Here is a 230,686-nt window from a genome sequence, read left to right as displayed (position 1 = left end):
AGCCCAACAAGCTCTGCGTGGGAATGCATACCTCCCCTGAAAAGCTGACTCTGCAGCGCGAGATGGGTATCGGTTCCCACGCTGCAGCATGCGAACCAGAGTTTTGCAACAGCCTCCCTCGCGGGAATGACGACTTCCTTCGCGAGAATGTCGAACTCCTACTTAGCGACCATCATGATGTTGATTTTGAACTGACCAAAGTCTCAGTTGGTGTGATCCAGACAGACAACCCAGTTTCCTTTGGTCACCATCTTTGCCAGTCAATGGGTGCGTTGCACGAAAGCTGACTGCTTGAGGTAATAGGCTTGCAGAATACTTGCTATCGGTCACCTATTCACCCTTTCATACCAAGCTTTGTCTCGAAATCGTCCGCTACAGAGGAATAGGAAGTTAGCAGAATTGTGGTAGATATTTTGGCGCTCGCATACTGCCCAGAAAACTGTCTGTGAGGAAAGTTCCTGAAAGAACATTAGGTGGTTAGACGAAAGCACAACAACCATCTCTTGTCATACGATAATGAGATGGTTGTTTTAGCTGAATATGAGTTAAATAGCGGAGCTATTTTAAAAACTCTATATTTGAGGAAGATTATATCTTTGCTCTATTGAGCTTCTAATATCATTTCGGTCTATTTTTTTAAGGGTACCTAGGAAGTCTCTAAAGGTAACAGGTCGACGAGAGCCTCGCTTCCATTGGTGCAGCATTGCCATCACCTTTTCAAAAAGTTGTCTGTTATCATGATCTATAGCCTCTAATTGGGGTTCTCTAAAACCTGCTTCCGTACGTCTGGCAAACATTTTCCATTTAGTACCTATCAAGTAACCATAGTCTACGAATACTTGTTCTGGTAAAGGTGAGTCCAGAGTGTATCCTGTTGTTTGCTCACGCTGGGGTTCTGCCGCTGTTTGCATAGCAGCATGCGCTCCACTGACAGGTGTGGATGACTGTTCCTGAGCCAGTTCATCAGCCAATTCTCTGGGAATCTCGCCAAAGACGAAAAACATACTGTTTAAGAACGCATTTTTTTGCTCTGAACTGGTTGAGTTCAGTAAATTAATAAGTTCTTTTCTGGCAGTCTTGGCAAAATAAAGGAAAAGCTGACGTTGATCCTGAGTAAGTTTGTGGATGAACCCGCCACATTCCGTGAGTGTTGTGCTTAAAATAGCCAAGCCGGTGAATACAGCCATAACTTGTTCAGGTGTGGATGGATTATTGTCAGAAATATAAAATCCAAGGCCATAAAGTGCTTGAGATTGCAAATTCCTTTCTAATTTATGTATGTTAGATGGAGTAATAAAGGCGTGTTGTCCAAAACCCCAGGGGATAATATCTAGCTGACCATCCCTATAATTCGGAAAGCCAAAACTATAATCCTTAAACAGTTCTCTGGATAACTCGCCTAAATATCTGAATGTGTCATAGTTCGAAGGAACCGTTTTCTCTGCCAGTAAATCACTGGTTTGTTTAAATACTTGATAAATAAAATTCATTAATTCTTTTTTCTTTTGGCTATCTACTTGTGAATATACGAGATTATATAACTCGTTATATGTCGCAAGATGATTGCCTATAAGCTCACTGGCTAATTTGTTTTCTGTGAATTGATCCAAAAAGGCCTGGGTCTCAAATATGTCCCGGTGACGGGCCAGTGTCTTAACAATTCTTGCTATTTCAACATGCTTGTCGATTCCATGATTCTTGGCCAGTACACCGACCTGTAGAATCAAGTTACCAGCAGATATCGAACCTCTGGAAAATTTAACCCAGTACTTGTGAAATTTTTCCAGAGTCTCTTTATGCTGTAAAATATTTTCAGTTAGAAGGTTATAAAGTTCATACTTTTTGTAGAAATGGCTGGAGTGAAAAATATCCGACTCTCGTCTTTCATAGACCAGTTCACCGAGCCATCGTGTTAGTCTGATCGCTGAGGTATCAACCCACTCTGCCACGGCTACCGGTATTTCCTTACTTGTTACAATAGGAGGCGGTTCGCTGAGACCCCGCTCAAATGCAACCATGCCAGCATTAGCGCAGTCAAAGCACATATTGTTAAAGACTACAGGTTTTTGTCTCTGACAATTTTGGCAATACACGTTGTTGGGTGCCCCGCCGGAACCATCGTCTTCCCCATTTCCGCTTTCACCGAAGAGGCGTCGATTATGATGACTGTAGGCCTCCTGAGATTGCCTGTAGGAGGGAGGTTTCAGATCAACTCTGGCATCTTTTGCAGCGGTTTCAGTACCTTTCGGGCAACTTATCCCCGTTGGACAGCTGCCCGGAAATACTGAAACACTAATTAATTGCTTAGGGCTTAAAATGAACTCTTGTTCTGTATAAACACGATAGTCTTCTGTCTGTTCCGGGTTGTTGCTCTGGTAATGATCAAATGCTGCTTCCGGATTATCCGGATTCCTGAGCAATGCCATAAAAAGTCGCGGATTCCGCTCAAGGTTTGCACCCTTTATCTTATTCCACAGATGTTGTGAAATAAGGATGGTCTGCTCATTCCAGCCACGCTTGATTTTGAGAACAATCCGGGTATCCCAAACTCGTTTCTTAACAGCCTGACCGTTAGTGTCGGGGAGACGCACCAGGACCATTCTACTGACCAGTTCACTCATCAGTTCAAAAGAGTAAAGGGGAGCCATACCACCTCCCGGCCTTTTTTTAAATAAATCGTCTGAATCATCGCCGCCACCAAAACCGCCACCGCCGGAGTTTGTGTATAGCTCGCTGTTATCTGCGGTCTCAGGGGTTTGAGGTACTACAGAAGGCCCATTGAAACGGCTGGTATCGTCAGGATTATTGAACCCGTTTTCCGGAACCTGAGGGTTACGGAAAAAAATATCGACAAATGATAGCTTTTTATTGTCGGAAGTATTGTTACCAGAAGTGTTGCCACCGGAAGGTGACGGTAGACCGGTGCTTTGTGAAAAAATACCACTACACTCTGGTTGTATACGCCATGCATTATTGTCTTGAACCGACAGGACCAACGAGGCTTTACCAGCCGGTAAACGCCATCTGGCTAAATATTCATGTTGCCAGCCACCACTGTCTGGTGTCAGTTCGACCACTCTCATTCCTCCGGCCTGAATATCAGGCATACCCTGCCCTGTTAAAGCCTCTGTAATTACTGGTGGGGAGGGAAAATTTCCTGCGGATAACGAGGGAGGGGTTCTGAAACAAAAATGAAAGATATCGCCTGCTTTGCTATTCAGGCGGATATAAAGCTGATTTTTTTCCAGTTCAATTGTCTTGCCTTTATCATCAGCAGTTTTAAGATCGTAAACAAGGTGAAGAGACGGATTGTTCTCTATAAACGACATTTTATTAATAAATTCTGTTGTCTTCGGGGATTTGAAGGAGTCCCCCCATCCCGCCCAGCTCAATAGATCGGAAACAGCAGAACTATGACCGGAGACCGGCAAAATGACCGACAGAGCGAATAACAGAAACAGGCGAGCCATAGTGAGAAATCTTTTTACTTTCATAATTGAATTTGCCCATAGATTTTTATTGTTGAGGCATAACAATAGACCCTAAATCTGAAGCTGTATTATTTATCTCCCATCTGTTCATGTTCAACGTGCCAGCTCAGAAGAATTGCACGGGAAGACATAAACGGTAATTTCACGTTTTTTGTGTTTTTCAAAATCGAAGCTATCCTGTTTCATGGCTTAAGAATTTTGGGAATGAAGAAAAGATACAGAGGCGATCTATTCTGATCGCAGGCGACTGATTATGCTTCTCTTGCGCAGGTACAGTTGTAGTTGCGAGTCCTGTCTGCTGATAGAGCCTGTCGTTCAAAGCTGTCGTTTATCAATTATTGGCAATTTTGTTAACATATTTGTCGGCGTCGGGGATACAAAAATGGCAATGCGCCATCCAGAATCAGCGGTAGAGTGAGGGCCTTGATTGAGTTTCATTATATCCGGATGATCGCTTCCCAACGGACAGGCTCACAAAAAGCGGGTTGCGATCTCTGACGATGAAGAAATGAAACAGTGCTTTTGCTCTTGCCGGTTGATCAGAGACTGATAAATTATCGACTACTGGTCGTGAAGTCTGCTTCAGCCAGTGGTATGATACCGCAAACCGGGTTCTGCCCGGTTTTTTTGTGGACCTGTCCGGACTAAAAGCTTTGGGGAGTCATCCTGTGGATATGTTGCAACATCTGGGCATAGCCTTGAGTCTGATGCTGGTTCTGGAAGGCGTCTTGCCTTTTTTGTATCCCCAGCGCTGGCGCAATATGGTCACAAAGTTGTCAGAGATTGATAACCGGCAGCTGCGCATGGCAGGTTTTGGCAGCATGTTGGTAGGACTCATAATTCTGAGTATGCTCACGTAAAAGCGGAATAGTTTATCGCTCCAGGAGCCTGTCAGGCTTGAGTTGTCCGCCTCAGGACAGCCTTTAGTCCAACAGACTTCTGGCACAGTGGTAAAAGCGAAAAAAAGAGGGCTGTTATGACCGTCGCAGATCGCTGGTTATTGCCAGATGGCATTGAGGAAATTCTTGCTCCACGAGCACGTCAGGCAGAAATGCTTCGTCGTGAGATGCTGGATTTATTCGATTGCTGGGGCTACGAGCTGGTGATTCCTCCTCATCTGGAGTTCATGGAGTCACTGACAGCTGGTCTGGGCCGCGATCTGGAGTTGCAGACGTTTAAAGTAACAGATCAACTCACGGGTAGAACGATGGGGTTAAGGGCGGATACCACGCCAGCTGTTGCCAGAATTGACGCCCACACCCTGAAAGCAAAAGGGCCGGTTCGACTTTGCTACGCGAGCAGCGTGTTTCACACTCGTTCAGCGTCGTTGGGAGCCACAAGGTCGCCCATTCAGCTGGGTGCCGAACTTTATGGTCATGGCGGCGTCGAGAGTGATATTGAAGTCATTTCCCTGATGCTGGAAACACTGGCAGCGATCGGTATTGAGTCTGTGAACCTCGATCTGGGTCATGTGCGGATCTATCGTTCACTGGTGGAGTATGCCGGACTGAGTGAACAGCAGGAGCAGAAACTGTTTGATGCTCTGCAAAGAAAAGCGGTGTGTGAAGTATCTGAACTGCTGGCCAGCTGGCAAATCTGTTCGGGCACCGCAAAGATGTTTAAAGCGCTGACATCCCTGACAGGTCATGCCAGTGTCATCAATGATGCCCGTGCGGTACTGAAGGACGCGCCTGAGGCTGTTTTCGAAGCGCTCGACCAGCTGGAAGTGATTGCCGGCAAGGTCGCTGAGCTTTACCCGTCAGCTAACCTCTACCTCGATATGGGTGAGTTGCGCGGTTATAACTATCATACAGGCGTCGTGTTTGCTGCGTATGTTCCCGGAAAGGGACAGGCGATCGCCAAAGGCGGCCGATACGACGGCATTGGGCGGATCTTTGGCAGAGCCCGCCCTGCTACCGGTTTCAGTACAGACCTGAAGACGTTAATTGAGCTGAAGAGCCTTCCGGGTCTGAAAACGGATGCCAGTGACGAACGAATGACGATATTTGCCCCTGTTGCTGCAGATCCTGCTGTTGTAAAGAAACTGCGTCGCCAGGGACAACGGGTAGTTTACCAACTGCCTGAACAAGAGACAGACGCTGCAGGCACGGGTTGCGACCGGCAGCTGGTCTGCCGTGACGGAGAGTGGGTTGTAGAATAACCCGGAAGTCTGATCGAAATTGATTTCAGTTAAACTTCTCCGGCCTGTCACAGATGCATGAGAGTCGGTTCAGAAAATGTTTTGAACTGAACTTTGTCATGTCTGTTTATTTTAGAAAGTAAGAGACCGTTTACCATGGGTAAGACTGTTGTCGTACTCGGCACTCAATGGGGTGACGAAGGTAAGGGCAAAATCGTTGACCTGCTGACTGAGCAGGCAGAAGCGGTTGTGCGTTTCCAGGGCGGCCATAATGCCGGCCATACATTGGTGACCGACGGTGAAAAAACCGTTCTGCACCTGATTCCTTCCGGTATTCTGCGCGAAGGCGTTGTATGCTACATCGGTAATGGCGTAGTTCTGTCTCCTGAAGCTCTGCTGAAAGAGATTCACAAGCTGGAAGAAGGTGGCGTTCCTGTTCGTGAACGTCTGCGAATCAGCCCGTCCTGCCCCCTGATTCTTCCTTATCACATTGCCCTGGACCAGGCCCGTGAATTGGCACGAGGCAAGGACAAAATCGGTACCACCGGTCGTGGTATTGGCCCTGCCTACGAAGACAAAGTAGCTCGCCGTGGACTGCGTGTTGCCGATCTTCTGCATCCTGAGCGTTTTGCCCAGAAACTGAAAGAAGTCATGGAGTACCATAACTTTGCTCTGGAGCACTACTACAAGGCTGATACAGTAGATTTTCAGAAGACTCTGGATGAAGCACTGGCCATGGGTGAACAGATCAAACCTATGATTGAGCGTGTGACCGACAAGGTTCATGAGCACCATGGCAAAGGGGAGAACATTCTGTTTGAGGGGGCTCAGGGCTCTCTGCTGGATATTGATCACGGTACCTACCCATTCGTCACTTCGTCCAACACCACAGCTGGTGGTGTTTCTACCGGCAGTGGTTTTGGCCCTCTCTATCTGGACTACGTTCTGGGTATTACCAAGGCTTACACGACTCGTGTCGGTTCTGGTCCTTTCCCGACCGAGCTGTTTGACGATGTGGGTATGCACCTGGCCAGGAAAGGCAATGAGTTTGGTGCGACCACTGGACGTCCCCGTCGTTGTGGCTGGTTTGACGCTGTGGCTCTGCGTCAGTCTGTTCAGATCAACTCCGTATCCGGTCTCTGTCTGACCAAGCTGGATGTTCTGGATGGCCTGCAAACGATCAAGATCTGCACCGGCTACAAGAATGCCCGGGGTGAGTCCATTACGACCCCTGTGGATGCAGAAGAGTACGAAGCAATTCAACCGGTGTATGAAGAAGTGCCCGGCTGGAGTGAGTCTACATTTGGTGCCAGGAGCCTGAATGATCTGCCGGAAAATGCCCGCGCCTACATCCGCCGTCTGGAAGAAGTGGTGGGAACACCTGTCCATATCGTTTCTACCGGCCCGGATCGTGTAGAAACCATTATTCTGGAACAGCCTTTCGGCTGATCCAGTCCCCCGCCGGATTTACTGGCGGCGGGGGCTTCTTCGCCATCAGAACCTGTAAGAAACACCGGCCATGTAAACCAGTGGGTCCAGTTCTGCGTCCAGCTTGTAGCGGTTTCCAGAGTCGTCCCTGAACTTCGCTGTGGTATTGATGTCCATATACCATACAGCAGCATTCACGGCCCAATGCTCGTTCAGTTGATAGTCAAAGCCCAGTTGTCCACTCAGGCCCAATGAACTGTCCAGTTCCAGATCGCTGTAGATATCACTGGCGGAGCCTTTGAAATCTTCACTGAAGAAAACGGTGTAGTTCAAACCAAGTCCCAGGTAAGGCTGGAACCTGGCGTTTTTGTCCATCGGGTAGTATTGCAGGCTCAAAGTCGGTGGTAAGTGTTTAACTTCGGCAAAATCTCCCAATCCTGCCAGATCACCTTTTCCTTTCAGAGTGTGTTTGAACGGTGTCGCTGCCAGCAGTTCAACACCAAACTTATCCGACAGCATGTAGGTAAAGGAGAGTCCCAGCTGGGTGTCATTGTTGACGTCAACTGTTGCGTTCTTGTTCTCATCCCCGTTGACTTCCAACCCCCCGCTGTCAACATCCGTCTGAACACTGGCTACTCCGCCCCGGAAAATAAAATCTCCGGCCTCATAAGCCTGGGCAGAGGTAGCAGAAACAGCAATAGCTGCAGCAATGGTGAGTGAGAGAACGTTTCTGTTCATGGTGGTCCCTTGCATGTGGTTGCAAAAAAAGTTTCTTTGTTAACTATTAACAGTTTAATTAATTGCTTGTCGTACAATATTGATCTGAATCAATGCATAGCCGTGTCTGCCAACGCATATACGGTAGGAATTCTGTTGAAAGTGTGGGCATACTAAGCAAAGATGCGCGCTAGGAGCCTGACCGAGAATAGCGCCCGTAGCGAGGACGGCAGAAAATTGAGGATGAAAATTCGGTTTTGTGAGGAGAATAGCGAGCTATTTGACGAACAAAAGCGGATTTTCAGACCAATTTGCTGCCGCCGCAGTAGGGCAGACTATTCTCGGTCAGGCTCCTAGCAGTCTGTCGGACTTAAGCGTCCGTAGCGAGGATTGCAAGAAATTGAGGATAAAAATCTCTGTTTCTGAGGAGAATAGCGAGCTATTTGACGAAGAAACAGGGATTTTTAGACCAATTTATTGCAACCGCAGTAGGACAGTCTTAAGTCCGACAGGCTGCTAGTTACCCGGAGTAGGGTTACACTGCATACAGACATTATGTGATCACAGAGAGGTTAATAAACTCTATGCCCAAAAAAGGGTGGAAAGAACTGGACTCCCAGGCTGCTGATGAAGCAGCTCGCTACGACAACCCGATTCCCAGTCGTCTTTTTATTATGGAGACTCTGGAAAAGAGAGGGGCTCCGGCAAGCCATAAGTTACTGTGCCGTGAGTTGGGTGTAACTCTGCCTGAGCAGCAGGAAGCTTTGTTATTCCGCCTTAAAGCTATGATTCGTGATGGTCAGCTACTGGAAACCCGCAAGGGAACCTACGGTCTGTTGAGTAAAATGGATCTGATCAAAGGGCGTATTCAGGGTAATAAGGACGGCTATGGATTCCTGATTCCTGATGAGGGCGGCGAAGATTACTACCTCTCATGGCGTGAAATGCGCAAGGCTTTTGATGGTGATCGTGCGGTCATTCGTGAAACCGGAGTGGACCGCAGAGGACGACTTGAAGGTCAGATTGTTGAAGTCATAGAGCGTAATACCACCCAGTTGGTGGGTCGCTTTTACATAGAAAACGACAATGCTTTTGTCGTACCGGAAAACTCCAGAATTGGTCGCGAAATTCTCATCAAGCCGGGCCCTTTGATGCCCAGCCATGGGCAGTATGTTCTGGTTGAAATCCTTGAGCAGCCTGGCCGACGTGTTCAGCCGTTGGGCCTGATCAAAGAAGTGTTGGGTGAACGACAAGATGCCGGAATGGAAGTGGACGTTGCATTACGCACCCATGACATTCCTCATGAGTGGCCTCCTGAAGTGGAAGAGCAGGTGGCCCGGTTCAAGCCGGAAGTGGCTGAGCGGGACAAAAAGCACCGTGTTGATCTGAGAGAGACGCCTTTCGTTACCATTGATGGCGAAGATGCCCGTGACTTTGATGATGCAGTCTACTGTGAACCCAAAAAAAGCGGCGGCTGGCGTTTATTTGTAGCCATTGCTGATGTTTCCCATTACGTGAAGCCCGGAACAGCACTGGACAAAGAAGCCTATAACAGGGGCACTTCTGTCTACTTCCCGGGACATGTTATTCCCATGTTGCCGGAAGTATTGTCAAACGGGCTCTGCTCTCTGAATCCTGAAGTGGATCGTCTGGCCATGCTGTGCGAAATGACCATCAGTGGCAATGGAAAAATTTCCGGTTACAAGTTCTACGAGGGTCTGATCCGCTCCCATGCCCGTCTGACTTATACCCAGGTTTGGGAAATGCTATCAAAGCCACTCAGTGATGAGGGCAAGGCTTTACGTCGCGAACGAAAAGCGGTTCTTCCCCATGTAGAAGAACTCTATGACCTGTTCAAGGTTCTGAAAAGTATTCGTTCTGACCGTGGCACTATTGATTTTGAAACGGTAGAAACACAGATCGTTTTCGGTCGTAACCGAAAAATCGAAAAGATTGTCCCTGCTGTCCGCAATGACGCGCACAAACTGATTGAAGAATGCATGCTTTGCGCCAATGTCTGTGCGGCCAAATTCCTTCAGAAACACAAGATTCCCGGGCTCTATCGCGTGCATGAAGGGCCTACTATGGAGAAGCGGCTCAATCTGAACAGCTTTATTGCCAGTCTTGGCTTATCGCTGCCTGCTGGCAAGCTGAAGCCCGCTCACTTTCAGGCTTTGTTGGCATCGGTTAAAGATCGCCCCGATTACAATGTGATCCAGACAGTGGTCCTGCGTTCTATGAGTCAGGCCGTGTACACTTCGGATAATCAGGGGCACTTCGGACTGGCTTTTGACGAATATGCGCACTTCACTTCGCCGATTCGTCGTTATCCTGATCTGCTGGTGCACAGGGCTATCCGTCATATTATTCGCTCTTCTGTTGAAACCCGGCATGTTGTTCGCGTGGGTGCCAGAGAGATGAATAAAAAGACCATTTATCCCTATGATGGCAGTGAAGTGCTGGCCATGGGAGAGCACTGTTCTGCGACAGAACGCCGGGCAGACGAAGCTACACGGGATGCTATGGATTGGCTGAAGTGCGAGTACATGCAGCAGCATATCGGACAGACGTATTCCGGTGTCATTTCGTCCGTTACAGGCTTTGGCCTGTTTGTCGCCCTGGATGATATTTATGTAGAAGGTCTGGTACACGTCACTAGCCTTCCGGATGATTATTATCATTACGACGCTGTTCATCATCGTATGGTGGGTGAAAGAACCGGCAGAAGTTATCGATTAGGTGATGATATCGAAGTCATGGTGGCCAGCGTCAATCTGGATGACCAGAAAATTGATTTCGAATTATCCACAGGTACTGCGCAGAGACCTTCACGTTCCCGCAAATCGCGAAAAAGCCCCTCAAAAGGTGGCAAGCCATTAACCAGTGTGGCCAAGAGTCGGGCCGCAAAAAGAGCTTTACTGGATGCAGCAAAGTCTGAAGAATCGGGCAAGAAAACTACAGGTAAAAAGAAAAAACCCACTCGCAAGCAAAAAACCAGGGCTAAAAGTACCGGCAAGAAGTCCGGTAAATCCTCAGCCGGTAAGAAGCCAGAAACGAATAAAAAGTCGTCTGCAAAACCGGCCGACAGACAGCCGAGAAAGAGAAAGGCTAAGTGATTTGAAAGCGGTCAGGCGGCAATTTCCAATTTGACGCCTAATGATTTCAGCAATCGGTGAACAGTATCCATCGAGGCTGGACTTTGCCGTTAAATGTTTTATGAAGGCTCTCACGATTCAGGCCGGTTTGCTCTGCTAACTGAGCAATGCCCTTATGTCTGACTACATGACCCAGAGCCGTAATGAAAACAGCCGGATCATTATCGAGAGAGGCCTCAGTCAGGAACCAGGGAATGTCTTCATCGGTTAGGGCATTCTCAACCATATCGTAGCCGCCAAATCCCGCGCTTCCAGATTTTTTGATCAGCAAGTTGATCTTTCTTTGTAATCTGCTCTGACATTAACCAGAATCTTGAGTATTATCCGGGCTCAATAGCCTATTCCGAGTGTTAAGATGTCAGTCAACACCGACACAGGAAACAACCTCATGGCCAGATATAGCCTGGCTGAAGAGATTGCAAACAGTATCACCCACGGTCTGGGCGCTCTGCTCAGTGTGGCCGGTTTGACCCTTTTGGTAACCTATGCTGCCGAACAGCATGATGTCTGGCGCATTGTCAGCTTCAGTATCTATGGGGCAACGCTAATACTGCTCTTTCTCTCTTCCACGCTCTATCACAGTATCCAGCATGAGAACACTAAGAAGGTCTTCAAGCTGCTGGATCATTGTTCCATCTACCTTCTGATCGCCGGAACCTATACCCCGTTCTTACTGGTCAGCATGAGGGGAACATTGGGCTGGATCATGTTTGCCATTATCTGGCTGTTGGCTATTGCGGGCATTGTTTTTAAAGTCTGGTTTGGTCCACGCTTTAAAAAAGTTTCGGTAGCCACTTATATTTTGATGGGCTGGCTGGTTCTTTTTGCGTCAAAAGAGTTGGCCAGCAAGATATCTCTGGAGGGTATCTACTGGCTGTTAGCGGGTGGCCTCTCTTATACTCTTGGGGCGGTTTTTTACCTGTGGAAAAAGCTGCCCTTTAACCATGCTATCTGGCATGTTTTTGTTCTGGGCGGTAGTGTCTGTCATTTCTTTGCTGTTTTTTTTCACGTACTGCCTGCCAGTTAGCAAAATCGTCGTAAACCCTCGCCCAATCGAGGGTGTCGCGAAACTCTCTCCAGCGTGAGAACGAGTTGACTCCCGTTATTCACGGCTTCATTCTCGTCATTCCCGCGAAGGCGGGAATCCACACTGACTCACCACCAGAACTATACTGCCCGTTGCCCCCCCTGGCCTTGTCATCCCCGAGAAGGCAGAGACCCACTGTTGGCGCTGGATTCCCGCCTTCGCGGGAATGACGACTTCAATAACCGAGGGGCACCCGGTTACTGCTGATGGAGGCTTCTGTGTAAGTCCAGTCGCTATAGGCTGGCTGTAGCCTGTGAAGTCAGAAGCCTCGCCTGACAAGGCGGGGAGTGTCACTTCCAGATCAGGCTATGGGGCAGAACTGTTGTCAGTGCTCGTGTTAGTGTGAGGTGGCAGGCAGCCATTCATCGCTTTTTGTAGTCATGGGATGTTACGTTTACGACCTTGACCTGTACCAGATGACCCTCAATGGTATAGATCACAGGGTATTGTTTATTCAAGCGTGAAGAGCGGTATCCATTCCACTGAAGCCTCGGGCTCTGCTAATATGCATTCCAATCCTGATTCCAACCCTGCATACGAATTTCCGTAATGAGTGATGATGTTGTTTTTGGCCTGCACGCTGTGCAGAGCCTGTTTGAGCATTCTCCTGAAAAAGTTTTAGAACTTTTGATCCAGAAAGGTCGCACTGATAAGCGCATTAATGCGCTGGTGGAGGAAGCCCGCAACCAGGGCGTGACGGTGCGTTTTGTCGAGCGCGGCCGACTGGACTCGAAAGTTGAAGGGGTGCACCAGGGCGTACTGGCCCGTGTTGCGCAGGCGAAAGTTTACCGGGAGGGCGATCTGGAAGATCTTCTGAACATGCTGGATGAGCCGCCTTTCCTCTTGATACTGGATGGCGTGACCGATCCTCATAACCTGGGTGCCTGTCTAAGAACCGCTGATGCCGCCGGTGTTCATGCTCTGATTACGCCCAAAGACAAATCTGCCAGCCTGAATGCGACGGCTCGAAAAGTGGCCTGTGGCGCAGCAGAGAATGTCCCGCTGGTACAGGTGACCAATCTTTCCAGAACCATGGATTGGCTGAAAGATCGTGGCATCTGGATGATTGGCACCGCCGGTGAAAGCGCTTGTGATATTTACAAGACAGACCTCAAGGGGCCCCTGACCCTGGTGATGGGTGCTGAGGGTAAGGGAATGAGAAGACTGACCCGTGACAAGTGTGATTCTTTAATCTTTATCCCCATGACAGGATCAGTCAGCAGTTTGAATGTTTCTGTAGCGACAGGTGTCTGCCTGTTTGAGGCGGTTCGCCAAAGACAGTCATAGAACTCCGAAATTCTCAGGATGGTTTTTCTCTCAACAGAGCGTCCAGATGTTCAATGACTACAACCCAGTCAGCGTCTTCATTGTATGCCTGTTGAATAAAAGCCTGCTGGCTGTCTGAAAAGAAGTCGGCATGCTCAATTTTTACCCGATGGGGCATTTTTTTATGCTCTTCGATGAAGGCATTGATTTCTTGGTCGCTGCTGGGCAATCCAAGCTGATCAAACAGATCGTTCATGGTGTGATGAGCAGGTTCCATTGAGACCTCCTGATGGAATCTGTTTTCGTAACGTCATGATAGCAGGCCACTGTCTTTTGAAAAGATAAAACCGAATTCCAAAGGTAAAAAATGTGAGTACAAAAAAGAATGTCGTTTTATTGGATCGGGTTACTCTGGGTGACGGCGTATCACTGGAAGCGTTTCAACAGCTTTCATTACCGCTGGAAATATACGATCAGAGTCAACCAGAAGATATAGTTGAACGTTGTCGTGATGCGGTAGCGATTTTCACAAATAAAGTGGTGATTGATGAGTCGACACTCTCTTCACTGCCCAACCTTCGATATATCGGAGTAATGGCAACGGGAACAAATAATATTGATCTTGCTGCGTGTGATCTGCGAGGAATTAAAGTCCAGAACGTAGAAAGTTACAGCACCGCATCTGTTGCCCAACATACCATGGCTTTGATTCTGTCTCTGGCGGGCTCTGTTCCTGCTTACATCCAAGATGCTACCAACGGCAGCTGGGAAAAAAGCGACAGATTCTGTCTACTGAATCATCCGATCATGGAGCTGGAGGGTAAAACACTGCTCATTGTCGGTTATGGTGACTTGGGTAAGGCCACTGCCAGGCTGGCAGAAGCTTTCGGTATGAATGTGTTGAAGGCTAAAGTGCCAGGTTCGCCGACAACCTCTGAAGACAGGTTGGAGTTAGACGAAGGATTGAAACAGTCAGATGTCGTCAGTTTGCATTGTCCTTTGAGTGAAAGCACTGCCAACCTGATGGATCAGAGAAGACTGTCACTGATGAAATCCGGGGCTATTCTGATCAACACCGCCAGAGGCGGGCTGGTAGACGAGAGTGCTCTGGTTTCGGCACTGGAAGCTGGGCGACTGGGAGGCGCCGGGTTTGATGTGTTGACAGAGGAGCCCCCCAGACACGGAAATATCCTGCTCAGCACGTCTCTGCCCAATTTGATGGTCACTCCCCATTGCGCCTGGGGAAGTCTCGAGTCGAGACAACGTCTGGTCAATTTTGCGGCAGAGCACTATATACGTTTTCTTCAGGAGTAGGAGTCAGTTTCCTTAATTGCACTATGGTCAATAACAGTTAAAAAAAACTGGCGCATCACATTCGAATTTACTGATGGCAATGCATACATATTGAACTACGAGGATTATCACTGATGAGAATGCACGATCCACTCCACCCGGGAGAGTTTATAAAGCAAACCTACATGGAACCAGCCAAAGTTAGCTGCAGGCAACTGTCTGAGGCTCTGGAGGTCTCACCCTCAACTTTGAACAGGATTTTGCAGGGAAAAAGCGCTATATCCACTGAGATGGCCAGAAGACTTTCCATGGTTATTGGCAGAACTACGGAAAGCTGGCTGGTTATGCAGAACAACTACGACATCTGGCAATCAGAGCAGTCAGTAAAGCTCAATACTCTGAAGCCTTTCAAATTTTCTTTTGCGTGATCACTCAGGCCCTTTTTTGGAATCAGGGGTATAGGTAAAGCGATAGAAAATATCCACAGCCTGAGCCAGACCACTGACGACCTGAAGATAGAGTCTGGGCATGAGTTCGTAGCGAACTTTCACTTCGCTGACTGAGTCAAAAACCCCAGCACCGTATTGCAGGCGGAGACCGGGGGCTATGTAGCCACCAATGGTGATTCGGGTATCATCGCCACTGCCTTCAGTATCCAGAGAAACATCGCTAAAACCAAAGGATTCACCAAGCGATGTGGCGATACCACCAAATCGGGAAACACCAAGCCCTACCAGCATCGCCTGGGCACCGGAACTGTCATCTCCTTCCAGACCCCGGCCTCGCAGCAGGTAGGAGAGCTGCTCCTGTTGCGGCATTTCCGGGCTGGAATAAACGGTCCACTCAGGTTTTTTTACAGAGCCACTGACCTTAATGCCGACCTCAACATTATCTTCGATGGTTTCCGGATTTCGAATGGCATTGACCAATAGATAGGGGGAATCGATAGGCCCCTGAAAAATGATTTTTCCTTCCTTGATCAGTAAATCCTGGCCCAGCTGGTGGTAACGACCGCCAATTAAATTAATGGTGCCGCTTCCTTCCAGGGGTTTGTCAGGAAGCTGTAGAAGATCCAGATGCCCTGCCAGTCTGGCTTTGAGACCGAAAGCATTGAGCCGGATATCGTCTCCCAGTATGACTCGTACCTTCATCGAAAACAGCTGTAAGGCCTGTTCGTGGAGCTCAGAAGTTTGTCCTTCCTGCACTATTACTACATCATCTGAGACTGAAACAGCACTCTCCGGAAGACTGTTGATGGTAATGCGACTCCAGGGAATTCGGATAATACCCGTCAGTGTTATCTTTTCAGACAGTGTCAGCTTAAGGTCGGGAGAAACTTTGATCTCCCCCATGCCAGGGTATTTAACATCCAGGTCTTGCCCTTTCAGGGTGATGATACCGGCAGGCTGCCGAAAATCTTTCCAGCTTAGCTGACCTCCCAGATCCAGTGAGCCCTTACCTACCTGCATTTTGCCTTCTACTGTGCCTGAGTCACCGTTCACATTGAGGTAAGTATTAAGTTCAGAAACGCTGACAATGTCTCGTGTGGTATTGGCATAACCATTTTCAATGGCCAGTCGGCCATAAAAAAGAGGTTTGGCAAGAGAGCCTTCCAGTCGGCCCCGGGCAGAAAAAGTACCTTTCAAATCGCTAACTTCAGGCAAGAAAGGCGCAAATATTTCCAGCAATAATTGCTCAATATTCAGCTGGCCACTGAGGGTTTTCCGGTTTTTCAGATCATTGACGGCTATGGTCAGGTGGCTGCGTCCCAACGTGTCTGAGAGGAAGTTTAGAGAGCTTTGCAACTGATTGTTGACGATTCTGGCTTCCATGTTGAGCTGGCTGTAATCGCCGGACAGATCATAAGCCTGAAGTTTTCCGGGGCTTGAAGAAAGCTTTAACGACAGTTTCGGCTGGTTATCCTGCCAGCTTGCTTCCCCTTTTGAGTTAAGCATCGCCTGCCAGCCAAAATCGGTGGGAAAAAAGGCTTTGAATCTTTCAGGTGCGAGTTGCTCAATGTGAAAGGAGAGAAGTCCTGAATCTTTGCCCAAGTGGCTGGATTGAGCACAAATACTGGAAGGGGATGATTCCAGACAGAATTCAGAGAATGAAGCGCTGGCTGCCGAGGCTTTGATATCAACAGGCTTTTTCAGTGACCAATCTCCGAATTCTGTGTTCAGGTCACTGCGGGTGAGCTGTCCCTGCCATTGTTCGTTGTGGTAGCTGCCAGCCAGGGTGATGACGCTCTTGAGCTCTTTACCCTGGGTTGAGAGCCGAACCTGATGTTGTTTTTCATTGCCTCTGGCTTCAAGCAAGATCTGGTTAAGCGTGTGTGTGCCCTGTTTCAGTGCCTCTATGCTGATGCGAGCCTGCCCCAGAATCTGTTCTTTCTTTACAATTTGACCTTTTGCCGAGAGGTCTTTGACGACTGTGTCCAGATAACGAACTGAAGAGCTGTCCAGTTGAAAGTTCAATCTGGGTTGCTTTTTGCTCCCGGATACATGGATGAAACCTTTCACCTCACCCTTAAGGCCGGGATAAAGTTCTGCCAGTTTTGAAGCATTGAGTTCTGCTTCTATGTCCCATTGTTTATCAATAAGACCATGGGCGTTTAACTGGTTTTCACCGACTTTGGCATTGAGGTGATCTACCTTCCAGTTAAAAAGATGATTGATGTCCAGTGTGCCGGAGAGCGAGACGGGTTTGTCCCTGAGTTCTCCGGTGATATCCATTTCAGAAATCACCAGGTGCCAGATTTTACCGTCCAGATTAAAACGGCTTTTCATAACGCCATCCAGTCTCGCAGGATACTGAGGTAAGAGGCTGGCTGTGTTCAGACTGTTGAGATTCACCTTCCCATTCCAGGCAATCCCCTTTGTCCAGTTCAGTCGGCCTGAAAGATCTGCATCACCTTCAGGGGTTGAGAGATTGAGACGATGGATCGCAATATGCTCAAGGTCTCCCCGTGCCTGGAGTAAGACCTTTACCCGGATTTCTTTATGAGTCCCGGAAGTGGCCAGAACATTGGATTTGGCCGTGGCGCTGGCATCCAGTTGATAGTCGGCCAGAGAACCTTGAAGGCTGGCCTTCAGACTTTCTGGTTGGAGCTTTTTATCGAAGGAGGCTGGCTGAATTTCAACGGTTGCTGACAGTGGATAATCGCCGCTCAGTGTTATTTTCCCGTGCAGGCTGGCTTTGCCCAAAGCATGTTCAACCTTGAACTCTTGGATATTGATTTGCGATTGCCGGGCATCAGACGACAAAAGTATATTACTGACTTCTTGCTTAATCTCACCCTGTTCATAAGTGCCTTTATCCAGAGTCAGCTTTTTGACAGTGATGGGCAGAGGTAGCTCTATCTCTGGCAATATCAGTCCGTCGCTGGCAGGTGTTTGTGCTTTATCAGGCACTGGTAGTTTAATTAAAAGGTTTTCCAGTCCCAGTTCATCAATGACCAGTCTTCCTTCGAGCAGCATTTGTGGTTGCCACTGCAAAGAGAGTCGGTTAGCTGTGAACGCCATATCCTGATCCACCCAGCCTGGATTCTGGAAGACAAGGCCGTTGGAAATTGATCCCTTAACCAATTCACCGTGAAGTTCAGGTAATTGTGAGCGAGCCAGGCTCCACAGCCAGAGGTTGCCGGTATGAGTCAGCAGCAAAAACAGCATCAGGCAGAGGAGAGTGACAAGAGAGGTTAAGATACCCAGAGCCGTCTTCATATTTCTGGCCCCATAGAAAAGTGCAGTCTATAAGGGGTGCCAGGTTCACTGACAGCGAAGGCCAGATCCAATCTCAGTGCGCCCAGTGGGGTTATCCAGCGGATGCCGAAGCCGGCTCCGGTTTTCCAGTCGTCCCTGTAGTCATTGGTGGCAGTTCCGTAGTCAACAAAAACAGCGGCTCGCCAGTGTTCCAGAAACTGGTAATTGTATTCCACACCGAGCGCAGTCATATATTTTGCCCCCGTCAATTTATCGTTGTCGTCTTTGGGGGCAATGCTTTCATAGTCATAGCCTCTTACCGTCTGGTCACCTCCAGTGAAGAAACGAATAGAAGGGGGTATTTTGCTGACGTCGTTTATCCAGATAGCACCTTGTTCAATTCTACCAATGAAACGGTGTTTTTCTGCCAGTGTTGTTAAACCTTTAGTACGGCCCCATAGCTTCACAAAGTTCTGATCAGAGGCAAAGAGCTTATCCGAAAATTCTGCCGTGGACATGATCAGGTAGCCGCTCCGGGGGTCGAGCTTCCCGCCTCTGGCGTGGCGTCGGGTCATGGAAATGCCTGGGATGACCAGAAAGCTTTCGCCACTCTGAAGGCCCTGTTTGTAGCTTTCGTATTGAATTCTTAAAAACAGGTCTCGGTCCCAGCCATGTGGGTTTTTTTTCCATTTATGGATGGACGTCGATCCAAGGTTACTGATGGTGTCTTCCTGTCGCTTATATTGATAACCCACCTGAAGGTCATAGAATTCAGTTAATGGGTTGCCGTAGGGGATTTTATAGCTGGAAGTCAGTTCGGCTCTGGGGGCTGAGAGCAGAGCCTCATTGGTCAGGCTGTGCCCTTTGTCATTGATCATGGGGATATCCCAGGTCAAAGAAAGCCTGGGGCCTTCGTCAGTAGAATAACCGACACCGGTTTCAATCTCATGATACCTCTTGGGAATGACACCGATATAAACAGGGACATGGTAGTCTTCGGTTTTATCCCGCATGGGGAGGATATCGATTTGCTGGAAATAGCCTGTTGAGGCCAGCTCTTTGTTCAGGTTGCCCAGCTTAACCGATTGATAGTTTGAGCCGGGCTTGAAGGTCAACATTTTCTCGATCAGGGCTTGGGTATTTTCAGGGATTTCTCTATAAACAATGTTCCCAAAGCGGTAACGCCTGCCAGAGTCAAAAACCAGTTCGACATCCGCCGCATTTTCTTGTGGATAAACTTTGACTCTGTGGGTTTGCATCTGAGCGTCGAAAAAACCGAGAGACTGGGCCTGGGTGTTAAGCTCCGTTTTAAGTTCTTCATATTCTCCGCTATTGAAGACAGTACCTTTTTTAAGGGGGGAGCGTTTGACGATCCTCTTGAACGACCGGTTTTTTCGGGCCTCTCCTTTCAGTTCTATTTTGATGGTGCGGATAAGTACGGGTTGTCCCGGATCAACATGAATTTTGAGTTGGTCAGTATCTTTGCCATCCATCTTCATGGAAATGGTTGGGTTGAAATAGCCCAGGGCTTGCAGAGATTTCTGAACGGCCTCAAGAATACTGCTTTGATAGCCAGGCAATTCTCCGGGCTCAATAGCAGGCAAAGTTTGCAGAAAGCGTTCGGCATTCCGCTTCAGCCCGTCTTCCAGACCCTTAATCTCATAGGTCAGATGGGATCGGGCCTGGCAAACAGAAGGAAGGGCTGAAAGCAAAAGTACGATAATCGATAGAAATTTATTCAGTTTACCCACTGGCGACCATTTGTTGAGAGTAAAGTTGTTGAGAGAAAGTGGCGGGACTGACCGATATCGTAGAAGGTCTGTCGATCTATCTCAATAAAAAGCAGCGTCAGGCAGTAGATTCCCGGATTCTCATGCGTTTTAACGTCGGCCGCCATCGGTTTATAATTCTTGCAACCATGGTCACACTTCTCTAAAATCCTCCGCTCTTTGTAAGCTGGGCGTGGTGTGCAGGCATCTTTCAGGTGACTGTCATCTCCGATCCATCTCCTTGCCTTACTGCTCTGTGAATGGAACCTGTGTTTCACTCAGTGTGGGAGGCTGTTTAACCCGTAAGGAGCAAATAATGCGTCATTACGAGATTGTTTTTCTGGTACATCCTGACCAGAGCGAGCAAGTACCAGGCATGATAGAGCGTTATACACGCGCTATCAGCGAAAACGGCGGTCAGGTACACCGTCTTGAAGATTGGGGCCGTCGTCAGCTGGCTTATCCAATCAACAAGATCCACAAGGCTCACTACGTTCTGATGAACATCGAGTGCAGCAATGAGATCCTGGACGAACTGACAGATAACTTCCGTTATAACGACGCAGTTATCCGTAACATGGTGATCCGTCGTGATGAGGCCGTTTCCGAGCCATCCATCATGATGCAGGCTGAAGAGAAACGTGAACGCCGTGACGATCGTCGTGAAGATCGTCGTGAAGAGCGTCGTGAAGAAGCTGCTGAAGCTCCGGAAGCTGCTGAAGAAGCTGCCGAGTAAGTCGTCCTTGATACTGCTTTAGCTCAAGGCTGTTTTAGCTCAAGGCTGTTTCAGCCCAGGCTGGCAGGATTAAGAACATCACCATTTGTTGAATTCAAGGAGACGTTGCAATGGCACGTTTTTTCCGCCGCAGAAAGTTCTGCCGTTTCACCGCTGAGGGCGTGAAAGAGATCGATTACAAAGATCTGAACACCCTGAAAGCTTATGTTTCTGAAACTGGCAAGATTGTACCAAGCCGTATCACCGGTACCAAAGCCCGTTATCAGCGTCAGCTGGCGACAGCTATCAAGCGTGCGCGTTACATCGCACTGCTGCCATATACTGATCGTCACTGATCAGTCGGCAAACTCTGGAACTGAAGGTATTGCTTGATGCGTAAACTGGCGGAACTGGCAATGAAAAGCCCGAAACATTCCTTGTTTCTGGCGGTCATATTTGCCTGTATTCCCATGCTTTTCTGGTTGAGTGCGGCTATTGTATCTCTGGTGATACTGCGTCGCGGCATTGACCACGGACTGAAAGTCCTGATTTGGGCTTTGTTACCCGGAATAGCCTGGGCCGCCTTTGGTCAATACAGCGTATTGATCGGGTTGGCAACCACAGCGTTGCTGGCTTGCGTCCTGCGCCAGACTGTCTCATGGCCGAAAACCCTGTTGGCTGTTGTGCCGCTGGGAGGCCTCGTGGCTTTTGCCATGTACCAGATATCACCGCAGATGATCAGCGTCATGGCTGGCACTGTGATGGAGTTTCTGAAAAAGAGTCTCCAGGGCAGTAGCAGTCTAGAGGCTCTGCAACCGGGTGAACATCTGAGACAGGTCCTGGAGTACGGCGTAGCGGGTGCTCTGGCCTGGGTGCACATACTGTTTTGTGTCCTGGCTTTGATGCTGGCGCGCTCCTGGCAGGCCGATCTCTATAACCCCGGAGGATTCGGTGAAGAATTCCGCAAGGTGCGGTTACCCGCAGCTGTCGGGGTAGGTCTACTGACCATCACTTTGATGGGGTCGGCGCTGTCACCTGTGATGACTGCCCTGGTACCCATCGCATCGTTGCCACTGTTTATTGCAGGTCTGGCGCTGGTCCATGGGCTGGTAAAACTGCGTCAACGGGGCAGCTTCTGGTTGATTGGACTGTATATGCTGTTGATCACCCTTACGCAACTGGCATACCCGGTTATTGTTTTGACTGCTTGTCTTGACAGTCTGTTTGATTTTCGCAACCGCGTGAGTAAGCAGATTCAGGGCTGACAGGCACTAGGTATAAGGTAAGAGGCTAGCGATGGACGTTATCCTGCTTGAGAGAGTTGCCAACCTTGGCAACCTGGGCGACAAGGTAACCGTTAAAGCCGGTTACGGTCGTAACTTTCTGATTCCTTTCAGCAAGGCTGTGCCTGCTACCAAGGAAAATGTTGAAGCTTTTGAAGCTCGTCGCGCCGAGCTGGAAAAGGCTGCTAACGAAAAGCTGGCTGCTGCCCAAAAGCGTGCAGCTGAAATGGCTGAAATCGAACTGACCCTGACCGCCAAAGCGGGCGACGAAGGCAAGCTGTTCGGTTCTATCGGCTCACGTGATCTGGCTGAAGCCATCACTGGTGCTGGCGTTGAAGTAGCCAAGAGCGAAATTCGCATGGGCGAAGGTCCCATTCGCGCTACTGGCGAATACGACATCGCCATCCAGCTGCACACCGACGTTGCAGCGACTATCAAGGTATTCGTTGAAGCTGAATAAGTTCGGTTGTAACCACGCCTGATAGAAAAATACCCGTGGGCTTAGGTCCACGGGTATTTTTTTATGTGCCTTTTGTCCTGCCTCTTCATTCGCCGTCATTTCAGTCAAAAGATTGTTTTAAATCTGTCATCTTAAATACATTTCACTGTAATTCTTGTGTCGTTTAATGAGCCTGCTTTAGAGGATATTACACAACAAATAAAGCTGGCTTGAACGAGTAGATATTACATGAGCAAATATACTTTTGATCCGACGGTGTATAACTCCAGTGATAACAGGCCGATCTCGGCAGTGCTGGAAAAAGAACTCTCCCGCCGCGGTGTTCTGAAACGTGGGGGTGCACTGGCAGCATTTAGTGCACTGGCCAGCTTTGGTTTAACGGGCTGTAACGATGACGACTCTGACGATGTTTTTTCATCAGAGCTCTCTCTTGGCTTTGACTCTATTTCCGGCTCCAAGACCGATGCTGTGTCTGTACCTGCTGGCTACTCTGCTCAGGTTCTGGCGCCGTGGGGAACGCCATTGAATGATTTAGCGGCAGAGTGGAAAGATGATGGCACCAACAGTTCCACCGATCAGGCGAATGCTACTGGCATGATGCATGATGGGATGCATTTCTTCCCCCTTGAAGGCAACAGTACTGAAGGTCTGCTGTGTATAAACCATGAGTTTATTGATCAGACGCGACTGCATCCGAATGGGGCAACTGACAATAATGGTGTACGTCCTGCTGAGGAAGTTCGTAAAGAAATTAACGCTCATGGTGTTTCAGTGGTTCACATCAAACTGACTGATGGCGTCTGGGATGTGGTTAAAAACAGCAACTACAACAAGCGTTACACTGCAGGCTCTGAAATGGATCTGACCGGGCCGGTGGCAGACAGTGATCTGCTGATTACCAAATACACGGATGAAAAAGGGAATAAAGCCCTTGCCCGGGGCACCAACAATAACTGTGGTAATGGTCACACTCCCTGGGGGACTTATCTGACCTGTGAAGAAAACTGGCCTGGCTATTTTACCCGTTCCGATGACCCGTCTAACTGGACTGAAGAACAAATACGTCTGGGTATCAGTTCCAGGGGGACCCGTTATGATTGGGATACCGCTCTATCTTCTGACGAAAACGAAACCGGCGAGTTTGCCCGTTTTGATGTAACTCCGGGCTCCGGAGATGAGACTGAGGATTTCCGTAACGAAGCTAATGGTCACGGATACATTGTAGAAATAGACCCCTATAGTCCACAGGCTAAAGCGATTAAACGGACGGCTCTGGGTCGCTTCCGTCACGAAGACTGCTCATTTGGCAAACTGGAAGAAGGTCAGCCCGTTGTTTTCTATTCTGGCCATGACAGCCGGTTTGAGTACATCTACAAGTTTGTTTCCAAAGAGCTCTGGGACGCGGCAGATGCTGACTCTGAAGATCGTCTCGCCACCGGTGCAAAGTACATGGATGAAGGTACTTTGTATGCCGCTCGCTTCGATGAGGAAGGTCAGGGTGTGTGGTTGCCCCTGACTCCCGATGCCACCACTAAAGACGGTGGAAGGTTAGGTGATATCTCAGGATTCACGACTCAGGCTGAAATTATCCTGAACACGCCGGGTGCAGCTGATCTGGTAGGCGCTACCCCCATGGACCGCCCCGAATGGACTGCGGTAGATCCGAAAACCGGCTCTGTTTATGTGACACTGACAAACAACACTGATCGTGATAACCAGGACGGCAATTCTGATACCGACACCAACGTGGCCAACCCTCGTGAAGGAAATGAGTATGGCCATATTATTCGCTGGAATGAAGGGGCTGATCCAAGCCAGTTTACCTGGGAGTTCTTCCTGTTCGGCTCTTTTGCATCAGAAAGTGCCCTGGTGAATCTCTCTGGATTGAATGAAGCCAATGAATTTGGCAGCCCGGATGGTCTGGCATTTGATGACCGTGGTTTGTTGTGGATTCAGACAGACGGTGGTGTCAATGAAAACACCAATGACCAGATGCTGGCCATTATTCCATCTGAGCTAAGCAGTACTAGTACTGAGGACTTGTTAGCCGTTAACGCCGACAACCAGGAGCAACTGAAGCGTTTCTTTGTCGGGCCAAATGGTTGTGAGGTGACTGGTCTGGCGTTTACACCGGATCACCAGAGCTTCTTCCTGAATATTCAGCATCCATCGAACTGGCCTGCCGCCGGGTCAACCGATGCAAAGGATGAAAGTGGTGCGAACAGGGCGCGTTCTGCCACGGTGGTTGTTATGAAAGACGGTGGTGGTGAAGTGGGGGTTTAATAGCCGTCACCTGACTGCCAATTTGACAAAGCCGATGATTGGAATGCTCATCGGCTTTTTTTTGTGAAAAACATTTTGTTATGTCGTTTTCCATTGGCTGGTGGCGGAACAAAACCAGCTGATCAGGTACTTATATATCATTGCGCCAGAGCCAATCCAGTGGCACCGCCATGCAGTTTTTTGTCTTCAGTGGTAGTGCATTGTTACCGCAATATATCAACACGCCACCTTTAAAGTGGTTGTCGGCCTGGTCAGCAAGTCGCCTTAAGCCTTCTCCGTCTTTTTCCTGAATACTGATAGCTTTTTTAATTTCTACACCGTAGGTATCACGATTATGTTCGATGACCAAGTCCACCTCCACCTGATCTTTATCCCGGTAATAACTGAGGTGGACAGGGTCATCCAGCCATTCGGTCAGAGCTCTTATCTGCTGTATTACAAAACTCTCCAGAATGGGACCGAAGGGGGTCGAATAGTGCTGCCATTCTTCAGCTTTCAGTCGATTCAGCCTGCTTGCCAACCCACTGTCTGCGATATGAATTTTAGGTGCTTTTATCAGGCGTTTGGCAGCATTATTATGCCATGCTGGCAAACGGTTGAAGAGAAACAGGTGTTCCAGAATACTGATGTATTTATCGGTGGTCTCGCGTCGTATTTTCAGGTCAGTGGCGATGCTACTGGTATTGAGCAGATTGCCAGTACGAAGAGATAGCAGCTCAGCCACCTTAAGCATTTCATCTTCGTCACGGATGTTGGCAATATCCCGAATATCATTTTGAATAATGGTCTGAAGATACTGATTAAACCATTGTCGTGCACGATGGGGTGTGCGGGTGTTGGGCTCAGGAAAGCCGCCCCGACAAACCCGTTCAGCGATACCATGAATTTCTTTTTGCTCACCTTTGATAGAGGCAGACAGGGCTTGTGTGAAGAGTCGTTGTAAAAAGACGGGAGGAGTTGATTCTTTTTCCGCTTCTGTCAGTGGATGCAGATGCAAAATTTCAATACGCCCAGCAAGCGATTCTTTGACTCTGGGCAATAACATCAAGTTGGCTGAGCCTGTCAGCAGAAAGCGGCCAGGTTTGCGATTGCGATCAACTTCAGCCTTGATGGCAAAGAGCAGCTCTGGAACCCGTTGGACTTCATCCAATGTCACGTATTCAGGCAGGTTCTGTACAAATCCAGCTGGGTCGTCTTTGGCGGCTTGCAATACAGAAGCATCATCAAAGGTCAGGTAAACTCGCTCAGAGGAAAGCTTCCGACAAAGAGTTGATTTGCCCACCTGACGAGCCCCGAGCAGGCAGACTACAGGAGTATCCTGCAAGGCCTCTTCTATTTTTGGTTGTAAGTAGCGTGGGAAATTTGGCATCAGAAGGTGTTTCAAGTTTCGGCTAATTGTCTATTACTCTAGCGTCTATTTGACGGTTTATAAAGCGTCTAATTGCCTATTTAGCTTCCGGCCAAATGTCGGTTTATTTCTTTTTCTATTTTTTTATATAATAAAAACAAGTAGTTATATCGGTCTTTTGGTAGCTTAAGTATATGGCTTTTTGCAGGCCGAAAATGGCCTGCTATCGCTTTAAATCTTGCCAGGCTTTCCCGATAAATACGGACCTTGGCGCAGGGTCGTTCTCAAGAAGACTTTTTCATAAAAGGCGTCATCCTGGCAAACAAAAGTCCAAGTTCAAACAACATCCACATAGGTCCAGCCAGCAGGCTCTGGGAGATAACGTCGGGTGGTGTCAGAAGCATACCGATCACAAAACAGCCCACCACGATATAAGGACGTTTCCTGGAGAGGGATTCAACGGTGCTCATGCCAGACCAGATCAGTAACAGCGTTGCGACAGGGATTTCGAAGGCCAGCCCGAAGGCAAAAAACAGTTTAAGAATAAAGTTCAGGTAGCTACTGATGTCGGTCATCATGGTGACCGTTTCAGGCCCGGTCGTGGTAAAGAAACCAAAGATCAGTGGGAACACCACAAAATAGGCAAAAGCGACACCGGTATAAAAGAGTATGACGCTGGTTATGAGTAATGGAATGGCCAGATGCTTTTCATTCTTGTACAGGCCGGGAGCAATAAATCCCCAGACCTGATGGAGAATAAAGGGAATGGCCATAAACAGGGAGAGCACAAGACTGAGTTTAAACGGAGCAAAGAAAGGGGAGGCTACATCGGTGGCTATCATACTGGTGCCTTCGGGCATTAGCAGGCGCAGAGGCTCGGAAACCAGCTCGTAAATGTCATTGGAAAAGTAAAACAGCCCGACAAAGAACAGCAGGGTAATCACCATACTTTTCAGCACACGAGTACGTAACTCAAGTAGATGCTGAATCAGGGGTTGTTCTGATTGAACCGTTGGGGTTTCAGTCTTCATAAATGTCTCGGCAGGCATCAAATAAAGGCAGCGCTCAGGCTGCCTTTATTTTGGAATCGGATGGTTTGGAGAGGTTTTCAGTAGCTACGGTTGCTTCCTGTTTTAGAGATCGAACCTGTTGATTCAGCTCCTCCAGCTGAAGATCCTGCTTGATCTCATCGACCTTTAGCTCTCTATTGACCGTTTCTCTTATAGTGCTGGCGCTGCTGCGCAGATAGTTGATCCACTGCAGACTGGTTTTTATCGCGTAAGGCAAGCGCTCAGGCCCCAGAATCACCAGGGCGAGCACTGAGATAACCAGCAGTTCGGCAAAGCCAATATCAAACACGCTGAAGTCCTCAGGCTTTGTTATGACTCAGTTCCCTGCTCTTTTCGGTGTCCTGGCTATTGCCCGCAGGGATTTCTGCTGAACTTGAGTCATCGCTGATGCTCTTCTTGAAGCCCTTGATCGCTCCACCCAGGTCACTGCCAAGACCCTTAAGTCGTTTGGTGCCAAACAGCATGACAAGGATCAAAAGTACGATTAACAGTTGCCAGATACTGATACCGCCTAGGCCCATAGTGATTCTTCCTTTATGATTCTTTGAAAGTGGTCACTATAGCGTTTCATTATGGAGAAATTATGACAAGCCCCTGACTGTGAAGCATACTCTGGACACTTGCAATTCACCCTCAATCAAATCGAATGATTAAGCAGTTTAGTCACTCATCAAGTTGCTGTATTCTGTAAGCTACGATTTTGGTATTCATGAATCATGCTGGAAGCACTGCCCCAAGAAAGCGAACTGCCCATTGATGAAGCAACCGTAAGCCTGAAGACCCCCCCTCACTCCATTGAGGCGGAGCAGTCTGTGCTCGGTGGCCTGCTGCTGGATAATGAAGCCTGGGATAAAGTGGCCGACAAGATCACGGCTGACGACTTTTATCATCCCCGTCACAAAATTATTTTCTCGTCGATGGCTAAATCGGCGAATGAGACGCTTCCCTTTGACCCCCTGACACTGGCCGCCACCCTGGAGAATCAGGACGAACTGGAACAGGCCGGTGGTATGGTGTACATCACCGAGCTGGTGGCCAATGTTGCCGGTATTGCCAATATTGAGGCTTACGCCGGAATCATTCAGGAGCGTTCTGTTTTCAGAAAGGTGATCAATGCCAGTCAGAAGATGGCTGAAAGCGCCTACAATCCGGAAGGTCGGGACAGCCAGACAGTATTGGATGAAGCTGAACGACTGGTTTTCAACATCGCTGAAGAGCGCCCCAAAACCGGTGGCCCGGTGGGTGTTCGGGAAATCCTGGACAACACGGTTCAGAAAATTGATGAGCTTTTTAACGCTGGCGATGCCATTACCGGTATCACCACAGGCTTTAGTGATCTGGACAATATGACCTCGGGTATGCAGCCGTCGGATATGATTATTGTTGCGGCCCGGCCGTCGATGGGAAAAACGACGTTCGCGATGAACCTGGTCGAAAACGCCCTGCTAAATACCGAAAAAGTCGTCATGGTCTTCAGCCTCGAAATGCCCTCTGAGCAGCTGATGATGCGTATGTTGTCCTCTCTGGGCCGAATCAATCAGGGCAAAGTGCGTTCCGGTAAGCTAGAAGAAGACGACTGGCCGAAGCTGGTGTCAGCGGTGGAGAAAATCAAGGACAAAAAACTGTTTATTGATGACACCGCAGGCATCAGTCCTTCAGAAATGCGTTCCCGTATTCGTCGTGTAGTTCGTGAACATGGTGACATGGCCATGATTATGATCGACTATCTGCAGCTGATGCAGATTCCCGGTTTCAGCGAAGGTCGTACCAACGAAATTTCGGAAATTTCCCGATCCCTGAAAGCCATCGCCAAGGAGTTTAACGTACCGGTGATTGCGCTGTCTCAGCTTAACCGGTCTCTGGAGCAACGCCCCAACAAGCGTCCGGTCAACTCCGACCTCCGTGAATCCGGAGCGATTGAGCAGGATGCCGACGTCATCATGTTTATCTACCGTGACGAGGTCTATAACCCGGATACCGAGTTTAAGGGTATTGGTGAGATCATCATTGGTAAGCAGCGTAACGGCCCTATCGGTTCAGTAAGATTGGCCTTTATTGGTCAGTACACCCGGTTTGAGAATCTTGCCCCCGATGCTTATGTCAACTTTGATGATGAATAAGCAGGAAGTTATTAACGCTCTTGCGTGCAGGGACTGGACCCGGTCTGTCGATATTGAAAAAGGCATCTGTGCTTTGGTAATTCATTTTGATTCCCTTCTGTTAATTGCCTACAGTGGTAGGGCAATGGAGGTATTTATGGAAAACTTGTATGACAAAGATTATCACCAATGGCTTACCCTACAGCGGGAGCTACTTGCTCAGCGACAGTTTGACCAGCTTGACATAGAGAATTTGATGGGGGAGCTGGAGTTGGGCATTAAGGACCATATTCGTGAGTTAAAAAATCGTTTAGCTACTTTGATAACTCATCTTCTGAAATGTGATTATCAAACAAGTGTATTAATAGGCACTGTAGCAACTGAAAGAGTACCAAGGGTATGGTTAATTACTATCAACAGATCAAGAAACAACATTAACAAACTTATTGCGGATAATCCTTGTCTAAAACCACAAATAGAAGATGTACTAAACAGTACATATCCTGACGGTAAAAAAGATGCGATTAAAGAAATGAATATTTATGTTAATAAAAATCAAAAGTTAAATGAAAATAGTTTCCCAGATCAGTGCCCGTGGTCTTACGAGCAAATAATGACTGAAGACTGGTATCCGCTAAATGGCGTCAATATCGACGACTGAAGGTTGGCTGCCGGAGGCTGACAATGACTGATTTATACAAAACCGACTACACCCAATGGTTGAGTCAATAGCGTGAACCTTCTACAAGAAAAAGTAGGAAAAAGTAAGAGGAAGGAAAATCTGCGACAAATTCTTGGGCATGCCGGCGAGGATATAAGGGGTTGGCTCACTGTGTATGCCACCCTTGCTGCAAGCGTGAGGCATTTATATACCACATAATGGGCAGCTTCGAGGATGTTCTGCTCTCGCTTTACTTAAACACAGTGTGCAAAACCAGTGGTACACACAAGCTGATGCTCCAGGGTATTGGACTTGGTTTAAACAAATTGCACAACTTTCAGCCAAAAGATAAAAGCTTGCGTAGTCAACAAAATATGAAAACACGTAAGTAACAATTCCATAGCCAAAAGAATGACCTAAAATGTACAATGTATTCAACCAGCTCTTTTCTCTCTCGTTATCAGCTTCCAGAAAATGTAAGTTCAAGATGTAATCTTGCAACGCTGATTTAATATCAGGCTCATTGCTATGGTAAAGTTCAAAGTACCCATGCTGTAAATTACAAATATTTAACAGCTGGGTTTTTGCTCGTTTGTTACCCATGTTGATAGTCATAAACTTACTGAGCCCTTCTCCCGTCACTACGTTTAGACTGTATTTTGATAAAAATTCAACTTGCAATAACTTCTCGGGATTCTTTAGCTCAATGCAAACATTTGTTAAAACAAACCTGTTAAGAACACTAACTGCTTTTTCCTCTTTTTCTAAATTTTTATCTTTATTTGACATGCATGAAGTTTCAAACCACCAATCCCCTTTTTGACCATATATTGAATCTAAATGCATGAGTTTATGCTCTGATGATATGTTTTTTAAATCTATGCTTAACTTTAATTTTCCGTCAATAGAAACAGGGTAAATAATTGAATTGTTCAATAACTGAATGCAGCCTGACTTATTTTCACTTTGCAATAATGTTTTATTCAGTAATTCAAATTCTAAAATGATGCCATAGGCATAATTACTTTTAATAATTTTTGGTTTCAGTGATCTGGAATTACGATCAAGATGTCTTGAAGCAAATATTTTATCAATCAGGTAGACTTTCGTAAGAATTGTTGAAATTACTGACAACGTCGTAAGGTGAAAAGGCCTGACATTTTGATCGAATCCCAGATTATAGTGCTTCTTAAGCTGTAAGTAATTAATGGTTGTTATAACTGGGAGCAATACACAATTAATTCTCACAATATTCTCTATGTGAATTTCTTCGAAATAAGCAAACAAAGTGCTTGAGTAAAAACATAGGCAAAAGATAAGTAAACGCATTTTTATTTACTAAATAAAAAGTGTTCAGAGTATATAGCAAAGCCTAAAAAAAAATCCAGCCGACTGCTTTGGCATTAGTCGGAAGAAGTGTGAAAGTTTTTTCTATTTTTCCAGTGGATGATTCACGAGCCAAAAGCCACGCTAGCAGCCTGTCGGACTTAAGACTGTCCTACTGCGGTTGCAATAAATTGGTCTAAAAATCTCTGTTTCTTCGTCAAATAGCTCGCTATTCTCCTCAGAAACAGAGATTTTTATCCTCAATTTCTTGCAATCCTCGCTACGGACGCTTAAGTCCGACAGGCTGCTAGCCTTCACTGTGATCGGAGGTAGCGCTATTTTAGTAGCTCTATTCTCGTTCGAAATTCTATCAACATTGGCCCTGACGGCAGGGCTGCAGGATAACAATTACAGGAAAAGGGTTGGCATGTTGCGTTCGCCACCCTTGCTGCAAAGGTTACAGGTTCTAAAAAACAAGCTCGCTTCTGGGTGAAATTTTGTCTCGCATTTTTATAACTTGTTTTTGCTTAGACTCTTCATTAATGAAACTTCTGCTTAATAATTGTCGTGTTTCTAAAGGAAGCTGATCATGCCAGATATCAGGATCTTCAGATAAAGTTTTTGCATCAGACTCGTTGAAATCATCTGAGAGGCAAGCATTGTTAAACTTATAAGTTAACTCGTAATATTTATCGTTTGGAGCGCCACATTTCATTTTCAACTGTATTTTTGATAAAAATAGTGCAGCATTGATAAGGCGTGATGATGGAGGCTGATAAAAACGTGTTCCTTTTTTATGGACGCTATCAAAATCGATTAATTTTATTTTATTTTTCAGACAAATCATATTTTCAGGTTTGAAATCCATTTGCGTAACACTTATCGACTCAAGATGATTTAAAATCTCAAGAACTTGGAAAATAATTTCATGAAATTGTGAAACTGATAATTTTGAGAAGTTTTCATCTAAAAATTGATAGAGGTTGCTTTTCCCTAATTCCATCACAATATACATTTTGTCATCTTCTTCCAGAACGCCAAAGTATTCAACAATATTAGGGTGGGGATTGGCTATTAAGGTTTTTATCGTCTTTTTCTCATCAATAGCATTCTCCGCTTTCCAACCTATCAAAGGAATAACTTTTATGGCTATATCACATTTACGTTCAGTTACGCACTTTGACCGATACACATCACCGCATGCGCCACCATCAATTTTATCTTTAAACTCGAACATATGAGCTTTTGGTATACATCCCTGTGCAAAGCCATGAAAACACTTATCTTCACTTTTACTGTGTACATCAATTTTTATCCTTTTAGAGGGTAAGCCTGAAATATCCATATTAACTCCCTGATTTAATTCATCCCTGTGGCACAGACTCTGAAACTGGCGTCATGTTGCAATCAATAACGAATGCTACTAAAACATGAAAAACCATTTGAACCCAATAAACATATTGGATTCAAATGGCTGCGTAATAACAGGCGATTTGATAGGATTTCCAATGTCAGAACTCATCTTTTTTGGATGGTTTTAATGCGCAAGCTACCTTTTCTGCTGCATTTTCTCCATTATCCCTGTTGTATAAACGTGTTTTCATAACATCAGAACTAATATCAATTTTCATTACACGCCCAGCGAGATAATCAAAATATAATTCATGAGAAGCTCGCTTGCTTAATAGCTCTTTGGCTTGATCTACAGTCATTGGAGCAGGATCATAGTGGAGCATTCCCAATCCTTGAGGTTTAGCTCTATTATAAAGAGCTGCCAGTAGTTCAGCTTTATCAAGAGTGCTTATATTCACTCTATTATGAGCAAAAACTATATCGCAAGTTTCAGATACAGCCTCCGCACTAATTGCCAGTGTTGCCATCAATATCATTAGCGTAAATTTATTTTTCATGGACTCTAGACCCTTTTGTGAAACCTTATAAAAATTAGACAACACCCAGCCCAGAAGGTTCCAAATAAAAATGACCATCATCAAAGCAACCAAAGAAACAAGTCCATAGATCATGGTTGGAAGCTGGTTAAAGTTTTTGTCACCAGATACGGTGGGTTTTCGATATAACAGGAGGTCTTTTGCTATTGCATGTTGGTTGTTTATGTCATTCTTGTTTAAAACCAGACAGAAACCATCAACATCATAGAATACACTCATCATAGGCGCAGGAGCCCTGTCAGCTATCTATAGTCTGCAACCGAAAGATGGCTAAATCGCCGGGGCTCTTGTCTTTTTTAAATCGAACTCAAGTTCAATGAGCGCATTGCTGGGAAAGGCCCGATAACATGAAGCAAGGTATTCGGTTAGTGTTAGTCCTGGTTACCATGATGCTCCCTTGTACAGGCTATTCCGGAGATGACAGATACGACGCTTACCTGCCTTTGGCAGAATTAGCGCTCATGCAAATGTTCAAAACCTTTATAGGGGGGGGCTCCTCCAGAAGCCTTTTCAATCTTGAAGAGGTTTCATTATGGTCATTTAACAGGGATCACCATTCATCTGACGGATTTCTGGGAATTGACGAGCAGACTGTTGATGGTGAGCTGAGAGTGACCGCCAGGTTCCAAATTACTGCAGTGAATACTCCCCCTGATATGAGACTTCGACCATCAAATTTCATTGAAATGGGGGCCAGGAGTAAGGCTTACTTTACGTCTGTTTTGCAATTGTTGACTGAATATTTTCGGACGCACTTCAACACTGATAAAGTTTATTATCTGGGCCGAGCCAATCTTGATCGTAATCAAGGATCAGCAGTAGTCGAAGGCCCTGATTATCATAATTATGATAGTGACTGTGCTTTGGGTGGATTTAGTGACAGCAGTGATGATGAAGGAAAAGCTTCTGAAGAAGATACTGAAGCTGGAGCAAGCAAAAAAAAGTACAAATGTTATGACCATTCACATATTGATGTCTGTAGTTTATCTGAAACTCCTGAATATTGGGATGCTGAAATGATGATCAACATGAAAAAAGGCACTATCACTTACAAAGCCTTACTGCTTTATTCAGGTTTTCTCAGGCCTGCTTTTGGACCAGAACCAAGCAGCCCTAAACGAAATGATAGTGGTGAAGAATATCGTGAAATCGGAGATCTGATTGAACAGACACGTCAATGTATTGATCTATACAACGGCGGGCTCGATGAAGGGCTAAGCGAGTATCTGCCACATGAGCCAACCCCTCCGTCTCAGGATTGATGGCACCTTTTTTGATTCATGACTCTCAATAACCAGATGCTTTCGCCCGTTGCTGCCCGCAGCGGTGCGGCCTAACCAGGCGTTTTCGTCCCGCCAGAGCGTAAGCTTCAGACAACCACGAGATGTTGCTATCACAAGTTGGAAAAGGTGCTGCAAATTGGGTTTTGCGGGTGTGCTGACCTCGATGATATAGATGAAATTATCAAAGGCCATCCTCTGTATCACGAGCTTCATGGGAAACCTGCCCTCTGCCCGATAGAAGCAGCTTCAGGATCGCCTCTTTATAAACGACTAGCTTCCGTTACTAATCGCGCCAAAGCGATGGCGCAATTATGGCGCAATTAGATATAATACGCCATAATCGCGCCAAAGAGCTTCAAAGTTGCATCACATTCATGAATACTCTCGATGATTTATACCAGGCTATCATGCAAGCCAACAAGCCAGTCTCTATCTCTGAACTGCTTGCTGCTCACCCAAATCTTACCCGCCGAACAACCCAGCGCTGGTTAAACAGTTTACTGGCCGAAAGCAAGATTACTGCTCTTGGTGAGGGACGGGGCAGGCAATATCAGGTATTTAGTCTATCTCAGGCAAATCAGGATAATGATCAATCTGACGAATTTCCTGCATTTATTCCACTGTCGCCAGACAGTAAGGATATTCTGTCTTATATAGAGCAACCTGTCGAAGCCCGACAACCCATTGGATACCAGCGAGAATTTCTGGACATATACCAGCCCAACAACACCTACTACTTATCAGCTCCCATACGCCATCAGCTCTGGCGCATGGGCGACACTAAGCAAACATCACAACCCGCTGGCACATACGGTCGTGCAATTCTGAACCGTTTCCTGATTGACTTATCCTGGGCATCCAGTCATCTGGAGGGTAATACCTACAGCCGTCTTGATACTGTTCGGCTTATAGAAGACGGTCATGCAGCTCAGGGAAAGGCAGCTATCGAGACACAGATGATTCTGAATCATAAAACAGCCATAGAGTTGCTGGTTGATAATGCAGAAACCGCATCATACAACCGCTTTACGCTACTAAACCTTCACAGTTTACTGTCCGAAAACCTGTTGCCTAACCCTGCTGATGAAGGACGAATTCGACAGCATCAGGTAGAAATAGGTAAAAGTGTTTTCAGGCCATTGGCTGGCGAAGTCATTATCAGTGAACTGCTTGATATTCTGTTGCAAAAAGCCAGTCAGATTGAAGATCCGTTTGAGCAGTCTTTTTTCATGATGGTCCACCTGCCCTATCTGCAACCTTTTGCTGACGTGAACAAACGGACATCACGTCTGGCAGTTAACCTGCCATTAATCCGGGCCAATCTCTGCCCTCTTACTTTTCTGGATGTACCGGAACAGGCCTATAGCTGTGCGACTCTAGGCGTCTATGAAATGACCCGGATTGAATTGTTACGTGATCTCTATCTATGGGCTTATGAACGCTCAACGCAGGAATATCTGGCGATCAAACAACAACTGGCTGAGCCTGATCCCCTGCGACTTAAACATCGGGACTTGGTTAAAAAAACGGTTAAAGAAATAGTTCTCACTCCGGATTCCGATCCTGTAGATCTGATTAAAGCCCTGTTACCAGAAGAGATTGAAGAAGCCTCACGCTCAGATTTGTCATCGCTGATTATTGAAGAACTACGTCGTTTACACGAAGGTGTATTAGCCCGTTACGGTTTAAGACCATCCCAGTTTAAACACTGGCAGGAAGTACAAAAAGAAAGTTAAACTGATCAGCTGGCAAGGGCTGACCGATCAGATTGGATGCTGGTTTCAACTGAATAAACCTTTATTAGCCCGCCAGGTTTCACGTAACTGTTTACCTATCAGCTTTTGAGTATCAGCCTTGATGTCGAACAATCCGGCCTGATCGCTCCAGCTTTGCACAGACTCAACCACTTGCTCGATCACTCGTCTGGCTTGATTCCAGTTTGCAAAATTTGCCTGGCTGGCCAGTTTCTGTATGACCTCTAGTGGCGGCTGGGAACCGTATCCCATATAGGCTGTCATGTGGTTGTTGTAGGGTGTTGGGCTGAAAGTTACGTCATAAAAAGGTGCCAGTGACCAACGACCATGGTCATCCATTAAAAAAGACCAGTTTTTCGTATGGTCATCCTGATTCATAGCAAACAAGTTGAACATGGCCCTGGCAAATTGCTCCTGTGCCACTGCCGGATTCTGGCACAATATCTGGCTCACTTTCAGCAAATCCTCATAATCCATTGAGGGTTGCCGAAAATCGGCATCCATAAGACCACACAGTGTTTGCATATGAAAATGCCCTTGCTGAGACGGGTGGTCTGAACAATCAAATCGCTTCAATGCCAGCCAGGCTTTTGCACCAGAGTTTCCAGTATCATGAATAAGGTGCCATTGCGGTGTCGTCAATCCAGCTCGTTTTGCCAGAGTTAACCAGAGTGCTTCACACAGGCTTTCTTCATGCCCGAGGGGAAGACTCTTGGCAGTAAATTTTACCAACCAGGGGGTTAGGTGACTTTGTGGCTTAATGCTGACATAGCGGGCATTATCGGAATCAAGCCATACCGATACCTTGGGTCTGGCCCCCCCCGAACCACCAGCCTGAGCCAGGACAGGTAATATATCTTCAGTCTCACCTTCAAAAACCTGTTGAGCCTCCTGTCCCAACAGCGCAATGTCTGATAAGGAGTGATCATTCTCAGTGGCATGATCCATAGCCGGTGTATAACTCAGGCTACCCATCCCTCTCTCACCGATGAATGCCAAACGATCCATCGGGGTTACCTGATGTGGAAGTATGCCCTGTTGTCGGAAGGCTCTATCCATCAACAGCAAGCCCCAGCCATCAGGCAGAGAATCGGCAAAAACTCCCTGTAACCCTTGGTGTGGCTGCCTGGGCCCGCGACTCAAGGTAGCTTCAAAGGGCAAGGTGAAAGGAGACAAACTATGAAAACGACTGAGATAGCTCTCATCATATTGAAAGAAAATACCCTGTTGATTCTGAGCCAACTCACCGACTTTATGCTTTGTCCCGTCACTGAACCTGCGATGTACACTGAGTTTTCGAACCCTCATGTTTTTAATACCTCGCTGATACTGGCAGGCATAGACTCGGCTTTTTCTGTCAATGCAACCAGGGCTTCCAGCTGATCAACCGCCTGCCAGAGCAAAATGAACTGCCGCAACGATATTTGCCCGGTTGATTCAAATTTTTTGATCGTTGATGCTGGCACAGAACTCCGCTCTGCCAGACTCTGTCGGGACCATTTTTTTGCCTTTCTTCTGTCCATAACCGCAGTGGCCAGCTGCTGCTGAACATCAGTGGGTGTTAATAATGACAATAAGCTCATAGTGAGTCACATCCATGAAATATGGATACTATTATAGCTTCTTTTAGGTAAAATACGAGATTTTAGACATTACTGTATCCAATCAAATTGAAAGAAAACTATCATCAGAATGAGCAACCCATCTACGAACTGAGTTCTTTCCGTTACCTGATTGAGCAATACCCTGTTAAAAACGCTACAGTGACCCAGTTACGCAAATATTGAGATGACAAACTAATGGCAACAAACTACGGCCAAACCTGGTGGGGCGAACAATGGCTGTTAGCCTTTAACGGCATTGATTACAGCAACCGTCTGCCCCGTGGGCGCCGCTATGCCGGTAATGGCTCGGTATCCAACATTGAGCTTAAAGGCACCTCAACTCATGCAGATGTTCGGGGAAGACGACCAAGGCCCTACAAGGTCAAGGTTCATCTACCGGGTTTTACCACCAACCAGCAACAAAGCATTTTAATGGCCGTCAGCCAGAGCCCGGCCCTGCTCGCTAAATTACTGAACCGGCAACTCCCCGCTCAGATGCTGACGTTGATGGAAAAACAGAACATCCCCCTGTTTCCCAAACACTGGGATGATATGAAAGCCAGCTGTTCCTGTCCTGACTGGGCAATGCCATGCAAACATATTGCCGCCGTCATCTATCTGATCGCCAATGAGATTGATAAAGACCCGTTTATGGTGTTCAAGCTTCACGGTATGGATTTACCCAAAGCTATTGAAAAACAAACCGGCATGTCCCTGGCGAAGGCCGACACACCGCCACAGGTGATGTCTTTCTGGCAGCACGAGCCTGTGTCTGAAGACTGGCAGTTGCCAAAAACCCCAACCTTTGAGTTGCTGGATCTGGCCACCATTGAGCCATTGGGTGAGAGGATTCAGGGCATTCTCACACCAAAACCCTTGTTTTATGGCAAAGAATTTAAAACCGTATTGACTGACTTTTACAAACGCAGTGCCCGTTATGTCAGCCAATACGAAAAACAACAGGCGACGGAAAATACGCTGGATATTGCTGACTTCAGCCTGACCCAGCTGGTGATCGACAAGAATGGCTGTTTCCACTCAGCCCGAAGCAAAGATAATGGACAGTCTGTATCGGAACCGAACGAATGGATCAGTCTGCTGGCATCGTTACGCAATATTCACAGCCCTGAACGTAGCCGATATTTTCACAAAGCCCTGCTCTGGCAATGGCTTTATCGTCTGAGTGTCAAGCTGGTGCAGCAACATGCTTCTATTCCGGCCGTCTTTATGCAACAGGATGACCTGACGCTGATACAGTGGCAACCAGCACTGCTCAGTGAACCGGTGAAAAACCAGCTACAGATATTCTACGACGTGTGTCCACCGGATTTCGTGGTATTAGAAACAACGCAGAAAAACCGCAAAAAACCTCAGCTGCATTATGCAGACAGCCAAACCCAGATCCATCTGGCCATCAACGCCGTCATCAGCTTCTTTATGGAACAGGCCATGGAAGCAGCGCCCGATAAATACTGGGAAGAAGATATCTGTCGTCTGTTTTTTGCCAGATCACCCTGCCTGTTTAACCAGTTTGAAACGCTGGCTTACCCCAAGGTCATTCGCAACTGGCTAAACCGGCTATCACTGGGAGAGCGGGCGCACCGTCTGCACCTGCTGGTGGAAGAAGTGGATAGCCCGGAAGCAGATGACCAGATAGCTGACCAGCTATCGGTAGATATCAGGGTTGAACAGAAGCAGACCATGTTGATGCTGCCCGAACTGTTTAAGGAGGGTTCATTATCTGAAACCAAAGTAAGCGTGCTGACCGACCTGGCATTACTGGCAGATTATATGCCTGCTATAGAACAGCTTTACCAGACCCAAAAAAAACACCGCCCGCTGCATTACACACTTCAGGCCTTCACACCCATATTCAGGGAAACCCTCCCTGCCCTGCAAATGCTGGGTATTCAGCTGGTACTGCCCAAACGACTGCAAAAGCTGGTGTACCCTCAGCTCAGTTTGTCATTGTCAAAAAGTGACAGTGATAATGCCGTCAGTTATATGAACCTTGACCAGCTTTTGCAGTTTAACTGGCAAGTGGCTTTGGGCGACCAGCGCATTGAGGTCAACGAGTTTAACCAGTTGCTTCAGGGCGCCGACGGTCTGGTTAAAATGCTGGATCAATACGTCATGCTGGATGACAGCAAATTGCAGCAACTGCTTAAAAAACTCGATAATTTACCGGAAACCCTGTCACGCACCGATCTGTTAAAAGCCGGACTGTCTGGTGAACTGGATGGCGCCAAAGTGGATTTAGGCGACAGTGCCAGACAACTGTTTGAAGAGCTGCTCAAAGGCGAACCCGCACCTCTGCCTGCAAGCCTGAATGCTGAACTACGCCCCTATCAGCAGCGTGGCTACGAATGGATGGCGCAAAATGCCCGCATTGGTTTTGGTTCACTATTGGCCGATGACATGGGTCTGGGTAAAACCCTGCAAGTCATTGCCCTGCTGTTACACCAGCAAGAAAACGGCCAGCTTGATCAACAAAAAGCCCTGGTGGTGGCCCCTACTTCCCTGCTGACCAACTGGCGCAAAGAGATTGAACGCTTTGCCCCGGATTTAAGCGTGCAGGTCTATCACGGCAGCAAACGACAGTTAAAAATCAGTGACCATGACGTAATTCTCACCAGCTACGGCCTTATCCGCACCGACAGTGCGGCACTGGCCAAACCACGCTGGCGCACATTGGTCATTGATGAAGCCCAGAACATTAAAAACCCTGGCACCCAGCAGACCAAAGCCATCAAAAAGCTGAAATCCGATATCCGTATTGGCATGAGCGGCACACCGGTTGAAAACCGCCTGCGGGAATACTGGAGCGTGTTCGATTTCACCAATAAAGGTTATCTTGGCACCCAGAAGAAGTTTCAGGAAGAACTGGCCACCCCCATTGAGAAAGACCGTGACCAGAACTGCCTGGACCGCTTTCGCAAACTCACCAGCCCATTTATTCTCAGACGACTGAAGACGGATAAAACCATCATCAGCGACCTGCCAGATAAAGTAGAAAGCAACCGCTTCTGCAACCTCAGCAAACAGCAGGCATCCCTTTACCAGAGTACGGTTAACAGCATTATGAAAGACCTGCACTCCAGTGAAGAAGGGATTGAACGCAAAGGCATTATTTTCAAACTGCTCAACGCGTTAAAGCAGATATGTAATGCACCGGCGCAATTCCTGAACCACGACCAGGCCAGTGTCGAAGAGTCCGGAAAACTGGCGCTGTTTATGGAGCTGATGCGTGAGGCTATGGATGCTGATGAGAAAGTGCTTATTTTTACTCAGTACACGACCATGGGGGAGTTACTGGTGAATACGCTGCAACAGGAAATGACCCTGGATGTCCCTTTCCTGCACGGTGGCCTGTCCCGGAAGAAACGGGACGAAATCGTCGAAGACTTTCAAAAGAATGGACACACCCGTGCCATGATCCTGTCCCTGAAAGCCGGAGGTACCGGTTTAAATCTCACTGCGGCCAGCCAGGTTATTCACTACGATCTCTGGTGGAACCCGGCGGTAGAAGCCCAGGCCACCGACCGGGCTTACCGTATTGGCCAGAAACGCAATGTCCAGGTGCATCGCCTGATTACTGAAAACACCTTTGAAGAAAAAATCGATGCCATGATTCAGGGCAAGAAAGAACTGGCCAACCTGACAGTTGCCAGTGGCGAACAGTGGATTACCGAGTTGTCGGACCAGGAAATCAAGGAGCTGGTGTCATTGGGGTGACTAGTGCAACCAAGCTCTGATATGTACCCCCTCTCGCTCCCATGCAGAGAGGGTGCCGCAAAACTCCAACCACTCGTTCCCACGCTGTGAGGGTGTCGCAAAACTTCAACAGCTCGTTCTCACGCTCTGAAGTCGTCATTCCCGCGAAGGCGGGAATCCATCGCCAACGGTGGATCTCTGCCTTCTCGGGGATGACAAGGCCAGGGGGACACCGGGCAGTATGGTTCTGGTGGTGAGTCAGTGTGGATTCCCGCCTTCGCGGGAATGACGAGAATGAAGCCGGCAATGACGGGAGTCAGCGCGTTCCCACGCCGGAGAGAGTTTTGCGACACCCTCGCTGTGCGTGGGAATGCATATCTCCTCCCCTGAACAGCGGACTCTGAGGCGCGAGATAGGTATGGGTTCCCACGCTGGGACCCACAGGGCCTAAAAGCATGGGAACCAGAGTTTTGTGAAAGCCTCTCTGCGTGGGAACGAGTGGGCTGTATGGATATCAGGGCTTGGCTGCACCAGGAGCCTGCCTGCTCTCGATAAGCAGGGGCGCTACGTATTCCGATTGACCGGTTAACAGTAATGACTACCGGTCGCAAAGGGGAGTACAAAACCCCTTTTGGAACAATCGAGTTCACTCATACCAAACGACCAGCATCCAAGATTATTGACTGCATTGATTCTAATGGACGCCCCTTGCGTATGGCGTCAAAAGAGGCTGACTGGCGAGATTTAAAACGTGTTGGCAGAAACACACACCTTGTTGACAAGCAGGCGGTTTATGAAGATTAACCCAGCAGATTTCTATCATTACTGCACCTGAGCAAAGAGATATACCCAAACAGCGAATCAGGATTGAAGTCGCCGTAAGTACTCAAAAACCGGTACATGAGGCAAAGTTCCAATTTGTCGTCTAGCCTCAAGCCTGTGATTTCATTACCCTCCACGGATCAGTCCCCGAACCTGCTAAAGTTCATCGCCCAGCAGCAGGAGCAGATTACTCATCGACTGGTGGATGTCATTGAGTATGCTGACCTGTAACCACTTTCGGGGAATGACTTTGTGGAAAGTAGACAACGAAGATTCCCCCCTGAAAGCCGTTGATCCATTGCCACTGGCAGATGAGTGCCAGAAATCCGAGAGTTCAACCGTCGGCCCGGCAACGACCAGTGCACCGACACTTTGCCAGATCGTGAATAGCTGGACTCCTGTAAATGATTCCAAAGACACTGCTTTGACTGGACTGACCAACGTCGAGGGTCAGTTCAACTTTGACTCAGCTGTTTGCATGACAGACCCTTAGTCCTCTGCTTCTATTAGCAATGCGACTACCAATGCGACTTTCAATATCAACCCGGTTTCTACTTGATCGGCGGATACAATCCCAGTGACCAATGCTTTGGGGGTCATAGCCTCTCTGGCCATATTGTTGAATCTATAGCCTGAGTGATTCACCCCCTCGTTTAAAAGAAGCTGTTACAACGCCATTGCCCTGTATATGAACGGCTCAGGAGTCATGGCTAATACCCTGAGTAGCAGCACTAAAGAGAGGATTGACAGAAAGATCCATCTGTTTTCTGGCAACACCTTAATCCTGTTAATGGATAACTATAAACACAGCGACTAGTGCAGCTAAGCTCTGATATCCATACACCCCTCGTTCCCACGCAACAAAGGGTGTCGCAAAACCCTGGTTCACCTCCCGTCATTTCCGGCCTCACTCCCGTCATTTCCGGCCTCACTCCCGTCATTCCCGCGAAGGCGGGAATCCAGCGCCAACGGTGGATCTCTGCTTTCTCGGGGATGACAAGGCCAGGGGGACACCGGGCAGTATGGTTCTGGTGGAGAGTCAGTGTGGATTCCCGCCTTCGCGGGAATGACGAGAATGAAGCCGGGAATGACGAGAATGAAGCCGGGAATGACGGAAGAGAACACGTCAAACGGCGTAAAATCAGTGGTGGCACCAAAAGTGAGGGCGGCCGACGGAGCAGAGACACCTTTGCAAGCCTTACCGGTTTAAAATGTGTCGGGAGTACAGGCTGTCGTAGTCATGTTCAAGTGGTTATGCAAATGAAACCTTGTTTTCCGGACACAATAATCAACAACTCACCTATTCCCGTAAACTGAAAGCACGGGTTCATCCAGATTAGCCATCTGTTCCCTCAGCTCCAGAATATGTTCTGACCAGTAACGCTCGGTATTGAACCAGGTAAATGCCATGGGAAAGGCCGGGTCCGTCCAGCGTTTGGCCAGCCAGCCAGAATAGTTGATCAGCCTGAGGGTTCGGAAGTATTCCACCAGATTGAGTTCTATGGGGTCAAACTCGTGAAATTCCTCATAACCTTCTAAAAGCTCTGCCAGTTGAAGGGTCTGGCTGGCCCGGTCACCGCTCAGAAACATCCACAAGTCCTGAATAGCAGGAGCCATGCAGGTGTCGTCGAAATCGACAAAGTGAGGGTTATCATCCCGCCAGAGAATATTGCCGACATGAGCATCGCCATGCACCCGAATCATTTTCGGGTGGTATTGGGCTTCGATTCGCGCAAGACGATCCAGAATGTCCCGGGTCAGGGTTTCATAAGCTTCTCTGAGGGTGGCGGGAATAAAATCATGATCCAGCAGCCAGGTGACATTGTCGATGCCGTATCTTTGCAGATTAATGGCCGGACGATGCTGGAAAGGTGCCGCTGAGCCCAGTTTATGTAACCTTCCCATGCAACGACCCAGCACCAGCAGATGATCCAGGTTATCCAGTTCCGGTGGATAGCCTCCCATGCGTTTGAACAGGGCAAACCGGAAGCCCTCAAATTCATGTAAGGTTTCCTGATTCTCGTTCTGGAGAGGGGCCACAATCGGAAATTCCATGCCCTGCAGCTCCAGCGAGAAGGCGTGTTCTTCCAGAATCTGCTCCCGGCTCCAGCGCTCCGGGCGATAAAACTTGGCAATAATCGGCAAGCCATCTTCAATCCCAACCTGGTAAACACGGTTTTCGTAGCTGTTCAGAGCCAGGTTCCTGGCGTCACACAGGTATCCCTGGCTTTCCACAGCGTCCATCACCCGATCAGGCGTCAGTCGCTCATAAGGGTGTTGGATATCTGAACTCATAGAAGGCTCCCATCATCGTTTGCTGCTGAAGTTTACTACGAAACTCGTCTCGGCATTGTCAGGTTTACTGACCTTTTTGTCAGTTTCTCAGAAAACTATTTCTATTTTTGGTGGGTCTAAAAGTTATTCATGGTCTTTTGAGGAAAGCGGAAATGGATGTTCAAAGCGCTACTTTTCCCAGCAACAGGTTAGCGACTGATCAGGGTCGTTCCCGGAATCCCTGTGACATTGTTGCAAAGGCTGTTTACTACGTATTAGGTAAACTCAGGCTGATTAACGTGCCTGAGGAGATGGTGGCCTCCAAAGTCGTCTATAAGAATGAATACTTCTCGGTGACCTCAGAGCTCTGGGAGTCCCCTGTGGGTCAAAATATCTACATGAGAAAGTGTGTTGTGCCAAGAGGGGCTGAACGGCGTCTCAGGATTGAAAAGGAGCTTCTCAGAGCGGCTCAGGGTCCGAATATTGTCAGGCTCATTGAAACAGAGGACGACACTATACTGATGCCCTTCGCAGGCATGTCACTTGAGGAGATTTTGCATTTTAATAATAGAAGGATGCCTCTGCCTATCTTTGAGACTTTTGCCCGACAGTTAATGAAGGGTGTTGCTCACCTGCATGATGCAGGGATCTGGCATCTGGATTTGAAACCAGAAAATCTGGTAGTCGATGATCAGGACAATCTCTCCATCATTGATTTTGGTCTGTCTCAGTATGCGGGTCCGATTGAAAGGTCAGAAGTATGTACAGAAGGCTATAAACCTCCTGAAATGTTTCATAAGGGACCTGAGGTTATTTCCAGTAAAACCGATATTTTTTCAGCAGGAGTTTCTCTCTTCAAAATGTTGATGAATAAAAAGCTTTTTCCAGAGGACTTCGATAAGAGCGTAATGGTGAGGCAAGACGTTTATTATGAGTACCTGAATGAGCAATTAAAAGAGGTAGAGTCCATTGACCCAAGCCTTGGGGTATTACTCAGGTTGATGCTGGCCTGGTATCCACAGCATCGGCCTGATGCAAAGAAGATACTGGGCCACTTCATGAGATCCAGACCCTAAGTACCTGGCCAGTTGGTTTCGCATATTCTGGCGAGTGGATTTTTTCATCCATCAAGGCGCAACGACGGGCGCGTAGCCATAGCTACGCAACCAGGGTTGGAACGCAGAAGGATGGAAAAAGCCGCCGTCCAGAATATGCGAAACCAACTGGTTAGGTACTTAACATCAATAATGAGCCTTCCAGTCGGTAAAACGTCTGAAAATAGAATCCTGACCCAATAGGCTGATCATTGTTAGCTACTGTTGTTTACTCCGAAACTCGCCTCAAAAGGGTTAGCTTTACTGACCACACTGTTAGTCCTTCATAAAACTTTTTCTACTTTTGGTGACTCTAAAGCTTGTATCAATCAGGAAAAGGACAAAAAAATGAATATAAGAATGGATGCTCATATCCCTACTCTTACTGAAAGTGGGTCGCCAACAATAGTCGTTCATAGTTCTGCTTCTAACGGTAATAGTTCACCAACTGATCAAAGTTGTCTCAGAAATCCCTGTAACATCGCTTCATCGGCTTATCACTTCGTGTTGGGCAGGTTCAGGCGGACTCATGTGAATGAACATGTGAATGGTCGAATGCTGGACTCAAAATTACTCTGTTACAGTGGGTGCTTCGTTCTGAAGCAGGAGACCTGGGAGCTCCCTGAGGGTAGAAAAATCTACGTGAGAAAGTGTCTTAACAACAGAGCAGGTAAAAAGCTTCTCATAAATGATAAGAAGATGCTCAGGGCTGCTCAGGGTCCGAATATTGTGCCGTTTATTGAAACGAAAGACAAAAGCCTATTGATGCCCTTCGCAGGCGAACCACTTATCTGTATTTTGGCTCGGGATCAGGATCGAGGGCTACCACGACCCAAGTTTGAGAGCTATGCCCAACAACTCATGCAGGGTGTAGCTCACTTACATCATTCAGGGATCTGGCATTTGGATTTGAAACTCGCCAATGTCTTAGTGGATGAGAGCGGCGAAGATAAACTCACCATTATTGATTTCGGTCTGTCTCAGCGTGCTGGTCGTGCTAAAAATAAGGATCCGGGCACAATGGGTTATAAATCTCCTGAAATGATTTGTCGGGGACACAAGGCCCTTTCTGCGAAAACCGATATTTTTGCAGCAGGGGTTATTCTTTTTGAGTTGTTGACGAATTACAGGCTCTTTCCTCAATCTATTAATTTCCTTAACAAGGGATTTGTGGCGAAGGAAGACTCATATTACGAGTACCTGAATAGTCGACTGCAACTAGTGGAGGATATTGATAATCACTATGCGCAATTAATAAGGTCAATGCTGGTCTGGAATCCAAAGGACCGGCCTGATGCTGATAAGGTGCTGGGTGATCTCTTGAGATACTGACTGTGACATCAAGAATGAGCCTTCCAGTCGGTAAAGCATCTGAAGATATCGCCCTGACCCAATAGGCTGATAATTGTTAGCTACTGGTGTCCACTACGAAACTCGCCTCAAAAGGGTTAGCTTTACTGACCTTTCCGTTACTCCTTCATAAAACTTTTTCTACTTTCGGTGACTCTAAAGCTTGTATCAATCAGTAAAAGGACAAAAAAATGAATATAAGAATGGATGCTCATATCCCTACTCTTACTGAAAGTGGGTCGCCAACAATAGTCGTTCATAGTTCTGCTTCTAACGGTAATAGTTCACCAACTGATCAAAGTTGTCTCAGGAATCCCTGTAACATCGCTTCATCGGCTTATCACTCTGTGTTGGGCAGGTTCAGGCGGGTTAGCGTGAATGAGCAAATGTCGGGCTCAACACTAACCAATGTGAATGGGCAAATGCTGAACTCAACTGATGAGTATGTTAAAGAAGATTACTTCGTTGTGAGGCGTGAGGTTTGGGATTTCCCTGAGGGTCCTAAAATCCTCATGAGAAAGTGCTATGAGGGCAAATTGGCTAAAAATTATCTCAAACATGAAAAGAAGATGCTCAGAGCTGCTCAGGGTCCGAATATTGTGCCGCTCATTGAAACGAAGGGCACAAACATATTGATGCCCTACGCTGGCGAAACACTTCGCAATATTTTGGATCGGGATTCGAGCAGAGGGCTACCACTGCCCAGGTTTGAGAACTATGCCCGGCAACTAATGCAGGGTGTTGCACACTTGCATCATTCAGGGATCTGGCATTTGGATTTGAAACCCGCCAATGTGGTAGTGGATGAGGATAACGATGACAAACTCTCCATCATTGATTTCGGTGTGTCTCAGCGTGCTGGTCCGGCCAGGCAGAAGGTACTCTGCGCAGAAGGCCATAAACCTCCTGAAATGTTTTATCGGGGACCCAAGACCCTTTCCGGGAAAACCGATATTTTTTCAGCGGGGGTTATTCTTTTCAGGTTGTTAACGAATGACAGACCCTTTTCTGGTGTCCTTTCTTTCTGTAGACCGACCTGTGGAGTGATGATGGAGAAAGACAGATATAACGAGTATCTGGACGATCAAATGAAAAAGGTGGAGGCTATTGATGAACGCTATGGGAAACTAATAAGGTCAATGCTGGCCTGGAACCCGGAGGATCGGCCTGATGCAGGCGAAGTTCTGGGTTTTCTCATGGGATCTTGAAAAGAGAGGTTAAAGGTCCTGGCGGTAGTCAGGTGTTCTCGCCAGACACCAGATATCGACACGTTCCACGCCCTGCTTTTTCAGAAGTCGGGCGATTTCCGTGACTGTTTCTCCGGTCGTGACAACATCGTCCACTATAGCGAGGTATTGATAGTTTGACTTGTCCGTCATGGAGAAAGCATTCCTGATATTGCTCCTGCGTTTTGAAGCCTTCAGACCCTGTTGGGGAATTGTGTGCTTCTGTCGTTTGATTAGATGGGCTTCCAATTTTATTTTCTGATAGGGCTGAAGGTTTTTAACCAGTTGCCTAGCCAGCAGCAGTGCCTGATCGAAGCCTCTTGTCCGTAGACGTTTATTGTGCAGCGGAACCGGCAGTATTGCCTGAGGCCACTCCCGGCCATCGTAGTGGTGGATCAGATTTCGAGTCAATTGATCGGCTACAGGTGGAAGGTAGATCAGTTGCTGATGGTATTTGATCTGTTTGAGAAGATGGTCAACGGGAAACTCGTAATTAAAGGCAGAATAACAGGTGTCGAATACCGGTTTCTTCTGGAGACAACGGGCGCAGAGTTCCAAAGCATTAAGTGGAACAGGAATGCCACAAGACTGACAGTGTTGTTCTGCAACAGGCAACGACTTCATGCAAAGGCCGCAAACGGGCTGATTCATCGGTGTATCGGCCCTGCACAACAGACAGCTCATGGAAATAAACTGTTTAAGATTTAACCACTTGTAAATATTGTTACGTTTTAACAATTGACGCATAGTTTCAATTAATTATCATCGATCCTGTTTTTGATCTTGATTTCTGATATTTGGTCTGACTTACAACAGAGAGCTTCTTCCCGGAAGAATCAGTGAAAAACATGACTAACCTTGCAAGCCTCAAGGACTCAGGTCCCAGCAAACTTCGCCACGACTGGACACATGACGAAGTCGAAGCCCTGTTTCAAATGCCGTTCAATGATCTGGTCTTCCAGGCTCAGCTGGCCCACAGAGAACATTTTGATCCCAACCGGGTGCAGGTTAGTACACTACTGTCCATCAAGACAGGTGCCTGCCCGGAAGACTGTAAATATTGTCCCCAGAGTGGTCACTACAACACCGGACTGAACAAGGAAAAGTTGATGGCAGTGCGCAAGGTTCTGGAAGAAGCCCGCCGCGCCAAAGCTTCCGGGGCGACCCGCTTCTGCATGGGAGCTGCCTGGAAAAACCCACCTGAGAAGGACATGCCCTACATTCTGGAAATGGTGAAAGGAGTCAAGGAAATGGGTCTGGAGACCTGTATGACCCTGGGTATGTTAAATGACGATCAGGCTGCACAGCTGGCCCGGGCTGGTCTGGATTATTACAACCACAATCTGGACACCTCACCAGAGTTTTACGGCAGCATCATCACCACTCGCACTTACTCAGATCGTCTTAATACCCTTGCCCATGTGCGTGATGCGGGAATGAATATCTGCAGTGGTGGTATCGTCGGTCTGGGTGAAACAGAAAGAGACCGTGCCGGTATGTTGATCCAGCTGGCCAACCTGCCCAAACATCCGGAAAGTGTGCCCGTAAATATGTTGGTTCGCGTCGAAGGTACGCCCCTGGCTGATGTCGAAGCTGTCGACGGTATCGATTTTGTTCGTACCATCGCAGTTGCCAAGATCATGATGCCTGCTTCCTGTGTACGCCTGTCTGCCGGTCGTGAAAACATGAGTGATGAGCTGCAGGCTCTGGCTTTTCTGGCAGGTGCCAACTCAATCTTCCTGGGTGACAAACTGCTCACGACGGCCAATCCCAAAGAGAGCCGTGACCGGCAACTCTTCAACAAACTGGGTATCAACAGAGGTGACGCCAACGGGCTGGAAGAGCAAACGCTGGAGGCCATATGCCCTCTGCGCGAGCAGGACTCTTTATTAAATAATGAGCTGAATAATGAACAGTATTACGACGCCATGGGTCAGCAGGCTTCCTGATGGCTTTCGACCTTGAGAAGGACCTTCAAATCCGGCGGGCCCGGGGCCTTTACCGGACAAGGAAAACGCTTGAGGTTCCTCAGGGGGCAGAAGTGGTAGTCGATGGCAAGCCCTATCTGGCTTTCTGCAATAACGATTACCTGGGTCTGGCTAATCATCCGGACATCTGTGCTGCCATGGCTCGGGCTACTTCTGATTACGGTACCGGCGGCGGCGCTTCCCATTTGGTCATTGGCCATAGTCGTGCCCATCATCAGCTGGAAGAAGAGCTGGCAGAGTTCACCGGTCGTGAGCGGGTTTTGCTGTTTTCCAATGGCTACATGGCGAATCTGGGGGTCATCACTGCCTTGCTGGGTAAAGAGGATGCGGTTTTTCAGGATCGTCTGAATCATGCTTCTCTGCTGGATGCCGGTTTGTTATCCGGGGCAAGGTTTCAACGATATCTTCACAAAGATCTGGCAAACCTTGAAACCCGGCTGAACCGCACCGATGGGCGGCGCAAGCTGATTGTTACTGACGGTGTTTTCAGTATGGACGGTGATTTGGCTCCTCTGAAAGCCTTAGCAGAACTTGCCCATCGACAGGATGCCTGGTTGATGGTGGATGATGCCCATGGCTTCGGTGTTCTGGGTAACAACGGCGGCGGAGTTGCTGAACATTGTTCTCTGGGTCAGAGAGACTTGCCGGTCCTGGTAGGAACTTTGGGTAAAGCGTTTGGTACGGCAGGTGCTTTCGTTGCAGGGAGTGAAGCCCTGATTGAAACTCTGATCCAGTTTGCCCGAACCTATATCTACACCACGTCAATGCCTCCGGCCATTGCAGAGGCAACAAGAGTGAGTCTTGAAATTCTGAAGGAAGAAAGCTGGAGACGAGAGCACCTGGACAAGCTGGTTCAATACTTCAGAAAAGAGTGCCAGCAGATGGGGCTGAAACTGATGGACTCGCACTCTCCGATTCAGCCTGTTATTGTCGGGTCTGCAGATACCGCTGTAGCCATGAGTGACGCTCTGGCAGCACAGGGTATCCTGGTGACGGCCATTCGTCCCCCCACGGTTCCTGAAGGAACTTCAAGGTTACGCATTACCTTCAGTGCAGCTCACAAACAACAGCATGTAGAACAGCTACTGCATGCACTGGAAAGAACAGTACGCCCATCACAGGAGGAAGTAGCGTGAGTTTACCCATTGTTCTGGTTAGTGGATGGGCGATGCCTGCAGCTGTCATGGAGCCTCTGGCGAGTGCTTTGGACGGCGATGGTCGAGTGTCTGTGGTGCAGCTGCCGGGCCTGGTCCGGGAGCGCAGAAAATATGACTGGAAGCAACTGCTGGACTACCTCGACATGCATTTGCTGGACCCTCCCGTCATCCTGGTTGGCTGGTCCTTAGGAGGCACTTTGGCCTCTATCTACGCCAGTCAGAATCCAGACAAGGTAGCCGGTCTGGTGACACTGGGCTGTAATCCCTGCTTTGTCAGAAACAAGGACTGGTCAGAAGCAATGCTGCCACAGACCTTTGAAAGTTTTTATGCCGGAATGCAAGAAGATTCTGCGGCCACCGTTGACCAGTTTTCCCTGCTCTGCTGCATGGGTAATGGCAATCGAAAAGAGGTCGCCAGACACTTGCAAAACGCGATTCGCCGGGACGCTGACCTGGAAGCAACCATTCTTCTGCAATTGCTGAAATTGCTGGGTACCAGTGACGTTCGTTCACAGCTGGCTGATATCCGTTGTCCGGTATTGCATTGTTTTGGCAAGGATGATGCGCTGGTGCCCATTGATACCGGCAAGAGAATCGAGCAGGACTACCCGGGTCACAAAGTTCTGATGATGGAAGGCGGTCATTGCTTTTTCCTGGACCAGGGCTCTGGTGCCATCAGACAGGTAGCGGATCAGGTTAATCGCCTATGCAACCGAAGCTGAAAGCGGCTGATTGTGGGGCAGAAGCCCGCATCAACAAACAACGTGTTGCTGCCAATTTCAGTCGCGCTGCAACCACTTATGACTCCGCTGCAGTGCTTCAGAAGCGTGTAGCAGCCAGAGCCATGATGGGGCTGCCAACGGATATTTGTCCTGAGTATGTATTGGATCTTGGTTCAGGTACGGGCAGCCAGACTGGGTTACTCTCCGGACATTTCCCCGATTCCCATGTAACCGGTTTGGATCTGGCCATGGGCATGCTCAAGTTTGCCCGGTTGCAGTGCGACTCAGCTTCCTGGTGTTCAGGTGATATTGAGTCACTGCCGTTTAAGTCAGAAAGCTTTGACCTGGTGTTCTCCAGCCTGGCCATTCAATGGTGCTCATTTGAGACGGTGCTGAAGGAAATCTATCGGGTACTCCAACCGGGTGGGGTCTTTGTTTTCTCCAGCCTGGCCAGTGGCACTATGGTGGAGTTGCAAGAAGCCTGGCGACAGGTCGACAGTCATGTCCATATCAACGGCTTTGACAGTTTTGAACAGCAAAGGCTGTGGTTGCTTGAATCAGGCTTCAGGCAGCAATCTTTTAAGCAGCAGGCTGAGACGCTTTACTACCCCGAGCTGTTTCAGATGTTGAGAGAATTAAAAGCATTGGGGGTCAATACCGTGCATGGTCGGCCATCCGGTTTGGTAACCCGGAGGCGATTGACCCAACTGCAGGAAGCCTACGAGTCTTTTCGGGCGGACGCCGGTTTACCCCTCTCCTATCAGGTGTTGTACGGAATTTTAAGAAAACCAGCCCATGCCTAGAACGTTTTTTGTCACCGGCACCGATACGGATGCCGGGAAGACTTTTGTCACCTGTGTAATGTTGCAGGCTGCCAATGAGCAAGGGCTTAAAACACTGGCCCTGAAACCGGTGGCTGCGGGCTCCGATGAGACTTCAGACGGCCCAAGAAATGCTGATGCCCTGAACCTGATGAGTGCCATGAATATCAAGTTGAGTTATTCACAGGTTAATCCGGTTCTTTTTGAAGCACCCATTGCCCCTCATATTGCGGCACAGGAAGAAGGTCGGCGAATCACTGTCGATCGTCTGACCGGCTTTTGCCGTGGGGCCCTGATGACCCGCCATGATCTTTCTTTCATTGAAGGCGCGGGCGGTTGGCGAGTCCCCCTGAACGACCGGGAGATGCTGGCCGATCTGGCTAAGGCGATGAACCTTCCGGTGATTCTGGTGGCAGGAATGAAGCTGGGATGTATCAGTCATTCCCTGTTGACGGTCGAATCCATTTTGCAAAGTGGTTGTCAGCTGGCGGGTTGGGTGGCCAATCAGGTGGATCCCGATATGAGCCGTTTTCAGGAAAATGTTGAAGCTCTCAAGCAGTCAATTCATGCGCCCTGCCTTGGCGTTGTCCCCTGGTGTTCTGAACAGCAGCCGGGTGACGCGGTAGTCAGTCTTGATCTCTCTCCTTTAACTGTCTGATCTTTTGTGAACTACTCGCTCCTAGCAGCGAGTAGTTCACCACAGTAAGCGAGACAGTGAGCCGCTTGCTTCCCGGGTGACCGCAATAAAAAAGCCAGTGTTCAGGTTTCTCTGCAAATCCTTCGCAACACAGGCATCGGATCATGTCGCCCTTTCGGGCAACGGCATCCGGAGGTACTTCACGCTGTTTGCTGAATGGGATGATGCCTTTTTTCCTACCTTGCCCCGGCGTTGATCAGGAGTCTCTCGCAGTCAGCATTGCCCATCCCGGTTGCGATGGCAAGAAGAGTGGTGCCATCCGACAAGACGGCGTTGAGGTCAGCCCCGGCGTTGATAAGGAGTTCCACGCAGTCGGTATTGCCCTTCTGGGCTGCGATGAATAGCGGGGTGGCACCATCCTCGATCCAGACGGCATTGGGATCGGCCCCGGCGTTGATCAGGAGTTTCACACAGTCGATGTGATTTTCTTGTGTAGCGATGAACAGTGGGCTGGCGCCATCCTCAGCCCGGGCGTTGATATTCGCCCCGGCGTTGATCAGGAGTTGCACGCAGTCGGTATTGCCCTTCTCGGCTGCTATGAGTAGCGGGGTGGTGCCATCCTCAGTCCGGGCGTTGATATCCGCCCCGGCATTGATCAGGAGTTTCAGGCAGTCGGTGTGATTTTTTTGTGCAGCGATAAGCAATGGGGTGGAGCCACTCTTATTCCGGAGGTTGAGATCGGCCCCGGCGTTGATGAGGAGTTCCACGCAGTCGGTATTGCCCTCCTGGGCTGTGATGAATAGTGGGGTGATGCCATTCTCACTCGGGATGTTGATATCCGCCCCGGCGTTGATCAGGAGTTTCAGGCAGTCGATGTGATTTTCTTGTGCAGCTATGAACAACGGGGTGGTACCATCCTTGATCCAGACGGCATTGAGATCGGCCCCGGCGTTGATCAGGAGTTTGACGCAGTCGATGTGATTTTCTTGTGTAGCGATGAACAGTGGGCTGGCGCCATCCTCAGCCCGGGCGTTGATATCCGCCCCGGCGTTGATAAGGAGTTCCACGCAGTCGGTATTGCCCTTCTGGGCTGCGATGAATAGCGGGGTGGCACCATCCTCGATCCAGACGGCATTGGGATCGGCCCCGGCGTTGATCAGGAGTTTCAGGCAGTCGATGTGATTTTCTTGTGTAGCGATGAACAGTGGGCTGGCGCCATCCTCAGCCCGGGCGTTGATATCCGCCTCGGCATTGATCAGGAGTTTCACGCAGTCGGTGTTATTTTCCTGGGCAGCGATGAACAGTGCCGTGGCACCAGCCTCATCGACAGCGTTGAGATTCGCTGCGGCGTTGATAAGGCGTTCCACGATAGCCTTGTGTCCCCGGTAGGATGCGATCAGCAAGGCAGTCAAGCCATTCGTCATAACGGCATTGACATTGACGCCTTCTGCCAGTGACCTATTCAACTGATCCAAATCTCCGTTCAGACAGGCACTATAAAACGTCTGATCGGGGAAAAATGTATCCGGGTGAGATTCACCGGTGTTCAGATTCACCACAGGCATCGGGTCCTGCCGACAAATAGCGCACCGACGTGAGCCGATGGGCTGATCAATAAAACATCTTGAAATACAGTCCAGATCGAAGCGGTGACCACAACATTGGGTTTTGACGACCACAGGGGCTGGACTTCGGCCATGAAAGTAAGCCAAACAAACAGGACAGTGATCGGCCTTAAGTGTCAATGGGGAGAGTACAGAGAGCAATGCGATCCGTAAAAAGAACATCTGTGTTGGTCAAGCAAGTGGCCAGGGTTTGATGCAGAAAAATTATGGTAGTTTATTTATGGGCCTATCAAAGTTTGCTGTGGCTAAATAATCACGCATTTTAAAATACAGAAGCCGACAACAACTGAAAGCCGTGTTCACTGGATAATACAACGACTTTCTGTTGTTCCCTCCCTTGCTCCGGCATTGATCAGGAGTCTCGCGCAGCCAGCATTGCCCATCTCGGTTGCGATGGCGAGAGGAGTAGTGCCATCCGACAAGGCGGCGTTGATATCTGCCTCGGCCCTGATCAGGCGTTTCAGACACTCTATATTGCCATCCCGGGCTGCGATGAACAGCGTGGTCGCGCCATCCTCAGTCCTTCGGGCGTTGAGGTCAGCCCCGGCGTTGATCAGAAGTTCCATGCATTCGGTATTGCCCTTCCGGGCTGCAATGAATAGCGGGGTGGTGCCATCCTTACCCGGGATGTTGATATCTGCCCCGGCGTTGATCAGGAGTTTCAAGCAGTCGGTGTTATTTCTATAGGCAGCAACGAACAACGGTGTGGCACCAAGCTTGGTCCAGACGGCGTTGAGATCCGCCCCCTCTTTGATCAGAAGTTTAACGCAGTCGATGTGATTTTCTTGTGCAGCTATTAACAGTGGGCTGACGCCATCCTTAGTCCGGGCGTTGATATCTGCCCCGGCGTTGATCAGGAGTTTCAGGCAGTCGGTGTTATTTTCTTGCGCAGCGATGAGCAGCGGGGTGGCACCATCCTGGATCAGGGCGGCGTTGAGATCTGCCCCGGCGTTGATCAGGAGTTTCAGGCAGTCGGTGCTATTTTCTTGTGCAGCCATAAAAAGCGGGCTGGCGCCATCATTATTCTGGGCGTTGAGATCAGCCCCGGCTTTAATCAAGAGTTTCAAACAGTCGGTGTTATTTTCTTTTGCAGCGATAAACATTGGGGTGACGCCTCTCTCATTCCGGGGGTTGAGATCCGTCCCGGCGTTGATCAGGAGTTTCAGGCAGGCGGTGTGATTTTTTCGTGCAGCGATAAGCAATGGGGTGGAGCCACTCTTATTCCTGGGGTTGAGATCCGCCCCGGCGCTGATCAGGAGTTTCACGCAGTCGGTGTTATTACGCAGGACTGCCATGAACAGCGGGCTGATGCCGTCTTCAGTTCGGGTGTTGATATCAACCCCGGCCTTGATCAGGGCTTTCATGCAGTCGGCGTTATTTTCCTGGGCAGCCAAGAGCAGCGGGGTGACGCCATACCTAGGCCCGGCATTGAGATCTGCCTTGGCTTCGATCAGGGCTTTCACGCAGTCGGTATTGCCTTTCGCAGCAGCGATGAGCAGCGGGGTGTTGCCATCCTCAGTTTTGATGTTGAGGTTCGCCTTTGCTTCGATCAGGGCTTTCACGCAGTCGGTATTGCCCAACTGGGCGGCCATGAACAGTGGGGTGGAGCCATCCTCAGCCACCGCATTGAGATCTGCACCGGCCTTGATCAGGAGATTCACGCAGTCGGTGTTATTATTCTGGGCAGCGAGGAACAGTACCGTGCCACCATCCCCATCGGCGGCGTTGGGATTCGCCCCGGCGTTGATCAAGAGTTTCACACAGTCGATGCTATTTCTCAGGACGGCGATGTACAGCGGAGTGATGCCATCTTCAATTCTGGTGTTGATATCCGCCCCTGCCTTGATCAGGAGATTCACGCAGTCGGTGTTATTTTCCTGGGCAGCGAGGAACAGTGCCGTGGCACGAGCCTCACTGGTGGCGTTGAGATTCGCTCCGGCGTTGATCAGGCACTCGACGATAGCCTTGTGCCCCCGGTAAGATGCGATCATCAAGGCAGTGAAATCATCATGCGTAATGGCATTGACATTGACGCCTTCTGCCAGTGACCTCTCCACCTGATCCAAATCCCCGTTTAAACAGGCATTAAAAAACGTCTCATCGGGAAAAAATGTATCCGGATGAGATGCACCAGTGTTCAGATTCACTACAGGCATCGGGTCTTGCCGACACATAGCGCACTGGCGTGAGCCGATGGGCTGATCAACAAAACACCTTGAAATACAGTCCAGATCGAAGCGGTGACCACAACATTGGGTTTTGACGATCACAGGGGCTTCAGTTCTGCCATGAAAGTAAGCCAAACAAATAGGACATTGATCGGCCTTCAGTGTCCATGGGGAGAGGATAGAGAGCAATGCGATCCGTAAGAAGAACATCTGTATTGGTCAAGCAAGTGGCTAGGGTTTGATGCCGAAAAATTATGGTAGTTTATTTATGGGCCTATCAAAGTTTACTGTGGCTAAATAATCACGCATTTTAAAATACAGAAGCCGACAACAACTGAAAGCCGTGTTCACTGGATAAAACAACGCCTTTCTGTTGTTCCCTTCCTTGCCAATCTTTTCTACCTTGCCCCGGCGTTAATCAGTAGTCTCGCGCAGTCAGCATTGCCCATCCCGGTTGCGATGGCGAGTGGGGTAGTGCCATCCGACAAGGCGGCGTTGAGAGCTGCCCCGGCGTTGATCAGGAGTTTCACGCAGTCGGTATTACCGAACTCAGCAGCGATGTACAGTGCGGTGGCACCACCCGAACGGGCAGCGTCAAGGTTTGCCCCGGCGTTGATCAGGAGTTTTACGCAGCCAGTATGGCCTTTCCCAGCAGCGATAAACAGCGGGGTGGCACCATGCGACAAAGTTGCGTTGAGATCCGCCCCCTCTTCAATCAGGAGTTTCACGCAGTCGGTGTTATTTTCCTGCGCAGCCATGAACAGTGGGCTGGCGCCATCCTCAGTCCGGGCGTTGATATCCGCCCCGGCGTTGATCAGGAGTTTCAGGCAGTCGATATGATTTTCTTGCGCAGCGATGTACACAGGGGTGGCACCACTGTTGGCCCCAGCATTGAGATCTGCCCCTTTATTGATCAGGAGCTTCAAGCAGTCGGTGTTATTTTCCTGGGCAGCGAAGAGCAGTGGGGTGGCGCCATCCCTATTCCGAGCGGTGTTGACGTCCGCTCCGGCGTTGATCAGACGTTCGACGACATCCGTGTGCCCCCTGATGGATGCCAACATCAAGGCAGTCAAACCATCCGTCATAACGGCATTGACATTGACGCCTTCTGCCAGCGACCTCTCCACCTGATCCAACTCCCCGTAATTACAGGCATCATAAAACACCTGATCGGGAAAAAATGTATCAGGGTGAGATTCACCGGTGTTCAGATTCACCAAAGGCATCGGGTCTTGCCGACACATAGCGCACCGACGTGAGCCGATGGGCTGATCAACAAAGCACCTTGAAATACAGTCCAGATCGAAGCGGTGACCACAGCATTGGGTTTTGACGATCACAGCGGGCAGACTTCGGCCATGAAAGCAAGCCAAGCAAATAGGACATTGATCGGCCTTCAGTGTCCATGGGGAGAGGATAGAGAGCAATGCGATCCGTAAGAAGAACATCTGTATTGGTCAAGCAAGTGGCTAGGGTTTGATGCCGAAAAATTATGGTAGTTTATTTATGGGCCTATCAAAGTTTACTGTGGCTAAATAATCACGCATTTTAAAATACAGAAGCCGACAACAACTGAAAGCCGTGTTCACTGGATAATACAACGCCTTTCTGTTGTTCCCTGCCTTGCCTATCTTCCCTGCCTTGCCCCGCTGTTGATCAGGAGTCTCGCACAGTCGGTATTGCCCATCTCGGTTGCGATGGCCAGTGGGGTGGTGCCATCCGGCGGGGCGGCGTTGAGATCGGCCCCGGCGTTGATCAGGACTTTCACGCAGTCGATATTGCCTTTCGCAGCAGCGATAAACAGCGGGGTGGTACCATCCGACGTAGAAGCGTTGAGATCCGCCCTGGCGTTGACCAGGAGTTTCACGCAGTCGATATTGCCTTTCGCAGCAGCGATAAACAGTGGGGTAGAGCCTCTCCTGGTTCGCGTCTTGGGATCTGCTCCGGCGTTGATCAGGAGTTTTACGCAGTCGGTATGGCCTTTCTCAGCAGCGATAAACAGCGGGGTAGCGCCTCTCCTGGTTCGCGTCTCGGGATCTGCCCCGGCGTTGATCAGGAGTTCTACGCAGTCAGTGTTGCCATTCTGGGTAGCGATGAACAGCGCAGTGGCACCAACCTCACAGGCGTCGTTGAGATTCGCCCCGGCGTTGATCAGGAGTTTTACGCAGTCGGTCTGGCCTTTCTCAGCAGCAATAAACAGCGGGGTGGTACCATCCGACGCAGTAGCGTTGAGATCCGCCCTGGCGTTGATCAGGAGTTCCACGCAGTCGATATTGCCTCTCGCAGCGGCGATGAACAGCGGGGTAGCGCCTCTCCTGGTTCGCGTCTTGGGATCTGCCCCGGCGTTGATCAGGAGTTTTACGCAGTCGGTATGGCCTTTCTCAGCAGCGATAAACAGCGGGGTAGCGCCTCTCCTGGTTCGCGTCTCGGGATCTGCCCCGGCGTTGATCAGGAGTTCCACGCAGTCAGTATTGCCATTCTGGGTAGCGATGAACAGCGCAGTGGCACCAACCTCACAGGCGGCGTTGAGATCCGCCCCGGCGTTGATCAGGAGTTTTACGCAGTCGGTCTGGCCTTTCTCAGCAGCAATAAACAGCGGGGTGGTACCATCCGACGCAGTAGCGTTGAGATCCGCCCTGGCGTTGATCAGGAGTTTCACGCAGTCGATATTGCCTTTCGCAGCAGCGATGAACAGTGGGGTAGAGCCTCTCCTGGTTCGCGTCTTGGGATCTGCCCCGGCGTTGATCAGGAGTTTTACGCAGTCGGTATGGCCTTTCTCAGCAGCAATAAACAGCGGGGTAGCGCCTCTCCTGGTTCGCGTCTCGGGATCTGCCCCGGTGTTGATCAGGAGTTCCACGCAATCAGTATTGCCATTCTGGGTAGCGATGAACAGCGCAGTGGCACCAACCTCACAGGCGGCGTTGAGATTCGCCCCGGCGTTGATCAGGAGTTTTACGCAGTCGGTCTGGCCTTTCTCAGCAGCAATAAACAGCGGGGTGGTACCATCCGACGCAGTAGCGTTGAGATCCGCCCCAGCGTTGACCAGGAGTTTTACGCAGTCGGTCTGGCCTTTCTCAGCAGCAACAAACAGCGGGGTGGTACCATCCGATGCAGTAGCGTTGAGATCCGCCCCGGCGTTGATCAGGACTTTCACGCAGTTGATATTGCCTTTCGCAGCAGCGATGAACAGTGGGGTAGAGCCTCTCCTGGTTCGCGTCTTGGGATCTGCCCCGGCGTTGATCAGGAGTTCCACGCAGTCTGTGTGATTTTCCTGGGCAGCGAGGAACAGCGCCGTGGCACCAGCCTCACCAGGGGCGTTGAGATTCGCTCCGGCGTTGATCAGGCGTTCGACGATAGCCTTGTGCCCCCGGTAGGATGCGATCATCAAAGCAGTGTAACCATCATGCGTAACGGCATTGACATTGACGCCTTGTGCCAGCGACCTCTCCACCAGATCCAAATCCCCGTCATTACAGGCATCATAAAATGCCTGATCGGGGAAAAATGCATCCGGGTGAGATTCACCAGTGTTCAGATTCACCACAGGCATCGGGTCCTGCCGACACATAGCGCATTGACGTGAGCCGATGGGCTGATCAACAAAACACCTTGACATACAGTCCAGATCGAAGCGGTGACCACAACATTGGGTTTTGACGATCACAGGGGGCAGACTTCGGCCATGAAAGTAAGCCAAACAAATAGGACATTGATCGGCCTTCAGTGTCCATGGGGAGAGGATAGAGAGCAATGCGATCCGTAAGAAGAACATCTGTATTGGTCAAGCAAGTGGCTAGGAGCCTGACCGAGAATAGACTGCCCTACTGCGGCGGCAGAAAATTGGTCTGAAAATCCGCTTTTGTTCGTCAAATAGCTCGCTATTCTCCTCACAAAACCGAATTTTCATCCTCAATTTTCTGCCGTCCTCGCTACGGGCGCTATTCTCGGTCAGGCTCCTAGGGTTTGATACAGAAAAATTATGGTAGTTTATTTATGGGCCTATCAAAGTTTACTGTGGCTAAATAATCACGCATTTTAAAATACAGAAGCCGACAACAACTGAAAGCCGTGTTCACTGGATAATACAACGCCTTTCTGTTGTTCCCTGCCTTGCCCGGGCATTGATCAGGAGTTCCACGCAGTCGGTATGGCCCATCCCGGTTGCGATGGCGAGAGGAGTGGTGCCATCCGACAAGGCGGCGTTGATATCTGCCTCGGCCCTGATCAGGCGTTTCAAACACTTGATATTGCCTTCCCGGGCTGCGATGAACAGCGGGGTCGCGCCATCCTCAGTCCTGCGGGCGTTGAGATCGGCCCCGGTGTTGAGCAGGAGTTCCACGCAGTCGGTATGGCCCTTCTGGGCTGCGATGAATAGCGGGGTGGTGCCATCCTCACCCGGGATGTTGATGTCCGCCCCGGCACTGATCAGGATTTTTACGCACTCGGTATTGCCCATCTCGGCTGCGATGTGCAGGGCAGTGGTGCCGTATTTGGTCCGGACGTTGAGATCCGCCTCGGCGTTAATCAGGTGTTTCAGGCAGTCGGTGTTATTTTTTTGTGCGGCGACGTGCAGCGGGGTGCCGCCATCATTATTCTGCTTGTTAAGGTCCGCCTCTGCTTCGATCAGGAGTTGTACAATATCGGTGTTATTTTCTTGTGCAGCAATGAACAACGGGGTAGCACCCTCCTCGATCCAGACGGCGTTGAGATCCGCCCCCTCTTTGATCAGGAGTTTCACGCAGTCGGTGTTATTTTCTTGTGCAGCCATGAACAGTGGGCTGGCGCCATCCTCAGTCCGGGCGTTGATATCCGCCCCCTCTTTGATCAGGAGTTTCAGGCAGTCGATATGATTTCTTACTGCAGCGATGTACACAGGGCTGGCGCCACTCTCAGTCCGGGCGTTGATATTCGCCCCCTCTTTGATCAGGAGTTTCACGCAGTCGATGCTATTACGCAGGACGGCGACAAACATCGGGCTCATGCCATCTTCAGATCGGGCATTAAGATCTGCCCCGGCCTTGATCAGGAGTTTCAGGCAGTCGGCGTTATTTTCCTGGGCAGCCAAGAGCACCGGGGTGATGCCACTCTTATGCCCGGCATTGGGATCTGCCTTGGCTTCGATCAGGGCTTCCACGCAGTCGGTCTTGCCTTTCGCAGCAGCGATGAGTAGCGGGGTGTGGCCAGCCTCATCCTTGACGTTGAGGTTCGCCTTCGCTTCGATCAGGGCTTTCACGCAGTCGATGTTGCCCAACTGGGCGGCCATGGACAGTGGGGTGGAGCCATCCTCAGTGCCAGCATTGAGATCTGCCCCGGCCTTGATCAGGAGTTTCAGGCAGTCGGTGTTATTTTCCTGGGCAGCAGCGAACAGTGCCGTGGCACCAGTCTCACTGGCAGTGTTGAGATTCGCTCCGTGGCTGATCAGGCGTTCGACGATAGCCTTGTGCCCCCGGTAAGATGCGATTATCAAGGCAGTGACATCATCATACCTAACGGCATTAATATTGACTCCTTCTGCCAGTGACTTCTCCACCTGATCGAAATCCCCGTCATAACAGGCAGTATAAAACGTCTGATTGGGGAAAAATGTATCCTGGTGAGATTCACCGGTCTTCAGATTCACAACAGGCATGGGGTCTTGCCGACACATCGCGCAGTGTCGTGAGCCAACGGGCTGATGAACAAAGTGTCTTGTAATGCAGTCCAGATGGAAGCGGTGGCCACATTGGGTTCGACATTGGGTTTTGACGTCCATTGGCGCCACATCGCGGCCATGGAATTCATCGTGACAAATAGGGCAGACATCGGCCTCCGACTTTACGTCAGCTCCAATGGCGAGAGGGGGGCGAGCAATACCATCCATAAGTAAAACAACTGTGAAAGCAGCAAAATAATATAGATATGACATGAGAGCGGTAGGATAGTTCATTTATGTGGCTGTAAAGTCCACTGTGGCTAAATAATCACCTATTTCAAAATATCTGATGCATATCTGCCGCAATACCGGCACCGGGTCATGCCGACCTGTCGCACACCGGTCTCATTCACCTTCCCTGCATTGCCTCTGTTGCCTGCCTGGTCCCGGCGTTGGTCAGGAGTCTCGCGCAGTCGGCATTGCCCATCTCTGTTGCGATGGCGAGAGGAGTGGTGCCGTCCGACAAGGCGGCGTTGATGTCTGCCTCGGCTCTGATCAGGCGTTTCAGACATTCGATATTGCCTTCCCGGGCTGCGATGAACAGCGGGGTCGCGCCATCCTGAGTCCTGCGGGCGTTGAGATCGGCCTCGGTGTTGAGCAGGAGTTCCACGCAGTCGGTATGGCCCTTCCGGGCTGCGATGAATAGCGGGGTGGTGCCATCCTCACTCAGGATGTTGATGTCTGCCCCGGCACTGATCAGGCGTTTCACACACTCGGTACTGCCCATCTCGGATGCGATGTGCAGTGCAGTGCTGCCGTATTTAGTCCGGGCGTTCAGATCTGCCCCGGCGTTGAGCAGGAGTTTCAGGCAGTCCGTGTTATTTTTTTGCGCAGCGATGTGCAGCGGGGTGCCGCCATCATTATTCTGCTTGTTAAGGTCCGCCTCTGCTTCGATCAGGAGTCTCACAATATCGGTGTTATTTTCAAGTGCAGCAATGTGCAATGGGGAGGCACCATGCTCGATCCAGACGGCGTTGAGATCCGCCCCCTCTTTGATCAGGAGTTTCACGCAGTCGGTGTTATTTTCTTGTGCAGCCATGAACAGTGGGCTGGCGCCACTCTCAGTCCGGGCGTTGATATCCGCCCCCTCTTTGATCAGGAGTTTCATGCATTCGATATGATTTTCTTGTGCAGCGATGTACACAGGGGTGGCACCATTGTTATTCGGGGTGTTGATATCCGCCCCCTCTTTGATTAGGAGTTTCACGCAGTCGATGCTATTACGCAGGACGGCGACAAACAGCGGGCTCATGCCATCTTCAGATCGGGCATTAAGGTCCGCCTCGGCCTTGATCAGGAGTTTCATGCATTCGGTGTTATTTGCCTGGGCAGCCAAGAGCAGCGGAGTGGTGCCATTCTCAGGCTTGGCGTTGGGATCTGCCTTGGCTTCGATCAGGAGTTTCACGCAGTCGGTGTTGTCTTCCGCAGCAGCCATGATTAGCGGGGTGTTGCCATCCTCATCCTTGGTGTTGAGGTTCGCCTTGGCTTCGATAAGGGCTTTCAGGCAGTCGGTATTGCCCATCTCGGCAGCGATGGACAGAGGGGTGGCACCATTCTTGGCCCTGGCATTGAGATCTGCCCCTTTATTGATCAGGAGCTTCACGCAGTCGCTTTTATTTTCCTGGGCAGCGAAGAGCAGCGGAGTGGCACCAAGCTCATTCCGGGCGTTGAGATCCGCCTCGGCGTTGATCAGGAGTTCCACGCATTCGGTATTGCCATTCACAGCAGCCATGATTAGAGGGGTGTCGCCATCCTCATTCCGAGCGGTATTGACGTCCGCTCCGGCGTTGATCAGACGTTCGACGACATCCGTGTGCCCCCTGATGGATGCCACCATCAAGGCAGTCAAACCATACGTCATAACGGCATTGACATTGACGCCTTCTGCCAGCGACCTCTCCACCTGATCCAAATCCCCGTAATAACAGGCATCATAAAATGCTTGATTGGGGAAAGATGTATCCGGGTAAGATTCACTGGTGTCCAGATTCACTACAGGCATCGGGTCTTGCCGGCACACCGCGCAGTGTCGTGAGCCGATGGGCTGATAAACAAATTGTTCTGAAATACAGTCCAGATGGAAGTGGTGGCCGCAGTGGGTTCGACATTGGGTTCTGACGTCCACTGGCGCCACATCGTGGCCATGAAATTCAGTCAAACAAATAGGGCAGACATCGGCCTCCGACTTTACGTCAGCGCCAATGGGGAGAGGGGGGTGAGCAAGGCTATCCATAAGAGTTGAACATTCTTGATATCCAATAAATAGTACTGATCAGACATAAGAAAATTACGATAGTTCATTTGTTTGGCTATTAAGTTTGCTGCGGCTAAATAATCACCAATTACAAAAACTCAGAAGATGGGAACACCTGAAAGCCTTGTTCACTGGACAACATAATGTCTTTCTTTTGTTTTTTTCACCGCCTCTGTCCCCCTCTTTGCCCCGGCGTTTATCAGGAGTCTTGCGCAGTCGGCATTGCCCATCCCGATTGCGATGGCGAGAGGAGTGGTGCCGTCCGACAAGGCGGCGTTGATGTCTGCCTCGGCTCTGATCAGGCGTTTCAGACACTCGATATTGCCCTCCCGGGCTGCGATGAACAGCGGGGTCGCGCCATCCTCAGTCCTGCGGGCGTTGAGATCGGTCTCGGTGTTGAGCAGGAGTTCCACGCAATCGGTATGGCCCTTCTGGGCTGCTATGTGCAGTGCAGTGCTGCCGTATTTAGTCCGGGCGTTGAGATCTGCCCCGGCGTTGAGCAGGAGTTTCAGGCAGTCCGTGTTATTTTTTTGCGCAGCGATGTGCAGCGGGGTGCCGCCATCATTATTCTGCTTGTTAAGGTCCGCTTCTGCTTCGATCAAGAGTTTTACAATATCGGTGTTATTTTCTTGTACAGCAATGAACAATGGGGTGGCACCCTCCCTGATCCAGACGGCATTGAGATCTGCCCCCTCGTTGATCAGAAGTTTCACACATTCGATGTGATTTTTTTGTGCAGCGATGAACAGTGGACTGACGCCATCTTTAGCCCGGGCGTTGATATTCGCCCCCTTTTTGATCAGGAATTTCAGGCAGTCGATATGATTTTCTTGCGCAGCGATGTACACAGGGGTGACACCATCGTTATTCGGGGCATTGATATTCGCCCCCTCTTTGATCAGGCGTTTCATGCAGTCGATGCTATTACGCATCACGGCGATGAATAGCGGGGTCATGCCATCTTCAGTTCGGGCATTAAGATCCGCCCCGGTCTTGATCAGGGCTTCCATACAGTCGCTATGACCCATCGCAGCAGCGATCATCAGCGGGGTGCTGTCATCCTTATTCCGGGCGTCGGGGTCTGCCTTGGCTTTGAGCAGGGCTTTTACGCAAGCGGTATGGCCATTCGCAGCAGCGATGAACAGCAGGTTGCTGCCAGCCTCGGTCCGGGCGTTAGGATCCGCCCCGGCGTTGAGCAGGAGTTTCACGCATTCGATGTAATTATTTTGTACCGGAATGAAAAGCGCGGTGACGCCATCCTCATCCCTGGTGTTGAGGTTCGCCTTGGCTTCGATAAGGGCTTTCAGGCAGTCGGTATTGCCCATCGCGGCAGCGATGGACACAGGGGTGGCACCATTCTTGGCCTCAGCATTGAGGTCTGCCCCTTTATTGATCAGGAGCTTCACGCAGTCGCTGTTATTTTCCTGGGCAGCGAAGAGCAGTGGGGTGCCGCCATCCTCATTCCGAGCGGTGTTGACCTCCGCTCCGGCGTTGATCAGACGTTCGACGATATCTGTGTGCCCATTGATGGATGCCAACATCAAGGCAGTCAAACCATCCGTCATAACGGCATTGACATTGACGCCTTCTGCCAGCGACCTCTCCACCTGATCCAAATCCCCGTAATCACAGGCATCACAAAATGCCTGATTGGGGAAAGATGTATCCGGGTAAGATTCACCGGTGTCCAGATTCACTACAGGCATCGGGTCTTGCCGGCACATCGCGCAGTGTCGTGAGCCGACGGGCTGAAAAACAAATTGTTCTGAAATACAGTCCAGATGGAAGCGGTGGCCACAGTGGGTTCGACATTGGGTTCTGACGTCCACTGGTGCCACATCGTGGCCATGGAATTCAGCCAAACAAATAGGGCAGACATCAGCCTCCGACTTTACGTCAGCGGCAATGGAGAGAGGGGGGTGAGCAATACTATCCATAAGAGTTGAACATCCTTGATAACTAATAAATAGTTCGAATTAGACATAAAAAAAGTACGATAGTTCATTTATTTGGCTATAAAGTTTGCTGCGGCTAAATAATCACCTATTGCGAAAACTCAGAAGATGGAAACACCTGAAAGCCGTGTCCTCCGGACAACCTAACGCCTTTCTTTTGTTCCTTTCACCGCCTCTACTCCCTCTCAGCCCCGGCGTTCATCAGGAGTCTCGCGCAGTCGGCATTGCCCATCCCGGTTGCGATGGAGAGAAGTGTGGTGCCATCCGACAAGACGGCGTTGATATCTGCCTCGGCCCCGATCAGGCGTTTCAAACACTCGATATTGCCTTCCCTGGCTGCGATGAACAGCGGGGTCGCGCCATCCTTAGTTCTTCGGGCGTTGAGGTCGGCCCCGGCGTTGATCAGGAGTTCTACGCAGTCGGTATTGTCCTCCCTGGCTGCGATGAACAGCGGGGTCGCGCCATCCTCAGTCCTTCGGGCGTTGAGGTCAGCCCCGGCGTTGATCAGGAGTTTCAGGCAGTCGGTGTGATTTTCTTGTGCAGCCATGAACAACGGGGTGACACCCTCCTCAATCCAGACGGCGTTGATGTCGGCCCCGGCGTTGATCAGGAGTTTCACGCAGTCGATGTGATTTTCTTGTGCAGCGATGAACAGTGGGCTGGCGCCATCCTTAGCCCGGGCGTTGATATCCGCCCCGGCGTTGATCAGGAGTTTCAGACAGTCGATATTGCCCCTCTGGGCTGCGATGAATAGCGGGGTGGTGCCATCCTCACAGGGGATGTTGAGATCCGCCCCGGCGTTGATCAGGAGTTTCAGACAGTCGATGTTATTTTTTTGCGCAGCCATGAACAACGGGGTGGCACCATCCACGAGCCAGACGGTGTTGAGATTGGCCCCGGCGTTGATCAGGAGTTTCACGCTGTCAATGTGATTTTCTTGTGCAGCGATGAACAGTGGGCTGGCGCCATCCTTAGCCCGGGCGTTGATATCCGCCCCGGCATTGATTAGAAGTTTCACGCAGTCGCTGTGATTTTCCTGGGCAGAGAGGAACAGTGCCGTGGTACCAGTCTCAGAGGTGGCGTTGAGATTCGCTCCGGCGTTGATCAGGCATTCGACGATAGCCTTGTGCCCCCGGTAAGATGCGATCATTAAGGCAGTGAAATCATTATGCGTAAAGGCATTGACATTGACGCCTTCTGCCAGTGACTTCTCCACCTGATCCAAATCTCCGTAATAACAGGCATCACAAAACGTCTCATTGGGGAAAAATGCATCCGGATGAGATTCACCGGTGCTCAGATTCACTACAGGCATCGGGTCTTGCCGGCATATCGCACACTGTCTTGAGCCAACGGGCTGAGAAACAAATTGTCTTGAAATACAGTCCAGATGGAAGTGGTGGCCACATTGGGTTTTGACGACCACTGGCGGTACTTCGTGGCCATGAAAATCAGCCAAACAAATTGGGCAGACATTGACCTCCGGCTTTACGTCAGTTCCCATGGAGAGGAGGGCGAGCAATACCATCCATAAGTAGAACATCTGTGAAACCTGCCAGATAGTACAGATTAGTCATAAGAACAGCAGGTTAGTTCATTTATGTGGCTATTAAGTTCCCTGCGGCTAAATAATCACCTATTTCAAAATCTCAGAAGATGGGAACACCTGAGAGCCTTGTTCACCGGGAAGGATGTTAATTTTCCTGCATTGTCTCTGTTTCCTGCCTTGCCCCGTGATAGATCAGGAAATTCGCGCATGAGGTATTGCCCATCCTGGTTGCGATGGCCAGTGGGGTGGTGCCATCCGATAAGGCGGCGTTGGGATCCGCCCCGGCTTTGACAAGGAAACCCAGGCAAAAGATATTGCCCTCCTGAGCTGCGAGGTACACCGGGGTGGAGCCATCCGTAGTCCGGGCGTTGGGGTCCGCTCTGTTTTTGAGCAGCAGTCTCATGATTTTGTTGTTATTATGCAGGATCGCGATTAGCAAGGAGGTGCAGCCATTCGGCAAGGCAGCGTCGACATCCGCTCCAGCTTCAATAAGTTTTACCGTGCAGCAGGTGTTATTTTCCTTGACAGAGGTTAGCAAAGGGGTAAAGCCGTCCTTGTTCCGGGCGTTAAGATTCGTCTCAGCTTTGATCAGGAGTTCCAGGTTGTCGACGTGATTGTTCTGGGCAGCCAGGGACAGTGGTGTGGCGCCCAGGGAATCGGCGGCATTGACTTTCGCCCCGGCGTTGAGCAGGAGTTCCACAACGGCAGGGTTATTTTTTCTGGCAGCCAAGAGCAGTGGTGTGGCGCCATCCTCAGTCCGGACAGCGTTGACCTGCGCCCCAGACCTGATCAGGTGTTCGACGACCTCCTCGCTCCCGGTCGAGGATGCTATCATCAAGGCGGTGAGATCATCAGTCATAACGGCATTAACATTGACTCCTTCTGTCAATGACTTCTTCACCTGATCCAAGTCCCCTTTATAGCACGCACTTAAAAACACCTCGTCGGGGAAAGATTCATCCGGGTAAGTTTCGCCGGTGTTCTTATTCACCACAGGCATGGGGTTTTGCTCGCACACCATGCACTGGCGTGAGCCGATGGGCTGTTTAACCACATGCTTGGAAATACAGACCCGATCGAAGTCGTGGCCACATTGGGTTCGACATGGGGTTCTGGCAGCCAGAGCCGCCACATCGCGGTCATGGAAATCAACCGGACAAACAGGACTGGCATCGGCCTTCGCCGCCTCTTTTTCCGCCACGGCGTTGCTCAGTAGTTTCACGCAGTCGATATTGCCCAGCTTGGTTGCGATGGACAGTGGGGTGTTACCATTGGGCAAGGTAGCGTCGGGATCTGCGCCCCTGTCGATCAGGCGTTTCACCACATTGGTGTTATTTTTTCTGGCAGCAAAGTGCAGCGGGGTGGCGCCATATTTATTCCGGACGCGGGGATCCGCCCCTTCGTCGAGCAGGAATTGCACGAAGTCGGCATTGCCCTTATCGATTGCCTCGAACAGCGGGGTGCCGCCATCCTCATCCCGGACCTTGAGATCCGCCCCATTCTCTAGCAGGAGTTTAACCATATCGGCGTTATTTTTTTGGGCAGCCAAGTGCAGCGGTGTGGTGCCAAACATAGTGGGAGTGTGGACATTAGCCCCGGCTTTGATCAGGCGTTTCACGCAGTCGATATTATTTTTCAGGACTGCGATGGCCAGTGGGGTTTTGCCATCGGGCAAGTCAGTGTCGAGATCCGCCCCATTGTTGAGTAAGAGTTCCAGAATGTCGGTTTTATTGTCCTGGGCAGCGCAGAACAGCAGGCTCCTGCCATAGGCAGTGGGCTTATTGACGTTTGCCCCGGCATTGAGCAGGTGTTTCACGCAGTCGATATTATTTTCCTGGACTGCGATGGCCAGTGGGGTGGTACCATCGGGCAGGGCAGCGTTGATATCCGCCCCATTGTCGAGCAGGAGTTGCATGCAGTCGCTATTGCCCATCTCGGCTGCTAAGAACAGCGATGTGGCGCCCTTCATATTCCGGTCGTCGATATCCACCCCTTTCTCGAGCAGGAGTTTCACAATATCGGTGTTATTTTTTCGGGCAGCGAAGTGCAGCGGGGTCTCGCCATCCTTATTCCGGGCGTTGAAATCCGCCTCGTTTTCGAGCAGGAGTTTCACAATATCGGTGTTATTTTCATGGGCAGCGGAGTGCAGCGGGGTGTGGTCAATCTTATTCCGGGCGTCGAGCTCCGCCCCTCCCTCGAGCAGGAGTTTCACAATATCGATGTTATTTTTTCGGGCAGCGAAGTGCAGCGGGGTGTCGCCAAACACAGTGAGCATGTTGACATTCGCCCCGGCTTTGATCAGGTGTTTCACGCAGTCGATATTGCCCATCAGGGCTGCATAGTGCAGCGGTGTGTCGCCACACTCATTGCGGGCGTCGAGCTCCGCCCCTTTCTTGAGCAGGAGTTTAACAATATCGGTGTTATTTTTTAGGGCAGCGAGGTGCAGCGGAGTGGACCTACTAGAGGCTTGGACAGCGTTAACGTCTGCCCCGTGTTTGATCAGGTGTTTGGCGATGTCTGTGTACCCCCTAAAGGATGCCGTTATCAAGGCAGTGCAATTATCCTTCATAGCGGCATTGACATTGACTCCTTCTGCAAGTGACTTTTTCACCTGATCCAAATTTCCATTCAAGCAGGCAACTGAAAACACCTGGTCGGGGAAAAACTTGTCCGGGTGAGATTCACCGGTTTTCAAATCCAACACAGGGAACGGGTTCTGTCCGCAATGCAAGCAGCTGCGTGAGCCTATGGGCTTATAAAGAAATAGCCATGTAAGATAGGCCAGATCAAAGCGGTGGCCACAGCGGGTTTGACATTCCTGTTTGAGGTCCACAGCCGCCACATCGCGGCCGTTGAACTTAACGAGACTGACAGAACAGATATCGGCCTTCGACGTTACGTCATTGCTCGAGGGAAGACGGTGGGGATTAATAGCGTCCATAACTAGAATCTCCATGTTATTCAATAAGTTATATAAGTTAGACACAAAAAAAGTACGATAGTTCATTTTTATGGCTACAAAGTTTTTTGTGGCTAAATCATCACGCATTGCAAAACTCAGGGGATGAAAACACTTGAAAGCCGTGTTTACAGGATGATGCAGAGTCCTTCTTCTGTTCTTCTTGTCTTAGCCTCGTTAATGGCTTCCACGCAGTCGAAATGGCCCATCATGGTTGCGACGTTCAGCGGGGTGGCGCCATTGGTCAGAGCAGCGTCCGGATCCGCTCCTTTCTCGAGCAGGAGCTGTACGCACTTGCTTCTGCGTTTGAAGACTGCGACGAACAGCGGGGCGAAGCCATCCGAGAGAGCGGCGTTGGGATCTGCCCCAGCGTTGAGCAGGAGTTCCAAACATTCGCTATGGCCTCCGTCAGCAGCTACGAACAGCGCAGTGGTGCCGTATTCAGTCCGGGCGTCGAGATCCGGCTCTTTCTCGAGCAGGAGTTGCACGCAGTCGATCTTGCCTCTGAGGGCTGCGGCGTACAGTGGAGTGACGCCATTCAACAAGGCGGTGTTGGGATTCACCCCTTTGTCGAGCAGGAGTTTCACGCAGCCGCCAGAGCCCTGCTGGGCTGCCATGGACAGCGGGGTGGCGCCATCCGAAGTCCGGGGGGTGTTGAGATTTGCCCCGTTGTCGATCAGGAGTTTCGCAATTTCGGTGTGATTTTTTTGTGCAGCGAAGAACAGCGGGGTGACGCCATTCTCATTCCGGGCGTTGATATCCGCCCCGTAGATGAGCAAGAGGTTCACGCATTCGATATTGCCTTTCTGTGCTGCGATGTGCAGCGGGGTCATGCCACAAGACAAGACGGCGTTGGGATTCGCCCCGGCGTTGATCAAGAGTCTCACGGAGTCAATAGAGCCCGTCTGGGCCGCCATGGACAGCGGGGTGTGGCCATCCTTAGTCTGGGAGAGGTCGAGTTTCGCCCCCTTACTGATCAGCAGTTCCACAATGTCGGTGTGATTGTTTTGCGCAGCGAAGAACAGTGATGTAACGCCTCTCTCAGCCATAGTGGCGTTGACGTTCGCCCCGTTGTTAATCAGGACTTCGGCTAATTCTGTGTGCCCCTCAGCGGATGCAATCAACAAGGGATTGAAATCATAACTCATAACGGCATTGACATAGACTCCTGCTGCCAGTGACTTCTTCACCTCATCCACATCCCCATTCCAGCAGGCACGAGAAAACGCCTGGTCGGGAAAAAACTCGTCCGGGTAAGATTTACCGGTTTCCGTATCCAACGCAGGGAACGGGTTTCCTCGGCAATACGCGCAGCTGCGTGAGCCTATGGGCTTATGAACAGATAGCATCGTAAGACAGTCCAGATGGAAGATGTGGCCGCAGTGGCTTTTACATTTAGGGTTGTGTTGCGCAGGCGCCACATTGCGGCCATGGAACTCAGCAAAACAAATATCACATTTATCGGGCTCCGACGTTAATTCAGTGCTGATGGGGAGAGGGGGGTGATTAAGATTAATGGCATCCACAATTAGAACCTTCATGTTATTAAAGTAAGTTATACGAATTAGACAAAAAAAAAGTAGATAGTTCAGTTTTGTGGCTAAAAAGTTTTTTGTGGCTAAATAATCACGCATTGCAAAACCCAGGGGATAAAAACACCTGAAAGCTGTTTTTACAGGATGATGCAGAGCCCTTCTTGTGTTCCCCTGCTTCTCTCGGCCTCGTTAAGGGCTTCCACGCACTCGGTATGGCCCATCCTGGTTGCGATGGACAGCGGGGTGGTGCCATCCGGCAAGGCGGCGTTGATATCTGCCCCGGCCCGGATCAGGCGTTTCAAACATTCGGTATGGCCTCCCTCAGCGGCTACGAACAGCGCAGTGGTGCCGTATTCAGTCCGGGCGTTGAGATCCGGCCCATTCTCTAGCAGGAGTTGCACGCAGTCGATCCTGCCTTTAAGGGCAGCGGCGTAAAGTGGAGTGACGCCATTCAACAAGGCGGTGTTGGGATTCACCCCTCTGTCGAGCAGGAGTTTCACGCAGCCGCCAGAGCCCTGCTGGGCTGCCATGGTCAGCGGGGTGGCGCCATCCGAAGTCCGGGGGGGGGTGAGATTTGCCCCGTCGTCGATCAGGAGTTTCGCAATTTCGGTGTGATTTTTTTGTGCAGCGAAGAACAGCGGGGTGACGCCATTCTCATTCCGGGCGCTGATATCCGCCCCGTAGATGAGCAAGAGGTTCACGCATTCGATATTGCCTTTCTGTGCTGCGATGTGCAGCGGGGTCATGCCACAGGACAAGACGGCGTTGGGATTCGCCCCGGCGATGAGCAAGAGTCGCACGGAGTCGTTAGAGCCCTGCTGGACTGCCATGGACAGCGGGGTGTAGCCATCCGTAGTCCGGGGGGAATCGAGTTTCGCCCCCTTATTGATCAGGAGTTTCAAAATATCGGTGTGATTTTGTTGTGCAGCGAAGAACAGCGGGGTAACGCCATCCTCAGCCATAGCGGCGTTGATGTCCGCCCCTTGGTTAATCAGGACTTCGGCGAGGGTTGTATGCCCCTCACCGGATGCCATCAACAAGGCATTGAAATCACCCTTCATAACGGCATCGACATAGACTCCTTCTGCCAGTGACTTCGTCACCTGATTCAAGTCCCCGTGAAGACAGACATCATAAAACCTCTTATCGGGGAAAAACTTATCCGGGTAAGATTCGCCGGTTTTCATATTCAACACAGGGAACGGCTTTCCTCGGCAATACGCGCAGCTGCGTGAGCCTATGGGCATACCATAAAATAGCCTCGTAAGACATTTCAGATGGAAGAGATGGCCACAGTGGGTTTTACATTCGGGGTCGTCTTCCACAGGCGTGACATCTCGACCATGGAACTCAACGAAACAAATATTACATTGATCCGCCTCCGAAGTTACTTCAGTGCTCACGGTGAGAGCAGAAAGACTAATTGTATTCATAAGCAGAACCCCCGTGTAATTTAATGAGTTATACAAATTTAGACACTAAAAAAGTACGATAGTTCAGTTTTATGGCTATTGAGTTTGCTGTGGCTGAATCATCACGCATTGCAGAGCTCAGGGGATGGAAACACCTGAAAGCTGTGTTTACTGGAGAACATCGCGCTTTTCTTTTGCTTCTTTGCTTTTCTCGGTCTCGATAAGGACTTTTACGCAGTCGGTATGGCCCATCCTGGTTGCGATGGACCGCGGGGTGGTGCCATCCGGCAAGGCGGCGTTGATATCTGCCCCGGCCCGGATCAGGCGTTTCAAACATTCGGTATGGCCTCCCTCAGCGGCTACGAACAGCGCAGTGGTGCCGTATTTAGTCCGGGCGTTGAGATCCGGCCCTTTCTCTAGCAGGAGTTGCACGCAGTCGATCCTGCCTTTAAGGGCTGCGGCGTAAAGCGGAGTGACGCCATTCGACAAGGCGGTGTTGGGATTCACCCCTCTGTCGAGCAGGAGTTTCACGAAGTCGGTAAAGCCATGCTGGGCTGCCAAGGCCAGTGGGGTGGCACCATCCGAAGTCCGGGGGGTGTTGAGATTTGCCCCGGCGTTGATCAGGAGTTTCGCAATTTCGGTGAGATTTTTTTGTGCAGCGAAGAACAGCGGGGTGGCGCCATCCTCATTCCGGGCGTTGACATCCGCTTTGGCGAGGAGCAAGAGTCTCACGGAGTCGGTAGAGCCCTTCTGGACTGCAATGCTGAGCAGGGTGTGGCCAGACGACAAGACGACGTTGGGATTCGCCTCGGCGATGAGCAAGAATCTCACTGAGTCGATAGAGCCCACCTGGGTCGCTACGGACAGCGGGGTGTGGCCATTCTTAGTCTCGGGGGTGTCGAGCTTCGCCCCCTTATTGATCAGCAGTTTCACAATGTCGGTGTGATTGTTTTGAGCAGCGAAGAATAGCGGTGTAACGCCTGTTTCAGCCATAGCGGCGTTGACGTCCGCCCCGTTGTTAATCAGGACCTTGGCTAATTCTGTGTGCCCCTCAGTGGATGCAATCAACAAGGCATTGAAATCACCCTTCATAACGGCATCGACATAGACTCCTTCTGCCAGTGACTTCGTCACCTGATTCAAGTCCCCGTGAAGACAGACATCATAAAACCTCTTATCGGGGAAAAACTTATCCGGGTAAGATTCGCCGGTTTTCATATTCAACACAGGGAACGGCTTTCCTCGGCAATACGCGCAGCTGCGTGAGCCTATGGGCATACCATAAAATAGCCTCGTAAGACATTTCAGATGGAAGAGATGGCCACAGTGGGTTTTACATTCGGGGTCGTCTTCCACAGGCGTGACATCTCGACCATGGAACTCAACGAAACAAATATTACATTCATCGGCCTCCGAAGTTACTTCAGTGCTCATGGTGAGAGCAGAAAGACTAATTGTATTCATAAGTAAAACCCCCGTGTAATTTAATGAGTTATACAAATTTAGACACTAAAAAAGTACGATAGTTCAGTTTTATGGCCATTGAGTTTGCTGTGGCTAAATCATCACGCATTGCAAAACTCAGGGGATGAAAACACCTGAAAGCCGTGTGTACAGGATGACGCAGAGCCCTTCTACTGTTCCCCAACTTGTCTCGGCCTCGTTAAGGGCTTCCACGCACTCGGTATGGCCCATCCTGGTTGCGACGGACAGCGGGGTGGTGCCATCTGGCAAGGCGGCGTTGATATCTGCCCCAGCCCCGATCAGGCGTTTCAAACATTCGGTATGGCCTCCCCTGGCAGCTACGAACAGCGCAGTGGTGCCGTATTCAGTCCGGGCGTCGAGATCCGGCCCTTTCTCTAGCAGGAGTTGCAAGCAGTTGATCTTGCCTTTAAGGGCTGCGGCGCACAGCGGAGTGACGCCATTCAACGAGGCGGTGTTGGGATTCACCCCTTTGTCGAGCAGGAGTTTTACGCAGCCGCCAGAGCCCTCTTGGGCTGCGATGGCCAGCGGGGTGGCGCCATCCGAAGTCCGGGGGGTGTTGAGATTTGCCCCGTTGTCGATCAGGAGTTTCGCAATTTCGGTGAGATTTTTTTCTGCAGCGAAGAACAGCGGGGTGGCGCCATCCTCATTCCGGGCGTTGACATCCGCTTTGGCGAGGAGCAAGAGTCTCACGGAGTCGGTAGAGCCCTTCAGGACTGCAATGCTGAGCAGGGTGTAGCCAGACGACAAGACGACGTTGGGATTCGCCCCGGCGATGAGCAAGAATCTTACTGGGTCGATAGAGCCCACCTGGGTCGCTATGGACAGCGGGGTGTGGCCAGCATTAGTCTCGGGGATGTCGAGCTTCGCCTCCTTACTGATCAGCAGGTTCACAATGTCGGTGTGATTGTTTTGAGCAGCGAAGAACAGCGGTGTAACGCCTGTTTCAGCCATAGCGGCGTTGACGTCCGCCCCGTTGTTAATCAGGACCTTGGCTAATTCTGTGTGCCCCTCAGTGGATGCAATCAACAAGGGATTGAAACCATGACTCATAACGGCGTCGACATAGACTCCTGCTGCCAGTGACTTCTTCACCCCATCCACATTCCCATTCCAGCAGGCACGTAAAAATACCTGGTCGGGGAAAAACTCGTCCGGGTAAGATTTACCGGTTTCCGTATCCAACACAGGGAACGGGTTTCCTCGGCAATACGCGCAGCTGCGTGAGCCTATGGGCTTATGAACAGATAGCATCGTAAGACAGTCCAGATGGAAGATGTGGCCGCAGTGGCTTTCACATTTAGGGTTGTGTTGCGCAGGCGTCACATCGCGGCCATGGAACTCACCGAAACAAATATCACATTTATGTGCCTCCGACGTTAATTCAGTGGTGATGGGGAGAGGGAGGTGATTAAGATCAATGGCATCCATAAGTAGAACCTCCATGATATTCAAGTAAGTTATACAAATTAGACACAAAAAAAGTACGATAGTTCAGTTTTATGGCTATAAAGCTTTTTGTGGCTAAATAATCACGCATTGCAAAACTCAGGGGATGAAAACACCTGAAAGCTGTTTTTACAGGATGATGCAGAGCCCTTCTTCTGTTCCCCTGCTTCTCTCGGCCTCGTTAAGGGCTTCCACGCACTCGGTATGGCCCATCCTGGTTGCGATGGACAGCGGGGTGGTGCCATCCGGCAAGGCAGCGTTGATATCTGCCCCGGCCTGGATCAGGCGTTTCAAACATTCGGTATGGCCTCCCTCAGCGGCTACGAACAGCGCAGTGGCGCCGTATTTAGTCCGGGCGTTGAGATCCGGCCCTTTCTCTAGCAGGAGTTGCACGCAGTCGATCCTGCCTTTAAGGGCTGCGGCGAAAAGCGGAGTGACGCCATTCAACAAGGCGGTGTTGGGATTCACCCCTCTGTCGAGCAGGAGTTTCACGCAGCCGCCAGAGCCCTGCTGGGCTGCCAAGGCCAGTGGGGTGGCGCCATCCGAAGTCCGGGGGGGGTTGAGATTTGCCCCGGCGTTGATCAGGAGTTTCGCAATTTCGGTGAGATTGTTTTGTGCAGCGAAGAACAGCGGGGTGACGCCATCCTCATTCCGGGCGTTGACATCCGCTTTGGCGAGGAGCAAGAGTCTCACGGAGTCGGTAGAGCCCTTCTTGACTGCAATGTTGAGCAGGGTGCAGCCAGACGACAAGACGACGTTGGGATTCGCCTCGGCGATGAGCAAGAATCTCACTGAGTCGATAGAGCCCACCTGGGTCGCTATGGACAGCGGGGTGTGGCCATCCTTAGTCTCGGGGATGTCGAGCTTCGCCCCGTTATTGATCAACAGTCTCACAATGTCGGTGCGATTGTATAGCGCAGCGGAGAACAGCGGTGTAACGCCTGTCTCAGCCATAGCGGCGTTGACGTCCGCCCCGTTGTTAATCAGGACTTTGGCTAATTCTGTGTGCCCCTCAGCGGATGCAATCAACAAGGGATTGAGACCATTACCCACAACGGCGTCGACATAGACTCCTGCTGCCAGTGACTTCTTCACCTGATCCACATTCCCAGTCAAGCAGGCAGTTAAAAACACCCGGTCGGGGAAAAACTCTTCCGGGTAAGATTTACCGGTTTCCGTATCCAACACAGGGAACGGCTTTCCTCGGCAATACCCGCAGCTGCGTGAGCCTATGGGCTTATGAACAGATAGCATCGTAAGACAGTCCAGATGGAAGATGTGGCCGCAGTGGCTTTTACATTTAGGGTTGTGTTGCGCAGGCGCCACATCGCGGCCATGGAACTCACCGAAACAAATATCACATTTATGTGCCTCCGACGTTGATTCAGTGGTGATGGGGAGTGGGGGGTGATTAAGATCAATGGCATCCATAAGTAGAGCCTCCATGATATTCAAGTAAGTTATACAAATTAGACACAAAAAAAGTACGATAGTTCAGTTTTATGGCTGTTGAGTTTGCTGCGGCTAAATCATCACGCATTTCAGAACTCAGGAGATGGAAACACCTGAAAGCTGTGTTTACTGGAGAACACCGCGCCTTTCTTTTGCTTCCTGGCTTTTCCCGGTCGCGATAAGGACTTTTACGCAGTCGGTATTGCCCATTCTGGTTGCGATGGACAGCGGGGTGGAGCCATTCCTGGTCCGGGCGTTGAGATCCGCACCGGCATTGATCAGGCGTTTCACGCAGTCGGTATTGCCTTTCAGGGCTGCGATGTACAGCGGGGTGATGCCAATCGACGAAGCATCGTTGGGATCCAGCCCGGCGTTGAGCAGGAGTTCCACGCAGTCGGTATTGCCTCTCAGGGCTGCGATGTACAGCAGGGTCATGCCACTCGACAAGGCTGCGCTGGTATCCGCCCCGGCGTAGATCAGGAGTCTCGCGCACTCGGTGCAGCCCTCCTGGACTGCGATGGACAGCGGGGTGGCGCCATCCGAAGTCCGGGGGGTGTTGAGATCCGCCCCGGCACCGATCAGGAGTCTCGTAATGTCAATGTCATTGTTTTTTGCAGCGAAGAACAGCGCGGTAACGCCATCCTCAGCCCGAGCGGCGTTGACGTCCGCCCCGTGTCTAATCAGGAGTTCGGCGAGGTCTGTGACCCCCTCACTGGATGCAATCATCAAGGCTGTGAAACCAGCATTCATAACGGCATTGATATAGACTCCTTCTGCCAGCAGCTTCTGCACCTGTTGCAAATCCCCGGAACAACAGGCACTACGGAACATCTGATCGGGGAAAAATTTATCCGGGTAAGATTTACCGGTGTTTATATTCAACAACGGGATCGGATTTTGTCGGCAAAGCTTGCAGCGGCGTGAGCCTATGGGCTCATCAACAAATTGCCCCGTAATGCAGTCCAGATGGAAGTAGTGGCCACAGTGGGTTTGACATTTGGGGTTGAGGTTCACAGGCGCCACATTGCGGCCATGGAACTCACCGTGACAAATAGAACAGACATCGGCTTCCGACGTCAATTCAACGCCCATGGAGAGAGGGGAGGGAGCAATAGCATCCATAAGTAGAGTTTTCGTGTTATTTAATGAGTTATACAAACCAGACATAAAAAAATTACGATGGTTCAGCTATATGGCTATATCAAAAACTCGGAAAATGAGAACACCTGAGAGCCGTGTTTACCGGATAACATAACGCCTTTCTTTTGTTCCCTTCCTTGCCTATGTTCCCTGCCTTGCCCCAGCGTTGATCAGGAGTTTTTCGCAGTCGGTATTGTCATTCTGCGCAGCGATGGACAGTGGGGTGCTGCCATCCTTAGTCCTGGCCTTGATGTCAGCCCCGGCTTCGATCAGGGCTTTCACGCAGTCGGTATTGCCCATCTCGGCTGCGATTAACAGTGGGGTGGCGCCATCCGGCAAGGTGGTGTCGAGATTCGCCCCGGCTTCGATCAGGAGTTTCAGGCACTCGGTATGGCCATTCTCTGCAGCGATGGACAGCGGGGTGGCACCATCCGACAAGACAGTGTTGATATCCGCCCCGGCATTGATCAGGCGTTTCAGGCAGTCAGTATTGCCATTCTGTGCTGCCATGAACAGTGGGGTGGCACCATCCTCAGCCTGCGCTTTGACATCCACCCCGGCTTCGATCAGGGCTTTCACGCAGTCGCTATGGCCCATCTCGGCTGCGATGAACAGCGGGGTGGCGCCAGCCTCAGTCCGGGCGTTGAGATCCGCCCCGGCTTCGATCAGGATTTGCATGCAGTGGGTGCTATTTTCCTGGGCGGCGATGAACAGCGCAGTGATGCCACCCTCAGTCCGGGCGTTGAGATCTGCCTTGGCTTCGATCAGGATTTTCATGCAGTCTGCGTTATTTTTCAGGGCAGTGATGTACAGCGGGGTTGCACCATTTTTAGTTTGTATGTTTGGATTCGCACCGGCTTTGGTCAGGAGTTCCACGCAGTCGGTGTGATTTTCCCGGGCAGCGAATAACAGTGCAGTGGCACCCACCTCACAGGTGGCGTTGAGATTCGCCCCGGCGTTGATCAGGCGTTCGACGATAGTTTCGTACCCCCCGTCGGATGCCATCATCAAGGCAGTGTAATCATCATGCTTTACGGCATTGACATTGACGCCTTCTGCCAGTGATCTCACTACCTGATCGAAATCCCCGTCATAACAGGCATCATAAAACGCCTGATCGGGGAAAAATGTATCCGGGTGTGATTCACCGGTGTTCAGATCCAGCAGAGGCATCGGGTCTTGCCGACACATCGCGCATCGACGTGAGCCAATGGGCTGATCAACAAAACACTTCGAAATACAGTCCAGATCGAAGTGATGGCCACAACAACGGGTTTTGAGGACCACAGGCGCTGCTTTACGGCCATGAAAACCAGTCAAACAAATAGGGCATTTGTCGACCCCCGACGGTTCGACAGGATTCCCGGGGGCCGAGGTGCGAGCAACGCTATCCATAAATAGAGCATCGTGTGCCAGTCAATAAGTGCTTAAGGTTGGATACAAAAACAGTTAAATAGTTCAGTTCTATGGCTATAAAGTTTGCTGTGGCTAACTAAATAATCACCTGTTTCAAAAACTCCGAAGATGAGAACACCTGAGAGCCGTGTTTACCGGATAACTAACGCTTTTGTTTTGTTCCCTGCCCTGCCCCGGCGTTGATCAGGAGTTTCTCGCAGTCGGTATTGCCCATCACGGTTGCAATGGCCAGTGGGGTGGTGCCATCCGACAAGGCAGCGTTGATATCTACCTCGGCCCTGATCAGGAGTTTCATACACTCGCTATTGCCTTTGCGGGCTGCGATGAACAGCGGGGTCGCACCATCCTCAGTCCTTCGGGCGTCGAGATCGGCCCCGGCGTTGATCAGGAGTTCCACGCAGTCGGTATTGTCTTGTGCAACAGCGGCGTGCAGCGGGGTGGCGCCATTCTTGATCCGGGCGTTGAGATCCGCCCCGGCTTCGATCAGAATTTTCAGGCAGTCGACGTTATTGTTCAGGGCAGCGATGAACAACGGGGTGGCGTCATCCTTGGTTCGGGGGTTGAGACCTGCCTTGGCGTCGGCCAGGAGTTTCACGCAGTCGGGGTGATTTTCCTGGGCAGCGATGAACAGCGCGGTGGCGCCATCCTTATTCTGGGCGTTGAGGTCCGCCCCGGCGTTGATCAGGAGTTTCGCGCAGTCGGTATTGCCTTTCTGGGCTGCGATGTATAGCGGAGTAGAACCATCTTTGATGCGGGCGTTGAGGTCCGCCCCGGCTTCGATCAGGAGTTTTACGCATTCGCTATGGCCTCCTGCAGCAGCGCTGAACAGCGGAGTGCAGCCACTCGACAAGATGACGTTGGGATCCGCTCCGTCGTTGATCAGGAGTTTCAAGCTGTCGATGTGATTTTCTTGTGCAGCGATGAACAGCGGGGTGACGCCATGCTTATTTCGCGCGTTGAGATCCGCCTTGGCTTCGATCAGGGTTTTCACACAGTCGCTATGACCTCTCGCAGCAGCAATGATTAGCGGGGTGCTGTCATCCTTGTTCCGGGCGTCGGGGTCTGCCTTGGCTTTGAGCAGGGCTTTTACGCAAGTGGTATGGCCTTTCGCAGCAGCGATGAACAGCGGGGTGGTGCCATCCTCAGTCCGGACGTCAGGCTCTGCCCCGGCGTCGAGCAGGAGTTTCACGCACTCGGTGTGATTTTTTTGTACCGCAATGAAAAGCGGGGTGACGCCATCCTCAGTCTTGGCGTTGAGATCCGCCTTGGCTTCGATCAGGGCTTTCACGCAGGCGGTATTGCCCATCTCGGCCGCAATGTAGAGCGGGTTGGCACCATCTTTGAAGCGGGCATTGAGATTCGCCCCGGCCTTGATCAGGAGTTTCAAACAGTCGATTTGATTTTCCTGTGCCGCAATGAAAAGCGCAGTGATGTCACCATCCTTAGTCCTGGCATTGAGATCTGCCTTGGCTTCGATCAGGGCTTCCACGCAGTCGGGATGGCCTTTCGCAGTAGCAACGATCAGTGGGGTGAAGTCATCCTTAGCCCTGGCGTTGAGGTCTGCCTTGGCTTCGATCAGGGCTTTCACGCAATCGGTATGGCCATTCGCAGCAGCGATGAACAGTGGGCCGGTGCCATCTTCATTACGAGTGTTGATATCGACCCCGGCGTTGAGCAGGGCTTTCACGCAAGCGGTATGGCCATTCGCAGCAGCGATGACAAGCGGGGTGCTGCCATCCTTAGTCCTGGCGTTGAGGTCCGCCTTGGCTTCGATCAGGAGTTTCACGCATTCGGCGTGATTTTCCTGTGCAGCCATGAGCAGCGGGGTGGCGCCACCCTTGGTCCGGGCATTGAGATCCGCCCCGCCTTCGATCAGGAGTTTCATGCACTCGGTATTGCCCATCTCGGCTGCGATGAGCAGCGGGGTGGTGCCATCCGGCAGGGCAGCGTCAAGATTTGCCCCGGCTTCGATCAGGAGTTTCACGCAGTCGATATTGCCCATCTCGACTGCCATGAGCAGCGGAGAGGTGCCATCCAGCAGGGCGGCGTCAAGATCTGCCCCGGCTTCAATCAGGAGTTTCACGCACTCGGTATTGCCCATCTCGACTGCCATGAGCAGCGGGGTGTTACCATCTTTAGTTCGGACGTTGAGGTCTGCCTTGGCTTCGATCAGGAGTTTCAGGCATTCGGTATTGCCGTTCTGGGCTGCCAGAAGCAGCGGGGTAGCACCATCCTTAGTCCCGGCGTTGAGATCCGCCCCGGCTTTGATGAGGGCTTTCACGCACTCGGTATTGCCTTTCGAAGCAGCGATGAGCAGCGGGGTGGCGCCCTGCCTGGACTGGGTGTCGAGATTCGCCTTGGCTTCGATCAGAGCTTTCACGGACTCGGTATTGCCTTTCGAAGCAGCGATGAACAGCGCGGTGGCGCCATGGGAAGTTCGGGCGTTGCTATCCGCCTTGGCTTCGAGCAGTCTTTTCAGGCAGGCAGTGTTATTTTTTTGTGCAGCTATGATCACTGCGGTAAGACCGCTCTTAGCGACGGCGTTGAGATTGGCTCCGGCGTTGATCAGGCATTCGACGATCGCCATATGCCCACTCATGGATGCCATCATCAAGGCAGTGAAATCATCATACGCAATGTAATGGACATTGACATTGATTCCTCCTGCCAGAGTTCTTTCCACCTGATCCAAATCCCCTTCAAAACAGGCACGAAAAAACGTCGGATCAGGGAAAAACGTATCCCGGTGAGACTCCCCGGTGTTCAGATTCAACACAGGCATCGGGTCTTGTCGGCACATTGCGCACCGCCGTGAGCCGATGGGCTGATCGACAAAACACTTCGAAATACAGTCCAGATCGAAGAGGTGGCCACAACATCGGGTTTTGACCACCACGGGCGCTATAACACGACCATGAAAATGGGTCAAACAAATAGGACAGGGATGTGCCTCCTCTGGTACTTCACTATCCCCGGGGACAGGGGGGTGAGCAATGCCGTCCATAAGTAGAACATCTATATCAGTCAATAAGCAATGCAGTTTGGACACAGGAAAAATATGATAGTTCAATCGGGTAGTTATTAAATTTGCAGTAGGCAGATAATCACCTATTTCAACAACCCGCAAGATAGGAACCCCTGAGAGCTGTGTTTACTGAACAAATCAACGTCTTTCATTTGTTTCCTTCTCTGCCTCTGTTCCGAACTCTGCCCCGGCGTCGGTCAGGAGCTTCACGCAATCGGTATTGCCCATCTTGGTTGCGATGCCAAGTGGGGTGGTGCCATCCGGCAGGGCTGCGTTGAGATTCGCCCCGGCCCGGATCAGGAGTTTCACGCAGTCGGTGTTGCCCAACCCGGCTGCAATGTATAGCGAGGTGACACCATCCTCGACCCGGGCATTGAGATTCGCCCCGGCGTTGATCAGGAGTTTCACGCAGTCGCTATTGCCCTCCTGAGCTGCGATGAACAGCGGGGTTGCGCCATCGTTGATCCTGGCGGCGTTGAGATCTGCCCCGGCGTTGATCAGGAGTTTCACGCAGTCGCTATTGCCCTCCTGAGATGCGATGAACAGCGGGGTTGCGCCATCGTTGATCCTGGCGGCGTTGAGATCTGCCCCGGCGTTGATCAGGAGTTTCACGCAGTCGGTATTGCCGTTCTGGGCTGCCATGAACAGAGGGGTGGCAGCATCCGTAATCCTGGCGGCGTTGACACCCGCCCCGGCGTTGATCAGGATTCTCAGGCAGTCAGTATTGCCGTTCTGGGCTGCCGTGAACAGAGGGGTGGCACCATACGTAATCGTGGCGGCGTTTTGATCTGCCCCGGCTTCGATCAGGATTATCAGGCAGTCGGTATTGCCGTTCTGGGCAGCGATGAACGCAGGGTTGGCACCACTCTTGGTCACGGCGTTGATATCTGCCTCGGCTGCAATCAGGATTTTCAGGCTGTCGATGTTATTTTTTTGGGCAGCGATAAACACCGGGGTAACGCCATCCTCAGTCTGGACGTTGAGATCCGCCCCGGCGTCGATCAGGAGTTTCATGCAGACGTTATTGCCCCTTTGGGCTGCGATGAAGAGCGGGGTAGCGCCACCCTTAGTCAGGGCGTTGAGATCCGCCCCGGCGTCGATCAGGAGTTTCAGGCATTCGGTATTACCTCGCGCAGCAGCGGCGAAGAGCGGGGAGGCGCCATCCTCAGTCTGGGCGTTGAGATCCACCCCGGCTTCGATCAGGATTTTCAGGCTGTCGATGTTATTTTGTTGAGCAGCCATGAATAGCGGGGTGGCTCCGCCGCCAGTCCGGGCGTTGAGATTCGCCCCTGCGTTGATCAGGCTTTTCACGCAGAGGGTATTACCACAATCAGCAGCGATGATCAGTGCGGTGGCATTATTCGAAAGGGTATTGGCAGTGTCGGGGTTCGCCCCAGCGTTGATCAGGTGTTCGACGACTTCCGTATGCCCCCAGAGGGATGCCAATATCAAGGCAGTGAAGCCACCAATCATAACAGCATTGACATTGACTCCTTCTGCCAGTGACCTCTCCACCTGTTCCAGATCCCCGTTAAAACAGGCAAGATAAAACGTCTGATCGGGGAAGAATGTATCCGGGTGAGATTCACTGGTGTTCTGATTCACCACAGGCATCGGGTTTTGCCGACACATCGCGCACCGGCGTGCGCCGATGGGCTGATCAACAAAGCACATCGAAAGACAGTCCAGATCGAAGCGTTGACCACAACATTGGGTTTTAACGATCACAGGCGCTCCACTTCGGTCATGGAAGTTAGCCAAACAAATAGGACAGTGATCGGCCTTGAGTGTCCATGGAGAAAGGGCAACGAACAATGCCGCATATAAGTAGAACATCTGTGTTGGTCAATAAGCAGTGTGAGTTGGATGCAAAAAAGCATGTTAGTTCATTTATTCGGCTATCAAAGTTTGCTGTGGCCAGATAATCACCTGCTTCAAAAACTCAGGAGATGGGAACACCTGAAAGGTGTATTTACTGGAGAGCACAAGATCTTTCTTTTGTTTCTCTGACCGCCACTGTTTCCTACTTTGCCCCGGCCTCGGTCAGGAGTTTCAGGCACTCGGTATGGTCATTCTGAGCTGCGATGAACAGAGGGGTAGCACCAGTCGTAATCCTGGCGGCGTTGAGATCCGCTCCGGCTTCGATCAGGATTTTCAGGCAGCCGGTATTGCCATTCTGCGCTGCCATGTACAGCGGGGTGGCGCCATCTTTATTCCGGGCGTTGATGTCCGCCCCGGCGTTGATCAGGAGTTTCAGGCAGTCGGTATTGCCTAACGCAGCAGCAACGTGCAGCGCTGTGATGCCTTTCCTGGACCGGGCGTTGATATCTGCCCCGGCGTTGATGAAGAGTTTCACGCACTCGATGCTATTACTCAGGGTGGCGATGTACAGCGGGGTGGTGCCATCCCTGATCCTGAAAGCGTTGAGATCCGCTCTGGCATTGATCAGTATTTTAACGCAGTCGGTGTTATTTTCTTGTGTAGCAATGAACAACGGGGTGGCGCCATGCTCAGTTTGCGCGTTGATATCCGCCCTGGCGTTGATCAGGAGTTTCACACAGTCGGTATGGCCTTTCGCAGCAGCAACGTGCAGCGGCGTGGCGCCAGACCTGGTCCGGGCGTTGATATCTGCCCCGGCGTTGATCAGGCGTTTCACGCACTCGGTATTACCGAACTCAGCAGCGATGAACAGAGCGGTGGCACCATTAGAACGGGCAGCGTCGTGGTTTGCTCCCGTGTTGATCAGGCGTACGACGACATCCGTATGTCCACTGTGGCATGCTAACATCAAGGCTGTGAAATCATCAGTCCTAAAGGCATTGACATTGACTCCTTCTGCCAGTGAACTCTCTACCTGATCCAGATCCCCGTTAAAACAGGCAAGATAAAACGTCTGATCGGGGAAGAATGTATCCGGGTGAGATTCACTGGTGTTCTGATTCACCACAGGCATCGGGTTTTGCCGACACATCGCGCATCGGCGTGCGCCGATGGGCTGATCAACAAAGCACATCGAAAGGCAGTCCAGATCGAAGCGGTGACCACAACATTGGGTTTTAACGACCACAGGCGCTCCACTTCGGTCATGGAAGTTAGCCAAACAAATGGGACAGTGATCGGCCTTCAGTGCCCATGGGGTGAGGGTAGCGAGCAATGCCACATATAAGTAGAACATCTGTGTTGGTCAATAAGCAGTGTGGGTTGGATGCAAAAAAGCATGTTATACCAATCGTACTTTCTAAATCCCGTGATGAGCATGGAGATTTGAGCCTTAAGACAAGGCGGCGTGAGGAGTCATAGCCTTAGCTATGGCGACGATCGCCAACGCAGGATTAAGGCTCAAATCTTCAGCGCAATAGGGAGTTAGAAAGTTCGATTGGTATTAGTTCATTTATCTGGCTATCAAAGTTTGCTGTGGCCAGATAATCACCTATTTCAAAAACTCAGAAGATCGGAACACCTGAAAGTTTTGTTTACTCGATAGCACAAGGCCTCTCTTGTTTTCCTCTCCTTATCTTGCCCCGGCGTTGGTCAGGAGTTCCACGCAGTTGGTATTGCCCATCTCGGTTGCGATGGCAAGTGGGGTGGTGCCATTCGACAAGGCGGCGTTGATATCTGCCTCGGCCCTGATCAGGAGTTTCAGACCCTCGGTATTACCCTCCTCAGCGGCGATTAAAAGCGGAGTCGCACCATCCTCAGTCCTTCGGGCGTCGAGATCGGCCCCGGCGTTGACCAAGCGTTCCACGGAGTCGCTATTGCCCATCTCGGCTGCAATGAATAGGGGGGTTCTGCCATCCTCAGTCCTGGCGTCGAGATCTGCCTCAGCTTCGATCAGGAGTTTCAGGGAGTCTATGTTATTTTCCTTGGCAGCGATTAACAGCGGGGTGGCGCCAACCTTAGTCCGGATGTTGAGGTCCGCCCCGGCTTCGATCAGGCGTTTCACACAGTCGGCGTGATTTTCTTGTGCAGCCAAAAACAGCGGGGTGCCGCCATCCTTGGTCTGGGTGTTGAGATCTGCCCCGGCATTGATCAGGAGTTCCACGCAGTCAGTATGGCCATTCGCAGCAGCGATCAGCAGCGGGGTGCAGCCTTCCTTATTCCTGGCGTTGAGGTCAGCCTTGGCTTCGATCAGGGATTCCACACAGTCGGTATTGCCATTCTGGGCTGCGATGTACAGCGGGGTGGCACCATCTGACAAGCTGGCTTCGAGATCCGCCCCAGCGTTGATCAGGAGCTTTACGCAGTCGCTGTAGCCCATCGCAGCAGAGCTGATCAGCGGAGTGCAGCCATTCGACAGTATAGTGTTGGGATCCGCTCCGTCGTTGATCAGGAGTTTCACGCAGTCGATGTGATTTTCCTGTGCAGCGATGAACAGCGGGGTGACGCCCTCCTTATTTTGTGCGTTGAGATCCGCCCCTGCTTCGATCAGAGCTTTCAGGCAGTCGATATGACCTCTCGCAGCAGCAATGATCAGCGGAGTGCTGTCTTCCTTTGCCCTGACGTTGGGGTCTGCCTTGGCTTCGATCAGGGCTTTCAGGCAATCGGTATAGCCTTTTGCAGCAGCGATGTACAGCGGGGTGGTGCCATCGTTAGCTGGGGCGTTGGGATCCGCCCCGGCGTTGCACAGGAGTTTTACGCAGGCGGTGTTATTTTCTTGTATAGCGATGAGCAGCGGGGTAGCGCCATCTTGAGTCAGGGCATTGAGTTTTGCCTTGGCTTCGATCAGGCGTTTCACGCAGTCGGTATTGCCTTTCGCAGCTGCGATGAACAGAGGAGTGGAGCCATCCGACAAGGCGGCGTCAAGATCCGCCCCGGCTTCAATCAGGAGTTTCACGCAGTCAATATTGTTGTTCTGGGCAGCGATGAGCAGCGAGGTGGCGCCATCCTTATTCCGGGCATTGAGATCCGCCCCGGCGTCGATCAGGGCTTTCACGCAGTCGGTATTGCCCATCTCGGCTGCGATGAATAGTGGAGTGAAGCCACCCGACAAGACTGCGTCGAGATCCGCCCCGGCTTCAATCAGGAGTCTCACACAGTCAGTATTGCCATTCTGGGCAGCGATGAGCAGCGAGGTGGCGCCATCCGGCAAGCTGGTGTTGAGATCCGCCCCGGCGTCGATCAGGGCTTTCAAGCAGACGATATTGCCCATCTCGGCTACGATGTACAACGGGGTGGTGCCATCCGGTAAGGCAATGTTGGGATCCGCCCCGGCTTTGATCAGGAGTTTCACGCAGTCGGTGTTATTTTCTATTGCAGCGATGAACAGTGCGGTAGCACCGCTCTCACAGACGGCGTCGAGATTCGCCCCGGCGTTGATCAGGCATTCGGCGACCGCCATATGCCCCCCGATGGATGCCATCATTAAGGGGGTGTAATCATCATTCGTAATGTCATGGGCATTGACATTGACTCCTTCTGCCAGTGACTTCTCCACCACATCCAAATCCCCTTCAAAACAGGCACGAAAAAACGTCAGATCGGGGAAGAATGCATCCGGGTGAGATACACCGGTGTCCAGATTCAACACAGGCATCGGGTCTTGCCGACACATTGCGCACCGTCTTGAGCCGATGGGCTGATCGACAAAACACTTCGAAATACAGTCCAGATCGAAGAGGTGGCCACAACATCCGGTTTTGACGACCACAGGCGTGACACTTCGGCCATGAAAGTAAGTCAAACAAATAGGACACTGATCGGCCTTGACTGTATATGGGGAGAGAGTAGCGAACAACGCCACATATAAGTAGAACATCTGTGTTGGTCAATATGTAATGCGGGTTAGATACAAAAAAAGCATGTTAGTTCATTTATGTGTCAATCAAAGTTTGCTGTGGCTAAACCGGACGGTGAAAGCAAAACTGAGGCAGAGCGCTTGGAGTGGGATACACTCTGTGCATGGAAAGACCAACGCTTTGACTATGGAGAGCAGCGCATGGTTGGTTTTGCCCTCTGGGGTGAGCGACTTTATTGCGTGGTGTACACCGATCGTGGTGAGACGCGACGTATTATTTCCCTTCGAAAAGCTAATAACCGGGAGAAAACTGCTTATGCGAATCAAGACTAAATCCGGTCGGTGGATCCAGATGAACACCGACGAAGAAGAGGCAGCCATCAATGCAGGCATTGCCGCTGATCCTGACACATATGAACTTACTGACGAGGAGTTCAAACAACTACGACCAGTGGGGCGACCCAAGGCCGAACAGACCAAGGAGCGGATTTCTATCCGGCTGTCACCCGAGGTGGTTGAATTTTTCCGCGCCACTGGCAAAGGCTGGCAGACCCGTATGGATGAAGCTTTGCGTGAATATGTGGTCAGGCATTCAGGGTGACAGCTTGCAGTCTCCTCCTGCTTTGGTTTCACCAGATCCCCAGCCAGCCGAAACGCCACTTCTCGGGCTCTGGCAATCAGAAATCGATTCAACTGGCTGACACAGAGTTCTTCCTGATCCTGCTCGGCGTGGAGCAGGGCCAGAAGGCGGGTGTCGAGCTTTACTGAATAGCACAAGGCCTTTCTTGCTTTCCCGTCCTTACCTTGCCCCGGCGTTGGTCAGGAGTTCCACGCAGTCGCTATTGCCCATCTTGGTTGCGATGGTCAGCGGGGTAGCGCCACTCCCTGTTTGTGCGTTGAGATCCGCCCCAGCGTCGATCAGTAGTCTCACAATATCGGTGTTATTTTCAAGTGCAGCGATGTGCAATGGGGTGGCACCATGCTCGATCCAGACGGCGTTGAGATCCGCCCCGGCGTTGATCAGGAGTTGCACGCATTCGGTGTTACCTTTGGCAGCAGCAACGTACAAGGCGGTGGCGCCATTCAGCAGGGCAGCGTTGAGATCCGCCCCGGCTTCCATCAGGAGTTTCACACAGTCGGCGTGATTTTCTTGTGCAGCCATGAACAGCGGGGTGCCGCCGTCCTTGGTCTGGGCGTTGAGATCCGCTCCGGCATTGATCAGGAGTTTCACGCAGTCGGTATTGCCTTTCGCAGCGGCAACGTACAGCGAGCTGGCGCCAGTATCAGTGCGGGCGTTGAGATCCGCCTCGGCGTTGATCAGGAATTGCACGCATTCGGTGTTATTTTTTTTGGCAGCGATGAACAAAGGGGTGGCGCCATTCTTAGCCCGGGCGTTGAGCTCCACCCCGGCGTTGATCAGGAGTTTCACGCAGTCGGTATTACCGTACACAGCAGCGATGAACAGCGGCGTGGCACCAATCTTAGTCTGGACGTTGAGATCCGCCCCGGCTTCGATCAGGCGTTTCACGCAGTCGGTATTACCGTACTCAGTAGCGAGGAACAGTGCGGTGGCACCATTCGAGCGGGCAGCGCCAAGGTTCGCCCCAGCGTTGATCAGGCGTTCGACGATATCTGTGTGCCCTCTGTTGGATGCCAACATCAAGGGAGTGAAGTCAGCAATCATAGCGGCATTGACATTGACCCCTTGTGCCAGAGACCTCTCCACCTGATTCAAATCCCCGTCTAAACAGGCACTATAAAACGTACGATCGGGGAAAAATGTATCCGGGTGAGATTCACTGGTGTTCTGATTTACCACAGGCATCGGGTTTTGCCGACACATTGCGCACCGGCGTGAGCCAATGGGCTGATCAACAAAACACCTCGATATACAGTCCAGATCGAAGAGGTTGCCGCAACATTGAGTTTTGACGACTACAGGTGCGGCACTTCGGCCATGAAAGTCAGCCAAACAAATGGGACAGTGATCGGCCTTCAGTGTCAAAGGAGAGAAGGTAGCGAACAACGCCACATATAAGTAGAACATCTGTGTTGGTCAATATGTAATGCGGGTTAGATACAAAAAAGCATGTTAGTTCATTTATGTGTCAATCAAAGTTTGCTGTGGCTAATCCGGACGGTGAAAGCAAAACCTTAAGAGATCAAGTATGCCATTTGCTTCAGTCCAAGCTGAAAGTGACCTGATCCTGCTTAACATCTAGCAGGGCCAGAAGCGGGGAGTCGAGCTCTTCCCGATTGTTGACGTCACTTCTTAGTTGAGTGAGTACATCGCTCAAAGCGCCGCATTATTTCCCTGCGAAAAGCCAATAAACGAGAGGTACGAATTTATGCAAATCAAGACTAAATCAGGGCGCTGGCTTGAGCTGCCCACCGACGAAGAAGAGGCAGCCATCAATGCAGGCATTGCCGCTGATCCTGACACATATGAACTTACTGACGAGGAGTTCAAACAACTACGACCAGTGGGGCGACCCAAGGCCGAACAGACCAAGGAGCGGATTTCTATCCGGCTGTCACCCGAGGTGGTTGAATTTTTCCGCGCCACTGGCAAAGGCTGGCAGACCCGTATGGATGAAGCTTTGCGTGAATATGTGGTCAGGCATTCAGAGTGACAGCTTGCAGTCTCCTCCTGCTTTGGTTTCACCAGATCCCCAGCCAGCCGAAACGCCACTTCTCGGGCTCTGGCAATCAGAAATCGATTCAACCGGCTGACACAGAGTTCTTCCTGATCCTGCTCGGCGTGGAGCAGGGCCAGAAGGCGGGTGTCCAGCTTTACTGAATAGCACAAGGCCTTTCTTGCTTTCCCGTCCTTACTTTGCCCCGGCGTTGGTCAGGAGTTCCACGCAGTCGCTATTGCCCATCTTGGTTGCGATGGACAGCGGGGTAGTGCCATCCGAAGTCCTGGCGGCGTTGAGATCCGCTCCAGCTTCGATCATGAGTGTCACAAAGTCGCTGTTATTCTCTTGTGCAGCGAAGAACAGCGGGGTGGCGCCATCCGAAGTCCTGGGGGTGTTGAGATTCGCCCCGGAGTCGATCAGGAGTTTCCCAATGTCGGTGTTATTTTCTTGTGCAGCGTAGAACAGCGAGGTGGCGCCATCCGTGGCCCGGGCAACATTGACGTCCGCCCCGTCTTTTATCAAACGTTCGACGACGTCTATGTGCCCCTCACTGGATGCTACGATCAGGGCAGTGAAATCATCAGTCATAACGGCGTTGACACAGACTCCTGCTGCCAGTGACCTCTCCACCTGAATCAAATCCCCGTCATAACAGGCATCATAAAACACCTGATCGGGGAAAAATGTATCTGGGTGGGATTCACTGGTCTTCTGATTCACCACAGGCATCGGGCATTCCCGACACATCGCGCATCGGCGTGAGCCGATCGGTTCAAAAATGAATTGTTTCGAAATACAGTCCAGATGGAAGCGGTGGCCACACTGGGTTAGACATTGGGTTTTGACGTCTACTGGCGCCACATCGCGGCCATGGAAATTAGCCAAACAAATAGGACATACATCGGGCTCCGACGTTACGTCAGTTTCCATGGGAAGAAGAGTGCGAGCCATGCCATCCATAAGTAGAACATCTGTGTCAGTCAATAATGCAGTGTTGGTTAGACATAAGAGCAGTACAAAAGTTCAATTGTGTGACTATAAAGTCCGCTGTGGCTAAATAATACCAATCGTGCTTTCTAACTCCCGTGATGAGCATGGAGATTTGAGCCTTAAGACAAGGCGGCGTGAGGAGTCATAGCCTTAGCTATGGCGACGATCGCCAACGCAGGATTAAGGCTCAAATCTTCAGCGCAATAGGGAGTTAGAAAGTTCGATTGGTATAATCACCTGTTTTAAAAACTCGGAAGATGGAAACACCCAGAGGCGGGTTTACCGGTTAACACAACGCCTTTCTTTCCTTCATCGCCTCTGTTCCCTACTCTGCCCCGGCGTTGATCAGGAGTTTCACGCAGTCGGAATTGCCTTTTGCAGCAGCAACGAACAGCGGGGTAGCACGATCCGTAATTCTGGCAGTGTTGAGATCCGCTCCGGCATTGATCAGGAGTTTCACGCAGTCGGAATTGCCCACCAGGGCTGCGATAAACAGCGGGGTGGAGCCATCCTCGGCCTGGGCGTTGAGATCTGCCCCTGCGTTGATCAGTATTTTCAGACAGTCGGTATTGCCCATCAGGGCTGCGAGGAACAGCGAGGTGGCGCCATTCTCAGTCCGGACGCTGACATCTGCCCCGGCATCGAGAAGGAGTTTCACGCAGTCGATGTTGCCCTTCTGGACTGCGATGATCAGAGGTGTGCAGCCATCCGACATGGCGGCGTTAAGATCCGCTCCGGCGTTGATCAGGAGTTCCACGCAGTCAGTGTTATTTTCTTGAGCAGCGGTGAGCAGCGGTGTGGCGCCATCCAACATGGCGGCGTTGAGATTCGCCTTGGCTTCGATCAGGGCTTTCACGCAGTCGGTATTGCCTATCCAGGCTGCGATGAGCAGCGGGGTGGAGCCATCATCGGTCTGGGCGTTGAGATCCGCCCCGGCTTCGATCAGGGCTGTCAAGCAGTCTATGTTATTTTCTTGGGCAGCGATGACCAGCGGGGTGGTGCCATCCGACAAGGCGGCGTTGAGATCCGCCCCGGCGTTGATCAGGAGTTTCACGCAGACAATGTTATTTTCCTGGGCAGCAATGAACAGCGATGTGGCGCCACTCGACATGGCGGCGTTGAGATCTGCCTCAGCTTCGATCAGGATTTTTACGCAGTCATCGTTATTATGATGTGCAGCGATGAGCAGCGGGCTGGCGCCATTCGACAAGGCGGCGTCGACGTCCGCCCCGGCTTCTATCAGGCGTTGGACGACAGTCTTGTTCCCGTTTTGGGATGCCAACATCAAAGCAGTGAAGCCACCAACCATAACCGCATTGACATTGACTCCTTCTGCCAGCGACCTCTCTACCTGATTCAGATCCCCGTTTAAACAGGCATTATAAAAAGTCTGATCGGGGAAAAATGTATCCGGGTAAGCTTCACTGGTGTTCTGATTCACCACAGGCATCGGGTTTTGCCGACACATCGCGCACTGGCGTGAGCCGATGGGCTGATCAACAAAGCACATCGAAAGACAGTCCAGATCGAAGCGGTGACCGCAACATTGGGTTTTGACGACCACAGGCGCTTCATGACGGTCATGGAAGTGAGCTAAACAAATAGGACAGGGATCAGCTTCCAGTGTCCATGGGGAGAGGGTAGCGAACAATGCCATATATAAGAAGAACATCTGTGTTGGTTAGTAGTGTGGGTTGGATACAAAAAAAGGAATGGTAGTTCATTTATATGGCTATCAAAGCTTGCTGTGACTAAATAATCACCTGTTTTAAAAAAAAATTCAGAAGATGGGAACACCTGAGAGTCGTTTTTACTGGACAAAGTAACGCCTTTCTTTTGTTGCCTTCACGGCCTTTGTTCCCTACTTTGCTCCAGCCTTGATCAGGGCTTCCATGCAGTCGGTATTGCCCATCGCGGTTGCGATGTAGAGTGGGGTGGCGCCATCTGAAGTCCTGGCGGCGTCGAGATCTGCCCCGGCATTGATCAGGCGTTCTACGCAGTCGGTATCGCCATTCAGGGCTGCGATGAACAGCGGGGTGGCACCATCTGAAGTCCTGGCAGCATTGAGATTCGCTCCGACGTGGATCAGGGTTTCCATGCAATCGGTATGGCCATTCAGGGCTGCAGTGAACAGCGCGGTGGTGCCATCAATAGTCCGGGCGTTGAGATTCGCCCCGGCCTTGATCAGAAGTTTCACGCAGTCGGTGTTATTTTTCTGAACTGCGATGAACAGCGGGGTGGCGCCGTCCGAAGTCCTGGTGGCCTTAAGATCCGCCCCGACCTGGATCAGTATTTCCACGCAATCGGTATGGCCTAGCCAGACTGCGATGAGAAGCGGGGTTGCACCATTCTTATTTCTCGCGTTGAGATCTGCGTTGGCTTCGGTCAGGGCTTTCACGCAGTCGGTATTGCCTCTCAGGGCAGCGACGAATAGCGGGGTTGTACCATTCTCAGTCCTGGCGTTGAGATTCGCCCCGGCGTTGATCAGGAGTTCCACGCATTCGATGTTATTTTCTTGGGCAGCGAAGAACAGCGGTGTGGCGCCATCCAACAAGGCGGCGTTGATATCCGCCCCGGCGTTGATCAGGAGTTTCATGCAGTCGGTATTGCCCTCCTTGGCAGCGATCAACAGTGCGGTGGCACCATTTGAAAAGGTGGCGTTAACATCCGCCCCGGCGTTGATCAGGAGCTTCACGCAATCGATGTTATTCTCCTGGACAGCAAAGAATATTGCGGTGGCTCCACCTGTGGAGGTGGCGTTGAGATTCGCCCCGGCGCTGATCAGGCGTTCAACGATTGCCTCGTGCCCCCCGTCAGATGCCAACATCAAGCCAGTGAAATCATCATGTATAACGGCATTGACATTGACTCCATTTGCCAATGACCTCTCTACCTGATCCAAATCCCCGTCATAACAGGCATCAAAAAACACCTGATCGGGGAAAAATGTATCCGGGTGAGATTCACTGGTGTTCTGATTCACCACCGGCATCGGGTTTTGCCGACACATTGCGCACTGGCGGGAGCCAATGGGCTGATCAACAAAACACTTCGAAATACAGTCCAGATCGAAGAGGTGACCACAGCATTGGGTTTTGACGACCACAGGCGCTTCACTTCGGCCATGGAAGGGAGCCAAACAAATAGGACAGTGATCAGCCTTCAGTGTCCATGGGGAGAGGGTAGCGAACAATGCCACATATAAGTAAAACATCTGTATTGGTCAAGAAGCAGTGTAGGTTTGATACAAAAAAGCATGTTAGTTCATTTGTATGGCTATCAAAGTTCGCTGTGGCCAAACAATTACCTGTTTCAAAAACTCAGAAGATGGGAACACCTGAGAGCCATGTTCACTGGACAACACAAATCCTTTCTTTGGTTGCCTTCATGGTCTTGGTTCCCTATTTTGCTCCAGCCTTGATCAGGACTGCCACGCAGCCGGCATCGCCTTTCAGGAATGCGATGTAAAGTGGGGTGACTGGGGTGATGCCATCCATGGTACTGGCGACATGGGGATCTGCCCCGCCACTGATCAGGATTTCCACGCAATCGGTATGGCCTTGCCAGACTGCGATGAGCAGCGGGGTGGCGCCATCTGAAGCCCGGGGGACGTTGAGATCCACCCCGGCGTTGACCAGGAGTTTCAAGCACTCGGTGTTATTTTCTTGTATAGCGAAGGACAGCGGTGTGGCGCCATCCAACCTGGCGGCGTTGAGATCCGCCCCGGCGTTGATCAGGAGCTGCACGCAGTCGGTATTGCCTTTCGCAGTGGCAGCGAACAGTGGGGTGGCACCATCCGTAATCCTGACGGCGTTGAGATCCGCCCCGGCGTTGATCAGGAGTTTCATGCAGTCGGTATTGCCTTTCGCAGCAGCAGCGAACAGTGGAGTGGAGCCGTTATCGGTCTGGGCGTTGAGGTTCGCCCCGGCGTTGATCAGGAGTTTCACGGAGTCGACGCTATTTTCCTGGACAGCCATGAACAGTGCGGTGACCCCATCCTCAGTTTGTGCGCTGAGATCCACCTTGGCTTCGATCAGGGCTTGCAGGCATTCGATTTTATTTTCTTGTGCCGCAAAGAAGAGTGGGGTGGCGCCATCACTACTCCGGGCGGCGTTAAGGTCCGCCCCGGCCTTGATCAGGCGTTTCATGCATTCGATATTGCCTAGCACAGCAGCGATGAATAGCGGGGTGGCACCATCCTCAGTCCGGGCGTTCACATCCGCCCCGGCGTTGATCAGGAGTTTCAAACAGTCGGTATTACCCTTCAGGGCCGCGACGAACAGCGGGGTGGCGCCACCCGGAGTCCTGGCGATGTTGATATTCGCCCCGGCGTTGATCAGCAGTTTCACGCAGTCGGTATTGCCCTCCTGGACAGCGATGTAAAGCGGGGTGGCGTGATTCTTATTCCGGGCATCGAGATCCGCCCCGGCGTTGATCAGGAGTTTCAAACAGTCGCTATTGCCCTCCTCGGCAGCGACGAAAAGTGGGGTGGCGCCATTCTCATTCCGGGCATTGAGATCTGCCCCGGCGTTGATCAGGAGTTTCAAAATGTCGGTATTACCCTCCTGGGCAGCGACGAAAAGCGGGGTGGCGCCATTCTCATTCCGGGCGTTGAGATCCGCCCCGGCCTCGGTCAGGAGTTTCACGCAGTCGATGTTATTTTGTTGGGCAGCAATAAGCAGGGGGGTGTCGCCATTCTCGGTTCGGGCGTCGAGATTCGCCTTGGCTTTGATCAGGGCTTTCAGGCAGTTGATATTGCCTTTTGCCGCAGCGATGAGCAACGGGCTGGCGCCATCTGAATTCAGGGGAGGGTTGAGATTCGCCCCGGCGTCGATCAGGCGTTGCACGCAGTCGGTATTGCCCACCTGAGCTGCGATGTATAGCGGGGTGGCGCTATCCTTAGTCTGGGCGTCGAGATCCGCCCCGGCCTTGATCAGGATTTCCATGCAGTCGGTATTGCCTTTCTGGGCTGTGATGAAAAGCGGTGCGGAGCCATCTGAAGTCCGGGGGAGGTTCAGATCCGCCCCGGCCTCGATCAGGAGTTTTACGCAGTCGCTGTTGCCCTTCCAGGTTGCGATGAAAAGCGGTGTGGCGCCATCCGAAGTCCTGGCGGCATTGAGATTAGCCCCGGCGTTGATCAGGAGTTTCACGCAGTCTGTATGACCGAACTCAGTAGCGGTTAACAGTGCGGTGGCACCGTTCGTACGGGCAGTGTCGAGGTTCGCCCCAGCGTTTATCAGGCGTTTGACGACATCCGTGTGACCCCTGCTGGATGCTAACATCAGGGCAGTAAAGCCACCAATCATAACGGTATTGACATTGACTCCTTCTGCCAGTGACCTCTCCACCTGATCCAAATCCCCATATATACAGGCACGATAAAACGCCTGATCGGGGAAAAATGCATCCGGGTAAGCTTCACTGGTGTTCTGATTCACCAAAGGCATCGGATCTTGCCGACACATCGCGCAGCGGCGTGAGCCGATGGGCTGTTTAACAAAAGACTTCGAAAGACAGTCCAGATCAAAGAGGTGGCCACAACAATGGGTTTTGACAACCACAGGCGCTAAACTTCGGCCATGGAAGGGAGCCAGACAAATAGGACACTGATCGGCCTTCAGTGTCCATGGGGAGAGAGCGGCGAGTAATGCCAGATATATGTAGAACATTCTGTGCCTGTCGATAACTGCTGCGGCTTGGGTACAGGAAAGGAATGATAGTTCATTTATGTGTCTCTCAACGTTTGCTTTGGTTGAATAATCACTTGTTTCAAAAACTCAGAAGATGGGAACAACCAGGGCCGTGCTTACGGGCCATGTACCAACTCAGTCCGAGACCGACATTACGGCGGCACGGTTGGCGATTGTGGGTCAGTGCGATGAGGATAAAAGACCGCATTTGAATACCTGGCTAAAACGGATGGCCGTAGTACCTAAAGTGGAAAATCCACAAGGAGGCTCACATGAGAAAACAATGGAAGGGAACGCCAGAAAGCAGAGGCCATGAAGCCCGCCTGCGGTGGATTAGAAAAGCAGGTGGCAAGATTGATAAGAACAAAGCAGTAATGAAGATGCTTAAGAAAAGTATTAGAAAATGGAATACTAAACGCACTAAAAAACAACCACATAAATAGCAGCAAAAACATTACCAGCCGATGATTCAGGAATGAGCCAGCCCTAGCATGGCGACAATCTGTTTGGGTTCTCTGGCGAGCAGGTTCAGCAATACACGGGCAGGGCCGTTCGGTTTGCGGTCACCCCGCTCCCAGTGGCGAAGGGTGGGGAGTTTTACACCTACAGCCTGGGCAAACTCTTCCTGAGTCATATCGAGCTGCTGGCGAATGCCTTTGATGTCCAGGGGTGTCACCTCATGGACGATCGCACCTGTATTCTCACCTTTTGTGTAGGTTACGGCCTCTTCAAGGCCCTGGATAATGCTGTTCGCTACGCTTGCCATTTTTTCCATCCTCTTTCGAGTAGAGTGACTAACTGTTTCATGGTGTTGCGGTCTGCCTTTGACAGGTTTTCCTGTTGGTTTTTCCCATAAACCGTGAGCAGGAACAGGGGCATTGATGGATTCTTGTAGAAGTGAATAATCTGCACTCCTCCACTCTTGCCTGATGCACCTCTTCGCCACCGGAGCTTACGGATGCCGCCTGTACCCTTCATGATCTCACCAGCCTCAGGGTTTGCCGCCAGGTAATCAATGATATGGCGGCGTTCCTCACTGGATAGAAGGCTCTCAGCTTCGTCCTGATAGTTTTTCAGCTCAACGACCGTATGCATTAGAATGTAATCCAATGGATTAGTTCAGGCAAAGTATAATGGTTGGTAAGAAAGATGCAGGCCGGTGGTTTTTCGCACTACACCTGACTATTTAATGGCGAACCCTGATAAAGCGTAAAGACTAGCAATTTACAACAAGTCCATATAGTGCCCATATATGGACTTTTTCGTTAATTGGGCTTATCCTTTGACTGATAAATTTTTCATTATTGGAGTCAAGCATGAGCTCATCAACCTCACCTCGCATCACAACGGTATCGGCCTTCAAGAAAAAGCTGGCTTCTATGGATGTATCAGAGCCTGTAGTTGTAACCCAAAATGGGGAACCTTTGTATGTAGTTCAAGATCCTGTCCAGTTTGAGATGCAGCAGGAACAAATGGCTCTACTACGATTGCTATCTTTTGCCGAAAAAGATGTTCAGGCAGGCCGAACCGTATCATCTTCCGACCTTCGGGCTGGATTGAAAGGGCTTATTGATGAAGTTTGAGTATTCACTAGCTTTCCAATGTCAGCTTCATGACAGGTTTTATTATTTAGCTCGACACATCGGACAGGTAGCGGCTCAGGAGCTTCTTGATGGCTTTATTGTTGGATTTGAGAAAAGAGTGAATGGACATCCTGACAGTGCTCCATTGTGTATAGAGGCGGCAGAACTTGGGCTCACAACTTATCACGATTATGTTGATCCAAAACTCCAATTGCGAACAATCTATCGCTTTTCTGAGGCAGAGGGCGTTGTGTACCCATTGTTATTTTTGAGCACAAAACAAAGCATCCGGCAGGCTTTGATTCAATATTGTCTACGCCATTAACACCCTGTTTTATATTTTTTCCAAGAAAAACAATATAGGTACGTGATTTTTATGAAGATTTGTCACGGTTACGGGCCATGTACCTACTGGATAACACAACGCCTTTCTTTTGTTCTCTTCCTGACCTCAGTTCCCTACTTTGCTCCAGCCTTGATCAGGGCCTCCACGCAGTCGGTATTGCCCTTCGCGATTGCAATGGAGAGCGGGGTGGCACCATCTGTAGTCCTCACAGCATTGAGATCCGCCCCGGCGTTGATCAGGAATTTCACGCAGCCGGTATTGCCTTTCGAAGCAGCAAAGTGCAGCGGGGTGGAGCCAGTCTTAGTGTGAGCGTTGAGATCCGCCCCGGCGTTGATCAGGCGTTTCACGCAGTCGGAATTGCCCTTCAGGGCTGCGTTAAACAGCGGGGTGTGGCCATCCTCGCTCTGGGCATTGAGATCCGCCCCGGCGTCGAGAAGGAGTTTCACGCAGTCAGTGTCATTTTCTTGGGCAGCGAACAACAGCGCTGTGGAGCCATCCGACATGGCGGCGTTGAGACTCGCCTTGGCTTTAATCAGGGCTTTCACGCAGTCGGTATGGCCCAATGTAACAGCGATGACCAGCGGGGTGGTGCCATCTGTAGTCCGAGCGGCGTTGAGCTCCGCTCCGGCTTCGATCAGGGCTGTCAGGCAGTCGATGTCATTTTGCTGAGCAGCCATGAACAGCGGGGTGCTGCCATCGGACAAGGCAGCGTTGAAATCCGCCCCGGCGTTGATCAGGAGTTTCATGCAGACGATGTTATTTCTATAGACAGCCATCATCAGCGGTGTGGTGCCACCCGACATGGCGGCGTTGAGATCTGCCTCAGCTTCGATCAGGATTTTTACGCAGTCGTAGTTATTTTGCTGTGCAGCGATGTGCAGCGGGGTGACGCCATTCGACAAGGCGGCGTTGACGTCTGCCCCAGCTTCGATCAGGCGTTCGACGACGTCCCTGTGCCCCCTGCCGGATGCCAGCATCAAGGCAGTGAAACCAGCAGTCATAACGGCATTGACATTGACTCCTTCTGCCAGAGACCTCTCCACCTGATCCAGATCCCCGTTTAAACAGGCAAGATAAAACGTCTGATCGGGGAAAAATGTATCCGGGTGAGATTCACTGGTGTTCTGATTCACCACAGGCATCGGGTTTTGCCGACACATCGCGCACCGGCGTGAGCCGATGGGCTGATTAAAAAAACACCTCGAAATACAGTCCAGATCGAAGCGGTGACCACAACAGTGGGTTTTGACGACCACAGGCGCTGCACTTCGGCCATGGAAGGAAGCCAGACAAATAGGACAGTGATCGGCCTTCAGTGTCAAAGGGGAGAGGGTAGCGAACAGTGCCACACATAAGTAGAACATCTGTGTTGGTCAATAAGCAGTGTGGGTTAGATACAGAAAAGCATATTAGTTCATTTATATGACTATCAAAGTTTGCTGTGGCCAAACAATTATCTGTTTCAAAAACTCAGAAGATGGGAACACCTGAGAGCCCTGTTTACTGGACGGCATGACGTTTTTCTTTTGTTTCCTTCACTGCCTCTGTTCCCATCACTGCCTTAGCGTTGATGAGAAGTTTCACGCACTCGGTATTGCCTTTCGCAGCAGCAACGAACAGCGGAGTGGTGCCATCCTCGATTTGCGCATTGATATCCGCCTTGGCTTCGATCAGGATTTTCAGGCTGTCGATGTTATTTTGCTGGGCAGCGATAAACAGCGGGGTACCGCCATCGTCACTTCGGGCGTTGAGATCGGCCCCGGCGTTGATCAGGAGTTCCACGCAGTCGGTCTTGCCTTCCGCAGCAGCAGCGAACAGCGGGGTGGCGCCAGTCTTAATCCGGGCGTTGAGATCCGCCCCGGCGTTGATCAGGAGTTTCACGCAATCGGTATTGCCTTCCACAGCAGCAACGTACAGCGGGGTGCCGCCATGCGAAGTCCGGGCGTTGAGATCCGCCCCGGCGTTGATCAGGAGTTGCACGCAATCGGTATTGCCTTCCATAGCAGCAATGAACAGCGGAGTGATGCCATCCTCAGTTTGCGCATTGATATCCGCCTTGGCTTCGATCAGGATTTTCAGGCTGTCGAGATTATTTTGCTGAGCAGCCATGAACAGCGAGGTGGCGCCAGTCTTAGTCCGGGCATTGAGATCCGCCCCGGCGTTGATCAGGAGTTTCACGCATTCGGTGTTATTTTCTTGTGCAGCGACGAACAGCGGAGTGGCACCACGCGGCAAGGCGTCGTCGAGATCCGCCCCGGCGTTGATCAGGAGTTTCACGCATTCGATGTTATTTTCTTGTGCAGCCATGAACAGCGGGGTGGCGCCATCCTCATTCCGGGGGTTGAGATCCCCCCCGGCGTTGATCAGGTATTTCAGGCAGTCGGTATTATCGAACTCAGCAGCGATAAACAGTGCGGTGGCACTATTCAAACCGGCAGCGTCAAGGTTCGCCCCAGCGTTTATCAGGCGTTCGACGACATCCGTGTGCCCCCAGATGGCTGCCAACATCAAGGCCGTGAGATCATCAGTCATAACGGCATTGACATTAACCCCTTCTGCCAGAGACCTCTCTACCTGATCCAGATCTCCGTTTAAACAGGCATCATAAAAAGTCTGATCGGGGAAAAATGTATCCGGGTGAGATTCACTGGTGTTCTGATTCACCACAGGCATTGGGTTTTGCCGACACATCGCGCACTGGCGTGAGCCGATGGGCTGATCAACAAAGCACATCGAAAGACAGTCCAGATCGAAGAGGTGGCCGCAACATTGGGTTTTGACGACCACAGGCGCTTCACTTCGGCCATGGAAGGGAGCCAGACAAATAGGACAGTGATCGGCCTTCAGTGTCAAAGGGGAGACGGCAGCGAACAGTGCCAGACATAAGTAGAACATCTGTGTTGGTCAATAATCCGTGTGGGTTAGATAGAAAAAAGCATGTTAGTTCATTTTTATGGCTATCAAAGTTGGCTGTGCCCAAACAATCACTTGTTTCAAAAACTCAGAAGATGGGAACACCTGAGAGCCATGTTCACCGGGCAACATAAATCCTTTCTTTTGTTGCCTTCACGGTCTTTGTTCCTTTGTTCCAGCCTTGATCAGGGCTTCCATGCAGTCGATATTGCCCATCGCGGTTGCAATGGAGAGCGGGGTGGCACCATCCTCAGTCCGGGCGTTGAGATCTGTCCCGGCGTTGATCAGGAGTTTCACACAGTCGCTATTGCCCTTCCGGGCCGCCATGTGAAGAGGACTGGCACCATCCTTAATCCTGGCGATGTTGAGATCCGCCCCGGCTTCGATCAGGATTTTCAGGCTGTCGATGTTATTTTTTTGGGCAGCGATAAACAGCGGTGTAGCGCCATCCTCAGTTCGGGCGTTGAGATCTGCCCCGGCGTTGATCAGCAGTTTCACGCTGTCGGTATTGCCCTCCTGTGTGGCGACGAACAGCGGGGTGCCGCCATCCAAAGTCCGGGCGTCGAGAAGCGCTCCCGCTTTGATCAGGAGTTCCACGCATTCGGTGTTGCCTTGCGCAGCAGCAACGAACAGCGGGGTGCCGCCATCCAAAGTCCGGGCGTCGAGAAGCGCTCCCGCTTTGATCAGGAGTTCCACGCATTTGGTGTTGCCTTGCGCAGCAGCAACGAACAGCGGGGTGCCGCCATCCAAAGTCCGGGCTTTGAGATCCGCCCCGGCGTTGATCAGGAGTTCCACGCAGTCGGTATTGCCTTGCCCAGCAGCAACGATCAGCGGGGTGGTGCCATCCTCAATGTGCGCATTGATATCCGCCTTGGCTTCGATCAGGATTTTCAGGCTGTCGATGTTATTTTGTTGAGCAGCTATGAACAGCGGGGTGGCACCATCCGAAGTCCCGGCATTGAGAGCCGATCCGGCTCCGATCAGGATTTTAAGGCAGTCGGTATTGCCGTTCTGGGCTGCCATGAACAGCGGGGTGGCACCATCCGAAGTCCTGCCGTTGAGAGCCGCTCCGGCTTCGATCAGGATTTTAAGGCAGTCGGTATTGCCGTTCTGGGCTGCGATGAACGGTGGGTTGGCACCACTCTTAATCCGGGTGTTGAGATCTGCCTCAGCTTCAATCAGGATTTTCAGGCTGTCGATGTTATTTTTTTGGGCAGCGATAAACAGCGGGGTAGCGCCACCCTCAGTTCGGGCGTTGAGATCTGCCCCGGCGTTGATCAGAAGTTTCACGCAGTCGGTATTGCCCTCCTGTGTTGCGATGAACAGCGGGGTGACGCCATCCAAAGTCCGGCAGATGTTGGGATCCGCCCCGGCGATGATCAGGAGTTTTACGCAGTCGGCATTGCCTTTCGCAGCAGCAACGTGCAGCGGGGTAGCGCCAGTCTTGGTGCGGGCGTTGAGAACCGCCCCGGCGATGATCAGGCGTTTCACGCAATCGCTGTCACCGTACTCAGCAGCGATGAACAGTGCGGTGGCACCATTTGAACGGGCAGCGTCAAGGTTTGCCCCAGCATTGATCAGGCGCTCGATGACATCCGTGTGCCCTCTGTTGGATGCTAACATCAAGGCAGTGAAATCATTAGTCATAACGGCATTGACATTGACCCCTTCTGCCAGAGACCTCTCCACCTGATCCAGATCCCCATTTAAACAGGCACGATAAAACGTCTGATCGGGGAAAAATGTATCCGGGTGAGATTCACTGGTGTTCTGATTCACCACAGGCATCGGGTCCTGCCGACACATCGCGCACCGGCGTGAGCCGATGGGCTGACTAACAAAACACCTCGAAATACAGTCCAGATCGAAGCAGTAGCCGCAACATTGGGTTCTGACGACCACAGGCGCTTCACTGCGGCCATGGAAGGGAGCCAAACAAATAGGACAGTGATCAGCCTTCAATGTCAAAGGGGAGAGGGTAGCGAACAATGCCACAAATAAGTAGAACATCTGCTGGTAAATAAGCCGTGTAGGTTAGATACGGAAAAGCATATTAGTTCATTTATGCGACTATCAAAGTTGGCTGTGGCCAAATAATAACCTGTTTCAAAAACTCAGAAGATGGGAACGCCTGAGAGCCATGTTCACTGGGCAACATAAATCCTTTCTTTTGTTGCCTTCACGGTCTTTGTTCCTTTGCTCCAGCCTTGATCAGGGCTTCCACGCAGTCGGTATTGCCCATCGCGGTTGCAATGGAGAGCGGGGTGGCACCATCCTCAGTTTGCGCATTGATATCCGCCTTGGCTTCGATCAGGATTTTCAGGCTGTCGATGTTATTTTGTTGGGCAGCGATAAACAGCGGGGTAATGCCATCCTGAGTCCGGGCGTTGAGATCTGCCCCGGCGTTGATCAGGAGTTTCACGCAGTCGGTCTTGCCCTCCTGTGATGCGATGAACAGCGGGGTGGTGCCATCCGAAGTCTGGCAGATGTTGAGATCCGCCCCGGCTTTGATAAGGAGACTCACGCAGTCGCTATTGCCTTTCGCAGCAGCAATGAACAGCGGGGTGCTGCCATCATCAATTTGGGCATTGAGATCCGCCTTGGCTTCGATCAGGATTTTCAGGCTGTCGATGTTATTTTGCTGAGCAGCCATGAACAGCGGGGTGATGCCATCCGGAGTCCTGGCGTTGAAAGCCGCCCCGGCTTCGATCAGGATTTTAAGGCAGTGGGTATTGCCCTTCTGGGCTGACATGAGCAGGGGGGTGACACCACGCTTAATGGTCGCAGCGTTGAGATCCGCCCCGGCTTCGATCAGGAATATCAGGCAGTCGGTATTGCCGTTCTGGGCTGCCATGAACAGAGGCGTGGTACCATCCTCAATCCTGGCGGCGTTGAGATTCGCCCCGGCTTCGATCAGGAGTATCAGGCAGTCGGTATTGCCGTTCTGGGCTGCGATGAACGCTGGGCTGGCACCACTCTTAATCCCGATGTTGAGATCTGCCCCGGCTTCAATCAGGATTTTCAGGCTGTCGATGTTATTGTTTTGGGTAGCGATAAACAGCGGGGTAGCGCCATTCTGAGTCCGGACGTTTAGATCCGCCCCGGCGTTGATCAGCATTTTGACGCAGTCGGTATTGTCCTCCTGTGATGCCATAAACAGCGGGGTGCCGCCTTTCGAAGTCCGGGCGTCGAGAAGCGCTCCCGCTTTGATCAGGATTTGCAGGCATTCGGTGTTGCCTTTCGCAGCAGCAACTAATAGTGGGGTGGTGCCATCCGACAGTGCGGCTTTGTGATCAGCCCCGGCGTTGACCAGGCGTTTAACGCAGTCGGCATTGCCGTACTCAGTAGCGATGAACAGTGCGGTGGCGCCATCCTTAGCCCGGGCGTTGAGATCTGCCCCGGCTTCGATCAGAATTTTAAGGCATTCGGTATTGCCTTTCGCAGCAGCCATGGACAGAGGAGTGACACCATCCTCAAACGCGGCGGTGTTGAGATCTGCTTCGGCTTCGATCAGGATTTTAAGGCTGTCGATGTTATTTTTTTGGGCAGCGATAAACAGCGGTGTAGCGCCATCCTCAGTTCGGGCGTTGAGATCTGCACCGGCGTTGATCAGCCTATTCACGCTGTCGGTATTGCCCTCCTGTGTGGCGATGAACAGCGGGGTTTCGCCACCCGACGGGGTGGCGTTGAGATCCGCCCCGGCGTTGATCAGGAGTCTCACACAGTCGGTATTGCCCTTCTGTGATGTGATGTACAGTGCGGTGGCACCTCTCCAAGTGGCAGCGTCAAGGTTTGCTCCGGCGTTGATCAGGAGTTTTACGCAGTCGGTGTTATTTTCTTGTGCAGCGAGGAACAGCGCAGTGGCGCCATCTTCATGCCGAGCGGCGTTGACATCCGCCCCGGCATTGATCAGGCGTTCGACGACGTCAGTCTGCCCCCCACCAGATGCCAACATCAAGGCAGTTGAGCCATCAGTCATAAAAGCATTGACGTTGACCCCCTCTGCCAAAGACTTCTCCACCTGATCCAAATCCCCGTGAAGACAGGCATTATAAAAAGTCTGATCGGGGAAAAATGTATCCGGGTGAGATTCACTGGTGTTCTGATTCACGACAGGCATCGGGTTTTGCCGACACATCGCGCAACGGCGTGAGCCGATGGGCTGATTAAAAAAACACCTCGAAATACAGTCCAGATCGAAACGGTGACCACAACATTGGGTTTTGACAACCACAGGCGCTTCACTGCGGCCATGGAAGGGAGCCAAACAAATCGGACAGTGACCGGCCTTCAGTGCCAGAGGGGAGAGGGTAGCGAACAGTGCAACACATAAGTAGAACATCTGTGTTGGTCAATAAGCCGTGTGGGTTAGGTTCAAAAAAGCATATTAGTTCATTTATACGACTATCAAAGTTCGCTGTGGCCAAATAATCACCTGTTTCAAAAACTCAGAAGACAGGAACAACTGAGAGCTCTATTTTACAGGACAGCATGACGCTTTTCCTTTGTTTCCTTCACTCTGTTCCCATCTCTGCCTTAGCGTTGATGAGAAGTTTTACGCACTCGGTATTGCCCATCTCGGTTGCGATGGACAGCGGAGTGACGCCATTCGGCAGGGCAGCGTCAAGATCTGCCCCGGCGTTGATCAGGAGCTTTGCGCATTCGGTGTTACCATTCGCAGCAGCAACTAGTAGCGGGGTGGTGCCATCCGGCAAGGCGGTGTTGAGATCCGCCCCGGCGTTGACCAGGCGTTTGACGCAGTCGGCATTGCTGTACTCAGTAGCGATGAACAGTGCGGTGGCGCCATCCTTGGCCCGGGCGCTGAGATCTGCCCCGGCTTCGATCAGGATTTTAAGGCATTCGATATTGCCTTTCGCAGCAGCCATGGACAGAGGAGTGGCACCATGCTTAAACGCGGCGGTGTTGAGATCTGCCTCGGCTTCGATCAGGATTTTAAGGCTGTCGATGTTATTTTTTTCGGCAGCGATAAACAGCGGTGTAGCGCCATTCTCAGTTTGGGCGTTGAGATCTGCACCGGCGTTGATCAGCCTATTCACGCTGTCGGTATTGCCCTGCTGTGTGGCGATGAACAGTGGGGTGCCGCCGTCCAAAGTTCGGGGGGCGTCGAGAAGCGCTCCCGCTTTGATCAGGAGTTCCACGCATTCGGTGTTGCCTCTCTCAGCAGCAACGAACAGCGGGGTGGCGCCACCCGACGGGGTGGCGTTGAGATCCGCCCCGGCGTTGATCAGGAGTCTCACACAGTCGGTATTGCCCTTCTGTGATGCAATGTACAGTGCGGTGGCACCACTCCAAATGGCAGCGTCAAGGTTTGCTCCGGCGTTGATCAGGAGTTTTACGCAGTCGGTGTTATTTTCTTGTGCAGCGAGTAACAGCGCAGTGGCACCATCTTCATGCCGAGCGGCGTTGACATCCGCCCCGGCATTGATCAGGCGTTCGACGACGTCAGTGTGCCCCACACCAGATGCCCACATCAAGGCAGTGAAGCCGTCAGTCATAACAGCATTGACATTGACCCCCTCTGCCAGAGACCTCTCCACCTGATCCAAATCCCCGTGAAGACAGGCATTATAAAAAGTCTGATCGGGGAAAAATGTATCCGGGTGAGATTCACTGGTGTTCTGATTCACCACAGGCATCGGGTCTTGCCGACACATCGCGCACTGGCGTGAGCCGATGGGCTGATCAACAAAGCACATCGAAAGACAGTCCAGATCGAAGCGGTGACCACAACATTGGGTTCTGACGACCACAGGCGCTTCACTGCGGCCATGGAAGGGAGCCAGACAAACAGGACAGTGATCGGCCTTCAGTGTCCATGGGCAGAGGCTAGCGAACAATGCCAGATATAAGTAGAACATTTACACTGGTCAAATAATTTGTGCGGGTTGGATACAAGAAAGGGAATGATAGTTCATTCGTATGGCTATCAAAGTTGGCTGTGGCCCAATAGTCTCCTGTTTCAAAAACTCAGAAGATGGGAACACCTGAGCCCTGTTTACTGGACAGCATGACGTTCTTCTTTTGTTTCCTTCACTGCCTCTGTTTCCATCTCTGCCTCAGCGTTGATGAGGAGTTTAACGCAGTCGGTATTGCCCATCTTGATTGCTAGGGACATTGGGGTGGCGCCGTCCGAAGTCCTGGCGGCATTGAGATCCGCCCCGGCGTTGATGAGAAGTTTCACGCAGTCGGTATTGCCCGTCTTGATTGCTATGAACAGAGGGGTGGCGCCATCCTTAATCTTGGCGGTGTTGAGATTCGCCCCGGCTTCGATCAGGAGTATCAGGCAGTCGGTATTGCCGTTCTGGGCTGCGATGAACGGTGGGCTGGCACCACTCTTAATCCGGATGTTGGGATCTGCCCCGGCTTCAATCAGAATTTTCAGGCTGTCGATGTTATTTTTTTGGGCAGCGATAAACAGCGGAGTAGCGCCATCCTCAGTCCGGGCGTTGAGATCTGCCCCGGCGTTGATCAGCATTTTCACGCAGTCGCTATTGCCCTCCTGTGATGCGATGAACAGCGCGGTGCCGCCTTTCGAAGTCCGGGCGTTGAGAAGCGCTCCCGCTTTGATCAGGAGTTCCACGCATTCGGTGCTGCCTTGTGCAGCAGCGACGAACAGCGGGGTGGTGCCAGTCTTGGTGTGGGCGTTGAGATCCGCTCCGGCGTTGATCAGGAGTTTCACGCATGCGGTGTTATTTTCTTGTGCAGCGACGTAAAGCGGGGTGGCGCTATATTCAGTCTGGGCATTGAGATCCGCCCCGGCTTCGATCAGGATTTTCAGGCAGTCGATGTTATTTTGTTGGGCAGCGATGAATAGCGGGGTGGCGCCATCTGAAGTGTGGGGGGCATTGAAATCCGCCCCGGCTTCGATCAGGATTTTCAGGCAGTCGGTATTACCGTTCTGGGCTGCGATAAACGTTGGGTTCGCACCACTCTTAGTCCGGATGTTGAGATCTGCCCCGCCACTGATAAGGATTTCCACGAGATCGCTATTGCCCTCCTGTGTTGCAAAGAGCAGCGGGTTGGCGCCATCCGACGAGGCGGCATTGATATCTGCCCCGCCACTGATAAGGATTTCCACGCAATCGGTATGGCCTTTCCAGACTGCGATGAGAAGCGGGGTTTCGCCACTCTTGGTTCTCGCGTTGAGATCCGCCCCGGCGTTGATCAGGAGTTGCACGCAGATGGTATTGCCTTTCACCGCAGCGGCAAACAGCGGGGTGGTGCCAGTCTCTGTGCAAGCGTTAAGAGCTGCCCCGGCGTTGATCAGGCGTTTCACGCAGCCGGTATTACCATACTCAGCAGCGATGAACAGTGCGGTGGCGCCATTCGAACGGGCAGCGTCAAGGTTCGCCCCAGCGTTGATCAGGCGATCGACGACATCTGTGTGCCCGCTGACGGATGCCAACATCAAGGCATTGAGATCAGCAGTCATAACGGCATTGACATTGACCCCTTCTGCCAGAGACCTCTGCACCTGATCGAGATCCCCGTGAAGACAGGCATTATAAAAAGTCTGATCGGGGAAAAATGTATCCGGGTGAGATTCACTGGTGTTCTGATTCACCACAGGCATCGGGTTTTGCCGACACATCGCGCACCGGCGTGAGCCGATGGGCTGATCAACAAAGCACATCGAAAGACAGTCCAGATCGAAGCGGTGACCACAACATTGGGTTCTGATAACCACAGGCGCTTCACTTCGGCCATGGAAGGGAGCCAAACAAATAGGACAGTGATCGGCCTTCAGTGTCCATGGGCAGAGGCTAGCGAACAATGCCACACATAAGTAGAACATCTGTGTTGGTCAATAAGCCGTTTGGGTTAGATACAAAAAAGCATGTTAGTCCATTTATATTGCTATCAAAGTTTGCTGTGGCGAAATAATCACCTGCTTCAAAAACTCAGAAGGTGGGACCACCTGAGAGCCCTGTTTACTGGACAGCATGACGCTTTTCTTTTGTTACCTTCACTGCCTCTGCTCCCATCTCTGCCTTAGCGTTGATGAGAAGTTTCACTCAGTCGGTATTGCCTTTCGCAGCGGCGACAAACAGCGGGGTGGCGCCACCCTCATTCCGGGCGTTGAGATCCGCCCCGGCGTTGATCAGGAGCTGCACGCATTCGGTGTTATTTTCTTGAGCAGCGATGAGCAACGGGGTGGCGCCATCCCAAATTTGCGCATTGATATCCGCCCTGGCTTCGATCAGCATTTTCAGACTGTCGATGTTATTTTGCTGAGCAGTGATGAACAGGGGGGTAGCGCCATCCTCATTCCGGGCGTTGAGAGCCGCCCCGGCGTTGATCAGGCGTTTCACGCAGTCGGTATTGCCTTTCGCAGCAGCAATGTACAGCGGGGTGGTGCCATCCGAAGTCCGGGAGATGTTGAGATCTGCCCCAGCGTTGATCAGGAGTTCTACGCAGTCGGTGTTGCCTTCCGCAGCAGCAGCGTACAGCGGGGAGGCGCCATCCGAAGTCCGGCAGATGTTGAGATCCGCCCCGGCGTTGATCAGGCGTTTCACGCAGTCGTTGTTACCGTACTCAGCAGCGATGAACAACGGGGTGGCGCCATCCTTAGCCCGGGCGTTGAGATTCGCCCCGGCTTCGATCAGGATTGTAAGGCATTCGGTATTGCCCTTCTGGGCTGCCATGGACAGAGGAGTGGCGCCATCCGACCTGGCGGCGTTGAGATCAACCCCGGCGTTGATCAGGTGTTTCACGCAGTCGGTATTACCATACTCAGCAGCGATGAACAGTGCGGTGGCACCAGTCGAACAGGCGGCGTCGAGATTCGCCCCAGCGCTGATCAGGCGTTCGACGATGTCCATATATCCCCTGCCGGATGCCAACATCAAGGCAGTGAAGCCACCCATCATAACAGCATTGACATTCACCCCTTCTGCCAGAGATCTCTCCACCTGATCCAGATCCCCGTTTAAACAGGCATTATAAAATGTCCGATCGGGGAAAAATGTATCCGGGTGAGATTCACTGGTGTTCTGATTCACCACAGGCATCGGGTCCTGCCGACACATCGCGCACCGGCGTGAGCCGATGGGCTGATCAACAAAGCACATCGAAAGACAGTTCAGATCGAAGCGGTGACCACAACATTGGGTTCTGACAACCACAGGCGCTTCACTGCGGCTATGGAAGGGAGCCAAGCAAATAGGACAGTGATCGGCCTTCAGTGTCCATGGGGAGAGGGTAGCGAACAATGCCAAACATAAGTAGAACATCTGTGTTGGCCGACAAGCAGTGCGGTTTAGATACAAAAAAGCATATTAGTTCATTTTTATGGTTATCAATCTTCACCGCCTATGTTCCCTACCTTGCCCCGGCGGTGATAAGGAGCTTAACGCAGTCGGTATTGCCCATCTCGATTGCCATGGACAGTGGGGTGGCGCTGTCCGAAGTCCTGGCGGCATTGAGATCCGCCCCAGCGTCGATCAGGAGTCTCAGGCAGTCGGAATTGCCTTTTGCAGCAGCGGCAAACACTGGGGTGGCGCCATCTTTAGTCCTGGCGGTGCTGAGATCCGCCCCGGCCTTGATCAGGATTATCAGACAGTCGCTATTGCCCTTCTCGGCTGCCATGAGCAGAGGGGTGGCACCATCCTTAATCCTGGCGGCGTTGAGATCCGCCCCGGCTTCGATCAGGAGTCTCAGGCAGTCGGTATTGCCGTTCTGGGCTGCGATGAACGGTGGGCTGGCACCACTCTTAATCCGGATGTTAAGATCTGCCTCGGCTTCAATCAGGATTTTCAGGCTGTTGATGTTATTTTTTTGGGCAGCGATAAACAGCGGAGTAGCTCCATCCTTAGTCCGGGCGTTGAAATCTGCCCCGGCGTTGATCAGCATTTTCACGCAGTCGTCATTGCCCTCCTGTGATGCGAAGAACAGCGGGGTGGCGCCATGCGAAGTCCGGGCGTCGAGAAGCGCTCCCGCTTTGATCAGGAGTTCCGCGCATTCGGTGTTGCCTTTCGCAGCAGCAACTAACAGCGGGGTGGTGCCATCCGACAGGGTGGGGTTGAGATCAACCCCGGCGTTGATCAGGCGTTTCACGCAGTCGGTATTACCATACTCAGCAGCGATGAGCAGTGCGGTGGCACCAGTCGAACAGGCGGCGTCGAGATTCGCCCCAGCGCTGATCAGGCGTTCGACGATGTCCATGTACCCCCTGCCGGATGCCAACATCAAGGCAGTGAAGCCACCCATCATAACAGCATTGACATTGACCCCTTCTGCCAGAGATCTCTCCACCTGATCCAGATCCCCGTTTAAACAGGCATTATAAAAAGTCTGATCGGGGAAAAATGTATCCGGGTAAGATTCACTGGTGTTCTGATTTACCACAGGCATCGGGTTTTGCCGACACATTGCGCAACGGCGTGAGCCGATGGGCTGATCGACAAAACACCTCGTTATACAGCCCAGATCGAAGCGGTGGCCGCAACATTGGGTTTTGACGACCACAGGCGCCACATTTCGGCCATGGAAGGGAGCCAGACAAACAGGACAGTGATCGGTCGTCAGTGTCAAAGGGGAGAGGGTAGCGAACAATGCCACACATAAGTAGAACATCTGTGTTGGCCAACAATCAGTGCGGGTTAGATACAAAAAAGCATATTAGTTCATTTATACGGCTATCAAAGTTTGTTGTGGCCAAACAATCACCTGTTTCAAAAACTCAGAAGATGACAACACCTGAGAGCCACGTTCACTGGACAACATAAATCCCTGCTTTTGTTGCCTTCACGGCCTTTGTTCCCTACTTTGCTCCGGCCTTGATCAGGGCTTCCATGCAATCGGTATTGCCGATCGTGGTTGCAATGGAGAGAGGGGTGGTACCATCTGAAGTCCTGGCGGCGTTGAGATTTGCATTTGCTTCGATCAGTATTTTTACGCAGTCGGTATTGCCTTTCGAAGCAGCAGCGTGCAGCGGGGTGGTGCCATCCGACACGGTGGCATTGAGATCTGCCTCAGCGTTGATCAGGAGTTTCAAACATTCGGTTTTGCCTCGCGCAGCAGCGGCGAACAGAGGGGTGACGCCATAGGAAGTCCGGGCGTTGAGAAGTGCTCCCGCTTTGATCAGGAGTTCCACGCATTCGGTGCTGCCTTTCCCAGCAGCAACGAACAGCGGGGTCTCGCCATTCGACATGGTGGCGTTGAGATCCGCCCCGGCGTTGATCAGGCGTTTCACGCAGTCGGTGTTATTTTCATGGGCAGCGATTAACAACGGGGTGGCGCCATCCTTAGCCCGGGCGTTGAGATTCGCCCCGGCTTCGATCAGGATTGTAAGGCATTCGGTATTGCCCATCTGGGCTGCCATGGACAGAGGAGTGGCGCCATCCGACCTGGCGGCGTTGCGATCAACCCCGGCGTTGATCAGGTGTTTCACGCAGTCGGTATTACCATACTCAGCAGCGATGAACAGTGCGGTGGCACCAGTCGAACAGGCGGCGTCGAGATTCGCCCCAGCGCTGATCAGGCGTTCGACGATGTCCATATACCCCCTGCCGGATGCCAACATCAAGGCAGTGAAGCCACCCATCATAACAGCATTGACATTGACTCCTTCTGCCAGTGACCTCTCCACCTGATCCAGATCCCCGTTTAAACAGGCATTATAAAAAGTCTGATCGGGGAAAAATGTATCCGGGTGAGATTCACTGGTGTTCTGATTCACCACAGGCATCGGGTCCTGCCGACACATCGCGCACCGGCGTGAGCCGGTGGGCTGTTCAACAAAACACCTTGTTATACAGTCCAGATCGAAGCGGTGACCACAACATTGGGTTCTGACGACCACAGGCACTTCACTTCGGCCATGGAAGGGAGCCAAACAAATAGGACAGTGATCGGCCTTCAGTGTCCATGGGGAGAGGGTAACGAACAATGCCAGACTTAAATAGAACATCTGTGTTGGTCCACAAGCCGTGTGGGTTAGATACAGAAAAGCATATTAGTTCATTTATATGGCTATCAAAGTTCGCTGTGGCCAAACAATCACCTGTTTTAAAAACTCAGAAGATGGGAACACCTGAAAGCTTTGTTTACTGGATAGCACAGGGCCTTTCTTGTTTTCCCGTCCTTACCTTGCCCCGGCGTTGATCAGGAGTACCAGACATTCGATATTGCCTTTCGCTATAGCAGCGTGCAGCGGGGTGGTGCCACTCATTGTGCGGGCGTTGAGATCCGCCCCGGCGTTGATCAGGAGTTTCACGCAGTCGGTATTGCCTTTCAGGGCTGCAACGAACAGCGGGGTGGTGCCAGTATTAGTGCAGGCGTTGAGATCCACCCCGGCGTTGATCAGGCGTTTTACGCATTCGATGTTATTTTCTTGTGCAGCGATGAACAACGGGGTCACAGCGTCCTTAATCCTGCCGACATTGAGACCCGCCCCGGCTTCGATCAGGATTTTAAGGCAGTCAGCATTGCCCTTCTGGGCTGCCATGAGCAGAGGGGTGGCACCATCCTTAATCCTGGCGACGTTGAAATTCGCCCCGGCTTCGATCAGGATTATCAGGCAGTCGGTATTGCCGTTCTGGGCTGCGATGAACACTGGGCTGGCACCACTATTAATAACGGTGTTGAGACCTGCCTCGGCTTCAATCAGGATTTTCAGGCTGTCGATATTATTTTTTTGGGCAGCGATAAACAGCGGGGTAGCGCCATCCTCGGTCTGTAAGTTGAGATCTGCACCGGCGTTGATCAGCATTTTCACGCAGCCGGTATTGCCCTCCTGTGTTGCGATGAACAGCGAGGTGGTGCCATAGGAGGTCTGGGCGTTGAGAAGCGCTCCCGCTTTGATCAGGCGTTTCACGCAGTCGGTATTACCGAACTCACAAGCGATGTACAGTGCGGTGGCGCCATCCTTATTCCGGGTGTTGAGAGCCGCCCCGGCTTCAATCAGGATTTTCAGGCTGTCGATGTTATTTTTTTTGACAGCGATAAACAACGGGCTAGCGCCATCCCGGGTCCGGACGTTGAGATCCGCCCCGGCGTTGATCAGGCGTTTCACGCAGTCGTTGTTACCGTACTCAGCAGCGATGAACAACGGGGTGGCGCCATCCTTAGCCCGGGCGTTGAGATTCGCCCCGGCTTCGATCAGGATTTTAAGGCATTCGGTATTGCCCTTCTGGGCTGCCATGGACAGAGGAGTGGCGCCATCCGACCTGGCGGCGTTAAGATCAACCCCGGCGTTGATCAGGTGTTTCACGCAGTCGGTATTACCATACTCAGCAGCGATGAACAGTGCGGTGGCACCAGTCGAACAGGCGGCGTCGAGATTCGCCCCAGCGCTGATCAGGCGTTCGACGATGTCCATATATCCCCTGCCGGATGCCAACATCAAGGCAGTGAAGCCACCCATCATAACAGCATTGACATTGACCCCTTCTGCCAGAGATCTCTCCACCTGATCCAGATCCCCGTTTAAACAGGCATTATAAAATGTCCGATCGGGGAAAAATGTATCCGGGTGAGATTCACTGGTGTTCTGATTCACCACAGGCATCGGGTCCTGCCGACACATCGCGCACCGGCGTGAGCCGATGGGCTGTTCAACAAAACACCTCGTTATACAGTCCAGATCGAAGCGGTGACCACAACATTGGGTTCTGACGACCACAGGCGCTTCACTTCGGCCATGGAAGGGAGCCAAACAAATAGGACAGTGATCGGCCTTCAGTGTCCATGGGGAGAGGGTAACGAACAATGCCAGACTTAAATAGAACATCTGTGTTGGTCCACAAGCCGTGTGGGTTAGATACAGAAAAGCATATTAGTTCATTTATATGGCTATCAAAGTTCGCTGTGGCCAAACAATCACCTGTTTTAAAAACTCAGAAGATGGGAACACCTGAAAGCTTTGTTTACTGGATAGCACAGGGCCTTTCTTGTTTTCCCGTCCTTACCTTGCCCCGGCGTTGATCAGGAGTACCAGACATTCGATATTGCCTTTCGCTACAGCAGCGTGCAGCGGGGCGGTGCCATTCATAGTGCGGGCGTTGAGATCCGCCCCGGCGTTGATCAGGAGTTTCACGCAGTCGGTATTGCCTTTCAGGGCTGCAACGAACAGCGGGGTGGTGCCAGTATTAGTGCAGGCGTTGAGATCCACCCCGGCGTTGATCAGGCGTTTTACGCATTCGATGTTATTTTCTTGTGCAGCGATGAACAACGGGGTCACAGCGTCCTTAATCCTGCCGACATTGAGACCCGCCCCGGCTTCGATCAGGATTTTAAGGCAGTCAGCATTGCCCTTCTGGGCTGCCATGAGCAGAGGGGTGGCACCATCCTTAATCCTGGCGACGTTGAAATTCGCCCCGGCTTCGATCAGGATTATCAGGCAGTCGGTATTGCCGTTCTGGGCTGCGATGAACACTGGGCTGGCACCACTATTAATAACGGTGTTGAGACCTGCCTCGGCTTCAATCAGGATTTTCAGGCTGTCGATATTATTTTTTTGGGCAGCGATAAACAGCGGGGTAGCGCCATCCTCGGTCTGTAAGTTGAGATCTGCACCGGCGTTGATCAGCATTTTCACGCAGCCGGTATTGCCCTCCTGTGTTGCGATGAACAGCGAGGTGGCACCATAGGAGGTCTGGGGGTTGAGAAGCGCTCCCGCTTTGATCAGGAGTTCCACGCAGTCGGTGTTGCCTTTTGCAGCAGCAATGAACAGAGCGGTGGCGCCATCCGACAGGGTGGCGCTGAGATCCGCCCCGGCGTTGATCAGGCGTTTCACGCAGTCGGTATTACCGAACTCACAAGCGATGTACAGTGCAGTGGCGCCATCCTTATTCCGGGTGTTGAGAGCCGCCCCGGCTTCAATCAGGATTTTCAGGCTGTCGATGTTATTTTTTTTGACAGCGATAAACAACGGGCTAGCGCCATCCCGGGTCCGGACGTTGAGATCTGCCCCGGCGTTGATCAGCATTTTGACGCAGTCGGTATTGCCCTCCTGTGATGCCATGAACAGCGGGGTGGCGCCATTCGAAGTTCGGGCGTCGAGAAGCGCTCCTGCTTTGATCAGGATTTGCACGCATTCGGTGTTGCCTTTCGCAGCAGCAATTAATAGCGGGGTGGTGTCATCCGACAGTGTGGCCTTGGGATCAGCCCCGGCGTTGATCAGGCGTTTCAGGCAGTCGGCATTACCGTACTCAGTAGCGATGAACAGTGCGGTGGCGCCATTCGAACGGGCAGTGTCAGGGTTCGCCCCAGCGTTGACCAGGCGTTCGACGACATCCGTGTGCCCGCTGATGGATGCCAACATCAAGGCAGTGAGACCATCAGTCATAACGGCATTGACATTGACGCCTTCTGCCAGAGACCTCTCCACCTGATCCAGATCCCCGTCTAAACAGGCACGATAAAACGTCTCATCGGGGAAAAAATTATCCGGGTAAGATTCACTGGTGTTCTCATTCACCACAGGCATCGGGTTTTGCCGACACATTGCGCAGCGGCGTGAGCCGATGGGCTGATCAACAAAACACCTCGTTATACAGTCCAGATCGAAGCGGTGGCCGCAACATTGGGTTTTGACGACCACAGGCGCTTCACTTCGGCCATGGAAGGGAGTCCAACAAATAGGACAGTGATCGGCCCTCAGTGTCGATGGGGAGAGGATAGCGAGCAATGCCACATATAAGTAGAACATCTGTGTTGGTCAGTAGTTTGGGTTGGATACAAAAAAAAGAATGGTAGTTCATTTATATGGCTATCAAAGTTTGCTGTGGTCAAATAATCACCTGTTTTTAAAAATTCAGAAGACAGGAACAACTGAGAGCCCTTTTTACTGAACAGCATGAAGCTTTTCCTTTGTTTCCTTCACTGCCTCTGTTCCCACCTCTGCCTCAGCGTTGATGAGGAGTTTCATGCTGTCGGTATTGCCCATCTTGATTGCTATGGACAGCGGGGTGGCACCATCCGAAGTCCTGGCAACGTTGAGATTTGCCCCGGCGTTGATCAGGAGTTCTACGCAGTCGGTATTGCCATTCAGGGCTGCGATGAACAGCGGGGTGGCACCATCTGAAGCCCTAGCAGCGTTGAGATCTGCCCCGACGCGGATCAGGATTTCTGCGCAATCGGTATGGCCATTCAGGGCTGCGATGAAAAGTGGGGTGACGCCATCCATAGACCAGACAGCATTGAGATCAGCCCCCCCAGCGATAAGAGTTTCCACGCAATCGGTATGGCCTTCCCAGACTGCGATGTGAAGCGGGGTGCCGCCATTGTTAGTTCTCACGTTGAGATCTGCGTTGGCTTCGGTCAGGGCTTTCACGCTGTTGGTATTGCCATTCAGGGCAGCGATGAATAGTGGGGTTGTACCCTTCTTAGTCCGGGCATTGATATTCGCCCCGGCCCTGACCAGGATTTTCACGCAGTCGGTGTTATTTTCCTGGGCAGCAAAGAACAGCGGGGTGGCACCATCCGATAAGGCGGCGTTGATATCCGCCCCGCCGTTGATCAGGAGTTTCACGCAGTCGGTTTTGCCCTGCCTTGCAGCGATCAACAGTACAGTGGCACCATCTGAAAAGTTGGCGTTGAGATCCGCTCCGGCGTTGATCAGGAGCTTCACGCAATCAATGTTATTTTTCTGGACAGCAAAGAATATGGCAGTGGCACTCGTTGTTGAGGTGGCGTTGAGATTCGCCCCGGCGTTGATCAGGTGTTCGACGATTGCCTTGTGCCCCCCGTAAGATGCCATCATCAAGCCAGTGAAATCATCAAGCATAACGGCATTGACATTGACTCCTTCTGCCAGAGACCTCTCCACCTGATCCAAATCCCCTTCATAACAGGCATCATAAAACACCTGATCGGGAAAAAATGTATCCGGATGAGATTCACTGGTGTTTTGATTCACCATAGGCATCGGATCTTGCCGACACATCGCGCACTGGCGTGAGCCAATGGGCTGATCAGCAAAACATTTCGAAATACAGTCCAGATCGAAGAGGTGACCACAACATTGGGTTTTGACGACCACAGGCGCTTCAACTCGGCCATGGAAGGGAGCCAAACAAATAGGACAGTGATCGGCCTTCAGTGTCCATGGGGAGAGAGTGGCGAGCAATGCCACATATAGGTAGAACATTCTGTGCCAGTCGATAAGTCGTGCGGCTTGGGTACAGAAAAGGAATGATAGTTCATTTATGTGTCTCCCAAACTTTGCTGTGGTTAAACAATCACCTGTTTCAAAAACTCAGAAGATGGGAACACCTGAGAGCCATGTTCACTGGGCAACATAAATCCTTTCTTTTGTTGCCTTCACGGCCTTTGTTCCCTACTTTGCTCCGGCGTTGGTCAGGAGTTGCACGCAGTCGGTATTGCCTTTCGCAGCAGCAAGGTGCAGCGGTGTGATGCCATCTGAAGTCCGGCAGATGTTGAGATCTGCCCCGGCGTTGATCAGGAGTTTTACGCAGTCGGTATTGCCTTTCGCAGCAGCAATGAGCACCGGGGTGCTGCCATCCTTAATTTGCGCATTGATATCCGCCTTGGCTTCGATCAGGATTTTCAGGCAGTCGATTTTATTTTGCTGAGCAGCGATTAGCAGCGCAGTGGCGCCATCCTCAGTCCGGGCTGAGAGATGCACTCCAGCGTCGATCAGGACTTTAACGCAGTCAGTATTGCCTTCCTGAGTTGCCATGAACAGTGGGGTAGTGCTATCCGACGCGGTGGCGTTGGGATCCGCCCCGGCGTTGATCAGGAGTTTCAAGCAGTCGGTCTTATTTTCTTGTGCAGCGATGAACAGAGCGGTGGCGCCATCCTTATTCCGGGTGTTGAGAGCCGCCCCGGCGTTGATCAGGAGTTCCACGCATTCGGTGTTGCCTCTTGCAGCAGCTTCGAACAGTGGGGTGGAGCCATCCGAAGTCCGGGAGTTGTCGAGATCCGCCCCGGCGTTGATCAGGAGTTTCAAGCATTCGGTATTGCCTAGCGCAGCAGCGGCGCAAAGAGGGGTGGCGACATACGAAGTCCGGACGTTGAGATCTGCCCCGGCGTCGATCAGGATTTTCACGCAATCGGTATTGCCATTGGCAGCGGCGGCGAACAGCGGGGTGACGCCATCGGGACTATGAGGGGGGTTGAGATCTGCCCCGGCGTTGACCAGGAGTTTCATGCAGTCAACATTGCCTTTCGCAGCAGCGGCAAGCAGCGGCGTGGCGCCATCCGAAGCCCGGGCATTGATATTCGCCATGGCTTCGATCAGGATTCTCAGGCAGTCTGTATTGCCCTGTATTGCTGCGCTGAACAGCGGCGTGTCGCCATCCTTATTTCGGGCGTTGATATTCGCCTTGGCTTTGATCAGGACTTTCATGCAGTCGGTATTGCCTGTTGCAGCAGCGGCGAAAAGCGGAGTGGCGGCATCCGTGATCCTGGCGGCGTTGAGATCTGCCCCGGCGTTGATCAGGAGTTTCACACAGTCTATCTCATTCCTTTGTGCAGCGATGAACAGCGGGGTGGCGCCATCCGATAAGGCGGCGTTAAGATCTGCCCCGGCTTCGATCAGGGCTTTCACGCAGTCGATATTGCCTCTCGTAACAGCAGCGATCAGCGGGGTGTCGTCAGTCTTAGTCCGGGTGTTGACAACTGCCCCGGCGTTGATCAGTATTTTCACGCAGTCGGTGTTATTTTCTTGTGCAGCGATGAACAGCCCAGTGGCGCCATCCTCATGCGGGGCGGCGTTGACATCTGCTCCGGCATTGATCAGGCGTTTGACGACGTCAGTGTGCCCCCCACCGGATGCCAACATCAAGGCAGTAAAGCCATTATTCATAACAGCATTAACATTGACTCCTTCTGCCAGTGACCTCTCCACCTGATCCAGATCCCCGTTTAAACAGGCAAGATAGAACGTCTGATCGGGGAAAAATGTATCCGGGTGAGATTCACTGGTGTTCTGATTCATCAGAGGCATCGGGTCTTGCCGACACATCGCGCAACGGCGTGAGCCGGTAGGCTGATTAAAAAAACACCTCGAAATACAGTCCAGATCGAAGCGGTGTCCACAACAGTGGGTTTTGACGACCACAGGCGCTTCATTGCGGCCATGGAAGGGAGTCAAACAAATTGGACAGTGATCGGCCTTCACTGTCCATGAGGAGAGGCTAGCGAACAATGCTACACATAAGTAGAACATCTGTGCTGGTCAATAAGCCGTGTGGGTTAGATACAAAAAAGCATGTTAGTTCATTTTTGTGGCTATCAAAGTTGGCTGTGGTCAAACAATCACCTGTTTCAAAAACTCAGAAGGTGGGAACACCTGAGAGCCCTGTTTACTGGACAGCATGAAGCTTTTCCTTTGTTTCCTTCACTGCCTCAGTTCCCAGCTTTGCCTCGGCGTTGATGAGGAGTTTCATGCTGTCGGTATTGCCCATCTTGATTGCTATGGCCAGCGGGGTGGCGCCATCCGAAGCACGGACGTTGAGATTGGCTTCGGCTTCGATCAGGAGTTTCACGCAGTAGGTATGGCCCATCTGTGCAGCGATGAAAAGCGTGGTGGTGCCATCCGACAAGGCAGCATTGAGATTCACCCCGGCATTGATCAGGCGTTCGACGACGTCCGTGTGCCCCCAGCCGGATGCCAACATTAAGGCAGTGAGACCATTAGTCATAACGGCATTGACATTGACTCCCTCTGCCAGAGACCTCTCGACCTGATCCAGATCCCCGTTTAAACAAGCAAGATAAAAAGTCTGATCCGGGAAAAATGTATCCGGGTGAGATTCACTGGTGTTCTGATTCACCACAGGCATCGGGTTTTGTCGGCACATCAAGCAACGGCGTGAGCCAATGGGCTGATCAACAAAACACCTCGAAATACAGTCCAGATCGAAGCGATGGCCGCAACATTGGGTTCTGACGACCACAGGTTCTACATTTCGGTCATGGAAGGGAGCCAAACAAATAGGACAGGGATCGGCCTTCAGTGTCCATGGGGTCAGGCTCCTAGCGTAATTGATTTTGCGATTGTTGCAATTTTATTTGACTGCAAAACCCGGAAGACAGGAACACCAGAAAGCCGTGTTTACTGGATAGCACAACGCCTTTCTTTTGTTCCCTTCCTTGCCTACTTTGTCATGGCGTTGAGCAGGATTTCCAGGCAATAGGTTTTGCCCTTCAGGGCTGCTGCGGACAGCGGGGTGCATCCATTCTTATTCCGGGTGTTGAGATCTGCTCCGGCGTTGATCAGGAGTTTCACGCAGTCGCTGTTACCTTTTGCAGCAGCAACGTACAGCGGGGTGGCGCCATCCGAAGTCCGGTAGATGTTGAGATCCGCCCCGGCGTTGATCAGAAGTTCCACGCAGCCGGTATTGCCTTTCGCAGCAGCAATGTACAGCGGGGTGGCGCCATCCGAGGTTCGGCAGATGTTGAGATCCGCCCCGGCGTTGATCAGCAGTTTCAGGCTGTCGGTGTTATTTTTCAGGGCAGCGATGAACAGTGGGGTGTTACCATTTTCAGGCCGGGTGTTGAGACTCGCCCCGGCATTGGTCAGGAGTTTTACACAGTCGGTGTTATTTTCTTGGGCAGCGAAGAATAGAGGGGTGGCGCCATTTTTGGTTCGGGCGTCGAGATTGGCCTTGGCTTTGATCAGGGCTTTCACGCAGTCGGTATTGCCTTTCGCAGCAGCGATGAACAGCGGGTTGCTGCCATCCGAAGACAGGGGGATGTTGAGATTCGCCCCGGCGTCGATCAGAAGTTGCACGCAGTCGTTATTGCCCTCCTGAGCTGCGATGTACAGCGCAGTGGCGCTATTCTTAGTCCGGGCGTTGAGATCTGCCCCGGCGTTGATCAGGAGTTTCACACAGTCGGTATTGCCTTTCGCAGCAGCGGCGAGCAGTGGGGTGGCACCATCCGTAATCCTGGCGGCGTTGAGATCCGCCCCGGCATTGATCAGGAGTTTCACGCATTCGGTGTTATTTTTCTGGGCAGCCATGAAGAGTGGGGTGGTGCCATCCTCAGTCCGGGCGTTGAGATCCGCCTCGGCGTTGATCAGGAGTTTCAAACAGTCGGTATTGCCCTTCAGGACTGCGATGAACAGCGGGGTGGTGCTATCCGAAGTTCTGGCGGCGTTGATATTCGCACCGGCGTTGATCAGGAGTTTCACGCAGTCGGTATTGCCCTCCTGGACAGCGATGAAAAGCAGGGTGGCACCGTTCCTGGTTCGGGCGTCGAGATCTGCCCCGGCGCTGATCAGGAGTTTCACGCAGTCGGTATTGCCCTTCGCAGCAGCAACGTATAGCGGGGTGGCGCCATCCGAAGTCCTGGCGGCGTTGACATCCGCCCCGGCGTTGGTCAGGAGTTTTACGCAGTCGGTATTACCGTATTCAGCAGCGATGAGCAGTGCGGTGGCACCATTCGAACGGGCAGTGTTGAGGTTCGCCCCAGCGTTTATCAGACTTTTGACGACATTCATGTGACCCCGGCAGGATGCCAGCATCAAGGCAGTGAAGCCACCAGTCATAACGGCATTAACATTGACCCCTTCTGCCAGAGACCTCTCCACCTGATCCAGATCCCCGTTTAAACAGGCGCGAAAAAATGTCTTGTCGGGGAAAAATGTATCTGGGTGAGATTCACTGGTGTTCTGATTCACCACAGGCATTGGGTCTTGCCGACACATGGCGCACCGTCGTGAGCCGATGGGCTGATCAACAAAACACCTCGAAATACAGCCCAGATCGAAGCGTTGACCACAACATTGAGTTTTGACAACCACTGGCGTTTCACTTCGGCCATGGAAGAGAGCCAGACAAATAGGACAGTGATCGGCCTTCAGTGTCCATGGGGAGAGGGTGGTTAACAATGCCACACATAAGTAGAACATCTGTATTGGTCAATAAGCAGTGTGGGTTAGATACAAAAAAGCATATTAGTCCATTTATATGGCTATCAAAGTTTGCTGTGGCTAAATAATCACGCATTGCAAAACTCGGAAGATGGGAACAACTGAAAGCCCTGTTTGCTGGATAGCACAACGCGTTTCTTTTGTTGCCTTCCTTGCCTCAGTTCCCTACTTTGCTCCAGCCTTGATCAGAGCCTCCACGCAGCCGTTATGGCCTTTCAAGGCAGCAATGAAAAGTAGGCCGCCATCCATAGTATTGGCGGCATTGGGATCTGCCCCACCACTGATCAGGATTTCCACGCAATCGGTATGGCCTTGCCAGACTGCGATGAGAAGCGGGGTGACGCCATCCGAAGCCCGGGGGGTGTTGAGATCCACCTCGGCGTTGATCAGGAGTTTCAAGCACTCGGTGTTATTTTCTTGTATAGCGAAGAACAGCGGTGTGGTGCCATCCGACCTGGCGGCGTTGAGATCCGCCCCGGCGTTGATCAGGCGTTTCACACAGTCGGTATTGCCCATCTCGATTGCGATGAACAGCGGTGTGGCGCCATCCTCAGTCCGGGCGTTGAGATCCGCTCCGGCATTGATCAGGAGTTTCAGACAGTCGGTATTGCCCTTCAGGGCTGCCATGAACAGCGGGTTGGCGCCATCCGAAGTCCTGGTGGCGTTGATATTCGCCCCGGCGTTGATCAGGAGTTTCACGCAGTCGGTATTGCCCTTCTGGACAGCGATGTAAAGCGGGGTAGCGCCAGTCTTAGTGCGGGCGTTGAGAGCTGCCCTGGCGTTGATCAGGAGTTTCAAACAGTCGGTATTGCCCTCCCGTGCAGCGACGAAAAGCGGGGTGGCGCCATTCTCATCCGGGACATCGAGATCCGCCCCGGCGTTGATCAGGAGTTGCACGCAGTCGGTAATGCCCTCCTCAGCTGCGATGTATAGCGGGGTGGCGCCAAACGAACACCGGGCGTTGAGAGGCGCTCCCGCTTTGATCAGGATTTCCACGCAGTCGGTATTGCTCACTTCGGTTGCGACGGACAATGCAGTCGCGCCATCACTATTTCTGGCGGCTTTGAGATCTGCCCCAAAGTTGAGCAGGAGTTTCAGGCATTCGGCATTGTCCTCAAGGGCTGCGATGAACAGCGGGGTGGCACCATCCGATAAAGCAGCGTTGGGATTCGCACCGGCATTGAGCAGGAGTTTCACGCAGTCAGTATTGCCTTTCTGAGCTGCTTGGAACAGCGGGGTGCGGCCATCCGGCAAGGCAGTGTTGGGATTCGCACCGGCGTTGAGCAGGAGTTTCACGCAGTCAGTATTGCCTTTCTGAACTGCTTGGAACAGCGGGGTGCGGCCATCCACAGACCGGGCGTTGAGATCCGCTTCGGCGTTAATCAGGAGTTTCACGCAGTCGGTATTACCTCTCATAGCAGCAACCAACAGTGGGGTTGCGCTATACTCATTACCGGCGTTGAGGTCTGCCCCGGCGTTGATCAGGAGTTTAACACACTCGGTATTGCCTCTCGTGGCAGCGGCGAACAGCGGGGTGACGTCGTCCGAATTTCGGGCATTGATATCCGACATGGCTTCGATCAGGAGTTTCAGGCAGTCGGTATTGCCATTCATGGCTGCGATGAACAGTGGGGTGGCACCCGCTACCACACCCCCGGTATTGAGATTCGCCCCGGCGTTGGCCAGGAGTTTCACGCAGTCGGTATTGCCCTTCGAGGCTGCGATGAAAAGCGGGGTTGCGCCATCCGAAGTTCTGGCGGCGTTGAGATTGGCTCCGGCGTTGATCAGGAGTTTCACGCAGTCTGCATGACCGAACTCAGCAGCGACGAACACTGCGTTGGCACCGTTCGGACGGGCAGTGTCGAGGTTCGCCCCAGCGTTTATCAGGTGTTTGACGACATCCACGTGACCCCTGCTGGATGCTAACATCAAGGCAGTGAAGCCACCAATCATAACGGTATTGACATTGACTCCTTCTGCCAGTGACCTCTCCACCTGATCCAAATCCCCATATATACAGGCACGATAAAACGTCTGATCGGGGAAAAATGCATCCGGGTAAGCCTCACTGGTGTTCTGATTCACCACAGGCATCGGGTTTTGCCGACACATCGCGCACCGGCGTGAGCCGATGGGCTGTTTAACAAAAGACCTCGAAATACAGTCCAGATCGAAGCGGTAACCACAACATTGGGTTTTGACGACAACAGGCGCTTCACTTCGGTCATGAAAGGGAGCCAAACAAATAGGACACTGATCGGCCTTCAGTGTCCATGGGGAGAGAGTGGCGAGTAATGCCAAATATATGTAGAACATTCTGTGCCAGTCGATGAATGGTGCGGCCTGAGTACAGGAAAGTAATGATAGTTCATTTGTGTGTCTCTCAACGTTTGTTGTGGCTAAATAATCACCTGTTTCAAAAACTCAGAAGATAGGAACACCTGAGAGCCATGTTCACTGACACGATGCTTTTTTTGTTTCCTTCACCGCCTCTGTTCCCCACTCTGCCCCGGCGTTGATAAGGAACTTCACACAGTCGCTATTGCCCATCTCGATTGCTATGGACAGTGGCGTGGCGCCGTCCGAAGTCCGACAGATGTTGAGATCAGCCCCGGCGTTGCTCAGGAGTTCCACGCAGTCGGTATTGCCTTTCGCAACAGCAACGTGCAGCGGGATGGTGCCAGTCTTAGTTCGAGCGTTGAGATCCGCCCCGGCATTGATCAGGAGTTTCACGCATTTGGTGTTATTTTCGTGTGTAGCGATGAACAGCGCAGTGGTGCCATCCGGCAAGGCGGTGTTGAGATCAGCCCCGGCGTTGATCAGGAGTTCCACGCATTCGATGTTATTTTCTTGGGCAGCGATGAACAGCGGGGTGGTGCCATCCTCAATATGCGCATTGATATCCGCCTTGGCTTCGATCAGGATTTTCAGGCTGTCGATGTTATTTTGCTGAGCAGCCATGAACAGCGGGTTGGCACGATCCGTAATCCTGGCAGTGTTGAGATCCGCCCCGGCGTTGATCAGGAGTTTCACGCAGTCGGAATTGCCCCTCAAGGCCGCGATAAACAGCGAGGTGGAGCCATCCTCGGTCCGTGCGTTGAAATCCGCCCCGGCGTTGATCAGTATTTTCAGGCAGTCGGTATAGCCCTTCAGGGCTGCGATGAACAGCGAGGTGGCGCCATTCTTCGTCCGGGCGCTGACATCTGCCCCGGCGTCGAGAAGGAGTTTCACGCAGTCAATGTTGCCCTTCTGGGCTGCAATGAATAGCGCTGTGGCGCCATCCGACAAGGCGGCGTTGAGATCCGCCCCGGCGTTGATCAGGAGTTCCAGGCAGTCTGTGTTATTTTCCTGGGCAGCGATGAACAGCGGTGTGGCGCCACCCGACATGGCGGCGTTGAGACTCGCCTTGGCTTCGATCAGGGCTTTCACGCAGTCGGTATTGCCTTTTGCCGCAGCTACTAACAGCGGGGTGGAGCCATCTATAGTCCGAGTGGCGTTGAGATCCGCCCCAGCTTCGATCAGGGCTGTCAAGCAGTCAATGTTATTTTCCTGGGCAGCGATGAACAGCGGGGTGGAGCCATCCGACAAGGCGGCGTTGAGATCCGCCCCGGCGTTGATCAGGAGTTTCACGCAGACTATGTTATTTTCCTGGGCAGCGATGAACAGCGGTGTGGCGCCACCCGACATGGCGGCGTTGAGATCTGCCTCAGCTTCGATCAGGATTTTTACGCAGTCGTTGTTATTTTGCTGTGCAGCGATGAGCAGCGGGGTGGCGTTATTCCAAGTCCGGGAGGCGTTGACGTTCGCCCCGGCTGCTATCAGTCGTTGAACGACGGCATTGTTCCCGTTATTGGATGCCAACATCAAAGCAGTGTAATCATAAGCCATAACCGCATTGACATTGACTCCTACTGCCAGTGACCTCTCCACCTGATCCAAATCCCCGTTTAAACAGGCATGATAAAACGTCAGATCGGGGAAAAATGTATCCGGGTGAGATTCACTGGTGTTCTCATTCACCACAGGCATCGGGTCTTGCCGACACATCGCGCAGCGGCGTGAGCCGGTGGGCTGATCAACAAAATACCTCGAAATACAGTCCAGATCGAAGCGGTGACCACAACATTGGGTTTTGACGACCACAGGCGCTACATGACGGTCATGGAAGTGAACTAAACAAATAGGACAGGGATCGGCTTCCAGCGTCCATGGGGAGAGGGTAGCGAGTAATGCCAAAGATAAGAAGAACATCTGTGTTGGTCAATAAGTAGTGTGGGTTGGATACAAAAAAGGAATGCTAGCTCATTTATATGGCTATCAAAGTTTGCTGTGGTCAAACAATCACCTGTTTCAAAAACGCAGAAGATGGGAACACCTGAGAGCCATGGTTACTGGATAGAATGAGGCCTTTCTTCTGTTCTCTTCCCTGCCTCAGTCCCCTTCTTTGCCCCAGCCTCGATCAGGGCTTTCATGCAGTCGGTATTGCCCATCCTGGTTGCGATGGACAGTGGGGTTTTGCCATTTGGAAAGGCAGTGTTGAGATCTGCCCCGGCGTTGATCAGGAGTTTCACGCAGTTGGTATTGCCCTTATAGGCTGCGGCGTGGAGGGGGGTGGCGGCACTCTTAATCCGGCTGTTGAGATCCGCACCGGTATTGATCAGTAGTTTCAAGCAGTCGATATTGCCCTCCCGGGCAGCAACGAACAGAGGCGTGGAGCCATCCGACAAGGCGGCGTCGGTTTTCGCCCCGGCGTTGATCAGTAGTTTCACGCAGTCGGTATTGCCCTTATAGGCTGCGGCGTGGAGGGGGGTGGCGCCACTCTTAATCCGGCTGTTGATATCCGCACCGGTATTGATCAGTAGTTTCAAGCAGTCGATATTGCCCTCCCGGGCAGCAACGAACAGAGGCGTGGAGCCATCCGACAAGGCGGCGTCGGTTTCCGCCCCGGCGTTGATCAGGAGTTTCACGCAGTCGGTATTGCCCTCCTGAGTTGCGATGTATAGCGGGGTGGCGCCATTTTTATTTGGGGCATTGATATTCGCCTTGGCTTCGATCAGGGCTTTCAAGCAGTCGGCATTTCCTCTCGCAGCAGCGGCGAATAGCGGAGTGGCACCATCAGCAGTCCGAGCGGCGTTGACGTCCGCCCCAGCATCGATCAGGAGTTTCAGGCATTCTGTATTGCCTCTCTCAGCAGCGGCGTACAGAGGGGTGATGCCATCCGAAGTTCGGGGATTGATATCCGTCTCGGCGTTGATCAGTATTTTCACGCCGTCGGTGTTATTTTTCAGGGCAGCGATGAACAGCGGGCTAGCGCCATTCCTGGTTCGGGCGTTGGGCTCTGCCCCAGCGTTGGTCAGGAGTTGTATGCAGCCGGTATTGCCTTTCGCAGCAGCAGCGAACAGCGGGGTTGCGCCATCCGAAGTTCGGTTGGCGTTGAGATCCGCCCCGGAGCTAATCAGTATTTTCACGCAGTCGGTGTTATTTTCTTGGGCAGCGATGAATAGCGCGGTAATGCCATCCGACGAGGCGGCGTTGAGATTTGCCCCGGCCTTGACCAGGAGTTTCACGCAGTCGGTATTGCCTCTCAAAGTAGCAACGTGCAGCGGGGTGGCGCCAGTATTAGTGTGAGTGTTGACCTCCGCCCCGGCGTTGATCAGGCGTTTCACGCAGTCGGTATTGCCCTCCTGTGATGCGATGAACAGCGAGGTGACGCCATCCTCAGTCCGAGCGTTGACGTCCGCCCCGGCTTTGATAAGGCGTTCGACGACCTCGTGGTCCCCAATGGATGCCAACATCAAGGGAGTGAAATCATCAGTCATAATGGCATTGACATTGACTCCTTCTGCAAGAGACCTCTCCACCTGATCCAGATCCCCGTTTAAACAGGCAAGATAAAAGGTCTGATCGGGGAAAAATCTATCCGGGTAAGATTCACTGGTGTTCAGGTTCACCATAGGCATCGGGTCTTGCCGACACATCGCGCATTGGCGTGAGCCGATGGGCTGATCAAGAAAACACCTCGAAATACAGTCCAGATCGAAGCGTTGACCACAGCATTGGGTTTTGACAACCACAGGCGCTTCACTTCGGCCATGAAAGTGAGCCAGACAAACAGGACAGTGATCGGCCTTCAGTGTCCATGGGAAGAGGGTAGCGAGCAATGCCAGACATAAGTAGAACATCTGTGTTGGTCAAAGCAGTGTGGGTGAGATACAGAAAAGCATATTAGTTCATTTATGTGGCTATCAAAGTTTTCTGCGAATAAATAGTCACTCCTTTGTATGACTCTGAGTCTGGGAACACCTGAACGCTGTTTTTACTGGATAGCAAAATGCCTTTCTTTTGTTCCCTTCCTTTCCCTGGCCTCGATAAGGGCTTTCACGCAGTCGCTATGGCTGCGATAGACAGTGGGGTGGTGCCATCCAAAGTCCTGGCGACGCTGAGATCTGCCTCGGCTTCGATCAGTGCTTTCAGGCATTCGGTATTGCCTTTCTCAGCAGCGACGAACAGCGGGGTGGCGCCACCCGAAGTCGTGGCGGCGTTGAGATCTGCCCCGACGTGGATCAGGATTTCCACGCAATCGGTGCAGCCCCTCCAGGCTGCGATAAATAGCGGGGTGGCGCCATCCGTAGTCCTGGCGGCACATCGCACACCGTCGCGAGCCGATGGGCTGACCAACAAAAGACTTTGAAATACAGTCCAGATCGAAGCGGTGTCCACAACATTGGGTTGTGACGACCACAGACGCTTCACTTCGGGCATGGAAGGGAGCCAAACAAATAGGACATATATCGGCCTCCAGTGCCGACGGGGAGAAGGCAGCGAGCAATGCCATACATAAGTAGAACATCGTATTATCAATGAGTTGTCCGGGTCAGTCACAAAGGAGGTATGATAGTTCATTGGTATGGCTATCAAAGTTTGCTCTGGCTAAATAACCACGCATTGCAAAACTCGGAAGGTGGGAACACCTGAAAGCCCTATTTTGCTCCAGCCTTGATCAAGGCTTCCACGCAGTCGATATTGCCCAGCTCGGTTGCGATGGACAGTGGAGTTTCGCCAGTCAGCATGGCAGCGTTGAGATCCGCCCCGGCGTTGATCAGGAGTTTCAAACAGTCGATGTTATTTTCCTGGGCAGCGATGGACAGCGGGGTGGTGCCATCCGGCAAGGCAGCGTTGAGATCCGCTCCGGCGTGGATCAGGCGTTTCACGCAATCGGTATTACCATAGTTAACAGCGAAGAGCAGTGCAGTGGGACGAGTCGAACCGGCAGCGTCGAGGTTCGCCCCAGCGTTGATCAGGCGTTCGACGACGTCTATGTGCCCCAGGCCGGATGCCAACATCAGGGCAGTGTAATCATCAATCATAACCGCATTGACATTGACTCCTTCTGCCAGAGACCTCTCCACCTGATCCAGATCCCCGAATAAACAGGCACGAAAAAATGTTCGATCGGGGAAAAATGTATCCGGGTGAGATTCACTGGTGTTCTGATTCACCAAAGGCATCGGGTCTTGCCGACACATCGCGCACCGACGTGAGCCGATGGGCTGATCAGTAAAATATCTCGAAATACAGTCCAGATCGAAGCGTTGGCAACAACATTGGGTTGTGACGACCACGGGCGGTACACTTCGACCATGGAAGGGAGCCAGACAAATAGGACATTGATCGGCCTCTGGTGTCGATGGGAAGAAGGCAGCAAGCAATGCCATACATAAATAGAACATCTGGATTGGTCAAAAGTGTTAAGGGTTAGATACAAAAAAAGTATATTAGTCCATTGGTATGGCTACCAAAGTTTGCTACGGCTAAACAATCACGAATTTCAAAAATCCAGAAGATGGGAACACCTTAAAGTCGTGGTTACTGGATAACACAACTCGATGCTTTCATTCCTTTCCCTTGCCTGGCCTCGATAAGGACTTTTTCGCAGTCGTAGTTGCGTCAAATATCCTGAGCCAGTTGCCGTTCTGCCGGATCGTCGCTTGCGCTCAAAAACAGTCAAATAAAATTGCAACAATCGCAAAATCAATTACGCCAGACACAAGATAAATCGTCAAAAGGTGAATTTATCTTGTGGGGTTCAACTACAAAGCTAGCCAAGATTGAAGGCGTAACCAGCCAAACTATGAGGCGCAAGATCGAAAGCGGTCACTACGAAAAAGTGAAGCAAACAAGTGGTGGTCACTTCCGCATATTCATTAACCAGCAGAGGAAGATATGCTATACGAGAGTGAGTTCTGGAAAGCAAAAATCCAGCATCGACACGCAAAAGCGTATCTTACTCAAAGAGCACCCTGATGCAGAATTTATCAGCGACATTGCCAGTGCTTTCAACTTTAAGCGAAAAGGACTGCAAACCATTCTGGAATCAGCGGTGTGCGGAAATCCAACCCATATTGTGGTTGCCACAAAAGATCGCCTTGCCCGATCAGGGTTTGAACTTATCAAGTGGCTTGTTGAATTATCGGGAGGACACATCGAGGTTTTGGATGACCCGGATAACGCCTGTGAGCCATTCGACACCCAAGAGCTTATCGGTTTCATTACCTCATTCTGCAATAGCCACTACGGGAAGCGATCTGCTAAAAGACGCAAAGGACGCAAAGGACGCAAAGAGAGTAGCATCAAAAAAGACCAGGTTTTACCCAGAGAATAAGCAAGCCTATCACGATGCCCTGATGCTCTATCGGAGGTCGTACAACCTTGCTGTTGAGCGTTTCCGCAATGATGACTATAAAGATGCCAGCGGAAAATTCATCAACATGCGACCTGCCATTAAAGCTCAAGTGAAGCAAGAGCAAAAAGGGAGCTAAAGAGGGCTTTGCAGAAATCAGTTTCAAAAGCCGCAAAGGTAGCAGGCACTCATTCTCTATTGACCGTTTGCCAAAGGGATTAAATCCCTGCGTAGAGGCTCTTGGCAAGATTCACCTGACAGAAGATGTGCCAACAGAAGCGATTGGCAAGTCTTGTGTCATAACCTACGACAAAGGTCGCTGGTTCATTCAGGTTCAACAACATATTGAGCTAAATCCCGAAATCCAAGGGAAGGTTAGATGCGTTGGAGTTGACCCCGGAGTTCGCACCTTTGCCACTTGCTACAGCGAAAAAGAGGCGTTGATAGCGGGTGATAACGTTGCAAAAACAAAGCTGTTCCCACTGATGAAACAAGTGGACTGCTTGATCAGTCAAAAGCAAAAAATCCTGAACACGCGGAAGGGCGTTGAGTTCCACGATATGCCCCAGTGGGCAAGAGATCGGATTATTCATTTCAACAGGGAAATTGACCGGCTGAAATGCAAAAAGGATGACATTGTTCTTGATCTGCATAACCGGCTGGCGTTCGAGTTGGTGTCGAACTACGACGTTGTATTTTTGCCAACCTTTGAGACAAGAGGTATGGTCACACGCAAAGATAAGAAGGTTCGCACCATTCGCCGTAACACCTGCCGCCAGATGCTTGACCTCAATCACTACCAATTCAACAGGCGTTTGACGACATCCATATGACCCTTGCTGGACGCTAACATCAAGGCAGTGAAGCCACTAATCATAACGGCATTGACATTGACTCCTTCTGCCAGTGACCTCTCCACCTGATCTAGATCCCCGTTTATACAGGCACGATAAAATGTCTGATCGGGGAAAAATGTATCCGGGTGAGATTCACTGGTGTTCTGATTCACCACAGGCATCGGGTCTTGACAACCACAGGCGCTAAACTTCGGCCATGGAAGGGGGCCAAACAAATAGGACATACATCGGCCTCCAGTGTCGACGGGAAGAAGGCAGCGAGCAATTCCATACATAAGTAGAACATCTGGATTGGTGAATAATTGGTAAGGGTTAGATACAAAAAAGCATTAAAATCATTCCATCGCTTCCATGATGAATGGTGGTGCTTCCCTGCTCCAAACTATCTGTAAAATATCGTTGAAAGGATATTGCAGCAGAAACCGTCATCAACACTGCAACCAGAGAAATGGTATGTAGAGAAACGCAAGGTCATTTTTATAATGGCGTTCCATGAAGTGTCTTCGCCTGAGGATGGCCACAATGATTGACTGCAAATGCTGATAAAAGCATAGCGACTACAAGAAAACCGGCAACTCCTCCGAGGAATGCGTACAAGGCGGTGTAATCGTTATCAGGACGCACTGGAAAGAATACATTGTTCCAGTTTTCGTTCGCATATTCATTTTTAGTGTGAATTTTAGTCAGCTGATGAATCCCGGCCCCATCAATTCTGTACTCGAGTAAATAGCCATTGCCATCACTGAGTGAAAAATAACCAGGCTCCAGTTCAAGATTTAATATGGCAAGAGTCATGCCCTCTTTATTTTTGATAACAATTTGAGTGCCGACATTTTCGGGAATGGCTTCCGAAGCGTCTGGCATGAATCGTCTCGTTGAGGACAGTATGGATGAGGATGGTGCCGAAGAAGACATTGTTGCTGAAGGGCTGATTGTTGTATACGCCATACCATTATTATCAGACATTGCAACTGACGCTATTGCATCCTCTGATTTCCAAGCCACTTCGATTGAATATTCAAGCTCTTTTTCCAAACTCAGAATGGGTTTGAAGGACTTAAACTCGCGCCCTTTTGGCATTAAACCCTGTAGTCCAGTTGTATTACGGGAAGTCAAATTAGTATTTATAAGAGTGTCGTTTGCAGACAGATCTGAATGAGGTGGTAGAGCCGTGCTATTGGTAGCAGTACCATTGATTGCAGAAGCTGATGTGTCAGACTTGTATAAAACGTCTTTCAACAAGATGGGTGCTGGCGTTGAACTGAAAACAGTATTATCAATAACACTGTCTTCATTGTCCTCATAGTAACCAAGATATAACTTTGAGGAGTCTTCTGGATTTTCGATTAAAATGAGATGAAACAAAGTTTTCAGTGATGCATGCCCCCTGAGTGTGTAGTAAAGAAAATCAGACTCTTTAGTCTGAAAGCGGACTTTTGATTCGATTTTGTTTATTGGCTGACTCCCTCGAGCGGACTTCCCCAGCGGGTTTATGGAGACAGATATTTTTTTAGAGGTGGACAGGGAGTAGCCTTTCATGAATTTTGCAATTTTAACTCTGGCTCTTGATACTGATGATTTTATGTAGCTTGTCACTTTGTGACCGCTTTTTTTTGAACCGCCACCCTTGTGACTGCCACCCTTGTAACTGCCACCCTTGTAACTGCCTCCTTTTGAACCGCTACTTCTTCCACCTCCTGAGGAACCTCCGCCTCTGCGGGCCTCTCTTCTGTCTCTTTGAGAAACTACACCGCCCTTTTCAGGAGCGGCATACTCCTGAGGATCGTATTGCAAAAAGCCATCTGCACTGATCTCATTATTCACAGCCCAAAGGGAAGAACAAAATGGAAGTATCAAGGCCAGAAAAAGGCTTGAAAGTATTTTCATGATTCTATGGACCGCCTGTAGGATAAATACCAAAAGAAAAGGGTAATCCCCGTACCTAACCGATTGCTTGAGAGACCGCCGGAGAAGAGGGAAGCTTAGACATCACATTTTTACCTGTCCAATCAAAACACTTGTAGATTTCCATGGAGTTTATTGAATGGTGCTAATGTTCAATTTTTAAAAATATGATCGTTCGCACAGGTATGGTCGATAAAGCTTGATAGTTCATCTACATCGCTTACAAAGTTCGCTGTGGCTAAATAATCACGCATTGCAAAACTCGGAAGATGGGAACACTTGAAAGCCCTGTTTGTTGGATAGCACAACGCGTTTCTTTTGTTGCCTTCCTTGCCTCAGTTCCCTATTTTGCTCCAGCCTTGATCAGGGCTTCCACGCAGTCGATATTGCCCTGCTCGGTTACGATGGACAGCGGAGTGTCGCCAGTCGGCAAGGCAGCGTTGAGATCCGCCCCGACGTTGATCAGGAGTTTCGCGCAGTCGGTATTGCCCTTCAGGATTGCGATCAACAGCGGAGTCGCGCCCTTCTCATACCGGGCGTTGAGATCCGCCCCGGCGTCGACCAGGATTTTCAGGCAGTCGATGTTATTTTGTTGGGCAGCGATATACAGCGGGGTGGCGCCATTCAGCAGGGCAGCGTTGAGATCCGCCCCGGCGTTGATCAGGAGTTTCAAACAGTCGGTATTGCCTTTTAGAGCTGCGGTATAGAGCGGGGTGGCGCCATTCCTTTTTCGGGCTTCGAGATTCGCCCTGGCTTTGATCAGGGCTTTCAAGCTGTCAGTATTGCCATTCACGGCAGCGACGAAAAGAGGGGTGGCACCATCCGTAATCCTGGCGGCGTTGAGATCCGCCCCGGCTTCGATCAGGATTATCACGCAGTCGGTATTGCCCTCCTGAGCTGCGATGTATAGCGAGGTGGCGCTATTCCTGATCCGGGCATCGGGATTCGCCCCGGCGTTGATCAGGAGTTTTATGCAGTCGGTATTGCCTTTCATAGCAGCAATTTGCAGTGGGGTGGCGCCATCCGAAGTCCTGGCGGTGTTGGGGTCCGCCCCGGCGCTGATCAGGAGTTTCACGCAGTCGATGTTATTTTCCTGGGCAGCTACGAACAGTGCGGTGGCACCAGTCGAACAGGCGGCGTCGAGGTTCGCCCCAGCGCTGATCAGGCGTTCGACGATGGCCTTGTTCCCGTTATTGGATGCCAACATCAAGGCAGTGAAATCATAAGTCATAACCGCATTGACATTGACTCCTTCTGCCAGAGACCTCTCCACCTGATCCAGATCCCCGTCTAAACAGGCACGAAAAAATGTCTTATCGGGGAAAAATGTATCCGGGTGAGATTCACTGGTGTTCTGATTCATCACAGGCATCGGGTCTTGCCGACACATCGCGCAACGTCGCGAGCCGATGGGCTGATTAAAAAAACACCTCGAAATACAGTCGAGATCGAAGCGGTGTCCACAACATTGGGTTTTGACAACCACAGGCGCTTCACTTCGGCCATGGAAGGGAGCCAGGCAAATAGGACAGTGATCGGCCTTCACTGTCCATGGGGAGAGGGTAGCGAGCAATGCCACATATAAGTAGAACATCTGTGTTGGTCAATAAGCAGTACGGGTTAGATACGAAAAAGCATGTTAGTTCATTTACTGAATATCAAAGTTTCCTGTGGCCAAATAATCACCTGTTTTAAGAACTCAGAAGATGGGAGCACTTGAGAGCCGTATTGACTGAACAATATAATGCCTTTCTTTCATTTCTTTTACTGCCTCTGATCCCTACTCTGCCCCGGCGTTGATCAGGAGTTCCACACAGTCGGTATTGCCCATCGCGGTTGCGATGAAGAGCGGGGTGGCGCCAGTCTTAGTCCGGGCGTTGAGATCCGCCCCGGCGTTAATCAGGAGTTTCACGCAGTCGGTATTACCCTCCCCGGCGGCGATGTAAAGCGGGGTGGCGCCATTCTTGGTTCGGGTGTCGAGATTCGCTTTGGCCTTGATCAGGGCTTTCATGCAGTAGGTATTGCCTATTGCAGCGGCGATGAACAGTGGGGTGCTGCCATCCGAAGTCAGGGGGGTGTTGAGATTCGCCCCGGCGTCGATCAGGAGTTGCACGCAGTCGGTATATCCCTCCTGAGCTGCGATGTATAGTGGGGTGGCGCTATCCTCAGTCCGGGCATCGAGATCCGCCCCTGCCTTGATCAGGATTTCCATGCAGTCGCTATTGCCCTTCCAGGCAGCGATGAAAAGCGGTGTGGCGCCATCCAGAGTCGGGAGGGTGTTGACATCTGCCCCGGCATTGATCAGGCGTTTCACGCAGTCGGTATTGCCTCTCGCAGCAGCGGCGAACAGTGGGGTGGCAGCATCCGTAATCCTGGCGGCGTTGAGATCCGCCCCGGCTCCGATCAGGGTTATCAGGCTGTCGGTATTGCCTTTTTGGGCTGCGATGAACAGAGGGGTGGAGCCATTCTCGACCCGGGCGTTGATGTTTGCCCCGGCGTTGATCAGGAGTTTCACGCAGTCGGTGTTATTTTCTTGGGCAGCGATGAAGAGCGGGGTGTCGCCATCCGGACTCAGGGCGGCGTTAACGTCCGCCCCGGCGTTGATCAGGCGTTTCACGCAGTCGGTATTGCCTTTTGCAGCAGCGGCGAACAGTGGGGTGGCAGCATCCGTAATCCTGGCGGTGTTGAGATCCGCCCCGGCTTCGATCAGGATTTCCACGCAGTCGCTATTGCCTTTCCAGGCTGCGATGAAAAGCGGGGTGGCGCCATCCGAAGTCCGGACGCTGTTGACATCCGCCTTGGCGTTGATCAGGAGTTGCAAGCAGTCGGTGTTATTTCTCTGGGCAGCGATGAAGAGCGGGGTGTCGCCATCCGACGAGACAGCGTTGACATCCGCCCCGGCTTTGATCAGGAGTTTCAAACAGTCGATGTTATTTTCCTGGGCAGCGATGGCTAGCGAGGTGGCGCCACCCTCAGAGCGGGCGTTGAGATCTGCCCCGGCGTTAATCAGGAGCTTCACACAGTCGATGTTATTTTCCCGGGTAGCGATGAACAATGGGGTGTTAGCAGTCGAACAGGCGGCACCGTCGAGGTTCGCTCCGGCGTTGATCAGGCGTTCGACGACGGCCTTGTTCCCGTTTTTGGCTGCCAACATCAAGGCAGTGAAATCATGAGTCATAACCGCATTGACATTGACTCCTTCTGCCAGAGACCTTTCCACCTGATCCAAATCCCCGCTTAAACAGGCACAAAAAAATGTCAGATCGGGAAAAAATGTATCCGGGTGAGATGCACTGGTGTTCTGATTCACCAGAGGCATCGGGTTTTGTCGGCACATCGCACACCGGCGTGAGCCGATGGGCTGTTCGACAAAAGACTTTGAAATACAGTCCAGATCGAAGCGTTGACCACAACATTGGGTTTTGACGACCACAGGCGATTCACTTCGGCTATGGAAGGGAGCCAGACAAATAGGACATTGATCGGCCTTTAGTGTCCATGAGAAGAGGGTAGCGAGCAATGCCACACATAAGTAGAACATCTGTGTTGGTCAATAAGCCGTGTGGGTTAGATACAAAAAAGCATGTTAGTTCATTTATATGACTATCAAAGTTTGCTCTGGCTAAATAATCACGCATTGCAAAACTCAGAAGATGGGAACGGCTGAAAGCCGGGTTTACCGGATAGCACTACTGGATAGCACTACTGGATAGCACTACTGGATAGCACAACGCCTTTCTTTCGTTGCCTTCCTTGCCTCAGTTTCCTACTTTGCTCCAGCCTTGATCAGGGCTTCCACGCAGTCGATATTGCCCTTCTCGGTTGCGATGGACAGCGGAGTGTCGCCAGCCTCAGTGCGGACGTTGATATCCACCCCGGCGTTGATCAGGAGTTTTACGCAGTCGGTATTGCCAATCAGGGCTGCGATGAACAGCGCAGTGGCGCCATTCTCATTCCGGGCGTTGAGATTCGCCTCGGCTTCGATCAGGATTTTCAGGCAGTCGATGTTATTTTGTTGGGCAGCGATAAACAGCGGGGTGGCAACATTCATGGGAGCGTTGAGATCCGCGCCGGCTTTGATCAGGAGTTTCACGCAGTCGGTATGGCCTTTCCAGACTGCGATGAGAAGCGGGGTGGCACCATCCGTAATCCTGGCGGCGTTGAGATCCGCCCCGGCGTCGATCAGGCGTTTCACGCAGTCGGTATTGCCCTCCTGTGCAGCGATGAAAAGCGGGGTGCTGCCATTCTCACTCCGGGCATTGAGATCTGCCCCGGCGTTGATCAGGAGTTTCACGCAGTCGCTATTGCCCTCCCGTGCAGCGATGAACAGCGGGGTGCTGCCATCCGAAGTCAGGGAGGGGTTGAGATTCGCCCCGGCGTTGATCAGGAGTTTCACGCAGTCGGTATTGCCCTCCTGAGCTGCGATGTATAGCGGGGTGGCGCCATCCTCATTCCGGGCGTCGAGTTCCGCCCCGGCCTTGATCAGGATTTCCACGCAGTCGGTATTGCCTATCCCGGCAGCGATGAAAAGCGGGGTGGCGCCATCCGAAGTCCGGACGCTGTTGACATCCGCCTTGGCGTTGATCAGGAGTTGCAAGCAGTCGGTGTTATTTCTCTGGGCAGCGATGAAGAGCGGGGTGTCGCCATCCGACGAGACAGCGTTGACATCCGCCCCGGCTTTGATCAGGAGTTTCAAACAGTCGATGTTATTTTCCTGGGCAGCGATGGCTAGCGGGGTGGCGCCACCCTCAGAGCGGGCGTTGAGATCTGCCCCGGCGTTAATCAGGAGCTTCACACAGTCGATGTTATTTTCCCGGGTAGCGATGAACAATGGGGTATTAGCAGTCGAACGGGCGGCACCGTCGAGGTTCGCCCCGGCGTTGATCAGGCGTTCTAAGAGGGCCTTGTTCCCGTTTTTGGCTGCCAGCATCAAGGCAGTAAAATCATGAATCATAACCGCATTGACATTGACTCCTTCTGCCAGAGACCTTTCCACCTGATCCAGATCCCCGCTAAAACAGGCACGAAAAAATGTCAGATCGGGAAAAAATGTATCCGGATGAGATTCACTGGTGTTTTGATTCACCATAGGCATCGGGTTTTGCCGACACATCGCGCACTGGCGTGAGCCAATGGGCTGACCGGAAAAACATTTCGAAACACAGTCCAGATCGAAGCGATGGCCACAACATTGGGCTTTGACAATCACAGGCGCTAAACTCCGGCCCTGGAAGGGAACCAGACAAACAGGACAGTGATCAGCCTTCAGTGACCATGGGGAGAGGGTAGCGAGCAATGTCACGTATAAGTAGAACATCTGTGTTGCCCGATAAGCAGCTCGGGTTAGATACAAAAAAGCATGATAGTTCATTTATGTGGCTATCAAAGTTTTCTGCGAATAAATAGTCACTCCTTTGTATGACTCTGAGTCTGGGAACACCTGAACGCTGTTTTTACTGGATAGCAAAATGCCTTTCTTTTGTTCCCTTCCTTTCCCTGGCCTCGATCAGGGCTTTCACGCAGTCGGTATAACCCAACCTGGTTGCGATAGACAGTGGGGTGGCGCCATCCAAAGTCCTGGCGACGCTGAGATCTGCCTCGGCTTCGATCAGTGCTTTCAGGCATTCGGTATTGCCTTTCTCAGCAGCGACGAAGAGCGGGGTAGCGCCACCCGAAGTCGTGGCGGCGTTGAGATCTGCCCCGACGTGGATCAGGATTTCCACGCAATCGGTGCAGCCCCTCCAGGCTGCGATAAATAGCGGGGTGGCGCCATCTATAGTCCTGGCGGCGTTGAGATCCGCCCCGGCTTGGATCAGGATTTCCACGCAATCGGTATAACCTCTCCAGATTGCGGCGACAAGCGGGGTGGTGCCATCCGAAGTTCTGGCGGCGTTGAGATCCGCCCCGGCGTTGCTCAGGAGTTGCACGCATTCGGTGTTATTTTTCTGGGCAGCGATAAACAGCGGGGTGGCACCATTCACCAGGGCAGCGTTGAGAGCCGCCCCGGCGTTGATCAGGAGTTTCACGCAGTCGGGGTTATTTTCCCGGGCAGCGAGGAACAGCGCGGTAGCACCGGTCGAATGGGCGGCATTGAGGTTCGCCCCGGCGTTGATAAGGCGTTCGACGACGTCCGTGTGCCCCCCGTAGGATGCCAACATCAAGGCCGTGAAATCATCAGCCATGACGGCATTGACATTGACGCCTTCTGTCAGTGACCTCTCCACCTGATCCAAATCCCCGTCATAACAGGCATCATAAAACGTATGATCGGGGAAAAATGTATCCGTGAGAGATTCACCGGTGTTTTGATTCAGCAAAGGCATCGGGTTTTGCCGGCACATCGCGCAATGGCGTGAGCTGATGGGCTGATTAAAAAAACACCTCGTTATACAGTCCAGATCGAAGAGTTGGCCGCAACATTGGGTTTTGACGACCTCAGTCGCTGCATCACTGCTACGGAAGTAATCCAGACAAATAGGACATTGATCGGCCTTCAGTGTCCAGGAGAGGGTAGTGAGCAATGCCATCCATAAGTAAAACATCTGTGCTGGCCAATAAGTAGTTCGGGTTAGGCACAAAGAAGCTATGGTAGTTCATTTGTATGGCTATCCAATGTTCCCTACTTTGCCCCGGCCTTGATCAGGAGTCCTACGCAGTCGGTATTGCCATTCAGGGCTGCTGCGGACAGCGGGGTGGCGCCATCTGAAGTCCGGAGGGTGTTGACATCTGCCCCCGCGTCGATCAGCAGTTTCATGGTGTCGGCGTTACCATACTCAGCAGCGATGAACAGTGCGGTGGAACCATTCAAACGGGCCACTTCGAGGTTCGCGCCGGTGTTGATCAGGATTTCCACGCAATCGGTATGGCCCTTCAGAGCTGCAAAGATCAACACGGTGGTGCCATCCGTAGTCCGGGTGTTGAGATTCGCCCCGGCATTGATCAAGAGTTTCATAGAGTCGGCGTTATTTTCCTGGGCTGCGACAAACAGTGGTGGCACACCATTCGGAGTGGCGGCGTTGAGATTTGCCTTGGCTTCAATCAGGAGTTTCAGGCTGTCGATGTTATTGTGTCGGACCGCCACGAGCAAAGCATTGGAGCCAATCTTGTTCTGGGCGTCGAGATCTGCCCCGGCATTGATCAGTATTTTCACACAGTCGGTGTTATTTTTTTGTACAGCCATGTGCAGTGGGGTGTAGCCATTCTGGGCCCGGGCGTTGAGATTCGCCTCGGCTTCGATCAGTGCTTTTACGCAGTCGGTATTGCCTTTTCCGGCAGCGATGAACAGCGGGGTGGCGCCATACTCAGACCGTGCGTTGACATCCGCCCCGGCGCTGATCAGGAGTTTCACGCAGTCGATGTTATTTTCCTGAGCAGCGATGGACAGTGCGGTGGCACCAGTCGAACAGGCGGCGTCGAGGTTCGCCCCGGCGTTGATCAGGCGTTCGACGACGTCCTTGTTCCCGTCACTGGATGCCAACATTAAGGCAGTGAAGCCACCAATCACAACGGCATTGACATTGACTCCTTCTGCCAGTGACCTCTCCAACTGATCCAAATCTCCGTCATAACAGGCATTGTCAAATATCCTGAGCCAGTTGCCGTTCTGCCGGATCGTCGCTTGCGCTCAAACAGTAAAGCCCGAAGCGCATTAACTTTATTGTTCATGTCCTCTCTCTGAATCTTGTGATCATAGAATTCTTTCTGCATCCCCATCATTTCCTTGCGATACTGACGGTTCTCTTTGGCATCAATGGCCGAATTGACCAGCCCAAAACCACGGGCAAAGCCCCCGACAAAGGCATCTGTGCTTTGGTAATTCGTTTTGATTCCCTTCTGTTATTTGCCTACAGTGGTAGGGCAATGGAGGTATTTATGGAAAACTTGTACGACACTGATTACCACCTATGGCTGAGCCAACAGCGGGATCTGCTTGCCAAACGACAGTTTGACCAGCTTGACATTGAGAATTTGTTGGGAGAGCTAGAGTTGGGCCTTAATGATCATATTCGTGAGTTAAGAAATCTTCTTACCAATCTGATTCTTCATTTACTTAAATGTGAGTACCAGACGACGGTACTGAAGGATGGTTGCAATATGTATTTCATTCATAGTTGGTTGACCAGCATTGACAATTCAAGATCAGAAATCGAATCCCTGATCGAAGAGAATTCTTGTGTACGATCCAAAGTGGATGAAACACTGGTTGAGGCTTACCCCAAAGCCAAACAAAGGGCGATCAGGGGAATGAACAGCTACGCCAGAAGCGAAGCACAACGTCTGAACAGTAGCAGTTTTCCCGATGGGTGCCCCTGGTCGTTTGACCAGATAATGACAGAAGACTGGTATCCGCTAAATGGCGTCAATATCCAAATCCACGACTGAAGACTGGCTACCGGAGGCTGACAATGACTGATTTTACAAAACCGATTACACCCAATGGCTGACCCAACAGCATGAACTGCTGACCAAACGACAGTTTGACCAGCTTGACATTGACAATCTGTTGGAGGCTATGGAGCACGAAATGGGTAGTATTACAGGCACCATAAAATGTCCAATCGGGGAAAAATGTATCCGGGAGAGATTCACTGGTGTTCTGATTCACCACAGGCATCGGGTTTTGTCGACACATCGCGCACCGGGCGTGAGCCGATGGGCTGATCAGTAAAATATCTCGAAATACAGTCCAGATCGAAGCGTTGGCAACAACATTGGGCTGTGACGACCATGGGCGGTACACTTCGACCATCGAAGGGAGCCAGACAAACAGGACGTTGATCGGCCTTCACTCTCCATTGGGAGAAGGCAGCGAGGAATGCCATACATAAATAGAACATCAGGATTGGTCAAAAGTGTTAAGGGTTAGATACAAAGGATGCCAACATCAAGGCAGTGAGACCATTAACCATCACGGCATTGAAATTGACTCCTTCTGCCAGTGACCTCTCCAACTGATTCAAATCTCCGTCATAACAGGCATCGTCAAATATCCTGAGCCAGTTGCCGTTCTGCCGGATCGTCGCTTGCGCTCAAAAACAGTAAAGCCCGAAGCGCATTAACTTTATTGTTCATGTCCTCTCTCTGAATCTTGCGATCATAGAATTCTTTCTGCATCCCCATCATTTCCTTGCGATACTGACGGTTCTCTTTGGCATCAATGGCCGAATTGACCAGCCCAAAACCACGGGCAAAGCCCCCGACAAAGGCATCTGTGCTTTGGTAATTCATTTTGATTCCCTTCTGTTATTTGCCTACAGTGGTAGGGCAATGGAGGTATTTTTATGAATAATTTATATAACACTGATTATCATCAATGGCTGAGTCAGCAAGTAACCCTGTTGAAAACTCAAAACTTTAATCAGTTGGATTTAGAAAACCTGATTGAGGATTTAGAGTTGAGCATTAAGCAAGACCTTCGTGTACTGGACAGTCACTTGGTAATTCTTATACTTCATCTTCTCAAAATAGACTACCAAACCAGTGTGTTGAGAGACAGTATAGCTACTGAAAGAGTACTTAAGGGTTGGGTGGTTAGCATATGCAATGCAAGACGTGATATTGATAAATTAATAGAAAAAAATCATTGTCTTACAGCAAAAATTGAAGAGGTTTTAAGTGAGGCTTATCCTGATGCCAAAGAGAGAGCCGTTAAAGAAATGAACATCTACGCCAGTAGCGAAACGCAACGACTGAATGACAGTAGTTTCCCGCCTGAGTGTCCGTGGTCATTTGAACAGATCATGACTGAAGACTGGTATCCCCTTAATGGCGTCAATCTCTACGACAGAAGACTGGCTGCCGGAGGCTGACCATGAGTAACCTATACAATACCGATTACCACCAATGACTGACCCAACAGCGTGAACTGCTGACCAAACGACAGTTTGACCAGCTTGACATTGACAATCTGTTGGAGGCTGTGTAGCACGAAATGGGTAGTATTACAGGCACCATGAAATGTCCAATCGGGGAAAAATGTATCCGGGTGAGATTCACGAATTTCAAAAATCCAGAAGATGGGAACACTTGAAAGTCGTGGTTACTGGATAACACTCCGACTTTCTTTTGTTCCTTTCCTTACCTCATTTCCCTACTTTGCCTCAGCCTCTGTAAGGACTTTCACGCAGTTGGTATTGCCCATTTCGGTTGCGATGGACACTGGGGTGGAGCCATCCAAAGTCGTGGTGGCATTGAGATCCACCCCGACGTGGATCAGGATTTCCACGCAATCGGTATTGCCTTTCCAGGCTGCAATGAAAAGCGGGGTGGCGCCATCCAAAGTCCTGGCGGCGTTGAGATCCGCCCCGGCGTTGATCAGGATTTCCAGGCAATCGGCATTGCCCTTCAAAGCTGCGAGGAAAAGCGGAGAGGTGCCATCCAAAGTTCTGGCAGCGTTGGGATTCGCCCCGGCGTTGATCAGGCGTTCGACGACGTCCGTGTGCCCCCTGATGGATGCCACCATTAAGGCAGTGAGACCCTTAACCATCACGGCATTGACATTGACTCCATCCGCCAGTGACCTCTCCAACTGATCCAAATCCCCGTCATAACAGGCATCATAAAATGTCCAATCGGGGAAAAATGTATCCGGGTGAGATTCATTGGTGTTCTGATTCACCACAGGCATCGGGTCTTGCCGACACATCGCACACCGGCGTGAGCCGATGGGCTGATCAAGAAAACACCTCGTAATACAGTCCAGATCGAAGCGTTGGCGACAACATTGGGTTGTGACGACCACGGGCGGTACACTTCGACCATGGAAGTAAGTCAGACAAATAGGACATTGATCAGCCTTTACTATTGACGAGGAGAGGGTAGTGAGCAATGTCACCCATAAGTAGAACATCTGTGCTAGCCAATAAGTATTATGGGTTAGGTTCAAAGGGAGTATGTTAGTTCATTTGTATGGCTATCAAAGTTTGCTGCGGCTAAATAATCACGAATTTCAAAAATCCAGAAGATAGGAACACCTGAAAGTCGTATTACTGGATAACACAGCACTTTTCTTTTGTTCCCTTGCCTTGCCTCTGTTCCTTATTTTGCCCCAGCCTTCATCAGGGCTATCGCACACTCGTTATTGCCCTTCAGGATTGCGATGGACAGCGGGGTGGCGCCATCACTGGTTCTGGCAGCGTTGAGATTCGCCCCGGCTTTGATCAGGAGTTTCACGCAGCTGTACTTATTTTCCTGGGCAGCGAGGAACAGCGGGGTGGAACCATCCGGCGAGGCGGCGTTGAGATCCGCCCCATTTTTGATCAGGAGTTTCGTGCAGCCTCTATTGCCCTTAAAGGCCGCGATGAGAAGCAGCGTGTTGCCATCCATAAACCGGGTGTTGAGATCTGCCTCGTCTTTGATCAAGAGTTCCACACACTTGACATAGCCTTTTGAAACAGCGATGAACAGCGGGGTGGCACCATCCGAAGTCTTGGGGATGTTGCGATCTGCCCCGGCCTTGAGCAGGGGTTTCACGCAGTCGGTATTGCAACTATCAGTAGCAAAGTACAGTGGGGTGACGCCCAAAACCGTTCGGGCGTTGATATCGGCCCTGGCCTTGAGCAGGCGTTTCACGCAGTTGGTTCTGCCAAGCTGGGCAGCTATCATCAGCGCGGTGGCGCCGTCCTCAGTCCGGGCGGTATTGACGTCCGCCCCGGCCTTGATCAGGCGGCCGACGATCACCTCATCCCCCTCACTGGTTGCCAACATCAAGGGAGTATTCTTATTCATGACGGCATTGACATTGACGCCTTCTGCCAACGCCCTATACACATCTCTCCGGTTCCCGTATTCACAGGCCCGGTAAAACATCAGATTGGGGAAAAATTTAGCCTGGTGATATTCACCGGTGTTCAAATTCATCACAGGGAACGGGTCTCCCCGGCAATACGCGCAATGGCGGCGGTCTATGGCTACTTCAAGAAATAACTGCGTAATACAGTCCACATGGTAGCGGTGGCCACATTGGGTTTGAAATACAGGATTGACGCTCACAGCCGTCACATCGCGACCATGGAAATCTTCCAAACAAATAGGACAGGCATCGTTCGTCGACGTTACGTCAGTTCCCACGGGGAAAGGGGAGTGAGTAATGGCATCCACAAGTAAAACCTCCTCGTTATTTTATTCAATGAGTTATCCACATAAGTCTTGGACACCAAAAAAGTACGATAATTCAGTTTTATGGCTAATAAATTTGCTGTGACTAAATAATCTCGCATTGCAAAACACAGAAGCAGGGAATACCTGAAAGCTGTGTTTAGCGGGTAACACAACGCCTTTGTTTTGTTCTCTTCCTTGCTTCAGTTCCCTACTTTGCTCCAGCCTTGATCAGGGCTTTCGCGCAGTCGGTGTTGCCTTTCCGGGTTGCGATGGACAGCGGGGTAGTGCCAAGCTCAGTCCGGCTGTTGAGGTTTGCCCCGGCGTTGATCAGTAGTTTCAAGCAGTCGGTATTGCCATTCTGAGCAGCGATAAACAATGCGGTGGCGTCATTCGTGTTGGCGGCGTCGAGATCCGCGTGAGCATTGATCAGGAGTTTCACGCAGTCGGTATTGCCCATCTGGGCAGCGACCATCAGTGCGGTGGCGCCAGTCACAGTTCGTGCGTTGATATTTGCGCTGCCTTCGATCAGGGCTTTCAAACAGTCAGTATTACCATTCTGGGCTGTTATGAACAGCGGGCTGACGTCACGCGGCGTGGCGGCATTGATATCCGCCCCAGCGCTGATCAGGAGTTTCGCGCAGTCGGTATTGCCCTCTTGGGCAGCAATCCACAACGCAGTGGCGCCACCCTTAGACCTGGTGTTGAGATCCGCTTTGGCTCCGATCAGGGCTTTCAAGCAGTTGGTGTTATTTTTCTGGGCAGCCTGGAGCAGCGGAGTGCCGCCATCCTCAGACCGAGCCGCGTTAAGGTCCGCCCCGGCCTTGATCAGGCGTCCGACGACGTCTATGTGTCCGCCAATGGATGCCAACATCAAGGCAGTGAAGCCTTCATTCATAGTAGCATTGACATTGACTCCCTCTGCCAGTGACCTCTCCACCTGATCCAAATCTCCATTACAACAGGCATCATAAAATGTCCTATCGGGGAAAAATGTATCCGGGTGAGATTCACTGGTGTTCTGATTCACCACAGGCATCGGGTCTTGCCGACACATCGCGCACCGGCGTGAGCCGATGGGCTGATCAGCAAAACACCTCGATATACAGTCCAGATCGAAGCGTTGGCCACAACATTGGGTTTTGACGACCACAGGCGTTTCACTTCGACCATGGAACTCAGCCAGACAAACAGGACATTGATCAGCCTTTACTGTTGTCGGGGAGAGGGCAGTGAGCAATGCCATCCATAAGTAAAACATCTGTGCTAGCCGATAAGTAGTACGGGTTAGGTGCAAAGAAAGTATGGTAGTTCATTTATATGGCTATCAAAGCTTGCTCTGGCAAAATAATTACACATTGCAAAACTCGGGAGATGGGAACACCTGAGAGCTGTGTTTACTGGACAATATAACGCCTTTCTTCTGTTTCTTTCACTGCCTCTGTTCCCTACTCTGCCCCGGCGTTGACCAAGAGTTCGACGCAGTCGGTATTGCCCTTCAGGGCTGCTGCGCAGAGCGGTGTGGCGCCATCCGAAGTCCGGCAGATGTTGAGATTTGCCCCGGCGTTGACCAAGAGCTTCACGCATTCGGTATTGCCCAACTCGGCAGCGATTAACAGTGGAGTGGCGCCATCCAAAGTCCTGGTGGCGTTGAGATTCGCCTCGGCTTCGATCAGTGCTTTCACGCATTCGGTATTGCCTATCGCAGCAGCGGCAAACAACGGGGTGACGCCATTTGGCAAGGCAGCGTTGAGATCCGCCCCGGCGTTGATCAGGAGTTGTATGCAGTCGGTGTTGTTTTCCTGGATAGCCATGAACAGTGCGGTGGCGCCATTCTTCTTACACCGGGCGTTGAGATCCGTCCCGTCCTTGATCAGGGCTTTCACGCAATCGGTATTGCCCAACTGTACTGCCATGGACAGCGGGGTGGCGCCATCCATAGTTCGGGCGGCGTTGAGATCCGCCCCGGCGTTGATCAGGAGTTTCACGCAGTCGATGTTATTTTCTTGTACAGCGATGAACAGCGGGGTGGCGCCATTCTTATTCCGGGCGTTGAGATCTGCTTCGGCTTCGATCAGGATTGCCACGCAATCGGTATTACCCTTCCGGGCTGCAATGTATAGCGGGGTGGTGCCATCCGCAGTCGCGGGGGTGTTGGGGTTCGCCCCGGCTTTGATCAGGATTTTCAGGCAGCCGGTATTGCCCGTCAGGGCCGCGATGAACAGCGGGGTGGTGCCATCTTCATTCCGAGCTACGTTGACGTCTGCCCCGGCGTTGATCAGGCGTTCAACGATGTCCATGTGCCCCTTGCTGGATGCCAACATGAAGGCAGTGAAGCCATCATTCATAGCAGCATTGACATTGACGCCTTCTGCCAGTGACCTCTCCACTTGATCCAAATCTCCATCACAACAGGCATCATAAAATGTCCGATCGGGGAAAAATGTATCGGGGTGAGATTCACTGGTGTTCTGATTCACCACAGGCACCGGGTCTTGCCGACACATCGCGCACCGGCGTGAGCCGATGGGCTGATTAAAAAAACACCTCGATATACAGTCCAGATCGAAGCGTTGGCGACAACATTGGGTTTTGACGACCACAGGCGCTTCACTTCGACCATGGAAGTCAGCCAGACAAATAGGACATTGATCAGCCTTTACTGCTGACGGGGAGAGGGTAGTGAGCAATGCCACCCATAAGTAAAACATCTGTGTTGGTCAATAAGTAGCTTGGGTTAGATACAAAAAAAGTATGGTAGTTCATTTGTATGACTATCACAGTTTGCTGTGACCAAATAATCATGAATATCAAAAAACACGAAGATGGGAACACTTGAAAGCTGTTTTTACTGGATAGCAAAATGCCTTTCTTTTGTTTCCTTCCTTTCTTTGGTCGCAGTAAGGGCTTCCACGCAGTCGGTATGGCCCAACCTGGTTGCGATGGACAGTGGGGTGGCGCCATCCGAAGTCCTGGCGGCGTTGAGATCCGCCTCGGCGTTGACCAGTGCTTTCACACATACGGTATTGCCTTTCTCAGCAGCGGCGAGCAACGGGGTGGCACCATCCGAAGTCCTGGCGGCGTTGAGATCCGCCCCAAAGTGGATCAGGATTTCCACGCAATCGTTGCAGCCCCTCCAGGCTGCGATGAACAGCGGGGTGGCGCCATCCGAAGTCCTGGCGGCGTTGAGATCCGCCCCGGCGTTGATCAGGATTTTCACGCAATCGGTATGGCCTTTCCAAGCTGCGAAGAAAAGCGGGGTGGCGCCATTCGAGGTCATGGCGGCGTTGAGATTTGCCCCGGCATTGATCAGAAGTTTCACGCAGTCGGGGTTATTTTCCCGGGCAGCGAAGAACAGCGCGGTAGCACCACACGAACGGGCGGCGTTGACGTTTGCTCCGGCGTTGATAAGGCGTTCAACGACGTCCGTGTGCCCTCCGGAGGATGCCAACATCAAGGGTGTGAAATCATCGGTCATAACGGCATTGACATTGACTCCTTCTGCCAGTGACTTCTCCACCTGATCCAAATCCCCGTCATAACAGGCATCATAAAAGGTCTGATCGGGGAAAAATGTATCCGGGTACGATTCACCGGTATTCCAATTAAAAACAGGGATCGGATTTTGCCGACAATACCGGCACTGGCGTGAGCCTGTGGGCTGAGTAAGAAATTGCCTCGTAATGCAGTCCAGATGGTAGGTGTGGCCACATCGGGCGTCGACGAACACAGGCGCTGCATTGCGGCGATGGAAGCAATCCAGACATTCAAGTTGATCTGCCTTCAGTGTCCATGAGAAGAGTGCAGCGATCAATGTGATCCATAAGTAGAACATATGTACTAGCCAATAAGCAGCGCGGGTTAGGTCCAAAGGAACAATGATAGTTTATTTGTATGGCTATTAAAGTTTGCTGTGACTAAATAATTACGAATTTCTAAAACTCAGAAGATGGGAACTCCTTAAAGCCGTGCTACAGGATAATGCAGTACCCTTCATTTGTTTTCTGCGGAGTCTTGGCCTTGATAAGGGCCAATGCGCAGAAGTTTCACGCAGTTGGTCCTGCCCCGCTGGGCAGCTACCATCAGCGCGGTGGCGCCGTCCTCAGTCCGGGCGGTATTGACGTCCGCCCCGGCCTTGAGCAGGTGGTCGACGATCACTTCATCCCCCTCATTGGATGCCAAGATTAAGGGAGTATCCTTATTCATGACGGCATTGACATTGACTCCTTCTGCCAGCGCCCTGGACACCTGTTCCCGGTTCCCGTTTGAACAGGCATAATAAAACCTCAGATTGGGGAAAAATTTAACCTGGTGAGATTCACCGGTGTTCAAATTCATCACAGGGAACGGGTCTCCCCGGCAATACGCGCACTGGCGGCGGTCTATGGCTACTTCAAGAAATAGCTGCGTAATACAGTCCACATGGTAGCGGTGGCCACATTGGGTTTGAAATACAGGTTTGACGCTCACAGCCGTCACATCGCGACCATGGAAATCTTCCAAACAAATAGGACAGGCATCGTTCGTCGACGTTACATCAGTTCCCATGGGTAAATGAGAGTGAGTAATGGCATCCACAAGTAAAACCTCCTCGTTGTTTTATCTAATGAGTTTTAGACACAAAAAAAGTACGATAATTCAGTTTTATGGCGAATAAATTTGCTGTGACTAAATAATCACGCATTGCAAAACTCGTAAGATGGGAACACCTGAAAGCTGTTTTTAGTGGATAGCAAAATGCCTTTCTTTTGTTTCCTTCCTTTCTCTGGCCTCGGTAAGGGCTTTGACGCAATCGCTATGGCTCAGCATGGTTGCGATGGACAACGGGGTGGCGCCATCTTTAGTCAGGGCGTTGAGATCAGCCCCGGCTTCGAGTAGTGCTTTCAGGCATTCGGTATTGCCTTTTTCAGCAGCGGCGAACAGTGAGGTGGCACCATCTGAAGTCGTGGCGGCGTTGAGATCTGCCCCGACGTGGATCAGGATTTCCACGCAATCGGTGAAGCCCTTCCAGGCTGCGATGAATAGCGGGGTGGCGCCATCCAAAGTCCTTGTGGCGTTGAGATCCGCCCCGGCGTGGATGAGGATTTCCAGGCAATCGGTATTGCCTTTCAAAGCTGCGATGAAAAGCGGGGTGGCGCCATCCGAAGTTCTGGCGGCGTTGAGATCTGCCCCGGCGTTGATCAGGAGTTTCACGCAGTCGGGGTTATTTTCCTGGACAGCGAAGGTCAGCGCGGTAGCACCACATGACCGGGCGGCGTTGGGGCTTGCCCCGGCGTTGATAAGGCGCTCGACAACGTCTGTATGCCCCCCATAGGATGCCATCATCAAGGCCGTGAGATCATCAGAGGTAACGGCATTGACATTGACTCCTTCTGCCAGTGACTTCTCCACCTGATCCAAATCCCCGTCATAACAGGCATCAAAAAAGGTCTGATCGGGGAAAAATGTATCCGGGAGAGATTCACTGGTGTCCAGGTTCACCACAGGCATCGGGTCTTGTCTGCACATCACGCACCGGCGTGAGCCGATGGGCTGATCAGCAAAACACCTCGATATACAGTCCAGATCGAAGCGTTGGCCACAACATTGGGTTGTCACGACCACAGGCTCTTCACTTCGGCCATGGAAGGGAGCCAGACAAACAGGACATATGTCGGCCTCCAGTGTCGTCGGGAAGAAGGCAGCGAGCAATGCCATACACAAGAAGAACATCTGTGCTAGCTAATAAGTAGTAAGGGTTAGGTTCAAAGGGAGTATGGTAGTTCATTTGTATGGCTATCACAGTTTGCTGTGGCTAAATATTCAAGCATTTCAAAAACTCAGAAGGTGGAATCACCCTAAAGCTGTGTTTGCTGGATAACACGATGCCTTTGATGTGTTCTCCTCCTCTCCTCAGTTTCCTACTTTGCCCCAGCCTTGATCAGGGCTTTCACGCAGTCGGTGTTGTCCTTTCGGGTTGCGATGGACAGCGGGGTGGCACCATCCGAAGTTCTGGCGGCGTTGAGATCCGCCCCGGCGTTGATCAGGGTTTCCACGCAATCGGTATTGCCTTTCAGGGCTGCGATGAACAGCGGGGTAATGCCATTCGGCAAGGCAGCGTTGAGATCCGCCCCGGCGGTGATCAGGAGTTGTAAGCAGTCGATGTTATTTTCATAGGCAGCCAAGAACAGTGGGGTGGTGCCATTCTTACCCCGGGCGTTGAGATCCGCCCCGGCGTTGATCAGGGCTTTCACGCAATCGGTATTGCCCATCAGCGCTGTGCTGGACAACGGGGTGGCGCCATCCTTGGCCCGGGCGGCGTTGAGATCCACCCCAGCGTTGATAAGGAGTTTCACGCAGTCGATGTTATTTTCTAGTGCAGCGGTGTACAGCGGGGTGGCGCCATTCTTATTCCAGGCGTTGAGATCTGCTTCGGCTTGGATCAGGATTTTCAGGCAGCCGGTATTGCCCTCATAGGCAGCTATGAATAGCGGGGTGGCGCCATCCGTAGTCCGGGGGGTGTTAGGGTTCGCGCCGGCTTCGATCAGGATTTTCAGGCAGCCAGTATTACCCAACAGGGCAGCGATGAGCAGCGGGGTGGTGCCATCCTCATTGCGAGCGATGTTGACGTCCGCCCCGGCATTGATCAGGCGCTCGACGACGTTCATTTGCCCATAACAGGATGCGAGCATCAAGGCGGTGAAACCATTAGTCATAACGGCATTGACATTGACGCCTTCTGCCAGTGATCTCTCCACCTGCTCCAGATCCCCGTTGGAGCAGGCGATATAAAATGTCTGATCGGGGAAAAATGTATCCGGGTGAGATTCACTGGTGTTCTGATTCATCAAAGGCATCGGGTTTTGCCGACACATCGCGCAACGGCGTGAGCCGATGGGCTGATCAACAAAACACCTCGAAACACAGTCCAGATCGAAGAGTTGGCCGCAACATCCGGTTTTGACGACCACTGGCTCTTCATTACGGTTATGGAAGTTAGCCAAACAGATAGCGCATTGATCGGCTTTTAGCGTCCATGAGTAGAGGACAGCGATCAATGTCATCCATAGGTAGAACATCTGTACTGGCCAAGAAGTCGTGCGGGTTGGGTACAAAGAAATTATGGTAGTTTATTTTTATGGCTACAAAAGTTTGCTGTGACTAAATAATCACCTATCTCAAAAGCTCAGAAGACAGGAACACTTGAAAGCCGTGGTTACAGGATAACGCAGTACCCTTCATTTGCTCTCTTTGCTGCCTCGGCCTTGGCAAGGGCTTCTGCGCAGTCGTTGTTGCCCTTCTCAGTTGCGATGGATAATGCAGTTGCGCCATCCCTATATCTGGCGGCTTTGAGATCTGCTCCAAAGTTGAGCAGGAGTTTCAGGCACTCGACATTGCCCTTCTCGGCTGCGATGAACAGTGGAGTGACACCCTCTGGCAAGGCAGTGTTGGGATTCGCACCGGCGTTGAGCAGGAGTTTCACGCACTGGGTATTGCCCTCTTGAGCTGCCATGTAGAGCGGGGTGGTGCCCTCTGAAGTCCCGGCGGCGTTGAGATCCACCCCGTGTTTGATCAGGAGTTTCACGCACCCGGTGTTATTTTCTTGGGCAGCGAGAAACAACATGTTATAGCCACCGTTAGTCCGGACGTTTAAATCCGCCCCGGCTTTGATCAGGATTTCCGCACAATCGGTTTTGCCTTTCCAGACTGCGATGGACAGTGGAGTGAAGCCATCCGAAGCTCTGGCAGTGTCAAAAGCCGCCCCTTTTTCAATCAGAAGTTGTAAACACTTGGTATTGCCCTTCAGTGCTGCGGTAAACACTGGGGTGGTGCCCCACAAGTCGGTGTTGGGGTCTGCCCCATCGGCAATCATGATTCGCACCTTTTCGGTATTGCCCTTGAGGACTTCGATGAGCAGTGGAGGGATGCCTTTGAGATCCGCCCCTTTGTCGATCAGGAGTTGCGCACACTCGGTATTGCCCTCCAGGACTGCAATAATAAGCGCGGTGGCACCATCCTCAGTTCTGGTAGCGCCGACCTTTGCCCCAGCTTTGAGCTGGCGTTCGACGACTGCGCTGTTCCCACTACAGGATCCCAGCATCAAGGCAGTGAGACCATATTTCATAACGGCATTGATATTGACCCCCTCTGCCAGTGACTTATCCACCTGATCGTAATCCCCTTGAAGACAGGCATCGTAAAACGTCTCGTCGGGGAAAAATTTATCCGGGTAAGATTTACCGATTTTCTTACCCACCACAGGCATCGGGTCTTGCCGACACATTGCGCACTCGCGTGAGCCGATAGGTTTTGTAAAATACTGACTCGTAAGACAGACCAGATGGAATGTGTGGCCACAATGGGTTAGACATTCGGTTTCGTCGGCGTCCACTGGCGCCATATCGTGGCCATGGAAATTTTCCAGACAAATAGCACAGACATCGTCCTTCGAACTTACGTCAGTACCCATGAGGAAAGGGGAGTGAGTATTGATATTCATAAGTAAAACCTCTGTGTTTTTTTAAGAAGCTATACAGATTTAGATACAAAAAAAGCACGATAGTTCAATTTTATGACTATAAAGTTTGCTGTGACTAAATAATCACCCATCTCAAAAGCTCAGAAGATGGCAACACCTGAGAGCTGCGGTTACCGGATAAAACAACGCCTTTTTTTGCTTCCTTCCTTGCCTCAGTTCCTTACTTTGCTCCAGCCTTGATAAGGGCTTGCGCACACTCGCTATTGCCCATCTCGGTTGCGATGGACAGCGGGGTGGAGCCATCCGAAGTTCTGGCGGCGTTGAGGTCCGCCCCGGCGTTGATCAGGATTTCCAAGCAACCGTGATTACCTCTGCGGGCTGCGACGTGAAGCGGGGTGGCGCCATCAGTCCTGGGGAGGTTGAGGTCTGCCTTGGCTTCGATCAGTGCTTTCACGCATTCGGTACTGCCTTTCCAGGCTGCGACGGAAAGTGGTGTGGCGCCATCCGACGTTCTGGCGACGTTGAGATCTGCCCCGGCGTTGATCAGGTGTTTCACGCAGTCGCTATTACCCAAGTAAGCAGCCATGAGCATTGCATTGGCGCCACTCGAAAGGACAGTGTTGACGTTCGCCCCGGCAATGATCAGGCGTTCGACGAGGTCTGTGTCTCCTATAGTGGATGCCAACATCAATGCCGTAAAATCATTAGTCATAGCGGCATTGACATTGACTCCTTCTGCCAGCGACCTCTCCACCTGATCCAGATCCCCAGATAAGCAGGCAAGATAAAACGTCTGATTGGGGAAAAATGTATCCGGGAGAGTTTCATTGGTGTTCTGATTCACCAAAGGCATCGGGTTTTGCCGACACGTCGCGCAACGGCGTGAGCCGATGGGCTGTTCAGAAAAACATTTCGAAATACAGTCCAGATCGAAGCGTTGGCCACAACATTGGGTTGTCACGACCACAGGCTCTTCACTTCGGCCATGGAAGGGAGCCAGACAAACAGGACATATGTCGGCCCCCAGTGTCGTCGGGAAGAAGGCAGCGAGCAACGCCATACATAAGAAGAACATCTGTGCTAGCCAAGTGAGTAGTAAGGGTTAGGTTCGAAGGGAGTATCGTAGTTCATTTGTATGGCTATCACCGTTTGCTGTGACCAAATAATCACCCATCTCAAAAGCTCAGAAGATGGGAACACCTTAAAGCCGTGTTTACAAGATAACGCAGTACCCTTCATTTGCTTTCTCGGCCTCAACAAGGGCTTCTGTGCAGTCGTTGTTGCCCTTCTCAATTGCGATGGACAATGCAGTCGCGCCATCCCTATATCTGGCGGCTTTGAGATCTGCTCCAAAGTTGAGCAGGATTTTCAGGCACTCGACATTGCCCTTCAGGGCTGCGATGAACAACGGAGTGGCACCAGTTGGTAAGGCAGTGTTGGGATTCGCACCAGCGTTGAGCAGGAGATTCACGCACTGGGTATTGCCCTCCTGAGCTGCCATGTACAGCGGGGGGTGCCATCTTTAGTCCTGGGAGTGTTGAGATCGGCCCCGTGTTTGATCAGGGTTTCCGCGCAATCGGTATTGCCTCCCCAGACTGCGGCTAACAGTGGGTTGAAGCCGTCCTGAGCCCTGGCGGTGTCGAGAGCCGCTCCGTTTTCGATCAGAATTTCTACGCACTCTTTATAGCCCTTCATGGCTGCGATTAACAGTGAGGGGGTGCCATCCAACAAGGCGGCGTTGGGATCTGCCTTGTAGCAATCAGGAGTCGCACCTTCTCGGTATTGCCCATCATGGCCGCCATGAAAAGCGGTGTGGCACCATCCTCAGTCCGGGCAAAGTTGACCTTCGCCCCGGCGTTGAGCTGGCGTTCGACGACTGCCCTGTTCCCACTGAAGGATCCCAGCATCAAGGCAGTGACACCATATTTCATAACGGCATTGATATTGACTCCGTCTGCCAGTGACTTATCCACCTGATCGTAGTCCCCTTGATAACAGGCATCGTAAAACGTCTCATCGGGGAAAAACTTATCCGGGAGAGATTCACTGGTTTTCTCTTTCTCCACAGGCATTGGGTTTTGCCGACACATTGCGCACTGGCGTGAGCCGATAGGTTTTCTAAAATATTGACTCGTAAGACAGCGCAGATGGAATGTGTGGCCACAATGGGTTAGACATTTGGTTTCGTCGGCGTCTACTGGCGCCACATCGTGGCCGTGGAAATGTTCCAAACAAATAGCACAAACATCGTCCTTCGAGCTGGCGTCAGTACCCATGGGGAAAGGGGGGGAGTGTTGATATTCATAAGCAAAACCGTGGTTACTGGATAACACAACGCCTTTCTTTCGCTGCCTTCCTTGCCTCAGTTCTCTACTTTGCTCCAGCCTTGATAAGGGCTTGCGCACATTCTGTATTGCCCATCTCTGTTGCGATGGACAGCGGGGTGGCGCCAGTCTTGGTCTGGGCGTTGAGATCTGCCCCGGCGTTGATCAGGAGTTGTACGCAGTCGGTGTTACTTTCTTGGGCAGTGATGAACAGTGCGGTGACCCCACGCTCAGTTCGTGCGTTGAGATCTGCCTTGGCTTCGATCAGGGCTTGCAGGCAGTCGGTTTTATTTTCCTGCGCTGCGAAGAACAGCGGGGTGGCGCCCGTCTTGGTCGGGGCGTTGAGATCCGCCCCGGCGTTGATCAGGGCTTTCACGCAATAGGTATTGCCCATCTGTGCTGCGGCGGACAACGGGGTGGCGCCATCCTCGGTCCGGGCGGCGTTGAGATCAGCCCCGGTGTTGATCAGGCGTTTCACGCAGTCGATGTTATTTTCTTGTGCAGCGGTGAACAGCGGGGTGGCGCCATTCTTAGTCCGGGCGTTGAGATCTGCTTCGGCTTCAATCAGGATTTTCAGGCAGCCGGTGTTGCCTGTTTGGGCAGCTATGAATAGCGGGGTGGCGCCATCCTCATTCCGGGCGATGTTGACGTCCGCCCCGGCGTTGATCAGGCGCTCGACGACGTTCATTTGCCCATAATAGGATGCGAACATCAAGGCGGTGAAACCATTAGTCACGACGGCATTGACATTGACGCCTTCTGCCAGTGACCTTTCCACCTGATCCAGATCCCCATTGGAGCAGGCGCTATAAAACGTCAGATCGGGGAAAAATGTATCAGGGAGAGATTCACTGGTGTTTTGATTTAACACAGGCATCGGGTTTTGCCGACACATCGCGCAACGGCGTGAGCCGATGGGCTGATCAACAAAACACCTCGAAACACAGTCCAGATCGAAGAGTTGGCCGCAACATGCGGTTTTGACGACCACAGGCACTTCATTACGGTTATGGAAGTTAGCCAGACAAATAGCACATTGATCGGCCTTTAGTGTCCATGAGGAGAGGGCAGCGATCAATGTCATCCATAGGTAGAACATCTGTACTGGCCAAGAAGTAGTGAGGGTTGGGTACAAAGAAATTATGGTAGTTTATTTTTATGGCTATAAAAGTTTGCTGTGACTAAATAATCACCTACCTCAAAAGCTCAGAAGATGGGAACACCTGAAAGCTGCGGTTACCGGATAACACAACGCCTTTTTTTCGCTCCCTTCCTTGCCTCAGTTCCCTACTTTGCTCCAGCCTTGATAAGGGCTAGCGCACACTCGGTATTGCCCATCGCGATTGCGATGGACAGTGAGGTGATGCCATCCGAAATCCGAGGGATGTTGAGATTCGCCCCGGCTTTAATCAGGAGCTTCACGCAATTGATGTTATTTTGTTGAGCAGCCATGAACAGTGCGGTGAGCCCATCCTCAGTTTGTGCGTTGAGATCCGCCTCGGCATTGATCAGGAGTTCCAAGCAGTCGGTATTGCCTTTCACAGCAGCGGCCAACAGTGGGGTGGAGCCATCCCAAGTCCGAGGGATGTTGATATCCGCCCCGGCGTTGATCAGGAGTTTTACGCAGTCGGTGTTATTTTCTTGTGCAGCCGCGAAGAGTGGTGTGGTGTCAGTCTTGGTTCGGGCGTTGAGATCCGCCCCGGCGCTGAGATCCGCCCCGGCGTTGAGATCCGCCCCGGCGTTGATCAGAAGTTTCACGCAGTCGGTATTGCCTCTCATAGCAGCGGCGAACAGTGGAGTGGCGCCATCCGAAGTCCGGGGGATGTCGAGATCCGCCCCGGCGTTGATCAGTATTTTTACGCAGTCGGTAAAGCCATTCATAGCAGCCAGGAACAGCGAGGTGGTGCCATCCCCATGCCAGGCAGTGTTGACGTTTGCCCCGGAATTGATCAGGCGTTCTGCGACTTCAGCGTGCCTCCAGCGGGATGCCAACATCAAGGCAGTGAGACCATTAGTCATAACAGCATTAACATTAACGCCTTCTGCCACTGACCTCTCCACCTGACCCAGATCCCCGATAGAACAGGCAAGATAAAACCTCTGATCGGGGAAAAATGTATCCGGGTGAGATTCATTGGTGTTCTGATTCACCACAGGCATCGGGTCTTGCCGACACATCGCGCACTGTCGCGAGCCGATGGGCTGTCCAACAAAAGACTTCGAAATACAGTCCAGATCGAAGAGTTGGCCACAACATTGGGTTTTGACGACCACGGGCGCCGCACTTCGGCCATGGAAGTGAGCCAGACAAATAGGACAGTGATCAGCCTTCACTGTCCACAGGGAGAGGGTAGCGAGCAATGCAACACTTAATAAGTAGAGCATCTGTGTTGGCCAATAAGTGGTCCGGGTTAGGTACAAAGGAAGTATGGTAGTTCATATCTATGGCAATTAAAGTTTTTAGTGACTAAATAGTCACCAATTTCAAAAACTCAGAAGATGGGAACACCTGAAGGCCGTGCTTACTGGATAACACAACGTTTTTTTCCGTTCTCGCATGCCAGCATCAAAGCAGTGATACCATTATTCACAATGGCATCGACATTAATTTTTTCTGCCGATGATTGCTTCACCTGATCCAAATACCCCGCAAAACAGGCTTAAAAAGCGCTCGATCAAGAAAAAAATCATCCGCATAAGATATACCACTGACCTCATTCACCACAGGCGCTGCATCATAGCTCTCGACCATGAAAATCAACCGAGCAAACTGAAGGGAACATGAACAATAGTTGACATTTACTGTAAGCGAACGTAACTTTCAAACGACTGTTTGAAACTGTTGCTATACTTTTGCAATCTGTTTCATGAATAAATATAAGACAACCCAGAGGTACCGTTATGCCAGACTATAAGGCCCCCCTGCGCGATATCCGGTTCGTTCGTGACGAGCTCCTGGGATATCAGGAACATTACGCCAGTCTCCCCGGCGGAGAAGAAGCTAGCCCTGATATGGTAGACGCCATCCTTGAAGAAGGTGCCAAGTTCTGTGAACAGGTTCTGGCCCCTTTGAATCAGGTCGGTGATGAGCAAGGCTGCACCTGGTCCGAGGACGGTGTAAAAACACCAGACGGTTTTAAAGAGGCTTACCTGCAATACGTTGAAGGCGGCTGGCCTTCACTGTCCAGTGATCCAGAATACGGTGGCCAGGGTCTGCCTTACTCTCTGGGTCTGGTTCTCAGCGAACTGATGGGAGAAGCCAACTGGGCCTGGGGCATGTATCCCGGACTCAGTCATGGTGCCATGAATACTTTGGAAGCCCATGGTACTGAAGAACAGAAGCAAGCTTACCTGACCAAGCTGGTATCCGGTGAATGGACAGGTACCATGTGTCTGACCGAGCCTCACTGCGGTTCTGACTTGGGTATGCTGCGAACCAAAGCCGAGCCTGCCGCTGATGGTACTTATAAAATTTCAGGTACCAAGATCTTTATTTCTGCCGGTGAACACGACATGGCAGACAATATTGTCCACATCGTTCTGGCGCGTCTGCCGGGTGCTCCAAAAGGTACCAAAGGAATCTCGCTGTTTATCGTTCCCAAATATCTGCCTGGCAAGCACGGTGAGAGCAATGGCGTAAGTTGTGGTTCCATCGAGCACAAGATGGGGATTCACGGTAACGCCACCTGTGTCATGAACTTTGACGAAGCAACCGGCTTCCTGATTGGTCCGGAAAACCGTGGTCTGCACTGCATGTTCACCTTCATGAATACTGCCCGCCTGGGTACGGGTATTCAGGGCCTGTCCCACGGTGAAATCGCCTTTCAGGGTGCTCTGCGCTACGCCCGCGAACGTCTGCAAATGCGCTCCCTGAGCGGTGCCAAGAACACTGAAGGTCCGGCTGACCCAATTATTGTGCACCCTGACGTACGTCGGATGCTGCTGACCATCAAATCCTTAACCGAAGGCAATCGTGCCCTTCTTTACTACACAGCCAAGAAAGCAGATCTGCTGCACAGTCCTGATGAAGCAGTGCGTGAACAGGCTGATAAGGAACTGGGCTTCCTGACACCTATCGTCAAGGCTTTCCTGACCGAAACCGGTTTTGAGTCCGCCAACCACGCACTTCAGTGCTACGGTGGCCACGGTTATATCAGTGAATGGGGTATGGAGCAGAACGTTCGTGACTGCCGTATCTCCATGCTGTACGAAGGAACTACCGGTATCCAGGCACTGGACCTGCTGGGAAGAAAAATCTTCCAGAGCGGTGGTGAAACCATGAAGCCATTTACCAAGGAAATTCACAAGTTCTGTAAAGCTCACGCTGAAAACGAAGACCTGAAAGCCTTTGTTGAGCCACTGGCTGCCTTGAACAAGGAGTGGGGCGATCTCACCATGCAGCTGGGCCTGAAGGCGATGGAAAATCCTGATGAAGTGGGTGCGGCTTCCGTCGACTTCCTGATGTATTCCGGTTATGCGACTCTGGCTTATATGTGGGCTGATATGGCTCGCCTGGCCAAGGAGAAGCTGGCTGAAGGTACAACTGAAGAAGGCTTCTACAAAGCCAAGATTCAGACTGCACGTTTCTACTTTGAACGTATCCTGCCAAGAACACAGGCTCACAAATCTGCCATGTTGTCAGGCACAGCGAATCTGCTGGATATGGCTGAGGAAGATTTCGGTGAACTCTAATCCCGGATAAGAGTTTTCTGACAGGGGGTTGCTTCGGCAGCCCCTTTTTTTATGTCTGAACACTAGGAGCCTGACCGAGAATAGCGCCCGTCTAGGCGACCCCGTAGCGAGGACGGCAGAAAATTGAGGATGAAAATTCGGTTTTGTGAGGAGAATAGCGAGCTATTTGACGAACAAAAGCGGATTTACAGACCAATTTGCTGCCGCCGCACGACTGCATGGATGCAGGAGCTAGAGCAACGCAGGAGCAGTTGCCGTGTAGGGCAGTCTATTCTCGGTCTAACGGGATGGTCCGCCCCTCCTAAACGGCTTCAAATGAGCCAAAATGGAGTTAACCATTTAAACAGGATTAACCGGAGCGAACCACCCATGACTATTTCAGCACTTGGTATCGATATTGGCAAGAACAACTTTCACCTAGCATTGAAGGCAGCCGTTGGTGATGCGACGTATTTTAAATCTGGTCGACACCTTGCCGCATGGTTGGGATTAGTTCCAAGACAGCATTCCACAGGCGGTAAGTCAGTCCTGCTGGGCATCAGTAAACGGGGTGATAAATACCTGCGCACATTATTGATACACGGCGCACGTTCGGTACTCCACTGCCTCAAAAATAAGGATGACCGCTGTAAAAAATGGGTTAGCCAACTTAATGAGCGCAGCAATCACAACGTTGCCGCCGTTGGTCTGGCTAATAAAATGGCTCGGATTGTCTGGGTCATCATGACCCGAAATGAAGTTTACAAGGCTGCATAATGAGGTAAAGGCGGCAGCGGCAAAGTAAAGCATAAGCTTAATCAAAGGGGAACCCCCCCGCAGATTGCGATGAGCATGTACAGTTGATGGCAAACAGGTAAAAACCGGCAACCTGAAACCTGATAGGAGTCTTGGCCCTTGAGGCCGTCGGACTGATAAGGCCAGGTTGCGCGGATACCCATCAGGGCCAGAGGGTTAGACCTCATGAATAGGCCGTATATATGATTGCAGTTATCTTTGTTTGCTAATTAACAAAACAGGCTCTTGCAAAACGGGGCGGACCATATAAGGCTCCTAGGAAGTTTCATCGAGAATAACAAAACTGAGGAGGGTAACGGGAAGAGCGATTAGCATCACAATGTGTATAACCGGATTAATCAGCATTAACAGTCCGGCTGCGATCCAGATGTTTTTGACAATCTTTTTCTTGGCTCGATAAGAGCCAGTCAAGGTTCGACGATAAAAGTGACGGTTATCGGGCAGCTGATCCTGCATCCAGTCTGGCTGCCATGTGATTTTCAGCATCATGCTGATCAGGGTTATAAGATACCGCATAAACATTCCTTTGAAATATGCGCAGTTATTTAATAAAAATGCAGTCTGGTGATTTTTCCAGACACTGTTTTGAGTCTAATGTTTTTTGCCTAACCTCCAACGCTGGTCTATAAAAAACACGGCATTGGTCCTTTTTCAAAGTCCGTGGAGATATAAGTACCTAACCGGAGCTGTATTAGGCGAGGCGATGAGCAAGCAGAAAACACTAATAAATCCCTTATCGGGCTTTTTTAAGCAATCCATTAATTCTTTCTTACAGATATTTCTTCTTTTGATACCCTGCGGCTTGAAAGTGCAAGCGGCTGAAAATAATGAAATGAACTACGAGCTTCGGGCTCATCAGGGGCATTTGCAATGGTTAGAGCCGACAGACATTCTATTGGCTGTTGACACAGACCTTAAAAACTTGCAGATCAGGGATGAGGGCTCGCATGGGAAAGAAGAACTCGTTTCAGTCACTGCAGACACTTCTTTGCCTTATGACAGTTTTAACAAGGAGACAGATTGGGTCGATCAAATTTGGGGTCGTCCTTCCAGAGATCATCTCTACCTGGGCATGTGGACCTTTCATCTTGAGGGTGGTGATGATCAGGAAAGCAACAATAAGCTGATCGCTTTCTCCTATAAAGGCTATTACGGCGCAACTCTCATTAATACCCACTGTGACAGAGTCTGGTCTGGAGGTGTGCAGCGAACTCTGTACCAACAAAAATATGGAGCCTTTGATATAGAGGCAGGGTATCGCGCAGGGATTGTCTATGGATATAAGGAATATCTAAGCCGTGTCTTCCCTCTGGTTCAGGCCGTACTCGACATCGACTATAAGGGGTTTGGTGTTGAGTTATCCTATGCGGCGGTGGTTTTCTCTGCGGGTTTTTATTACCGTTTCTAATGCCCTGAACGTTTGCCACCCTTATCAAAAAATACCACAAATTGGAGATGTCGTTTTTTTGTAGTTAAAAATTCAAACGTTAGTTTAAAACATTCCTTTTAGCCCCTGTTCCTCTGGGGTAAAATGACCGGACACTGATTAAAAACATTAAAATTTCAGGAGTGTCCCCCATGGCAGACTATCAGGCACCTCTCCGTGATATGCGCTTTGTAATGTACGAAGTGTTCAACACCGACAAGCGATGGAGTCAGTGGCCTGCTACCCAGGAAGTGGTTGATCGTGAAACGGCTGATGCTTTCCTGGAAGAAGGTGCCAAACTGGCTGCGAGAACAGTGGCTCCTCTCAACCGGGAAGGTGATGAGGAAGGTTGCCACTGGAGTGAAGAAGGCGTTACCACTCCGAAAGGCTATAAAGAAGCCTATCGGTTGTTTTCAGAAGCTGGTTTGACAGGCATCGCCGGCAATCCCGAGTATGGTGGTATCGGGATGCCAAAAGCACTGAGTGCACAATTTGATGAAATGTTCAGCAGTGCCAGCCTGGCCTTTATCCTCTACCCGAGCCTGACATCCGGTTCTGCGCTGGCGATTGATGCCCACGCCAGCGAAGAGCTTAAGTCCCTTTATCTTCCCAGACTCTATTCCGGCGAATGGACGGGAGCTATGTGCCTGACTGAGTCACACAGTGGAACAGACCTGGGTATAATCAGAACCCGGGCGGAAGATAATGGTGACGGTTCCTACAACATTACCGGCACCAAGATTTTCATTACTGCCGGTGAGCATGATCTGACAGAAAACATCATTTATCTGGTTCTGGCCAAATTGCCCGATGCACCTGCCGGACCCAAAGGTATTTCCATGTTCCTGGTACCCAAGGTAAATGTGAATGAAGATGGGACTCTGGCAGATAGAAACCAGGTTCACTGTGGTTCTCTGGAACACAAAATGGGGATCAAGGGTTCAGCCACCTGTGTCATGAACTTTGATGGCGCCAAAGGTTACCTGGTGGGAGATCTTAACAAGGGTCTTAACGCTATGTTCACCATGATGAACTATGAGCGACTCTTTGTGGGTATTCAGGGACTGGGCACCAGTGAAATGTCTTATCAGTCAGCCCTCGAATATGCTCTGGACAGAGTTCAGGGCCGGGCAGCTACCGGTCCGCAACAGCCCGAAAAGGCTGCCGATCCGATCATTGTGCATGGCGATGTTCGAAGAATGCTGCTTAACATGAAAGCTCTGAACGAGGGTGGGCGAGCTTTTTCAACCTATGTCGCGAATCTGCTGGATACAGCCAAGTTCAGCCCGGATGAAACAGAAAGAAACCAGGCTTCAGATCAGGTGGGCCTGTTGACCCCCGTTGTGAAAGCGTTCCTGACCGATATGGGCCTTGAAAGCTGTGTTTCCGGTCAGCAGGTATTTGGTGGTCATGGTTACATCCGTGAGTGGGGCCAGGAGCAACTGGTCAGGGATGTTCGTATTGCCCAGATTTATGAAGGTACCAATGGCATTCAGGCACTGGATCTGCTGGGTCGCAAGATCGCTATGAATGGTGGTGCCTCATTCAAACAATTTGCCGCTAATATCAGGAGCTTTATTGCTGAGGGACAAAGCGATGAGTTCACTGCTCCTCTGGAAACAGCTCTGGTCAAACTTGAGACCCTGACAGATGATCTGCTGAGTCAGGCTGCCAATGATCCGAATGTGATTAACTCCAGCTGTAATGATTATCTGCATGCATTCTCGTACGTTGCTTACGCCTGGATGTGGGCGATGATGGCAAGAGAAGCTCAAGTCAAGTTGTCAGCAGGCACTCAGGAAGATGATTTTTATCGGGCAAAGATTATTACTGCCCGATACTTTTACCAGCGTTTATTGCCCAGAATGGAAGGTTTACTTGTTTCTGCGGCTTCTGGAACAGAAGCGCTTTATGAATTGTCGGCTGAGCAATTTTGATAGCGAATAATTCCCTTATTTAACCAATAAATAAAGCCTTTCTTCACTCGGGTGTTGAAAGGCTTTTTCATATTAATTCAAGTTTGTAAATCAATTGAAAGACCCATAACGCTATTCTTTATTTCAGCTGATTTTGCATTCTTGGGTAATTGTCTATGATTAAAGTACTGGGCCATTAATCTACATGGAATGTAGATGCAGGGACGCAAAATAATGAGCAGGATGCTCACACGGAGTCAGCCCGGAATTCATTAACCTCGCATTGCGAGGTTTTTTTCTTTGGTGCGCCGAGTATGGCGCGTAGCGCCAACTGGCAGTCGATTCCGGAAAAATTGACTATGGCTCAGAGTGATTTAAGTGCCTCAGTGGTTTTAATCAAAGCCTCTTCGAGTTCAGGGATTAAGTGAATGGCATCGGATAGCTTATTATCTTTACCCATTTTTTCGATTTCCAGTGCAATACCAGCCAACAAGGATGCACCAAAGTTATTACTACTGGATTTTAAGGTGTGAGCCGCTCGAATCATAATCTGTAAGTCTGCTTCTTTTGAAGCATTTTGAATGTCTTTCAACAGTGATGGGGCGTCTTCAAGATAGCTTTCAACAAGGGTGTCAAATTCCTCTTCCATGATGTCTTTCAGGGTATTCAGGGTGGCCATATCCAGAATCGGGTCTTGATCTTCTGTTTCAAGGCTGTCTTCTGGCTCAAGGCTATCTTCTCGCTCAAGGCTGTCTTCTGTTTCTATCTTTTTGGAAACAGGTTTAATATCTGATTCGAAATCATTGTCATCAAGATCATTAATCAGCCATTGGCTCAGTTTCTCTTTGAGGGTATCGGTCTTAATGGGCTTGCTCAGATAATCGTCCATGCCGGATGCCAGACATTTCTCTCTGTCTCCCTGCATAGCATTGGCCGTCATGGCAATAATGGGAGTGCGTGGCAGGTTATGAAGACTTTCTCGCTTTCTTATCAGACCGGTGGCTTCATAGCCGCTCATTTCCGGCATCTGGCAGTCCATGAGTATCAGATCATATGCCTGATTATGGCTCATACTGACTGCTTCATTGCCATCTGCTGCAATGTCAGTTTGATTTAATCCAATTTTTTTAAGCATACTGACAGCGACTTTCTGGTTAACCTGGTTGTCCTCAACCAGAAGAATTCGGATGTGATGACTGAAGGCATTATCCTCGACAGTCACTTCTGTGTAGTCTTCCGGAGCATGACTGATATTTTCAGGCTCGAGTGTCTGAGAGTCAGATACATTCAGATCCAGAACAAATGAGAACGTGGAGCCTAGGTTCAAGGCACTGGATACTTCGACGTCACTGCCCATCAGCTCCAATAACTGTCTGGATATAGTGAGCCCCAGACCTGTTCCACCAAACTTGCGGGTGGTGCTTCCGTCAGCCTGGGTAAAGGCTGAGAACAGATTGGTCAGTACATCGGGTGCGATACCAATACCGGTGTCTTTTACTGAAAATTCCACTTTGACCCGGTTTTCCCTGGCTTCCAACATATTCAGTCGGACAATCACCTCACCTTCTTCAGTAAACTTGACAGCATTACCCACAAGGTTGGTGAGAACCTGTCTCAGTCGTACCGGATCTCCCTGCAAAATAGCAGGTAGATCTACATCGGTATAACAGCTTAACTCCAGACCTTTTTCTCTGGCTTCTCCTGCCAGAAGGGCACAGATATCCTCAGCGATCTCTGCAGGGTTCATGTTAATGGATTCAATATCCATCTTTCCTGCTTCAATTTTGGAAAAGTCGAGGATGTTGTTAATGATCAGCAGCAACACATCTGCGGAGTTATAGGCAGTCTCCAGAAAGTCCTGCTGTGCTGGATTAAGGTGTGTATCTTTTAACAACTCCAGCATACCCAGAACGCCATTCATAGGCGTGCGGATTTCATGACTCATATTGGCGAGAAAAGCGCTTTTAGCCTTGGCTGCTTCAAGGGCTGCTTCCTTGGCTTCATGCAGTTCAGAAATATTATCTTTAAGTTCACGGTTGGCACTGTGTAACTCTCTGGTTCTTTCGGCAACAGAAGCTTCGAGATTTTCGCGATGTTGTTGCAGTCTCTTGTCCCGTTCTTTTATCTGCATCAGCATTTCGTTGAAGCAGTCGTACAGCTGACCAATCTCATCGTTATCAAATTTTTGAACCTGATGATCATACTGCTCGTTTTTGGTCATCTGGGAGATGGTGTTGGCTAGCTCAGTAATGGGTTTAGCCAGTAATCTCTGCAGTTTTGAGGCAAGCATCGAGGTCAGAATGATAGAGATCAGGGCGGCTAACAAGGCTAAAAAAAGATTTTCAGTCAGTTCTATATACAGAGGTGACAGATCACCCTGAATGTAGATAGCGCCAATCAATTGTTGATCGAGAACAATGGGGCGGTACAAGTGCAGACGGGTACTGGTGAAAAGAGTAACCGGACGTTCAGGCTCTTTTATTGAGAAGGCCCAGGGACTTTGATTGGAACGATGATAGGCAGCAATCTCTTCACCGTCAGCATTTAAAAGAAAAGCGGACTGAACATGGGGAGCGCTGCCAAAACCGTTTAACAGTTTTTTGGCAGAGTTTTCATCCTTAAAAACCAGAGCGGCATGAGCATTGGAACCTACCACTTCTGCCAGAGTTTCTATATGGTCAACCAGAGAGGCCCGGGACTTGATCAGATCGCTGATACTTTGAATGGACAAAGTTACCAGAAGAACCGCATACGCCGTGATGAGCATGGCATAACGCAGTTTTCGCTTGATAGGCAGATTTCTGAACGTCACCATGACTGATTGTTTGACTGAAAAAGGTTTTCATCCCGAATGGGATGAAAACGAGTGATTAATTTTTTTCGTTTGGCTTTTTTACTCAATGACTTTGGCCAGACTTTTTAGTTGAGAGCTGATCTTCAGACCCGATTTATCCACAGAGGATTTGTTGATGGTGAAGTTGATCTTCTTTCCCTTCCGAGCCAAACCAATTAATCCACCCTGCTCGGCAAATGAACGACCGTCACTGATGGTTAGAATAGGCTTGCCATTAAGACTACGGGTCATTTTTGAAGAGGAAGCCTGGTCAATGCTGTGGATATACAGAATATCGCACAGCTTATCCACAGGCGCATTCAAATCTTTTCGGGTAACAGAAAGGCGTCTGCCCATACTGTTTTTGCGGTTGATTTTGACCAACTCACTATTAATCGAACCTTCTCCAATAATACAGAGAGTGAGGCTTTGTTTTTTCTTTGGCCAGCTTACGAATTTGGTGATTTTATAAACAATGGCTGTTTTGACCCTGTCTTCTGGTGTGCCAGCTTTGACTGCAGTGCTAAAGAACATCCCCGACAAACTGGCCGTTATCAACAGCAGTCTTATGTTTGATTTGATCATGTTGATTGGCATCGGCATGAAGTTATCCTCCTTCATCCGATTAAAATTGCCAGCGAATCTGGGCGTACCATGATTCCCGGGTTTCTGTTGGTGCCATACCACTTAGTGGTTCGTAGAACTCCCGGTGGTGATTCCTGAAGAGATTCTGTCCCACAATTGAGAACTCAAGACCATCCCCAAACTTTTTCGCGACTCGCATATCCAGCGATGTGTTGGCGCCGATATTGGCATTCTTCAAGTTGTCCATGTAGCGGACCCAGAAATCAAAATACCACTGATTAGGCAGGTTCATCGTGGATCGAATGTTTGCTGTGTGGGAGGCGCTCAGATCTTCGACAATTACTTCATTGACTCTCAGGATGCTGGTTCTTTCCTTATTTGGCCATGCATCGACCTGGAGCCAGCTGTAATTAAACTGAAGTTTCCACCAGTCTTTTGCCTGCCAGTCCGCTACAACTTCCATTCCGTAGGTTCTTACATCAAGTCCATTGATGAGAGTGGCCGGGATTTCGAAGAAGCCGAGGGAAGGATCAGTGTTGGAGCACAGGTTTTGCAGTGAAAGGAGTGGAAAGGTAGAGCTACCGTTGGGGCACTGATTAATATCAACATAGGCAATGATATCTTCGTACTGATTGTAAAACGCAGTAATATCGAGACGAAAGCTATTACTAAATTGTTCACGGTAACCTACTTCCAGAGCGGTCAGTTTTTCTGACTTCAGGTCTGGATTACCTTTGATCGGAATCACGTATTTAACAGGACTGGTATCATCAATCGTAATACCGTCAGTCTGTAATGCGGTCTCACTGATGGAGGGGGTTTTTACCGCCTGAGACAGAGCCGTCCAGAAAGTCCTGTTTTCAGTGGGCTTCCAGGTTAACCGAGCGTTAGGCTGAACCTCATAGCCTGTGAAACTGTTGTGCTCGAAACGTGAGCTGAGGGTGAAGGTCCACTGGTCATTGAGCGTGATGTCATCCTGGATAAAGGCACTGAATAACTCTGTTTTTTTCGAGTCTTTGCCTTCAAGCAGAAACATATAGGGGGTGTTTTCTACCTCGTACCAGGTGGTTCTGTAGCCGAGTCCCCAGACCAGATCGTGCTTGCCCCAGAACTGATAGTAGTGCTGAAACTCAAAATCAACCGTGTCACGTTTTTCAGCAATCCGGTAATCAAAGTTCTGGTAGTTATCGTAGATCGCTCTGAAGGAGAAATCATGAGTTTCACTCAGAGTTCTTTTCCAATAAGCGCCCAGATTTCCACCACGTTGATCCCGACTGAGCCCCTCAACAATAAATCCGTTAGTCAGTTGAGGGAAGAGTGCCTGAGATTGGTCTAACAGGCGCAGGGGAGGTCGGGTGGTTCCCTCGTAAAGGTCGCCCTGAATCGTCATCTCTGAGTCAGAGGTTGTTTTCCACTCTGATTTGAAACCGGCTCTGCGCATATTCCAGTCGTCAGACGTATCTTTACCTTCAGCGTCGACCTGGCCATCCCGTTCGAAGGCTTTCGCATAAACGCGGTAGAAACCGGTTTCCCCAAATTCGCCACCATGACGATAGGCTCCGAAGGCTTTTTCCTGAGTGCCTGCGCCGGCTGAAATCAGGTTGCCCTGAGTGTCCGCTGCTTTTTTGGTAATGACGTTAATGACACCGTTGACGGCATTGGCTCCCCAGAGAGCTGCACCGGGTCCCCGGATAACCTCGATCCGGTCGATGTCTTCCATCATAGTGTCCTGAACATCCCAGTTCACTCCAGAAAACAGCGGCGAGTAAACGGTTCTGCCATCAATCAGAACCAGCAGTTTGTTGGCGAAGATGTAGTTAAATCCGCGGGTACTGATTGACCAGGTATTGGCGTTCAGTTTTGCCACCTGCATGCCCGGCACCATTCTCAGGGCTTCTGGAATGGAAGTGACGCCGCTGCGACGAAGGTCTTCATTGGTGATGACATAGATAGCGGCAGCGGAATCCATCAGACGCTGCTTTTTTCGGGATACCGACGTGACATCTGGAATCTCCATGGAAATCAGCTCTTCAAGGCTGAGTTCAAAAAGATCCTCGTCTTCCTGTGATTCGGCGATAGCCTGACTGCCTGCGAAAATACATGAGGCCAGCAGTGTGGGTAGAAATTTAGTGTTCAAGGTTCCGCTCCGTGGATTTAAATCCCAACACTGCTGAAGTTGAAGATTCAAAAAAAAGGTCTTCTTTAAACCCTAGCTGACCTGTAGAAATTTGAATTGGAAAAGCCGGATTCTACACATTGGGCAGACAAAGGTGCTTTCTAAGGGATAAAGGGTACAGGCCCGACAGGGCCTGCAATTGGCCATTTATTCGTCTCTGGCATCCAGTACAGCAGCACCGGCATTCAGGATACCTGCGCCACAACGACGGGTATTACAGGTGCCACCAGAAAAAGGACGAGCATTGAGTTTAATGATTTCTTCCACTCTGGCCGGTGTGATACTGGGGTTGACTGAGTAGATGAGCGCTGCGACTCCGGCAACATGGGGGGTGGCCATGCTGGTACCCTGATAATACTCGTAATTATCCCGGGTAGCCGATGTGGCACCCGCATTGGCTGTAGAAAGGATACCGTTTCCGTAATAGCGAGTCTCTCCACCAGGTGCTGAAATATCCACATGACTGCCAAAGTTTGAATACCAGCTGCGGTTGCCGCTGCGATTAATAGCACCCACTGTAATCACATTTTGACAGTTGGCTGGCGTGACATAAGCGGCGTTGGTGTTTTCATTACCCGCTGCGACAACGACGGTCACCCCGGCATTGACCACTTCATTGATGGCATTTTGATAACTGCGGGGGCAGCCGTAGGAATAACCACCGAGACTCATATTAAGGACTTTTACCGGGTTGTTATTACGAGTCATGCCGTAAACATCCAGTCCGGCTGCCCAGCGCATGGCATCAATAATATCTGAGGTGTAACCGCCGCATCGGCCCAGGGCGCGCAGAGGCATGATTTTGGCATTCCAGGCAACACCCGCCACGCCAGTGCTGTTGTTTGATTCTGCCGCAATGGTGCCGGAGACGTGGGTTCCATGCCAGCTGCTCTCGGTGGGAGACGATGGCACCGGTTCTCCATTGGCATAGCCACAGGCTCCGGCTGAAGTGACAGCATCGCCTGAATCAGTGGCATTAGTGTCACGGCCGCCACCGTCATTGGCCATCCACGCCTGTGATATGAAATCATGGCCTGACACTACATTGCCATCCAGGTCCTTGTGATAGACGATGCCAGTATCTATAACGCCCACAACAACATTCGCACCTGTTGTCGTATTCCAGGCGGCGGGCAGATTAATGCCTGCTGTGGATTCAAAATAATGCCATTGCTCGTTGTAGCGTGAATCATTGGGCACGCGCATGATTTGCATAATGTAGTCTGGTTCAGCGAAGGCAATCTGAGGATCGTCTTCCAGACCCTCTGCCAGTGCCTGGACCTCATTAATGTTCAGGCTGCTGCCAATCTCAAGAATGTCTTTCTGCTTACCCGCAGCAACACCAAAGGAGCCATAACTGACTCCCTGCTTGATGAATGCCATGGCATTGCCTTCGGTGGGTTTGGGGTGATATTTAACAATGATTCGGTCGGTAACCTGACGGGGAGCTGTCGCGTTTTCTATTTCCTGGCTCGAGGCCATCAGGGGAGTGAATCCGAGAAAAGTCAGTATTAAAGCAATCCTTGCTTTCATGGCGAGATATCCTTACCTCTGGTTATTATTGGCGTGGTTCAAATCAGTATGGTTGAAGATAAACAGCACGACACAGTATCTTCAAAAGAAGTGTCAGCCGCTCTGTAGTTATCTTCATTAATTTCTACTGAGCTTGGAGAGGCCGTTGATAAAGTGGCTGAAGGTTCGCCGACTATTTTTGTAGCTCCATAGATATTCGATTTAGAGATATAAATTCTCCAATAAATGGCAAAAATTACTATATAATTTAACTGAACGGTGCCAGCAGAAAAGCAGCCTTTATCTGGGATTGCAGAAGTTCTCTCAGAGAAGTCTATCGAGTTCTTTTTATCAGTATCTACTCTTTCGACTGGGATGGCTGAATCGGTGCCAGCGATTTCGCTCAACTTTCTTCCTGGTGTTGTATCAACAATGGAAGCATGAGCGGAAGCTTTTCAGGCAATATCCGGATACGGAGTCATTGTCCGCAGGGAGGCGAGGATGATCCGCACTGCTTATTATGAAAATGCCACTGTTTCTAATCCTGAAGCTATTTTTATAGCCTGGTGTGAACGGCATTTTTTGCTCATGGCTGTATTAGCCCTGATGTTACTGTTCAGTTGCAATGCCATTGCTGACAAGAACATTTATACCGGCTGGTTCAGTAATAAAGCCGTCAGTGGTTACGATACGGTAGCTTACTTTACGGAAGCAAAAGCCGTTAAGGGCAACGCCCGGTTCAAATACAAGTACATGGGGGTAGAGTGGTACTTTTCCTCAGAAAAACACCTGAAGATTTTCAAGAAATCGCCCGATAAATATCGGCCTCAATACGGCGGTTACTGTGCCTGGGCTGTCGCCGAGAAAAAGCAAAGAGCACCGGGTGATCCGAATTATTGGAAAATTGTGGATAATAAGTTGTATCTGAATTACGACGCAGACATTCAGGGAAAGTGGCTGAAGGATATACCGGGCTTTATCAAGCTGGGTGATACGAACTGGCCAACAATGATGGCTCATTAATCCAGGCAGCGCATGATTCAACAGCGAGGTCCTGGTATCTCGCTCATTTCTCAAATGCATATCGTCACAGTGTCTTCACATTCTGTTCACTGAATTGTCATCTGCCCTACGGGTGTTGTGAATCAGTCATTGCTTTGGTGGATTCTTCAGTGCGGGCTCGATGCTGTCTGGTGGAGGTAGCTACACCAAAATTGACGGGCAGGCTGACCCCCTCCTGCGTCAGTATCAGGGCGATCAAGGCGAGATGATGGGTGGTATGATTCTGCAGAAAGAGCAGCTCTCTTATAATGCTGCTGCTGGTTTCAATGGGACTTCCCGAGTTCGTGACAGCCACCACTGACACGGTTTCGGGATAATGTGACATATCCTGGCTACCGAGCAGGATGTGGAGATTTTTCAGGTAGTCCATGGCCTGTTCTATTGACTCTTCCAGCAATTGATTCCGGGGACGATTGTCATAATCAATAGCACCGTAATCGAGCCCTTTGAAAAAGCAATGATAGAACTCAATAATGTGCCTGACATGGGTACCTACTGAACTCGACGATAGAGATGTGCTCTTTTTATATTGCTCTACGGAGAGATGGAGGAGCACTGACTCCAGCTCAGAGAGCGTGTTGATATTAAACTGGCGGGCATCGGTCAGTGTCATGATGATTCCAGATTATTTTTATCGCAGATTTGGTTAGTCTGTCATAGTGTCAGGTTCTTTGTATAGGTTCTAAACATGAGTCATGTCAACACAATGTGTTCGTCTTGAATGAAACATTGGCGAAGCCATAGTTTCTGGTTAGAATGCCTACCTTGATAAAAACTACAGCCTTTTCGACTACCTTCCAGATAATTGTGCGTTGCCGTCAGTCAGTGGCCGGCCTTGCGACTGGTAGCCGCTGAAAAGAATCAAATTGTTAAGTGACCAGAGGAGTTTTCGATGAGCAGCATTCCATCCGAACTGCGTTATGTACGTTCCCACGAGTGGATCCGAATCGAAGAAGACGGTACTGCCACTGTCGGTATTACCGATCACGCCCAGGAAGCTCTGGGTGATGTTGTGTTCGTTGAGCTGCCAGAAGTGGGGTCTATTCTGGCTGCTGAAGATGAAGCGGGTGTGGTTGAGTCCGTAAAAGCCGCTTCTGACCTCTATGCACCCATCTCTGGTGAAGTTATTGCCATTAACGAAGCGCTGGAAGAGGCACCTGAAACAGTGAACGGCGCACCCTACGATGAAGGTTGGTTCTTCAAGGTCAAGATCACCGACGAAGGTCAGCTGAGCGAACTTTTGGACGCTGAAGCCTACTCAGAATTCGTAGAGTCCGAGGCCTGATACAGGGCCGGGTTTGACGTTTCAAAATGAATGATGATCAGCTGCTGCGCTACAGCCGACAAATACTTTTGCCTCAGATCGATATTGAGGGGCAGGAGCGCCTGCTCAACGCCCATATAGTGATTGTTGGTATTGGCGGGTTGGGCTGTCCGGCAGCCATGTATCTTGCAGCAGCCGGAATCGGAAGACTGACTCTTATTGACCCGGATGTGGTGGATGCCACCAACCTGCAAAGACAAATTGCCTTCTCTACCGATGATATCGGACAATTTAAAGTGCATGCAGCGGCGGCAAGAATCAGCGCCATGAACCCGGGTGTTGAACTAGACCTCATTCCCAAAAAGCTTACAGAGCAGGAATTACTGAGTCTGCTGGAGAACAGCGATCTGGTTCTTGATGCTACTGATAACTTTGACAGCCGATTCATGGTGAATCGTTGCAGCGTTCGTTTGGGAGTGCCACTGGTCACGGGTGCAGCTATTCGCCTTAATGGCCAGTTAACGGTATTTGATCGCTGGCAGGAAAATGCACCTTGTTATCGTTGCCTTTACCCAGAAAAAGTAGCTGAAGAACTCAGCTGTTCGGAATCAGGCATTCTGGGACCTGTAGTGGGAACGATCGGTACCATGCAGGCACTGGAGGCGGTCAAGCTTCTAACAGGAGCGGGTAAGACATTGAATGGCAGACTGTTGATGTTTGATGCTGCCAGTATGGAATGGCAAAGCCTTCAGCTGATTGCTGATCCGGATTGTCCGGTGTGTGGTCAGGGAGAGAAGAAGGGCTGAGAGTTTCAGCCCTGATAGTTTTTCACTTCACTGAGCAGACGTTTTTTGTGCTCATTGTCCAGTTCATTCCAGTGGGCCCCGATTAAAGCACCTTCCATTGCATAAAGCAGTACTTTTGATACTTTAAAGCCTCTGTCTCTGACTTTGCAGTAGGCTGCCACGGCGCCTACTTCATGAAGCTGTTCAAGAGTTCGAATACCCACAGCGTTAAGCCACTGCACTGAAGTTTTACCAAGATTTTTTAATTCGATCAGGTCAGTTGCCATACCGGTTTTCCAAATCGTCCCAAGCGTCCATGGAGGGTGTGCTTGATATTTTTCTGAAAGTCAGAGGGAAATTTCTTTTAATGAGTTTAATGATAGACGAGTCTTTGAGGCTGCTCAGAAAACGGCAGCCGAAGAGGGAAAAATAGATCAATTCAATTCAATTGAATCGACAGGTCAGTGAGCAGTTTTTCACGCCAATGCTTACAGGTTGTATTGAGTACTATAGTGTGCTCTTTTTCCTGATCCGAGAGCGGTTCCTCCCACTGACGCTGCTGTTTGATCAGACCCAAGGTCGCCTCGGAAGCGTCGGTGTTGTTGAATTGACGTTTAATAATTCGGCGTTTAAGAACATCGTCGGGTGCCATACATTTGACAATAAAATAAGGGTATTGAAGTTCGATGGCAGGCTGGCAACATAACGCCCTTTCCTGAAATTTGAGAGAAGCGCCATCAATAACAACAGAAATACCCTGATTCAACAGAGAGCGAGCGGCTTCCTGAATGGTCAAATAAGTTTTTTGGGTGGCGTCCTGTGTATAAATACTCAGCCCGGCTTCATGGCTCGATGCTTCAGGCTTGAGACCAAATAATCTTTTCCGCTCGATATCTGTTCTCAGCATGATGCAGTTGGCGTGTTTCACCAGTTCCCGACCTGCTGATGTTTTTCCGGAACCCGATAGTCCCTGCATAATGGCAAGAAATGGTTTTTTAGTCTGGCAATAGCTTTCAGCCAAATTGGCATACAGGCGATATTCAGCAAGCGCTTGTGATGTCAGTTCATCGTTAAGATCATCATACGATCGGAGCAAGACGATCCTGGCTTGAACCAGCGCTTGGTAGACCCTGTAAAAACTTAATAAACCCAGGCCCCGAAAGTCCCCGCTGATATCCATATATTTATTAACGACAAAAAAAGTTAACTCAGAGAGCCCTCTGGCATCCATATTCACACAGAGGAAGCCAAGATCAGCCATGGAGTCGGTGCCGCCCTCCCGTTCTCGAATCAGGGGCCGCAATGCTTGATAGCGGTCCGAGGACCACTTTTCCACTCTGGCAAGCTGCGCAATATCTTCTTCCTGATCCAGCAAAGGTCTTATCTGATCGAAGTTTTGAGCTACCGGAAACCAGACGTGCTCTTCAGAGCCAGGGTGCTGATGGGTGGTAATGACTTCAATTTCCTGATGAAAATAAGCCAGTTGCACGGCCATATCCAGCAAAGGTTCGAGAGTTAATTGTCCCGATAAGCTGAGGGCGTCCAGCCAGTTCTCCTTTAGAAATGGGGGCATCGCTATAACATTCGATAGATTCGGAATGGTCACTGAGTATAGACAGAGGGCTTGACTAAAGCCTCAATAAAGGAAAATTAAACGCAGGGGTTGTGGTAAACATCATAACTGGAAGCAATACTTTTTACTGATTGCGCCGTGGGAAAGTAATCCGAGATAAAAACACGGCAAACCATAGAGCTATTGCGGAAAGCTATGGCGTATAATCTCGCACCATGGTCACAAAGAAAAAAACACCGTCCCGAGGCAAGCAGTCGTCAGGACGAAAGAAGAAAGCCCAGAATGCAGGGGGGCTCAGGCGCTGGTTTCCGGTTCTGGTAAAGCTGGGAGTAGTCGGCCTGATTTTGCTTGCTGCCTATTCGGTTTATCTGGACGCTGTTGTTACTCAAAAGTTTGAAGGCAAGAAATGGGCGATTCCTGCCCAGGTGTATTCTCGCCCTCTGGATCTTTATGAGGGACAGCTCCTCAACCCGAATGAGCTGCAGGCTCAACTTCGCCGCCAGGGTTATCAGGCCGTCAGAGATGTCAGGCGACCCGGTACCTTTGCCCGCTCCGGGAATCGTTTCACTATTTACAGCAGGGGTTTTCATTTCCCGGATGGTGCTGAACCTTCCCGTTATGCCAGTGTCGTATTTTCTGGTAATGAAGTCGTCAGTCTTAGAGGAAAAGCCGCCGAAAATATTCCATTGCTAAGATTGGACCCTCAACTGATAGGAGGCATTTATCCCTCAACCTTTGAGGATCGCATTCTTATCCGAGAATCCCAGGCACCAAAGCATCTGACCAAAGCCTTGTTAGCGATAGAAGACAAGAATTTTTATGACCACTGGGGGATTTCACCGAGCTCGATAGCCAGAGCATTTCTGGTCAATCTGAGAGCAGGAGGGGTCATACAGGGTGGGAGCACACTGACTCAGCAGCTGGTCAAAAACTTTTATTTGAGCAATGAACGAACCCTGACCCGAAAAATCAATGAAGCGATTATGTCGGTGCTGCTGGACTTTCATTATTCAAAAGATGACATTCTGGAAACCTATCTTAATGAAGTATATCTGGGGCAGCACGGTCGGCGGGCTATCCACGGCTTTGGTCTGGCCAGTCATTTCTACTTTGCCCAGCCCATTCAGGAGCTGAGCACTGCCCGTGTTGCTCTGCTGGTGGGGTTGGTGAAAGGTCCCTCCTATTACGATCCAAGACGTTTTCCCGAAAGGGCAAAGGAACGCAGAAATCTGGTACTCGATGTGATGGCAGATGAAGGCGTTGTGTCTCGCTCTGAAGCTGAACGATCCAAAAAACTGCCTTTGGGCGTTGTGACCCGTGAACAGCTTAATACCAGTGCTTATCCCGCGTACATTGATATGGTGAAAAAACAGCTCAGGGAAGATTACGACGAACGTGATCTTACTTCGGAAGGCCTCAGAATTTTTACCAATATGGACCCCATTATCCAGCGTTTTGCCCAGGCAAGTATGACTGATACTGTGGATCAACTTGAAAAAGATAATCCTGATCTGCAGGGAGCCATGGTGGTGACCTCCGCCCAGACCGGCGATCTTCTGGCGGTAGTAGGCGACAAAAATCCGGGTTATGTCGGTTTTAACCGGGCTCTGGATGCACGGCGCCCTGTAGGCTCATTGCTTAAGCCAGCAATCTATCTGACGGGGCTGGAGCAGCCTTCGCGCTATACGTTAACGACACCTGTCAATGATTCTCCTATCCAGGTAGATGACGGACAGGGCGGACTCTGGAAGCCTGCCAATTACGATAGCAAGTCCAGAGGCATAGTGCCTTTGCAAGAGGCACTGAGCAGGTCTTACAATCAGGCGGCAATCCAGACCGGTATGGCTCTGGGTCTGAATAATGTTCTGAACACTATTGAGCGTTTGGGGATTGAGAAAAACCTGCCACCCTATCCCTCCGTCATGTTGGGAGCCGCATCCCTTTCCCTTATGGATGTTGCCTCCATGTACCAGACCATCGCCAGTGGCGGCTTCAGGATGCCATTGCGGGCCATTGATGCGGTAGTGGATGCCCGTGGTCAACCCCTGAGGCGCTACAGTCTCTCGGTTGAGAGAGCTTTCGACTCTGCTCCTATGGAGCTTTTGCGACATGCCATGGGTCAGGTCATGAGAGAAGGTACCGGGCGTCGTGCATACTGGAGTATCAGTCAGGATATTCAGTTAGCAGGAAAGAGTGGCACCACCAATGACCTGAGAGACAGTTGGTTTGCCGGCTTTACTGGAAATCTGTTGGCAGTGGCCTGGTTGGGGAATGACGACAACAGTCCGACCAACCTGACTGGCAGTAGCGGTGCTCTCAGAGTCTGGACACGTCTTATGCAACAGGTGCCAATCAAGTCGGTGCAGCCTTTGAACAGTGAACAGATTGAGTACGTCTGGACAAAACCAGCAGAAAATGTAAGAACAGGGAAGCGCTGTGAGGGAGCGGTAAAAGTCCCTTACATTAAGGGTTCAGAGCCTGAGGATTATCAGGGTTGCGGTCGAACCGTGATTGAGCCCGCCAAGACTCTGTTTGATTCTATAAAATCATGGTTTGAGTGAATGCCTGTAGCGAGACAAAAGTGAAACGATTAATACCTCTGCTCTTTGCAGTAATCTTAACAGGGTGTGCTGGTATAAGTCAGGTGACGTATATGCCACCCTCAGATGTAGAAACTACTTCTCCTCATGGGAGTCGAACGGATGCTGTTGGTATTCTGCTGGATCAGGCATCGAGTGCCATGGCGGAAAATGATCTGAACACTGCTGAAAGTTCCCTGTCCAGAGCCATGAGAATCAGTCCAACCGATCCATCGGTGTATTTCCTGTTGGCGCAACTCAGGAAAAAACAGGGACATTATGGTCAGGCCCGAGAGCTGGCAGACAGAGCTCTGAGTCTGGGGCCGGAATCAGGTCTTAGACGACAGATTAGTAGCTTTCTGACTTCACTCGATTAAAGCGAACGTATTCAGGGAAGTCGCGTGCACTTATCGTTTGAATCCACCGTTGCATAACCCTCTTTGGAGCGGAGAGGATGTCAATCAATTTTCATAGTAAAATACGGTTTGGGTTTTCATGGTAAAAGACAGTTGATGAGTACAGAAGTAAGAGAACTATTGATAGCTCTTGAAGCAGAGTTAAAAAGACTGGACTGCTGGCAGGCTTCGCCACCTTCAGCTCAGGCGCTGGCCAGTACAACGCCTTTTTGTATGGATACCATGGGATTTACTCAGTGGCTGCAATGGCTGTTTATTCCCCGGGTCCATGCCATTCTTGATCAGGGGGCTGACTTGCCGAAAGGCTCGAACATCAAGCCTTATGCAGAAGAAGCTCTGATGGTGGAGAAAATAGAAGCCACTCATTTACTGGTGCTGGTGGAGCGGTTTGACTGTTTGATGAATTGATTTGGATCGCAGGTCAGATGAATACAGACAAAGCGGCAGACAGTATTCATCTGAAGGACTTTACACCGTCATCAGTCGTCTGACTTCCTTTTCATTCATCTCACTGCCTGCTCCTGACAGTACCAGTTCACCACGATCCAGTACGGCATATTGATCTGCCAGATCCCGGGCAAATTCAAAGTATTGTTCTACCAGCAGTATGGCCATTTCTCCCCTGTCCCTGAGCATTCCTATGACGGATTGAATATCTTTGATGATGGAAGGCTGAATACCTTCGGTTGGTTCATCAAGAATTAATAACTCCGGTTGGGTGACCAGTGCCCGGGCAATAGCCAGTTGCTGTTGTTGGCCACCCGAGAGGTCGCCTCCACGACGATGTCTCATCTCCAGCAAGACAGGAAAAAGGTCGTATATTTCCCGATCAACTCTACGCTGAGGACGCGGCAGACAGGCAAATCCTGTTTCCAGATTTTCCTGAACCGTGAGCAGAGGGAAAATCTGTCGACCCTGGGGTACGTAAGCAATTCCCTGACGGGCCCGCTGGTGTGAAGTCAGATTATTGATGGACTGACCCTTCCAGAGTATCTGCCCGGACGAGGCTGAAACTCGCCCGGCAACAGTATTCATTAATGTGGTTTTACCCACACCGTTGCGACCCATAATACTGGTGACCTGACCTTTATCCGCTGTCAGGGAGACAGACTTCAGTGCCTGACTGGCACCGTAAAAAACATCTATGTTCTGAACTTCAAGCATATTATTCTCCAGCACAGCGCTGCTTTTTGGCCTCAGGCTATCTCCCCAGATAGACGTCGATGACTTTTTGATCTTGCTGAACATGATCCAGCGACCCTTCTGCCAGGACACTGCCTTCGTGGAGTACCAGAACCTTACAGTCAAGCGCTTTGATAAAGGCCATGTCATGCTCGACGACCACGACGCTTCGCTCTTCAGACAATTCTCGAAGCAGGTCAGCGGTTCTGAAGGTTTCTTCATCTGTCATACCGGCTGCAGGCTCATCAATCAGAAGAAGCTCGGGGTCCTGAAGCAATAACATACCGATTTCAAGCCACTGCTTCTGACCGTGAGACAGGGATGCTCCAATAAAGTCACGGCGATCCTGAAGGCGGATTCTGCCGAGTGTTTTGTCAATCTTTCTATGACCCTCTGCAGAAAGAGCTTTGAACATAGACTCAAAAGGTGAACGACGACCTTTAAGAGCCAGCTCCAGATTTTCCCAGACCGTCAGGCTCTCGATGACAGAAGGTTTCTGAAACTTTCGGCCAATTCCCAGATTGGCCACTTCTGCTTCATCGTGTTGGGTGAGATCGATAGAACCTCTTGAAAGCCTTGAGCGGCTCTTGTTAAGCAGCCTTGAGCGGCTCTTATTAAGCAGCCTTGAGCGGTTTTTATTAAACAGCACCTCTCCGCTATCAGGTCGGGTTTTACCAGTGATGACGTCCATCATGGTGCTTTTACCGGCACCATTAGGGCCAATGATGGCCCTGAGTTCACACTGGTTGATTAAAAAAGACAGGCTGTTCAGGGCTTTGAAGCCATCAAAGCTGACTGTCACATTGTCAAGATAGAGAAGAGTGTTATCCGATATATGTTTATCAACCACGATCGGCTACCTCCTGTTCCCGAGTCCGGGCTGATGGTTTCAAAAACTTTTCACGAACTTGACTGAATAAACCAACAACGCCCTTGGGTAACCAGAGTGTTGTGACGACAAACAGTGCACCCAGTGCAAACAGCCAGGCATCGGGCATCGCTCCGGTAAACCAGGTTTTGGCATAATTAACGAGCAGTGCGCCTATGATTGCACCATAGAGTGTTCCTCTGCCACCAACGGCCACCCAGATCACCAGTTCAATAGAGTTGACGGGGGAGAACTCACCCGGATTAATAATGCCTACCTGTGGCACATAAAGTGCGCCTGCAATGCCGGCCAACACAGCAGAAACCACAAAAGCAACCAGCTTGTAATGTTCAACCCGATAACCCATAAAGCGGGTTCTGCTTTCGGCATCTCTGACAGCCATCAGAACTCTTCCGTAACGGGAATTCACCAGCCATCGACAAATCAGGTAGCCCAGTCCCAGGGCCAGCGCTGAAAACATCAACAGAGCGACACGGGTTGTATCACTTTGCAGGCTGAAGCCCAGAATATCTTTAAAGTCGGTCAGGCCATTGTTGCCACCAAAACCGAAATCATTCTGGAAGAACATCAGCATCAGGGCATAAGTCAGTGCCTGAGTAATGATGGACAGATAGACGCCGGTGACCCTGGAACGGAATGCCAGCCAGCCAAACAGGAAAGCGAGAATGCCGGGAACCACAGCCACCATCACAATAGTAAACAAGAAAGAATCAAAACCCTGCCAGTACCAGGGCAGTTCCTGCCAGCTTAAAAACACCATGAAGTCCGGCAGCTCAGGATTGCCATAGACACCACGGTCACCAATCTGACGCATCAGGTACATCCCCATGGCATAGCCACCGAGGGCAAAAAAGGCACCATGGCCGAGACTGAGGATGCCGCAATAACCCCAGACCAGATCGAGAGCCAGGGCCAGAAGGCCGAGACAGAGATATTTTCCAAGCAGCGTGACGGTATAACTGCTGACATGCAGGGCAGAGCCTTCAGGTGCCAGAAGGTTGAGTCCACAGACCATGATGCTAATGACAAAAACCGCGATCAAAAGCCATTTGCCTGCTGGATCGTCGAGAAGAAAACGACTAAGAGGACCTTTTCCATGCATCTTTTGCCTATGGCTGTTTTTTGGCTCATGGCTCTTTGACGACAATGTTACAGAACTCACGGATCAATCCTCCACCGCACGACCCTTGAGGGCGAACAGGCCTTTGGGTCTTTTCTGAATAAACAGAATAATGAAAATCAGTACCAGGATTTTGGCAACGACTGCACCTGCCCAGGGTTCCAGCAACTTATTGACGACACCCAGGCTCATGGCTGCCACCAGTGTGCCCCAGAGATTTCCAACACCACCAAAGACCACCACCATGAAAGAGTCGATGATGTAGTTCTGGCCGAGATTTGGACCCACATTGGTTAACTGGGACAGGGCAACACCAGCAACGCCGGCAATACCGGAACCAAGGCCAAAGGTCAGTGCGTCAATACGGTGGGTGGGAATACCCATAGAGTTGGCCATGGCGCGATTCTGGGTAACTGCCCGCACATTCAAACCAAATCGGGTGTAGCGCAGGATAAACAACAGAGTCAGAAAGACGGCCAGACTGAAGCCAATGATGTAGACCCGGTTCCAGGTCAGAGATAAAGCTTCATTGATCACCCAGGAGCCGCTTAACCATTCCGGTGTTGAGACTGCCTGGTTCAGGGGAGAGAAGACGGTTCTTACGGCCTGTTGCAGTATCAGACTGATACCAAAAGTGGCTAGAAGCGTTTCCAGTGGGCGACCATAAAGGTGACGTATGACCAGTCGCTCAATCAAAATACCGACGGTACCAGCAACAACAAAGGCGGCAGGAATGGCAATAAACAGAGATTGTTCCAAGAATGATGGAAAAGCTGATTGAATGACAAAAGTCGTATAAGCGCCAAGCATCATCATTTCGCCATGGGCCATGTTGATAACCCCCATAACACCAAAAGTGATCGCCAGACCAATGGCAGCCAGAAGTAATACCGAACCCAGACTCAAGCCAAAGAAAACACTTTCTATTGCGGAGTAGTACTCCTGTCTTCGATCCATGTCGGCCAGTGCGGTGTCTATGCCCAGAAGAATTTCTTTGTTCTTAGTCTCTGTTTTCGCTGATTCCAATACTGAACGAACGAAAGGGTCATCAGACTCAGACAGAATTTCAAGGCTTTGGAGCTTGAGTTCATCACTACCCTGTTGGATCTGATATAAGGCAACCGCTGTTGTCAGAGCTGAATGAACATCCTCATCGGACTCCTTCTCCAGCATGGTTTTGAGAATGGCCAATGTGTCAGCCTGAAGGTTTCTGGATGTTTCCTTAACTGCCTGAAGGCGCTTTTCCGGGTCTTCAGACTTGAGGTCCCAGAGAGCCAGAGCGGTTCTGATGGAGTTTCGCAGCCGGTTATTGATTCTGATTTTTTTCAAGCTGCGCTTTTTGACTTCACCCAGGGCTTCATCGGTAATCGGGTCAGCAATGAGATACAGTCGACCTGACTTATTGCCCGTGACCAGACGACCCGTGCTCTTTTCAATAAACAGTTGGCCAGATAACCAGAGGGTTAACAGTTTCTGGCTTTTATCATCACCTTTGGCAGAGAGATGGGTTACGGTGGTCTCCAGTTTGTCCCATGACTTCTCACTCAATTGTCTGGCCAGCTCTTCATTGCTTGTGGTGTTGCTATTGGCCAGAGCCTGTGAGGATGAGACAAAGACAAAAAGAAGACAGAGGCATACTAAAGGCAATACTTGCCAGAGTCTCCAGGTCATAAAATTTCCAGTGAATAACTATGTGTTGGCCTGTCTTGTATTGGACAGGCGTTTGGTGATGGCATGAAAAAACTAACTTCTCATGCCATGTGATACCAATCGAACTTTCTAACTCCCTATTGCGCTGAAGATTTGGGCTTTAATCCTGCGTTGGCGATCGTCGCCTTGTCTTAAGGCTCAAATCTCCATGCTCATTACGGGAGTTAGAGAGCACTATTGCTATGACTTCAACAAAAGACGACTAATCAGTAGTTCTGACCAGAGCAGACACCTGATTCCAGGTTGTAGTTGCCGCACTTGATCGGGGCTGACCAGTCAGCAACAATTTTCGAGCTTTCGGGCAGATATTGAGTCCAGGCATCACCAATGACGCCCCCTTTGGTTTCCCAGACAATTTCAAACTGGCCATCGTCCTGAATTTCGCCAATCAATACCGGTTTGGTCAGGTGATGGTTGGTGTTCATCACTGCAATACCACCCGTCAGGTTGGGAACAGTGATGCCATACATGGCCGAACGGACGGCATCAACGCTGGTGGTTCCTGCTTTTTCAACGGCTTTTGTCCACATGTTGAAGCCAATATAAGTGGCTTCCATTGGATCATTGGCAACACGCTCTTCATTCTTGGTAAAGGTCTGCCAGGTTTCGATGAACTCATCGTTGATATCACTCTCGGCGCTCATAAAGTAGTTCCAGGCTGCCAGGTGGCCTACCAGAGGTGCAGTATCTATACCTGACAGCTCTTCTTCACCAACAGAGAAGGCAATCACCGGAATCTGTTCAGCAGCAATGCCCTGATTAGCCAGTTCTTTATAGAAAGGTACGTTGGCGTCGCCATTAATGGTGGAAATAACCGCCGTTTTTTGACCAGCTTTACCAAACTTCTTGATATCAGAAACAATGGTCTGCCAGTCAGAGTGACCAAAAGGCGTGTAATTGATCATGATGTCCGACTCTTTGATACCCTTGCTCTTCAGGTAGGATTCCAGAATCTTGTTGGTGGTTCTCGGGTAGACGTAATCAGTACCGGCCAGAACAAAACGTTTGACGCTGCCGCCCTCTGAACTCATTAGATAATCAACCGCAGGAATAGCCTGCTGGTTAGGCGCTGCGCCGGTGTAGAAAACGTTTTTGGATGACTCTTGTCCCTCATACTGAACCGGGTAGAACATCAGGCCGTTTAACTCTTCAACCACTGGCAGAACTGATTTTCTGGATACGGAAGTCCAGCCGCCAAAAATGACATCGACTTTTTCTTTTGCCAGCAGCTCACGCGCTTTTTCTGCAAACAGAGGCCAGTCAGAGGCAGGATCAACAACAACCGCTTCGAGTTTCTTACCCAGTAGTCCACCTTTCTTATTCTGCTCGTCCACCATCATTAAAACAGTGTCTTTTAATGTGGTTTCACTGATCGCCATGGTGCCTGACAGAGAATGTAAAACACCTACCTTGATGGTCTCTGCAGCCTGGGATATGACCGAAAAAGAGAGGGCGGCGGTTGCTGCAGAAGCTACAACCAGGCCCTTCGAGAGTTTTTTGAGGGAGCTCTTCATAGTTTTTATTAATCCTGTTTTTTATCCTTATGTGCGACAGTGTGACAGCAATGTGCATGCCAATATATTAAGTAACTGTCGTTCATTAGGAAAAGCTCTCACTTCTAACAGTTGAGTTAGAGTTAATTTCTTAATATCGTCTTGACAGTAGATGCCTTATTTCAGAACATCCTCGATCACCAATATGGTGCCTATGTATTTTTTTGGTGCTATTTAAGCTGACTTTATGGTCAAGAATGTCAGCAGTCGTATAAAAATAAAATGGAACATCTTTTGCAGGCCAGAGATGACCTTTAACAGTAAGGGCAGAAGTATGGGGCTGGCATTCAATCGACACTCTATCCCGCGATCCAACCCGGATACTGATTCCAATCAGGGTGACGTTGCGTCCGGAGACAGCGGCTGGCGTGCCGGAATTGCTGTGGAGCTGAAATACATGGACGGCCATACCCGCATGGGCCGCACGCGCCATTATGGTCCCCTGCGGATTCAACGTCCGTTCTGGCCAGAAGGTAAAGACCTGGCGCATCTCTATATTCTTCACCCGCCAGGAGGGTTGGTGGCCGGTGATGAGCTGATTCAGAGTTTTGAAGCCCACTCTGGTGCATCCGGACTGGTGACTACTCCTGCTGCAGGGAAAGTCTACTTTAATGGTAATGGCCGTCTTCAGAAACAGCTGACGTCCATGGTCGTTCAAGACAATGCCTGTCTTGAATGGTTGCCTCAGGAAACTATTATTTTCAATGGTGCAGAAGCGGAACTGAATACATCCATTGAGTTGGACGGCAATGGCTGCTACGCAGGCTGGGATATCGTTTGTCTTGGTCGTAAAGCCAGTGGCGAAGCCTTTGAGCAGGGCAGGGTGATCCAGAATCTTCACCTCACTCGTAACGATCAGCCACTTTATCGAGAAAGGCTGGAGCTGGCAGCGGGCTCACCTCTTGCTCAGTCCGTTCTTGGTCTTAATGGCCAGCATGTATTCGGTACACTGCTCATGACCTTTGAACAAGACCCCGGTTGTGATCATCTGCATGAAAGGCTGGAAGCCTGCGGAGGCTCTAAATGTACAGCCATTACCTGGCGAAACGGGGTTTTTATTGCTCGCTATCTGGGCAGCTCACCTGAACAGGCCAGAACACTGTTTACCTGGCTTTGGAATGAGCTCCGTGGCCAATTGAATGGCCGGAAAGGTTGTAAGCCCAGAATCTGGAATACCTGATTGTTGATGCCTATAACCTACCAATAGCGCATTAAAAGACCACAAGGATAAATTGGAGGGCTCTCATGGAGCTGACCCCCAGAGAAAAAGACAAATTGCTGTTATACACAGCGGCACTGGTTGCTGAACGTCGCCTTGGCAGGGGAGTAAAGCTGAATTACCCGGAGTCCATTGCGCTGATTTCGATGCACATAATGGAGGGCGCCAGAGACGGCAAGACAGTTGCTCAGCTGATGAATGAAGGGCGTGAAATCCTCACCCGTGACCATGTCATGGAAGGCATTCCCGAGATGATTCATGAAGTTCAGGTAGAAGCCACCTTTCCGGACGGCACCAAACTGGTGACGGTTCACAATCCCATTGCGTAGAGCAGGAGGTTTTATGATTCCAGGAGAGGTCATTGCCTGCGAAGAGGCAATCGACATTAATAAAGGGCGTGAGACCTGCGTTGTCTCCGTGGCCAATACTGGCGACAGGCCAGTACAGGTTGGTTCTCATTATCATTTCTATGAAGTGAACCCGGCACTGGCTTTTGATCGGGAATCCACTCTCGGTTTCCGGTTGAATATCCCGGCAGGAACCGCTGTCCGTTTTGAGCCTGGTCAGGATCGACAGGTTGAATTGGTGCGTTTTGCCGGAGAAGGCAAAATCTATGGTTTCCGTGGTGATGTCATGGGTGAGCTTGAGCAGGGAGATAAATAATGGCCAGAATGGAACGTCAAACCTATGTGGACATGTTTGGTCCGACTGTAGGCGACAAAGTACGTCTTGGTGACACGGATCTGTTCATCAGTCCGGAGAAAGACTTTACCGTTTATGGCGACGAAGTGAAGTTTGGAGGCGGCAAGGTTATTCGTGACGGTATGGGCCAGAGTCAGAGAACAGGGGCTGATGTTGTGGATACGGTCATTACCAATGCTCTGATTCTGGATCACTGGGGCATCGTAAAAGCGGATATTGGCATTAAAAACGGCCGGATAGAAAAGATAGGCAAGGCCGGCAACCCCGACGTGCAGGCCGGAGTCGACATCATTATTGGTCCCGGCACCGAAGTGATTGCTGGCGAAGGTCAGGTTGTCACTGCGGGGGGGATTGATGCCCATATCCACTTCATCTGCCCCCAACAGATAGAAGAAGCCCTGGCTTCCGGGGTCACCACCATGCTCGGTGGCGGCACCGGACCTGCTACAGGGAGCAATGCGACAACCTGTACACCCGGTGAGTGGCATATGAGTTCCATGCTGCAGGCTGTGGACAGTTTACCTATGAATATCGGTTTTCTTGGCAAAGGCAACGCCAGCATACCCGCAGCACTGGAAGAGCAGGTTCTGGCGGGAGCCATGGGGCTCAAGCTTCATGAAGACTGGGGGACCACTCCAGCCTCTATTGACTGTTGCCTTGGAGTGGCAGAGAAATACGACATTCAGGTAGCTATTCACACCGACACCCTAAATGAATCCGGCTTTGTTGAAGATACTATTGCCGCATTCAAGGGCAGAGTTATCCACACCTATCATACCGAGGGTGCCGGAGGCGGACATGCTCCCGATATTATCAAGGCCTGTGGTGAAGACTTTGTGCTTCCGTCGTCTACCAACCCGACACGTCCATACACCATCAACACGGTTGATGAGCATCTGGATATGCTGATGGTTTGTCACCATCTCGATCCGAACATTCCTGAAGATGTGGCTTTTGCCGACTCCCGCATTCGTCGAGAAACCATTGCAGCAGAAGATATTCTACATGACCTGGGCGCTTTCTCGATGATTGCTTCGGACTCCCAGGCCATGGGGCGGGTCGGTGAAGTGGTTTGTCGTACCTGGCAGACGGCTCATAAAATGAAAGTTCAACGGGGATTATTGCCTGAAGACTCATCGGCGGGTGTGGATAACTTCAGGGCACGCCGTTATGTGGCGAAATACACCATGAATCCGGCAATAACCCATGGTATTTCTCATGAAGTGGGCTCTGTCGAGCCGGGTAAGCTGGCTGACCTGGTGCTTTGGAAACCGGCATTCTTTGGCACTAAACCTTCTCTGGTATTAAAGGGTGGAGCGATTGCCATGGCACCTATGGGTGATCCCAATGCGTCTATCCCGACACCACAACCGGTTCATTACCGACCCATGTTTGGGGCTCTGGGTAAAACCGTTTCTGCTACCTCTCTTTCGTTTGTTTCGCAGGCCGCTTTTGAAAACGACATTGGCCGTAAACTAGGATTGAATAAAGTCGTTTCTGCGGTAAAAAATACCCGAACGATTCGCAAGAAAGATATGTTGCTGAACACCTGGCAGCCCCATATGGAAGTGAATCCAGAGACCTATGAAGTGCGTGCCGATGGCGAGCTGCTGGTCTGTGAACCGGCCAAAGTCGTACCTCTGGCACAGCGCTACTTTCTTTTTTAATCATTTTTTACAATAAATAGCCCAAAGCCAATCAAGCAAAGGAAAATAAGAAATGCTGAAGTTAACCAGGCGCCTGCAGGAAACTGATGTTCAGCACAATGATGAGCTATTGCTGCCATTTGATGAGCGCAAGAGAGGTCGTTTAAAAGCGACCACCCAGGGAGGAAGAGCAGCGGGAATATTCATCGAGCGCGGCGATGTTTTAAGAGACGGCACCCTGCTTCAGGCAGACAGCGGTGAAGTCGTATTGATTCGAGCCAGCGATGAAGAGGTCACAACCGCCAGTTGTGAGAATGCCCTGACGTTTGCCAAAGCCTGCTATCACCTTGGCAATCGCCATGTTCCGTTACAGATAGGTAATAACTGGCTTCGATTCCAGAAAGATCACGTTCTGGATGAAATGGTGATGTTACTGGGGCTGACGGTAGATCACACGGAAGCTCCTTTTGAGCCCGAAAGCGGTGCTTACGCCAGGGGGCATAGTCATCACCATCATCATCACTCTGGTGAGCACAGCCATGAGCCGGTAGAAAACCATGAATACTGAGGCATTACTTGGCCTTTTGCATTTATCCAGTCCAGCCCTGCCTGTTGGGGCTTTTGCTTACTCTCAGGGTCTGGAAACCGCTATTGATCGGCAATGGTGTTTTGATCGTGAGTCCACCTGCCATTGGGTCTCTCAGTTGCTCGGGCAGGGAATGGGTCGTCTTGATGTTCCGGTATTCTTTCGACTTTACGACGCTTTCCGGTCTGACGACAGGCCATCAGTTGAGCACTGGAACCGTCAATTGCTCGCCTTTCGAGAAACTCGAGAGCTTTATGATGAAGACTGTCAGGTGGGCAGGGCATTCAAAACCTGGCTGAAGTCTTTATTCCCGGAAGAATCCAGAGCGGACTGGCTGGAGATACCCTCCCAGGCAGCTATGTTTGCTTTATCGAGTTTATGTCACGGTATGGAGAAAGACATTGCCGCTATCGGGCTGCTTTGGTCATGGTGCGAAAACCAGGTGACAGCAGCAACCAAGGCGGTACCCCTGGGACAGACCGATGCCCAGAAAATTTTGCACCATCTGGCCAGTGAAATTGGCCCTGTGATCGAGAGCGCCAAGACGATTCATGATCACGAATTGGGGAATAACCTGGTGCATTTCGCCATGGCCAGCAGCTGGCATGAGCACCAGTATTCAAGATTGTTCAGATCCTAGGAAGAAGAAATATGACTAGCAAGCAGACTCAAACCCTCCGCGTTGGTGTCGGTGGTCCTGTGGGGTCCGGTAAAACAGCACTGCTTACCAAACTCTGTGCATCCATGCGCCAGCATTATAATCTGGCAGTGGTGACTAATGATATTTATACGAAAGAAGACGCGCAGTTTCTGATTCGTCATGAGGCGTTGGAAGAAGATCGCATCATTGGCGTTGAAACCGGTGGATGCCCTCATACGGCTATTCGTGAAGATGCATCCATGAATCTGGCAGCAGTGGATGAGCTTTGTCAGAGACATCCGGGACTGGAAATGGTTCTGGTGGAATCCGGTGGCGATAACCTCAGTGCAACCTTCAGCCCTGAGCTGTCCGACCTGACCATCTACGTCATTGATGTTTCCGCAGGAGACAAGATTCCTCGTAAGGGAGGGCCGGGTATTACCCGTTCTGATCTGTTGATCATCAATAAAACCGATCTTGCACCTATCGTTGGAGCCTCTCTGGAAGTCATGGACAGGGATGCAAAAAAGATGCGCGGAGATCGTCCTTTCCTGTTCACCAACCTGAAAGCGGAGCAGGGTGTCCGTGAAGTGATCGACTTTATCGTTGACAAAGGCATGTTGGAAGCGAAAATGCCTGAAAAACAGGATCACGAACCCACTGCCGTGAGCGTATAATGTCGCATATTCACCGTTTGCGGTAATAAAAATAGACAGGAGTAGTACGATATGAAAAAACTGAGAGCTGTTTCTATAGCCACTGCCGCCGTGTTGGTCTCTTCTCAGGCGTTTGCTCATCCGGGAGACCATTCAGAGGGAAGTGTTTTCTCATTGCTGATGCACTTTCTAACTGAGCCCGATCATATGGTCTTTATCGGCGTCACCGGTGCCCTGGCGTGTTTTTCCTACCGTATCTATAAAAAGATTACAGCTAAAAAACGTCAGAGTTAATCAACGAAGCCGGGCAGTTAAGCCTGCCCGGTGGTTATTGTGGCCCTGCTCAGAAACAGAACTGTTTCATTTGCTGATGAATTCTCTCCTTCTCCCTTTCCCGGTCTTCGTCATTCAGTATTTCAAAACTGCCATCGGCTTTGTCCAGACGTACCTGATCATCACTGTCGAGTGTCTCGAGGTTGGCTGAAAGAGTATTACAGTAAGCCAGAACTTCTGGGTTTTGACGGGTTTCAGAAGGATTCTTCGGGGTGGACTCAGATTCAACGGAAGGGGGCGGGTCTTCAGGCTCTTCTTTATGCTCGTTCACCGTTGAAATGATCTCGGTATCAACATTAACCAGTGGCGGTCTGGAGGAGTAGTGAGCTGTGCCCTTTTCATCAATCCACTTGTAAATTTTTTCTGCCTGAACGGGTAGGCTGAGGCAAGCCGTCAGAAGCAGCAAAACCAGGGCTTGTATTGCTTTCATGCTGATTATCCTTAAGTGTTTGATTTATTATTGGAAACATCACCGAGCCCGGCTTTTAGCCTGATGATAGTGAGCTAAAGCTGTTTTTCTGGCTCATGATTGTTTGCAGTCATTACTCTAAATGTAAGCAATTTCTGGCAGAATATTGAAAAAGCTTTAACTTGTTGATTTATTTGAATTGTTTTTATTAAGTAAAACTGTATTTCTATAAATACCCCCTCTGATATACCCTGAAAACCCTCAAAATAGCTCCAAGCCTTTAGAGGCTGTCGCAAAGCTCTGGTTCTCACGCTCCAGAGCGTGTCGCAAAACTCCAACAGCCCGTTTCCATGCTCTGAGGTCGTCATTCCCGCGAAGGCGGGAATCCAGGGCCAACTGTGGATCTCTGCCTTCTCGGGGATCAAGGCCAGGGGGGCACCGGGCAGTGGGGTTCTGGTGGTGAGTCAGTGTGGATTCCCGCCTTCGCGGGAATGACGAGAATGAAGCCGGGAATGACGAGGATGAAGCCGGGAATGACGGGAGTCAACTTGTTCCCACGCTGGAGAGAGTTTTTCGACACCCTCAGAGCATGGGAACGAGTTGTATCTTTGGACTTTAGGTCAAAAGAAGTCGTGAGTTCAAAAAAGTTATAAATCTCTGTGGCCATAAAAAGCTCCTCTGGTAGTAGGAGCTTCTTTGCTGGGGCTTTTCTTGATCTGTCAGTAATATTCCGAGGAATATTCCTGTTTGAGACGGTAAAGCTTTCGGATCGGTTGATCTACCCTTGAACTTTTGGCAGTCAAACTTGTTAAAATTAACCTAATAGGTTATTTTTAAGCTATGGAAAAGAGAACGCCTCACTGTAAGCTCCCTGTCGTTAAATCGTTAATTGAGCCGACTAAAGTACGTTTTACCGGGAGCGCTCTCTCTGGAGCCGCAGGTCTGGGGCTTGATTCCAGTGGTATCATTGATGTGGTGTTAACCCTGAACCCTCGGGATTTCTATAAAAGCATGACAACTTATGGGGATCATCGGGTCTGGCAAGATGTTTACAAACCCATCATACCAGCCGATGAGGTTTATCTGAAACTGACAGTTACTGATGATGTACTCGTCGTGTCCTTTAAGGAGCTATAGACGATGAAATGTCCAATATGTTCTGGGGCCGATCTGGTGCATGACACTCGTGATTTGCCTCACAGTTACAAAGGTGAAAGTACTTCTATCCCGGAGGTTACCGGAGGTTATTGTCCGGCTTGTGGAGAGGTCGTTCTTGACGCCAGAGAATCAGAGCGGGTTAGTGCGGCCATGGTTGCGTTTAATAAACAGGTAAACGCTTCCATAGTCGACCCGGGCTTTATTGCGAATGTCCGTAAAAAGCTGACTCTTGACCAGAAAGAGGCCGGAGAGATTTTTGGTGGGGGGGTTAACGCATTTTCCCGATACGAAAATGGCAAAACCAAACCACCACTTTCACTGGTAAAACTGTTCAGATTGCTGAACAATCATCCAGAGCTTTTGTCTGAAATTCGTAGCTGAAATACTTACTCAGACCCATCAACCGCCCAAAAAACGAAGCATTTCTCACTCTCTACCGCCTGCTCAGCAGGCAGATCAGTCATCATCTCAGTGATCTTCTGTTTGAAAGTTTCAGTAACCCCGGTCTCCTCCATATATTGCTGCAACTGCTCCACACGCTTGCCATAGATCTCCTTATAGTGGCTTCCCAAATATTCAGCCGCATCCACAATGGCCTGCATGTCAGCCCGGTTTGCTGCACGTTTCTGAGTCAGGGTACTAATCTCCGAAAACTCCGGAGGTAGCTCTGATGAGCCTTTGCCTGTAGGCGGCAGAGGACTGCTTTCTTTCTTCTTCCAGCCGTGACCATATACTTCAGTGATATACTCTTCGCTGATCATGTCCATCCAGCTGAAGCTGGTGGTTAATCCTTTGCTTTGGAAGTGGCGGATAGCACCTTTAGGTTTGAGGTCAAAAGAAGTCGTGAGTTCAAAAAAGTCATAAATCTCTGTGGCCATAAAAAGCTCCTCTGGTAGTAGGAGCTTCTTTGCTGGGACTTCACTTAATCAGTCAAAGTTCCGTTACCTTTTTTATTCCTACCTAAAATCTCAAGGGAATGAGACCAGTGAAACTGCTTAATCGCAACTCTTTTGCTTTGTTGACTCTGATTTTTTCTTCTCTGACGTTCTCCATTACTTCTAATGCTTCAGAATCCATCCCAATGAAAAAGCATAAGTTTGAATTGCTTGGTGATGCCAATGCTGCACCTGCGCTTGGTCTGATGGCACAGCCTTTTAATGCCTCCACTATTACTGGAGCATGGGCTGACTCTGTGACTGGACCGATTATGTATCTCAGAGGGCAGTACTATATTTCCTCTTTGATGGGATCTACAACATCCATTTCAACCAATGCCACAGTGACTCTTGTTCAGTGGAACTGGAATATTGCCAATAAACCGGCAGGGCTGATTGTATATCTCTGCGATACTATCGGTGGTTGTTTAAACGTATCTGGCTATCAATCAGCTGGTAGTGAGGCTTTCCGGGGACGTTCTGCAAACGCAGAGTACTATTTTGCTTTCGGTGTGCCTGGTAGCGGTAACATTTCGCCAGTACCTTTTGGTATGACAAATAACATTATCGTGAACTGGACAAGTAACAACTGATTCCGGATTTATTTTATGAGGTGAGAACCAGCATTCTCACCTTTTAACGATCCATCTCAAATATACCCTATCTTCAGTTTGAAGCTCTCTGGCAGGTTAGCATACAGTTCGAATATTTTTTCCATGATCTCAATAGATGAGGTGCCTTCAGCCTTTTCTTTTTCATACAATTCTATTCTCTGTTGCCTGAACAAATCAGCCTCAGCTTCGAATTTTGGTCTGTAGCTAGTGTCAGTGACCGGTGTTCCATCAAGGTACTTATGGTCAGCGATTCTTGGGCTGGTTGGTGCTGGAACAAGGAGAAAATTAATACCATAGGCAAATTGTTTTGCGTCAAAAGCAGCTTCTCTTGGGTTGTTTTTATAATACTCGATCTCTTTAGGATTTAATGTGTATGCCTGTTTTGTACTGATCTTGCTCAAATCCCTTGCTTGCTGACTGATCTGAACTTGAACTTCTTTATTACCTGAAGGAGTCTGAGATGCTGAAAGAGGGTTTTTTGCAACACCTGTAGCTGCTGTATTGTATCGGTTTGTTGAGATTGAACCAATTTCCATGAAGGTAACCTCTAAATATGCAGATATTAGTTCTATCGCACAGGTCTTCTTTTTTTTTAGTGTAACCGCTCATTTGAGGACGTCTTCAAAAATCACAACCTGACTGCCAGCCTTTCCCCTGCAAACAACGCAGGAGATACCTAACGTGAAGCAACTGACAAAACCCTTTACCCGTCTCAACCCTGAGCAGTGGCAACAGATCATTGATCAGCAAATAGCCAGTGGCTTGAGCCAGAAAGCTTTTTGCCAAACTCAAAACATAAGCCTGGCAACATTCACAAACTGGAAGCGCAAACTCAGGGATAACGACAACACTGACTCCTTTGATATCGCTCAGGCTTCTGCCCCGGAATGGGTTGAAGTCCCAAACGGGCTGACTGAACCTCCAGCCAGCTTAAACTGGCAGTTGGAACTTGAGCTGCCCGGTGGTGTTATTCTTCGTATGCGTCGCTGATCATGTTTTTTCCAGAATCTCAGGTTCGGATCTGGCTCTACAACCGGCCCACCGACATGCGTAAATCCTACGACGGCCTGTCTGCCCTGGTGAGAAACAAACTTGAAGAAGACCCACTCAGCGGCCAGCTGTTTGTCTTCATCAACCGCAAACAAACCCAGTGCAAGGTGCTGTATTTTGATCGCAGTGGATACTGTATCTGGAGCAAACGACTGGAACAGGGTCAGTTTCATACTCATGCAGGCAAATCCATCAAGCAAACAATGGCGTGGACAGATCTGAAGCTCATCCTTGAAGGCATTGATACCCGCTGCGTTCAGCAATATAAACGCTACAAACATCAACCGTCCCGTTACACAAAAGGAGAGTCAAAGGTCTATCTTTAACCGCCATGAAATTACCTGTTTCGACCCCCGGCACCACTGACCAGGACCTGCTCCAGCAGATCCTGGTCTTGCTGTCGGAGCGTGATCAGGAAATAGCTTCTCTTAAACATCAGCTGGCCTGGTTTAAACATCAGCTATTTGGTGAAAAATCCGAAAAGCGCCTGATTGAGAATCCGGACCAGCTGGCGCTGGGAGAAATCCTTCAGGACAAGCCTGAAGAGCAGGAAACTCCCACAGAAACCATCACTTACGAACGGCGGAAAAAGAATCGCCCTGAAGACTGTGTGACCGATCAGGGGCTGCGCTTTACTGAAGATGTACCGGTTGAACTCATCCCGATGCCTGCTGCAGAAATGAAGGGTGAAGACGCAGACCAGTACGAAATCATTGACTACAAGTACACCTATCGGCTGGCGCAGCGCCCTGCCAGCTATGTCATCCTGAAATATCAGCGCGAAGTCGTTCGCCATAAGCCCAGCCAGACGCTAACAACGGTAGCCGCACCATCAGGATTATTTGATCGCAGCTTTGCCGATGTCAGCTTTATCGCAGGTCTGCTGGTAGAGAAGTACCGCTTTCACGCACCGCTTTACCGCCAGCATCAGAAACTTGAGTCCAGTGGTATTACTATCAGCCGTGGAACCCTGACACATCTTGAGCAGCGTGCCGGGCACTTACTCAAACCCATCGCTGACGAAGTGCTCAACAGCTGTCTGGAAAGTCGTGTCCTCACTCTGGATGAAACGCCCGGAAAAGCGGGCCGTAAAAGCAAGGGCAAGATGCAAAGAGGCTACTTCTGGTGTTTTTACGGAGACCAGAATGAGATAGCTTTTACTTTCTCCACCACTCGTTCTGGCAGGGTCGTAGAACCTTATCTGAAAGAGTATAAGGGGGTCTTGCTGACCGATGGTTATTCGGAATACGACCGCCTGTGCATGAAATACCCCAAAATCATCCATGCCCAGTGCTGGACACATAGCAGGAGATACTTCGTTAAGTCACAAGAGGTCGAGCCAGAAGCCGCAAAAGAGGCGCTGGACTGCATAGGTGCGATCTATCAAGTCGAAGACGAAATCCGCAAAGCTGAGCTGCAAGGCGAAGCAAAGCGGGAATACCGCCAACAGAATGGCAAGCCACTGGTTGATCAGTTCTTTAACTGGCATGAAGAACAACTTCGTCGCCTGAATCTGGTGAAAAGCAACCCATTGAGCAAGGCTCTTGGCTACGTGAACAAACGGGAAAAAGAGCTACGGCTTTATCTGGATAATCCGGATGTCGCCATTGATACGAATCACCTGGAGCGAAGTCTCAGGTGTATCCCGATGGGGAGAAAAAACTGGCTTTTTTGCTGGACAGAAGAAGGAGCAGACAATGTTGCCGTGTTCCAGACGTTAATCGTCAGTTGTCTTCTTGCAGGCATTGATCCATACAAGTACTTCGTCGATGTGCTTCAGCGCATCAGTTACCATCCGGCTCGAGATATCCGGGAGCTAATCCCACGAATCTGGAAAGAGAAATTCGGGGCCAATCCGTTAAAATCCGATCTCGATAAGTAGGGGGAGTCTATACCCTGCTTGAACGCTTACTTTTTAGTGAAGAGTTCGATCTGCTTATAATTAATGTGTGACAGCCAAACGTCTTTGCTGGAAACAGGATTTTACCTGGTCGTCACGCAGGATCTCTTCATAGAGCTTTAGGTCACGGCCTCGCTGCTGTATGACACTGTCAGGGTGGGCTAGCAATGTCGTATAAGCTTTGGCCATGCGTATGCTATGGTCGGCCTTTGCGATTTCTCCGAGAGTTGCTTCCCTGCCATGATAGTATGCTTCGTGGTACGGTTGTTAATGATATTATACCGAGTGTGCAGTATATCCCTCAGCTTCAGACGCCGACCGAAGGGCGGTCGGGTGGCGAAGCCACGAATTGGAAGCGTTTGCACTGTACCCCAAATGATCTACAATGACACTGTACAGAACAATATGATGCATGGGGTACTTAAAAATGAGCAAAAGCGCAATGATCCGAGCCAGAATAGAGCCTGATGTGAAGGAACATGCAGAAGCGATATTCAGGAAACTGGGGCTGAACGCAACAGATGCAATCACCTTGTTTTATAAGCAAGTAGGTTTGTGCAATGGATTACCTTTTGATGTTCGTATACCTAATGAAGAAACCCTTAAAGCCTTTGACGACACAGAGAAAGGAGTAGGTTTAACGCACTACGAAAACGCTCAGGAAATGTACGATGACTTGGATATTTAATGATGCTAAAGCCAGTCAGTACGAATCAATTCAAAAGGGACGTTAAAAAAGCAAAGAAGCAGGGTAAAGATTGCTCAAAATTAAAGAAAGTCACAGATCGGCTCATAGAAGATAGACCACTTGCAGCGAGATACAAAGACCATTCCCTGACTGGTAACTATCGCGGCTATCGAGAATGTCACATAGAGCCAGACTGGTTATCAATCTATGCAGTGGTAGAAGATAAAATATTCTTTGAGCGTCTGGGGTCACATTCTGAATTGTTTAGGTAGCAACATAACCCTATGTTAGGTGTCTTTGTGCCAGTCTCTGCTACGCTGGTTACTCCATTCACAACGAGAGTAGTTCCGATGTCGTTAGAAGTTAGGATAGAGCAACTTGAGTCACATTTTGACTCACTGGATAGTGCAGTTCGTAGTCTCATTGAGATCACTGGTGATACACACCAAGAGATACTGGCAACAAGACGGGAGATGCGAGAGTACCAGCAGGAAAATCGGTTGCGCTTTGCACAGCATGACCGTGAACTCTCAGAAATTAAAGCTGCGATTGGTGCGCTTACTGAAGCCACCTATGCAGGCTTTAAACGTAGCGACGAAAAAATAGAACGAATAAGGATAGATTGCGCGCAGCCGCAATCTTATCCGGTTGTTGAACAAGCCCGGATTTGACAGCCACTCGGAATGGTTTATGGGAAATAGCTTTTTCTCTGGCAGCCTTTATAGCTGATGCAGGTTGGTTTTGGCTTTTGTTAAGCTGAGCGCGTCCCTGCCCAAGCTATTAATTGAGCATTGTCGTAAAAATATGTATTCAGATTGTGCTGGCTCTCCCCTGTTGAGTGAATTTAAGCCCTTTTTTATCGGTCAGGTGAAACCTGTGAACCGGAATGCTATGACTTTCATATCGCAGCCACAGGTTCTGCAGGCGTGTTTTGGTCGGATGATAGGTTCCAGAGGTTTCAGCATGACTTGCAAGATCAGCTGAATCAGGTTAAGTCTGCGTTTAGCCCGACAGTGCAGGAATCCGTAGTCACGGACTCGTCTCAATCCTTTGGGCAGAACATGCTGTAAAACCAGCCAGAGAAAGTCTTCTCCTTTTATGGTTCGCTGCTCTTTTGCACCGGTTTTACTGTTCCGATAGATGAAAGTCACTTGTCCGTCATCATGACCTGTAATCTGCCGGTCAGCAATAACGCCCCGGTAGAGATATCTGGACAAGTATTTCAACGCAGGTTCGCCTTTTCCGACGTGCTGACAATTCACCACCCAGAGTTCGGGCAGCGATTTTTTAAGCGTTGGTGTCAGTAAAGCCGCTTCATTCAGAGCTTTCAACAATCGTCCCCGGAAGACTCTGGCCAGGTTGTTACTGTTGAACAGGTAGTTACCCTTGAGCTTTCGCCATTCACGACGGCGGGTATTAATACCACCACCTGGAACTACAAAGTGCACATGAGGGTGGTAATCAAGTCGACGACTGTGGGTATGTAATACGCCGGTCATTCCGAGCTGCCCGTCCAGACTTTTGTGGTTGCAGCCAAAGCTTTTCAGGGTTTCAGCTGCTTCCCTGAACAACAGGTCATAGACTTGACGCTGGTGTTGCCATGCGATTTGCCGCAATTGTGCAGGCAGAGTAAAAGTCACCATGAAATACTCAACAGGGAGCAGTTTTTGCCGCTGCCTTGCCAGCCACTCAGTGGTATCGGTATTCTGGCAGCGATTGCAGCTACGGTGACCGCAGGACATCGGACGTTGATCACGGCGCTGGCAGGCAGTGCATTCCAGCAGTGTCATTCCGGCAGCAGGTGTCCGGCAACTTCGGATGGATTTAAGGGCTTTCTGGTGGCCAGGCAGTAGTTTATGCCGGTACTTTTCCAAAAAGGTCTGGCCGTAGTGATCGGCAATAACAGCGAGGGTCATGATTATTTTCCCCCAGCCCAAGGTCGTCCATCAGGTGGTTGATCATCCGGTGGCTGTTGATTTCCACGGTTTCTGTCAGGCGGGTATAAAAACGCCGCCTTGCCTTCTGGTGGCACCACCCCTTTGTTCATCGCAGTCGAGATGGGCGATGCCAACTGCGCGCAACTCCTAATCAACGCCGGGGCGAATGTCACTGCCGTCTTGTCAAATGGCGACACCCTGATGCCCATCGCAACCAGGCTGGGCTATATTGACTGCATGAACCTGCTGATCAATGCCGGGGCACTGTGGGGAGTAGAGGCGGTGGATGACCAGAATGCAGGGATAGAATGATTAAACACTCACTCTATGCAGCACCACTGTTGCTAATGGTATTGTCCGTCGTCTGTCAGGCTCAAGCGCTGACAAAACGTTTTGTTATCGAGCTTGAACAGAAAACAGGTTCTCCAAACCAGAACTTTTCTGTAACACCTGATCTTCATATATTGTCGTGTATCTTCTCAGACATTGCCCACACAAAAGGCTATGCAGGATCAGATTTATCGTCTGATGAGAAACAAGGCAGACTAAGCGGCTACGAGCTAAAAACAAAGGTCATTGAATCAATTCCGTGGCCATGGCTTTACGCCAATTATCTGCTGGTGAGTTACGAACTGATCCTGACCACCAGAAATACCCCACTGAGCTCCACCTCGCATTCATGGCTACCTGTAGAAATGGTTGTCGCTTTCGGTTCGCTTTTAAAAAGTTATTTGGATATGTATTCGCCGTCGTATAATACGATGAAACTAAAAGGGCTGCGTCAGGATCACCCGTTGGCAGCCATCATTACGGTGCCCGGCTCTGGCAATAACCAGCAACAACACCCGCCATCAGAGTCTTCTGGGCAGCAGGCTCAGGAAGCCACCGCCGATCCTACAGGCTCTTTCAGCAACTTCCTTTATTCTGATTCTGACTCTGCCGATGGTAGCGGAGGCTCACAGCAGCATCAGCATAGTTTGGGTTTAGATTGTTTTGTCTCTCCCTGTCATGGCGTCTGTCAATTCCGACCATCATCCGATAGCAGTGAGTCTGCTGAATGGCCGATGAATTCCGCAGCAAATTCGACAGGCCACACAGCAGCAACGCCCGGACAAAGCTCATGCCCACATTTGGACAATGGACACTGCCCGGAGTGCGCAGGCCATGTGAATAACACAGATGTACTACTCATGGATGGCATTCCCCGCCCCGCCGTCTCCGTGGACACTGACGTACCGCCGGAGTCCGATCCCTGTCCTATTTGTATGATTCACTTCCATTACCGTGATGTAGCGCTTGTGGTCGTCAAAAGCCAATGTTGTGGCAAGCGCTTCGATCTGGACTGTATTACGAGGTGTTTTGTTCAACGCCCCATCGGCTCTCGCCGGTGTGCAATGTGCCGGCAAAATCCGATGCCTATGGTGAATGAGAACACCGGTGAATCTCACCCGGATAAATTTTTTCCCGATCCGGCGTTTTATCGTGGCTGTTTTGAGGGGGATTTGGATCAGGTGGAGAAGTCACTGGCAGAAGGAGTCAATGTCAATGCCGTTATGAATAATGGTCGTACTGCCTTGATGTTGGCATCCATCCGGGGGCACAGGGACGTCGTCGAATGCCTGATCAACGCCGGTGCGGATCTCAATGAGCGGACCATGAATGGCGCCACCCTACTGATCATCGCTGCCAAGAGGGGCCATGCCGACATCGTGAAACTCCTGATCGAAGCCAAAGCGGATTTCAACGCCCGAAATAAAGATGGCACCTCCCCGCTGTACATCGCTGCCCAGGAAAATAACACTGACTGCGTAAAAATCCTGATCGAAGCCCGGGCGGATCTCAACGCCCGGCCTGACAATGGCGCCACCCCGCTGACCATCGCTGCCCAGTATGGCCATGGCGACATCGTGAAACTCCTGATTGAGGCCGGGGCTGATTTCAACGCCCGGAATAAGAATGGTTCCACCCCGCTGATCAATGCTGCCGGGAAGGGCTATACCGACATCGTGAAACTCCTGATCGAGGCCGGGGCTGATCTCAACGCCCGGAATAAGAATGGCACCACCGCACTGATCATTGCTGCCCAGAATGGCCATACCGACATCGTGAAACTCCTGATCGAGGCCAAAGTAGATCTCAACGCCCGGGCTAAGAATGGCGGCACCGCACTGTTCATCGCTGTCCAACAAAATAACACCGACTGTGTGAAAGTCCTGATTAACGCCGGGGCGGATCTCGACGCTGCCATGACGAATGGCACCACCCCGCTGATCATTGCTTCAGCCAAAGGCAATACCGACTGTGTGAAAGTCCTGATTAACGCCGGGGCGGATCTCGACGCTGCCATGACGAATGGCACCACCCCGCTGATCATTGCTTCAGCCAAAGGCAATACCGACTGTGTGAAAATCTTGATCGAAGCTGGAGCGGATCTCAACGCCCAGACTAACAATGGCACCACCCCTCTGTTCAAGGCTGCCCAGAATGGCCATGCCGACATCGTGAAACTCCTGATCGAAGCCAAAGCGGATTTCAACGCCCGAAATAAAGATGGCACCTCCGCGCTGTACATCGCTGCCCAGGAAAATAACACTGACTGTGTGAAAGTCCTGATTAACGCCGGGGTGGATATTGACGCTGCCACGTCGAATGGCGCGACCCCGCTGCTCATTGCTGCTGCGGAAGGCAATACCGACTGTGTGAAAATCTTGATCGAAGCCGGAGCGGATCTCAACGCCCGGAATAAGAATGGTTCCACCCCGCTGATCATTGCTGCCGGGAAGGGCTATACCGACATCGTGAAACTCCTGATCGAGGCCGGGGAAGATCTCAACGCCCGGAATAAAAATGGCACCACCCCACTGATCATTGCTGCCCAGAATGGCCATACCGACATCGTGAAACTCCTGATCGAGGCCAAAGTGGATCTCAACGCCCGGGGTAATAGTGGCGGCACCGCACTGTTCATCGCTGCCCAGGAAAATAACACTGACTGTGTGAAAGTCCTGATTAACGCCGGGGTGGATATTGACGCTGCCACGTCGAATGCCGCGACCCCGCTGCTCATTGCTGCTGCGGAAGGCAATACCGACTGTGTGAAAATCTTGATCGAAGCCGGAGCGGATCTCAACGCCCGGAATAAGAATGGTTCCACCCCGCTGATCATTGCTGCCTGGAAGGGCTATACCGACATCGTGAAACTCCTGACCGAGGCCGGGGCAAGGTAGGTAACAGAGGCAAGACAGGGAACAAAAGAAAGGCGTTATCTTATTCACAGCAGACTTTATAGTCATAGAGAAAGTGAAGTTGGATCACTTTCACCTCAGCACCACAGTTTATGCGGCAGGGCTGAATGTTTCTCCGGGGCAGTTGAGAGAACGGTTAACTGCATAACTTGCGTTATTTCCTTGATCTATCCTTCCTCTCTCTATGCCAAAATGCAGGGATAGAATGATTAAACACTCACTCTATGCAGCACCACTGTTGTTAATGGTACTGTCCGTCGTCTGTCAGGCTCAAGCGCTGACAAAACGTTTTGTTGTCGAGCTTGAACAGAAAACAGTGTCTCCAAACCAGAGCGTTTTTATAACCCCTGACCAGTACACACTGTCGGGCACCTTGCAGGACATTGCCCACACAAAAGGCTATACAGAATCAGATTTAACGCCCGATGAGAAACAAGGTAGATTAATCGGTTGCGAGCTAAAAACAACCATCATTGAATCAATTTCCTGGCCATGGCTTTACGCCAATTATCTGCTGATGAGTTACGAACTGATCCTGGCCACCAAAAATACCCCACAGTGCGGTGGTTTCCGGGCGCATATGGCCGAGGATGTCCTGAATAACCCTAAGACTGAGACCTTTCTCAAGAAGGTGGGTGGCAAAGCTGTGTCTCAGGGAATGTATGCTGACTTCCTTGTTAATCCGGCATTCTTTGACTAGCTTCCTCATGGCTCTTTGGGGTAACGAGCGATTCATCGGCTTTTGTGCTAAGTGTTTTTCTGCTTTATCCCGGCCTTGCGGAAATACCCAACATGGATTTCGGTGGGTTTTCCAATGGGTTCTCAGGGCCGCGAGTGCTTGGGTTGGCAGTGGGACGTAACGATCTTTGCCTCCTTTGCACTGTCTTAAATGAACGCTCATTCTGTCTGAGTCAATATCATTGACAGTAAGGTTCAATGCCTCTCCTAACCTGAGTCCCATACTGTAAGTAACGAGAATAAAGGTGTGAATATGGGATTCCCGGCAGCTGTTGAGTAGCCGGGCGATCTTTGCTGAGGTCAGGATATCCGGCAGTCGCCTGACCGAAGGGGGCTTGACGATATCAATGAATTTCCACGGTTTGTTGAGCACATGTTTATAGAAGAACTGGATGCCGTTGCGATCTGTTTTTACCGTACTCCGTGAGTGGCTTTCGATCAGATCCGCAAAGTAGGTTTTAAGGTCATCCGTGTTGAGCGTATCAGGGCAGCAGTTAAAATAGCTGGCAAGACGTCTTAACGGGCGGCTGTAGAGATCAATGGTGGACTTGCTTTTGCCTTGTAGCTTGAGTGCGGTCAGGTGTTTTTGGTAAAGCTCTTCGAACTGTTTTTTTCGGTTGAATTCATGTTTAGTATTCCTGTTATTAAGACACATCAGAATTGATGTGGTATCAGGAATTATTAGACAATATTGAGAGTTTTTTTTGCCGCGTAGCGGCTTGGTTCAACAATAAAATCCAGTGGATTGCCCATCGGCAACCACTGATTTAAAGGCTATGCCGCTGAATCGAGTCTTGTCAGTCTTCCATGTAACTGAGCAAGTTTATTGAACTTCTGTCCCCAATACGATTTGGCACTCTGACTGAGTGACAGCCAGACGTCTTTGCTGGAAGCAGGACTTGACGTGATCGTCACGCAGGATCTCTTCATAGAGCTTTAGGTCACGGCCTCGTTGTTGTAAGACAGTGTCAGGGTTTGACAGTGACAATAACAGTGGCAGTGACGTATGAGCCTTGGCCATATGGATGCCATGGTAGGCCTTGGTAGGCCTTTGCGATTTCTCCGAGAGTTGCTTCCCTGCCATGATAGTATGCTTCGTGGTACGGTTGTTAATGATATTATACCGAGTGTGCAGTATATCCCTCAGCTTCAGACGCCGACCGAAGGGCGGTCGGGTGGCGAAGCCACGAATTGGAAGCGTTTGGTATGTTGCGTTTGCACTGTACCCCAAATGATCTACAATGACACTGTACAGAACAATATGATGCATGGGGTACTTAAAAATGAGCAAAAGCGCAATGATCCGAGCCAGAATAGAGCCTGATGTGAAGGAACATGCAGAAGCGATATTCAGGAAACTGGGGCTGAACGCAACAGATGCAATCACCTTGTTTTATAAGCAAGTAGGTTTGTGCAATGGATTACCTTTTGATGTTCGTATACCTAATGAAGAAACCCTTAAAGCCTTTGACGACACAGAGAAAGGAGTAGGTTTAACGCACTACGAAAACGCTCAGGAAATGTACGATGACTTGGATATTTAATGATGCTAAAGCCAGTCAGTACGAATCAATTCAAAAGGGACGTTAAAAAAGCAAAGAAGCAGGGTAAAGATTGCTCAAAATTAAAGAAAGTCACAGATCGGCTCATAGAAGATAGACCACTTGCAGCGAGATACAAAGACCATTCCCTGACTCGTAACTATCGCGGCTATCGAGAATGTCACATAGAGCCAGACTGGTTATTAATCTATGCAGTGGTAGAAGATAAAATATTCTTTGAGCGTCTGGGGTCGCATTCTGAATTGTTTAGGTAGCAACATAACCCTATGTTAGGTGTCTCTGTGCCAGTCTCTGCTATGCTGGTTACTCCATTCACAACGAGACTAGTACCGATGTCGTTAGAAGTTAGGATAGAGCAACTTGAGTCACATTTTGACTCACTGGATAGTGCAGTTCGTAGTCTCATTGAGATCACTGGTGATACACACCAAGAGATACTGGCAACAAGACGGGAGATGCGAGAGTACCAGCAGGAAAATCGGTTGCTCTTTGCACAGCATGACCGTGAACTCTCAGAAATTAAAGCTGCCATTGGTGCTCTTACTGAAGCCACCTATGCAGGCTTTAAACGTAGCGACGAAAAAATAGAACAACTAGAATTACTCATCCGTCAACACCTCCCCAACAACTAACACGCCACCTAACAATAAAATCCAGTGGATTGCATGTCGGCAACCACTGATTTAAGGGGTTATGCGGCTATACTGAGCCCGGCAAGTCAATCCTGTTTATTTTTCATGGCTTGTTTGTAGTTGATCAGGGCATTTATTATGAAAACTTCTTGCCTCTATGTTTTATTACAAATTGTAATTATTAGCTCACAGGCAGTTACCTCATTGCTGCTGATGAGTCTTACCGATCTGTCAATACTACCAAAGATGGAGTTGCAAAATGTCCATCTAACATTTCATTTAGTTTTGAAGGCACTGCTAATGTTTTTTTTGATTGTAAAGATCTAGAGTGGATTGACTGTGAAATGGAATATGCTACATGTTTTGTTCCACGCACACAGACAATATGCGACATATATGTTGATGAATATGGAGTATCTACGAATTGCCCGTCTGGTTGTGTCGGTGTTTCTCAAGATGATTGTAACTGTAAAATTGATTATGGATCTGACAATTTTCTGCCTACGGATCCATGCATTCCGTACGTTAATGACAAAAATTGCCCTGTGTCTTTTTTATACATTAGACATGAAAAATTGACTTGGACGGCTTGTCATGAGGGTAATGCGGTTGGCAATTTTACTAACCCAAAGAATAAAGAAGTTTGTACTGTGGCTGTTGACTCTTGGGGAAGCAGCGGTTGGTTTGTATGCCCATCTTGGGGCGACACTGATTGTCGTTATGGTAGGGGCTATGATGGGTTTCTTGGAATTACTGTAACAAGCGTTACTCGACCGTTGTTACCTAATGACGGATCATGTGTCATTCCGCACTTCATTGAGGTTGAACGTTCGCAGTCGTTCGAGTTTGGATGTTGAGCTAAAGCCAGAGGGTGAGTGACGGGGTGGTGATTATCTTGAATACTTATCTTTACCACTAAAATGTAAGCAATTTCCGTAATTCTGCTCTGTCGGGCTATTGACTCTGCTTCATTGAAGGTAAAGAATGTGTCCTCCTGGGACTACCTGATCAGGTGAACTCAGGGGTTTATGCGACAATCCGGGGGACTTATCCATTCCCTGATAAGAGCATTCCTTGGAATGCTGGCAGATGAGCCTTGCCGGGCGTCATCTGTCAGATTCCTGACCCTACCCATACAGGAATGTTGAGGCCTTGAATACAGTGTGTACTGCTTTGTACGCTGTCAAAAAAGAGAGGCCGGAGTCCCTAACCGCTCAGGCAGCATGGGCTGTAAATGAGCATTAGCTCAGCGGCGTCAAGCCGATTCATTTCTAATAATTAGTACTGCCGAGGGTAAGCAAACGTGGAGCTTTTATCCGGCGCGGACATGGTAGTCCGTTCATTGGCTGATGAAGGGGTAGAGTACATCTATGGGTATCCTGGTGGAGCCCTGTTGCACGTCTATGACGCGATTTTCAGACAAAAAGCAGTCACCCATATTCTGGTGCGCCACGAACAGGCGGCTACCCATATGGCTGACGGCTATGCGCGGGCTACAGGTAAGCCCGGAGTAGCACTGGTGACATCCGGGCCGGGGGCTACCAATACGATTACCGGTATTGCCACAGCCTACATGGACTCTATTCCCATGGTGGTGATTTCAGGTCAGGTGCCATCCACCTTTATCGGGACTGACATGTTTCAGGAAGTGGATATGGTGGGTATTTCCAGACCTATCGTTAAACACAGCTTCCTGGTGAAGAAAGCTGAAGATATTCCGGAGGTTATCCGCAAGGCGTTTCATCTCGCCCAGACTGGACGACCCGGTCCTGTGGTGGTTGATATTCCCAAGGACATCACCGACCTGACTAAAAAATACGAATACAAGTATCCGGAAAAGGTCAAAATCCGTTCTTACAACCCGCCCGCCAAGGGTCATAACGGGCAGATCCGCAAAGCGGTTGAACTGCTTATGAAGGCTCGCAGGCCGGTTATTTATGCCGGTGGTGGAGTGGTTCTGGGTCAGGCTTCAGAGTTGCTGACAGAATTGGTCAAAAAGCTGGACGTACCGGTAACCAATACTTTGAATGGTCTGGGAAGTTTTCCGGGGTCTGATCGTCAGTTTGTCGGGATGCTGGGAATGCATGGCAGCTATTGTGCCAACAAAGCCATGCATGAGTCCGACCTGATTCTGGCGGTGGGTGCCCGTTTTGATGACCGGGTGACCAATAACACTGAAAAGTTCTGTCCGAATGCCAAGATCATCCATATTGATATTGATCCGGCCAGTATTTCCAAAAACGTTGTGGCTGACATCCCCATCGTGGGTCCGGTCGATGCTGTTCTGGAAAACATGCTTGCCCAGATAGACGAATATCAGGGCTCTCAGGACAGTGTTGCTCTTGCCGAATGGTGGGCAAGCGTTGATTCCTGGAGAGAAAAAGGTCTGTTCACTTATGAAAAAAGTGACGGCATTCTCAAGCCCCAGCAGGTCATTGAGTCCCTTTATCAAGTCACCAAAGGTGATGCCTTTGTGACCACCGACGTAGGTCAGCATCAGATGTTTGCTGCCCAGCATTATCGGTTTAACAAGCCAAATCGCTGGATCAGCTCCGGTGGTCTTGGCACCATGGGCTACGGCCTGCCAGCGGCCATGGGTATCAAACTGTCCTTCCCTGAAGAACAGGTTGCCTGTGTGACCGGTGAAGGCAGTATCCAGATGAATATTCAGGAACTGTCAACCTGCCTGCAATACGATTTACACCTGAAGGTGATCAATATCAATAATCAGGCACTGGGTATGGTACGACAGTGGCAGGATATGCAGTATGACAGCCGTTACTCTCACTCCTACATGGAGTCTCTGCCTGACTTCGTTAAACTGGCGGAGTCATACGGCCATGTGGGTATAAGAGTCACCCGCCCGGAGGATCTGCTGCCTGCGATGGAAAAAGCCTTCTCTCTGAAAGATCGTCTGGTATTCATGGATATTCAGGTAGATCCCGATGAGCATGTCTATCCGATGCAAATCAAGGATGGTGGCATGTGTGACCTCTGGCTCAGCAAGACGGAGAGAACCTGATGAGACGGATTATCTCTGTACTGGTAGAAAACGAACCGGGTGCTCTGTCACGCATTGTCGGGTTGTTTTCCCAGCGTAACTACAACATTGAAACCCTGACCGTTGCACCTACGGAAGATGCGACACTGTCTCGTCTGACAGTGACCACTTCCGGTAATCCACAGGTGATTGAACAGATTACCAAGCAGCTGAACAAGCTCATTGATGTGGTCAAGCTGGTGGATTTGACCGAAGGTCACCATGTTGAACGTGAGCTGATGCTGATCAAGGTTCGTGCAAGCGGTCCGCTGAGAGCTGAAGTGAAACGCACAGCGGATATCTTCAGAGGTCAGATAGTCGATGTCACCAGCTCGGTTTATACCATTCAGCTGGCCGGTACCCAAGAGAAACTGGATGGCTTCATTGCCGCCATCGGCCAGGCTCAGGTGCTGGAAGTGGTTCGTAGTGGTACTACGGGCATTGCCCGTGGCGAGAAAGTTTTGAGTTTGTAACCTTTCTTTTAACTCCTCTCATATTGATAGCTCTCCGGCTCTGACCGGAGAGACTTTCTCTTCTAACCTGTCTTCTTTTTAAAAGCAGCGGTTCTAAAGTTATCTATACTGTCTAGCGTTATAAATCACGAATTGGACCTATTGATGGTCAGAGACCGAATTGGACGGCTGAATATTTTAAAGGTACTTATCGAATGAGCGTAAAACCCCGTACTTTGAGGACGGGGATGAAAGCTCGGCTTGCAGAGCAAACCCCTTGTGCTATTTTGCTATCCGTCAGGTGTTTTTAGCGATTACGCTACCTGACAGGAGAAGTAAAATACCTTCCGCTTTCTGCCCGTGTTTCTTAACAATCCGAAAGGTAGAGCAGATTGTCGAATAAGGTGTATGCCGATATTGGGTAAGGTGTACACTGCGGTCGGGCGTGACCGTCTAGCTGTAGGAATCCCCGTCGTTCAGAGGCTGTCGCAAAACTCTAAGGACTCGTTCCCATGCTCTGAGTTCGTCATTCCCGCGAAGGCGGGAATCCAGCGCCAAGTGTGGATCTCTGCCTTCTCGGGGATGACAAGGCCAGGAGGACACCGGGCAGTATGGTTCTGGTGGAGAGTCAGTGTGGATTCCCGCCTTCGCGGGAATGACGAGAATGAAATCGGGGAATGACGGGGGTGAAGGCGGGAACCAGAGTTTTGCGACAGCCTCTTCACGGCGGGGAGGATGTCAAATTTCATCATAGTGAGACCCTTGTCGCCTGGCATCTGGGTACACCCTGGTCATCCAAAAATAAGGTGGTTTCCAGGCGAGTAAAAAACAATCGATTTGAGCTGAACCTGACCGAAGCGTTTGACCTCGACACGACGAACTCAGCCGTTTATAACATCCCCCAGTCGGGATGGTCTGCTCAATTTCAGAGACTCTTTTTCGAGTAGCATTCCTGAACCGTATTCTTTAAACAGAAGTTGTTCTGTAATTATCTATACTGGATGGCATTCTAAATCATGCACTGGAAATATCGATGGCTGGATATCTGGTTGGACGGAAGAATATTTTAAAGGCATTCGTCGTGTTTTTTGCGCTTTCCGGGCACTCTCATCTTCAGGCCGGGATGAGGTTATACAAAGACACTATCGTGGGGCTGGCGATTCTGGCAGGAGTGACAATAGGAATATCGTATTATGTGTTCAGGGAAGATGAATTCATTTTTTATGTCAGTAAAAAACAGGCAGCTACAGGCCACCCTGCCCACCCTTTATTTATAGGCGTGGTAAATTATCAAACTAACCGTTGGATTGTTACCAGTAAGCTGATCGGTAATACAGAAGAACCAGAGTTCGTTAAGCTGTCTGATGTAGAGTACTGGGGGAATGGCCCTAAGGCAGTGATTGAGCAGAGACTGAATAGCCTGTTCAGTCATCTTGAAAAGGATTTTCAGAGATGGAAGAATCTCACTCAGGCCAAACCGGCAGATGTGCCTTCTGGTTTTCTGCACTACTCATCCCTGATCGCCAGCAACTGTGAAGCCATAAATACTGGTAGCAGAACCTTCAAGGCATTCCATAAATCTGCAGACGATTATCTTGATAGCCGCGCGGTCTGTCAGAACTGGCTGGACCGCTTTATTGACTGGCATTCCTATTTTGCCGCTTACTACAATAGCTCAATCCCGGTGGTTCTGGTGCCCGACTGGCGAGAAGCAAAAGGAATTACCTCCGACGAATCGACACCAAGTACAGTCATTGGTGGTCATTTACAAAGCAGTGTCGCTTATCTATTTAATGCCAATTATGACTTTCGCATGTTGAGTTCTCTTTATGGCGACTCTGATCAGGAATTAATAGTGGTAACGGATCAACCCGGTTATAAACTGAAGAGGATTAGTTGGTGGCAGCCGCGGCAATACGACATCTTCCTGCCAGAACATCAGAAGCTTGTCTGGACTGAGCATGTACCTTGTGACTCAGTGACCGGGGGCTGTCGTTTCAAAAATTTTTCCTGGAGTGCAGGACAAGTGACTCCCTACCTTCTGAGTAACCATAATACAGGAAGCAAGATTCTTATATTTCATCACGGAGAGACCCTTGTAGCCTGGTGTCTGGGCAAGCCCTGGATTGCCGAAAATAAAGTGGTCATGAAGAAAGCAAAAAACAATCGATTTGAACTGGACCTGATGGAGGCTTTTGATCTGGACTCAGGCGGGACATCGAACTGATAGGGCTGTTCTCAGAAAATCGACTAAAGCAGCTCCCAGAAGGCCCGAATCAATGGACTTTTGAGTTTCTTGTCCAGCACACAGAGTCCCACATCATAAGCAGCCAGCCAGGGGGTGATATTCAGAATCTTAACCTTGTCAGACAGTGGGCTATTATCCAATACAATCTGCGGTACTACGCCGACTCCAAATCCCAGGCTGACCATGCTGACAATGGCTTCATTACCAGCGACCTGGGCATATATTTTTGGCTTGATGCCTTTGGCTGAAAACCAGTAATCAACCCGCTGTCGCCCAATACCTTTTTCTGACAGGATCATGGGCGTTCTGCTCCACTCTTCAACCGTCCCTGGGGTAGAAATTTCTCCCGAAGCAGGGCCTATGAAGACCAGCGGGGAAAGTCCGATGCTGTGAAACTGAATCTCCGAGGATAAATTATCCGGGCGGGCAGAAATGGCTATATCTTCTTTTCCAGAGGTGATCAGGTCAATGGCTGAGTCAGGGTCGCCGGTATGAAGCTTTATTTCAATGCTCGGATAGCGTTGTCGAAAGCGCTTGAGAATGTCATATAGAAAGCTGTAGCTGGCGGTTACGGAGCAATATACACTGATCTCACCCTTCAACTCTTTCGATTCGGCTATCAATTCGTTGCGAATCGCTGACCACTGAATCAGGGTTTCCCGTGCATATCTCTCGAACTTAATGCCTTCTGCGGTAAGGCTGACACTGCGATTGTCCCGTTCAAACAGGTATACCCCCAAATTATTTTCCAGATGCTGAATGCTTCGGCTCAGGGTAGATGGGCTGACATGGCAGGCTGCGCTGGCACGGCCGAAATGGAGCGTTTCAGCGAGACTTAGGAAATGCCTCAGTGGTTTCAGATCCATAATGATCGTTTTTCACCCTCACTTATGGCGGTTTTTCACCTTTGCTCAAAGCTGTTTCGTAATATGAAACGTTATATTGCAAATATATCATTTTACGAAATGATCTGTCTGCTTTAATCTCCAAATCAACGTTTTCAGCCCGGACAAGAAAAGATAATCCAGGGCGTTTTATTCAGGAGTCCATCATGAAAGTTTATTACGATAAAGACTGTGATCTTTCCCTCATCCGTGGTCAGAAAGTATCCATTATTGGCTATGGCTCTCAGGGTCATGCCCATGCCAATAACCTCAAGGACTCCGGGGTAGATGTCACCATTGGTCTGCGTAAGAGCTCCGCTTCTGTTGCCAAAGCCGAATCTGCAGGCCTAAAGGTAATGGACGTGGCTGCTGCAGTCGCCCAGGCTGACCTGGTCATGATCCTGACTCCGGATGAATTCCAGTCTCAGCTGTATAAGAGCGAAATTGAGCCTAACCTGAAGCAGGGTGCAACCTTGGCATTTGCTCACGGTTTCGCTATTCACTACAACCAGGTTGTTCCTCGCGCCGATCTGGACGTTGTCATGATTGCCCCTAAAGCACCGGGTCACACTGTGCGTTCCGAGTTTGTTAAAGGCGGCGGTATCCCTGATCTGGTTGCTATCTATCAGGATGCTTCCGGAAAGGCTAAAGATCTGGCCCTGTCGTACGCCTGTGGCGTAGGTGGTGGTCGTACCGGTATCATCGAAACTACTTTCAAAGATGAAACCGAAACCGATCTGTTTGGTGAGCAGGCTGTGTTGTGTGGTGGTGCGGTAGAGCTGGTTAAGGCCGGTTTCGAAACACTGACCGAAGCAGGTTATGCTCCTGAAATGGCTTACTTTGAATGTCTGCATGAGCTGAAGCTGATTGTCGACCTGATGTACGAAGGCGGGATCGCCAACATGAACTACTCCATCTCCAACAATGCCGAGTATGGTGAGTATGTAACCGGCCCAAGAGTCATCAACGATGAATCTCGTAAGGCTATGCGTGAAGCCCTGAAAGACATCCAGAACGGTGAGTACGCCAAGAAATTCATCACTGAAGGTGCAATGAACTATCCGTCCATGACTGCTTATCGTCGTAACAATGCTGCTCACCCAATCGAAAAGACCGGTGCCAAGCTGCGTGAAATGATGCCCTGGATCACCGAGAATCAGCTGGTTGATAAAGATAAGAACTGATTGTTAAAATCAACTTTTCAAAAAAGGCGCCTTGTGCGCCTTTTTTAGTTTAAAAAGCACAAGTTTTTCTGATTGATGACGCTGTTCGTAAATTAGTCTACTTCGCGACTATGGAAGCTCCCGGGAAACGAACAATGTCTGCCAGGCATAGGAAGCCAGCCATAAATCGATTCATGATCGAATTTTGAATAATGGCTAACGGATGATGATTATTTCGGGCAGAGATACAGTTAAAGCTCTAGTCTCTTTATTTCCGGAGCGCATTTTACAATAGTTGCGATGGTTGTGAATTAAGAGACAGTCGGCAAATTTTCTGGAGCGGTACCTTGAGAAAAAAAATTGCCCATTTGAAGACCCAACCTAACATTGTGGCAATACTGGGGTTGGTCTTAGCGACACTCTGTTGGGGGGGTAACCTGGTTGCGGGCCGGATTAGTGTGGGAGATATCCCTCCCGTCGCGCTGTCATTCTGGCGGTGGGTTCTGACTCTTCTGATCCTGTTTTCGTTTACCGGAAAGAAACTGATTCAGCAGAGAAAGCTGATTTTTCAGAGTCGTTATCAATTACTGATCCTGGGATTCTTCAGCATTACCTGCTTTAACACATTGCTTTATATCGCAGCTCAATCCACACAGGCGGTAAACCTGGGCCTGATACAAATAGCACTGCCCGTGATTACTATGATTCTCGCTATTCCTCTGTTGAAGACTTTTCCTAAAAAAAGGCAGTTGTTTGGTATGGGAATGGCTATTCCGGGACTGTTGACGATTTTCAGCAAGGGAGAATGGTCATCGATGGCCAGCCTGGACTTTGGCAGGGGAGATTTAATCATGCTTTTCGCTACCTGTTGCTGGGGCTCTTATACGGTTTTGCTCAAGCGTTTTGAATTGCCTTTGTCCGGGGCTCATCTGTTGACCATAATGGTCGGGATTGGGGTGGTGATCCTCTTGCCTTTTTACCTTTGGGAGCTATCGATGAGAGGTGGCTTTACCGTGAGTCCGAAAGCACTTTTTCTGATCAGTTACTCAGTTCTTTTTGCTTCATTGGTCGCCTATATGTCATGGAATTTCGGCGTGTCTTTACTCGGGGCAAATAATGCGGCTATGTTCAACTTCCTGATCCCTGTGTTTTCAGCCATGTTCGCTATTCCCATCCTTGGAGAGACGCTTTACCAGTACCACCTGATAGGGGCAGGGTTGATCTTTACAGGATTGTGGATAACTAACAGGAAATATTCTTCAACAGACAGTCCGGGTTAGACTCCCTATGTGAATAGATAAGGGCTTAAGCCAGTGCCAATGATTCAAGAGGTTTAAAAGATCACAGACATATTTTTTTGGAGCAGTAACTTGAGAGAAAAAATCGTCCATTTGATTGCTCATTCTAACATTCTGGCAATACTGGCGGTGGTGTTAGCGACTCTCTGTTGGGCGGGAGAGAATCTTGTTGCAAACCAGATGAGTGTAGAAGGCATTCCTCCCATCGCATTGTCATTCTGGCGGTGGACTCTGGCTTTTCTGATCCTGTTTTCGTTTACCGGCAAGAAACTGATTCAACAGAGAAAGGTAATCTTTCAAGGTCGCTATCAACTGCTGGTCCTGGGGTTCCTCGGCATTTTCTGCGCTAACACACTGCTTTACATCGCTGCTGAATCCACACAGGCAGTGACTTTGGCCTTGATTGAGATGATTCTGCCCGTCATTACAATGATCCTGGCGGTTCCTCTGCTGCATGTTTTTCCTAAAAAAAGGCAGCTTTTCGGTATGGGAATGGCAATTCCCGGACTACTCACGATTTTAAGTAAAGGAGAGTGGTCAATGCTGGTCAGTCTTGATTTTGGCAGAGGAGACATGATCATGTTTCTTGCTATGTGCTGCTGGGGTCTTTATACCGTTTTGCTCAAGCGTTTTGAACTGCCTTTATCCGAGGCTCAGCTGCTAACCACACTAATCGGAATTGGGGCGATGTTCCTTTTGCCCTTCTATCTCTGGGAGCCTGCATCTGAGCGCAGCTTCTCCATTAGCCAGGATGCACTTTATGTAATCATTTACGAGGTTTTGTTTGCTACTCTGGTCGCCTTTCTTTTCTGGAACTTCGGCGTGTCTGTGCTGGGACCAAGCACTGCAGCCATGTTTCACTTTCTGATACCCGTGTTTTCAGCTATGCTCGCTATTCCCATTCTTGGGCAGACGCTTTATCAGTTCCACCTGATAGGGGCAGGATTGATCTTTATGGGGTTGTGGATAAGCAGTAGGTAATATTCTTCAACAGACAGTCCGGGTTAGACTCCCGAGCAATCTTTCCCCACCCAAAGTGAAGCAAGATTGCTTCGATCACTCATGACTGTTGCAAGGTGGCAACGAACTTGCGTGACTCATCAATGGAGCGCTGCATATCTCTTAGCAGGCGATCAATGTCCAGCTTAATGGCACCAAATTCACCCTTGAGTGCCGCAATAGCCCGTGCATTGAGGTTGTGTTTCAGATACAAAACCTGATCCCGGAAGGCATTCAGAACCGGTTGCATGCGCTTTTCTGATTGTTCCATGCTGGCCAGCATTTTTTTGTACTGATGACGGGTTTCATTCAGCTGCAGTTGACTGGCACGACGAAGACTGCCGCTGGAATAGAGTTCCAGCTCTGCTTCCCACTCTTCAAAGAGTGCTTCCGAGACATCTTTAACGTCCCGGATGCGCTTACGAACCTTATCTGCAGAAGCTTCGCTGTCCTCGAACTCAGCATTAAGCTGATCATAAAGCGCCTCCAGATCACCACCATTAAAATTGACGACGCTGCGAAACTGTTCCAACGCTGAGCTGAATTGCTCTTGAGCTTCTTCCTGAGCGGCCTGAGAGCTCTTGATGCGGTCCACCAAAATCTCGCGCTTGTAAACGCCTACCTTTTCCATGGCGCTGTAATAAGTACTCTGGCAGCCTGTCAGAAAGACCGACAAAATAAGCAGCAGGACGGGTATTCCTGCCCGGAATGCTGAGAACATAGCGCTAATCTTCCTGATTTTTAATGGCGTCAATGACTTTCTGGTTGCGCTTGTCTGCCAGGTGACTGTTAACAACAAACAGGGCATGAATGATTCCGGGAATCCAACCCAGCAGGGTCAGAATAATATTAAGGATCATCTGACCCGGCTTGCCACATAAAAGAACGGCTATCGGTGGCAAAAGTATTGCCAGAAAATAACGCATAACGTCTCCCTGAGTGTGTTTTGGTTGCAGCCAGAATATGCGAAACCAACTGGCCAGGTACTTAGTAGTTTATTGCTGAGCAAGAAGATCAAGCAGTCTCAGCACTTCTTCCTGAAGATTTCTGGAGGCCAGGGCCAGGTTGGAAGCGAATTCTTCTGCTGTGCCATGCTTACTGTCCATCAGGTCTGTCACCGATTTTACCGCAACCACTGGCGTCTGGTAATGGGAAGCTACCCAGGCAATGGCTGCGGCTTCCATCTCTTTGTTGACCATAGGTTCCTGACGCAGAATGGCTTCATCGGTCGGACTCATATCGAGAGAGTTGCCGGTGCAGACAACAGAGGTGGGCAAATCCAGTTTTCGGGCCAGATCCACTGCCACTTGGCACTGAAAATTACCGTCGCCGTAGGCTTCGTAATGTTCGCCCATGGGGATACGACGGTCAAAGAAACGAATACGCTCGCCAATATAAACGTCACCAACTTTACAGCCCTTGTCGGAAAAACCTCCACAGGTTCCGGCATTGATGACCAGGTCCGGTGACAAGAGGCGAAGTGCTTCGTATGCCGCCAGGGTTGCTGGCTGGGTACCGACATTTTCTACACCGTGAACTGAGTCGGAACCGTTGGTAATCAGATTGATGTTCAGATTCTTATACTCACCCGCAAAGGTTTTGCAGGGTAGCAGGGGATTTGTGTCGTCTGTTTCGGCCAGGCCCAGTTTCTCAATGAGTGGCGCTGCTTCCTGTTTCATGGCCACAACCATTGTAATTCTTTTCATAGCTATCAATTTGGTTGGTAATGGAATTCTATAGTTTCCTGTTATAAGAAGTTAATTCCAATAAGTAAAACCTTATATTTTTATCTGCCTTCCTCCCCATGCCATTTCGGCATTAATCCTTCGCTTTAGGCATTTCACAAGCTCCCTGGGAGTCGTAATTATATGACCATAGTTTCTAGTGATATTGCTAATCTTGCAGTCACCAATTAAACGGAGTATGTCGTGTTAGGAGTACTGGGCGGAATGGGGCCTCTGGCTACCGTAGACTTTATGCAGAAAATCATTGCTTTGACACAAGCCAGTAAGGATCAGGAGCACCTGCCCATGCTGGTGCATAATGTCCCTCAGATTCCAGATCGCAGTGCCTGCATTCTTGAAGGTTGCGAGGACCCTTTTCCGGCCTTGCTGAGAGGTTTGAGAAGTCTTGAGCGAGGCGGTGCCCAGTGTGCAGTGATTCCCTGTAATACTGCACATTTCTGGTTTGATAAGCTGCAAAAACAGGCTCGGATTCCAATGATCAGTATCCTGAGTTGTGTTGAACAACATATCCGACGAAATAATCTGCGCAAAATAGGTGTTATGGCGACCAGCGCTACGGTTTCAGCCATAATGTACCAACGGCAGATAGAGAACGATGGTCGTGAATGTCTGATACCTGAGCAGGGAATGCAAACGCTGATGATGGATGCCATCTACGATATTAAGGCAGGGCGTCTGGAGCAGGGCAGTCAGTGTATGAAAATGGTTTTTGATGATCTGGTTAGTCAGGGCGCTGAAGCGGTTATTCTGGGCTGCACAGAAATTCCTGTAGGTCTTGCCGACGTTGTGAAAACAAATCCCGGACAGTACATTGATGCAACAGCGCTGTTAGCCGGAGCCTGTGTTGACTGGTACAGTCAGCAGGAAGAGAAAGAAGCTGCTTGAGGAGCGGGGGTAAGTTGAACTGAAGTCTGGGAGTCGTGCCTGAATGAATCTGGAAACCAAGTGGCTGGAAGATTTTCTGGCATTGGCCGAGCTGAGAAATTTTTCCCGTGCTGCTGATTTTCGAAACATCACACAACCTGCTTTTGGTCGAAGAGTTCGTTCTCTGGAACAGACGGTCGGTTTTGAGCTGGTAGACAGGGGAACGGTTCCCATCAAACTGACTCCGGAAGGGCGTTTGTTCAGAACAACGGCCAGGAACCTGCTTCGTCAAATGGAAGAGGGTCTGGGTCAGTTACAGGGTGTCGTCTCCGGGCAGGCCATTGACTTTGCTGCAGCTCATTCCCTGTCGGTGACTTTGTTACCGGAATTGATTCAGCAGGTGAGTGAAGATGAGCAATTACTGCAAACCAGAGTAGAAAGCATTGATGTTGATCTCGCGGTAGAGGCGCTGCAGGAAGGTAATTGTGATTTTCTCCTGGCGTTCAATGTTGACGCTTTAATGCAGCCGCCCTTTGAATATCTGAAACTGGGGATGACGCGTCTTTTGCCCGTTTGTCTGCCTGATGCTCAGGGAAAACCAATGTTTTCTGATAGTGATCCTGGCACTGTACCCTTACTCCGATATAGCCCCAATGCTTTTATGGGGCGCAAGGTCAATAGTCTGTTGAGTGCATCGGACGTTCCCGTACTCTTTCAGACGGTAATGGAGTCTTCCCTGACCAACCTGCTCAAGGAAATGGCTCTTAAAGGCAAAGGGGTTGCCTGGTTACCGGATTATTCCGTACAGGATGAGCTGAAGTCTGGTCAGCTGGTTCCCTATTCTGAAAGAGCTGACTGGACGGGCTCTATAGAAATTCTGCTTTACCGAAACACAGTTCGGCTGCATGCCAGAGCTGAAAGGTTATGGACTGAGTTGAGCCAGCGTTGTGAGTCAGGATGGCAACTGATGGAAGTCTATTCCCTGTCAGGCTCCTAGCGGTTATGCAGTATCCATACCTTTCATGATAGAGTGTGTTTTTTTCACCTTTATGTCGATGAGCAGATGCTGAAATGAGCGATAAACCGAAACGACCCGAAAATGAACAAGATGCTGTGGACGGTCTGTTTCCCGTCGATGAGCACTTTGAAGAGGTGGTCGAAGGTGGGGAGACAGTTCGCCACAGAGGCATTTATATACTGCCTAACCTGTTTACAACAGGTAATCTGTTCTGTGGCTTTTACGCCATTATCAGTGCCCAGGCGGGTTTTTTTACCCAGGCTTGTATTTCAGTCTTTGTTGCTATGATTCTGGATGGCCTCGATGGTCGTGTTGCCCGGATGACCAACACCCAGAGCAAGTTCGGTGCGGAGTACGACAGTCTGGCAGATATGGTGACCTTTGGTGTAACGCCTGCCATGGTCGCCTACAGTTGGGCCCTGAATGATCTGGGTAAAGTGGGCTGGATGGTTGCCTTCATTTATGCAGCCTGTGCTGCTTTGCGTCTGGCCCGTTTCAATACTCAGCTGGAAGTAACAGATAGCCGCTATTTCACCGGTCTGGCCAGCCCCGCTGCAGCAGCACTGGTCATTGGTATGGTATGGGCGCTGAGTGATTTTGGTATCGACGGCAACATGATGGGTATTGCATTGCTGGGCGCTCTGATTACAGGTCTGGCTGGTGTGCTGATGGTCAGTAATTTTCAGTACAACAGTTTCAAGAAACTGGACCTGAAAGGACGGGTGCCTTTCATTTTTATGATTGTCATGGTTTTGGCTTTTGCCGTCGTCTTTACCGATCCACCCAGAGTGCTGATGCTGATTTTTCTGAGTTATGCCTGCTCCGGACCCATTATGTTCCTGGTAGGAAAAACCAGAAAACAAACGGCTCCTGAATGACTCAAGAGCCACGCGGTTTTACTCTGGTTTCCATCCTGCAGAGTGTGGCTACAAGTTGATCAGCGCACAGTGGTTCCTTTTCTCTGTCTCTCCTGCCATTGAGTATCCAAATCGACTCGGGCAGAAGACGGAGGCAAGATATCTGCCTCCCGGATGAGGTCTGCCGCCCTCTCCGCCACCATGATCGTAGGGGCATTCAGATTGCCATTGGGAATGGTTGGGAAGATGGAGGAGTCCACTACTCTCAGTCCTTCCAGTCCTTTAACTCTTGTCTTTGGATCGACCACAGACATGTTATCCGTTCCCATCTTGCAGGAGCAGGATGGATGATAGGCACTTTCAACGGATTCCCGAACAAAGGCATCAATCTGTTCATCGGTTTGAATGCTTTCTCCCGGCTGTATTTCTGAGTCTCGGTATTCATCGAACGCCGGTTGGTTGATGATTTCCCGGGTCAGACGAACGCATTGTCTGAAGCCTTCCCGGTCTTCTTCGTGGGACAGATAGTTGAACCGAATACCGGGGTGAACATCTGGATTGGCTGACACCGCTCTCACCCAGCCGCGGCTTTTGGGTTTGTTGTGGCCGATATGAACCTGGAAACCATGTCCGTCAAAAGCACTCCTGCCATCGTAGCGCATCGCAGCTGGCAGGAAGTGGTATTGCATATCAGGCCATTCAACGCCTGCTTTTGAACGGATAAAACCACAAGATTCAAAATGATTGGTCGCACCCAGCCCGTCTCTCATGAACAACCAGCGAGCACCAATGAATAATTTACTGAGCGGGTCGAGTTTGCCGTTGAGAGTAATGGGCTTTTTGCAGCGAAACTGAAAGTAGAATTCCAGATGATCCTGCAAATTTTCACCTACACCAGGCAATTCGTGTTGAACTGCTATATCTGCGTCTTCTAATACCTTGCGAGGGCCTATTCCTGATAATTGAAGAATATGAGGTGAGCCAATAGAGCCTGCCGAAAGAATGATTTCTTTAGTGACCAGCACTTTTTTGATGAGACCTTTATGTTTATATTCGACGCCTGTAGCCTTTTTGCCTTCCAGCAGGACACGCTGAACCTGGGCATGGGTAACCACCGTTAAATGACTTCGTTTCATTGCCGGGCGAAGATAGGCGTTGGCAGTGGACCAGCGTATACCGTTCTTAACAGTCATGTGCATGGCTCCAAAACCTTCCTGTCGAGCACCGTTGCAGTCAGTGGTTTCCAGGTAGCCTGCTTCTACCCCGGCCTTTATAAAGGTGGAGTAGAGAGGGTTTTTCATTTCATTACCATTATTGACCGCTAATGGACCACTGCCTCCCCGATAGTCATCGGCACCGAAAGCCCAGGTTTCTGCTTTACGAAAATAGGGCAGGCAGTGGCGGTAATCCCAGTTGGTAGCTCCGTGCTGATGCCATTCATCAAAGTCTTTAGCGTGGCCCCGAACATAGACCATGCCATTGATGGAAGAAGAACCACCCAGCACCTTACCCCGGGGGCAGTGCATACGACGGTTGTCGAGAAAGGGTTCGGGCCGGGTTATAAACTGCCAGGCATACTTTTCGGTATTCATGGGAATGGACAGAGCCGCAGGCATTCGAATAACGATGCTCTTGTCACTGCCACCGGTTTCAATTAGCAGAACACGACTTTTGCCGTCTTCTGTCAGGCGATTGGCCAGAACGCATCCGGCAGAACCGGCTCCGACTATGACATAGTCATATTTTGTCATGCTCGTGCACCTTGAATGCGAAGTTAAAAAGGACTCTCCAGAGGTGTCATACCGACATACACTGCTTTGACCTGGGTGTAATGCCTCATTGTTTCAACACCATTTTCACGACCTATACCGGACTGCTTATAACCACCTACTGGCATTTCAGCCGGTGAGGTACCGTAATGGTTGATCCAGCAGATACCTGCCTGAAGCTGCCGAATAACCCGGTGGGCACGGGTGATATCCTGAGTAAAGACTCCGGCTGCAAGGCCCAGTTCGGTGTCGTTAGCGCGGGCAATGACCTCTGCTTCATCTTCGAAGGTGAATACCGTCATTACGGGCCCGAAAATCTCCTCGCGGGCAATGGTCATATCATCGTGGCAATCGGTAAAAATGGTGGGTTCAACAAAAAGGCCATCGGCTGCTGTCGAAGGACTGGCTGCTTTGCCTCCGGTCAACAAAGTGGCGCCTTCCATAATGCCCTGGTGGATGTAGTTAAGAACCCGTTGATGGTGTTTTTCTGATATTAGCGCACCCATGTTGGTGCACGGATCCATAGGGTCGCCCAGCACAATATTGCCTTCAGTACGCTGCCGTAGTTTTTCTATAAATTCGGGATAGATACTCTTGTGAACATAAACCCGTGTAGCGTTTGTACAGACTTCGCCCTGGGTATAGAAGTTACCGAGCATGGCTCCGGAGGTGGCATTCTCAAGATCAGCATCCTCAAAGATAATCAGAGGGGACTTTCCGCCCAGCTCCATGGTGACCTCTTTCAATGAAGAGGCCGCACCGGTCATGACTTTTTTACCGGTGCTGACCTCTCCTGTGAAAGAGACCTTGGCAATCTCCGGATGATGAGCCAGCCAGGCACCGACTTCCCCGTCGCCCTGAATGACATTGAAGACGCCAGCAGGCATGCCTGCCTCGACAAATATCTCAGCCAGTTTCAAGGCACCCAGAGGCGTCTCTTCAGAGGGTTTGAAAATCATACTGTTGCCGCAGGCCAATGCGGGTGCAGCTTTCCAGCAGGCAATTTGCAGAGGGTAGTTCCAGGCACCTATTCCGGCACAGATGCCCAGTGCTTCGCGGCGAGTGTAATAAAAGTCATCACCCAGGCACTGCTGATTGCCTTCAAGGGAAGGGGCCAATCCAGCAAAAAACTCAATGGAGTCTGCGCCTGTAACCACATCAACTACGCTGGCTTCTTGCCAGGGTTTACCGGTATCGAAAACTTCAATTCGAGCCAGTTCATCGTTGCGCTCACGCAAAAGACTGACAGCACGTTTCAGGATTCGACTGCGCTCCATACCCGTCATTTCTGACCAGATTTCAAAGCCTTTTTGAGCACTGACAACCGCAGCCTGGCGAATGCTGTTATCGGCTTTCTCCACGGTATAAATGGTTTGACGAGTTGCGGGATTGATCACCGGAAATGTTTCTCCGGTCTCATTGGCCAGGTATTGGCCGTCAACAAAATTCTGATAGCAGGGTGATAACACAGCTAACTCCCTTGTTTATGCAGAGGTGCAAAGTTAAGGACTCTGTAATTCTCAGGGAACGACAGTAGAAACACCGATTTAATTTTATGTGAAAATGACAAAAAAGCTGCTAAGTGATCAAGTGGCTATGGGAATGGAATATTTGCAGCTGATATGACGTCTATATTTTCATTTTCGAAATGTGAATCTGCGCCATTGAAACCAACGTAAATGGTAAAAAAGAGAATTTCCCGGGAGAGTATCGATGCTGATCAAGACCAGAAAGTCAGGAGACATTCGCAGCAGCGAAATAACTTCAGAAAGTGTTTACAGGGAGCGTCGCCGTTTTTTGAAAATGGGTGGGCAGTTTGCCTTTGCCGGTATGGGGCTGGCTCTGACTGGCTGCACTGATGCTGCAGATCCCCGGTCAGCCAGGAAACCAGCGTTTGCAAACCATGATAAGGTTCCACAGCTCTCTGCCCCGGATTGGCTGCAAAAGAAAGTAGCCAGCTATCAATCCAGTCGTTTTACCACCGATGAAGCTTTAACCCCTTATGCCAGCGTGACTGGCTACAACAACTTTTACGAGTTTGGCTATTCAAAAGACGACCCTGCCAAACACGCTAAAAATATGAAAACTGATCCCTGGTCGTTAGTGGTTGACGGAGAGGTTGAGAAACCCGGGAAATACACGCTGGAAGATATGCTCAGACCCCATGATGTTGAAGAGAGAATCTACCGTCTTCGTTGTGTAGAAGCCTGGTCTATGGTCATTCCCTGGATCGGCGTGTCACTGGCCAACATGCTGAAGCGTTTTCAACCTACATCCAGGGCAAAGTATGTTCAGTTCGAAACACTCTATGATCCTGAACAGATGCCGGGTCAACGCTCCCGTTTCAGTTCCATCGAATACCCTTATGTCGAAGGACTGAGAATGGATGAAGCTATGAATCCACTGTCTTTTATGGCGATTGGTGTTTATGGCAAGACTCTGCCACCGCAAAATGGAGCCCCTCTAAGACTGGTTGTCCCCTGGAAGTATGGCTTCAAGAGCATCAAGTCCATTGTCAAAATCCGTTTTACTGAAACCATGCCACAAACCACCTGGGTTAAATCAGGCCCCAGCGAGTATGGCTTTTATGCCAATGTCAATCCCGAAGTCGATCATCCGCGCTGGAGCCAGAAACAAGAGCGCAGATTACCTAACTCCATCTGGGAGCCAAACCAGATTAAAACTCAAAAGTTCAACGGTTATGGCGAAGAAGTGGCCCATCTCTACAAGGGAATGGATCTCAGGAAGTTCTAT

At 50.5% G+C, this 230,686-nt stretch carries 201 protein-coding genes and 3 pseudogenes (1 of these 204 running past the window's edge); 84 read left to right on the top strand and 120 right to left on the bottom strand.

Annotated elements, in window-relative coordinates:
* The first annotated feature begins 23 nt into the window (after nt 1-23).
* On the top strand, nt 24-287 hold the full coding sequence (locus tag ACO6VG_RS04030; RefSeq protein WP_422472830.1) for a hypothetical protein: 264 nt from the start codon (nt 24-26) through the stop codon (nt 285-287).
* Nucleotides 288-572: 285 nt separating this feature from the next.
* On the opposite strand, the gene ACO6VG_RS04025 is transcribed toward ACO6VG_RS04030, so the two are convergent.
* The gene (locus ACO6VG_RS04025) at nt 573-3,494 is read right to left on the bottom strand and encodes a death domain-containing protein (RefSeq protein ID WP_422412072.1); all 2,922 of its coding nucleotides are present in this window, start codon (nt 3,492-3,494) and stop codon (nt 573-575) included.
* A 671-nt stretch (nt 3,495-4,165) separates the two neighbouring features.
* Here ACO6VG_RS04025 and ACO6VG_RS04020 point away from each other — a divergent pair.
* From ACO6VG_RS04020 to ACO6VG_RS04010, 3 genes are all read left to right on the top strand, one after another.
* Nucleotides 4,166-4,351 carry a DUF2065 domain-containing protein gene (locus ACO6VG_RS04020; RefSeq protein WP_317146501.1) on the top strand — a complete coding sequence of 62 codons (186 nt, stop codon included), beginning with the start codon at nt 4,166-4,168 and terminating at the stop codon, nt 4,349-4,351.
* 116 nt (nt 4,352-4,467) lie between these two features.
* Entirely contained in the window at nt 4,468-5,652 is a 1,185-nt protein-coding gene (locus tag ACO6VG_RS04015) for an ATP phosphoribosyltransferase regulatory subunit (RefSeq protein ID WP_422135697.1), read from the top strand.
* Nucleotides 5,653-5,787: 135 nt separating this feature from the next.
* Nucleotides 5,788-7,080 carry an adenylosuccinate synthase gene (locus ACO6VG_RS04010; protein WP_422472828.1) on the top strand — a complete coding sequence of 431 codons (1,293 nt, stop codon included), beginning with the start codon at nt 5,788-5,790 and terminating at the stop codon, nt 7,078-7,080.
* Nucleotides 7,081-7,125: 45 nt separating this feature from the next.
* Here ACO6VG_RS04010 and ACO6VG_RS04005 read toward each other — a convergent pair whose 3' ends face one another.
* Nucleotides 7,126-7,797, bottom strand: a complete 672-nt coding sequence (locus ACO6VG_RS04005) for an OmpW/AlkL family protein (protein WP_422472826.1) — start codon at nt 7,795-7,797, stop codon at nt 7,126-7,128.
* A gap of 563 nt (nt 7,798-8,360) precedes the next feature.
* Between ACO6VG_RS04005 and rnr the strand changes: the two genes are divergently transcribed.
* Nucleotides 8,361-10,892 carry a ribonuclease R gene (gene rnr, locus ACO6VG_RS04000; RefSeq protein ID WP_422472824.1) on the top strand — a complete coding sequence of 844 codons (2,532 nt, stop codon included), beginning with the start codon at nt 8,361-8,363 and terminating at the stop codon, nt 10,890-10,892.
* A 46-nt stretch (nt 10,893-10,938) separates the two neighbouring features.
* Here the strand turns inward: rnr and ACO6VG_RS03995 are convergent, their stop codons facing one another.
* Nucleotides 10,939-11,202, bottom strand: coding sequence for an addiction module antidote protein (locus tag ACO6VG_RS03995; protein ID WP_422412079.1), 264 nt, complete (start codon nt 11,200-11,202; stop codon nt 10,939-10,941).
* Nucleotides 11,203-11,319: 117 nt separating this feature from the next.
* Here ACO6VG_RS03995 and trhA point away from each other — a divergent pair, with 117 nt between their 5' ends.
* The 3 genes from trhA to rlmB all read left to right on the top strand — a co-directional run bounded on the left by trhA (nt 11,320) and on the right by rlmB (nt 13,305).
* Complete coding sequence (trhA, locus tag ACO6VG_RS03990; protein WP_422139158.1) at nt 11,320-11,958, top strand: PAQR family membrane homeostasis protein TrhA; 639 nt, start codon at nt 11,320-11,322, stop codon at nt 11,956-11,958.
* 65 nt (nt 11,959-12,023) lie between these two features.
* Complete coding sequence (locus tag ACO6VG_RS03985) at nt 12,024-12,188, top strand: hypothetical protein (RefSeq protein ID WP_422442585.1); 165 nt, start codon at nt 12,024-12,026, stop codon at nt 12,186-12,188.
* Between the two features lie 379 nt (nt 12,189-12,567).
* Nucleotides 12,568-13,305, top strand: a complete 738-nt coding sequence (gene rlmB, locus ACO6VG_RS03980) for a 23S rRNA (guanosine(2251)-2'-O)-methyltransferase RlmB (protein WP_422472822.1) — start codon at nt 12,568-12,570, stop codon at nt 13,303-13,305.
* Between the two features lie 13 nt (nt 13,306-13,318).
* Here rlmB and ACO6VG_RS03975 read toward each other — a convergent pair whose 3' ends face one another.
* Entirely contained in the window at nt 13,319-13,561 is a 243-nt protein-coding gene (locus ACO6VG_RS03975) for a DUF2789 family protein (RefSeq protein WP_422135689.1), read from the bottom strand.
* A gap of 92 nt (nt 13,562-13,653) precedes the next feature.
* On the opposite strand from ACO6VG_RS03975, the gene ACO6VG_RS03970 reads away from it, so the two are divergent.
* Genes ACO6VG_RS03970 through ACO6VG_RS03960 form a run of 3 tightly spaced genes read left to right on the top strand, consistent with a single transcriptional unit; the run spans nt 13,654 to nt 15,005 of the window.
* Nucleotides 13,654-14,598, top strand: a complete 945-nt coding sequence (locus tag ACO6VG_RS03970; protein WP_422135688.1) for a D-2-hydroxyacid dehydrogenase — start codon at nt 13,654-13,656, stop codon at nt 14,596-14,598.
* 15 nt (nt 14,599-14,613) lie between these two features.
* Nucleotides 14,614-14,712: a type II toxin-antitoxin system RelE/ParE family toxin gene (locus tag ACO6VG_RS03965; RefSeq protein WP_422140057.1), complete on the top strand. Its 99-nt coding sequence runs from the start codon at nt 14,614-14,616 to the stop codon at nt 14,710-14,712.
* Complete coding sequence (locus ACO6VG_RS03960) at nt 14,712-15,005, top strand: HigA family addiction module antitoxin (protein WP_422135687.1); 294 nt, start codon at nt 14,712-14,714, stop codon at nt 15,003-15,005. The genes ACO6VG_RS03965 and ACO6VG_RS03960 overlap by 1 nt, the downstream gene beginning before the upstream one ends.
* On the opposite strand, the gene ACO6VG_RS03955 is transcribed toward ACO6VG_RS03960, so the two are convergent.
* Nucleotides 15,006-18,296: a translocation/assembly module TamB domain-containing protein gene (locus ACO6VG_RS03955; RefSeq protein ID WP_422472819.1), complete on the bottom strand. Its 3,291-nt coding sequence runs from the start codon at nt 18,294-18,296 to the stop codon at nt 15,006-15,008.
* Complete coding sequence (locus ACO6VG_RS03950; protein ID WP_422135685.1) at nt 18,293-20,026, bottom strand: autotransporter assembly complex protein TamA; 1,734 nt, start codon at nt 20,024-20,026, stop codon at nt 18,293-18,295. The genes ACO6VG_RS03955 and ACO6VG_RS03950 overlap by 4 nt, the downstream gene beginning before the upstream one ends.
* A gap of 38 nt (nt 20,027-20,064) precedes the next feature.
* On the opposite strand from ACO6VG_RS03950, the gene ACO6VG_RS03945 reads away from it, so the two are divergent.
* The 6 genes from ACO6VG_RS03945 to ACO6VG_RS03920 all read left to right on the top strand — a co-directional run bounded on the left by ACO6VG_RS03945 (nt 20,065) and on the right by ACO6VG_RS03920 (nt 24,785).
* A complete protein-coding gene (locus ACO6VG_RS03945; RefSeq protein WP_422135684.1) occupies nt 20,065-20,211 on the top strand; it encodes a hypothetical protein in 147 nt (48 codons plus the stop codon).
* A gap of 149 nt (nt 20,212-20,360) precedes the next feature.
* Entirely contained in the window at nt 20,361-20,780 is a 420-nt protein-coding gene (rpsF, locus tag ACO6VG_RS03940; protein WP_422135683.1) for a 30S ribosomal protein S6, read from the top strand.
* 110 nt (nt 20,781-20,890) lie between these two features.
* On the top strand, nt 20,891-21,115 hold the full coding sequence (gene rpsR, locus ACO6VG_RS03935; protein WP_034835335.1) for a 30S ribosomal protein S18: 225 nt from the start codon (nt 20,891-20,893) through the stop codon (nt 21,113-21,115).
* A gap of 36 nt (nt 21,116-21,151) precedes the next feature.
* Nucleotides 21,152-22,024: a hypothetical protein gene (locus tag ACO6VG_RS03930; protein ID WP_422135682.1), complete on the top strand. Its 873-nt coding sequence runs from the start codon at nt 21,152-21,154 to the stop codon at nt 22,022-22,024.
* Nucleotides 22,025-22,055: 31 nt separating this feature from the next.
* On the top strand, nt 22,056-22,502 hold the full coding sequence (gene rplI / locus ACO6VG_RS03925; RefSeq protein ID WP_317144724.1) for a 50S ribosomal protein L9: 447 nt from the start codon (nt 22,056-22,058) through the stop codon (nt 22,500-22,502).
* 228 nt (nt 22,503-22,730) lie between these two features.
* On the top strand, nt 22,731-24,785 hold the full coding sequence (locus ACO6VG_RS03920; RefSeq protein ID WP_422135681.1) for a PhoX family protein: 2,055 nt from the start codon (nt 22,731-22,733) through the stop codon (nt 24,783-24,785).
* A 130-nt stretch (nt 24,786-24,915) separates the two neighbouring features.
* Here the strand turns inward: ACO6VG_RS03920 and ACO6VG_RS03915 are convergent, their stop codons facing one another.
* From ACO6VG_RS03915 to tatA, 4 genes are all read right to left on the bottom strand, one after another.
* On the bottom strand, nt 24,916-26,154 hold the full coding sequence (locus tag ACO6VG_RS03915) for an ATP-binding protein (protein WP_422472817.1): 1,239 nt from the start codon (nt 26,152-26,154) through the stop codon (nt 24,916-24,918).
* 263 nt (nt 26,155-26,417) lie between these two features.
* Nucleotides 26,418-27,164, bottom strand: coding sequence for a twin-arginine translocase subunit TatC (gene tatC, locus ACO6VG_RS03910; RefSeq protein ID WP_422135679.1), 747 nt, complete (start codon nt 27,162-27,164; stop codon nt 26,418-26,420).
* Nucleotides 27,165-27,198: 34 nt separating this feature from the next.
* The gene (gene tatB, locus ACO6VG_RS03905; protein ID WP_422139151.1) at nt 27,199-27,492 is read right to left on the bottom strand and encodes a Sec-independent protein translocase protein TatB; all 294 of its coding nucleotides are present in this window, start codon (nt 27,490-27,492) and stop codon (nt 27,199-27,201) included.
* 10 nt (nt 27,493-27,502) lie between these two features.
* Nucleotides 27,503-27,724: a twin-arginine translocase TatA/TatE family subunit gene (tatA, locus tag ACO6VG_RS03900; protein WP_422135677.1), complete on the bottom strand. Its 222-nt coding sequence runs from the start codon at nt 27,722-27,724 to the stop codon at nt 27,503-27,505.
* Nucleotides 27,725-27,919: 195 nt separating this feature from the next.
* Here tatA and dnaB point away from each other — a divergent pair, with 195 nt between their 5' ends.
* Together dnaB and ACO6VG_RS03890 are read left to right on the top strand one after the other, a co-directional pair.
* Complete coding sequence (gene dnaB, locus ACO6VG_RS03895; protein WP_317144729.1) at nt 27,920-29,323, top strand: replicative DNA helicase; 1,404 nt, start codon at nt 27,920-27,922, stop codon at nt 29,321-29,323.
* Nucleotides 29,313-29,963: a DUF29 domain-containing protein gene (locus tag ACO6VG_RS03890; protein ID WP_422472815.1), complete on the top strand. Its 651-nt coding sequence runs from the start codon at nt 29,313-29,315 to the stop codon at nt 29,961-29,963. Before dnaB ends, ACO6VG_RS03890 begins: the two co-directional genes overlap by 11 nt.
* A gap of 204 nt (nt 29,964-30,167) precedes the next feature.
* Here ACO6VG_RS03890 and ACO6VG_RS03885 read toward each other — a convergent pair whose 3' ends face one another.
* The 3 genes from ACO6VG_RS03885 to ACO6VG_RS03875 all read right to left on the bottom strand — a co-directional run bounded on the left by ACO6VG_RS03885 (nt 30,168) and on the right by ACO6VG_RS03875 (nt 33,460).
* Nucleotides 30,168-31,211 carry a hypothetical protein gene (locus tag ACO6VG_RS03885; protein WP_422472813.1) on the bottom strand — a complete coding sequence of 348 codons (1,044 nt, stop codon included), beginning with the start codon at nt 31,209-31,211 and terminating at the stop codon, nt 30,168-30,170.
* A 544-nt stretch (nt 31,212-31,755) separates the two neighbouring features.
* Nucleotides 31,756-32,634: a protein kinase domain-containing protein gene (locus ACO6VG_RS03880; RefSeq protein ID WP_422472811.1), complete on the bottom strand. Its 879-nt coding sequence runs from the start codon at nt 32,632-32,634 to the stop codon at nt 31,756-31,758.
* Nucleotides 32,635-32,800: 166 nt separating this feature from the next.
* The gene (locus ACO6VG_RS03875; RefSeq protein WP_422472809.1) at nt 32,801-33,460 is read right to left on the bottom strand and encodes a hypothetical protein; all 660 of its coding nucleotides are present in this window, start codon (nt 33,458-33,460) and stop codon (nt 32,801-32,803) included.
* A 389-nt stretch (nt 33,461-33,849) separates the two neighbouring features.
* Here ACO6VG_RS03875 and ACO6VG_RS03870 point away from each other — a divergent pair, with 389 nt between their 5' ends.
* A complete protein-coding gene (locus ACO6VG_RS03870; RefSeq protein WP_422472807.1) occupies nt 33,850-34,500 on the top strand; it encodes a hypothetical protein in 651 nt (216 codons plus the stop codon).
* Nucleotides 34,501-34,832: 332 nt separating this feature from the next.
* Nucleotides 34,833-36,257, top strand: coding sequence for a Fic family protein (locus tag ACO6VG_RS03865; RefSeq protein ID WP_422135670.1), 1,425 nt, complete (start codon nt 34,833-34,835; stop codon nt 36,255-36,257).
* A gap of 45 nt (nt 36,258-36,302) precedes the next feature.
* Here the strand turns inward: ACO6VG_RS03865 and ACO6VG_RS03860 are convergent, their stop codons facing one another.
* Both ACO6VG_RS03860 and ACO6VG_RS03855 read right to left on the bottom strand, forming a co-directional pair.
* The gene (locus tag ACO6VG_RS03860; RefSeq protein WP_422139145.1) at nt 36,303-37,583 is read right to left on the bottom strand and encodes a type II toxin-antitoxin system HipA family toxin; all 1,281 of its coding nucleotides are present in this window, start codon (nt 37,581-37,583) and stop codon (nt 36,303-36,305) included.
* Nucleotides 37,580-37,858 carry a transcriptional regulator gene (locus tag ACO6VG_RS03855; RefSeq protein ID WP_422135668.1) on the bottom strand — a complete coding sequence of 93 codons (279 nt, stop codon included), beginning with the start codon at nt 37,856-37,858 and terminating at the stop codon, nt 37,580-37,582. The genes ACO6VG_RS03860 and ACO6VG_RS03855 overlap by 4 nt, the downstream gene beginning before the upstream one ends.
* A gap of 216 nt (nt 37,859-38,074) precedes the next feature.
* On the opposite strand from ACO6VG_RS03855, the gene ACO6VG_RS03850 reads away from it, so the two are divergent.
* The gene (locus tag ACO6VG_RS03850; protein ID WP_422139144.1) at nt 38,075-41,614 is read left to right on the top strand and encodes an SNF2-related protein; all 3,540 of its coding nucleotides are present in this window, start codon (nt 38,075-38,077) and stop codon (nt 41,612-41,614) included.
* Between the two features lie 119 nt (nt 41,615-41,733).
* On the opposite strand, the gene ACO6VG_RS03845 is transcribed toward ACO6VG_RS03850, so the two are convergent.
* Nucleotides 41,734-41,946 (bottom strand): hypothetical protein, encoded by a 213-nt coding sequence (locus ACO6VG_RS03845; protein ID WP_422135666.1) that lies wholly within the window; start codon nt 41,944-41,946, stop codon nt 41,734-41,736.
* Nucleotides 41,947-42,187: 241 nt separating this feature from the next.
* On the opposite strand from ACO6VG_RS03845, the gene ACO6VG_RS03840 reads away from it, so the two are divergent.
* A complete protein-coding gene (locus ACO6VG_RS03840) occupies nt 42,188-42,397 on the top strand; it encodes a hypothetical protein (RefSeq protein WP_422135665.1) in 210 nt (69 codons plus the stop codon).
* A 174-nt stretch (nt 42,398-42,571) separates the two neighbouring features.
* On the opposite strand, the gene ACO6VG_RS03835 is transcribed toward ACO6VG_RS03840, so the two are convergent.
* From ACO6VG_RS03835 to ACO6VG_RS03825, 3 genes are all read right to left on the bottom strand, one after another.
* Nucleotides 42,572-42,829 (bottom strand): hypothetical protein, encoded by a 258-nt coding sequence (locus tag ACO6VG_RS03835; protein WP_422472805.1) that lies wholly within the window; start codon nt 42,827-42,829, stop codon nt 42,572-42,574.
* A 471-nt stretch (nt 42,830-43,300) separates the two neighbouring features.
* Nucleotides 43,301-43,540: a hypothetical protein gene (locus ACO6VG_RS03830; RefSeq protein WP_422135662.1), complete on the bottom strand. Its 240-nt coding sequence runs from the start codon at nt 43,538-43,540 to the stop codon at nt 43,301-43,303.
* Nucleotides 43,541-43,711: 171 nt separating this feature from the next.
* A complete protein-coding gene (locus tag ACO6VG_RS03825) occupies nt 43,712-44,710 on the bottom strand; it encodes a serine/threonine protein kinase (RefSeq protein WP_422472803.1) in 999 nt (332 codons plus the stop codon).
* Between the two features lie 152 nt (nt 44,711-44,862).
* Between ACO6VG_RS03825 and ACO6VG_RS03820 the strand changes: the two genes are divergently transcribed.
* From ACO6VG_RS03820 to ACO6VG_RS03810, 3 genes are all read left to right on the top strand, one after another.
* On the top strand, nt 44,863-45,765 hold the full coding sequence (locus tag ACO6VG_RS03820) for a protein kinase domain-containing protein (RefSeq protein WP_422135660.1): 903 nt from the start codon (nt 44,863-44,865) through the stop codon (nt 45,763-45,765).
* 366 nt (nt 45,766-46,131) lie between these two features.
* Nucleotides 46,132-47,115, top strand: a complete 984-nt coding sequence (locus ACO6VG_RS03815) for a protein kinase domain-containing protein (protein WP_422135659.1) — start codon at nt 46,132-46,134, stop codon at nt 47,113-47,115.
* A gap of 209 nt (nt 47,116-47,324) precedes the next feature.
* Nucleotides 47,325-48,341 (top strand): serine/threonine protein kinase, encoded by a 1,017-nt coding sequence (locus ACO6VG_RS03810; protein ID WP_422472801.1) that lies wholly within the window; start codon nt 47,325-47,327, stop codon nt 48,339-48,341.
* Between the two features lie 9 nt (nt 48,342-48,350).
* Here ACO6VG_RS03810 and ACO6VG_RS03805 read toward each other — a convergent pair whose 3' ends face one another.
* Nucleotides 48,351-49,043, bottom strand: coding sequence for a ComF family protein (locus ACO6VG_RS03805; protein WP_422442613.1), 693 nt, complete (start codon nt 49,041-49,043; stop codon nt 48,351-48,353).
* A gap of 164 nt (nt 49,044-49,207) precedes the next feature.
* On the opposite strand from ACO6VG_RS03805, the gene bioB reads away from it, so the two are divergent.
* From bioB to bioD, 5 genes are read left to right on the top strand one after another with little or no spacing between them, the layout of a single operon-like run.
* Complete coding sequence (gene bioB / locus ACO6VG_RS03800) at nt 49,208-50,308, top strand: biotin synthase BioB (RefSeq protein ID WP_422135656.1); 1,101 nt, start codon at nt 49,208-49,210, stop codon at nt 50,306-50,308.
* A complete protein-coding gene (gene bioF, locus ACO6VG_RS03795) occupies nt 50,308-51,483 on the top strand; it encodes an 8-amino-7-oxononanoate synthase (protein WP_422472799.1) in 1,176 nt (391 codons plus the stop codon). The genes bioB and bioF overlap by 1 nt, the downstream gene beginning before the upstream one ends.
* Nucleotides 51,480-52,226: an alpha/beta fold hydrolase gene (locus ACO6VG_RS03790; protein ID WP_422135654.1), complete on the top strand. Its 747-nt coding sequence runs from the start codon at nt 51,480-51,482 to the stop codon at nt 52,224-52,226. The genes bioF and ACO6VG_RS03790 overlap by 4 nt, the downstream gene beginning before the upstream one ends.
* Complete coding sequence (gene bioC, locus ACO6VG_RS03785; protein ID WP_422135653.1) at nt 52,211-53,029, top strand: malonyl-ACP O-methyltransferase BioC; 819 nt, start codon at nt 52,211-52,213, stop codon at nt 53,027-53,029. Before ACO6VG_RS03790 ends, bioC begins: the two co-directional genes overlap by 16 nt.
* Entirely contained in the window at nt 53,022-53,705 is a 684-nt protein-coding gene (gene bioD / locus ACO6VG_RS03780; protein ID WP_422413393.1) for a dethiobiotin synthase, read from the top strand. Before bioC ends, bioD begins: the two co-directional genes overlap by 8 nt.
* Nucleotides 53,706-53,920: 215 nt before the next feature.
* Here bioD and ACO6VG_RS03775 read toward each other — a convergent pair whose 3' ends face one another.
* The 20 genes from ACO6VG_RS03775 to ACO6VG_RS03680 all read right to left on the bottom strand — a co-directional run bounded on the left by ACO6VG_RS03775 (nt 53,921) and on the right by ACO6VG_RS03680 (nt 90,552).
* Nucleotides 53,921-55,471, bottom strand: coding sequence for an ankyrin repeat domain-containing protein (locus ACO6VG_RS03775; RefSeq protein WP_422472797.1), 1,551 nt, complete (start codon nt 55,469-55,471; stop codon nt 53,921-53,923).
* Between the two features lie 137 nt (nt 55,472-55,608).
* Nucleotides 55,609-57,687, bottom strand: coding sequence for an ankyrin repeat domain-containing protein (locus tag ACO6VG_RS03770; RefSeq protein WP_422472795.1), 2,079 nt, complete (start codon nt 57,685-57,687; stop codon nt 55,609-55,611).
* Nucleotides 57,688-57,875: 188 nt separating this feature from the next.
* Nucleotides 57,876-58,925 carry an ankyrin repeat domain-containing protein gene (locus ACO6VG_RS03765; protein ID WP_422472793.1) on the bottom strand — a complete coding sequence of 350 codons (1,050 nt, stop codon included), beginning with the start codon at nt 58,923-58,925 and terminating at the stop codon, nt 57,876-57,878.
* 179 nt (nt 58,926-59,104) lie between these two features.
* Nucleotides 59,105-61,249: an ankyrin repeat domain-containing protein gene (locus tag ACO6VG_RS03760; protein ID WP_422472791.1), complete on the bottom strand. Its 2,145-nt coding sequence runs from the start codon at nt 61,247-61,249 to the stop codon at nt 59,105-59,107.
* A gap of 300 nt (nt 61,250-61,549) precedes the next feature.
* Nucleotides 61,550-63,337: an ankyrin repeat domain-containing protein gene (locus ACO6VG_RS03755; protein ID WP_422472789.1), complete on the bottom strand. Its 1,788-nt coding sequence runs from the start codon at nt 63,335-63,337 to the stop codon at nt 61,550-61,552.
* Between the two features lie 181 nt (nt 63,338-63,518).
* Nucleotides 63,519-65,402, bottom strand: a complete 1,884-nt coding sequence (locus ACO6VG_RS03750) for an ankyrin repeat domain-containing protein (RefSeq protein WP_422472787.1) — start codon at nt 65,400-65,402, stop codon at nt 63,519-63,521.
* A 149-nt stretch (nt 65,403-65,551) separates the two neighbouring features.
* On the bottom strand, nt 65,552-67,360 hold the full coding sequence (locus tag ACO6VG_RS03745) for an ankyrin repeat domain-containing protein (protein WP_422472785.1): 1,809 nt from the start codon (nt 67,358-67,360) through the stop codon (nt 65,552-65,554).
* Nucleotides 67,361-67,553: 193 nt separating this feature from the next.
* Entirely contained in the window at nt 67,554-68,921 is a 1,368-nt protein-coding gene (locus ACO6VG_RS03740; RefSeq protein WP_422135643.1) for an ankyrin repeat domain-containing protein, read from the bottom strand.
* Between the two features lie 151 nt (nt 68,922-69,072).
* Nucleotides 69,073-71,868, bottom strand: coding sequence for an ankyrin repeat domain-containing protein (locus tag ACO6VG_RS03735; protein WP_422472783.1), 2,796 nt, complete (start codon nt 71,866-71,868; stop codon nt 69,073-69,075).
* 146 nt (nt 71,869-72,014) lie between these two features.
* The gene (locus ACO6VG_RS03730) at nt 72,015-73,412 is read right to left on the bottom strand and encodes an ankyrin repeat domain-containing protein (protein WP_422472781.1); all 1,398 of its coding nucleotides are present in this window, start codon (nt 73,410-73,412) and stop codon (nt 72,015-72,017) included.
* Between the two features lie 146 nt (nt 73,413-73,558).
* The gene (locus ACO6VG_RS03725) at nt 73,559-74,854 is read right to left on the bottom strand and encodes an ankyrin repeat domain-containing protein (protein ID WP_422442618.1); all 1,296 of its coding nucleotides are present in this window, start codon (nt 74,852-74,854) and stop codon (nt 73,559-73,561) included.
* 147 nt (nt 74,855-75,001) lie between these two features.
* Nucleotides 75,002-76,297 (bottom strand): ankyrin repeat domain-containing protein, encoded by a 1,296-nt coding sequence (locus ACO6VG_RS03720; RefSeq protein WP_422442619.1) that lies wholly within the window; start codon nt 76,295-76,297, stop codon nt 75,002-75,004.
* A gap of 117 nt (nt 76,298-76,414) precedes the next feature.
* Nucleotides 76,415-77,746 (bottom strand): ankyrin repeat domain-containing protein, encoded by a 1,332-nt coding sequence (locus ACO6VG_RS03715; protein WP_422135639.1) that lies wholly within the window; start codon nt 77,744-77,746, stop codon nt 76,415-76,417.
* A 147-nt stretch (nt 77,747-77,893) separates the two neighbouring features.
* Nucleotides 77,894-79,195 carry an ankyrin repeat domain-containing protein gene (locus ACO6VG_RS03710; RefSeq protein WP_422135638.1) on the bottom strand — a complete coding sequence of 434 codons (1,302 nt, stop codon included), beginning with the start codon at nt 79,193-79,195 and terminating at the stop codon, nt 77,894-77,896.
* Nucleotides 79,196-79,342: 147 nt separating this feature from the next.
* A complete protein-coding gene (locus ACO6VG_RS03705) occupies nt 79,343-80,338 on the bottom strand; it encodes an ankyrin repeat domain-containing protein (RefSeq protein ID WP_422413119.1) in 996 nt (331 codons plus the stop codon).
* Nucleotides 80,339-80,497: 159 nt separating this feature from the next.
* Nucleotides 80,498-81,751, bottom strand: a complete 1,254-nt coding sequence (locus tag ACO6VG_RS03700) for an ankyrin repeat domain-containing protein (RefSeq protein ID WP_422413117.1) — start codon at nt 81,749-81,751, stop codon at nt 80,498-80,500.
* 163 nt (nt 81,752-81,914) lie between these two features.
* Nucleotides 81,915-84,800: an ankyrin repeat domain-containing protein gene (locus tag ACO6VG_RS03695; protein WP_422472779.1), complete on the bottom strand. Its 2,886-nt coding sequence runs from the start codon at nt 84,798-84,800 to the stop codon at nt 81,915-81,917.
* Between the two features lie 135 nt (nt 84,801-84,935).
* Nucleotides 84,936-86,633 carry an ankyrin repeat domain-containing protein gene (locus ACO6VG_RS03690; RefSeq protein ID WP_422413113.1) on the bottom strand — a complete coding sequence of 566 codons (1,698 nt, stop codon included), beginning with the start codon at nt 86,631-86,633 and terminating at the stop codon, nt 84,936-84,938.
* Nucleotides 86,634-86,820: 187 nt separating this feature from the next.
* Complete coding sequence (locus ACO6VG_RS03685) at nt 86,821-87,972, bottom strand: ankyrin repeat domain-containing protein (RefSeq protein ID WP_422413111.1); 1,152 nt, start codon at nt 87,970-87,972, stop codon at nt 86,821-86,823.
* Nucleotides 87,973-88,308: 336 nt separating this feature from the next.
* Entirely contained in the window at nt 88,309-90,552 is a 2,244-nt protein-coding gene (locus ACO6VG_RS03680; RefSeq protein ID WP_422135632.1) for an ankyrin repeat domain-containing protein, read from the bottom strand.
* 57 nt (nt 90,553-90,609) lie between these two features.
* Here ACO6VG_RS03680 and ACO6VG_RS03675 point away from each other — a divergent pair, with 57 nt between their 5' ends.
* On the top strand, nt 90,610-90,864 hold the full coding sequence (locus tag ACO6VG_RS03675) for a BrnT family toxin (RefSeq protein WP_422139117.1): 255 nt from the start codon (nt 90,610-90,612) through the stop codon (nt 90,862-90,864).
* Nucleotides 90,865-90,883: 19 nt separating this feature from the next.
* Nucleotides 90,884-91,132 (top strand): BrnA antitoxin family protein, encoded by a 249-nt coding sequence (locus tag ACO6VG_RS03670; RefSeq protein ID WP_422135630.1) that lies wholly within the window; start codon nt 90,884-90,886, stop codon nt 91,130-91,132.
* A gap of 198 nt (nt 91,133-91,330) precedes the next feature.
* Here ACO6VG_RS03670 and ACO6VG_RS03665 read toward each other — a convergent pair whose 3' ends face one another.
* Nucleotides 91,331-92,578, bottom strand: coding sequence for an ankyrin repeat domain-containing protein (locus tag ACO6VG_RS03665; RefSeq protein WP_422472777.1), 1,248 nt, complete (start codon nt 92,576-92,578; stop codon nt 91,331-91,333).
* 301 nt (nt 92,579-92,879) lie between these two features.
* On the opposite strand from ACO6VG_RS03665, the gene ACO6VG_RS03660 reads away from it, so the two are divergent.
* Nucleotides 92,880-93,164, top strand: a complete 285-nt coding sequence (locus ACO6VG_RS03660; RefSeq protein WP_422472775.1) for a BrnA antitoxin family protein — start codon at nt 92,880-92,882, stop codon at nt 93,162-93,164.
* 198 nt (nt 93,165-93,362) lie between these two features.
* On the opposite strand, the gene ACO6VG_RS03655 is transcribed toward ACO6VG_RS03660, so the two are convergent.
* From ACO6VG_RS03655 to ACO6VG_RS03640, 4 genes are all read right to left on the bottom strand, one after another.
* A complete protein-coding gene (locus tag ACO6VG_RS03655) occupies nt 93,363-94,130 on the bottom strand; it encodes an ankyrin repeat domain-containing protein (RefSeq protein WP_422442620.1) in 768 nt (255 codons plus the stop codon).
* A 355-nt stretch (nt 94,131-94,485) separates the two neighbouring features.
* The gene (locus ACO6VG_RS03650; protein WP_422472773.1) at nt 94,486-95,832 is read right to left on the bottom strand and encodes an ankyrin repeat domain-containing protein; all 1,347 of its coding nucleotides are present in this window, start codon (nt 95,830-95,832) and stop codon (nt 94,486-94,488) included.
* 189 nt (nt 95,833-96,021) lie between these two features.
* Entirely contained in the window at nt 96,022-97,374 is a 1,353-nt protein-coding gene (locus ACO6VG_RS03645) for an ankyrin repeat domain-containing protein (protein WP_422412485.1), read from the bottom strand.
* Nucleotides 97,375-97,561: 187 nt separating this feature from the next.
* Nucleotides 97,562-99,829: an ankyrin repeat domain-containing protein gene (locus ACO6VG_RS03640; RefSeq protein WP_422135626.1), complete on the bottom strand. Its 2,268-nt coding sequence runs from the start codon at nt 99,827-99,829 to the stop codon at nt 97,562-97,564.
* Nucleotides 99,830-100,122: 293 nt separating this feature from the next.
* Here ACO6VG_RS03640 and ACO6VG_RS03635 point away from each other — a divergent pair, with 293 nt between their 5' ends.
* The gene (locus ACO6VG_RS03635) at nt 100,123-100,293 is read left to right on the top strand and encodes a hypothetical protein (protein ID WP_422135625.1); all 171 of its coding nucleotides are present in this window, start codon (nt 100,123-100,125) and stop codon (nt 100,291-100,293) included.
* Nucleotides 100,294-100,319: 26 nt separating this feature from the next.
* Here ACO6VG_RS03635 and ACO6VG_RS03630 read toward each other — a convergent pair whose 3' ends face one another.
* Both ACO6VG_RS03630 and ACO6VG_RS03625 read right to left on the bottom strand, forming a co-directional pair.
* The gene (locus ACO6VG_RS03630; RefSeq protein ID WP_422135624.1) at nt 100,320-100,616 is read right to left on the bottom strand and encodes a helix-turn-helix domain-containing protein; all 297 of its coding nucleotides are present in this window, start codon (nt 100,614-100,616) and stop codon (nt 100,320-100,322) included.
* The gene (locus ACO6VG_RS03625; RefSeq protein WP_422135623.1) at nt 100,604-100,945 is read right to left on the bottom strand and encodes a hypothetical protein; all 342 of its coding nucleotides are present in this window, start codon (nt 100,943-100,945) and stop codon (nt 100,604-100,606) included. The genes ACO6VG_RS03630 and ACO6VG_RS03625 overlap by 13 nt, the downstream gene beginning before the upstream one ends.
* Before the next feature lie 221 nt (nt 100,946-101,166).
* On the opposite strand from ACO6VG_RS03625, the gene ACO6VG_RS03620 reads away from it, so the two are divergent.
* Nucleotides 101,167-101,433 (top strand): type II toxin-antitoxin system Phd/YefM family antitoxin, encoded by a 267-nt coding sequence (locus ACO6VG_RS03620; protein ID WP_422135622.1) that lies wholly within the window; start codon nt 101,167-101,169, stop codon nt 101,431-101,433.
* Nucleotides 101,423-101,758, top strand: a complete 336-nt coding sequence (locus ACO6VG_RS03615) for a hypothetical protein (protein WP_422135621.1) — start codon at nt 101,423-101,425, stop codon at nt 101,756-101,758. Before ACO6VG_RS03620 ends, ACO6VG_RS03615 begins: the two co-directional genes overlap by 11 nt.
* A gap of 134 nt (nt 101,759-101,892) precedes the next feature.
* Here ACO6VG_RS03615 and ACO6VG_RS03610 read toward each other — a convergent pair whose 3' ends face one another.
* From ACO6VG_RS03610 to ACO6VG_RS03510, 21 genes and pseudogenes are all read right to left on the bottom strand, one after another.
* A complete protein-coding gene (locus ACO6VG_RS03610; protein ID WP_422135620.1) occupies nt 101,893-103,143 on the bottom strand; it encodes an ankyrin repeat domain-containing protein in 1,251 nt (416 codons plus the stop codon).
* 136 nt (nt 103,144-103,279) lie between these two features.
* Nucleotides 103,280-104,674: an ankyrin repeat domain-containing protein gene (locus tag ACO6VG_RS03605; protein ID WP_422135619.1), complete on the bottom strand. Its 1,395-nt coding sequence runs from the start codon at nt 104,672-104,674 to the stop codon at nt 103,280-103,282.
* 171 nt (nt 104,675-104,845) lie between these two features.
* A complete protein-coding gene (locus ACO6VG_RS03600) occupies nt 104,846-106,702 on the bottom strand; it encodes an ankyrin repeat domain-containing protein (RefSeq protein ID WP_422135618.1) in 1,857 nt (618 codons plus the stop codon).
* 169 nt (nt 106,703-106,871) lie between these two features.
* Nucleotides 106,872-109,034, bottom strand: coding sequence for an ankyrin repeat domain-containing protein (locus ACO6VG_RS03595; RefSeq protein WP_422135617.1), 2,163 nt, complete (start codon nt 109,032-109,034; stop codon nt 106,872-106,874).
* 172 nt (nt 109,035-109,206) lie between these two features.
* Nucleotides 109,207-110,571 carry an ankyrin repeat domain-containing protein gene (locus tag ACO6VG_RS03590; protein WP_422135616.1) on the bottom strand — a complete coding sequence of 455 codons (1,365 nt, stop codon included), beginning with the start codon at nt 110,569-110,571 and terminating at the stop codon, nt 109,207-109,209.
* 137 nt (nt 110,572-110,708) lie between these two features.
* The gene (locus tag ACO6VG_RS03585) at nt 110,709-112,508 is read right to left on the bottom strand and encodes an ankyrin repeat domain-containing protein (protein WP_422472770.1); all 1,800 of its coding nucleotides are present in this window, start codon (nt 112,506-112,508) and stop codon (nt 110,709-110,711) included.
* A gap of 220 nt (nt 112,509-112,728) precedes the next feature.
* On the bottom strand, nt 112,729-113,946 hold the full coding sequence (locus tag ACO6VG_RS03580; RefSeq protein ID WP_422472768.1) for an ankyrin repeat domain-containing protein: 1,218 nt from the start codon (nt 113,944-113,946) through the stop codon (nt 112,729-112,731).
* A gap of 88 nt (nt 113,947-114,034) precedes the next feature.
* On the bottom strand, nt 114,035-115,288 hold the full coding sequence (locus ACO6VG_RS03575; protein WP_422135614.1) for an ankyrin repeat domain-containing protein: 1,254 nt from the start codon (nt 115,286-115,288) through the stop codon (nt 114,035-114,037).
* A gap of 187 nt (nt 115,289-115,475) precedes the next feature.
* The gene (locus ACO6VG_RS03570) at nt 115,476-116,624 is read right to left on the bottom strand and encodes an ankyrin repeat domain-containing protein (protein WP_422472766.1); all 1,149 of its coding nucleotides are present in this window, start codon (nt 116,622-116,624) and stop codon (nt 115,476-115,478) included.
* A 174-nt stretch (nt 116,625-116,798) separates the two neighbouring features.
* Entirely contained in the window at nt 116,799-118,445 is a 1,647-nt protein-coding gene (locus tag ACO6VG_RS03565) for an ankyrin repeat domain-containing protein (protein WP_422472764.1), read from the bottom strand.
* 174 nt (nt 118,446-118,619) lie between these two features.
* On the bottom strand, nt 118,620-120,365 hold the full coding sequence (locus ACO6VG_RS03560; RefSeq protein WP_422472762.1) for an ankyrin repeat domain-containing protein: 1,746 nt from the start codon (nt 120,363-120,365) through the stop codon (nt 118,620-118,622).
* A gap of 135 nt (nt 120,366-120,500) precedes the next feature.
* Complete coding sequence (locus tag ACO6VG_RS03555) at nt 120,501-121,805, bottom strand: ankyrin repeat domain-containing protein (protein WP_422472760.1); 1,305 nt, start codon at nt 121,803-121,805, stop codon at nt 120,501-120,503.
* Nucleotides 121,806-121,994: 189 nt separating this feature from the next.
* Nucleotides 121,995-123,848: an ankyrin repeat domain-containing protein gene (locus ACO6VG_RS03550; protein WP_422135609.1), complete on the bottom strand. Its 1,854-nt coding sequence runs from the start codon at nt 123,846-123,848 to the stop codon at nt 121,995-121,997.
* A 136-nt stretch (nt 123,849-123,984) separates the two neighbouring features.
* Complete coding sequence (locus ACO6VG_RS03545; RefSeq protein ID WP_422472758.1) at nt 123,985-124,578, bottom strand: ankyrin repeat domain-containing protein; 594 nt, start codon at nt 124,576-124,578, stop codon at nt 123,985-123,987.
* A gap of 200 nt (nt 124,579-124,778) precedes the next feature.
* A complete protein-coding gene (locus ACO6VG_RS03540) occupies nt 124,779-126,536 on the bottom strand; it encodes an ankyrin repeat domain-containing protein (protein ID WP_422472756.1) in 1,758 nt (585 codons plus the stop codon).
* Between the two features lie 186 nt (nt 126,537-126,722).
* Nucleotides 126,723-128,873, bottom strand: a complete 2,151-nt coding sequence (locus tag ACO6VG_RS03535) for an ankyrin repeat domain-containing protein (protein WP_422472754.1) — start codon at nt 128,871-128,873, stop codon at nt 126,723-126,725.
* A 138-nt stretch (nt 128,874-129,011) separates the two neighbouring features.
* Nucleotides 129,012-130,808 (bottom strand): ankyrin repeat domain-containing protein, encoded by a 1,797-nt coding sequence (locus ACO6VG_RS03530; RefSeq protein WP_422135605.1) that lies wholly within the window; start codon nt 130,806-130,808, stop codon nt 129,012-129,014.
* A 137-nt stretch (nt 130,809-130,945) separates the two neighbouring features.
* Complete coding sequence (locus ACO6VG_RS03525) at nt 130,946-132,739, bottom strand: ankyrin repeat domain-containing protein (protein WP_422472752.1); 1,794 nt, start codon at nt 132,737-132,739, stop codon at nt 130,946-130,948.
* 196 nt (nt 132,740-132,935) lie between these two features.
* Nucleotides 132,936-133,319, bottom strand: coding sequence for an ankyrin repeat domain-containing protein (locus tag ACO6VG_RS03520; RefSeq protein WP_422139097.1), 384 nt, complete (start codon nt 133,317-133,319; stop codon nt 132,936-132,938).
* Nucleotides 133,261-133,392: pseudogene (locus tag ACO6VG_RS03515) on the bottom strand (hypothetical protein); the annotation flags it as partial. The gene ACO6VG_RS03520 and the pseudogene ACO6VG_RS03515, both read right to left, overlap by 59 nt.
* A 145-nt stretch (nt 133,393-133,537) precedes the next feature.
* Nucleotides 133,538-134,287, bottom strand: coding sequence for an ankyrin repeat domain-containing protein (locus ACO6VG_RS03510; RefSeq protein WP_422135602.1), 750 nt, complete (start codon nt 134,285-134,287; stop codon nt 133,538-133,540).
* 284 nt (nt 134,288-134,571) lie between these two features.
* Here ACO6VG_RS03510 and ACO6VG_RS03505 point away from each other — a divergent pair, with 284 nt between their 5' ends.
* Both ACO6VG_RS03505 and ACO6VG_RS03500 read left to right on the top strand, forming a co-directional pair.
* A complete protein-coding gene (locus ACO6VG_RS03505; protein ID WP_422472750.1) occupies nt 134,572-135,219 on the top strand; it encodes an IS607 family transposase in 648 nt (215 codons plus the stop codon).
* Nucleotides 135,220-135,443: 224 nt separating this feature from the next.
* Nucleotides 135,444-136,070 (top strand): hypothetical protein, encoded by a 627-nt coding sequence (locus ACO6VG_RS03500; RefSeq protein ID WP_422472748.1) that lies wholly within the window; start codon nt 135,444-135,446, stop codon nt 136,068-136,070.
* Here the strand turns inward: ACO6VG_RS03500 and ACO6VG_RS03495 are convergent.
* The 7 genes from ACO6VG_RS03495 to ACO6VG_RS03465 all read right to left on the bottom strand — a co-directional run bounded on the left by ACO6VG_RS03495 (nt 136,034) and on the right by ACO6VG_RS03465 (nt 145,584).
* Complete coding sequence (locus tag ACO6VG_RS03495) at nt 136,034-136,318, bottom strand: ankyrin repeat domain-containing protein (protein ID WP_422413550.1); 285 nt, start codon at nt 136,316-136,318, stop codon at nt 136,034-136,036. The two genes, ACO6VG_RS03500 and ACO6VG_RS03495, sit on opposite strands and share 37 nt — an antisense overlap.
* A 253-nt stretch (nt 136,319-136,571) precedes the next feature.
* The gene (locus ACO6VG_RS03490; protein ID WP_422451673.1) at nt 136,572-137,633 is read right to left on the bottom strand and encodes a hypothetical protein; all 1,062 of its coding nucleotides are present in this window, start codon (nt 137,631-137,633) and stop codon (nt 136,572-136,574) included.
* A 709-nt stretch (nt 137,634-138,342) separates the two neighbouring features.
* Nucleotides 138,343-139,593 (bottom strand): ankyrin repeat domain-containing protein, encoded by a 1,251-nt coding sequence (locus ACO6VG_RS03485; protein ID WP_422472746.1) that lies wholly within the window; start codon nt 139,591-139,593, stop codon nt 138,343-138,345.
* A gap of 186 nt (nt 139,594-139,779) precedes the next feature.
* On the bottom strand, nt 139,780-141,540 hold the full coding sequence (locus tag ACO6VG_RS03480) for an ankyrin repeat domain-containing protein (protein WP_422135599.1): 1,761 nt from the start codon (nt 141,538-141,540) through the stop codon (nt 139,780-139,782).
* 225 nt (nt 141,541-141,765) lie between these two features.
* Nucleotides 141,766-143,316: an ankyrin repeat domain-containing protein gene (locus ACO6VG_RS03475; protein ID WP_422413545.1), complete on the bottom strand. Its 1,551-nt coding sequence runs from the start codon at nt 143,314-143,316 to the stop codon at nt 141,766-141,768.
* Between the two features lie 136 nt (nt 143,317-143,452).
* Nucleotides 143,453-144,541 (bottom strand): ankyrin repeat domain-containing protein, encoded by a 1,089-nt coding sequence (locus tag ACO6VG_RS03470; RefSeq protein WP_422135597.1) that lies wholly within the window; start codon nt 144,539-144,541, stop codon nt 143,453-143,455.
* Between the two features lie 77 nt (nt 144,542-144,618).
* Nucleotides 144,619-145,584, bottom strand: coding sequence for an ankyrin repeat domain-containing protein (locus tag ACO6VG_RS03465; protein WP_422476253.1), 966 nt, complete (start codon nt 145,582-145,584; stop codon nt 144,619-144,621).
* A gap of 98 nt (nt 145,585-145,682) precedes the next feature.
* Between ACO6VG_RS03465 and ACO6VG_RS03460 the strand changes: the two genes are divergently transcribed.
* Nucleotides 145,683-146,381 (top strand): DUF29 domain-containing protein, encoded by a 699-nt coding sequence (locus tag ACO6VG_RS03460; RefSeq protein WP_422472744.1) that lies wholly within the window; start codon nt 145,683-145,685, stop codon nt 146,379-146,381.
* Between the two features lie 7 nt (nt 146,382-146,388).
* Here the strand turns inward: ACO6VG_RS03460 and ACO6VG_RS03455 are convergent, their stop codons facing one another.
* Nucleotides 146,389-146,748, bottom strand: a complete 360-nt coding sequence (locus tag ACO6VG_RS03455) for a hypothetical protein (RefSeq protein ID WP_422472742.1) — start codon at nt 146,746-146,748, stop codon at nt 146,389-146,391.
* Between the two features lie 233 nt (nt 146,749-146,981).
* Nucleotides 146,982-147,227, bottom strand: coding sequence for a hypothetical protein (locus ACO6VG_RS03450; protein WP_422472740.1), 246 nt, complete (start codon nt 147,225-147,227; stop codon nt 146,982-146,984).
* A gap of 53 nt (nt 147,228-147,280) precedes the next feature.
* Here ACO6VG_RS03450 and ACO6VG_RS03445 point away from each other — a divergent pair, with 53 nt between their 5' ends.
* A complete protein-coding gene (locus tag ACO6VG_RS03445; RefSeq protein ID WP_422135592.1) occupies nt 147,281-147,808 on the top strand; it encodes a DUF29 domain-containing protein in 528 nt (175 codons plus the stop codon).
* Between the two features lie 281 nt (nt 147,809-148,089).
* On the opposite strand, the gene ACO6VG_RS03440 is transcribed toward ACO6VG_RS03445, so the two are convergent.
* The 15 genes from ACO6VG_RS03440 to ACO6VG_RS03370 form a co-directional block, all read right to left on the bottom strand.
* On the bottom strand, nt 148,090-148,848 hold the full coding sequence (locus ACO6VG_RS03440; protein ID WP_422472738.1) for an ankyrin repeat domain-containing protein: 759 nt from the start codon (nt 148,846-148,848) through the stop codon (nt 148,090-148,092).
* 188 nt (nt 148,849-149,036) lie between these two features.
* Nucleotides 149,037-150,098 (bottom strand): ankyrin repeat domain-containing protein, encoded by a 1,062-nt coding sequence (locus tag ACO6VG_RS03435; RefSeq protein WP_422472736.1) that lies wholly within the window; start codon nt 150,096-150,098, stop codon nt 149,037-149,039.
* A gap of 208 nt (nt 150,099-150,306) precedes the next feature.
* Complete coding sequence (locus tag ACO6VG_RS03430; protein ID WP_422472734.1) at nt 150,307-151,356, bottom strand: ankyrin repeat domain-containing protein; 1,050 nt, start codon at nt 151,354-151,356, stop codon at nt 150,307-150,309.
* 187 nt (nt 151,357-151,543) lie between these two features.
* Complete coding sequence (locus tag ACO6VG_RS03425) at nt 151,544-152,806, bottom strand: ankyrin repeat domain-containing protein (protein ID WP_422472732.1); 1,263 nt, start codon at nt 152,804-152,806, stop codon at nt 151,544-151,546.
* 137 nt (nt 152,807-152,943) lie between these two features.
* Nucleotides 152,944-153,930, bottom strand: coding sequence for an ankyrin repeat domain-containing protein (locus ACO6VG_RS03420; RefSeq protein ID WP_422472730.1), 987 nt, complete (start codon nt 153,928-153,930; stop codon nt 152,944-152,946).
* A gap of 158 nt (nt 153,931-154,088) precedes the next feature.
* Nucleotides 154,089-154,673 carry an ankyrin repeat domain-containing protein gene (locus ACO6VG_RS03415; protein ID WP_422472728.1) on the bottom strand — a complete coding sequence of 195 codons (585 nt, stop codon included), beginning with the start codon at nt 154,671-154,673 and terminating at the stop codon, nt 154,089-154,091.
* 144 nt (nt 154,674-154,817) lie between these two features.
* Nucleotides 154,818-155,807: an ankyrin repeat domain-containing protein gene (locus ACO6VG_RS03410; protein ID WP_422135585.1), complete on the bottom strand. Its 990-nt coding sequence runs from the start codon at nt 155,805-155,807 to the stop codon at nt 154,818-154,820.
* A gap of 188 nt (nt 155,808-155,995) precedes the next feature.
* A complete protein-coding gene (locus ACO6VG_RS03405) occupies nt 155,996-157,153 on the bottom strand; it encodes an ankyrin repeat domain-containing protein (RefSeq protein WP_422472726.1) in 1,158 nt (385 codons plus the stop codon).
* Nucleotides 157,154-157,290: 137 nt separating this feature from the next.
* Nucleotides 157,291-158,574 carry an ankyrin repeat domain-containing protein gene (locus ACO6VG_RS03400; protein ID WP_422412647.1) on the bottom strand — a complete coding sequence of 428 codons (1,284 nt, stop codon included), beginning with the start codon at nt 158,572-158,574 and terminating at the stop codon, nt 157,291-157,293.
* Nucleotides 158,575-158,773: 199 nt separating this feature from the next.
* Nucleotides 158,774-159,628 (bottom strand): ankyrin repeat domain-containing protein, encoded by an 855-nt coding sequence (locus tag ACO6VG_RS03395; protein ID WP_422412645.1) that lies wholly within the window; start codon nt 159,626-159,628, stop codon nt 158,774-158,776.
* Between the two features lie 138 nt (nt 159,629-159,766).
* The gene (locus ACO6VG_RS03390; protein WP_422135581.1) at nt 159,767-160,054 is read right to left on the bottom strand and encodes an ankyrin repeat domain-containing protein; all 288 of its coding nucleotides are present in this window, start codon (nt 160,052-160,054) and stop codon (nt 159,767-159,769) included.
* A complete protein-coding gene (locus ACO6VG_RS03385) occupies nt 160,021-160,281 on the bottom strand; it encodes an ankyrin repeat domain-containing protein (protein ID WP_422135580.1) in 261 nt (86 codons plus the stop codon). Before ACO6VG_RS03385 ends, ACO6VG_RS03390 begins: the two co-directional genes overlap by 34 nt.
* Nucleotides 160,257-160,886, bottom strand: coding sequence for an ankyrin repeat domain-containing protein (locus ACO6VG_RS03380; protein WP_422135579.1), 630 nt, complete (start codon nt 160,884-160,886; stop codon nt 160,257-160,259). The genes ACO6VG_RS03385 and ACO6VG_RS03380 overlap by 25 nt, the downstream gene beginning before the upstream one ends.
* Before the next feature lie 37 nt (nt 160,887-160,923).
* Nucleotides 160,924-161,976, bottom strand: a complete 1,053-nt coding sequence (locus ACO6VG_RS03375; RefSeq protein ID WP_422472724.1) for an ankyrin repeat domain-containing protein — start codon at nt 161,974-161,976, stop codon at nt 160,924-160,926.
* Between the two features lie 188 nt (nt 161,977-162,164).
* Nucleotides 162,165-163,262: an ankyrin repeat domain-containing protein gene (locus ACO6VG_RS03370; protein WP_422472722.1), complete on the bottom strand. Its 1,098-nt coding sequence runs from the start codon at nt 163,260-163,262 to the stop codon at nt 162,165-162,167.
* A 516-nt stretch (nt 163,263-163,778) separates the two neighbouring features.
* On the opposite strand from ACO6VG_RS03370, the gene ACO6VG_RS03365 reads away from it, so the two are divergent.
* Nucleotides 163,779-165,569 carry an acyl-CoA dehydrogenase C-terminal domain-containing protein gene (locus ACO6VG_RS03365; protein WP_422139081.1) on the top strand — a complete coding sequence of 597 codons (1,791 nt, stop codon included), beginning with the start codon at nt 163,779-163,781 and terminating at the stop codon, nt 165,567-165,569.
* A gap of 420 nt (nt 165,570-165,989) precedes the next feature.
* Nucleotides 165,990-166,325 (top strand): annotated as a pseudogene (locus ACO6VG_RS03360) (transposase); the annotation flags it as partial.
* A 294-nt stretch (nt 166,326-166,619) separates the two neighbouring features.
* Here the strand turns inward: ACO6VG_RS03360 and ACO6VG_RS03355 are convergent.
* On the bottom strand, nt 166,620-166,880 hold the full coding sequence (locus tag ACO6VG_RS03355) for a hypothetical protein (RefSeq protein WP_422139080.1): 261 nt from the start codon (nt 166,878-166,880) through the stop codon (nt 166,620-166,622).
* Nucleotides 166,881-167,196: 316 nt separating this feature from the next.
* Here ACO6VG_RS03355 and ACO6VG_RS03350 point away from each other — a divergent pair, with 316 nt between their 5' ends.
* Nucleotides 167,197-167,772: a hypothetical protein gene (locus tag ACO6VG_RS03350; RefSeq protein WP_422135574.1), complete on the top strand. Its 576-nt coding sequence runs from the start codon at nt 167,197-167,199 to the stop codon at nt 167,770-167,772.
* A 170-nt stretch (nt 167,773-167,942) separates the two neighbouring features.
* Nucleotides 167,943-169,727: an acyl-CoA dehydrogenase C-terminal domain-containing protein gene (locus ACO6VG_RS03345; protein WP_422139079.1), complete on the top strand. Its 1,785-nt coding sequence runs from the start codon at nt 167,943-167,945 to the stop codon at nt 169,725-169,727.
* Between the two features lie 343 nt (nt 169,728-170,070).
* On the opposite strand, the gene ACO6VG_RS03340 is transcribed toward ACO6VG_RS03345, so the two are convergent.
* The 5 genes from ACO6VG_RS03340 to ACO6VG_RS03320 form a co-directional block, all read right to left on the bottom strand.
* Nucleotides 170,071-172,521, bottom strand: coding sequence for an ATP-binding protein (locus ACO6VG_RS03340; RefSeq protein ID WP_422472720.1), 2,451 nt, complete (start codon nt 172,519-172,521; stop codon nt 170,071-170,073).
* A gap of 78 nt (nt 172,522-172,599) precedes the next feature.
* On the bottom strand, nt 172,600-173,142 hold the full coding sequence (locus ACO6VG_RS03335; protein WP_422135571.1) for a YfiR family protein: 543 nt from the start codon (nt 173,140-173,142) through the stop codon (nt 172,600-172,602).
* A 22-nt stretch (nt 173,143-173,164) separates the two neighbouring features.
* Nucleotides 173,165-175,261, bottom strand: coding sequence for a TonB-dependent receptor plug domain-containing protein (locus tag ACO6VG_RS03330; protein WP_422472717.1), 2,097 nt, complete (start codon nt 175,259-175,261; stop codon nt 173,165-173,167).
* 186 nt (nt 175,262-175,447) lie between these two features.
* Nucleotides 175,448-176,833, bottom strand: a complete 1,386-nt coding sequence (locus ACO6VG_RS03325) for a S8 family peptidase (protein ID WP_422135569.1) — start codon at nt 176,831-176,833, stop codon at nt 175,448-175,450.
* A gap of 38 nt (nt 176,834-176,871) precedes the next feature.
* The gene (locus ACO6VG_RS03320; protein WP_422135568.1) at nt 176,872-177,219 is read right to left on the bottom strand and encodes a hypothetical protein; all 348 of its coding nucleotides are present in this window, start codon (nt 177,217-177,219) and stop codon (nt 176,872-176,874) included.
* Nucleotides 177,220-177,313: 94 nt separating this feature from the next.
* Between ACO6VG_RS03320 and ACO6VG_RS03315 the strand changes: the two genes are divergently transcribed.
* The gene (locus tag ACO6VG_RS03315) at nt 177,314-177,835 is read left to right on the top strand and encodes a YHS domain-containing (seleno)protein (protein ID WP_422139075.1); all 522 of its coding nucleotides are present in this window, start codon (nt 177,314-177,316) and stop codon (nt 177,833-177,835) included.
* A 106-nt stretch (nt 177,836-177,941) separates the two neighbouring features.
* On the opposite strand, the gene ACO6VG_RS03310 is transcribed toward ACO6VG_RS03315, so the two are convergent.
* Nucleotides 177,942-178,487 carry a DinB family protein gene (locus tag ACO6VG_RS03310; RefSeq protein ID WP_422135566.1) on the bottom strand — a complete coding sequence of 182 codons (546 nt, stop codon included), beginning with the start codon at nt 178,485-178,487 and terminating at the stop codon, nt 177,942-177,944.
* A gap of 279 nt (nt 178,488-178,766) precedes the next feature.
* On the opposite strand from ACO6VG_RS03310, the gene gcvH reads away from it, so the two are divergent.
* Together gcvH and ACO6VG_RS03300 are read left to right on the top strand one after the other, a co-directional pair.
* Nucleotides 178,767-179,159 carry a glycine cleavage system protein GcvH gene (gene gcvH / locus ACO6VG_RS03305; RefSeq protein WP_422135565.1) on the top strand — a complete coding sequence of 131 codons (393 nt, stop codon included), beginning with the start codon at nt 178,767-178,769 and terminating at the stop codon, nt 179,157-179,159.
* A 26-nt stretch (nt 179,160-179,185) separates the two neighbouring features.
* Nucleotides 179,186-179,944: a HesA/MoeB/ThiF family protein gene (locus ACO6VG_RS03300; RefSeq protein WP_422412359.1), complete on the top strand. Its 759-nt coding sequence runs from the start codon at nt 179,186-179,188 to the stop codon at nt 179,942-179,944.
* Nucleotides 179,945-179,949: 5 nt separating this feature from the next.
* Here the strand turns inward: ACO6VG_RS03300 and ACO6VG_RS03295 are convergent, their stop codons facing one another.
* Entirely contained in the window at nt 179,950-180,210 is a 261-nt protein-coding gene (locus ACO6VG_RS03295; protein ID WP_422135563.1) for a TfoX/Sxy family protein, read from the bottom strand.
* A 152-nt stretch (nt 180,211-180,362) separates the two neighbouring features.
* Nucleotides 180,363-181,496: an AAA family ATPase gene (locus ACO6VG_RS03290; RefSeq protein WP_422135562.1), complete on the bottom strand. Its 1,134-nt coding sequence runs from the start codon at nt 181,494-181,496 to the stop codon at nt 180,363-180,365.
* A gap of 215 nt (nt 181,497-181,711) precedes the next feature.
* Between ACO6VG_RS03290 and mrcB the strand changes: the two genes are divergently transcribed.
* The 3 genes from mrcB to ACO6VG_RS03275 all read left to right on the top strand — a co-directional run bounded on the left by mrcB (nt 181,712) and on the right by ACO6VG_RS03275 (nt 184,899).
* Entirely contained in the window at nt 181,712-184,057 is a 2,346-nt protein-coding gene (mrcB, locus tag ACO6VG_RS03285; protein WP_422472715.1) for a penicillin-binding protein 1B, read from the top strand.
* Nucleotides 184,058-184,149: 92 nt separating this feature from the next.
* Entirely contained in the window at nt 184,150-184,452 is a 303-nt protein-coding gene (locus ACO6VG_RS03280; protein WP_422135560.1) for a tetratricopeptide repeat protein, read from the top strand.
* 135 nt (nt 184,453-184,587) lie between these two features.
* Nucleotides 184,588-184,899, top strand: coding sequence for a YqcC family protein (locus ACO6VG_RS03275; protein ID WP_422135559.1), 312 nt, complete (start codon nt 184,588-184,590; stop codon nt 184,897-184,899).
* Nucleotides 184,900-184,959: 60 nt separating this feature from the next.
* On the opposite strand, the gene urtE is transcribed toward ACO6VG_RS03275, so the two are convergent.
* The 5 genes from urtE to urtA all read right to left on the bottom strand — a co-directional run bounded on the left by urtE (nt 184,960) and on the right by urtA (nt 190,906).
* Nucleotides 184,960-185,655 carry an urea ABC transporter ATP-binding subunit UrtE gene (gene urtE, locus ACO6VG_RS03270; protein ID WP_422135558.1) on the bottom strand — a complete coding sequence of 232 codons (696 nt, stop codon included), beginning with the start codon at nt 185,653-185,655 and terminating at the stop codon, nt 184,960-184,962.
* A 37-nt stretch (nt 185,656-185,692) separates the two neighbouring features.
* Nucleotides 185,693-186,523, bottom strand: coding sequence for an ABC transporter ATP-binding protein (locus ACO6VG_RS03265; RefSeq protein WP_422472713.1), 831 nt, complete (start codon nt 186,521-186,523; stop codon nt 185,693-185,695).
* Nucleotides 186,516-187,664 carry an urea ABC transporter permease subunit UrtC gene (gene urtC / locus ACO6VG_RS03260; protein ID WP_422137041.1) on the bottom strand — a complete coding sequence of 383 codons (1,149 nt, stop codon included), beginning with the start codon at nt 187,662-187,664 and terminating at the stop codon, nt 186,516-186,518. Before urtC ends, ACO6VG_RS03265 begins: the two co-directional genes overlap by 8 nt.
* Before the next feature lie 63 nt (nt 187,665-187,727).
* Nucleotides 187,728-189,353, bottom strand: a complete 1,626-nt coding sequence (urtB, locus tag ACO6VG_RS03255) for an urea ABC transporter permease subunit UrtB (RefSeq protein ID WP_422139070.1) — start codon at nt 189,351-189,353, stop codon at nt 187,728-187,730.
* 245 nt (nt 189,354-189,598) lie between these two features.
* Entirely contained in the window at nt 189,599-190,906 is a 1,308-nt protein-coding gene (gene urtA / locus ACO6VG_RS03250; protein ID WP_422139069.1) for an urea ABC transporter substrate-binding protein, read from the bottom strand.
* A gap of 286 nt (nt 190,907-191,192) precedes the next feature.
* Between urtA and ACO6VG_RS03245 the strand changes: the two genes are divergently transcribed.
* From ACO6VG_RS03245 to ACO6VG_RS03210, 8 genes are all read left to right on the top strand, one after another.
* Nucleotides 191,193-192,125 carry an urease accessory protein UreD gene (locus ACO6VG_RS03245; RefSeq protein ID WP_422139068.1) on the top strand — a complete coding sequence of 311 codons (933 nt, stop codon included), beginning with the start codon at nt 191,193-191,195 and terminating at the stop codon, nt 192,123-192,125.
* A 65-nt stretch (nt 192,126-192,190) separates the two neighbouring features.
* Nucleotides 192,191-192,493: an urease subunit gamma gene (locus ACO6VG_RS03240; protein ID WP_422135553.1), complete on the top strand. Its 303-nt coding sequence runs from the start codon at nt 192,191-192,193 to the stop codon at nt 192,491-192,493.
* A 13-nt stretch (nt 192,494-192,506) separates the two neighbouring features.
* Nucleotides 192,507-192,827: an urease subunit beta gene (locus ACO6VG_RS03235; protein WP_422135552.1), complete on the top strand. Its 321-nt coding sequence runs from the start codon at nt 192,507-192,509 to the stop codon at nt 192,825-192,827.
* Nucleotides 192,827-194,533 (top strand): urease subunit alpha, encoded by a 1,707-nt coding sequence (gene ureC, locus ACO6VG_RS03230; RefSeq protein ID WP_422139067.1) that lies wholly within the window; start codon nt 192,827-192,829, stop codon nt 194,531-194,533. Before ACO6VG_RS03235 ends, ureC begins: the two co-directional genes overlap by 1 nt.
* A gap of 52 nt (nt 194,534-194,585) precedes the next feature.
* A complete protein-coding gene (ureE, locus tag ACO6VG_RS03225) occupies nt 194,586-195,080 on the top strand; it encodes an urease accessory protein UreE (RefSeq protein WP_422135550.1) in 495 nt (164 codons plus the stop codon).
* Entirely contained in the window at nt 195,070-195,738 is a 669-nt protein-coding gene (locus ACO6VG_RS03220; protein ID WP_422135549.1) for an urease accessory protein UreF, read from the top strand. Before ureE ends, ACO6VG_RS03220 begins: the two co-directional genes overlap by 11 nt.
* An 11-nt stretch (nt 195,739-195,749) precedes the next feature.
* The gene (gene ureG / locus ACO6VG_RS03215) at nt 195,750-196,415 is read left to right on the top strand and encodes an urease accessory protein UreG (protein ID WP_422135548.1); all 666 of its coding nucleotides are present in this window, start codon (nt 195,750-195,752) and stop codon (nt 196,413-196,415) included.
* A gap of 51 nt (nt 196,416-196,466) precedes the next feature.
* A complete protein-coding gene (locus ACO6VG_RS03210) occupies nt 196,467-196,688 on the top strand; it encodes a HupE/UreJ family protein (protein ID WP_422135547.1) in 222 nt (73 codons plus the stop codon).
* 49 nt (nt 196,689-196,737) lie between these two features.
* Here the strand turns inward: ACO6VG_RS03210 and ACO6VG_RS03205 are convergent, their stop codons facing one another.
* The 3 genes from ACO6VG_RS03205 to ACO6VG_RS03195 all read right to left on the bottom strand — a co-directional run bounded on the left by ACO6VG_RS03205 (nt 196,738) and on the right by ACO6VG_RS03195 (nt 197,803).
* Nucleotides 196,738-197,157, bottom strand: coding sequence for a DUF4124 domain-containing protein (locus tag ACO6VG_RS03205; RefSeq protein ID WP_422135546.1), 420 nt, complete (start codon nt 197,155-197,157; stop codon nt 196,738-196,740).
* 240 nt (nt 197,158-197,397) lie between these two features.
* Nucleotides 197,398-197,532, bottom strand: a complete 135-nt coding sequence (locus tag ACO6VG_RS03200; protein ID WP_422135545.1) for a hypothetical protein — start codon at nt 197,530-197,532, stop codon at nt 197,398-197,400.
* A 25-nt stretch (nt 197,533-197,557) separates the two neighbouring features.
* A complete protein-coding gene (locus ACO6VG_RS03195) occupies nt 197,558-197,803 on the bottom strand; it encodes a hypothetical protein (protein WP_422135544.1) in 246 nt (81 codons plus the stop codon).
* 173 nt (nt 197,804-197,976) lie between these two features.
* Between ACO6VG_RS03195 and ACO6VG_RS03190 the strand changes: the two genes are divergently transcribed.
* Both ACO6VG_RS03190 and ACO6VG_RS03185 read left to right on the top strand, forming a co-directional pair.
* Nucleotides 197,977-198,273: a type II toxin-antitoxin system MqsR family toxin gene (locus ACO6VG_RS03190; RefSeq protein WP_422135543.1), complete on the top strand. Its 297-nt coding sequence runs from the start codon at nt 197,977-197,979 to the stop codon at nt 198,271-198,273.
* 3 nt (nt 198,274-198,276) lie between these two features.
* Nucleotides 198,277-198,675 (top strand): type II toxin-antitoxin system MqsA family antitoxin, encoded by a 399-nt coding sequence (locus ACO6VG_RS03185; protein WP_422472711.1) that lies wholly within the window; start codon nt 198,277-198,279, stop codon nt 198,673-198,675.
* 5 nt (nt 198,676-198,680) lie between these two features.
* Here ACO6VG_RS03185 and ACO6VG_RS03180 read toward each other — a convergent pair whose 3' ends face one another.
* Nucleotides 198,681-199,172: a hypothetical protein gene (locus tag ACO6VG_RS03180; protein WP_422472709.1), complete on the bottom strand. Its 492-nt coding sequence runs from the start codon at nt 199,170-199,172 to the stop codon at nt 198,681-198,683.
* A gap of 107 nt (nt 199,173-199,279) precedes the next feature.
* Here ACO6VG_RS03180 and ACO6VG_RS03175 point away from each other — a divergent pair, with 107 nt between their 5' ends.
* Entirely contained in the window at nt 199,280-199,822 is a 543-nt protein-coding gene (locus ACO6VG_RS03175; RefSeq protein ID WP_422472707.1) for a flagellar protein FlhE, read from the top strand.
* Nucleotides 199,823-199,878: 56 nt separating this feature from the next.
* Here the strand turns inward: ACO6VG_RS03175 and ACO6VG_RS03170 are convergent, their stop codons facing one another.
* On the bottom strand, nt 199,879-200,379 hold the full coding sequence (locus ACO6VG_RS03170) for a hypothetical protein (protein WP_422472705.1): 501 nt from the start codon (nt 200,377-200,379) through the stop codon (nt 199,879-199,881).
* A 145-nt stretch (nt 200,380-200,524) separates the two neighbouring features.
* Here ACO6VG_RS03170 and tnpA point away from each other — a divergent pair, with 145 nt between their 5' ends.
* The 6 genes from tnpA to ACO6VG_RS03140 all read left to right on the top strand — a co-directional run bounded on the left by tnpA (nt 200,525) and on the right by ACO6VG_RS03140 (nt 204,152).
* Entirely contained in the window at nt 200,525-200,833 is a 309-nt protein-coding gene (gene tnpA / locus ACO6VG_RS03165; protein WP_422452199.1) for an IS66 family insertion sequence element accessory protein TnpA, read from the top strand.
* Nucleotides 200,834-200,835: 2 nt separating this feature from the next.
* Nucleotides 200,836-201,219 (top strand): IS66 family insertion sequence element accessory protein TnpB, encoded by a 384-nt coding sequence (tnpB, locus tag ACO6VG_RS03160; protein ID WP_422452200.1) that lies wholly within the window; start codon nt 200,836-200,838, stop codon nt 201,217-201,219.
* A gap of 5 nt (nt 201,220-201,224) precedes the next feature.
* Entirely contained in the window at nt 201,225-202,775 is a 1,551-nt protein-coding gene (gene tnpC, locus ACO6VG_RS03155; protein ID WP_422472703.1) for an IS66 family transposase, read from the top strand.
* A gap of 445 nt (nt 202,776-203,220) precedes the next feature.
* Nucleotides 203,221-203,481 (top strand): type II toxin-antitoxin system RelB/DinJ family antitoxin, encoded by a 261-nt coding sequence (locus ACO6VG_RS03150; protein ID WP_422135541.1) that lies wholly within the window; start codon nt 203,221-203,223, stop codon nt 203,479-203,481.
* On the top strand, nt 203,481-203,753 hold the full coding sequence (locus tag ACO6VG_RS03145) for a type II toxin-antitoxin system YafQ family toxin (protein ID WP_422472701.1): 273 nt from the start codon (nt 203,481-203,483) through the stop codon (nt 203,751-203,753). The genes ACO6VG_RS03150 and ACO6VG_RS03145 overlap by 1 nt, the downstream gene beginning before the upstream one ends.
* A 78-nt stretch (nt 203,754-203,831) precedes the next feature.
* Complete coding sequence (locus tag ACO6VG_RS03140; RefSeq protein ID WP_422472699.1) at nt 203,832-204,152, top strand: hypothetical protein; 321 nt, start codon at nt 203,832-203,834, stop codon at nt 204,150-204,152.
* A gap of 192 nt (nt 204,153-204,344) precedes the next feature.
* Here ACO6VG_RS03140 and ACO6VG_RS03135 read toward each other — a convergent pair whose 3' ends face one another.
* Nucleotides 204,345-205,397: an IS91 family transposase gene (locus ACO6VG_RS03135; RefSeq protein ID WP_422472697.1), complete on the bottom strand. Its 1,053-nt coding sequence runs from the start codon at nt 205,395-205,397 to the stop codon at nt 204,345-204,347.
* Nucleotides 205,398-205,496: 99 nt separating this feature from the next.
* Here ACO6VG_RS03135 and ACO6VG_RS03130 point away from each other — a divergent pair, with 99 nt between their 5' ends.
* Complete coding sequence (locus ACO6VG_RS03130; protein WP_422472695.1) at nt 205,497-205,730, top strand: ankyrin repeat domain-containing protein; 234 nt, start codon at nt 205,497-205,499, stop codon at nt 205,728-205,730.
* On the top strand, nt 205,727-208,645 hold the full coding sequence (locus ACO6VG_RS03125) for an ankyrin repeat domain-containing protein (RefSeq protein ID WP_422472693.1): 2,919 nt from the start codon (nt 205,727-205,729) through the stop codon (nt 208,643-208,645). The genes ACO6VG_RS03130 and ACO6VG_RS03125 overlap by 4 nt, the downstream gene beginning before the upstream one ends.
* Before the next feature lie 496 nt (nt 208,646-209,141).
* On the opposite strand, the gene ACO6VG_RS03120 is transcribed toward ACO6VG_RS03125, so the two are convergent.
* Nucleotides 209,142-210,056: a tyrosine-type recombinase/integrase gene (locus tag ACO6VG_RS03120; protein ID WP_422472691.1), complete on the bottom strand. Its 915-nt coding sequence runs from the start codon at nt 210,054-210,056 to the stop codon at nt 209,142-209,144.
* Between the two features lie 168 nt (nt 210,057-210,224).
* Nucleotides 210,225-210,485, bottom strand: a complete 261-nt coding sequence (locus tag ACO6VG_RS03115; RefSeq protein ID WP_422472689.1) for a phage portal protein family protein — start codon at nt 210,483-210,485, stop codon at nt 210,225-210,227.
* A gap of 199 nt (nt 210,486-210,684) precedes the next feature.
* Between ACO6VG_RS03115 and ACO6VG_RS03110 the strand changes: the two genes are divergently transcribed.
* From ACO6VG_RS03110 to ACO6VG_RS03080, 7 genes are all read left to right on the top strand, one after another.
* Nucleotides 210,685-210,945, top strand: coding sequence for a type II toxin-antitoxin system RelB/DinJ family antitoxin (locus ACO6VG_RS03110; RefSeq protein WP_422135541.1), 261 nt, complete (start codon nt 210,685-210,687; stop codon nt 210,943-210,945).
* Entirely contained in the window at nt 210,945-211,217 is a 273-nt protein-coding gene (locus tag ACO6VG_RS03105; protein ID WP_422472687.1) for a type II toxin-antitoxin system YafQ family toxin, read from the top strand. Before ACO6VG_RS03110 ends, ACO6VG_RS03105 begins: the two co-directional genes overlap by 1 nt.
* Nucleotides 211,218-211,295: 78 nt before the next feature.
* Nucleotides 211,296-211,595, top strand: a complete 300-nt coding sequence (locus tag ACO6VG_RS03100) for a hypothetical protein (protein WP_422472685.1) — start codon at nt 211,296-211,298, stop codon at nt 211,593-211,595.
* A 1,303-nt stretch (nt 211,596-212,898) separates the two neighbouring features.
* Nucleotides 212,899-214,617: an acetolactate synthase 3 large subunit gene (locus ACO6VG_RS03095; RefSeq protein ID WP_422472683.1), complete on the top strand. Its 1,719-nt coding sequence runs from the start codon at nt 212,899-212,901 to the stop codon at nt 214,615-214,617.
* A complete protein-coding gene (ilvN, locus tag ACO6VG_RS03090) occupies nt 214,617-215,108 on the top strand; it encodes an acetolactate synthase small subunit (RefSeq protein WP_422135537.1) in 492 nt (163 codons plus the stop codon). The genes ACO6VG_RS03095 and ilvN overlap by 1 nt, the downstream gene beginning before the upstream one ends.
* A 665-nt stretch (nt 215,109-215,773) precedes the next feature.
* Nucleotides 215,774-216,034 carry a hypothetical protein gene (locus ACO6VG_RS03085; protein ID WP_422472682.1) on the top strand — a complete coding sequence of 87 codons (261 nt, stop codon included), beginning with the start codon at nt 215,774-215,776 and terminating at the stop codon, nt 216,032-216,034.
* 86 nt (nt 216,035-216,120) lie between these two features.
* Nucleotides 216,121-217,314, top strand: coding sequence for a hypothetical protein (locus tag ACO6VG_RS03080; RefSeq protein WP_422135535.1), 1,194 nt, complete (start codon nt 216,121-216,123; stop codon nt 217,312-217,314).
* Nucleotides 217,315-217,337: 23 nt separating this feature from the next.
* Here ACO6VG_RS03080 and ilvY read toward each other — a convergent pair whose 3' ends face one another.
* Entirely contained in the window at nt 217,338-218,201 is an 864-nt protein-coding gene (ilvY, locus tag ACO6VG_RS03075) for an HTH-type transcriptional activator IlvY (protein ID WP_422135534.1), read from the bottom strand.
* A 185-nt stretch (nt 218,202-218,386) separates the two neighbouring features.
* On the opposite strand from ilvY, the gene ilvC reads away from it, so the two are divergent.
* The 3 genes from ilvC (at nt 218,387) to ACO6VG_RS03060 (ending at nt 221,661) form a co-directional block, all read left to right on the top strand.
* Nucleotides 218,387-219,403, top strand: coding sequence for a ketol-acid reductoisomerase (gene ilvC / locus ACO6VG_RS03070; protein ID WP_422135533.1), 1,017 nt, complete (start codon nt 218,387-218,389; stop codon nt 219,401-219,403).
* 326 nt (nt 219,404-219,729) lie between these two features.
* On the top strand, nt 219,730-220,662 hold the full coding sequence (locus ACO6VG_RS03065; protein WP_422135532.1) for a DMT family transporter: 933 nt from the start codon (nt 219,730-219,732) through the stop codon (nt 220,660-220,662).
* 147 nt (nt 220,663-220,809) lie between these two features.
* Complete coding sequence (locus ACO6VG_RS03060) at nt 220,810-221,661, top strand: DMT family transporter (RefSeq protein WP_422476251.1); 852 nt, start codon at nt 220,810-220,812, stop codon at nt 221,659-221,661.
* A 79-nt stretch (nt 221,662-221,740) separates the two neighbouring features.
* Here ACO6VG_RS03060 and ACO6VG_RS03055 read toward each other — a convergent pair whose 3' ends face one another.
* The 3 genes and pseudogenes from ACO6VG_RS03055 to ACO6VG_RS03045 all read right to left on the bottom strand — a co-directional run bounded on the left by ACO6VG_RS03055 (nt 221,741) and on the right by ACO6VG_RS03045 (nt 223,385).
* On the bottom strand, nt 221,741-222,400 hold the full coding sequence (locus ACO6VG_RS03055; protein WP_422135530.1) for a DUF2959 domain-containing protein: 660 nt from the start codon (nt 222,398-222,400) through the stop codon (nt 221,741-221,743).
* Between the two features lie 70 nt (nt 222,401-222,470).
* Nucleotides 222,471-222,605, bottom strand: a pseudogene (locus ACO6VG_RS03050) (YqaE/Pmp3 family membrane protein); the annotation flags it as partial.
* Between the two features lie 69 nt (nt 222,606-222,674).
* Nucleotides 222,675-223,385 carry a hypothetical protein gene (locus ACO6VG_RS03045; RefSeq protein WP_422135529.1) on the bottom strand — a complete coding sequence of 237 codons (711 nt, stop codon included), beginning with the start codon at nt 223,383-223,385 and terminating at the stop codon, nt 222,675-222,677.
* Between the two features lie 222 nt (nt 223,386-223,607).
* Here ACO6VG_RS03045 and ACO6VG_RS03040 point away from each other — a divergent pair, with 222 nt between their 5' ends.
* From ACO6VG_RS03040 to pssA, 3 genes are all read left to right on the top strand, one after another.
* Nucleotides 223,608-224,309, top strand: coding sequence for an aspartate/glutamate racemase family protein (locus tag ACO6VG_RS03040; RefSeq protein WP_422135528.1), 702 nt, complete (start codon nt 223,608-223,610; stop codon nt 224,307-224,309).
* Between the two features lie 43 nt (nt 224,310-224,352).
* A complete protein-coding gene (locus tag ACO6VG_RS03035) occupies nt 224,353-225,285 on the top strand; it encodes a LysR substrate-binding domain-containing protein (RefSeq protein ID WP_422135527.1) in 933 nt (310 codons plus the stop codon).
* Between the two features lie 74 nt (nt 225,286-225,359).
* Nucleotides 225,360-226,184: a CDP-diacylglycerol--serine O-phosphatidyltransferase gene (gene pssA, locus ACO6VG_RS03030; RefSeq protein WP_422135526.1), complete on the top strand. Its 825-nt coding sequence runs from the start codon at nt 225,360-225,362 to the stop codon at nt 226,182-226,184.
* A gap of 59 nt (nt 226,185-226,243) precedes the next feature.
* On the opposite strand, the gene betA is transcribed toward pssA, so the two are convergent.
* Nucleotides 226,244-227,914 (bottom strand): choline dehydrogenase, encoded by a 1,671-nt coding sequence (gene betA, locus ACO6VG_RS03025; RefSeq protein WP_422135525.1) that lies wholly within the window; start codon nt 227,912-227,914, stop codon nt 226,244-226,246.
* Nucleotides 227,915-227,937: 23 nt separating this feature from the next.
* Nucleotides 227,938-229,401 carry a betaine-aldehyde dehydrogenase gene (gene betB, locus ACO6VG_RS03020; RefSeq protein ID WP_422135524.1) on the bottom strand — a complete coding sequence of 488 codons (1,464 nt, stop codon included), beginning with the start codon at nt 229,399-229,401 and terminating at the stop codon, nt 227,938-227,940.
* Between the two features lie 244 nt (nt 229,402-229,645).
* Between betB and msrP the strand changes: the two genes are divergently transcribed.
* Nucleotides 229,646-230,686, top strand: partial view of a protein-methionine-sulfoxide reductase catalytic subunit MsrP gene (gene msrP / locus ACO6VG_RS03015; RefSeq protein WP_422135523.1) — the 5' portion only. 3 nt of this gene lie beyond the right edge of the window; the window shows 1,041 of its 1,044 coding nt (coding positions 1-1,041); the start codon lies at nt 229,646-229,648; the stop codon falls past the right edge of the window.

The organism is Endozoicomonas sp. ALB032 (assembly GCF_049310125.1).
Lineage (GTDB): Bacteria > Pseudomonadota > Gammaproteobacteria > Pseudomonadales > Endozoicomonadaceae > Endozoicomonas_A.
Note: the sequence above shows the minus strand (reverse complement) of the source record. Positions and strands in the feature narration are given on the sequence as shown.

Coding starts and splice junctions, on each gene's coding strand:
- ACO6VG_RS04030 (WP_422472830.1), top strand. CDS start 24: ATGCATACCTCCCCTGAAAAGCTGACTCTGCAGCGCGAGATGGGTATC.
- ACO6VG_RS04025 (WP_422412072.1), bottom strand. CDS start 3,494: ATGAAAGTAAAAAGATTTCTCACTATGGCTCGCCTGTTTCTGTTATTC.
- ACO6VG_RS04020 (WP_317146501.1), top strand. CDS start 4,166: ATGTTGCAACATCTGGGCATAGCCTTGAGTCTGATGCTGGTTCTGGAA.
- ACO6VG_RS04015 (WP_422135697.1), top strand. CDS start 4,468: ATGACCGTCGCAGATCGCTGGTTATTGCCAGATGGCATTGAGGAAATT.
- ACO6VG_RS04010 (WP_422472828.1), top strand. CDS start 5,788: ATGGGTAAGACTGTTGTCGTACTCGGCACTCAATGGGGTGACGAAGGT.
- ACO6VG_RS04005 (WP_422472826.1), bottom strand. CDS start 7,797: ATGAACAGAAACGTTCTCTCACTCACCATTGCTGCAGCTATTGCTGTT.
- rnr (WP_422472824.1), top strand. CDS start 8,361: ATGCCCAAAAAAGGGTGGAAAGAACTGGACTCCCAGGCTGCTGATGAA.
- trhA (WP_422139158.1), top strand. CDS start 11,320: ATGGCCAGATATAGCCTGGCTGAAGAGATTGCAAACAGTATCACCCAC.
- rlmB (WP_422472822.1), top strand. CDS start 12,568: ATGAGTGATGATGTTGTTTTTGGCCTGCACGCTGTGCAGAGCCTGTTT.
- ACO6VG_RS03975 (WP_422135689.1), bottom strand. CDS start 13,561: ATGGAACCTGCTCATCACACCATGAACGATCTGTTTGATCAGCTTGGA.
- ACO6VG_RS03960 (WP_422135687.1), top strand. CDS start 14,712: ATGAGAATGCACGATCCACTCCACCCGGGAGAGTTTATAAAGCAAACC.
- ACO6VG_RS03955 (WP_422472819.1), bottom strand. CDS start 18,296: ATGAAGACGGCTCTGGGTATCTTAACCTCTCTTGTCACTCTCCTCTGC.
- rpsF (WP_422135683.1), top strand. CDS start 20,361: ATGCGTCATTACGAGATTGTTTTTCTGGTACATCCTGACCAGAGCGAG.
- rpsR (WP_034835335.1), top strand. CDS start 20,891: ATGGCACGTTTTTTCCGCCGCAGAAAGTTCTGCCGTTTCACCGCTGAG.
- ACO6VG_RS03930 (WP_422135682.1), top strand. CDS start 21,152: ATGCGTAAACTGGCGGAACTGGCAATGAAAAGCCCGAAACATTCCTTG.
- rplI (WP_317144724.1), top strand. CDS start 22,056: ATGGACGTTATCCTGCTTGAGAGAGTTGCCAACCTTGGCAACCTGGGC.
- ACO6VG_RS03920 (WP_422135681.1), top strand. CDS start 22,731: ATGAGCAAATATACTTTTGATCCGACGGTGTATAACTCCAGTGATAAC.
- ACO6VG_RS03915 (WP_422472817.1), bottom strand. CDS start 26,154: ATGCCAAATTTCCCACGCTACTTACAACCAAAAATAGAAGAGGCCTTG.
- tatC (WP_422135679.1), bottom strand. CDS start 27,164: ATGAAGACTGAAACCCCAACGGTTCAATCAGAACAACCCCTGATTCAG.
- tatA (WP_422135677.1), bottom strand. CDS start 27,724: ATGGGCCTAGGCGGTATCAGTATCTGGCAACTGTTAATCGTACTTTTG.
- dnaB (WP_317144729.1), top strand. CDS start 27,920: ATGCTGGAAGCACTGCCCCAAGAAAGCGAACTGCCCATTGATGAAGCA.
- ACO6VG_RS03890 (WP_422472815.1), top strand. CDS start 29,313: ATGATGAATAAGCAGGAAGTTATTAACGCTCTTGCGTGCAGGGACTGG.
- ACO6VG_RS03880 (WP_422472811.1), bottom strand. CDS start 32,634: ATGGATATTTCAGGCTTACCCTCTAAAAGGATAAAAATTGATGTACAC.
- ACO6VG_RS03875 (WP_422472809.1), bottom strand. CDS start 33,460: ATGATGAGTGTATTCTATGATGTTGATGGTTTCTGTCTGGTTTTAAAC.
- ACO6VG_RS03865 (WP_422135670.1), top strand. CDS start 34,833: ATGGCGCAATTAGATATAATACGCCATAATCGCGCCAAAGAGCTTCAA.
- ACO6VG_RS03860 (WP_422139145.1), bottom strand. CDS start 37,583: ATGAGGGTTCGAAAACTCAGTGTACATCGCAGGTTCAGTGACGGGACA.
- ACO6VG_RS03855 (WP_422135668.1), bottom strand. CDS start 37,858: ATGAGCTTATTGTCATTATTAACACCCACTGATGTTCAGCAGCAGCTG.
- ACO6VG_RS03850 (WP_422139144.1), top strand. CDS start 38,075: ATGGCAACAAACTACGGCCAAACCTGGTGGGGCGAACAATGGCTGTTA.
- ACO6VG_RS03840 (WP_422135665.1), top strand. CDS start 42,188: ATGACTACCGGTCGCAAAGGGGAGTACAAAACCCCTTTTGGAACAATC.
- ACO6VG_RS03825 (WP_422472803.1), bottom strand. CDS start 44,710: ATGAGTTCAGATATCCAACACCCTTATGAGCGACTGACGCCTGATCGG.
- ACO6VG_RS03820 (WP_422135660.1), top strand. CDS start 44,863: ATGGATGTTCAAAGCGCTACTTTTCCCAGCAACAGGTTAGCGACTGAT.
- ACO6VG_RS03815 (WP_422135659.1), top strand. CDS start 46,132: ATGAATATAAGAATGGATGCTCATATCCCTACTCTTACTGAAAGTGGG.
- ACO6VG_RS03810 (WP_422472801.1), top strand. CDS start 47,325: ATGAATATAAGAATGGATGCTCATATCCCTACTCTTACTGAAAGTGGG.
- ACO6VG_RS03805 (WP_422442613.1), bottom strand. CDS start 49,043: ATGAGCTGTCTGTTGTGCAGGGCCGATACACCGATGAATCAGCCCGTT.
- bioB (WP_422135656.1), top strand. CDS start 49,208: ATGACTAACCTTGCAAGCCTCAAGGACTCAGGTCCCAGCAAACTTCGC.
- bioF (WP_422472799.1), top strand. CDS start 50,308: ATGGCTTTCGACCTTGAGAAGGACCTTCAAATCCGGCGGGCCCGGGGC.
- bioC (WP_422135653.1), top strand. CDS start 52,211: ATGCAACCGAAGCTGAAAGCGGCTGATTGTGGGGCAGAAGCCCGCATC.
- bioD (WP_422413393.1), top strand. CDS start 53,022: ATGCCTAGAACGTTTTTTGTCACCGGCACCGATACGGATGCCGGGAAG.
- ACO6VG_RS03775 (WP_422472797.1), bottom strand. CDS start 55,471: ATGTTCTTTTTACGGATCGCATTGCTCTCTGTACTCTCCCCATTGACA.
- ACO6VG_RS03770 (WP_422472795.1), bottom strand. CDS start 57,687: ATGTTCTTCTTACGGATCGCATTGCTCTCTATCCTCTCCCCATGGACA.
- ACO6VG_RS03765 (WP_422472793.1), bottom strand. CDS start 58,925: ATGTTCTTCTTACGGATCGCATTGCTCTCTATCCTCTCCCCATGGACA.
- ACO6VG_RS03760 (WP_422472791.1), bottom strand. CDS start 61,249: ATGTTCTTCTTACGGATCGCATTGCTCTCTATCCTCTCCCCATGGACA.
- ACO6VG_RS03755 (WP_422472789.1), bottom strand. CDS start 63,337: ATGGATGGTATTGCTCGCCCCCCTCTCGCCATTGGAGCTGACGTAAAG.
- ACO6VG_RS03750 (WP_422472787.1), bottom strand. CDS start 65,402: ATGGATAGCCTTGCTCACCCCCCTCTCCCCATTGGCGCTGACGTAAAG.
- ACO6VG_RS03745 (WP_422472785.1), bottom strand. CDS start 67,360: ATGGATAGTATTGCTCACCCCCCTCTCTCCATTGCCGCTGACGTAAAG.
- ACO6VG_RS03740 (WP_422135643.1), bottom strand. CDS start 68,921: ATGTTCTACTTATGGATGGTATTGCTCGCCCTCCTCTCCATGGGAACT.
- ACO6VG_RS03735 (WP_422472783.1), bottom strand. CDS start 71,868: ATGGACGCTATTAATCCCCACCGTCTTCCCTCGAGCAATGACGTAACG.
- ACO6VG_RS03725 (WP_422442618.1), bottom strand. CDS start 74,854: ATGAATACAATTAGTCTTTCTGCTCTCACCGTGAGCACTGAAGTAACT.
- ACO6VG_RS03720 (WP_422442619.1), bottom strand. CDS start 76,297: ATGAATACAATTAGTCTTTCTGCTCTCACCATGAGCACTGAAGTAACT.
- ACO6VG_RS03715 (WP_422135639.1), bottom strand. CDS start 77,746: ATGGATGCCATTGATCTTAATCACCTCCCTCTCCCCATCACCACTGAA.
- ACO6VG_RS03710 (WP_422135638.1), bottom strand. CDS start 79,195: ATGGATGCCATTGATCTTAATCACCCCCCACTCCCCATCACCACTGAA.
- ACO6VG_RS03705 (WP_422413119.1), bottom strand. CDS start 80,338: ATGGATGCTATTGCTCCCTCCCCTCTCTCCATGGGCGTTGAATTGACG.
- ACO6VG_RS03700 (WP_422413117.1), bottom strand. CDS start 81,751: ATGGATAGCGTTGCTCGCACCTCGGCCCCCGGGAATCCTGTCGAACCG.
- ACO6VG_RS03690 (WP_422413113.1), bottom strand. CDS start 86,633: ATGTTCTACTTATATGCGGCATTGTTCGTTGCCCTTTCTCCATGGACA.
- ACO6VG_RS03685 (WP_422413111.1), bottom strand. CDS start 87,972: ATGTTCTACTTATATGTGGCATTGCTCGCTACCCTCACCCCATGGGCA.
- ACO6VG_RS03680 (WP_422135632.1), bottom strand. CDS start 90,552: ATGTTCTACTTATATGTGGCGTTGTTCGCTACTCTCTCCCCATATACA.
- ACO6VG_RS03675 (WP_422139117.1), top strand. CDS start 90,610: ATGTGTCAATCAAAGTTTGCTGTGGCTAAACCGGACGGTGAAAGCAAA.
- ACO6VG_RS03670 (WP_422135630.1), top strand. CDS start 90,884: ATGAACACCGACGAAGAAGAGGCAGCCATCAATGCAGGCATTGCCGCT.
- ACO6VG_RS03665 (WP_422472777.1), bottom strand. CDS start 92,578: ATGTTCTACTTATATGTGGCGTTGTTCGCTACCTTCTCTCCTTTGACA.
- ACO6VG_RS03660 (WP_422472775.1), top strand. CDS start 92,880: ATGCAAATCAAGACTAAATCAGGGCGCTGGCTTGAGCTGCCCACCGAC.
- ACO6VG_RS03655 (WP_422442620.1), bottom strand. CDS start 94,130: ATGGATGGCATGGCTCGCACTCTTCTTCCCATGGAAACTGACGTAACG.
- ACO6VG_RS03650 (WP_422472773.1), bottom strand. CDS start 95,832: ATGTTCTTCTTATATATGGCATTGTTCGCTACCCTCTCCCCATGGACA.
- ACO6VG_RS03645 (WP_422412485.1), bottom strand. CDS start 97,374: ATGTTTTACTTATATGTGGCATTGTTCGCTACCCTCTCCCCATGGACA.
- ACO6VG_RS03640 (WP_422135626.1), bottom strand. CDS start 99,829: ATGTTCTACATATATCTGGCATTACTCGCCGCTCTCTCCCCATGGACA.
- ACO6VG_RS03635 (WP_422135625.1), top strand. CDS start 100,123: ATGAGAAAACAATGGAAGGGAACGCCAGAAAGCAGAGGCCATGAAGCC.
- ACO6VG_RS03630 (WP_422135624.1), bottom strand. CDS start 100,616: ATGGCAAGCGTAGCGAACAGCATTATCCAGGGCCTTGAAGAGGCCGTA.
- ACO6VG_RS03625 (WP_422135623.1), bottom strand. CDS start 100,945: ATGCATACGGTCGTTGAGCTGAAAAACTATCAGGACGAAGCTGAGAGC.
- ACO6VG_RS03620 (WP_422135622.1), top strand. CDS start 101,167: ATGAGCTCATCAACCTCACCTCGCATCACAACGGTATCGGCCTTCAAG.
- ACO6VG_RS03615 (WP_422135621.1), top strand. CDS start 101,423: ATGAAGTTTGAGTATTCACTAGCTTTCCAATGTCAGCTTCATGACAGG.
- ACO6VG_RS03610 (WP_422135620.1), bottom strand. CDS start 103,143: ATGTTCTACTTATGTGTGGCACTGTTCGCTACCCTCTCCCCTTTGACA.
- ACO6VG_RS03605 (WP_422135619.1), bottom strand. CDS start 104,674: ATGTTCTACTTATGTCTGGCACTGTTCGCTGCCGTCTCCCCTTTGACA.
- ACO6VG_RS03600 (WP_422135618.1), bottom strand. CDS start 106,702: ATGTTCTACTTATTTGTGGCATTGTTCGCTACCCTCTCCCCTTTGACA.
- ACO6VG_RS03595 (WP_422135617.1), bottom strand. CDS start 109,034: ATGTTCTACTTATGTGTTGCACTGTTCGCTACCCTCTCCCCTCTGGCA.
- ACO6VG_RS03590 (WP_422135616.1), bottom strand. CDS start 110,571: ATGTTCTACTTATATCTGGCATTGTTCGCTAGCCTCTGCCCATGGACA.
- ACO6VG_RS03585 (WP_422472770.1), bottom strand. CDS start 112,508: ATGTTCTACTTATGTGTGGCATTGTTCGCTAGCCTCTGCCCATGGACA.
- ACO6VG_RS03580 (WP_422472768.1), bottom strand. CDS start 113,946: ATGTTCTACTTATGTTTGGCATTGTTCGCTACCCTCTCCCCATGGACA.
- ACO6VG_RS03575 (WP_422135614.1), bottom strand. CDS start 115,288: ATGTTCTACTTATGTGTGGCATTGTTCGCTACCCTCTCCCCTTTGACA.
- ACO6VG_RS03570 (WP_422472766.1), bottom strand. CDS start 116,624: ATGTTCTATTTAAGTCTGGCATTGTTCGTTACCCTCTCCCCATGGACA.
- ACO6VG_RS03565 (WP_422472764.1), bottom strand. CDS start 118,445: ATGTTCTATTTAAGTCTGGCATTGTTCGTTACCCTCTCCCCATGGACA.
- ACO6VG_RS03560 (WP_422472762.1), bottom strand. CDS start 120,365: ATGTTCTACTTATATGTGGCATTGCTCGCTATCCTCTCCCCATCGACA.
- ACO6VG_RS03555 (WP_422472760.1), bottom strand. CDS start 121,805: ATGTTCTACCTATATGTGGCATTGCTCGCCACTCTCTCCCCATGGACA.
- ACO6VG_RS03550 (WP_422135609.1), bottom strand. CDS start 123,848: ATGTTCTACTTATGTGTAGCATTGTTCGCTAGCCTCTCCTCATGGACA.
- ACO6VG_RS03540 (WP_422472756.1), bottom strand. CDS start 126,536: ATGTTCTACTTATGTGTGGCATTGTTAACCACCCTCTCCCCATGGACA.
- ACO6VG_RS03535 (WP_422472754.1), bottom strand. CDS start 128,873: ATGTTCTACATATATTTGGCATTACTCGCCACTCTCTCCCCATGGACA.
- ACO6VG_RS03530 (WP_422135605.1), bottom strand. CDS start 130,808: ATGTTCTTCTTATCTTTGGCATTACTCGCTACCCTCTCCCCATGGACG.
- ACO6VG_RS03525 (WP_422472752.1), bottom strand. CDS start 132,739: ATGTTCTACTTATGTCTGGCATTGCTCGCTACCCTCTTCCCATGGACA.
- ACO6VG_RS03520 (WP_422139097.1), bottom strand. CDS start 133,319: ATGCCCGAAGTGAAGCGTCTGTGGTCGTCACAACCCAATGTTGTGGAC.
- ACO6VG_RS03510 (WP_422135602.1), bottom strand. CDS start 134,287: ATGTTCTATTTATGTATGGCATTGCTTGCTGCCTTCTTCCCATCGACA.
- ACO6VG_RS03495 (WP_422413550.1), bottom strand. CDS start 136,318: ATGTCCTATTTGTTTGGCCCCCTTCCATGGCCGAAGTTTAGCGCCTGT.
- ACO6VG_RS03490 (WP_422451673.1), bottom strand. CDS start 137,633: ATGAAAGGCTACTCCCTGTCCACCTCTAAAAAAATATCTGTCTCCATA.
- ACO6VG_RS03485 (WP_422472746.1), bottom strand. CDS start 139,593: ATGTTCTACTTATATGTGGCATTGCTCGCTACCCTCTCCCCATGGACA.
- ACO6VG_RS03480 (WP_422135599.1), bottom strand. CDS start 141,540: ATGTTCTACTTATGTGTGGCATTGCTCGCTACCCTCTTCTCATGGACA.
- ACO6VG_RS03475 (WP_422413545.1), bottom strand. CDS start 143,316: ATGTTCTACTTATACGTGACATTGCTCGCTACCCTCTCCCCATGGTCA.
- ACO6VG_RS03470 (WP_422135597.1), bottom strand. CDS start 144,541: ATGTTTTACTTATGGATGGCATTGCTCACTACCCTCTCCTGGACACTG.
- ACO6VG_RS03455 (WP_422472742.1), bottom strand. CDS start 146,748: ATGGTCGAAGTGTACCGCCCATGGTCGTCACAGCCCAATGTTGTTGCC.
- ACO6VG_RS03450 (WP_422472740.1), bottom strand. CDS start 147,227: ATGAATTACCAAAGCACAGATGCCTTTGTCGGGGGCTTTGCCCGTGGT.
- ACO6VG_RS03445 (WP_422135592.1), top strand. CDS start 147,281: ATGAATAATTTATATAACACTGATTATCATCAATGGCTGAGTCAGCAA.
- ACO6VG_RS03440 (WP_422472738.1), bottom strand. CDS start 148,848: ATGTTCTACTTATGGGTGACATTGCTCACTACCCTCTCCTCGTCAATA.
- ACO6VG_RS03430 (WP_422472734.1), bottom strand. CDS start 151,356: ATGTTTTACTTATGGATGGCATTGCTCACTGCCCTCTCCCCGACAACA.
- ACO6VG_RS03425 (WP_422472732.1), bottom strand. CDS start 152,806: ATGTTTTACTTATGGGTGGCATTGCTCACTACCCTCTCCCCGTCAGCA.
- ACO6VG_RS03420 (WP_422472730.1), bottom strand. CDS start 153,930: ATGTTCTACTTATGGATCACATTGATCGCTGCACTCTTCTCATGGACA.
- ACO6VG_RS03410 (WP_422135585.1), bottom strand. CDS start 155,807: ATGTTCTTCTTGTGTATGGCATTGCTCGCTGCCTTCTTCCCGACGACA.
- ACO6VG_RS03405 (WP_422472726.1), bottom strand. CDS start 157,153: ATGTTCTACCTATGGATGACATTGATCGCTGTCCTCTACTCATGGACG.
- ACO6VG_RS03400 (WP_422412647.1), bottom strand. CDS start 158,574: ATGAATATCAATACTCACTCCCCTTTCCTCATGGGTACTGACGTAAGT.
- ACO6VG_RS03395 (WP_422412645.1), bottom strand. CDS start 159,628: ATGTTCTTCTTATGTATGGCGTTGCTCGCTGCCTTCTTCCCGACGACA.
- ACO6VG_RS03390 (WP_422135581.1), bottom strand. CDS start 160,054: ATGGCAGCTCAGGAGGGCAATACCCAGTGCGTGAATCTCCTGCTCAAC.
- ACO6VG_RS03375 (WP_422472724.1), bottom strand. CDS start 161,976: ATGTTCTACCTATGGATGACATTGATCGCTGCCCTCTCCTCATGGACA.
- ACO6VG_RS03370 (WP_422472722.1), bottom strand. CDS start 163,262: ATGCTCTACTTATTAAGTGTTGCATTGCTCGCTACCCTCTCCCTGTGG.
- ACO6VG_RS03365 (WP_422139081.1), top strand. CDS start 163,779: ATGCCAGACTATAAGGCCCCCCTGCGCGATATCCGGTTCGTTCGTGAC.
- ACO6VG_RS03355 (WP_422139080.1), bottom strand. CDS start 166,880: ATGCGGTATCTTATAACCCTGATCAGCATGATGCTGAAAATCACATGG.
- ACO6VG_RS03350 (WP_422135574.1), top strand. CDS start 167,197: ATGAACTACGAGCTTCGGGCTCATCAGGGGCATTTGCAATGGTTAGAG.
- ACO6VG_RS03345 (WP_422139079.1), top strand. CDS start 167,943: ATGGCAGACTATCAGGCACCTCTCCGTGATATGCGCTTTGTAATGTAC.
- ACO6VG_RS03340 (WP_422472720.1), bottom strand. CDS start 172,521: ATGGTGACGTTCAGAAATCTGCCTATCAAGCGAAAACTGCGTTATGCC.
- ACO6VG_RS03335 (WP_422135571.1), bottom strand. CDS start 173,142: ATGCCGATGCCAATCAACATGATCAAATCAAACATAAGACTGCTGTTG.
- ACO6VG_RS03325 (WP_422135569.1), bottom strand. CDS start 176,833: ATGAAAGCAAGGATTGCTTTAATACTGACTTTTCTCGGATTCACTCCC.
- ACO6VG_RS03315 (WP_422139075.1), top strand. CDS start 177,314: ATGATCCGCACTGCTTATTATGAAAATGCCACTGTTTCTAATCCTGAA.
- ACO6VG_RS03310 (WP_422135566.1), bottom strand. CDS start 178,487: ATGACACTGACCGATGCCCGCCAGTTTAATATCAACACGCTCTCTGAG.
- gcvH (WP_422135565.1), top strand. CDS start 178,767: ATGAGCAGCATTCCATCCGAACTGCGTTATGTACGTTCCCACGAGTGG.
- ACO6VG_RS03300 (WP_422412359.1), top strand. CDS start 179,186: ATGAATGATGATCAGCTGCTGCGCTACAGCCGACAAATACTTTTGCCT.
- ACO6VG_RS03295 (WP_422135563.1), bottom strand. CDS start 180,210: ATGGCAACTGACCTGATCGAATTAAAAAATCTTGGTAAAACTTCAGTG.
- ACO6VG_RS03290 (WP_422135562.1), bottom strand. CDS start 181,496: ATGCCCCCATTTCTAAAGGAGAACTGGCTGGACGCCCTCAGCTTATCG.
- mrcB (WP_422472715.1), top strand. CDS start 181,712: ATGGTCACAAAGAAAAAAACACCGTCCCGAGGCAAGCAGTCGTCAGGA.
- ACO6VG_RS03280 (WP_422135560.1), top strand. CDS start 184,150: ATGCCACCCTCAGATGTAGAAACTACTTCTCCTCATGGGAGTCGAACG.
- ACO6VG_RS03275 (WP_422135559.1), top strand. CDS start 184,588: ATGAGTACAGAAGTAAGAGAACTATTGATAGCTCTTGAAGCAGAGTTA.
- urtE (WP_422135558.1), bottom strand. CDS start 185,655: ATGCTTGAAGTTCAGAACATAGATGTTTTTTACGGTGCCAGTCAGGCA.
- urtC (WP_422137041.1), bottom strand. CDS start 187,664: ATGCATGGAAAAGGTCCTCTTAGTCGTTTTCTTCTCGACGATCCAGCA.
- urtB (WP_422139070.1), bottom strand. CDS start 189,353: ATGACCTGGAGACTCTGGCAAGTATTGCCTTTAGTATGCCTCTGTCTT.
- urtA (WP_422139069.1), bottom strand. CDS start 190,906: ATGAAGAGCTCCCTCAAAAAACTCTCGAAGGGCCTGGTTGTAGCTTCT.
- ACO6VG_RS03245 (WP_422139068.1), top strand. CDS start 191,193: ATGACCTTTAACAGTAAGGGCAGAAGTATGGGGCTGGCATTCAATCGA.
- ACO6VG_RS03240 (WP_422135553.1), top strand. CDS start 192,191: ATGGAGCTGACCCCCAGAGAAAAAGACAAATTGCTGTTATACACAGCG.
- ACO6VG_RS03235 (WP_422135552.1), top strand. CDS start 192,507: ATGATTCCAGGAGAGGTCATTGCCTGCGAAGAGGCAATCGACATTAAT.
- ureC (WP_422139067.1), top strand. CDS start 192,827: ATGGCCAGAATGGAACGTCAAACCTATGTGGACATGTTTGGTCCGACT.
- ureE (WP_422135550.1), top strand. CDS start 194,586: ATGCTGAAGTTAACCAGGCGCCTGCAGGAAACTGATGTTCAGCACAAT.
- ACO6VG_RS03220 (WP_422135549.1), top strand. CDS start 195,070: ATGAATACTGAGGCATTACTTGGCCTTTTGCATTTATCCAGTCCAGCC.
- ureG (WP_422135548.1), top strand. CDS start 195,750: ATGACTAGCAAGCAGACTCAAACCCTCCGCGTTGGTGTCGGTGGTCCT.
- ACO6VG_RS03210 (WP_422135547.1), top strand. CDS start 196,467: ATGAAAAAACTGAGAGCTGTTTCTATAGCCACTGCCGCCGTGTTGGTC.
- ACO6VG_RS03205 (WP_422135546.1), bottom strand. CDS start 197,157: ATGAAAGCAATACAAGCCCTGGTTTTGCTGCTTCTGACGGCTTGCCTC.
- ACO6VG_RS03195 (WP_422135544.1), bottom strand. CDS start 197,803: ATGGCCACAGAGATTTATAACTTTTTTGAACTCACGACTTCTTTTGAC.
- ACO6VG_RS03190 (WP_422135543.1), top strand. CDS start 197,977: ATGGAAAAGAGAACGCCTCACTGTAAGCTCCCTGTCGTTAAATCGTTA.
- ACO6VG_RS03185 (WP_422472711.1), top strand. CDS start 198,277: ATGAAATGTCCAATATGTTCTGGGGCCGATCTGGTGCATGACACTCGT.
- ACO6VG_RS03180 (WP_422472709.1), bottom strand. CDS start 199,172: ATGGCCACAGAGATTTATGACTTTTTTGAACTCACGACTTCTTTTGAC.
- ACO6VG_RS03170 (WP_422472705.1), bottom strand. CDS start 200,379: ATGGAAATTGGTTCAATCTCAACAAACCGATACAATACAGCAGCTACA.
- tnpB (WP_422452200.1), top strand. CDS start 200,836: ATGTTTTTTCCAGAATCTCAGGTTCGGATCTGGCTCTACAACCGGCCC.
- tnpC (WP_422472703.1), top strand. CDS start 201,225: ATGAAATTACCTGTTTCGACCCCCGGCACCACTGACCAGGACCTGCTC.
- ACO6VG_RS03150 (WP_422135541.1), top strand. CDS start 203,221: ATGAGCAAAAGCGCAATGATCCGAGCCAGAATAGAGCCTGATGTGAAG.
- ACO6VG_RS03145 (WP_422472701.1), top strand. CDS start 203,481: ATGATGCTAAAGCCAGTCAGTACGAATCAATTCAAAAGGGACGTTAAA.
- ACO6VG_RS03140 (WP_422472699.1), top strand. CDS start 203,832: ATGTCGTTAGAAGTTAGGATAGAGCAACTTGAGTCACATTTTGACTCA.
- ACO6VG_RS03135 (WP_422472697.1), bottom strand. CDS start 205,397: ATGACCCTCGCTGTTATTGCCGATCACTACGGCCAGACCTTTTTGGAA.
- ACO6VG_RS03125 (WP_422472693.1), top strand. CDS start 205,727: ATGATTAAACACTCACTCTATGCAGCACCACTGTTGCTAATGGTATTG.
- ACO6VG_RS03120 (WP_422472691.1), bottom strand. CDS start 210,056: ATGTGTCTTAATAACAGGAATACTAAACATGAATTCAACCGAAAAAAA.
- ACO6VG_RS03115 (WP_422472689.1), bottom strand. CDS start 210,485: ATGGCAGGGAAGCAACTCTCGGAGAAATCGCAAAGGCCTACCAAGGCC.
- ACO6VG_RS03110 (WP_422135541.1), top strand. CDS start 210,685: ATGAGCAAAAGCGCAATGATCCGAGCCAGAATAGAGCCTGATGTGAAG.
- ACO6VG_RS03105 (WP_422472687.1), top strand. CDS start 210,945: ATGATGCTAAAGCCAGTCAGTACGAATCAATTCAAAAGGGACGTTAAA.
- ACO6VG_RS03100 (WP_422472685.1), top strand. CDS start 211,296: ATGTCGTTAGAAGTTAGGATAGAGCAACTTGAGTCACATTTTGACTCA.
- ilvN (WP_422135537.1), top strand. CDS start 214,617: ATGAGACGGATTATCTCTGTACTGGTAGAAAACGAACCGGGTGCTCTG.
- ACO6VG_RS03080 (WP_422135535.1), top strand. CDS start 216,121: ATGGCTGGATATCTGGTTGGACGGAAGAATATTTTAAAGGCATTCGTC.
- ilvY (WP_422135534.1), bottom strand. CDS start 218,201: ATGGATCTGAAACCACTGAGGCATTTCCTAAGTCTCGCTGAAACGCTC.
- ilvC (WP_422135533.1), top strand. CDS start 218,387: ATGAAAGTTTATTACGATAAAGACTGTGATCTTTCCCTCATCCGTGGT.
- ACO6VG_RS03055 (WP_422135530.1), bottom strand. CDS start 222,400: ATGTTCTCAGCATTCCGGGCAGGAATACCCGTCCTGCTGCTTATTTTG.
- ACO6VG_RS03045 (WP_422135529.1), bottom strand. CDS start 223,385: ATGAAAAGAATTACAATGGTTGTGGCCATGAAACAGGAAGCAGCGCCA.
- ACO6VG_RS03035 (WP_422135527.1), top strand. CDS start 224,353: ATGAATCTGGAAACCAAGTGGCTGGAAGATTTTCTGGCATTGGCCGAG.
- pssA (WP_422135526.1), top strand. CDS start 225,360: ATGAGCGATAAACCGAAACGACCCGAAAATGAACAAGATGCTGTGGAC.
- betA (WP_422135525.1), bottom strand. CDS start 227,914: ATGACAAAATATGACTATGTCATAGTCGGAGCCGGTTCTGCCGGATGC.